Annotated in this window: 138 protein-coding genes, 10 tRNA genes and 1 pseudogene; 92 read left to right on the forward strand and 57 right to left on the reverse strand. The window is 46.4% G+C overall.

From position 1 onward, the window contains the following. The 4 genes and pseudogenes from EMM73_RS05845 to EMM73_RS05860 form a co-directional block, all read left to right on the forward strand. Positions 1-247, forward strand: a pseudogene (locus EMM73_RS05845) (phosphoesterase); the annotation flags it as partial. Between the two features lie 36 nt (positions 248-283). Beyond that, the gene (locus EMM73_RS05850) at positions 284-490 is read left to right on the forward strand and encodes a hypothetical protein (RefSeq protein ID WP_127685522.1); all 207 of its coding nucleotides are present in this window, start codon (positions 284-286) and stop codon (positions 488-490) included. Continuing rightward, complete coding sequence (locus EMM73_RS05855) at positions 487-690, forward strand: hypothetical protein (protein ID WP_127685523.1); 204 nt, start codon at positions 487-489, stop codon at positions 688-690. Before EMM73_RS05850 ends, EMM73_RS05855 begins: the two co-directional genes overlap by 4 nt. Positions 691-1,358: 668 nt before the next feature. After that, on the forward strand, positions 1,359-2,666 hold the full coding sequence (locus EMM73_RS05860) for a jacalin-like lectin (RefSeq protein ID WP_127685524.1): 1,308 nt from the start codon (positions 1,359-1,361) through the stop codon (positions 2,664-2,666). 97 nt (positions 2,667-2,763) lie between these two features. Here EMM73_RS05860 and EMM73_RS05865 read toward each other — a convergent pair whose 3' ends face one another. From EMM73_RS05865 to EMM73_RS05875, 3 genes are read right to left on the reverse strand one after another with little or no spacing between them, the layout of a single operon-like run. Then, positions 2,764-4,266: a CoA-acylating methylmalonate-semialdehyde dehydrogenase gene (locus EMM73_RS05865; protein ID WP_127685525.1), complete on the reverse strand. Its 1,503-nt coding sequence runs from the start codon at positions 4,264-4,266 to the stop codon at positions 2,764-2,766. A gap of 30 nt (positions 4,267-4,296) precedes the next feature. After that, complete coding sequence (iolD, locus tag EMM73_RS05870) at positions 4,297-6,132, reverse strand: 3D-(3,5/4)-trihydroxycyclohexane-1,2-dione acylhydrolase (decyclizing) (RefSeq protein WP_127685526.1); 1,836 nt, start codon at positions 6,130-6,132, stop codon at positions 4,297-4,299. Continuing rightward, positions 6,129-8,075: a bifunctional 5-dehydro-2-deoxygluconokinase/5-dehydro-2-deoxyphosphogluconate aldolase gene (locus tag EMM73_RS05875; RefSeq protein WP_127685527.1), complete on the reverse strand. Its 1,947-nt coding sequence runs from the start codon at positions 8,073-8,075 to the stop codon at positions 6,129-6,131. The genes iolD and EMM73_RS05875 overlap by 4 nt, the downstream gene beginning before the upstream one ends. A 207-nt stretch (positions 8,076-8,282) precedes the next feature. Between EMM73_RS05875 and EMM73_RS05880 the strand changes: the two genes are divergently transcribed. Both EMM73_RS05880 and iolB read left to right on the forward strand, forming a co-directional pair. Further along, positions 8,283-9,146 carry a MurR/RpiR family transcriptional regulator gene (locus tag EMM73_RS05880; RefSeq protein ID WP_186435138.1) on the forward strand — a complete coding sequence of 288 codons (864 nt, stop codon included), beginning with the start codon at positions 8,283-8,285 and terminating at the stop codon, positions 9,144-9,146. Continuing rightward, entirely contained in the window at positions 9,127-9,930 is an 804-nt protein-coding gene (iolB, locus tag EMM73_RS05885) for a 5-deoxy-glucuronate isomerase (protein WP_127685529.1), read from the forward strand. The genes EMM73_RS05880 and iolB overlap by 20 nt, the downstream gene beginning before the upstream one ends. Before the next feature lie 57 nt (positions 9,931-9,987). On the opposite strand, the gene EMM73_RS05890 is transcribed toward iolB, so the two are convergent. Then, on the reverse strand, positions 9,988-11,028 hold the full coding sequence (locus tag EMM73_RS05890; RefSeq protein ID WP_127685530.1) for a LacI family DNA-binding transcriptional regulator: 1,041 nt from the start codon (positions 11,026-11,028) through the stop codon (positions 9,988-9,990). Between the two features lie 295 nt (positions 11,029-11,323). Between EMM73_RS05890 and uxaC the strand changes: the two genes are divergently transcribed. The 3 genes from uxaC to EMM73_RS05905 are packed head-to-tail and all read left to right on the forward strand — an operon-like array spanning position 11,324 to position 15,125. Further along, positions 11,324-12,754 carry a glucuronate isomerase gene (gene uxaC / locus EMM73_RS05895; protein WP_127685531.1) on the forward strand — a complete coding sequence of 477 codons (1,431 nt, stop codon included), beginning with the start codon at positions 11,324-11,326 and terminating at the stop codon, positions 12,752-12,754. An 11-nt stretch (positions 12,755-12,765) separates the two neighbouring features. Next, positions 12,766-14,328 (forward strand): mannitol dehydrogenase family protein, encoded by a 1,563-nt coding sequence (locus EMM73_RS05900; protein ID WP_127685532.1) that lies wholly within the window; start codon positions 12,766-12,768, stop codon positions 14,326-14,328. Next, the gene (locus EMM73_RS05905) at positions 14,325-15,125 is read left to right on the forward strand and encodes a ThuA domain-containing protein (RefSeq protein ID WP_127685533.1); all 801 of its coding nucleotides are present in this window, start codon (positions 14,325-14,327) and stop codon (positions 15,123-15,125) included. Before EMM73_RS05900 ends, EMM73_RS05905 begins: the two co-directional genes overlap by 4 nt. A gap of 54 nt (positions 15,126-15,179) precedes the next feature. On the opposite strand, the gene EMM73_RS05910 is transcribed toward EMM73_RS05905, so the two are convergent. From EMM73_RS05910 to EMM73_RS05930, 5 genes are all read right to left on the reverse strand, one after another. Continuing rightward, positions 15,180-15,521: a gamma-glutamylcyclotransferase family protein gene (locus EMM73_RS05910; protein ID WP_127685534.1), complete on the reverse strand. Its 342-nt coding sequence runs from the start codon at positions 15,519-15,521 to the stop codon at positions 15,180-15,182. Between the two features lie 43 nt (positions 15,522-15,564). Then, entirely contained in the window at positions 15,565-16,095 is a 531-nt protein-coding gene (locus EMM73_RS05915) for a hypothetical protein (protein WP_127685535.1), read from the reverse strand. A gap of 27 nt (positions 16,096-16,122) precedes the next feature. Beyond that, entirely contained in the window at positions 16,123-17,679 is a 1,557-nt protein-coding gene (locus tag EMM73_RS05920) for a M20/M25/M40 family metallo-hydrolase (RefSeq protein ID WP_127685536.1), read from the reverse strand. A gap of 204 nt (positions 17,680-17,883) precedes the next feature. Next, entirely contained in the window at positions 17,884-18,183 is a 300-nt protein-coding gene (locus EMM73_RS05925; RefSeq protein WP_145987561.1) for a hypothetical protein, read from the reverse strand. Positions 18,184-18,296: 113 nt separating this feature from the next. Further along, on the reverse strand, positions 18,297-18,908 hold the full coding sequence (locus EMM73_RS05930) for a TetR/AcrR family transcriptional regulator (RefSeq protein WP_127685538.1): 612 nt from the start codon (positions 18,906-18,908) through the stop codon (positions 18,297-18,299). A 93-nt stretch (positions 18,909-19,001) separates the two neighbouring features. Here EMM73_RS05930 and EMM73_RS05935 point away from each other — a divergent pair, with 93 nt between their 5' ends. Then, a complete protein-coding gene (locus EMM73_RS05935; protein ID WP_127685539.1) occupies positions 19,002-19,883 on the forward strand; it encodes an SDR family oxidoreductase in 882 nt (293 codons plus the stop codon). Positions 19,884-20,283: 400 nt separating this feature from the next. On the opposite strand, the gene EMM73_RS05940 is transcribed toward EMM73_RS05935, so the two are convergent. After that, positions 20,284-21,273, reverse strand: coding sequence for a Gfo/Idh/MocA family protein (locus tag EMM73_RS05940; protein WP_186435139.1), 990 nt, complete (start codon positions 21,271-21,273; stop codon positions 20,284-20,286). A gap of 435 nt (positions 21,274-21,708) precedes the next feature. On the opposite strand from EMM73_RS05940, the gene EMM73_RS05945 reads away from it, so the two are divergent. Genes EMM73_RS05945 through EMM73_RS05960 form a run of 4 tightly spaced genes read left to right on the forward strand, consistent with a single transcriptional unit; the run spans position 21,709 to position 26,052 of the window. Then, positions 21,709-23,112, forward strand: coding sequence for an ABC transporter substrate-binding protein (locus EMM73_RS05945; protein WP_127685541.1), 1,404 nt, complete (start codon positions 21,709-21,711; stop codon positions 23,110-23,112). Further along, the gene (locus EMM73_RS05950) at positions 23,112-23,999 is read left to right on the forward strand and encodes a carbohydrate ABC transporter permease (protein WP_127685542.1); all 888 of its coding nucleotides are present in this window, start codon (positions 23,112-23,114) and stop codon (positions 23,997-23,999) included. The genes EMM73_RS05945 and EMM73_RS05950 overlap by 1 nt, the downstream gene beginning before the upstream one ends. A gap of 1 nt (position 24,000) precedes the next feature. Then, a complete protein-coding gene (locus tag EMM73_RS05955) occupies positions 24,001-24,930 on the forward strand; it encodes a carbohydrate ABC transporter permease (protein WP_222422606.1) in 930 nt (309 codons plus the stop codon). Between the two features lie 12 nt (positions 24,931-24,942). Further along, complete coding sequence (locus tag EMM73_RS05960; protein ID WP_127685543.1) at positions 24,943-26,052, forward strand: ABC transporter ATP-binding protein; 1,110 nt, start codon at positions 24,943-24,945, stop codon at positions 26,050-26,052. A gap of 88 nt (positions 26,053-26,140) precedes the next feature. Here EMM73_RS05960 and EMM73_RS05965 read toward each other — a convergent pair whose 3' ends face one another. The 3 genes from EMM73_RS05965 to EMM73_RS05975 form a co-directional block, all read right to left on the reverse strand. After that, positions 26,141-26,818 (reverse strand): HAD-IA family hydrolase, encoded by a 678-nt coding sequence (locus EMM73_RS05965; RefSeq protein ID WP_127685544.1) that lies wholly within the window; start codon positions 26,816-26,818, stop codon positions 26,141-26,143. Then, positions 26,815-29,235: a GH92 family glycosyl hydrolase gene (locus tag EMM73_RS05970; RefSeq protein ID WP_222422607.1), complete on the reverse strand. Its 2,421-nt coding sequence runs from the start codon at positions 29,233-29,235 to the stop codon at positions 26,815-26,817. Before EMM73_RS05970 ends, EMM73_RS05965 begins: the two co-directional genes overlap by 4 nt. Before the next feature lie 102 nt (positions 29,236-29,337). Beyond that, positions 29,338-30,075 (reverse strand): FadR/GntR family transcriptional regulator, encoded by a 738-nt coding sequence (locus EMM73_RS05975; protein ID WP_127685545.1) that lies wholly within the window; start codon positions 30,073-30,075, stop codon positions 29,338-29,340. Positions 30,076-30,254: 179 nt separating this feature from the next. On the opposite strand from EMM73_RS05975, the gene manD reads away from it, so the two are divergent. The 6 genes from manD to EMM73_RS06005 all read left to right on the forward strand — a co-directional run bounded on the left by manD (position 30,255) and on the right by EMM73_RS06005 (position 38,962). Then, positions 30,255-31,463: a D-mannonate dehydratase ManD gene (gene manD / locus EMM73_RS05980; RefSeq protein ID WP_127685546.1), complete on the forward strand. Its 1,209-nt coding sequence runs from the start codon at positions 30,255-30,257 to the stop codon at positions 31,461-31,463. Between the two features lie 55 nt (positions 31,464-31,518). Then, positions 31,519-32,493, forward strand: a complete 975-nt coding sequence (locus tag EMM73_RS05985; protein ID WP_127685547.1) for a sugar kinase — start codon at positions 31,519-31,521, stop codon at positions 32,491-32,493. After that, positions 32,490-33,461, forward strand: coding sequence for a carbohydrate kinase family protein (locus tag EMM73_RS05990; protein ID WP_127685548.1), 972 nt, complete (start codon positions 32,490-32,492; stop codon positions 33,459-33,461). Before EMM73_RS05985 ends, EMM73_RS05990 begins: the two co-directional genes overlap by 4 nt. Positions 33,462-33,471: 10 nt before the next feature. Continuing rightward, positions 33,472-34,671: an AGE family epimerase/isomerase gene (locus EMM73_RS05995; RefSeq protein ID WP_127685549.1), complete on the forward strand. Its 1,200-nt coding sequence runs from the start codon at positions 33,472-33,474 to the stop codon at positions 34,669-34,671. 12 nt (positions 34,672-34,683) lie between these two features. Beyond that, on the forward strand, positions 34,684-35,907 hold the full coding sequence (locus EMM73_RS06000) for a sugar MFS transporter (protein WP_222422608.1): 1,224 nt from the start codon (positions 34,684-34,686) through the stop codon (positions 35,905-35,907). A gap of 358 nt (positions 35,908-36,265) precedes the next feature. Beyond that, a complete protein-coding gene (locus tag EMM73_RS06005; protein WP_127685550.1) occupies positions 36,266-38,962 on the forward strand; it encodes a TonB-dependent receptor in 2,697 nt (898 codons plus the stop codon). A 42-nt stretch (positions 38,963-39,004) separates the two neighbouring features. Here EMM73_RS06005 and EMM73_RS06010 read toward each other — a convergent pair whose 3' ends face one another. Further along, the gene (locus EMM73_RS06010) at positions 39,005-39,922 is read right to left on the reverse strand and encodes a family 43 glycosylhydrolase (protein WP_127685551.1); all 918 of its coding nucleotides are present in this window, start codon (positions 39,920-39,922) and stop codon (positions 39,005-39,007) included. A gap of 213 nt (positions 39,923-40,135) precedes the next feature. On the opposite strand from EMM73_RS06010, the gene EMM73_RS06015 reads away from it, so the two are divergent. Next, positions 40,136-41,827, forward strand: coding sequence for a GMC oxidoreductase (locus EMM73_RS06015; protein WP_127685552.1), 1,692 nt, complete (start codon positions 40,136-40,138; stop codon positions 41,825-41,827). 45 nt (positions 41,828-41,872) lie between these two features. Here the strand turns inward: EMM73_RS06015 and EMM73_RS06020 are convergent, their stop codons facing one another. From EMM73_RS06020 to EMM73_RS06030, 3 genes are all read right to left on the reverse strand, one after another. Further along, on the reverse strand, positions 41,873-42,388 hold the full coding sequence (locus EMM73_RS06020; RefSeq protein ID WP_222422609.1) for a nuclear transport factor 2 family protein: 516 nt from the start codon (positions 42,386-42,388) through the stop codon (positions 41,873-41,875). A gap of 97 nt (positions 42,389-42,485) precedes the next feature. Then, the gene (locus EMM73_RS06025; RefSeq protein WP_127685553.1) at positions 42,486-43,370 is read right to left on the reverse strand and encodes an MBL fold metallo-hydrolase; all 885 of its coding nucleotides are present in this window, start codon (positions 43,368-43,370) and stop codon (positions 42,486-42,488) included. 61 nt (positions 43,371-43,431) lie between these two features. Further along, entirely contained in the window at positions 43,432-44,079 is a 648-nt protein-coding gene (locus EMM73_RS06030) for a DsbA family protein (RefSeq protein ID WP_127685554.1), read from the reverse strand. Positions 44,080-44,201: 122 nt separating this feature from the next. Here EMM73_RS06030 and EMM73_RS06035 point away from each other — a divergent pair, with 122 nt between their 5' ends. Continuing rightward, on the forward strand, positions 44,202-45,095 hold the full coding sequence (locus tag EMM73_RS06035; RefSeq protein WP_127685555.1) for a LysR family transcriptional regulator: 894 nt from the start codon (positions 44,202-44,204) through the stop codon (positions 45,093-45,095). A 36-nt stretch (positions 45,096-45,131) separates the two neighbouring features. Here EMM73_RS06035 and EMM73_RS06040 read toward each other — a convergent pair whose 3' ends face one another. Then, positions 45,132-46,019 (reverse strand): LysR family transcriptional regulator, encoded by an 888-nt coding sequence (locus EMM73_RS06040; protein ID WP_127685556.1) that lies wholly within the window; start codon positions 46,017-46,019, stop codon positions 45,132-45,134. 95 nt (positions 46,020-46,114) lie between these two features. Between EMM73_RS06040 and EMM73_RS06045 the strand changes: the two genes are divergently transcribed. Both EMM73_RS06045 and EMM73_RS06050 read left to right on the forward strand, forming a co-directional pair. Then, on the forward strand, positions 46,115-46,990 hold the full coding sequence (locus EMM73_RS06045) for a pirin family protein (protein WP_222422610.1): 876 nt from the start codon (positions 46,115-46,117) through the stop codon (positions 46,988-46,990). A 45-nt stretch (positions 46,991-47,035) separates the two neighbouring features. Further along, positions 47,036-47,710: an NADPH-dependent F420 reductase gene (locus tag EMM73_RS06050; RefSeq protein WP_127685557.1), complete on the forward strand. Its 675-nt coding sequence runs from the start codon at positions 47,036-47,038 to the stop codon at positions 47,708-47,710. Positions 47,711-47,833: 123 nt separating this feature from the next. Here EMM73_RS06050 and EMM73_RS06055 read toward each other — a convergent pair whose 3' ends face one another. Continuing rightward, the gene (locus tag EMM73_RS06055) at positions 47,834-48,391 is read right to left on the reverse strand and encodes a hypothetical protein (RefSeq protein ID WP_127685558.1); all 558 of its coding nucleotides are present in this window, start codon (positions 48,389-48,391) and stop codon (positions 47,834-47,836) included. An 11-nt stretch (positions 48,392-48,402) separates the two neighbouring features. Further along, on the reverse strand, positions 48,403-51,273 hold the full coding sequence (locus EMM73_RS06060) for a S8 family serine peptidase (protein ID WP_127685559.1): 2,871 nt from the start codon (positions 51,271-51,273) through the stop codon (positions 48,403-48,405). 381 nt (positions 51,274-51,654) lie between these two features. Between EMM73_RS06060 and EMM73_RS06065 the strand changes: the two genes are divergently transcribed. The 15 genes from EMM73_RS06065 to atcC all read left to right on the forward strand — a co-directional run bounded on the left by EMM73_RS06065 (position 51,655) and on the right by atcC (position 69,959). After that, a complete protein-coding gene (locus tag EMM73_RS06065; RefSeq protein ID WP_261373339.1) occupies positions 51,655-52,401 on the forward strand; it encodes a response regulator in 747 nt (248 codons plus the stop codon). Further along, on the forward strand, positions 52,398-53,456 hold the full coding sequence (locus EMM73_RS06070) for an ATP-binding protein (protein ID WP_222422612.1): 1,059 nt from the start codon (positions 52,398-52,400) through the stop codon (positions 53,454-53,456). Before EMM73_RS06065 ends, EMM73_RS06070 begins: the two co-directional genes overlap by 4 nt. Before the next feature lie 225 nt (positions 53,457-53,681). Further along, positions 53,682-54,701 carry a LacI family DNA-binding transcriptional regulator gene (locus EMM73_RS06075; RefSeq protein WP_127685560.1) on the forward strand — a complete coding sequence of 340 codons (1,020 nt, stop codon included), beginning with the start codon at positions 53,682-53,684 and terminating at the stop codon, positions 54,699-54,701. Between the two features lie 182 nt (positions 54,702-54,883). After that, on the forward strand, positions 54,884-57,541 hold the full coding sequence (locus EMM73_RS06080) for a TonB-dependent receptor (RefSeq protein ID WP_186435140.1): 2,658 nt from the start codon (positions 54,884-54,886) through the stop codon (positions 57,539-57,541). An 87-nt stretch (positions 57,542-57,628) separates the two neighbouring features. Next, positions 57,629-59,941, forward strand: a complete 2,313-nt coding sequence (locus tag EMM73_RS06085) for an alpha-N-acetylglucosaminidase (protein WP_127685562.1) — start codon at positions 57,629-57,631, stop codon at positions 59,939-59,941. Positions 59,942-60,006: 65 nt separating this feature from the next. After that, the gene (locus EMM73_RS06090; protein WP_127685563.1) at positions 60,007-61,083 is read left to right on the forward strand and encodes an acyltransferase family protein; all 1,077 of its coding nucleotides are present in this window, start codon (positions 60,007-60,009) and stop codon (positions 61,081-61,083) included. 84 nt (positions 61,084-61,167) lie between these two features. Continuing rightward, positions 61,168-62,058, forward strand: coding sequence for a glucosamine kinase nucleotide-binding domain-containing protein (locus EMM73_RS06095; RefSeq protein WP_186435141.1), 891 nt, complete (start codon positions 61,168-61,170; stop codon positions 62,056-62,058). Then, entirely contained in the window at positions 62,055-63,053 is a 999-nt protein-coding gene (nagB-II, locus tag EMM73_RS06100; RefSeq protein WP_127685565.1) for a glucosamine-6-phosphate deaminase NagB-II, read from the forward strand. Before EMM73_RS06095 ends, nagB-II begins: the two co-directional genes overlap by 4 nt. Beyond that, on the forward strand, positions 63,050-64,204 hold the full coding sequence (nagA, locus tag EMM73_RS06105; protein WP_127685566.1) for an N-acetylglucosamine-6-phosphate deacetylase: 1,155 nt from the start codon (positions 63,050-63,052) through the stop codon (positions 64,202-64,204). Before nagB-II ends, nagA begins: the two co-directional genes overlap by 4 nt. Then, positions 64,201-65,520: a sugar MFS transporter gene (locus EMM73_RS06110; RefSeq protein ID WP_127685567.1), complete on the forward strand. Its 1,320-nt coding sequence runs from the start codon at positions 64,201-64,203 to the stop codon at positions 65,518-65,520. Before nagA ends, EMM73_RS06110 begins: the two co-directional genes overlap by 4 nt. A 792-nt stretch (positions 65,521-66,312) precedes the next feature. Beyond that, the gene (locus EMM73_RS06115; protein WP_127685568.1) at positions 66,313-67,236 is read left to right on the forward strand and encodes a chemotaxis protein CheV; all 924 of its coding nucleotides are present in this window, start codon (positions 66,313-66,315) and stop codon (positions 67,234-67,236) included. Between the two features lie 184 nt (positions 67,237-67,420). Further along, positions 67,421-67,717 carry a cold adaptation protein ActJcold adaptation protein ActJ gene (gene atcJ / locus EMM73_RS06120; RefSeq protein ID WP_127685569.1) on the forward strand — a complete coding sequence of 99 codons (297 nt, stop codon included), beginning with the start codon at positions 67,421-67,423 and terminating at the stop codon, positions 67,715-67,717. A gap of 5 nt (positions 67,718-67,722) precedes the next feature. Next, positions 67,723-68,277, forward strand: coding sequence for a cold adaptation protein AtcA (gene atcA / locus EMM73_RS06125; RefSeq protein ID WP_127685570.1), 555 nt, complete (start codon positions 67,723-67,725; stop codon positions 68,275-68,277). Continuing rightward, on the forward strand, positions 68,277-69,035 hold the full coding sequence (atcB, locus tag EMM73_RS06130; protein ID WP_222422613.1) for a cold adaptation protein AtcB: 759 nt from the start codon (positions 68,277-68,279) through the stop codon (positions 69,033-69,035). The genes atcA and atcB overlap by 1 nt, the downstream gene beginning before the upstream one ends. Positions 69,036-69,062: 27 nt before the next feature. After that, positions 69,063-69,959, forward strand: coding sequence for a cold adaptation protein AtcC (atcC, locus tag EMM73_RS06135; RefSeq protein WP_127685572.1), 897 nt, complete (start codon positions 69,063-69,065; stop codon positions 69,957-69,959). A gap of 223 nt (positions 69,960-70,182) precedes the next feature. Here atcC and EMM73_RS06140 read toward each other — a convergent pair whose 3' ends face one another. Continuing rightward, positions 70,183-71,214 carry a DUF3080 family protein gene (locus EMM73_RS06140; RefSeq protein WP_127685573.1) on the reverse strand — a complete coding sequence of 344 codons (1,032 nt, stop codon included), beginning with the start codon at positions 71,212-71,214 and terminating at the stop codon, positions 70,183-70,185. Continuing rightward, complete coding sequence (locus EMM73_RS06145) at positions 71,171-72,559, reverse strand: MATE family efflux transporter (RefSeq protein ID WP_127685574.1); 1,389 nt, start codon at positions 72,557-72,559, stop codon at positions 71,171-71,173. Before EMM73_RS06145 ends, EMM73_RS06140 begins: the two co-directional genes overlap by 44 nt. Positions 72,560-72,615: 56 nt before the next feature. On the opposite strand from EMM73_RS06145, the gene EMM73_RS06150 reads away from it, so the two are divergent. After that, positions 72,616-73,239, forward strand: coding sequence for a riboflavin synthase subunit alpha (locus tag EMM73_RS06150; protein ID WP_127685575.1), 624 nt, complete (start codon positions 72,616-72,618; stop codon positions 73,237-73,239). A gap of 40 nt (positions 73,240-73,279) precedes the next feature. Here the strand turns inward: EMM73_RS06150 and EMM73_RS06155 are convergent, their stop codons facing one another. Further along, entirely contained in the window at positions 73,280-73,480 is a 201-nt protein-coding gene (locus EMM73_RS06155; protein WP_127685576.1) for a CPXCG motif-containing cysteine-rich protein, read from the reverse strand. Between the two features lie 324 nt (positions 73,481-73,804). On the opposite strand from EMM73_RS06155, the gene thrS reads away from it, so the two are divergent. The 10 genes from thrS (at position 73,805) to EMM73_RS06205 (ending at position 88,727) form a co-directional block, all read left to right on the forward strand. After that, a complete protein-coding gene (gene thrS, locus EMM73_RS06160) occupies positions 73,805-75,715 on the forward strand; it encodes a threonine--tRNA ligase (RefSeq protein ID WP_127685577.1) in 1,911 nt (636 codons plus the stop codon). Between the two features lie 12 nt (positions 75,716-75,727). Further along, the gene (infC, locus tag EMM73_RS06165; protein WP_185148615.1) at positions 75,728-76,285 is read left to right on the forward strand and encodes a translation initiation factor IF-3; all 558 of its coding nucleotides are present in this window, start codon (positions 75,728-75,730) and stop codon (positions 76,283-76,285) included. Between the two features lie 97 nt (positions 76,286-76,382). Then, a complete protein-coding gene (gene rpmI, locus EMM73_RS06170) occupies positions 76,383-76,580 on the forward strand; it encodes a 50S ribosomal protein L35 (RefSeq protein ID WP_040554869.1) in 198 nt (65 codons plus the stop codon). 16 nt (positions 76,581-76,596) lie between these two features. Further along, the gene (rplT, locus tag EMM73_RS06175; RefSeq protein WP_046520188.1) at positions 76,597-76,956 is read left to right on the forward strand and encodes a 50S ribosomal protein L20; all 360 of its coding nucleotides are present in this window, start codon (positions 76,597-76,599) and stop codon (positions 76,954-76,956) included. Positions 76,957-77,436: 480 nt separating this feature from the next. Further along, the gene (locus EMM73_RS06180) at positions 77,437-77,805 is read left to right on the forward strand and encodes a hypothetical protein (protein ID WP_127685578.1); all 369 of its coding nucleotides are present in this window, start codon (positions 77,437-77,439) and stop codon (positions 77,803-77,805) included. After that, the gene (gene bcsQ / locus EMM73_RS06185; RefSeq protein ID WP_127685579.1) at positions 77,802-78,581 is read left to right on the forward strand and encodes a cellulose biosynthesis protein BcsQ; all 780 of its coding nucleotides are present in this window, start codon (positions 77,802-77,804) and stop codon (positions 78,579-78,581) included. The genes EMM73_RS06180 and bcsQ overlap by 4 nt, the downstream gene beginning before the upstream one ends. A 23-nt stretch (positions 78,582-78,604) precedes the next feature. Next, complete coding sequence (gene bcsA, locus EMM73_RS06190; RefSeq protein ID WP_127685580.1) at positions 78,605-83,023, forward strand: UDP-forming cellulose synthase catalytic subunit; 4,419 nt, start codon at positions 78,605-78,607, stop codon at positions 83,021-83,023. After that, positions 83,016-87,224 (forward strand): cellulose biosynthesis protein BcsC, encoded by a 4,209-nt coding sequence (locus EMM73_RS06195; RefSeq protein WP_127685581.1) that lies wholly within the window; start codon positions 83,016-83,018, stop codon positions 87,222-87,224. Before bcsA ends, EMM73_RS06195 begins: the two co-directional genes overlap by 8 nt. Continuing rightward, entirely contained in the window at positions 87,217-87,711 is a 495-nt protein-coding gene (gene bcsD, locus EMM73_RS06200) for a cellulose biosynthesis protein BcsD (RefSeq protein ID WP_127685582.1), read from the forward strand. The genes EMM73_RS06195 and bcsD overlap by 8 nt, the downstream gene beginning before the upstream one ends. Before the next feature lie 8 nt (positions 87,712-87,719). Further along, complete coding sequence (locus EMM73_RS06205) at positions 87,720-88,727, forward strand: glycosyl hydrolase family 8 (protein WP_127685583.1); 1,008 nt, start codon at positions 87,720-87,722, stop codon at positions 88,725-88,727. Between the two features lie 3 nt (positions 88,728-88,730). Here the strand turns inward: EMM73_RS06205 and EMM73_RS06210 are convergent, their stop codons facing one another. Beyond that, positions 88,731-89,426, reverse strand: a complete 696-nt coding sequence (locus EMM73_RS06210; RefSeq protein ID WP_261373341.1) for a transglycosylase SLT domain-containing protein — start codon at positions 89,424-89,426, stop codon at positions 88,731-88,733. Positions 89,427-89,586: 160 nt separating this feature from the next. On the opposite strand from EMM73_RS06210, the gene EMM73_RS06215 reads away from it, so the two are divergent. After that, positions 89,587-90,585: a cation diffusion facilitator family transporter gene (locus EMM73_RS06215; protein ID WP_127685584.1), complete on the forward strand. Its 999-nt coding sequence runs from the start codon at positions 89,587-89,589 to the stop codon at positions 90,583-90,585. 133 nt (positions 90,586-90,718) lie between these two features. Here EMM73_RS06215 and yfbR read toward each other — a convergent pair whose 3' ends face one another. Both yfbR and EMM73_RS06225 read right to left on the reverse strand, forming a co-directional pair. Next, complete coding sequence (gene yfbR / locus EMM73_RS06220; protein ID WP_127685585.1) at positions 90,719-91,333, reverse strand: 5'-deoxynucleotidase; 615 nt, start codon at positions 91,331-91,333, stop codon at positions 90,719-90,721. Positions 91,334-91,368: 35 nt separating this feature from the next. Then, positions 91,369-92,583, reverse strand: coding sequence for a pyridoxal phosphate-dependent aminotransferase (locus tag EMM73_RS06225; protein WP_127685586.1), 1,215 nt, complete (start codon positions 92,581-92,583; stop codon positions 91,369-91,371). Between the two features lie 245 nt (positions 92,584-92,828). Here EMM73_RS06225 and EMM73_RS06230 point away from each other — a divergent pair, with 245 nt between their 5' ends. Then, complete coding sequence (locus EMM73_RS06230) at positions 92,829-93,239, forward strand: C40 family peptidase (RefSeq protein WP_127685587.1); 411 nt, start codon at positions 92,829-92,831, stop codon at positions 93,237-93,239. 8 nt (positions 93,240-93,247) lie between these two features. On the opposite strand, the gene EMM73_RS06235 is transcribed toward EMM73_RS06230, so the two are convergent. Next, entirely contained in the window at positions 93,248-93,880 is a 633-nt protein-coding gene (locus EMM73_RS06235) for a hypothetical protein (RefSeq protein WP_127685588.1), read from the reverse strand. A gap of 218 nt (positions 93,881-94,098) precedes the next feature. Between EMM73_RS06235 and EMM73_RS06240 the strand changes: the two genes are divergently transcribed. The 3 genes from EMM73_RS06240 to EMM73_RS06250 are packed head-to-tail and all read left to right on the forward strand — an operon-like array spanning position 94,099 to position 96,184. After that, positions 94,099-94,959, forward strand: coding sequence for a glucosaminidase domain-containing protein (locus EMM73_RS06240; protein ID WP_127685589.1), 861 nt, complete (start codon positions 94,099-94,101; stop codon positions 94,957-94,959). A 2-nt stretch (positions 94,960-94,961) separates the two neighbouring features. Further along, complete coding sequence (locus EMM73_RS06245; RefSeq protein WP_127685590.1) at positions 94,962-95,609, forward strand: DUF2987 domain-containing protein; 648 nt, start codon at positions 94,962-94,964, stop codon at positions 95,607-95,609. Positions 95,610-95,614: 5 nt separating this feature from the next. Beyond that, the gene (locus tag EMM73_RS06250) at positions 95,615-96,184 is read left to right on the forward strand and encodes a DTW domain-containing protein (RefSeq protein WP_127685591.1); all 570 of its coding nucleotides are present in this window, start codon (positions 95,615-95,617) and stop codon (positions 96,182-96,184) included. Between the two features lie 60 nt (positions 96,185-96,244). Here EMM73_RS06250 and ttcA read toward each other — a convergent pair whose 3' ends face one another. The 11 genes from ttcA to ccoN form a co-directional block, all read right to left on the reverse strand. Further along, the gene (ttcA, locus tag EMM73_RS06255; RefSeq protein WP_127685592.1) at positions 96,245-97,168 is read right to left on the reverse strand and encodes a tRNA 2-thiocytidine(32) synthetase TtcA; all 924 of its coding nucleotides are present in this window, start codon (positions 97,166-97,168) and stop codon (positions 96,245-96,247) included. A gap of 79 nt (positions 97,169-97,247) precedes the next feature. Continuing rightward, positions 97,248-98,180, reverse strand: coding sequence for a universal stress protein UspE (uspE, locus tag EMM73_RS06260; RefSeq protein ID WP_127685593.1), 933 nt, complete (start codon positions 98,178-98,180; stop codon positions 97,248-97,250). 97 nt (positions 98,181-98,277) lie between these two features. Continuing rightward, positions 98,278-98,994, reverse strand: coding sequence for a fumarate/nitrate reduction transcriptional regulator Fnr (gene fnr / locus EMM73_RS06265; protein ID WP_127685594.1), 717 nt, complete (start codon positions 98,992-98,994; stop codon positions 98,278-98,280). Positions 98,995-99,023: 29 nt separating this feature from the next. After that, positions 99,024-99,710, reverse strand: coding sequence for a sulfite exporter TauE/SafE family protein (locus EMM73_RS06270; RefSeq protein ID WP_127685595.1), 687 nt, complete (start codon positions 99,708-99,710; stop codon positions 99,024-99,026). Then, positions 99,707-99,892, reverse strand: a complete 186-nt coding sequence (gene ccoS / locus EMM73_RS06275) for a cbb3-type cytochrome oxidase assembly protein CcoS (protein ID WP_127685596.1) — start codon at positions 99,890-99,892, stop codon at positions 99,707-99,709. The genes EMM73_RS06270 and ccoS overlap by 4 nt, the downstream gene beginning before the upstream one ends. Continuing rightward, the gene (locus EMM73_RS06280; protein ID WP_127685597.1) at positions 99,889-102,279 is read right to left on the reverse strand and encodes a heavy metal translocating P-type ATPase; all 2,391 of its coding nucleotides are present in this window, start codon (positions 102,277-102,279) and stop codon (positions 99,889-99,891) included. Before EMM73_RS06280 ends, ccoS begins: the two co-directional genes overlap by 4 nt. 2 nt (positions 102,280-102,281) lie before the next feature. Continuing rightward, positions 102,282-102,767, reverse strand: coding sequence for a FixH family protein (locus EMM73_RS06285; protein WP_127685598.1), 486 nt, complete (start codon positions 102,765-102,767; stop codon positions 102,282-102,284). Between the two features lie 73 nt (positions 102,768-102,840). Further along, on the reverse strand, positions 102,841-103,818 hold the full coding sequence (ccoP, locus tag EMM73_RS06290) for a cytochrome-c oxidase, cbb3-type subunit III (RefSeq protein WP_127685599.1): 978 nt from the start codon (positions 103,816-103,818) through the stop codon (positions 102,841-102,843). After that, positions 103,811-103,990 (reverse strand): CcoQ/FixQ family Cbb3-type cytochrome c oxidase assembly chaperone, encoded by a 180-nt coding sequence (locus EMM73_RS06295; RefSeq protein ID WP_008898724.1) that lies wholly within the window; start codon positions 103,988-103,990, stop codon positions 103,811-103,813. The genes ccoP and EMM73_RS06295 overlap by 8 nt, the downstream gene beginning before the upstream one ends. A gap of 5 nt (positions 103,991-103,995) precedes the next feature. Continuing rightward, positions 103,996-104,637, reverse strand: coding sequence for a cytochrome-c oxidase, cbb3-type subunit II (gene ccoO / locus EMM73_RS06300; protein WP_127685600.1), 642 nt, complete (start codon positions 104,635-104,637; stop codon positions 103,996-103,998). 10 nt (positions 104,638-104,647) lie between these two features. After that, a complete protein-coding gene (gene ccoN, locus EMM73_RS06305; protein ID WP_127685601.1) occupies positions 104,648-106,075 on the reverse strand; it encodes a cytochrome-c oxidase, cbb3-type subunit I in 1,428 nt (475 codons plus the stop codon). Between the two features lie 290 nt (positions 106,076-106,365). Here ccoN and EMM73_RS06310 point away from each other — a divergent pair, with 290 nt between their 5' ends. Continuing rightward, positions 106,366-106,770, forward strand: a complete 405-nt coding sequence (locus EMM73_RS06310; protein ID WP_127685602.1) for a hypothetical protein — start codon at positions 106,366-106,368, stop codon at positions 106,768-106,770. 208 nt (positions 106,771-106,978) lie between these two features. Here EMM73_RS06310 and EMM73_RS06315 read toward each other — a convergent pair whose 3' ends face one another. Both EMM73_RS06315 and gap read right to left on the reverse strand, forming a co-directional pair. Then, positions 106,979-107,824 carry a D-hexose-6-phosphate mutarotase gene (locus tag EMM73_RS06315; RefSeq protein ID WP_127685603.1) on the reverse strand — a complete coding sequence of 282 codons (846 nt, stop codon included), beginning with the start codon at positions 107,822-107,824 and terminating at the stop codon, positions 106,979-106,981. A 68-nt stretch (positions 107,825-107,892) separates the two neighbouring features. Beyond that, complete coding sequence (gap, locus tag EMM73_RS06320) at positions 107,893-108,906, reverse strand: type I glyceraldehyde-3-phosphate dehydrogenase (protein ID WP_127685604.1); 1,014 nt, start codon at positions 108,904-108,906, stop codon at positions 107,893-107,895. Positions 108,907-109,091: 185 nt separating this feature from the next. On the opposite strand from gap, the gene malQ reads away from it, so the two are divergent. The 5 genes from malQ (at position 109,092) to msrB (ending at position 117,782) form a co-directional block, all read left to right on the forward strand. Then, positions 109,092-111,275 (forward strand): 4-alpha-glucanotransferase, encoded by a 2,184-nt coding sequence (malQ, locus tag EMM73_RS06325; protein ID WP_127685605.1) that lies wholly within the window; start codon positions 109,092-109,094, stop codon positions 111,273-111,275. A gap of 164 nt (positions 111,276-111,439) precedes the next feature. Beyond that, complete coding sequence (glgB, locus tag EMM73_RS06330; protein ID WP_127685606.1) at positions 111,440-113,611, forward strand: 1,4-alpha-glucan branching protein GlgB; 2,172 nt, start codon at positions 111,440-111,442, stop codon at positions 113,609-113,611. Between the two features lies 1 nt (position 113,612). Beyond that, a complete protein-coding gene (gene glgX, locus EMM73_RS06335) occupies positions 113,613-115,664 on the forward strand; it encodes a glycogen debranching protein GlgX (RefSeq protein ID WP_127685607.1) in 2,052 nt (683 codons plus the stop codon). A gap of 89 nt (positions 115,665-115,753) precedes the next feature. Next, positions 115,754-117,283, forward strand: coding sequence for an NADP-dependent phosphogluconate dehydrogenase (gene gndA / locus EMM73_RS06340; protein WP_127685608.1), 1,530 nt, complete (start codon positions 115,754-115,756; stop codon positions 117,281-117,283). A 109-nt stretch (positions 117,284-117,392) separates the two neighbouring features. Next, positions 117,393-117,782 carry a peptide-methionine (R)-S-oxide reductase MsrB gene (msrB, locus tag EMM73_RS06345; protein ID WP_127685609.1) on the forward strand — a complete coding sequence of 130 codons (390 nt, stop codon included), beginning with the start codon at positions 117,393-117,395 and terminating at the stop codon, positions 117,780-117,782. Here msrB and EMM73_RS06350 read toward each other — a convergent pair. Then, positions 117,760-118,566 carry a DUF2989 domain-containing protein gene (locus EMM73_RS06350; protein WP_186435142.1) on the reverse strand — a complete coding sequence of 269 codons (807 nt, stop codon included), beginning with the start codon at positions 118,564-118,566 and terminating at the stop codon, positions 117,760-117,762. The two genes, msrB and EMM73_RS06350, sit on opposite strands and share 23 nt — an antisense overlap. A gap of 165 nt (positions 118,567-118,731) precedes the next feature. Here EMM73_RS06350 and EMM73_RS06355 point away from each other — a divergent pair, with 165 nt between their 5' ends. The 5 genes from EMM73_RS06355 (at position 118,732) to EMM73_RS06375 (ending at position 124,952) form a co-directional block, all read left to right on the forward strand. Continuing rightward, positions 118,732-120,183: a glyceraldehyde-3-phosphate dehydrogenase gene (locus EMM73_RS06355; protein ID WP_127685611.1), complete on the forward strand. Its 1,452-nt coding sequence runs from the start codon at positions 118,732-118,734 to the stop codon at positions 120,181-120,183. A 251-nt stretch (positions 120,184-120,434) separates the two neighbouring features. After that, the gene (locus EMM73_RS06360) at positions 120,435-121,562 is read left to right on the forward strand and encodes a M14 family metallopeptidase (RefSeq protein ID WP_127685612.1); all 1,128 of its coding nucleotides are present in this window, start codon (positions 120,435-120,437) and stop codon (positions 121,560-121,562) included. A gap of 97 nt (positions 121,563-121,659) precedes the next feature. After that, on the forward strand, positions 121,660-121,986 hold the full coding sequence (locus tag EMM73_RS06365; protein ID WP_127685613.1) for a hypothetical protein: 327 nt from the start codon (positions 121,660-121,662) through the stop codon (positions 121,984-121,986). 1 nt (position 121,987) lies between these two features. After that, positions 121,988-122,269: a YeaC family protein gene (locus tag EMM73_RS06370; RefSeq protein ID WP_127685614.1), complete on the forward strand. Its 282-nt coding sequence runs from the start codon at positions 121,988-121,990 to the stop codon at positions 122,267-122,269. Next, positions 122,256-124,952 carry a DUF349 domain-containing protein gene (locus EMM73_RS06375; protein WP_127685615.1) on the forward strand — a complete coding sequence of 899 codons (2,697 nt, stop codon included), beginning with the start codon at positions 122,256-122,258 and terminating at the stop codon, positions 124,950-124,952. Before EMM73_RS06370 ends, EMM73_RS06375 begins: the two co-directional genes overlap by 14 nt. 63 nt (positions 124,953-125,015) lie before the next feature. Here EMM73_RS06375 and ansA read toward each other — a convergent pair whose 3' ends face one another. Further along, positions 125,016-126,029, reverse strand: coding sequence for an asparaginase (gene ansA / locus EMM73_RS06380; RefSeq protein WP_127685616.1), 1,014 nt, complete (start codon positions 126,027-126,029; stop codon positions 125,016-125,018). 233 nt (positions 126,030-126,262) lie between these two features. Between ansA and EMM73_RS06385 the strand changes: the two genes are divergently transcribed. The 8 genes from EMM73_RS06385 (at position 126,263) to EMM73_RS06420 (ending at position 130,206) form a co-directional block, all read left to right on the forward strand. Then, positions 126,263-126,353 (forward strand) — tRNA-Ser (locus EMM73_RS06385). Positions 126,354-126,566: 213 nt separating this feature from the next. After that, the gene (gene uvrY, locus EMM73_RS06390) at positions 126,567-127,202 is read left to right on the forward strand and encodes a UvrY/SirA/GacA family response regulator transcription factor (RefSeq protein WP_458351830.1); all 636 of its coding nucleotides are present in this window, start codon (positions 126,567-126,569) and stop codon (positions 127,200-127,202) included. A gap of 17 nt (positions 127,203-127,219) precedes the next feature. Beyond that, complete coding sequence (uvrC, locus tag EMM73_RS06395) at positions 127,220-129,040, forward strand: excinuclease ABC subunit UvrC (RefSeq protein ID WP_186435143.1); 1,821 nt, start codon at positions 127,220-127,222, stop codon at positions 129,038-129,040. Between the two features lie 30 nt (positions 129,041-129,070). Then, positions 129,071-129,613, forward strand: coding sequence for a CDP-diacylglycerol--glycerol-3-phosphate 3-phosphatidyltransferase (pgsA, locus tag EMM73_RS06400; RefSeq protein ID WP_127685619.1), 543 nt, complete (start codon positions 129,071-129,073; stop codon positions 129,611-129,613). A 133-nt stretch (positions 129,614-129,746) separates the two neighbouring features. Next, positions 129,747-129,822, forward strand: a tRNA-Gly gene (locus EMM73_RS06405). 15 nt (positions 129,823-129,837) lie between these two features. After that, positions 129,838-129,911 (forward strand) — tRNA-Cys (locus EMM73_RS06410). Positions 129,912-129,968: 57 nt separating this feature from the next. Continuing rightward, positions 129,969-130,055: transfer RNA gene (locus EMM73_RS06415), tRNA-Leu, on the forward strand. Positions 130,056-130,130: 75 nt separating this feature from the next. Then, positions 130,131-130,206, forward strand: a tRNA-Gly gene (locus tag EMM73_RS06420). Positions 130,207-130,328: 122 nt separating this feature from the next. Here EMM73_RS06420 and EMM73_RS06425 read toward each other — a convergent pair. From EMM73_RS06425 to EMM73_RS06450, 6 genes are all read right to left on the reverse strand, one after another. Continuing rightward, complete coding sequence (locus EMM73_RS06425) at positions 130,329-131,747, reverse strand: SLC13 family permease (RefSeq protein WP_127685620.1); 1,419 nt, start codon at positions 131,745-131,747, stop codon at positions 130,329-130,331. A gap of 44 nt (positions 131,748-131,791) precedes the next feature. Further along, complete coding sequence (locus EMM73_RS06430; RefSeq protein WP_127685621.1) at positions 131,792-132,751, reverse strand: porin; 960 nt, start codon at positions 132,749-132,751, stop codon at positions 131,792-131,794. Then, positions 132,744-134,060 carry a dicarboxylate/amino acid:cation symporter gene (locus tag EMM73_RS06435; protein WP_127685622.1) on the reverse strand — a complete coding sequence of 439 codons (1,317 nt, stop codon included), beginning with the start codon at positions 134,058-134,060 and terminating at the stop codon, positions 132,744-132,746. Before EMM73_RS06435 ends, EMM73_RS06430 begins: the two co-directional genes overlap by 8 nt. Before the next feature lie 197 nt (positions 134,061-134,257). Beyond that, positions 134,258-135,640: a sigma-54-dependent transcriptional regulator gene (locus EMM73_RS06440; protein ID WP_127685623.1), complete on the reverse strand. Its 1,383-nt coding sequence runs from the start codon at positions 135,638-135,640 to the stop codon at positions 134,258-134,260. Beyond that, on the reverse strand, positions 135,641-137,434 hold the full coding sequence (locus tag EMM73_RS06445; RefSeq protein WP_127685624.1) for a sensor histidine kinase: 1,794 nt from the start codon (positions 137,432-137,434) through the stop codon (positions 135,641-135,643). It abuts the gene before it with no gap. Continuing rightward, entirely contained in the window at positions 137,431-138,210 is a 780-nt protein-coding gene (locus tag EMM73_RS06450) for a pseudouridine synthase (RefSeq protein WP_186435144.1), read from the reverse strand. The genes EMM73_RS06445 and EMM73_RS06450 overlap by 4 nt, the downstream gene beginning before the upstream one ends. A 155-nt stretch (positions 138,211-138,365) precedes the next feature. Here EMM73_RS06450 and EMM73_RS06455 point away from each other — a divergent pair, with 155 nt between their 5' ends. Continuing rightward, positions 138,366-139,328, forward strand: a complete 963-nt coding sequence (locus EMM73_RS06455; protein ID WP_127685625.1) for an aldo/keto reductase — start codon at positions 138,366-138,368, stop codon at positions 139,326-139,328. 64 nt (positions 139,329-139,392) lie between these two features. Here EMM73_RS06455 and EMM73_RS06460 read toward each other — a convergent pair whose 3' ends face one another. From EMM73_RS06460 to EMM73_RS06470, 3 genes are all read right to left on the reverse strand, one after another. Then, entirely contained in the window at positions 139,393-140,220 is an 828-nt protein-coding gene (locus tag EMM73_RS06460; RefSeq protein WP_127685626.1) for a 5'-nucleotidase, lipoprotein e(P4) family, read from the reverse strand. 58 nt (positions 140,221-140,278) lie between these two features. Continuing rightward, on the reverse strand, positions 140,279-142,363 hold the full coding sequence (locus EMM73_RS06465) for a hypothetical protein (protein ID WP_261373342.1): 2,085 nt from the start codon (positions 142,361-142,363) through the stop codon (positions 140,279-140,281). Between the two features lie 362 nt (positions 142,364-142,725). Next, on the reverse strand, positions 142,726-144,354 hold the full coding sequence (locus EMM73_RS06470) for an electron transfer flavoprotein-ubiquinone oxidoreductase (RefSeq protein WP_127685655.1): 1,629 nt from the start codon (positions 144,352-144,354) through the stop codon (positions 142,726-142,728). Between the two features lie 230 nt (positions 144,355-144,584). Between EMM73_RS06470 and EMM73_RS06475 the strand changes: the two genes are divergently transcribed. The 9 genes from EMM73_RS06475 to EMM73_RS06515 all read left to right on the forward strand — a co-directional run bounded on the left by EMM73_RS06475 (position 144,585) and on the right by EMM73_RS06515 (position 157,904). Then, positions 144,585-145,334, forward strand: a complete 750-nt coding sequence (locus tag EMM73_RS06475; protein WP_127685628.1) for an electron transfer flavoprotein subunit beta/FixA family protein — start codon at positions 144,585-144,587, stop codon at positions 145,332-145,334. After that, a complete protein-coding gene (locus EMM73_RS06480; protein ID WP_127685629.1) occupies positions 145,334-146,260 on the forward strand; it encodes an electron transfer flavoprotein subunit alpha/FixB family protein in 927 nt (308 codons plus the stop codon). The genes EMM73_RS06475 and EMM73_RS06480 overlap by 1 nt, the downstream gene beginning before the upstream one ends. Positions 146,261-146,462: 202 nt before the next feature. Then, complete coding sequence (locus EMM73_RS06485; protein ID WP_127685630.1) at positions 146,463-146,882, forward strand: hypothetical protein; 420 nt, start codon at positions 146,463-146,465, stop codon at positions 146,880-146,882. Between the two features lie 31 nt (positions 146,883-146,913). Then, the gene (locus tag EMM73_RS06490) at positions 146,914-148,416 is read left to right on the forward strand and encodes a DNA recombination protein RmuC (RefSeq protein ID WP_127685631.1); all 1,503 of its coding nucleotides are present in this window, start codon (positions 146,914-146,916) and stop codon (positions 148,414-148,416) included. 67 nt (positions 148,417-148,483) lie between these two features. Beyond that, positions 148,484-149,668: a class I SAM-dependent methyltransferase gene (locus tag EMM73_RS06495; RefSeq protein ID WP_127685632.1), complete on the forward strand. Its 1,185-nt coding sequence runs from the start codon at positions 148,484-148,486 to the stop codon at positions 149,666-149,668. Positions 149,669-149,813: 145 nt separating this feature from the next. After that, positions 149,814-153,656 carry a two-component regulator propeller domain-containing protein gene (locus tag EMM73_RS06500; RefSeq protein WP_186435145.1) on the forward strand — a complete coding sequence of 1,281 codons (3,843 nt, stop codon included), beginning with the start codon at positions 149,814-149,816 and terminating at the stop codon, positions 153,654-153,656. Between the two features lie 170 nt (positions 153,657-153,826). Beyond that, positions 153,827-154,474 (forward strand): ABC transporter ATP-binding protein, encoded by a 648-nt coding sequence (locus EMM73_RS06505; RefSeq protein ID WP_222422614.1) that lies wholly within the window; start codon positions 153,827-153,829, stop codon positions 154,472-154,474. Further along, complete coding sequence (locus EMM73_RS06510) at positions 154,467-156,851, forward strand: FtsX-like permease family protein (protein ID WP_127685635.1); 2,385 nt, start codon at positions 154,467-154,469, stop codon at positions 156,849-156,851. Before EMM73_RS06505 ends, EMM73_RS06510 begins: the two co-directional genes overlap by 8 nt. A 33-nt stretch (positions 156,852-156,884) precedes the next feature. Next, positions 156,885-157,904, forward strand: a complete 1,020-nt coding sequence (locus tag EMM73_RS06515; protein WP_127685636.1) for a lipocalin-like domain-containing protein — start codon at positions 156,885-156,887, stop codon at positions 157,902-157,904. A gap of 685 nt (positions 157,905-158,589) precedes the next feature. Here EMM73_RS06515 and EMM73_RS06520 read toward each other — a convergent pair. From EMM73_RS06520 to EMM73_RS06540, 5 genes are all read right to left on the reverse strand, one after another. Further along, positions 158,590-158,666, reverse strand: a tRNA-Met gene (locus tag EMM73_RS06520). A gap of 73 nt (positions 158,667-158,739) precedes the next feature. Continuing rightward, a tRNA-Met gene (locus EMM73_RS06525) sits at positions 158,740-158,816 on the reverse strand. Positions 158,817-158,889: 73 nt separating this feature from the next. Then, a tRNA-Met gene (locus EMM73_RS06530) sits at positions 158,890-158,966 on the reverse strand. A 73-nt stretch (positions 158,967-159,039) separates the two neighbouring features. Further along, positions 159,040-159,116 (reverse strand) — tRNA-Met (locus tag EMM73_RS06535). 186 nt (positions 159,117-159,302) lie between these two features. Further along, positions 159,303-159,379 (reverse strand) — tRNA-Met (locus tag EMM73_RS06540). Between the two features lie 239 nt (positions 159,380-159,618). Here EMM73_RS06540 and rlmKL point away from each other — a divergent pair. The 5 genes from rlmKL (at position 159,619) to rmf (ending at position 166,049) form a co-directional block, all read left to right on the forward strand. Then, positions 159,619-161,751 carry a bifunctional 23S rRNA (guanine(2069)-N(7))-methyltransferase RlmK/23S rRNA (guanine(2445)-N(2))-methyltransferase RlmL gene (gene rlmKL / locus EMM73_RS06545; protein WP_127685637.1) on the forward strand — a complete coding sequence of 711 codons (2,133 nt, stop codon included), beginning with the start codon at positions 159,619-159,621 and terminating at the stop codon, positions 161,749-161,751. Between the two features lie 6 nt (positions 161,752-161,757). Then, positions 161,758-161,997, forward strand: a complete 240-nt coding sequence (locus EMM73_RS06550; protein WP_186435147.1) for a glutaredoxin family protein — start codon at positions 161,758-161,760, stop codon at positions 161,995-161,997. A 2-nt stretch (positions 161,998-161,999) separates the two neighbouring features. Then, positions 162,000-163,910, forward strand: a complete 1,911-nt coding sequence (gene uup, locus EMM73_RS06555; protein WP_127685639.1) for an ATP-binding cassette ATPase Uup — start codon at positions 162,000-162,002, stop codon at positions 163,908-163,910. Between the two features lie 12 nt (positions 163,911-163,922). Further along, positions 163,923-165,563 carry a DUF3466 family protein gene (locus EMM73_RS06560; RefSeq protein WP_127685640.1) on the forward strand — a complete coding sequence of 547 codons (1,641 nt, stop codon included), beginning with the start codon at positions 163,923-163,925 and terminating at the stop codon, positions 165,561-165,563. Positions 165,564-165,866: 303 nt separating this feature from the next. Next, a complete protein-coding gene (gene rmf / locus EMM73_RS06565; protein ID WP_127685641.1) occupies positions 165,867-166,049 on the forward strand; it encodes a ribosome modulation factor in 183 nt (60 codons plus the stop codon). A gap of 70 nt (positions 166,050-166,119) precedes the next feature. Here the strand turns inward: rmf and EMM73_RS06570 are convergent, their stop codons facing one another. Beyond that, positions 166,120-168,525 carry a TonB-dependent receptor domain-containing protein gene (locus tag EMM73_RS06570; RefSeq protein ID WP_127685642.1) on the reverse strand — a complete coding sequence of 802 codons (2,406 nt, stop codon included), beginning with the start codon at positions 168,523-168,525 and terminating at the stop codon, positions 166,120-166,122. Positions 168,526-168,705: 180 nt separating this feature from the next. Between EMM73_RS06570 and EMM73_RS06575 the strand changes: the two genes are divergently transcribed. The 3 genes from EMM73_RS06575 (at position 168,706) to trhO (ending at position 170,954) form a co-directional block, all read left to right on the forward strand. Next, positions 168,706-169,356, forward strand: a complete 651-nt coding sequence (locus EMM73_RS06575; RefSeq protein WP_127685643.1) for a LysE family translocator — start codon at positions 168,706-168,708, stop codon at positions 169,354-169,356. 36 nt (positions 169,357-169,392) lie between these two features. Further along, positions 169,393-169,935 carry a YaeQ family protein gene (locus tag EMM73_RS06580; RefSeq protein ID WP_127685644.1) on the forward strand — a complete coding sequence of 181 codons (543 nt, stop codon included), beginning with the start codon at positions 169,393-169,395 and terminating at the stop codon, positions 169,933-169,935. A 101-nt stretch (positions 169,936-170,036) separates the two neighbouring features. Beyond that, positions 170,037-170,954, forward strand: coding sequence for an oxygen-dependent tRNA uridine(34) hydroxylase TrhO (gene trhO / locus EMM73_RS06585; protein WP_127685645.1), 918 nt, complete (start codon positions 170,037-170,039; stop codon positions 170,952-170,954). Positions 170,955-171,024: the final 70 nt, after the last annotated feature.

The raw sequence follows: 171,024 nt of genomic DNA on the forward strand, positions 1-171,024 counted from the left end.
GCGAAATAGCGACGAAGCACCAGAGACCAAAATAGCCAAACGTTTTTATCCAGCCGACTGGACTAGCAAAGACGGCTACAGCACCTTTGAGTTACCGCTGGGTAAAGCACGCACCAGTCAGTATCTGCGCTTGCGTGGCACTAATAATAAAAACGAGTTGGAGCCAGAACCTGATGCCAAAGGCGAAAACCCTTGGTTTGATTTGTGGTTTTACAGCAATCCGGTGTTTATTAAGCTGTCTTTATGATAGCGCAGCTTATTACTGGTTGTAGTGGCAGCGCTGATGCTGCTGAGCTGGCGATGCTACCCGGCGCAACTGTTTCCCAAGGCTCGCAGTTCTGATACAGAGGCCAACCTGACCATTCTGATTGCTGTTGCAGCTGACTTAAAAGCGCACCAGCGACTGAATACAGCAAGTCAGGCTTTACTGACAGAGATAAGCGCACCCCGTTCAGGCCTGATACATCAGCAAAAAGGTGCCAAACATTGATCCTGCTTGCCGCTCCGGTAGTACCATTACTGGTGTATTTTGAAAATGATGTGGATGAGCTGGCGAACTTTCGCGGCACTAAGCTGCAATGCGACTGGGAAAGCTTTACTGCTTTGACCGATAGTCTGGTGCGGATGCGTTACAACGCAATTGATTTGCTTGATATGCCCGGGCGCGTCGAGTTTTATCAACGACCTTAGTACCAAAGCCGTTATCCGGATTACCAGCTCGACAGCGCTTATCTGCAGCTGATGATTGACTCTATCCATGACGAAGGCATGTTGCTGCAATCAGACTCATAGCGATGGGGTGGGTTATGTCGAAATATGATGGCAGGTGAAAGTGTTGCAAGGCTTTTTGGCCGACACCTCGGTGCTGCAACCTTGGTAAGCACGAATTTAGCATGACAGCAGACAAGCTAAAGCCCCGGTTTAACACCACAGCCCCTGTATCGCCGCTGTAGAAAGCTGTTTACTGCAACAGGCAAAAACTGATCTGCAATTGCTGCACCTGCGCCTTTTAACTGAGGATCAGCTCCAACTCTGGGCCAACTGGTAACCTCCTGATAACAGAAGGCCAAATCATGGTTTTGCTGTGGCGGCTGAGCTGGAGGCCATAACACAGGAGAGGTAAAGCTGTGATCGGTTCCTGCCGTTCTATGGATGACATGAGCGACACAAAGGGAACAAGGATAAGCGGCTCTTTAAAAATATTTTAAAAACAGCTGTCAGGAAATGACGGGCAGTTGCTCTTTAAAATGAGAATTCTGAGTCGATGTCCTGCGCTCTGTCGCTTTCTGTGATGAGCTGCTGAGGACCAGTTTTCTGTGCACGACATCACCATAACCCACAAAATTACGGAGAAGGATATGCATATGAAATCAGTACTGATTGGTCTTGGCATCAGTTGTTGTGTGGCCGCACCCGCCGCGGCTCAGCAGGCCGGCACTTTTAATACCTTAAGTTACAACGTGGCTGGTTTACTGGAGTTATTCTCCAGCGCCGAAAGCGACAGGCAAAGCGCTACAGAGCAGATCAGCTGTTATGTAAATGACTTTGATATCGTTAATGTGCAGGAAGATTTTAACTACCACGCCGCTTTATACGATACCTGCAACACCCACCCTTATCGCTCTGCCACTACAGGAGGTATGGGTTTTGGCAGCGGTTTAAACAGCATGAGCCATTTGCCTTTCAGCAGTATTAAAAGAGTGAAATGGAACCACTGCAACGGCGTTGATTGTCTGACGCCCAAAGGTTTTACTCTAATGCAGGTACGGTTGGCTGAAGGGGTTTATGTCGATATTTACAATCTACATACTCAGGCTCAGGTTGAAAGCGCTGACTTAAACGCCCGTCGGAATAATATTCTGCAGTTAAAACAATACATCAGCACTCAGTCTGCGGGGAACGCGGTGATAGTGATGGGGGACACCAACACCCGCTATACCCGCACTGGTGACAATATCCGCGAGTTATTGAGTTTAGGTTTTACCGATACCTGGGTGGAATTGTATCGCTCTGGCGACATTCCGGCTTTGGGTGCTGAAGCTTTGGTTTGCGAGCCAAAAATCAGCGCGGCCAACTGTGAAATTGTCGATAAAGTACTATACCGCGACAATGGCTATCTGAACCTGCAGCTGCTTGATTATCAAGTACGTCAGGACGACGAAACCTCCGAAGGATTGAAGTTGTCGGATCATCCGCCGATCTCTGCCAGCTGGAGTTACAGCACACCGGCCAACAGGAAGATGAGCGATCAGTTTGGTGGCGATGGTGGTGTGTCCTTTAATACCGTCAGCCAGTTACCAGCCACGCCCAAAGTCAGTCAAATCAGCTTGCGCAGTGGCAGCAGAGTGGATCAGGTCGGGCTACAGCTGACGAATGGCCAGAGTTTTAGCCATGGAGGTAATGGTGGTACATTAAACAGCTTAACCCTGAATAGCGGTGAATATCTGAAGTCTGTGTTGTTGTGTCAGGGCAATCGTAATGGCGCTATGCGGATTTTTTACGCCAGCCTGCAAACCAGTGCGGGTCGTAGTTTAACAGGTGGCAGTCAAACCTCGAATTGTAGCAGTTATCAGGCTCCGGCTGGCTGGCAAATCAGTGGTTTTCATGGCCGTGCCGCAACTGAACTCGATAAGCTCGGCGTAATTTATAGCCCTGTAGCTTTATAATTCCAGGCCGTTATTAAAATCGTTATTAAAGAAAAAGCCCGCTTTATGCTGTTGATAGGCGCAAAGCGGGCTTTTGGTTATCTGTAAAACCTGAGTTCTATTTCATAGTCGGCATAGAGAACTGATTACCCATAGCCTGACCATTAGGCCAACGGGCTGTGATAGTTTTCATTCTGGTATAAAAACGTACTCCGTCCGGGCCGTGCATATTCAGCGGGCCAAATACGCTGCGTTTCCAGCCACCAAAGCTGTGGAAAGCCATAGGCACAGGAATTGGCACGTTGACTCCGACCATACCGACTTGCACCTGGGCAGTAAATTCACGGGCGGCTTCGCCACTGCCGGTGAAAATAGCAGTACCATTACCAAATTCGTGTTGGTTAATCAGTGCCAGGCCTTCGGCAAAAGAAGGCACACGCACTACGGCGAGCACAGGGCCGAAAATTTCTTCGCGGTAAATGCTCATATCAGGGGTTACCTTATCAAACAACGTAGGGCCAACAAAATAACCCTGTTGATGCTGACTGACGACAAAATTACGGCCATCGGCCACCAGGGTTGCGCCTTCAGCTACACCGGCGTTGATGTAACTTAATACTTTGTCGGCATGCTGGCGGCTGATCAAAGGGCCCATCTGAGGTTCAGGGCTGACGCCCGTGCCTGGTCCTACTTTTAAGGTGCTGATTTCCTGTTGCAACTGGGCGATTAACGCATCGGCTACTTCGTCACCAACACAAAGTGCAACAGAAATTGCCATACAACGCTCACCAGCCGAACCATAAGCAGCACCCATTAAAGCGCTGGTCACTTGTTCAAGATCGGCATCCGGCATCACCAGCATATGGTTTTTCGCTCCGCCCAAAGCCTGTACTCTTTTGCCATGGGCGCTGCCTGTGGCATAGACATATTCAGCTATTGGTGTTGATCCGACAAAACTAACAGCCTGCACGCGCGAGTCGGTTAGCAGCACATCCACAGCTTCTTTATCGCCGTTGATTACATTGAATACGCCAGCGGGCAAGCCTGCTTCGGTCAATAATTCCGCCAGTTTTAACGGCACTGTCGGGTCTTTTTCTGAAGGTTTCATCACAAAACTGTTGCCGCAGGCCAGTGCTATAGGAAACATCCACAAAGGCACCATGGCAGGGAAGTTAAAAGGCGAAATACCGGCACAGACCCCCAGCGGTTGCATCAGACTGTAGCTGTCGACGCCACGGCCAACGTTCATTGAATGTTCGCCCTTGAGTAAATGTGGAATACCGCAGGCAAATTCCACCACTTCAATACCGCGGGTCAGTTCACCCTGAGCGTCGGAAAATACTTTGCCATGCTCTTTGGTGATTAAAAGCGCCAGCTCATCTCTGTGCTGTTCCAGTAAGGCTTTGAATTTAAACATCACGCGCGAGCGGTTCAGCGGTGTCACCTGACTCCAGTTTTGAAAGGCAGTAGCGGCAGCGGCGATAGCAGCACGGGTTTCATCTGCAGTGGCCAGACTGACCTGAGCATGAGCTTCGCCGGTTGCCGGATTAAACACGCTCTGGCTGCGGCCGCTGTGGCTGGCGATATGCTGGCCGTTGATGTAGTTACCTAAAGTGTCCATAAATAAATTCCTGTAAAAACTCTGTCTGTATTAATAAGGTTGATTCTGTTGTTGCTGCTGATAGTCCGTCAGTGCCTGCCGCACGCGGCTTTGGTCTGAGACTTGCGGTATAGCCACATCCCACCAGCTGCCGTTGTCTGTGCTGATTTGCGGATCGGTTTTAATTTCAATCAGATAACTTTTGCTGGCAGCGCGAGCCCGGCCTATGGCTTGTTCCAGCTCGCTGATGTTAGCGACGCTTTCACTGAAAGCACCCAAAGCGCGGGCATGACCGGCAAAATCAATAGCGGGTGCCTGACCTTCGCAGTCTTGCAGCAGGTTGTTAAAGGCGGCGTTGCCTGTGCCTTTTTGCAGCCTGTTGATGCAGCCGTAACCACTGTTATCCAACAGCACCACAATAATTTTGCGGCCGAGCATCACAGAGGTAGCCAGTTCAGAGTTCATCATCAGATAAGAGCCATCACCGACGACCACAAACACCTCACGGGCCGGGCTGGCGATTTTAACGCCCAAAGCACCTGCTATTTCGTAGCCCATGCAGGAAAAACCATACTCGACGTGATAGGTACCAGGGCCTTCTGCGCGCCATAATTTATGCAGCTCGCCCGGTAAACCACCGGCGGCGCAGACCACCACATCGGTTTTTTCTGACTGGCGTTTCACTGCACCTAATACCTGAGCGTCGCTCGGTAGCGCGTTATCGCCAGGATTAGCAGTGACCACATCATAAAACTGCTGCCACTGTTGATTCAGTTGCTGTGCCTGTTTCAGCCAGTTTTCTTCACTTTTCCAGCAGGGCAGAGCGTCATGCAACAGCTTCAGCAATAAGGCGGCATCGCCAACCAAAGCTTTGGCTCTGTGTTTTAATGCATCAAAAGGCGCGACGTTAATTTGCAGCAGAGGTTTACCGGCAAAAGCAGTGCGGGACTGAGTGGTAAAGTCCTGCAATCTGCTACCAACGGCAATAATCAAATCTGCTTCTGCCGCCAGTTGGTTGGCTGCTGCTGTACCCGTGACGCCAATACCGCCAACAGCACAGGCATGCTGCCAGGGCAAAGCACCTTTACCGGCCTGAGTTTCTGCCACAGGAATACGATGCGCCACAGCAAAATCAGCCAGTTGCTGACAAGCGCCGCTATGATGCACACCACCACCTGCAATGATCAGCGGCTTACGAGCGGCCAGTATTAATTCCAGCGCGTCGGCCAGTTCCTGTTCATCCGGGCCCTGACGACGAATACGGTGGATGCGTTTTTCAAATAAATAAGCCGGGTAATCAAAAGCTTCTGCCTGCACATCCTGTGGTAAAGCTAAAGTCACAGGGCCACAGTTGATCGGGTCCAGTAAGGTTTCGATCGCCACCGGCAAGGAATGGATCAGCTGCTCCGGTCTGCTAATGCGGTCAAAATAACGGCTGACCGGGATAAAACAATCTGTCGCTGCTGTCATCGGATTTTGAAAGTTTTCCACTTGCTGCAGCACAGGGTCGGGTTTGCGGTTGGCAAATTGATCACCAGGCAGCAGCAATAAAGGCAAGCGATTGACATGAGCCAACGCCGCTGCTGTCACCATATTGGTTGAACCTGGCCCAATGGACGTTGTGCAGGCCATAATACGGCGACGGTTGTTGGCTTTGGCAAAGGCGATAGCGGCATGGGCCATACCTTGTTCATTGTGGGCGCGGTAGGTGGGCAGATGGTGTTTCTCTGTATACAAGGCTTCACCTAAAGCCGCCACATTGCCATGACCAAAAATAGCGAATACACCAGCGAATAACGGAGCTGCTCCGCCATCTTCTTCTATGTACTGGCAGCTTAAAAACTTCACCAGCGCTTGCGCTGTAGTTAAACGGATAGTGCTGTTCATGCCTGCATCTCCTGCTGCTGTTTCTCTGGCGCGTTACGGTTCAACCATGCATGCACCAAAGCGCGGTAGTTGTCGCGAATTTGTTGTTGCAAGCCAGCGTCTGTGAGTTCATTCGCCAGCCATGCTTGGCTGGGTTTGGCAAAAATAGTGCGGCCTATCGCAAAACCTTTACACAGCGGGAAAGCGGCGCTGTCAGCGAAAGCCTGCATCAGCTCTGCTGCCGGAGCATCTAAGCCCAGCAGGATCACACCACGGCAATGCGGTGCTTCGCGGTTGACCAGTGCTGAAATGGCGACCCATGAGTTTTTACTTTGCGGCGGTAGTTTCCACCAGTCGGGTCGGATACCACGTTGATAAATCAATTGCAGCGCCCGTACCATGGTTTGGTCATCCTGCGCTGAACCAACTGGCGGTATCACTTCCACCAGTAATTCGTGGCCTGAGACACAACAGGCGCGATACAGCTCTTCCAGCTGTCTGGCTTGTTGCTGCCACAGCTCTGAATCATCATCCGGGTGCATGAACACCAGGCATTTGACAATATGCTGTTTTGGCCAGCTGATAAAGCGTGAGCCGATAGAGCGACCGCCTTCCAGTTCCAGCGGGCGCGATGCCGGTACTTCGACTGGACGGCCTATCCACCAGCCAGTGCCTGTTACATCGTTCAGCGCATCCTGGCCATAGGTATCATCAATCAGCACACCGGCCTGTACAGGCCAGTTGGCTGCTGCCACTTCCTGCTGACAGGCGGCCAGGATCAGTTGTTTGAGTTTAGAAATCCGCTGTAAAGGTGCGCCGACAGCCTGCGCCATTTCAACAAACTGCTTACGATGGTCAAAGGCTAGAATACAAAGCTCGTTCCAGCTTTGGGGGCTTCGTGTCGTCACTCTGTGCAGGTAATTCAGTTCTGGGTCCAGATCTGGTCTTGGAATACGCTGTTGATTTTGCAGATAATAATCCAGCTCTTCAGGTGTCGGCACCGCAGGAGCGCAGCCATGGCGGGATACCACTAAAGCTCCGCTGGCATTGGCATAAGCGCAGCAGCGCTCGTAGCTTTCATCGTTTAGCCAGCCGCGTAAAAAGCCAGACATAAAGGCATCACCGGCGCCTAATACGTTTAGTACTTCGACTCGCACACCCTGACTGAAAAAGGCCGAATTTAAGTCATCCGGAATGTGCGCTTCAAAAATGCTGCAGCCATCTGCGCCGCGTTTCAGCACTATCACTGCATCTGTCAGTTTTCGCAGCGTGCGCAGGCACTCAATAGTGTCGGTGCTGCCGCCTGCGATATGAATTTCTTCCTCAGTGCCAACAATCAAATCACATAAAGGCACTATGGATTGCAAATGTGCGGTCACACTTTGGTTGGAGACAAAACGATTGTCGCCTTCGCCTAAGGCGGTTAAACCCCAAAGCACTGGTCTGTAGTCGATATCCAGAATCACTTTGGTTTGATTTTTTCGGGCGAAGCTAATGGCGTGACGCGCCACTTGATCGACATGAGCCGTTGAAAAGTGGGTGCCTGTGATCAGTAAAGCTTTGCTGGAGGCTATATAAGCTTCGTCAAAGTCGCTGCAATCAATCGCCATATCGGCGCAGTCCGTGCGGTAAAACAGCAACGGGAACTGATCTTTGGTTTTAATAGATAAAATAGCCAGCGCCGTCAGGCGTTTCGGATCTGTCACCACATGGCTGGTATCACAACCGGCTTTTTGCAGCTCCTCTCGAATAAACTGGCCAAACTGCTCGTCGCCAACCCGGGTCAGCATCGAGGCTTTCAGGCCTAGGCGGGCGGCACCAAAGGCGATATTACAGGACGAGCCGCCCAGTGATTTGGCAAAGGAGCCAACATCCTGCAGCCGGTCGCCAATCTGCTGGCCGTATAAATCGACCGAAGCCCGGCCTAAACAAATTAAGTCTAAAGTTTTGCTGATGGTGTGCATTACTGCTTGTGCTCCTTTTTTGCAAGCCGGACTCTGTGCGTGGAACAGAGAGTATGATCACAAATTGACCAGAGCAGCATAGAATGTATTTTCTATTTATACAATAGTTGGAATATTTGTTTTATTCAGATACACTTATTCTCAGTGAAGCCGCTCTGAGCCAGAATGACTGCATCAGAGCACAGCGTTCAAGGACATAACCCACGCATGATATGCAGCACACAACAACAACTGGAACAGCTTATTGAGCAGCGTTTTGCCACCCTGAGTAACAGGTTGCAGCAGGTTGCCCGCTATTTGCTGGACCATCCGGACACTGTGGCTTTTGGCACTACAGCTACTATTGCTGCTGGCGCAGGTGTGCATGCTTCAGCTTTAGTGCGGTTTGCCAATGCCTTTGGTTTTAGTGGTTTTTCCCAGATGCAGCAGCTGTTTAAAAACCGGCTGGTGCAAACTGGCCCTGACTACCAAAGCCGTATCGCCGCGGTAAAACAGGATGATTCTGTGCCTGCAGCACAGGCTGGGTTGATGTATCTGCAACAAATCAGCGCCGCCAACGAACGAGCTATGCTGCAACTGACAGAAGAGCTGGATCCGCAGTTATTAACCCAAGCCTGTGAGTTGCTGGCTCAGGCCCGAATTATTCATCTGCAGGGCGCACGCCGTGCTTATCCTGTGGCCAGTTACGCCAGTTATCTGCTGAGTAATACCGGCCTGGCAGTACAGCTGCTAGACGGCGTAGGTTATATGCAACAAGCAGCATTAAATTTAGTTAATGCAGAAGATGTGATTTTGGCCATTAGTTTTGCGCCATACGCTGCTGAAACCCAGTTAGCCATTAACAGAGCAAGGGCTGCAGGAGCTGGAGTGATAGTGATCACCGACAGCAGATTAAGCCCTTTAGCCGCTGAAGCTGATGTCAGTTTACTGGTAAGGGAGGCTGAAGTGCATTCGTTCCGCTCACTGAACGCCAGTATGAGCTTAATTCAAGCGCTGGTACTGGCGCTGATCCATGATACCGAAGCAGTAACAGTCATACAGGGAGAGACAGATGTCCTATTTACACCGTAAACCTCAGCTTGCAGACAGTCAGGGCCGCATTCAGCATATAACGCCGGAAAACGCCAACTGGCAGTATGTAGGTTTTGAAGTAGTGGTACTGGCTGCAGGCGAATCACACTGTTATCAGACCGGCCAACAGGAGCTTTGTGCCGTAATTTTATCCGGCCAGGCTGATTTGGTGTCATCGACGTTAAGTTTTAAAAATATCGGTGACCGGACTTCAGTATTTGAGCAAAAAGCGCCTTATGCTTTGTACCTGCCACCAGTTGACTGGCTGGAGATTACGGCTTTAAGCAATCTGGAAGTGGCCTTGTGTAAAGCACCTGCTAAAGGCGAGTTGCAAGCACGGTTAATTAAGCCTTCAGACTGTGTTAGTGAAACCAGAGGGCAGGGCACCAATGAGCGGCAAATTTGCAATATTCTATTTGGTAATTTACCGGCAGAACGTTTGCTTATTACTGAAGTGATTACGCCAGCAGGCCATTGGTCCAGTTATCCACCGCATAAACATGACACAGATGCGTTGCCAACCGAAAGTGCACTGGAAGAAACCTATTACCACAAGTTGAACCCACAGCAGGGTTTTGCTTTTCAGCGTGTGTACACAGACGACAGACGCATTGATGAAACCATTTGTGTCGAACATAACAGTGTGGTGTTGGTGCCAGAGGGCTACCACCCAGTCGGTGCGCCGCATGGTTATCAGTTGTATTACTTAAATGTGATGGCAGGACCGCAGCGGCAGTGGGTGTTTCATAATGACCCACAACATGACTGGATCATTAAAAAATGATGGCGCACAGCGCCAGAAATGTAGGGGCGGGGTCTATCCCGCCCTTTTGTTGCAGCGTCAAGTACGCAGGTTAGTTGGTGCGCTGGTAGAATCACGCACTATCAACTCGCAATCGTAAATATTGCTTTGATCTTCCGGGGTGACCGCTTCTGGCATAGGTTTACCCTTGAGTTTGTTGATCAGCATTAATGCAGCCCGGTAGCCAATGGTGGCGATTGGCTGGCGCATGGTGGTCAGGTTAGGCCAGACTTTGGTGGTCAGTGAAATATCATCAATGCCACAAATCGACAATTCTTCCGGTACCTTAATGCCTCTGCTGTGCGCTTCGTACAATACCCCAGCCGCCATTTCATCGTTAGCGGCCAGAATAGCAGTAGGTCGCGGCACTTTGCTCAGCAAGGTGGCGGCAGCATCAATACCTGATTGATACGTGTAATAGCCTTGTACTATCAGAGCTTCATTCACCGACAAACCCTGGTCGGCAAAAGCTTTGCGAAAGCCAGTTTCAACACGGCGGCTTGACTCCTGATCCGGATGACCCAACACAAAAGCTATCTCTTTATGACGCAAACGCAGCAGGTAACTGGTCATTTCGCAGGCGGCTTTGACGCCATTAAAACCTACACTGTCTCCACAGCCCTGATTTTTCGGACCTATACGGATATAACAGACTTTTTTACGGTCCAGCATATCCAGCAAATCCTGCTTATCACTTAAAGGCGGCACTAAAATCAGACCGTCAGCCAGGGTGTTATCTATAAACTCTTCAATTTCATTGACCAAGCCTGGTGAGCGGTAACGGCAGTCGTATAAAAACAAGCCCATATGCTCTTCGCTGCAGCATTGCAAAATACCTTTTTGCAGTTTCTGTAAATAACCAGGACTAGGGTTGTCTGCCAGCAGGGCGATAAACAAGGAGCGGTTTTTCGCCAACGCCATACCCAGCGGATTACGTTTAAAGCCCAATTGATTAATGACGGCCATCACTTTGTCGCGGGTTTCAACCGACACGTTGATCTCGTTATTGATCACCCTGGACACAGTTTTTTTCGAGACGCCAGCAAAGCGTGCTACATCATTGATGGTGACGGAAGACATTATTCTGAGATACTCCTTAGCAGGAAAATCAATAAGGTTCGCAAAAAAATATAATAACGAGCCGCAGTATATAGCAACAGTATGTCATTTGTTTTTATGCTTATTGTTTTTATTAGTGAATTTGCGCTGTATTGCTCCAAAATCGGGCTCAGCAAACTTTATTTCAGTATAGCTATAATGCAAATTGACACCGGTGTCAATTTGCATTATAAATTCTGCCAACAGTCGCAGTCCGGCATTTGTGCAGTACTGTAAATTTCCTTTTATCTATCCAAGCTCAGAGGCCTGCTGATTTATGCCTGCCAAACTTCATTTGCATCCGGATCGTTTGTTTTCAAGTCATGGGGTTGAACGTGATATCGCCAGGCGTTTGTATCAGCAGGTAGCAGATTTGCCTATCGTCAGCCCGCACGGTCATACCGACCCGTCCTGGTTTGCGTTAAATCAGCCCTTTGAGAACCCAACCGAGCTGTTAATTAAGCCGGATCACTATGTGTTTCGCATGCTGTACAGCCAGGGCGTCAGTCTGGAGCAACTCGGGCTACGTCGTCGTGATGGCGTACCAATAGAGCAGGATCCGGAAAAAATCTGGCAGATTTTTGCCGAGCATTTCCCGTTGTTTCATGGCACACCGTCCAGCTTGTGGCTGAATCACACCTTTGTGAATACCTTTGGTATTGATGTGAAACTAAATAAACAGACGGCCAGTCATTATTATCAGGTGATCAACGATGCGCTGCAGACGCCGGACTTTTTACCACGCCGCTTATTTGAGCGTTACAACATTGAAGTGATTGCCACCACTGAATGCGCCACAGACGATTTGGCTTATCACCAGCAGATCAGGAATTCAGGCTGGCAGGGCAAGGTGATCACGGCCTTCAGGCCAGATGGAGTGATCGACCCTGAGCATGAGCAGTTTCAGAGCCGCTTAACTAAACTGAGTCAAATCACAGATTTAGATTGCCGCAATTATGATCAGTACATCACTGCTTTACGCCAGCGTCGTGCTTTTTTCAAAGAAATGGGCGCCACTTCAACCGACCATGGCCATCCAACAGCGCAAACGGCGGATTTAACGGACGCGCAAGCGCGCAGCTTATTTGACCGTATTGTGAATTCTGGGGTAAGTAAAACAGACGTCAGCGCAGCAGATGCCGAATTATTCCGCGCTCATATGCTGGTGAAAATGGCAGAAATGTCACTGGACGATGGCCTGGTGATGCAGCTGCACCCTGGATCATTCCGTAATCACAATGATCAGCTATTCCGTGTATTTGGCCGGGATAAAGGCGCAGATATTCCGCAAAGTATCGAATATGTCAAAGCACTCAAGCCGTTACTGGACAAGTTTGGTAATAACAAAGATTTAAGCCTGATTTTATTTACGCTGGACGAAACCACCTACAGCCGCGAACTGGCGCCTTTGGCCGGGCATTATCCTTGCCTGAAACTGGGCCCGGCCTGGTGGTTCCATGACAGCCCTGAGGGCATGATTCGGTTCCGCCGGCAGACCACCGAAACCGCAGGTTTTTATAATACAGTAGGTTTTAATGACGACACCCGCGCCTTTTTATCTATTCCGGCGCGGCACAACGTAGCGCGGCGGATGGATGCAGTCTATTTGGCTGAACTTGTTACTCGGCATATGCTGGACGAAGACGATGCCGCCGTGATTGCCAGAGACCTGGCCTACGGACTGGCGAAAAAAGCTTATCAATTGTAAGGGGTAACAGCGTGACTGAACCTGCAGTAACTTATCCACTTTTATCAGCCGCTACGTGCCCACAGCAGGTTGCGCCTGATCGTGACAGCAACATACGCATAGTACATTTGGGCATAGGCGCTTTTCACCGCGCCCATCAGGCCTTTTACACTGAACAAGTGATGCAACAAACAGCAGAGCGCAATTGGATGATTGCTGGTGTGTCGTTGCGATCAAGCGCTGTTGCACAGCAACTGAACCCGCAACAAGGGCTTTATACGCTGGTCACCAGCTCAGCGGCGGGCATGCAGCAACAACTGGTCCAGTCTGTGGCTAAAGTGCTGGTTGCGCCTGAAGATCCAAAGGCTGTGATTGAACTGATGGCCTCGCCGGAAGTAGCGATATTTTCTTTAACGGTTACGGAAAAAGGTTATTGCCTGAATCCGGCTACCGGAGATCTCGATTTAACTCACGCCGATATTCAGCACGACTTAAGCCATTTAGCTGCGCCAAAAACAGCCATTGGTTATCTGGTGGCGGCCTTGCAGCAGCGTTTTGTCCGTAAGCTCAAGCCTGTCACTGTGATCAGCTGCGATAATATTTCGCAAAACGGCAAAACTCTGGCGCGGCTGGTACAGCAGTTTGCAGCGAAGATTGACGCTGAACTGGCGGGTTGGATTGCAAGCAGTATCGCTTTTCCGGATTCGATGGTCGACCGCATAGTGCCAGCCACTACAGAGCAGGACATGCTGGACCTTGCCGCCGACACTGGCTATCTGGACAAGGCTATGGTGAAAACCGAAAGCTACAGCCAATGGGTGCTGGAAGATCATTTCTCGTCTGAACGGCCGGCATGGGAAAAAGCCGGAGTGATGCTGGTGAAAGATGTTGCACCTTTTGAGCAAGCAAAACTGCGCTTACTGAATGGGGCCCATTCGGCTCTGGCTTATCTGGGTGCAGTCGCAGGCTACAGTTATGTGCATCAGGTGGTAGCCGACCCGGTGTTTTTACGTTACCTGCGCCATTTAATGCGCAACGAGCTGATGCCTACCTTACAGGCGCCGCAAGGGCTGGATTTAGCCACGTATATTGACGCCTTGTTAAAGCGTTTTGCCAATCCGGCTTTAATGCACCGTACCATGCAAATTGCGATGGATGGCTCGCAAAAAATTCCACCGCGGTTATTGGCTGCGGCTCAAATCAGGCTGGATAAAGGCCAGAGCGTCGATGCAATCTGCTTTGCTGTAGCAGGCTGGTTGCGCTTTAGCATGGGCTTTGATGCTAAAGGCGATACGCTGGAGGTGTCCGATCCGCTGGCTGATCTGTTGATGCAAATCCGCCTGGTGCATTGGGATCATATAGACGAGCTGGTGGGGCAGTACCTGGCGGTGAGCCAGGTTTTTCCGGCGGCTTTAAGTGGGTCTGTACTGTTTCGCAACAGGCTGACTTATTGGCTAAGCTATATTCTCGCCAACGGTGTGCCGACCGCTTTGCAAAGTTTATTATTAGAAGTTCAGGATTATTCAGCGGCGCCGCGCCTTGCTTCAGAGCTGACTTCAGATCTGGTATCAGCGCACGCCGGGAGAGCAAAATGATTAAAGTCACAGTCTGGAATGAATGCCGCCACGAAAAAGAAGATGCGGACGTGCAGGAAGTGTATCCGGAAACCATAGGCGGCTGTATCGTCAACCAGTTGCAACCTTATGGTTTTGATTTGACGCTTGCCACCCTGGACGACCCGGAGCAAGGCTGGCCAGCTGAACGTATTGCCGAAACCGAAGTCGCCATCTGGTGGGGCCACAGATACCATGACGAGCTGGACGATGCGCTAATCGACAAATTGCAGGCAAGGGTACTGGCTGGTATGGGCCTGATCGTGCTGCACAGCGGTCATCACGCCAAACTGTTTAAACGCCTGATGGGCACCAGCTGTAATTTAAGCTGGCGTGAAGCAGAAGGGGGCGAGCGGGAGCGGGTTTGGTGTTTAAAACCAGCTCATCCTATTGCCTACAATATTCCACCGCAAATCGAGCTGCCGCAGTCCGAAATGTACGGCGAACCTTTTGATATCCCGGACCCGGACGAGCTGATTTTTAACTCCTGGTATCAGGGCGGTGAAGTGCTGCGCAGTGGTTGTACTTTTAGCCGGGGCCGAGGCCGGATTTTCTTCTTCGCGCCAGGCCACGAAACCTTTCCTATTTATCGCAATGAACACATTACGCAAATTCTGGCCAACGCCATTCAATGGGCACATCAGCCACATACCAGCGGCTGGATGATGGGCAACTGGGGACGACCAGTGCCGCTGGAAGAAGGCGCACCCAAACAAACCTACTTTAAAAAGCCCCGCAAACTGATGTTGGCGGAAAAGGCAGCGAAGAAGGATAAGTAAGCAGTAGGGTCAGGCACGGGGTCCGGCACAGTGCCTGACCCTGGGAGTTGCAGATCAGCTAGTGTGATGTGCAGCATAGATCCAGGCTGTTTTACCTGACTTTAGCACTGCAGCGACCCGCACATAGTCATCCACTTCATAATCGTCCGCCTGGGCCAGTTCCTGCTCTGTAATTTCAAACACAGTGCCTGCAACTTCATCCTGCGGATCACCGCTAAAACGTAAAATCGGATGAAAAGCTTTACCGCTTTCACGCAAAACACGCTCGTCGGTAATTTCAATTTCGCCCACCACATAGCCTTGCAAGCTATCTTTGCTTCCCGTCAGCTCACGGCCAAAATTAGCCAGCTGCACTTGCTTTTGCTGCAAGGTTCCATACGAAAATAACAGTGGCATAGTTGCTCTCCCAGTCTGGTGTTTGTGCTCAGGTGTGGCCGGCTCAGCGCCCGCGGTATTTTTCGTTGGCCGCAAAAGCTTCCACTTCTAACGGAGAGTTTTCATAGCCATATGTGACTAAATCGGCAAAATGCTGCGTGATCACCTGCTGCAAGTCCGAGCGTTCAATTTGCAGAACGTGCACCAGTTCATGTGCCAACTGTGGTGTTGTCAAAGGGTAGCCACGCCGCACGTAAATGGCATAGCCAAACACCTGCGCGTTATTCACTATTCCTTCGCCAATAAAGCCCAGCGCTTCGCCAACCGTTGTCAGCATTAAATTGTCATAAGGGAAAGGCACACTGTCTACATAAACCAGCCTGACCTTTTCCGGATGTTTTATGCCTATTTCCCGGGCGAGCAGCAGTTGTTTTGTATCTAAAGGCTCGCCAGTTTGCACACCGGCCTGCTCTGTTGCTTTTGCCCATTCAATGTAAGGCGGCAGTACCAAAGCCGATACCAACTGCTGCTGAAAGGTAAGCAGGCCTGCTACTACAGCCAGAATAAAGCCAACAGCAACTATCCATATTCTCATCTCAATCTCTCACTCATTCAGCCTGTTTCAGTAGGGGGTTTGTAACAAAGTCAGCAAGGTTTTCATACCATCTATATAGTGACCAATGCGCAGGTTTTCGTCGAAACTATGCTGGTTATTGTCGGGGTTCACCAGCGGCAGTATGACAAAAGGCACCTGCAAGGCACCCACCAGTTGCTGCGTTGGCAAGCTGCCGCCCATCATCCGGACGCGCACTACCTTCGCATTATTTTGTTTAAGCACCCCATACACCCAGTTACCAAGCGGCGAATCCATCGCTGTGCGGGCTGCGTCACCGCCAGCGCCTGGGGTTAGCGAGGCAATTTTATTTTGTGTTGAACGTTCGCTATCTGTGGGTTCACCTTGAGTTAAATACCAGCCCTGAGCGCGTAAATGCTGTTCCAGCAGAGCTGTTAAATAGGCAGAATCTGCCTCAGGCGTGGTGCGCAGGTCCAGTTCGGCCACTGCCTGATGCGGAATAATATTGGCGGCTTTATCGCCGACAGCTGCCGCTTGCATACCGCGGATATTCAATGAGGGGTATTGCAATGCTTCCTGATAATTGCTGCCAACAGCGTCAGGCTTTGCAATACCGGTGCGCTTACGCAGTGCGACTTCGTCATCTGGCACATCGGCCAACACCTTTAGCTCTGCAGCTGTAAGTTTCACCTTGTCGTAATAACCAGCGACTGTGACGCGGCCATTATCGTCTTTCATACTGGCGAGCAGGGCAGCGAGGCGCTGGGCCGGGTTCGGCACATAGTTACCATAATGGCCGCTGTGCAGCGGAAGTTTTGGGCCATATACAGTCAGCGTCAAACTGGTGGCACCCCTATTTCCAAACACCAGCGTGGGCTGGTTTGTTTGATGCTGCGGGCCATCCAGTATTAAAAGGCCATCAGAGCTTAATAAAGCGGCATTGGCTTTGGCAATGGCATTAATAGTGGGGGAGCCTTTTTCTTCTTCACTGTCGAGCAGTACTTTGACATTAAATTCAGGCGAAAGTCCGGCCGCTTTCATCGCGTCGAATGTCGCCAGCAGCATCATAATCGGGCCTTTATCGTCAGCCGCAGCGCGGGCGAAAACCCTTAGTTCCGGGTCCAGCGGCTGTTGTTGCAGTGCTTTTTGATCCACTTCAAGCCACTGGCCTTGGGCATCACGCTTTTTCACCACAGCCTGCCATGGGCTGGCCTGTGCCCACTGTTCCGGCAGCACAGGCTGACCGTCCAGATGCATATAAAATAAAATGGTTTTTGCATCAGGCTTTAGGCTTTTATATTCGGCAAATAGCAGAGGTTTACCGTTATTTGGCAACTGCTGAGTTTTAAAGCCACGCCGGGTAAAAGCCTGCGCCAGCCAATCGGTATTTTTCTGAATATCAGGGGCAACAGCTGCATCATTTGGCAGCGCCAGTAATTCGAAATATTCGGCAAAACTGGCTTGCGCGACCTTGAGTATCAAAGTGTCAGTGACTGCTGTGCCGGAGACCTCCTGGGTATTGGCAAGTGGCTGTGCCGAAATAACACCGCTAAAGCCCAATAAGGTGCAGGCCAATAGAATTCTATGAAACTGGGCTTTGAGCATGGTTGTTTTCCTACTGAGCACCTTGCTTAGTGGCGCAGGGTGCTGCGACTCAGAGAATAAGAGCTAACATAATGACTTATAATCATTTTCTCGTCATCAGTTATGGTGAGATAAGAGATGGCTGTGGGGGTTGCTGCTGTGAATTGAAGCTTGACGGATAAAACCAAGTATTTAGGGGAAAAGGGCAAGAACTGTCACCAATTCTTACGTTGTTGGTTTAACCCGCCAAAACTGAATTTGTGGTTGAGCAAATGCAATAATAAACAAGATTCCAGAGATAAATCCCATCGGTTCTCCTTCACCACCAACAAGCCCCAATTTGGGAAGCAGAACCTGAGTAAACAGACCACTAATAACACCTAAAAACAGCTGCGTTGACCAGTGGAGTTTCTGCGATTTGCAAAAAAAACTACCCAAAAAATACCCTATCGTCGGAAGAAGATCTAAAAAGATAGAAAAGCTAATCAAGAATGCATACTGACCAATTGTAAACTCATTTTCCAATGGGATACTCAGCAGAATCAAAATGCCAACAAGAGCGTTCCCCAAAATAAATTATGTATTTCCTTTTAAAAATGCTTTGAATTCTTTAGATCCTTAAACGTGCCCCAAATTACTTACTCAACCAACATAGAAAATGCGACTAACAACATTTTTTTCACAATTAGCTGATTTTCACCGCGAGCTAGCTGTGACGCAGCATGACTTAGCTGTGCATCGATGTAGGTTGCTGCAAACTCTGATGACATGTCTGCATTAAATTCACCTTTGGCCTGTGAACGCTCCAGCCATGCTCTATAAGCACTTAATGCTTGCTCCTGAATGAAATCGATTTGTGCTCGTGTGGCTTCACCCAAATGCATTCGCGATTCGCGCATTTTTATTAAAAGGCATCCTCTTGGAGCATCTTTAGTATCAGCAACTGAGGTAGCGAATGACACCAGGTTATTAAGAGTTTCTCGAAACGGAGCTTCACTATTTAACATCTCCAGTACAGGGTTGAGCACCTCTTTTTGGTACTTGATGATCACAGCTTTCATCAAGCCATCTTCGTTCAAAAACTCACGATAAAGTCCTGGTTTTGATACATCACATCTTCTGCAAATTTCATTAAGGGACAAATTGCCTATGTCCTCTTTCCAATAAGCATCCATTGCCACTTCCAAGACGTGATCACGGTCTAGCGTCTTTGGTCGCCCTCTCGCAGCTTTAATTCGCTCCAAACTCATTTTTATACCGCCTGGTATTTTAATTTGACAAACAACATTCGGGGTATTATTGTACCATCCGGTATTTAATTGGCAATCGAATAGGAAAGAAATATGAGTGATGTAAAAAGAAACGTAGTTATTACTGGCAGTAGCAGTGGATTTGGCCGTAAAGCAGTGAAAGATTTTGCAGATAAAGGCTATCAAGTGTTTGCCACTATGCGCAGCCCAGAAGGCAAGAACGTCGCTATTAAGACCGAGCTGGAAGCGTATAGCGATTCCATCCATGTTGTGGATATGGATATCACCAGCGACGAATCAGTGAAAATTGCTATTGCAAATGTACTGGCAAAAGTAGGCAAGATTGATATTTTGATTAACAATGCAGGTGTAATGTACCTAGGCATTACAGAGGCATTTAGCATTGATCAAGCTCGAGAGCAGATGGAAACCAACTACTATGGTGCTATCCGAACTATACAGGCTGTTTTGCCTTCGATGCGCGAGGCTAGATCAGGTCTGCTCATTAACACTTCATCAATGGTTGGCCAGCTCTCTGCTCCATATTTCTCTACTTACGCTGCGACCAAACATGCTCTTGAAGGCTACCTCCAAGGCTTACGCTATGAAATAGCACCTTTCGGTATTGATGTCGCAATAGTACAACCAGGACCCTTTCCAACGGGTTTAAGTAATGCAGGGCAGCAACCTACACGCACCGATATCCTTGACAGCTATGGTGAATTAGCAAATATCCCTGCCGCTCTATTCGAGGAGTTCGGCAAATTTATGCAGAGCGATCAAGCACCTGATCCACAGATGGTTGTAGATACTTATATAAAATTAGCAGATATGCCAGCTGGTAAGCGTCCTACGCGCACTACCGTAGGCATGGTTTGGGGGGTGGATGTAATTAATGCGGCAAAACAACCTATACAAGACCGTGTTTTAAAAGAGATGCAACTCGACAAGGTTTTAGGTGGTGCTGACGTGTAAAGCGTAGAGGTAACAAAATAGTTGTGGGTTGGTCCAGCTATATTAGTTGGCACCAGGTTGTTCTCGACAACAAGTCGAATATTTTAAAGCATCCAACCAAATTGCCGTCGAAGTACTTCTATTTCAATAGGTTTTTCCGGCCTTCATAAATTTATGAAGGCCGTAGGCTAGTTGTTCTTAAATTACTTCAATGGCACCAGCAGAAAATTCGAGCAGTGTCTACAGCAGTTTTTGGGGGCAGAAGATTGCCAAACATTGTTTTGAGATAACCTATGCATCGGTATTTCGCAGCTGTAAGCCATGAATTTTTTATAGATTCAAAGTGCGGAAACAAGCGAAAACTAACCAAAAAGTCAGGGCCAAAGCTCTGACCCAGAGCTTTGGCTAAGATAACCAAGTCTTACAAAGTCACAGGCACACCATGCTGGCTGGCGGATAGTTTGATGGCGTCCCATAACTGGGCCATACGCAGGCCTTGTTGCACGTCGGATGGGTTTTCGATTTCGCCGTTGCGGGTTTGCATAAATACATTCATCAGGTTGTTGGCGGCTTCCTGATCTTTACGCACCACATTGCCTTGCGCGTCTTCAATTTCCATCCAGCGGCCCCAGGCGCAAATACGCACTATGGCTTGTGGAAAGTAGCATTCAATGCGCGATACACAGCGGATGCTGCGGCCGCAGGCGTGCAGGTTAAATAGCGTGCCGTCGTTGAGTTCGCCTGAAACGCTGGTCACCACATCCACCGGAAAGCCGTGGTTATGCATAATGGCGCTGATGCGGGAGAAGGGCTTGCTGGTGATTTTTGATACGGTATTCATCATATGAGCGCCGGTATCAAACATAAAACCGCCGCCGGAAATTTTTGGTACTTGCTTCCAGTGGCCTTGGTATTTGTCGGCCCAGTCTTCCCATATGGCGGCATTGATACTGACTAAAGCGCCGTATTTTTCGTTGGCAATGGCGTCTTTTAACTCTTGCACCAGCGGTGACAAACCACCCTGATAAGCCACTACCAAAGTTTTACCTGACTTTTGCTGCGCCGCCGCTAAAGCTTCGGCTTCGGCCACGCTGGTCACCATAGGTTTTTCCAGCAGTACATCCAGGCCTAACTCCAACGCCAGCAATGCTTGTTCGGCGTGATTGGCATGTGGCGTACAAATATACACAGCATCCAGTTGCTGGTGCTGCTCTTTTAATAAAGTCTGCCAGCTATCAAAACAGAGTGGGGCGGTTTTACCGGCCTGTGCAGCAATGCTGCAGACGTTGTCCATGGCTTTGCCATTGGGGTCCATCACGGCGAGCAACTGAATGTCAGAGCGCACTATCCAGGTTTGAATGTATTGAGTGGCTTTGGTGCCACAGCCGATAATTGCTAATTTCAGTTCCACGTTATTCTCCACCCACTACTGCTGATCGGAAAGCTGCTGCAGGCTGCGTTAAACGCAGTGCAACACTCTGTTGTTCTTTATTGTTGTCCATTCTTGTTTGTGCAACCCAGCATGATTTTTTGCACCACTGTGAATCGCACTGCATCATTAAATTGCATATTGACACCGGTGTCAATATGCGTATTATCAATTGCGACAGGGTAAAAAATAGCCGCATCGGCAGAACCTTCCATGGGGATGTCAGATAGCAAGGCAAAGGCACCAAAGGTGCGAACAATACCAAAAGTAGTTGAAGTTGCAGAAGGGCGACAGGTGCGCCAACGTCAGAGACATAGGGCAGCTGAATAGCAGGCTTATGTGGCTGCCGCATGGGCTCGCAGTCTGAATTGCTGCAACAGCAAGTACTCTAGGTATACAAAAATAAGAGCTGGACAAATGAGCTGGACAAAAAAAACGCTGGTGTTGCTGCCTATCGCAGCAGCGGCGGTCGTTGCTGCAATCTGGTGGAGCGGGGAGCTGCCATCAGATTTAAACCCACAGCAAACACGACCCACATTAGTCATCGCAGAGCACAGGACAGCGCGCCTGCAGGCTTTGTATCAACTGCAGCCCAAGCTGGAAGCAGAGCTTGGCGTACGCTTAAAAATTGTCGAATACCCGGCACCACCACAGGATTATTTCACCAAGCTGGTGACTGAATTACGAGCTGGGAATGCACCCGATGTGTTTACTGTGCCACGGGATTTGCAGGTGGACGATTTAGCCGCTGCCGGTTATCTGGCCAATCTGACGGCTGATGTGCAAGCCTGGCCGGGGTATCAGCAACTGCCTGCTTTAGTCAAAACCTTAACCCGAGCCAGTTTTGACGAACAGGTGTATGTGGTGCCTTCCATTGTGGCTGTAGAGCAGCTGTATTACCGCCATGATTTATTAACAGCTGCTGGTATCAGCACAGAGCAACCAAAAGACTGGCAGGATTTACTCAACCGCAGCCGTCAGATTAAACAGCAGATGGGCCAGTTCCCGCTGATGATCCCTGCAGGTTTAACCTGGGGTATGGGCTCTTACACCGAAGGGTTTCGTTATTTACTCGCCAGTTTTCAGGATTATCAGCTGTTAAGTACAGGCAATCAGTATCAGCTGAATGACGATGCAGTGCGTCAGGCTTTTGGTTTTTACCAGACGCTGGTGCAGGAACAGCTGACGCCGGTGAATCCGCTATTGAACCCGGAACCCTGGGTTATTCCCAAATACGAAATGTTTCCCAAAGGTGAGCTATTGATCACCACTTGTGGCAGCTGGTGCAAAGTATTCGACTGGGGCCCTGGCAGCCGTAATCCTATTGCTAATGTCGATACTTCAGTGCAAACCTGGAAATTCCCCAGTGCCGATGGCGGTGAACCTTTTGCGTTGGCGTCTGTGGTCTATGCCTGGGCTGTTAATGCTAAATCACGGCAGCAACAGCTGGCCCGTCAGTTAGTTCTGGCTTTAGGTGAAGTGGATGTCGCTTTGGCCTATGCGGTGAAGCTGGGCAATGTGCCAGCTCGGCTGGACGCGAAAGAGCATCCTGACTTTATCGCTTTAGACAGCTTAATGCAGGACCATGCACTTTTAACTGAAACCCGTGCGCTGCGCACTACGGTAGGCTCGAACGCCATGATGGCTGGTGTGGCTCAGGCGTCTGAAGCTGTACTGACGGGCCGCGCTAATGCGCTGCAGGCTCAGCAGCAACTGCATGACTATGTGGTGAATGTGCTGGGTGCTGAAATGGTGGAGCAACAACTCGCCAAAACCCTGCCTTTGCCCGCCGCTTTAGCCACTGAAGTGGAGAAGAATTGATGTTTAATATGACGTACGAAGCCAGAAGGCAGTTCGGTTATCGCATTATGATGACACCGGCTTTGGTGCTGATGGCTGCTTTTATTGTATTTCCGGCCTTTTATGCCTTTTCGTTAAGCTTAACCGACGATGCGTTATTGGGCTTTGCGGCACAGGAATCATCCTATGTCGGCCTGCGCAACTTCAGCCGTTTGTTTAGCGATCCACTGTTTTGGAACTCATTGAAAGTCACGCTGATTTTTGTCATTGGTTCTGCAGTCATTGGCCAGTTTGTATTGGGTTTTGCCTCGGCCTTAATGCTGCAGCGGCCAGTGAAATACAAATCCATTTTTAACGCCATTATTTGTCTGCCGAATGCGGTGCCGGAAATGGTGGTTGGCTTTTTATGGATCTCTATGTTTGCCAGCGGTGAATATGGCACTTTAAACCGGCTGGTGGCCTGGTTTGGTGTCGAACCACAGCAGTGGTTGTACACCTTCCCGTTAATGTCGATCATTATCGTCAATACCTGGCGCGGTATAGCTTTTGCGATGATCTTGCTGACCTCTGGCCTGGCCTCTATTCCGAAAGATATTTACGAAGCTGCCCGGGTGGATGGCGCCACTGATACACAAATTTTCTGGCGTATCACAGTGCCTATGATGATGCCGACCATCTTTCTTTATATGTTTATTTCTACTGTCACCACCTTCGCTATTTTTGGTCTGGTGTACACCCTAAGTCGTGGTGGCCCGGCTAACAGCACAGAGATTTTAGGTATTTACATTTACAATCAATCGTTTACAGCATTTCAGCTGGGCTATGGTGCAGCAGTGGCTGTGATTAGTCTGGTGGTTTCTATGGTGCTGGGAATTATCTATGTCAAAGCACTGAAGGTGGAGGTCTGAGATGGTGACTTTAGTCAGACCGGCCAATGAGGAAACCATCATGACGCATCATGCTTCACAGCGCCGCGCCTATCTTACGCTGGTGCTTATTTCCCTGTTTTGCCTGATGCCATTTTTTTGGGTAGTGCTGGCAGCTTTTGATCCCAAAGCCAGTCAGTTTTTACAAATTCCTGATGGCATTACCGTTAACCATTTCTGGAACCTGTTGGCCAATGAAAGCGGAGTGCGCTGGGTACTGAACTCTGTAGGTATTGTTGGTACTGCAACGCTATTGACCTTAATTTTGGCCGGTTTTGGTGGTTATGCTTTATCGCGCACTCAGGCCTGGTGGAAGCGGCCTTTGCTGTACGCCATCATTCTGGTGCGGATAGTGCCGCCGCCAGCCTTGATTGTCCCTGTGTACAAAGTGATGCTGTTTTTAAATGAATGGATTAACAATCTGATCAACAGCCTGACCTCTGATGTAGCGCAACAAGTGGTGCTGAGCCGGATCTTTTCTTTTGTTGATGGTTACCTTGGCTTGATTTTGATCCAAACCGCTATGCAGTTACCACTGGCAATCTGGATTATGAAAACCTTTTTTGACGCCATTCCGAAAGACTATGAAGAAGCCGCAGCGCTGGATGGTGCCAGCCAGTGGCAAACTGTGCGTCATGTATTAATACCGCTGGCGTTACCAGGTTTTGCCGCCGCAGGTTTGTTTGCTTTTATTAACGCCTGGGGTGATTTTTTAATGCCACTGATGTTCACTTCATCACCTGAGTTACAAACTTTGCCACTGGGCATGTTCCGCGCCTTTTTGCGCGTCGACGCCATTGATTATGGTTTCTTAACGGCACTGGCTGTGATTTACACCTTGCCCGCCGTCATTGCATTTGCCTTCGCCCGAAAGTTTCTGACCCAGACTTTCTCCGGCGGCGTGAAAGGATAAGAGGATTTTGTTATGTCACAGATTGAACTGATTAATATCAAAAAGAACTACATGGGCACAGAAGTGGTGAAGGGCATAGATGTCACCATTAATGAAGGCGAGTTTGCCGTAATTGTTGGCCCTTCAGGCTGCGGCAAATCCACTTTGCTTCGGATGATTGCAGGTTTGGAAGATATCAGCAGCGGTGAGCTGAAAATTGGCGGCAAGCTGATGAACAACGTCTCGCCGGATCAGCGTGAAATTGCCATGGTGTTTCAGTCTTATGCGTTGTACCCGCATATGACGGTGGCAGAAAACATTGGTTTTGCGCTGGCGCTGAAAAAAACGGACAAAGCCGAAATCAATCGCAGAGTGTTAGAAGCCGCCAAAATGCTGGAGCTGGAACATTTACTGGAGCGCAAACCTGCGGCTTTATCTGGTGGGCAGCGTCAGCGTGTGGCTATAGGCCGCGCCATAGTAAAACGGCCGAAAGTGATTTTATTTGATGAGCCGCTGTCGAACCTGGACGCTAAATTGCGGGTGCAGATGCGTACCGAGCTGATGCGATTACACCGCGAGTTTGGCTCCACTATTGTTTATGTCACCCACGATCAGGTCGAAGCCATGACCATGGCGCAGAAAATCATAGTACTGAACAACGGCCATGTCGCGCAGATGGGCAAGCCGATGGACTTATACCGTGACCCGGAAAATACCTTTGTTGCGCAGTTTATTGGTGTGCCAAAAATGAATCTGCTGCGCGGCAATTTACAGGCCGATGTGTTTACCTTGCAGTCTGGTCAGAAGTTACAGCTCGATTGTGGTTACAGAGATGGTTCGGATTTACAGCTTGGGGTTCGGCCAGAACATCTGAAGCTGGAGCTGCTGCAACCGGGTAGCGGTAGTGAAAACAATAGCGAACACAGCTGGACTGTCGATGTGGTTGAGCGGCTTGGCGTAGAAAGTTTTATTCACTTGTGTAATGCAGCTCGTGATGTGCTGGTGCTGCGCCTTGAAGGTGACTGTGATTTGCAGGTCGACAGCAAAGTGGCAGTGCGCTTTGATTGCAGCCACTGTTATCTGTTTAACGAGGCCGGTGTGCGCTTGTTACCGAATACTGCAGCTTTAGATCTGGTTGGCTGATCTTTTTCTCTGGATGGCCCTTTGGCCAGAATGCTTAGCTTTCTGGCCTTTTTTCTGATTTTTATTTATTGCTATGGCTTAACTGCAACTAAATTTCCGACCAAAGCCTATTCAAAAGCTCAGGTAATAACTTCATATCATGAAATTCTGTCACTAAAGCGGATGGGCTGGTTTCACCGTGAATGTTGTAAAACAAGGTGTGCATACCAGCGGCCAGGCCTGCTAATACGCCGGGCAGACTATCTTCTATCACCACGCAATGCTCTGGTTTTGTGCCAAGGCTGGCTGCGGCGTGCAGATAGAGTTGCGGGTCTGGTTTAAAGCGCTGGATATCGTAGGCACTGAAGACTTTTGATCCTGAAACAGGGTCGTGAAAAAATTCAGCAAGGTCACATAGCTCCAGCGCCTGTTGTACTTTAAAGCGGGGGCCATTGCTAACCACCGCCATAGGCCAGCCTTGCTGCTGACAAAACTGCAGGGCTGGTTTTATACCTGCTACAGCTTTAAGTTCGGCCTGAAATAGCTGCTGCACTAAAGCGCGGTAACGAGGTTCTGTATCATCCTTTAAACGAACCCCGTGCAGTTTTGCCAGTGTGTCGAAGATATCCGCCAGTTGGCCACCTCTATAATCCCGGATCAGTTCTGGTACTGAAAGTATCACGCCATAATCGGAAAAAATCTGCGCTAAGGCCTGATTACACAAGCCTTCGCTATCGACTAAGGTGCCGTCGCTGTCAAACAGCAGGCAGGGATCCATAGCCTTCATTGGGTCCGGTTTTTATTCGGTTGATCAGACATCTTTAGCACCAGCTCCCCACCGTTAATAATTTCGCTATGGTATAAAAAGCTGCGTTGCAAAGTTTTACCATTTAAGCGGATTTCGCTGATATAAGGCCGGTTTTTGCCGTTATTCAGGGTTTTAATTTTAAACTCTTTGCCCGGATAAAAAGCTGGGTCGAGCTGAATACGGACCTCATCAAACAGCGGGCTGCCCAGTTGATAAACAGGATCGGCTTCGACACCTCCGGACAGCTGAAACAGGCCTATTTTCATCAGCACCGACAAACTACCCATCAGGCCCTGATCTTCATCGCCGTTGTAGCCACGGTCTGGTGATAAATGGCTGTACACAGTATCAACAATTTGTCTGGACCAATACTGCGTCAGCCATGGCGCTCCGGCCGCGCTGAAAATAAAAGCGGTTTGCATACTGGGCTGATTGCCGTAGTTAATAGGGCTGCGGCGGTATTCTTCATGGGTTTCCTGAGCATGGGCTGTGCCTGAGGTAAAGCCTTGTTTTTGCGCCGTTTTAAAGTCTTGGTCTAATCGGGTTATCAGCTTGTCTTTGCCACCCATCAGCTCTGCCAGGCCCTTGATATCATGAGGTACAAACCAGGTTGCCTGAGCCGGGTTGGCTTCAACAAAACCATTTTCGTACTCGTGCGGGTCAAAAGGCGTTTGCCAGCTGCCGTCGATAGTACGGGGTCGCATATAACCTGTTTGGCTATCGAACTGGTTGCGGTAGTTTTGCGCTCTTTTGCTGTAAAGTTTTGCGTCTTCTACCTTGCCTAAAGCCGTCGCCAGCTGCGCCAGCGCATGATCCTGAAAGGCATATTCTAAGGTTTGGCCAGAGCCGCGTCTGTGACTGCCGTAGTTACTTTCAGTTTCTGGCAGAGGGTAGGGAATGTAACCCTGCTGCAGATAATACTGCATGCCACCGCCTGTGCTGCTGTAATGCTCGTAACCAGCGCGCGCCATCACACCTTCGATGCTATGGTTATGTTTCATCGCTTGGTAAGCGGCCTGAATATCAAAATACTGTTGATTTTTATACAAGCCTTTTTGATAGTTCGAGACTAAAAATGGCGTCGTAGGTGCGCCTGTCATCACCAGTGTATCCTGACCACCGGATGGGCCACGCGGAATAAAACCACCGTCTTTGGCGTACTGCAGCAGGCTGTTGCCCATATCGGCAGCAATTTGTGGGTAAGCCAGCGGCCACAAGGTAGCTATAGTCCACTGCGCACCCCAGAAAGAATCCGAGTTGTGATGGTTAAATTTAGGTTTTCCAGCTGCATCCAATGGTAACTGCCGGATTACAGCTTCAGTGCCAGATAAGTCGGTGTACTGACCGTTCACGTCGGAGACAGCGCGGCGGCCTTGCAGTGAATGCCATAAGTCAGTGTAAAAACGGCGTTGCTGCTGCTCAGTGCCGCCGCTAATAGCGATGCGACTTAAAGCGTTATTCCATTCTTGCCTGGCTTCTTGCTGCACTTTGGCAAAATCCCAGTGCGGCAGTTCGGTGTCGGCATTGAGTCTGGCGTTGTCGACTGATACATAAGAAATACCCACTTTCAGCAGCGTAGGCTGGCTGCTGCCTGTCAGAGTCACAACCACGCCGGCATCATCGCCATCAACACCGCTGACATTATGAAACAGCATATTGCCACGCCAGGCATCCAGTTGTTTCACCTTCTGATTAAAGCGGGCATAAAAATACACTTTGACCGGCTTAGTGCGCCGCTCTGTGCCCTGATTGGTGATATAGCCAACAACAGCATCATCGCCTTGCAAGTTGGCGTGCGCATGGCCAAGGCGTGATGGGCCCATTACGCCGCCTAACTGAAACAGCACCTGCTGGGGCTGGTTAGCCGCGTAGGTATACTGATGAAAACCTACTCTGGAGGTAGCGGTTAATGCCACTTCTATCTGGTAACGGTCCAGCTTCAGTTGATGAAAACCTGGCTGAACCCTTTCGCCGTTGTGCGAAAAATCTGAATAATAATCGGTTTTTAACTGCTCCAGCTTTTGCGTCGAAGAGAGTGGCATCACAGATAAACCGGCCAGCTGCCATTCGTGGATATGGTTAAAGCCTTTGATTTGTTTAGAATGATAACGGTAGCCGCTGCCCCATTCACCTTCAATGTCGGTATCCGGAAATAAGCTGACCATACCAAAAGGCCGGGCGGCTGAGCTGAAGAAAAACCAGCGGCTGTTGGCGCTGTCCAGGTAGGGGTAGACCAAATCAACAGGCTCTCTGCTTGCAGCTGCAGTGACTGGCACCAGACCACAGCACAGCATCAGTGTAAGTAGGGCAGAGCGAAGCTTGGTAGTTCTAAGCTTTGCGCTAAAACAAGGCTTAGGTTGAATAGCCAGAGGCTGGGTTGAAAAGAGGGCTGTCATCAGGTGCCTTACTAAAAGTCGCTGCAAGATGCCCTATGTATAACAAATTGGACGGGCCAATTGCAATACTGGCTTGTCCGGATTTGTGTTTGGTAGGAGTATCTAGTCCGCAATCAGCAAAATATAAGCTTCAGTGACTTGGGCTATATGCTCCTGCATCGCGGCTCTGGCGCCTGCTGCGTCGCGGCGGCTTAAGCATTGATAAATTCTTTCGTGTGCCTGAATATTCGGGCCCGCCACCTGACGGCGGATTTTCTCAGCAAACAATCTGCTGATTTCCGACGACTCCCGTAAAGTCCAGAGCCATTCCACCATAGATTGCAAAGCGCTGTTACGGGTGGCGCTGGCGATCAACTGATGAAATTTGCCGTCAAAAGCTTCTGCTTCAGCGGTTTTTTGTGCGGCGACCAAAGCGATCATCTGGTTTAAATAGGCTTTGAGTTTTAACAACTCTTCATTACTGATGCGCTCTGCAGCTAATGCTGCTGCATCACCTTCCACCAACAAGCGGGCTTCCATTATTTCCAATGGACCTGGCGCGTCGTCGGCCAAAATAGAGCTTTTCAATGCAGCAGATTTCAGTACATAAACCCCTGAACCAGGTTTGATTTCAACCAGCCCTGATACTTCCAGCGCGATCAGTGCTTCACGCACCGTCTGACGGCTCACATCATACAACTGAGCTAAATCACGTTCGGCTGGCAGCCGATCGCCTGTATTTAATTCACCTTTGGCGATGTTTTGCGCCAACTTGTCGGCGATTGATAAATAAAGGCGTGGGCTATGCCCCTGGCTGCGTTCTGTACTGAGCTTCAGTGCTGAGTCTGTTATTTGTGTCATCTTGGCTTCAAATTTATTTTGGTCTGTCCAAATATTTAATATTGCAAATTGGACGGACCAAATGTTAGTGTTAATCAATAGGCCTGACCAATTTAGTCTGTCGACCAGCACAATTCAAGCCTGGCGGTCAAAATGACTACCAGGTTAGCAGTTAAGTTGGTTTAAATTTAGGGAAATATATGAAAATTATTGATGCAAAAGTTATTGTCACCTGCCCGGGCAGGAACTTTGTCACTATTAAAATCACCACAGATCAAGGCCTGTATGGCATAGGTGATGCGACCCTCAATGGTCGTGAGCTGGCCGTCGCCAGTTATTTACAGGATCACCTGATCCCTTGTCTGATTGGCCGTGATGCCAGCCGTATCGAAGATATCTGGCAGTTTTTTTATCGTGGTGCGTACTGGCGTCGTGGCCCTGTCGGGATGACTGCTATTGCCGCTATCGACGTGGCCTTGTGGGACATTAAAGCCAAAGCCGCCAATATGCCGTTGTATCAGCTGTTGGGTGGTCGCAGCCGCGATGGTGTGATGGTGTATGGTCATGCCAATGGCCGTGATATCGCCGAAACCGTCGCTGAAGTAGGCCGTTATATTGATATGGGCTACAAAGCGATCCGTGCTCAAACCGGCGTGCCAGGCCTTGCCAGTACTTATGGTGTGTCTGGCGATAAAATGTATTACGAACCAGCAGACGGCAATCTGCCGACCGAAAACCTGTGGTCGACCAGCAAGTATTTAAACTCTGTGCCTAAACTGTTTGAAACGCTGCGCGATACCTACGGTTTTGAGCATCACTTATTACACGACACCCATCATCGTTTAACGCCTATTGAAGCGGCGCAACTGGGTAAGTCGTTAGAACCCTACAAATTATTCTGGCTGGAAGATGCTGTGCCTGCTGAGCTGCAGGAAGGCTTCCGCTTGTTCCGTCATCACACCACCACTCCAATAGCTGTGGGTGAGGTGTTTGCGTCTATTCATGATTGCCAGCAACTGATCAGCGAACAGCTGATTGACTATATCCGAACCACCATAGTGCACGGTGGCGGTATCACGCATTTACGCCGTATTGCCCATCTGGCCGAGCTGTACCATGTCCGTACCGGTTTCCATGGTGCCACCGATTTAAGTCCTGTCACTATGGGCGCTGCGCTGCACTTTGATACCTGGGTGCCGAACTTTGGTATTCAGGAATATATGCGTCATACACCGGAAACGGATGCCGTGTTCCCGCATGACTACCACTTTGATCAGGGCTATCTGAAAATTGGTGAAACACCGGGCCATGGTGTCGATATCGATGAAGCTTTAGCTGCCAAATACCCGTACCAACGTGCTTATCTGCCGGTCAACCGGTTAGAAGACGGCACCATGTTTAACTGGTAAGCCGTATGAGCTGCATGGACTGTTCAACTTTATTGCTGCCACAGCGGGGCAACCTATGATTGCCGTGCTGGGCGAGGTGATGATTGAACTGGCTCCGGCCGGAGCCGGTCTATACCGCTCTGGTGTTGCTGGTGATACCTACAACACCGCAGTGATGCTCAGCCTGATGGGCGCTGACGTCTGTTATGCCACAGCTTTGGGTGATGACAGCTTCAGCACTGAAATTCGTCAGGCCATGCAACAGCATGGCCTGAATAACGCTGCGGTACTGACCTTAAAAGCGCAGCAGCCCGGGTTGTATTGCATCAGCAACAGTGCCAATGGCGAACGTAGTTTTAGCTATTGGCGCCAGCAGTCTGCGGCGCGGCAAGCTTTTCAGTCCGAAGTATTGTTTGAACAGTTGCTGCAGGCCATCAGCCAATGCACTGATGTTTATTGGAGCGGTATTACGCTGGCGCTGATGAGCGATGTGGTGTTGTCGCGTTGGTTAACATTTTTACAGCAGCTGCAAAGTCGCGGTGGCCGGGTTTGTTTTGATACAAATTTTCGTGCGGCTTTATGGCTGGGCCGCGACGACAAGCTGCTGTGTTATCAAGCGGCTTTACTGCACTGCGATTATTTTCTGCCAAGTCTGGACGATTGTCTGTCTATCTGGGGTTGTGACAGTCTGACCCAAGCTCTTGAGCAATTGCAAAGTTTGCTCCCTGTATCTTCCCCTGTGATTTGCCTGACCGCAGACCAACTGGTGTTTTGGCTTGAAGCAGGCACCTTGAGTCAGTTCAGTCTGCAATTCAGTGAACAGATGCTGGATGCAACAGGGGCTGGCGATGCCTTTAGCGGCGCTTTGATTGCTGCTTTGCAACAAGGTTTGGAAGCTGCCGTGGCCATAGAGATTGCTCACTCTGCAGCGAGTCTGGTGGTGCAGCATCAGGGCGCTATTTTACCCGATGTGGTTTGGCCTGCGTTGAGACAACAGCTACAGCAACTGGGGTTGCCGCCACAAACAGCAAAAAGTGGGAATTCTGTATGAACAAAGTGATTTGTTTTGGTGAAGCACTGATCGATTTTATCAGTGGTCAAAGCCTGCTCTTGGATGGCTTAACTTTACCTCAATTCGGCCAATATCCCGGCGGTGCTCCAGCCAATGCTGCAGTGGCAGTGGCCAAATTAGGCGGCAACGCCAGTTTTGTCGGGCAGGTCGGGCGCGACTTATTTGGTGATTTTCTGAAAGCTGCCTTGCAGCATTATGGCGTCGACACCAGTGCGCTGGCGCAGCATGCCACAGCCAAAACGGCTTTGGCTTTTGTTGCCCATGATGATAAAGGCGAGCGCAGTTTTTCTTTTTACCGTGATGCTTCGGCTGATTTGTTGTTCAGTAAAACACAAATTACTCCGCAGCTGTTTGAACAAGCTAAAGTACTGCATTTTTGCAGCAACACGCTGGTAGAACCTGCTATAGCGGAAGTGACAGCTGAGCTGTTGCGCCAGGCCAAAAGCCATGGACTCTGGCTGAGCTTTGATGTCAATTTACGTCATAACCTCTGGGCTGACGGTAGCGCCAATGCTGACGTAGTGCGCCGTTTTGTCGCACAAGCCGATATTCTGAAATTCTCTTTGGACGAAATGCTGTATTTACTCAATGACACTAGCATGGATATTCCTGCTTATGTGCAGCAACTACTGGGCCATAAAGCACAACTGGTGGTGATTACGCACGACGATAAACCACTGCAGTACTTCAGCCGCTATGGCAGTGGCATCTTGGTCGTACCGCAAGTTCAGGTGGTGGATACCACTTGCGGGGGTGACGCTTTTAGTGGTGGTTTGTTGTATCAGCTTTGTCAGTTGGATGATTTAGATAGCTTTTGTCAGTCGAATGCTGATGTTGTAACAACACTGAATTTCGCAGCCCGCTGTGGCGCTTTTGCTGTAACCAGACCAGGAGCCTTTCCGGCTTTGCCCGTGCTGGCTGATGTCACAACTGCTGCAGATCACTAAGGAACCTATGATGCACGACCCAACTATTCCCGCTTTAACAACAACGTACAGCACAGAGTTTTTGCTGTCGCATTGCCGCGATATTTTGTCTTTTTACGATCCACGAGTGATAGACCCCAAAGGCGGCTTTTTCCATAACTATCTGGATAATGGTGCGCTGTTTAATCCGGGTTTTCGCCAATTGGTCAGCAGTACCCGGCTGATTGTCAACTATGCGCGTGCCAGTCAAGTCCTGAAAGAACCCCGTTACATGGAGTATGCCTTACATGGTCTGAACTACCTGGAAACCGTGCACTGGCAGGCTGAAACTCGAACATATGCATGGACTTTACAAGACCATCAGCCGCTGGATATGACCCAGCAGGCTTATGGCTATGCCTTTGTGTTATTGGCCTATGCCGCAGTGCATAAAGCCGGAGTGGCAGACAGAGCGGCCAAATTGGCGGAAACCTTCGAGCTATTGCAACAACGCTTCTGGCAGGAAGAATTTGGCTTGTATGCCGACGAAATCAGCGCTGCGGGGGTGTTGAGTTCGTACCGCGGCCAGAACGCCAATATGCATTTGTGCGAAGCCATGATTGCCGCTTATGACGCCACAGGTGAAGCGCATTATCTGGCAAGAGCCAAGCAAATTGCTCACAACATCACAGTACGTCAAGCCAGTCTGACCGACGGTTTGGTATGGGAGCATTACGATGTGCAGTTCCAGCCCGACTGGGATTACAACAAAGCTGACCCTAAAAACTTGTACCGCCCTTGGGGCTTCCAGCCTGGCCATCAGACCGAGTGGAGCAAATTACTGCTGCAAATTCACCGTTTTTCGCCTGATGCAGCTTTGGTTGAAAAGGCCTGTAGCCTGTTTGACCGCGCTTTTGCTGCGGCATGGGACTCAGAGCACGGCGGCTTGATTTACGGCTACGACCCACAAGGCAACTGGTGTGATGACGACAAATATTTCTGGGTGCAGGCCGAAAGTTTTGCCGCTGCCGCTTTGCTCTATCAACAAAAAGCAGAGCCTAAGTATCTGCAGGCCTATGAGCAATTGTGGACATACAGCTGGCAACATTTTGTTGACCATCAATACGGCGCCTGGTTTCGCCTGCTGACAAGGGACAACCGCAAATACTCCAATGAAAAAAGCAGTGCCGGAGCTAAGTGTGATTACCACACCTTGTGTGCCTGTTTTGATGCACTGGCGGCTATGGCATAACAGAGGTTTTTTATGCAAATTCATTCATCGGCTGCTGTGGCAGGCGAAACTTCAGGCCAGTTTAATGGGCGTTTTGCCTTTTGGGCTATGACGTCATTGTTTTTTATCTGGGGTTTTATTACTGCGCTGAACGACATTTTGTTGCCTTATCTGAAAGGTGCTTTTTCCTTAAGTTACCTGCAGGCGGCTTTGGTGCAGTTCTGCTTTTTTGGTGCTTATTTTATTGTGTCGCCCTTTGCTGGCCGCTTGCTGGAAAAAGTGGGTTACAGAAATGGCATTCTGACCGGTTTATTAATTATTGCGGGTGGCTGTTGCCTGTTTTATCCAGCCGCTGAACTAGGGTTGTACAGCTTTTTTTTAGTGGCGTTATTTGTTCTGGCGTCCGGTATCACTGTGTTGCAGGTGTCGGCTAACCCTTATGTGGCCGTACTGGGTGACGAGCAACATGCAGCCAGTCGGTTAAGCCTGGCCCAGGCTGTCAACTCGGTAGGACATACGGCCGGGCCTTTATTTGGCGCTGTGCTTATTCTGGCGGCAACAGGGGAGGCGGGTTCTGCCAAGTCGGTGCAACTGCCTTATCTGTTGTTGGCCTGCGCTTTGGTGGTCACAGCGCTGGTGTTTTACCGGCTTCGATTGCCGGATATCCAGCTATCTGCTGCAGAACAACAGACGGGAGGCTTTAGCATAGGGCGTTTTCCACAGCTGAAATTTGGCGTGCTGGCGATCTTTTTGTATGTCGGCGCTGAAGTGGCTATTGGCAGTTATCTGGTGAATCTGTTTTTACAGCTGGGGATCGGCGGCATGACCGAAGTTACGGCTGGCGCTATGGTGTCTTATTACTGGGGCGCTGCTATGGTCGGACGTTTTGTTGGCGCTGGCCTGATGCGCTTTATCAAACCCACCCGCTTACTGGCCCTGAATTCAGTGTTAGCTATCGCCATGATCCTGCTAGCGGTGAACAGCAGTGGTAGCTTCGCCATGTGGACTATTCTGGCAGTTGGCTTTTTTAATTCCATCATGTTTCCAACCATTTTTACCCTGGCTATCCGTGGTCTTGGCCAGCATACAGGCCGGGCTTCAGGCTATTTGTGTCAGGGCATAGTAGGTGGGGCCATAGTGCCACTAGTGCAGGGTGTTGCTGCTGATTTGACCTCTGTGCAGTGGAGCTTTCTGGTGCCGGCTTGTTGTTATCTTTACATCGCCTGGTATGCGCTGGTTGGTTCAAAAACTCGCTGATTCTGTAAATTTGGTTGTACAGCCAGATCTATATCGATACAGGCTGACGAAAAGCACTGTTGATACCGGTGTCAATTATCGGCTGTTGGCATAAGTTATCGTCATCGGAACAGCGGGGAAGTTTCATTTAATCTTAGCTTATGGTTGCTGAAGTTTATTGTTAAATCATTGATTGTAAATATTTTTATTGCTCTGGTGAAGTTGGGGTTTTCTACTCTGGTGGCAAAGTGTTTATCGAGCCATTTCACGTAAAACAGGTGTTTATTAGAAAAACAGAATAAAAATCGATCAACGTATTGACACCGGTGTCATTAATTGACTAAGTTAGGTTGCTAGAAAAAAATAAACAGGGGTAGACATGAAAAATTATAAAAAAACAGCACTGTCGCTGGCTGTACTCAGCACACTGACAGCAGGCTTCCAAAGCACTGCAATAGCGCAGGAAAAGGAAGCTGATACAGAAGTGATCGAAGTAAAAGGCTTTCGTAGTTCAGTCATTAAAGCCAAAGATTTAAAACGTGAGGCGATGATTGCTCAGGATTCCATAGTTGCCGAAGATATTGCCGATTTTCCGGATTTAAATCTGGCAGATTCGCTGCAACGGGTGCCAGGTGTTGCAATCACCCGTGAAGGGGGGGAAGGCCGTCAAATCTCATTACGTGGCTTAGGCCCGGATTTTACTCGGGTGCAGGTGAATGGGATGGAGGCGTTGGGGACGTCATCATCACCTATGGACAGCCGCGGCGCAGTAGGTCGTTCGCGTGCTTTTGACTTTAATATTTTTGCGTCTGAATTGTTTAACCAAATCGACGTGAAAAAATCTTATTCAGCCGATCAGGAAGAGGGTGGCATAGGCGGTACAGTCAATTTACGTACAGCCAAGCCTTTTGATTACGATGGTTTTCAAGGGGCTGTGGCAGGTAGTTTAGGTACCAACACTAATGCAGAGGAAAGCAATCCACGTATCGCAGGCATGATTTCTAATACCTGGGGTGATTTTGGTGCTTTGGCTTCTGTCGCTTTTAGCCAAAAAAACTCCAGTGAATATGGCTCTAACACTTACCGGTGGCGTCAGGTGCGAGCGACCAATGGTATTAGTGATTCAGTAGACCCTGATACAGCTGCAAAAGCTGCGGCTGGCGAGTTATGGTTTGCCCGTGGTAACCGCTATTCAGTCTGGAACAATGATCAAGAGCGTTTGGGCTTAACCACAGCCCTGCAATACCGTCCAAGCAATGATCTGAAGTTTGCACTGGATCTGATGCATGGTCGCTTAGAGAATACATTGGACGAACACCACCTGTCGACAGGTGGTTCAAGCAGCACTGCCTTAGGACGTATTGAAGCGCTGGATTACGTTGATAACAATGGTGATTTGGAAGTAATGAAGGCAACCTTCAGTAACTCTACAATCCGAACTGAGAATCGCTCTGACTACAATGAATCTGTGTTTAATCAGCTTACCTTTACTACCGACTGGCAAATCAGCGACAAGTTGGGTATGAAATTTCAGTTAGGTACCAGCTCTTCCGACTATGACCAGCCTAAAGTTGATAAAGTGAATCTGACCAGACGGGGTGGCATAACTACAGACTACACAGTGGACCGTTTTTACGGACAGCATAGTTATGATTTTGACCCAGCCGCTATAGCGGGCTGGACAGTGAAAGATATTTACTTCAGAGAAGATTACATAGCAACCGACTTTGACAACGGCAAAGTGGATTTTGATTACTCATTAGATGATGCTGGAATTATCAGCTTCGGCGCAAACTATAAAAAGTTTGGCAATAGTGGCAATAGGCGTGAGGATGCCGGCTATGTCGAAAACAAAGCAACACCTTTGAATAATGGCGTAAAAACTATTTCTGAAGCAGTGACTAATGTGTATTCAGGCCATCCTTATATTTCTTGGGTTCAGGCTGATGTGGATGAATTGCAGAAGTTTTACGGTATCCATGATTTGGCATTGGGCGAAGACAGAATTATTCAGACCAATTCTTACACTGTGGAAGAACAAACCAGTAGCTTTTATAGCCAGTACAGTTGGGATTCGATGGTCGGTGGTAAAACGCTGCGTGGTAGCATTGGCGCTCGTTATTACAAAACTACACTGACCTCTAAAGGTGTGTCACAAGGTCAAAATGTTACCATAGAGCGTGATTATTCTGGTGTATTACCCACTTTGAACCTGGTGTATGAGCTGGATGACGAGTTGCTATTACGTTTTGGTGCCAGTCAAAACCTGACTCGTCCGTCACTGGATGCCATATCTGTTTCTGCGAATGTAGCTCAGATGACAGGTTCACCGGGTGAAGTGGGTAAAATCACTATTGGTAATCCAGATTTGGAACCTTTTGAATCCACCAACTTTGATGTCGCGCTGGAGCAGTACTTTGAGGGAGTAGGTTCCTTGTCTGCTGCGGTATTCTGGAAAGACATTGAAAACTTTATAGTTACTGAAGTAGAAACTAAAAAGTTCAGCGAAATGGGTCTGCCGGAAAGCTTGCTGCCAAACGGTGCCACTGTAGATTCACTGTTTGATATCACGTCGCCACAGAACTCTGATTCATCAACGATCAAAGGAGCAGAACTGGCATTCCAGCGTGATTTCGACTTTTTACCAGCGCCGTTTAATCAAATGGGTATGATTGCCAACTATACTTGGGTAGATGGAACCACTTTGTATCGCAACGTACAGGGTACAGGCCAAGACCAAGTGAAAAGCTTCCCTGGTTTGTCGAAACAAAGCTATAACCTGACGTTCTACTACGAGACTGATACCTGGGGTGGACGCGTCGCCGGTGCGCATCGTAGCGATTACATCAACTCGGTTGAAGGTGGCTTGCGTGATCATGATGAAAGTGGTTTCCATGCAACAACCTACATAGATTTCTCTGCGTTTTACAAAGTAAGTGAAGCTTTAAAGCTGAGCATTGAAGCTATTAACCTGACTAATCAGCGCGAGGAGCAATACAGCGATTCGAATGACCGTCTGTACAACACCACCACTAGTGGTCGCACTTACATGATAGGTATGGCTTATAAGTTTTGATGTGCTTGGGTCAGAGCTTTTTGCTCTGACCCTCTTATTTTTTTATTTGATTGTTATAGGTAGTATAGAACCATCTTTTTCATAATGTAACTCTGTAAAACGTATAACTCTTTTATGATCACCACCACCAGCCAAAGAACCATCATGGTAAAAGAAATATGTTTTTCCATCTTTTTCTATAATAGCCTGATGATTGGTTGATATAGGTAAGTAATCTAATACAACACCACGATAATTGAAAGGCCCCATAGGGTTATTGCCGGTGGCATAAACAATTTGTCCAGGCCAGCCGGTTGAAAAAGTAAAATAATACACACCATTATGTTCATGCAGGTAAGGTGCTTCTCCGTATTTCTTTTTTGTATCAGCCTCAGGAAGTCCCTCAATAATAATGTCCTGAATTTCTCCATTCAGCTCCAGCATGCTTTGTTTTAATTTCACCACTTTTGGAATGCGGGTGCCAAAATATAAGTAGCTCTGGTCGTCTTTATCCACAAACACCATAGGATCTATAGGTTCAGCGCCTGCATTCTGGTCACGTGGCGTTTCAACTAAAGGTTTACCCAGCGGGTCTTTAAAACCTGTAAAAGGTTGATCACTGACCGCAACCCCAATCTGCTTGCCGCCGACTGGGGCGAAAAAATAAAACTTGCCGTTGCGCTCAATTGCGCCGGGAGCCCAGGCTTTGGCGGTTTTTCCTGCCCAGGAAAACACAGAAATATCCAAAAATGAGCCTTCATCCTGCCAACTTTTTAAGTCGGCGGAAGAAAATAACCGCCAGTCCGTCGAGTCCCAGTAGCTACCACTGTTATCCTGATCATTGGTGGCATAGATATAAAATTTATTATTAAAAAAATGTACAGATGGATCGGCACTAAAACGTTTAGATACAATGTTTTCTGCACAAACAGGCATTAAAGCCAGCATGGCCGAATATGATAGTAGGTAGTTCATCTTCATAAAAATAGCCCATAGTTAATTCATGGTTTAAATTAAACTATTTATATAGTATTTTCTATCGAAAGAGAATGCTGTGTCTGTTTTTGTTGACTGGTTGGCTGTTGTTTGGTTATCTTCCTTGATGATTTTTTGTTTAATTAAAATATGTTCCTTTTCATATTTAAACGCACTGTTCGTACTAAAGCCGACAGCAGACACAGCAGGTGAATACCAATGGCAGTTTCTCAAAATCATTACGACGCGATAGTGGTGGGCTCGGGGATCAGTGGCGGCTGGGCTGCCAAAGAGCTGACAGAAAAAGGCTTAAAAGTTTTACTGCTGGAGCGCGGTCGTCCGCTGGAGCATATTAAAGACTACCCCAATGCCTTTAAAGAGGCCTGGGATTACCCACATCGTGACAAAGCTACAGAGCAGATGAAGCAGGATTATCCTGTGCTAAAACGGGATTACCCGTTAAATGAAAGCACCTTTGGCATGTGGGCGAATGAAAAAGACTCACCTTATGTCGAGAAAAAACGCTTTGACTGGTACCGCGGTTACCAGATGGGCGGGCGCTCCTTGTTATGGGGTAGACAGAGTTATAGGCTGAATGAACAGGATTTTTTGGCTAATGCCAAAGAGGGTATAGCGGTGGATTGGCCTATTCGTTACGCCGATCTGGCTCCCTGGTACGACTATGTCGAGGGTTTTGCGGGTATCTCTGGCAGCAGAGACGGTTTGGATGTACTGCCGGATGGTAATTATCTGCCAGCGATTGAGCTGAATATCGTAGAAAAAGACATAGCTGCACGTATTAAAAAGACCTTTAGCGGTTCACGTCATTTGATTTGTGGCCGCACCGCTAATATCACCGAAGCTAAACCTGAACAAAATAGGGTGAACTGTCAGTACAGAGCCAAATGCTGGTTGGGTTGTCCTTTTGGTGCCTATTTCAGTACTCAGTCTGCTACGCTGCCTGCCGCAGTGAAAACCGGTAATTTAACAGTGCGGCCTTATTCTATTGTTACGCAAGTATTGTACGACCAAGACAAAAAGCGGGCCCGAGGTGTCGAAGTGCTGGACAGTGAAACCCTGCAGACCTATGAATTCACCAGCAAAATCATTTTCTTAAACGCCTCTTCTTTTAATACGACTTGGATTTTGATGAATTCCGCTACTGATATCTGGCCTGAAGGACTGGGAAGCAGCAGTAATGCTTTAGGTCGTAATGTGATGGATCATCATCTGAACACCGGGGCTGTGGCTGAAGTGGAAGGTTATCTCGACAGCTATTATTTTGGCCGGCGTCCAACCGGATTTTATGTACCGAGATTTCGCAACTGGGGTTCTGACAAAAGAGACTATCTGCGCGGTTTTGGATATCAGGGCAGGGCCAGCCGGCAAGACTGGCGTCGTGATATAGCGGAAATGAGTATTGGCCTGGATTTAAAACAAGCGCTGACGGAACCCGGGCACTGGACCATAGGCATGGGCGGTTTTGGTGAGATGTTGCCTCATCATGACAACCGAATTTACCTGGATCCTAAAGTGAAAGACAAATGGGGTTTGCCTGTACTGGCGATCGAAGTCGAACTCAAAGACAATGAAATCCGCATGCGTAAAGATATGATGCAGGATGCTGTGGAGATCTTTGAAGCTGTGGGTTTAAAGAATGTACAGGGCTTTGACCGGGGCTACAATCCGGGGCAGGGCATTCATGAAATGGGCACAGCCCGTATGGGACGAGACCCAAAAACTTCAGTGCTGAATGGCAATAATCAAGTGTGGGATGCGCTGAATGTGTTTGTCACTGATGGCGCCTGTATGACTTCAGCTTCTTGTGTCAATCCATCCCTGACTTATATGGCATTAACAGCAAGGGCGGCCCATTTTGCTGTAGAAGCCTTAAAAAAAGGCGAGCTGTAGTTTATTGAAATAGCCCTTAACTGGGCTATTTCATCTGGATGCTAGTTACATGGCGTCTCTAACTGTTTTGCTATCGACAAATTGCTCAAAGCTTTTTATCTTGCCATCTTTTAGTTGCCAAAGATGAGCCACTCTGGCGCTAAAAAATTTACCGCTGGTTTTATTGGTGCCGCTATAAGTGCCGTAAGCCACTACTTTATCCCCAGCAGCCACATAGTCTTCCACTTGAAAGTTGTAGTTAATCCATTCACTGCCTAAACGAGCGAAGACATGTTTTTCGATCTCAGCAAAACCCTGGTAGGTGCCGGCGTATGGAAAACCTGCGGCTTCTGTCCAGAGAGTTTCATCTGTGATAAAACGTTGAAGATTTTTACCATTTTCTTCCGAGTTTTTACCTTCATACGTACTTCTTACAATATCAAGATTAGTCATGGATATGCTCTTTGTTGGTGAAACTGTTTTCACTGGTTCTGCAGCAACAAGTTTTGCAAAAACTGCGGACGGTAGAAGTATTAATAACAGAATGATAGTTGCGCTTAACTGCTGTTGTTTCGAGCTCATACTGTCGCCCCTGAACTTAAGTTTACAGAGCACTTTTTGGGCTAATGGTTTGTGCTGACATAGCCCAAAAAGTGTTACCCATGCTTTATTGCTTAGGTTATTGGCCCCATTTCATTTCGCCCATAATGACCTTAGCGCTTAAGCCCAATATGCTGTCACCACCAATGGTCGGGTAGTTCTTTTTCATTTTTGCCACCAGTTCAGCAGAATTGGCTGAACTGGCGGCTGCAGCCTCAAAATCCTGTATGTACTGATGAGTAAAGTTCACAGCCTGTAAAGTCAGAGGCTTGTCACCCAAGAAGTGACCTGGGATCACAGTCTCTGGCTTTAATTGCTCAATCCCATTCAAGGTTTTGTACCACTTTTGACGAGATTCAGGGGTTTGAGTGTCGGCTAAAAACACATGCATATTGCCAAACACTACCACACCTCCCAGTACAGTTTTGCTGGACGGAACCCAGACAAAGCTATGTTTAGGATCGTGGCCATCAAGACCTACTACTTTTACTTGTTCACCATCAACCCATAAGGTGTCACCTTGAAGCACATCAGGCACGACCAGCTTTTGTGGCGCATTTTCTTTCAGTATCGGTCCCCAGTAGGCTTTTTTACCATCCATAGATTTTTTAATGTAGCTTTGCGTTGGTGCTGAGGCCAGTACTTTGGCATCCGGATAAGCTGCTGTGATCACATCCAGACCAAAGTAAAAATCCGGATCGCCATGACTGATATAAATAGTGGTCAGTTTTTTACCGGATTGTTTAATCAACTCGACTAGCGATAAAGCGTCATTGCGCTGAAACTGGGCGTCTACTAATATGGCTTCAGTTTTGCCGGTAATTAATACTGAACTGACTGGGAAAGTGCTTTTGTCCTGTGGATTAAATACAGTGGTTTCTAAGGTTGCTCCTACTGCATTGGCTGACAGTGCGACCATGCCTGATAAAGCACTTGCCTGAACTAATTTGGATAAAAATTTCATAATTACCTCTGAATAGTGAATGGTTGAACTTGGGTTTAAGTGAAAGTGGTGTACCCACTGGTTAGCTGTTGTTTTGCAGCTTTTGCTTGACATAGGCAGACCATAATTCAGGCGTGCTGTAAAAACCGCTATGGTCCAATGGAGTTAAACTGCCGTCTTTATGTGCTAACACGAAGAATGGATAGCCCTTGCCACCAAGAGCACGCATCAGCTGCCGGGTTTTTGCTATATGCTGGTTAGTTTTGTTACCGAAAAAATATGCCAATGCGTTTAGGAAACTTTTTGTTTCAGCCCCTAGCTCTGTCGCAATAAGGCTGAGGTTGTTTATATCTGACATAGAACGACCATCGATAAACTGAGCTTTTTGCATAGTGTGCAACATGGGCAAAGGTTGAATACCTAAAAATTCGGCTGCCAGCAGAGCACTAATTGGTGTGTCGGAGTCGAGAACGCGATCTTTTTCAGCAAATAGTGTTGAGTAATAATTGTTGCTAAACTGCTGCCCAGTTAACGCCATTATTCGTTTGTCGCTTTCCTTCATTTGCTGATGAAATTCGCTGGTGACGGGGCCTTTATTCACCCCTGAAAATAAACCGCCACTATGGATTTTAATACTTAGCTCGGTCAATTCAGTCAGTACATCAATCAGCGGTGCCGCGGCATAACACCAGCCACACTGTGGGTCCATTATAAAATGTAGAGTGTTCATTTCGTTTTCCAGTCAAAGCAACAGATGTATCAATTGCTGCAAAGTGTATGTTGCAAATACCTTGCAATAAACCCTAAAAATGGCAATAGTTAGTTGCATAAAACGAACATATAGTGAAGCAGATGGACAGAATAAAAGCGGCTGAAGTCTTTGTATGTATTGTGGAGCAGGGCAGTTTAGTCGGAGCAGCTCAGGCTTTGGATATGTCACGCTCTATGGTTACACGTTATCTGGCAGAAATGGAGCAGTGGGCCAATGCTCAGTTAGTACACAGATCTACCCGCAAGCTGACGTTAACTGTAGCCGGTGAAAAAGCCTTTAGTCATTGCCGTTCTTTGCTGGATCTAGCCAAAGAGGTTGCTACACCTGTAGAGCAAAATCTGGTGGCTGTGCCCGAAGGTACTATTCGTATTTCCTGTTCGCAATTTATTGCTGAAGATCTATTGCCTGAGGTGGTGAATGCCTTTTTAGATGATTACCCCAGAGTACGTATTGATCTGCATGTCAGTAATCAGGTAACTCATCTGGTGGAAGATAGAATAGATTTAGCTATTCGTATTACCAATGAATTAGACCCGAATCTGATTGCTCGCCCGCTTGGGGTGTGCCGCTCTGTATTATGCGCGACAGAAGGTTATTTAAAAGACCATGGTTATCCTGTCTACCCCGATGATTTGGCCTCTCTTAACTGTTTAATCTATTCCAATTTTGGTAAAAGCCTGTGGCATTTCATCAAAGACGAACAGCCTGTGGTTGCAGCAGTATCAGGCAATTATAGCGCAAATGAATCGTCCTTGTTGCTGCACTCAGCGCTGAACAGCCGGGGTATTTCTCTACAGCCACTATATGCTGTGCAAGCATTGCTCGATGAGAGAAAACTTGTAATAGTATTACCAAACTACCAACCAGTTTCGCTGGGTATTTATGCGGTCTACCGCTCCAGAAAGCACCAATCTCTGGCATTAAGAACTTTTATCGATCGGCTGGTTCCATACTTTGAACAGGCAGAAACCTGAGCGCTGTTTTACTGTTTCAACAGCTATCAAAGCTGTTTAATTTTTTAGCTGTGAAATAAAGGCTCTGCCGGCGGGGCCTGGTGGAGCATCTTTGCGATAAACAATCTTGGTGGTTAAATACATGGCTGCTGCAGGCATGTTTTGTAGTGTTAGTGACACCAACAGTCCGTCAGTTATGTCTTTTTCCACCATATGTTTTGGCATATGACCCCAGCCAAAACCTGCTTTTAAAAACGCATGTTTAGCGCCAAGATCGGCCAAACGCCAGGTCAGCGCTGACATCACACCAAAAGTGCGGCCATTTGAAAGGCTGGTACGGTCTGTCAGAATTAACTGCACATGACGGCTCAGCTCCTCTGCCGTGATCTCAAGAGGCTGCCGTGCTAAAGCATGAGCAGGGGAGACCACAGTGACAAACTGTATGTTACTCAGCGGCTCGACGGTCAGCTCATCCGGTACAGTCGGCAGCGAGCCAATAATACCCAGTCTGCAAGTACCATCCATCACCTGTTGTGTAACACCACCCAAAGCTTCGACATAAAGCCGCAGTGGTGTGTGTTCGAAATGCTGTTTACAGTAACCCACAGCGCAGGTCAGAGTGTCCATTGGAAACATCACATCAACAGCGACCGACAATTCGGGTTCCAGCCCTTCAGATAATGAATGGGCTCTGGCTTTTAACAAATCCATACTATCAATAACGGCTTTTGCGTCGATCAACAAAGCGGCTCCTGCCTGAGTAAGCTGCGGGTATCTGCTGCTACGATCAAAAAGCGTGACGCCCAATTGCAGTTCGAGGTTGGCGAGGGTATGGCTAACGACAGACTGTGCCCGCTTAATCTTGCGACCCGCGGCTGAAAAGCTGCCTTGTTCTGCTGCGGCAACAAAAGTTCGAAGTTGATCCAGGGTAACTGCGTCCAACATGTATCTAAATTCCAGATGGTTTTTATCTAATAATATAGGCTATTTTGATGTTTTTCTATTGGTTATAGTTTGCTCCATCCACACAGGAGCAAATGATGAACACTGTGATGCAGCAGCAAAACTTTCAAATGACTGAAGCCACATCAGCTATAGAGCACAAGCGCTCTGTTGTAGCCCGTACTTTCGGCATCACCAGAGGACCCATCACTCGTCTGGTCAGTCCGTCTGATCTAGGTCACCTGATCAAGCCATTTGTGTTTCTTGATTATGGTGTATTGCCAGCATCAAAAGCCAAGTTATTTGGTATGCATCTGCATTCTGGTATTGCCACTTTGTCCTTGCCTATCAAGGGCGAAATCCTCTTTGCTGATACAACGGGTGAAACCGGTGTGGTGAAGACGGCTGGGTTAGAGTGGATGAAAGCCGGCAATGGTGTCTGGCACGATGGCGGAATTTCAGGCGAAACACCAATGGAGATGTTTCAACTCTGGATGGCATTGCCTGAACATGAGGAAAATGCACCGGCCCAAAGCAAGAATATAGACCCTTCTGAGATAACGGTTGTGGGACCTGTTTCTATCTTGTTAGGGCAGTATCAGGCTACAAAAAGCCCGATTGAATTTACCGCTGGGGTGAATTATTACCATGTACAGCTGCAGAATGGCGAGGTTTGGCACTATCAGCCAGAATCCGGTCAAACAGTCGCCTGGTTAGCCATATACAAAGGCAATTTAACAGGCACTACCGCTGTACGCCAAGGTGAGATGGTGGTGTTTGCTGCCTCTGAAACGGCTATTACGTTGATGGCTCAGGGGGCCGCATCTTTTGTGTTTGGCGCAGCTATCCCACACCCGCATCCACTGGTGATGGGGCCCTATTCAGTGCATACCAGCCAGAAGGCGCTTGCAAAAGGCGAAAATACGACGTATTGGCACAGAGTTGCGCTTAAAAGGCCGGAACTGACGATCTGATTTATCACTCGTCAGATACAGGGGCTCTGACGCTGACGGTATGACATGAATTGCCCCATCCATCAGGAGAGTAAAATGAGTATTGGTATTTTAGGTTCTGGAGCCCTTGGCTCTAACGTGGCACGTGCTTTGGCAAACAAAGGTGTTTCGGCCATTATCGCCAACAGATCTGGTCCAGAGTCTTTATCTGCGCGGGTCAAAGAACTGGGTCCAACTATCACAGCCGGTACGCTGGAACAGGCTGCGCAAGCGGATATAGTGTTGGTTGCAGTGCCTTGGGTGGCTATTGAATCGTTGTTAGCCAGTTTGCCAGCCTGGAATAATCGTATTGTGATAGATGGCACCAATCCGGTACTGTTTTTAGACCCGAATTCTGCTGAGGCTAAAGATCCAACCAACCCGTTGGCGGCTTATGGCATTAAAGCTATTGATTTAGATGGTAAATCATCAAGTAGCGTAGTCCGTGATTTAGTGCCGGGAGCAAGACTGGTGAAAGCCTTTAACCATCTGGATGTTGCAGTGCTGCCAGAGCCAGACGTATCTGGCGGAAAACGTACGTTGTTCTATTCGGGTGATGATCTAGCAGCCAAAGCTGAAGTTCGCAACTTGCTGGAAGCTTGTGGTTATTTTGCTGTGGATTTGGGGTCGCTTGACACGGGGGGCCGCTTAATGGAATTGCCTTTTGGCGCTTTGGCGACACATAACTTTATTAAAATTTAACTCAACAGGTTAGATGTCAGATGAGTGTGTAGCATTCAAAAGGCTTAGATTTTTTAACTAAAAAAGCCTCGTTTTTAAACGAGGCTCAGGTTTCACTTCATAGAAGAGAGTTTGTCTCGTCCTCTACTGATTTGTGTATTTTTTTTCCAGAATATCCAGTCTTACGACTTTAATCAGACCAGAACGTTCTACCTGCTCACGTATTGGTAGCAGGTTCTGCTCTTTGCTCGGTTGAACAATATAAACTCCTGTTTTTTCAGCCGATTCTATAGTAGTAAAACCAAATTGCTGCTCCAGTTGCTGGATGCTGACTCCTTCTTTCAGAAGTATCGTCAGGTTGCCAGTGACAACTCCTAATTCTCCGGTGATGCGGTTTTGCACCACTGCGTTTTTTCGGAACTCTTCAATGGCTTTATTCCCCGCGTCAGTTGCAACCAGGGTAAAGTTGCCTAGTTCTTGACTTGCAGCAGAGCGACTTGCCAGTGATTGAGGCAAGGCAACCAGTTTTGGCTGTAGCGTATACACGCCATAGGTTTTTAAGTTCGGGTCTATTACTCTGGAAGGCATCTTTCCATCCATCTGATTTGGTGATAGCCCCAAAAGTTCACGCGCAGATTGAGCGTGAACTGAGACTACAGACAACAGTGCCAGCCCTGTTAAGGTTGTTTTAATAAGATTCATTTTACACTCCTTTAATGACCAGTTACCTGGATGCCCCAGCCTTCAAGAACTGAATTCTCACTATTGTTTCGATAACCCCTTGGCCATCTTGCTTCTACCGTGGATACATCACCAGTGGCATTGGTATCCGGAATATCTGCTCCGTTGGTATCAAGCAAGCGAACTGTCCAGCTACCTTTTGCATTTTCTCCATAAAATGCATTCGATAAAAGAATGGTATTTTTCATTATATACCCCTGTTGGTAGCCCTGGGCATCAAAGGCTGGTTCGATGATAGCCTGTCTGGACGACAGCAGTATGCTCTTGGTACCGGCAGGTGATGTCACTTCCACGGCGAGATCGATACCCGCAGTCGTTTGAGCTGGCCAGGAAAAATAAGTTAATTCACTGTTCGCAACATCGAAAGCAAACTGGGCAGACTCAATAGTTACATTTTCATCAACCTGAATGGTATGAATTACGCCTTTTGTGTCGTTATCAAGAATTTCCAAAGCCAAAGAATCTTCATCAGCCCTTGTACCGGCATTTATCCATCCTGTGGTTACTTCTGCTGGCAAAGGACTGGCGTAGCTTTTCGCCATTTTGACAGCTTCTCCAGCATTTACCCTGCCAAAACCATACAGAGTATTGAAAGAATGCCCAGCTGCGTTTTTAACCCAGCCAGCATGAGCTGTATAGCTTCCAATCGAATCCTTGGTACCTGGGTCTGGATTGACAGGTTCGACGGGTCTGGTCGCTACTTTGATATTATCAATACCCAGTGATGCATTAAATGGTACGTCTACGTCTTCTCTCATATCATAATGTCGAAAACCTATATAAATAGTTTGTTCTGCATATTGCGTAATATCCAGCGTGATTTTGCCGTTTACTACATCTCGCTTGGTGTAAACAGGAGCAGATCTTTCCATCAGTCCAGGGATAGGTGCAAAGGAAATGTAGACGGCATAGTTTTCATTATTGGGCACTGGTGTGTAGGAACCGATGTTTACATCCCAGCTCAGTTCTGCAACTTCACCGGGGCGTAAGCCTTGAAGGCTAATCCCTGGCGTGATTGCCCAGTTGTCAGGGTGTATATGTCCTACGCCATCCAATTGAGTATAAGATGTAGAAGTCAAAAAGGGCGTGCCAGTCGGAGACATATCAGGGCCCAATTCTTGTATAACGCCCCAGTTGTAGTTGTCACCATCGTTGTCTGCCAGCGTCCAACCTGAATCAAGTTGATTTGAATTGAAATTGTCTTGCCAGTAAGTCGCAGGGCTGGGGATCGGGTTAGGATCGGTGGGCTCCAGATTGATCACGACGGGTTTGTTTTCTGCATCAACCTTGGTACTCGTTTTGACCAGAATGTCCTTTACTTCACGATAAGACAAGTCAGGGTTTGCACTGAGGATCAACGCAACAACACCAGCAGCATTAGGGGCTGCAGATGAAGTTCCATTGAAGGTGCTGGTGTAATTGCAGTTCAGGTTTTCAGCATGGCCTGGGTAAATAAATGGCGTAAAAGCTCTGTCTGCAGCAGGTGATGTACCTGCCTGAATATACGGAAAGCCACTGTAGCCTCTCAAGCATGTCATCTGATCGGTCGTGACCATGGCAGGTTCTACATCGCCGTATTCACCCGCTGGTGCTGATACAAACAAGTTTGCCCCTGCAGTTGAGTAACTGCTATGTGTGCCGTCGGCGTTTACGGCTCCTACAGAGATATAGTAAGGCGTAGTTTGTGCTGCCTCGAAGTTTGAGTTCAGGCAGGTTAAGCCTAATTCTCTTGCGTTATTACACACCGAACCTGCCCATGTCACACCGGCGTTGCGAAAACTGTTGCCGCTTGCTTTTGTATTCACGGCACCTAAACCGTTTCGCAAGACAGTGGCAGAGTATTTCTGTAAGGCTTCGCCAATTTGATCACTGGACTCTAAAGCAGGATAGCTGAAACCGTAGCTGCGATTAAACACAGCAACAGGGTCAGCAACACTTAAGCCACTGCCGCCAACGCCATGGCTAATCGCATAAGTTAAGTCGGTTTGTTGTTGCAGGAAATTCATACCAATGAGTTTGGCGTCAGGCGCTACGCCACGTCCGCCCAGACCATTCCAGCCAACAGCTGCAATTAAGCCTGCCACGCTGGTGCCGTGATCGCCCAGCTCAGACGTTGACGTTGGATCTGTGACGTGAATTGCGCCTTTGATCATGTTTAAGGAACGGTTAGGTAAAATATTGGCGGCTAAATCTTCATGTTCAAGTTCAAGGCCTGAATCAACAACAACAGCAATGCTGCCTTCACCTGTTATACCTTGAGCAAAGGCTGAGCTTACGTTCATGTCCTCGCCTGGAACACTGGCATTTTCAGGCACATTTATGCTGAGCCAAGCGTCGGCTTTCTCTTCTGTGTACTTTTGATTGTCAATCAGAAAGGCCCGGATAGCTTCTCTGTTTTGTGAATATGCTTTTTGCCCTGTATTCTGTAAATGCCATTGCTGATAAGTCAGAGGATCAGAATCAGGTAAAGCAATACTTACGGTTGAGGTGGCAGACAAATGACCATCACTGATGGTATAGCTAAAAGTTGTAGCCGCATCTTTGATTGGGAAGTAGGAAAACGTGGTACCTGAAACACTGAGCAGGCCATTTTGCAAGGTGTAAACACCCCCAACCGGGCTGATCACTACATTGTTCTCACTGATAGCCGATAGTGTCAGTGGATCGCTATTGGCATCGGCGACACTAAAACTGCCTTGTACAGATTGCCAATTACGCACTTTATCAATACTAACAGCCTGAGCTGTGGGTGCCAGGTTCGCTGGCCCATCACCACCACAGCCGCTGAGCGTCAGGGCTACAGCGCTGGCTAAGCCGCTGAGTTTAAGTTTGCGTTTATTCACTTTAGATTACTCCAAATGCAATTGTTTTAATTGTTTTTCTAGTTTTCATCGGGCCACTTCAGCAAAAATCAGAATGGGCCTGCATGACCTGGATTTAAAAAGTACAACATGAATACTGTATTTGACGGTTTAATAAACAAACTCAAACAGCTTCATTTCATGATTCTGCCAGTTGAACGTGGAGATAAGGTTGGGCATTTGTGGAGATTTGATGGAGATAGCGTCTTATTTTTCACCTGTAAAAAGTTGTTGTTATGTTATTGATTAATATAATTTTATTAGTTTTTTGTTTGGGCTACCCTGAATGGCTCCGGTATGGCAGACTGGTTTTCTTGTCACGACTAGTTTGGGTCGTTGGTTATTGAACTGCAGGAAAACGATGTGATTAACGATCATAAAGATAGGGTAGCAATACATCACACGAACATGGCAGATGCATTAATTCTGATAGTCGAAGATGAACACGAGATCTCAGAGATCCTCAGTAGCTACTTAAAACGCAGCGGTTTTCGTACTGCTGTTGCTGACAATGGTTTACAGGCAATAGAGTTACATAAGCAATTAAGACCTGATCTGGTGCTATTAGATATCCGAATGCCAATAATGGATGGCTGGACTGTGTTGGCAGAAATTCGCCATGTCAGTGCAACACCAGTGATTATGCTGACAGCCTTTGACCAGGACATTGATATATTAACAGGGCTGCGGGTGGGGGCTGATGATTACATAATTAAACCATTTAACCCAGCTGTTGTAGTTGCCAGAGTGACAACTGTGCTTCGCAGAGCGCAAGTCTCAGCCATCACAACAAATAAGTCATTGTTGCAGGTTGGTTCTGTACAGATCAATTTGGATACTTATGAAGTTAAAATTCAACAAAATGATTTAACTCACGCTGTTGATTTAACCCTTACAGAATTCCGTATTTTGTCAGTAATGGCTCATGCTCCCAAAAAGGTATTTAGTCGCGACGAACTGTTGGAAAGTTGTTTGCCCGAAGGGGATACGCTGGAGCGTACTGTAGACAGCCATGTCAGTAAACTGCGCAAAAAGCTGGAAATTAATGGGGCGCAGGACATGATCCAAAGTGTCAGAGGTGTGGGCTATCGTTTGAGGGAAAATATGTGAAACTGACAACAGGTTTAAACGTCCAGCTCATTATTACTATGGCGCTGGTTTTGTTCGCCGCCCGCATATTCAGTATGCTCGGCACAGCAGGCTTTTATATGGTGATGCATGAGTGGGCACCTGAATACACCTCATCCAGCGGAGACGGACCGACCTGGGTCGAATGGACATGGTTGGTCAGTTTTACCTTTATCCTGATGGGTCTGTCTGCTTTTGTTGCTTTTAAATTCGCACAACGTATTTTATTACCTGTCAACGCTGTAGCTGATAATTTGCGTAAAATAGCGCAGGGGGATTTAAGTGCCAGGGTGGAGTTGAATAAATCCCCTGTGGGAGAAACTGCAACTCTGGTCAGTGATTTTAATATTATGGCTCAACGACTTGATACTATGGCCAGAGAGCGGGCTTTCTGGAATGCAGCCATAGCTCATGAATTGCGAACTCCCGTGACTATTTTAAGAGGCCGGATCCAAGGTCTGGCAGAGGGCGTATTTGAACCATCAGAAAAGTTATTTCAGAATTTATTAACCCAAATTGAAAACCTGAGTTATTTGATTGAAGACTTAAGGGTGGTGGGGTTAGTTGAAAATGGGCAACTAAGGCTAAACAAAGAGCCGGTGCTGCTATCTGCTGAGGTAGAGTCTGTGGTCCATGCGTTCAGAAATATCCTGGCCAAAGCAGGGCTCGAAGTCTCAGTTAATCTTGACCCTGGTGCGGTTCAATGTGACGTGGTCAGAATTCGACAAGCCCTAATGGCGCTGCTTGATAATGCGCTAAAGTATGCGAATCCAGGTTCTCTACATGTTACTTTACAAATTGATTCAGATACCTGCCATCTGAGTGTTGAAGACAGTGGTCCTGGTTTGCCTGAAGAATTTGTGTCCAGTGTCTTTAATGCTTTTGAACAAACTCATCGTCATCCTACCTCTGACGAAAAAGGCAGTGGCTTGGGATTAGCTGTTGTCAAAGCTATTGCTGTTGCTCATGGCGGACAAGCACTTTGTGCGTCGTCAGCCTTGGGTGGGACTGCATTCAGGCTAAACTGGCCTGCTTAAACTTTTGCCTCTAAAAGCATTATTTAAATTATGTAGCTTAACCCAAGGCTTGGTTGAACCAAACTATCCGTTGATCCTAATCAGAAATACGCTCTGCAGTTAAAAGATCTTTGGACAGTTTTCAGGTGAAGGTATAAAGTTCTTTCGCTTGGAATTGTAAAGTTTTATCAGGCAGTTCCGTAACTTATGATAATTCAGTGAAGTCTGTACTGCAGATTGGAAGCTATGGCGGTTAAAAAACCTACGATCAAAGATGTGGCCCGGCTGGCGGGTGTCTCCTTCAAAAGTGTGTCCAGAGTGGTGAATAACGAAGCCTGGGTCAGCGATGAAGTCAGAACCAAAGTACAGGCTGTGATTGAACAACTGAATTATCAGCCGAACCGCACAGCCAGGCTGATGCGCACTGCACCTTTTTCTTTGGCTTTTGTCTATGACAATCCTAACAGCCACTATGTAATTGAAATGCAAAACGGTATTTTGACAGAGTGCCGCGAAAAAGGTTTTGAGTTGGTGATCCATCCGACAGATTCGGCATCGGATCAGGTACGACATGAACTCACCAGTATGATTGGTACCAATCTGGTGGGAGGCGTGATCCTGACACCGCCTCTGTCAGAAAGCACAACACTGGTGCAGCAACTGCTGGAACAGCAAGCCAAAGTGGTACGTATAGTGTCAGGTGCTGAACCACCGGATGAACTGTGCCCGACCATTTATGTGGATGATGAAGCCGCAGGGCAAGCCATTACGGAACATCTGTTAGACCAAGGCCACAGACATATTGCCTTTTTGGGTTATCACAAGGACCATAAATCGTCATTAGGCCGTTATCGTGGTTATTGTGCTGCGCTGCACCATGCTGGTTTTGCGGTGGAAGATGAGTTGGTGATTTCTGGTCATTTTACCTTCGATTCCGGCGTGCAAATGACAGAGCAATTATTACAACAAAGTAATAAAGTAACCGCACTTTTTGGCTGTAACGATGAAATTGCAGCCGGTGCTTTGTATGCAGCCCGCAAACGTCAACTGGCAGTGCCAGAAGATTTATCCATAGTAGGTTTTGAAAACAGTCCTTTCTCCCGCCAGACCTGGCCTGGTTTAACCACAGTGCATCAACCTAATGCCGAAATAGCAGCCAGAGCCGCAGCTATGCTGATATCTTTGATGCTTGAACCTGAACAAACACCAAAGCATTGTGGTTTTAAATTGCAACTCGTCTTAAGAGACTCTGTCTCTCCAATCTAATAAACTCATTATAAATCAATCTAATAAAATCATTGTCAACGTTGTCAGATTTTTTATTGACAACGTTGACAGTCTGGTGCTAATTTAAATTCAGAGTGATGAATAAATCACCGTTCAGAAAGCTCCGGATAAAGGAACAGACGATCACAAAAATAATGATTGGCAACAAAGAGAGCACAGGCATGAACAGGTTGAATCAGCATCCTTTTGGGAAAAAAACACTACTAGCTTCAATTTTGGCAACTTTATTTGTACCAGCCGTAAGCTATGCGCAGGACAAAGCGGCTGAAGAAGAAAATGTTGAAGTGATACAGGTCAGTTTTCGTGGCAGCCTGGCAGCGGCTGCGGACATCAAACGTCAGGACACTAAGGTGACTGACGCCATCACCACCGAAGACATAGGTAAGTTTCCAAGCGAAAACATTGCGGAAGCTATTCAGCGCATTCCGGGCGTACAAATTTCTAACGTCAATGGCCGTGGCTCAACCATCAGTGTGCGTGGCTTAGGTTCTCAGTATGCCCGCACCACTTTAAACGGCCAAACCATGGCCAGTGCAGATTTCACCAGTGGTTTTCGTTTTGACATTATTCAAACCGAACTGGCGTCCACCATTGAAGTGATTAAATCACCAACAGCCAATATGGACGCGGGTGGTTTATCCGGTACTATCAACATTGACACCGCATCGCCTTTGTCCTTCAGCGAGCGCAAAATTTTACTGTCAGGCAAAGGTCAGTACTCTGAGTTTTCTCCAACCGACGATGTCACACCAAAAGCCAATGCGACTTATATCGACCAGTTTGCCAATAACACTGTAGGCGTACTGTTGAACTTTGGTTATCAGGAACTGGATGACAGGGTAGACAACTTCTGGATGGATCGCTGGTTTGTTGATTCAGCCACAGATGAAGTGACACCGCGCCGTCCTCGTTACCGCCGTATTGACCGCGAAACAGAGCGTGAACTCTTTAACGGTACAGTGCAGTGGAAACCAACTAGTGCATTTGAAGCTAAGCTAACCACTGTTTATGCAGGTGACGATACCAAGCAGGACTTAAATCAGCAGGTATTTCTGTTTAATGCTAACCAAATCACACGTTTAGGCGATGCGGTTAATGGCGTTTACAACAGTATTCAGATTGATAGCTTCACCACTGAAAACAACCGTCAGATGGAAGATAAAGACGCCACTTCAGAAGCTTATACCTTAGAGCTGGATTACGATTGGCAAGATTGGACCTTCAGCAGTGTGTTGCATCATACCGCAGGTGAAGCGACGCATAATGAAGAAGCAGCTATTCTGGCAACTGTGATTTCACGTGCTACCTTGGATATTACCGACCCGTCCAATATCAGTTTTAATATTGCGGATAATCTGGCTGATCCGGCTTTATATCCAGCAGTGATGCCTCGTAACGAGTATCCAAATGGTGCAAGCCGTTTGATGGCGTCGGACGAAAGCGCAGTGCAGTTTGATGCTGAGCGAGGGCTTGAACTGGGCTGGCTCACCAGTGTATCTGCTGGTGTCAAATACCGTAACGAAACCATGGATCGCGCAGTCTACCGTACTGACAGAGCAGCTATTGGTGATGCTGACCCGGCAGACTTACCTTCAATGGCCACATATGGTTATATAGTGTCTGATTTCCTTGATAACACAATGGACATTCAGCACAGCTGGATAGCGCCTAATATTCAGGCTTACCGCGACGCGTTAGATGCCGAGGGTGTAACAGTACCGACTTTATTTGCCGCTCAATCCAGCTACTCTATCGATCAAAGTATTACATCAGCCTACCTGATGACAGACTTTGAAACCGAACTGAGCGGTTTGCCTCTGCGCGGTAACATTGGTGGCCGCTATGAGCGCACCGAGCGTGATATTAATACCTATATCACTGGCGACACTCATCCGGACAATGGGGAAATTAGACTGGCGATAGGTGAAACGACCCAAAGCTTCAATTATGACAACTTCCTGCCAAGTGCCAACTTGGTGCTGGAGTTAAATGACGATATGCAAGTGCGTCTGGCGGCAGCTAAAGTACTGGTTCGTCCTATGTTAACCTCCAACACTCAGTTGGCAGCCTCTGAAACCTCAGCTGCTAACTCCTTTGGTTCCCGCACTTACACAGTGAACCTGGGCCAACCTGAGCTGGCTGCTTTGACTGCCAATCAGCTGGATTTAGGCTGGGAGTGGTATTACAGCGAAGGTGATTCCTTCACCGTGAACCTGTTTCAGAAAGACATCAAAAACGGCACTGTCAGTGAGTTGGTTTGCCCTGATCAGTACAATGGCACCAGCTTGAGCATGTCAGGTTCTGACTGTGTCGACAGCGTTGGCAATATCTATGACATCACCGCTATTTATAACGACAGCTCAAAGTTGACGGTTAAAGGGTATGAAGTGGGTTGGAACCAGGGGCTTGATCACTGGATACCAGTACCAGGTTTCGGCTTAAGTTCTAACTACACCCGTATTTTGGTGGATGAAAGCGAAGGCTTTACGCTGACCAACTCGTCAGAGCAAACCTGGAACATTACAGGCTATTGGGAAAATGATCATTACAGTGCCCGGGTTTCATTGAATCACCGCAGTCCTTATGTACAGGACAGCAGCGATGCATTTTTTGCTCGTGAGGGCCGCGTTGTTGAAGGTCGCAATCAGATTGACGTACTGTTAGGCTGGAATATCAGCGAGCAGTGGTCAGTGCGTTTTGGTGCATTGAACCTCAATGGCAAAGACGAAGAAGCCTATCGTGATGAGCTGACCCGTGCCTGGCAAACGACCAGCGTGATTGGCCGTAGTTACTACCTGGGAGCGAATTTCAGTCTGTAAGTACTGCAGCAGGAGCCGGCAACATCTGTCGGCTCTTTATTGATCAAATCTTTTGAGAGCAAATGATGACAAGAAGGAAAAAAAACCATGTATTTGCCTAAGTTTCGTCTTAGTCTGGCGGCCTGCTGTGTGGTGACAGGACTGTTGAGTGGTTGCTCTCCGGCTCAAACGCCGCAAGGAGCAGCATCGCAACAAACATCGGCGCAGCAAACTCAAACGAAGAGCACCGACGTTGCAAAATCAACTCAGTCAGACAGCACAACAGTTAAACCAGTTCGGGAACTATTTGAGCGTGTCGCTGGTAAAGCGGTACCCAATGTCCATTTTAACCTGGTGCAAGATGACCAGACCGATTGGTATCAGGTCGAAGCCCGCGACGGCCAGCTGTATGTCAGTGCCAATGCGCTGACCGCTTTAAGTTACGGTACTTACGAATATTTGCGTCAAATTGGGGCTATGTCGGTCAGTTGGGAAGGTAATCGTATCGCGTTACCTGAAACATTTGCCGATTATCAGCCTGAGCGGGTCAGCTCTTTATTTACCCAACGTGCATATCTGAACGTTTGCGCTTATGGCTATACGACACCCTGGTGGGGCTGGACCCGCTGGGAGCAGGAACTGGATTGGATGGCGTTGCATGGGGTGAATAACCCTGTGGCTATGGAAGGTCAGGAATTTGTCTGGCAACAACTCTGGCGTGAGTTTGGGGTGAAAGACGAAGAACTTGCGGGTTATTTCTCAGGCCCGGCTTTTACGCCCTGGCAGCGGATGGGCAATATTGAAGGCCACGAAGGCCCATTGCCTGACGCGTACATAGAGAAAAAACGTCAGCTGCAAAAACAAATTATGGCGCGTATGGCCGACTACGGCATGAAACCTGTGGTACCGGCATTCTCAGGTTATGTGCCTAAGCAATTTAAAACCTTATTCCCGCAAGCGAAAATTTCCGCTATGCCCACCTGGTCAGGCTTTGCGAATGAAACCTATTGGCTGGACCCGGCCGATCCACTTTTTGCTAAAGTAGCCAAACGTTTTATTGAGCTGTATAACGCCGAATATGGCGAGCAGCAGTATTACCTGCTGGATGCCTTTAATGAAATGTTGCCTCCTGTGTCCAAAGATAAGCGTTATCAGGATTTAGCAGGCTACGGCAAGGCGTTGTATCAGTCGCTGGCCCAATCTGTGCCCAATGCCACCTGGGTGATGCAAGGCTGGATGTTTGGTTCGGATCAGCATTTTTGGGATCTGAAATCTATCGAAGCCTTTTTAAGCAAAGTGCCGGACCACAAACTGATGATCCACGATATCGGCAACGACCGATTTGATGTCTGGCAAAAAGCCAAAGGTTTTTACAACAAAGACTGGGTTTTTGGTTTTATTCATAATTACGGTGGCAGTAACCCTGTTTATGCCGACTTTGATTACTACAAAGAAAAAGTCGATACGGCTTTACACCATGCCGACAAAGGCAACCTGACCGGTTACGGCGTGTTCCCTGAAGGCATTCACGGCACCTCAGTGGCCTATGAATATATGTTTGACGTGGCCTGGCAAGGGCAGGCAACAGCGACCAGTGATTGGTTAGCACATTACCTGAAAGCCCGTTACGGCGCTGTGAGTCCTGCTTTATTGTCGGCCTGGAATAAGCTCTATAAAGCTGTATTCAGCACTAAGTACTGGGAACCACGCTGGTGGGAAGGTTCTGCCGGAGCTTACCTGTTGTTTAAAAGGCCTTCGCTGGATTATCTGCGTTACTCCGGAGCTCCGGGTAATCTGGTGTTGTTGGATCAGGCGCTTCGTGAACTGGTGGCTTTGCCTGAAAACGAGCGCAGTGAATTACTCAAGTATGACCTGATTGATCTAACCCGTCATGCCGTGACTCAGCATATAGATATGTTGCTACAACACAGCATGTTGGCTTATCAGCAGGGCGATATCAAGCAAGGTGATGACTGGCGGCAGCAGGCCAAAGCTTTAATACTGGGCGTGGATGCGCTGATCGGTGGCCAACAAGAAAGCTTACACAGCTGGGTGAAAGAGGCACGTGACTATGCGGAAACACCGGAGCTGGCGGCATTGTACGAGCGTAACGCCAGACGTCAGGTGACCAGTTGGGGTGGACTGAAGCTGAAAGACTACGCGTCCAAAGCCTGGCAGGGCATGTATGCTGATTTTTATCTGCCACGTTGGGAGCTGATGTTTGATGCACAGCGCAAAGCTGCTCAAGAGGGCAAGGCTTTGGATAAAGCCGCCGTAGAGCAAGAACTGGTCGATTGGGAAGCTGCCTGGCTGGATCAGCCAATAAAAGCAGCATCAGCTCAACCTGCAGACGCTTTTGCAGCAGTGGCCGCGTTGCAGGCGTTGGTCACTGCCAGCAAAGCTCCACCTTCCAATCTGTAACAGGTCTCTAACTTTTTAACTTGCGCTGTGTGCTCTTGCTAAGGGCGACACAGCAGGAACTTTCTATGCAAGCACAACGTTTACTGGCGTTAGATTTATTTCGGGGTCTGACCATTATTCTGATGATTATGGTCAACAGCCCCAATACCTATGGCGAATTTTCCCATGCCTATTGGGATGGTGTGACTTTCGCTGATTTTATTTTCCCATTTTTCCTGATCATTGTAGGTGTAGCAATCGCCATCGGCATGAGGCCTGTAGAGCGCAGCGCTGAAGCATTATCAGCACTACGGCTTAAAGTATTGCGTCGTAGCCTGATCATGTTTGGTTTAGGGATTGTCGTCAACCTGATGTATTTGAAGTTTGCTGATATCCGTATTTTGGGTGTGCTGCAGCGTATTGCAGTGGTCTATCTGGTGTGCTCCTTTTTGGCCATGCAGTGCAGCAGCAAACGCCTGATGCAAATTATGGGGTTTATTCTGGTCAGCTATTGGCTGTTGATTTTACTGGTGCCAGCCCCTGGTTTAGTCGCAGGTCAGTTGGAGCGCGGGGCTAACCTGATCAACTGGTTCGACAGTGTCTTTTTACCCGGTATGTTGTGGCGCGGCAGCTGGGATCCGGAAGGTATTCTGAGTACCTATCCTGCCATTGCCAGTGGTTTATTTGGTGTGCTGATGGGGCGGCTGGTGCTGGCTTATAAACAACAATTGCCGCAACTGGTGATGTCGCTGTTTGTGTTGGGTTTCTGCAGCTTTTTACTTGGTTGTCTGTGGAGCTTGTTTTTCCCCTTTATTAAGCAAATCTGGAGCAGCTCTTTTGTCCTGGTCACAAGCGGCATGGCGAGTATGGTGCTGGCGCTGCTGATTTGGTTCTCTGATGTCAAAGGGTATCAGCAATGTAGTCGTATTCCGTTGATATTTGGTGCCAACGCCATAGTAGCTTATGTGCTGCACGTAGCTATGGAGAAACTACTGGAAGTGCCGGTAGCAGGCCAGTCAGTGCATGGTATTTATCAGCACTGGGTCGAGACTTTAGGCTGGAACCAGTTTTTCAGCGTCGGCGTTTGGATCGCCGCTTTTCTGGTGCTCTGTTACCTGCCGGTCTGGTGGCTGTATCAGCGCAAAATTTTCGTAAAAATTTAATAGCTTCAGGTGTAGCAGATCAGCTGGTTTTTCCAGCTGGTATGCCCTTGGTTTGCCCAAAAACTCGCCTGAAAGGGGATTATCGTGCAGCAAAACGAACAACTTTTTATTGGTATAGATGGCGGCGGCACTAAGTGTAAGGCCAGGCTGGAAAGTAGTAATGGTGTTTTATTGGCAGAAGCTGTGACAGGGCCTGCTAATCCGGCGACAGATTTTGCTTTGGCAGTGGATTCTATACTGCAAGCCTGTCAGCAGGTCGTGCAGCAGGCCGGTTATACCGAAAGCGCTTTGGCTTGTTGTCATGTGGTGATGGGTTTGGCTGGGGTGAATGTGCCCAGAGTGCAAAGTCAGATGCAAAACTGGTCTCATCCTTTTGCTGGTTTAACAGTCACCACAGATTTGCACATTGCCTGTCTTGGTGCTCATGCTGGGCAGGATGGCGCCATTTTAATTACCGGCACAGGCACAGCGGCTTTTTCTAAGGTAGACAATCAGCAGTTTTTATTCAGTGCTCAGGGTTTTCCGCTGGGAGACCGCAGCAGCGGCGCCTGGTTTGGCTGGCAGGCCGTGTGCGCCACTTTGGATTGCCTGGATGGCTTAACCGATGAGACAGAGCTGACCAAAACCATTTGCCGGACTTTAGGTGTTAATAGCAATACGGACCTTATCAGCTGCTGTATCAGCTACAAGGCAACAGACTATGCCCAGTTAGCGCCGCTGGTACTGAGGTACCAACAGCTTGGCGACTCTGTAGCTTTGGATATCACCAGCCGCGCTCTGGATTATGTTCAGGCGTTAGTACAACGCTTACTGAAAACAGCAGCGCCCCGTATCGCCATGATAGGTGGTCTGGCTCCATTTTTAGCCGACTTATTACCTGATGAATTACAGCAACAGCTCAGCCCAGTGCTGGGCCCCCCTGAGGTTGGCGCAGTGGCGCTCGCCCGACAGCTTTTTGCGGAGAAAACAGCATGACGTTAATGCGGGAAGAAGCCAGTTCCAGCTGGCAAAAAATTCAACAACAAAACTTAAGTAATAAAGCGGTATATCAGCAACTCGCCGAAAAAATCCGGGCCTTTGAACCGGCTTTTGTTTATATGGTTGGGCGTGGTACCTCTGATCACGCCGGTGTGTTTGCCCGTTACCTGATTGAAGTGGAGTTGGGAGTGGTTGTGGCCGCGGCGGCGCCTTCAGTCGCCAGTTTATTCTCAAGGCAGCTCAAGTTAAACAAAGCGCTGGTGCTGCTGATTTCCCAGTCAGGGCGCAGTGAAGATTTGCTGGCGCAGGGCAGAGCGGCCAAACAAAGTGGCGCTTTAGTGGTGGCATTGGTGAATGATATCAGTTCACCGCTGGCTGCTTTGGCGGACTATGCCATTCCGTTATTGGCAGGCCCTGAAAAAGCAGTGGCAGCCACGAAAAGTTACCTTTGTACTTTGTCCGCTTTGCTGCAACTGGTGGCGCACTGGAAGCAGGATCAGGCTTTGCTGGATGCTTTAGACAGTTTGCCGGCTGCACTGCAACAGGTAGTAGAGCAACCCGCCCAACTGCATGCAGAACACATCAAAACGCTCCGTCATTCTGTGGTGTTAGGCCGGGCTTTTGGTTACGCCATCTCCAGAGAAATCGCATTAAAGATTAAGGAAGTCTGTGGTATTCAGGCCGAGGCCTTTAGTAGCGCAGAATTTTTACATGGCCCTATTTCGCTACTGAATCAGCCTTTGACGCTATTGAATGTGCAGCTGCATGATGAAAGCACTGAAGCACATGAAGCCCAAATCGCCGAGGTGAAAAAACGTGGTGGTGTGGTGTTAACTTTAGCCTTAAATGCAGAGCAGCAAGCTATCCACCCACGACTACAGCCTTTGTTACTGATGCAGCGTTTCTATCTGGATATTGAAGCTGTAGCGCTGGCGCTTGGACATAATCCGGATGCGCCTGTTGGCCTGAATAAAGTGACCAGTACCTTATGAACAGTCTTTATGTCTCCCATTGTTTTGATGGCAAGCAATTGCTGCAGGATGTGCGGCTGGACTGGCAGTTGGGTCGTATTGTTGCGCTGCAATCCGGTGTAAAGCCGCAGCATCAGGCGCAACTGCAAGGCCTGCTTTGCCCGGGTTTTATTGATATTCAGGTCAATGGTGGTGGAGAGGTGTTATTTAATCAGTTGCCTGATGTCTCAGCACTTCGCACTATCAGCAAAGCTCATCTTGGCTTCGGTACTACAGGCATGTTGCCGACAGTGATCACCGACAGTCTGGAGGTGATGCAACGCGCTGCTGATGCTGTGGCTGAATTGCTGCCAGAGCCGTTGCATACAGTTTTGGGTATTCATTTTGAAGGCCCGCATTTATCGGTAGAGCGCCGGGGTATTCATCCTGCAGAGCAAATCCGGCCTTTAACCGACAACGAAATGCAGCTGATCTGCCGCAAAGACATAGGCAAAGTGATGGTGACTATAGCGCCAGAAACTGTACCTGTGGAGCAAATCCGCGAGCTTTGCAAAGCTGGCGTTAGGGTTAGTCTCGGGCATTCTGCCGCTACTGCAGAGCAGGCTTTGGCAGCGATTGAAGCCGGAGCTTGTTGTTTTACCCATTTATTTAATGCCATGTCGCCGCTGACCAGTCGTGAACCCGGTATGGTGGGAGCCGCTTTGGCCAGCTCGCAGGTGTATTGTGGTTTAATTTTGGACCATTTACATGTTCATCCGCTATCGGCCCGTATTGCAGCCTTGTGCAAAGGCGAAGACAAACTCATTCTGGTGACAGATGCGATGGCCCATACCGGCAGTGAGTTGCAGGTATTGCCTTATTTGCAGACTGAAATCCGGCGCGAAGGCCTGAAACTGACCCTACCAGAAGGGACGCTTGCTGGCTCAGCCCTTGATATGAACACCGCTTTGCGGCATTTTTGTCAGGATTTAGCTTTGCCGCTAAGCGCTGGGTTAAAAGCTTTAAGTACCAACCCGGCTCGTTTAGCCGGGCTGGATGATATGGGGCAGTTACAAGCTGGTGCTGTGGCCAATATGCTGTTGTTAGACAATAACCTGAACATGCAGCGCTGCTGGTTACAAGGTGCAGAACAGCAGAAAGAACAACACAACAAGAAGAGGGATATCCAATGAACACAACTGTAACTGAAGCGACAAAAGGCCAATCAAGCCTGCAGCCGATCATTATTATTGGCGTGCTGTTTTTCATGTTTGGCTTTATTACCTGGCTCAATGGCGCTTTGATCCCGTTTTTACAGCTGGTGTGTCAGCTAGGCGAATTTCAGGCGCTTTTAATCGCCTTTAGTTTTTATATTGCCTATGTGGTAATGGCGTTGCCTATGGCCAGAGTGCTGGCCTGGTCGGGTTATAAAAACGCCATGTCCATCGGCTTAGGACTGATTGCTTTGGGCTGTGCTTTGTTTATTCCGGCGGCCTACAGCCAGCAATTTATCGTATTTTTACTGGCGCAGTTTGTGGTGGGCTCGGGTTTAACTTTGCTGCAAACCGCGTCAAACCCTTACTTAGTGCGGGTAGGTCCAGAACATTCAGCGGCAGCACGTATTTCGTTAATGGGTATTTTAAATAAAAGCGCAGGTGTATTAGCGCCTTTGGTGTTCACCTGGCTGGTGCTACAGGATTTAGGCCATATTACGGCAGATAGCCTGGCGCTGTTAAGTGAAGCTGAACGTCAGCAGCAATTAACATTGTTAGCCTCGCAGTTGATGGCACCTTATGCAGGCATAGCAGTGGCAATTTTGTTATTGGCTGTGGGACTGCGTTTTTCGGCACTGCCGGATTTACCAGCAGAAGCCGCCCCTGTAACAACAAATGGTAGCGAAACATCCATCTGGCAACATCGGCATTTGGTGTTAGGGGTTATTACCTTATTTTGTTACGTTGGCGTAGAAGTGATAGCTGGCGACACTATAGGTTTGCTGGGTTCCTCACTCAATGTGCAAGGAGCTACCACCTTAGCCTCTTACACTATGGCCTTTATGGTGCTTGGCTATTGCCTTGGCTTGGTGCTTGTACCTAAGATACTGTCGCAGCGACAGGCTTTGGCAATCTCTGCGGCTTTAGGTTTACTGTTATCTGTCAGTATTCTGGTGTCAGACCCAAGCAGCACTGCAGTTTCTGCTCTGTTGTGGGGCTGGGCCGGACTGCCATTATTGCCTGATCCTGTCACTCTAGTGGCTTTATTAGGCCTTGCGAATGCTTTGGTGTGGCCAGCCGTATGGCCTTTAGCCCTTGCAGGTTTAGGTGCATTAACACCCAAAGCTTCCGCCTTGCTGATTATGGGCATAGCAGGCGGTGCCTTGTTACCGTTGTTATATGGTGCTCTATCTCAGTATTTTGGCGCTATTGCAGCTTATATGGTGTTACTGCCGTGTTATGCAATGATCTTGTATTACGCGCTGAGGGGTTGTAGGGTGAATGCAGGTCAATAGACCTGTAACTTGGTCTACAGCTTTATCTTTTGTACCTGAAGGTGCAGCGTGGTTGAATCGACTACTCAGCTCTGCGAACAGAGGTTAATATGTTCGCGGGAATTAAGTGCTCGTAGCCTAGCTGCATCTGCAACTACTTGTTTATAGCCCAAAGGCAGGCTACAGCTAGCCCTGCTTATCCAGAGGCCGGGTGCCGTTTTCACTGACAAGGTCAACAAAGTTCAACTCCGACGGAGCTTTTTCAGTGACAAACGGGGTTGTTGCGGTCAGTTAGGTTATATGAAGAGTATTTTTCTTGACTCCTGCAGCCCTGGGACCTGACTTCTGCAAACCGATGTTCTATGTCGATGGAAAAAGGCTTGAAACTTACTTCTACTGAGACAGTAGGTGATGTGAGGTTGGGTTTATGTCTGGCTATAATACTTATATCTCGTGTTATCCCAGCAATTAGCGACTATGCTAACGGAAGTATCGAAATAAACTTTATTTTTTTCCGCTGTTTATCTGTTGTTTGCCAGCTATGCTATTACTGTAATCAGGTTTTTTTGTTTTATGCAGTCAGCTCTTTTTATAGACTGTTGCTAAATTATGGTTTTTATCGTATTTTTCATTTTTAAGCGTTAAGCTATCAGAGTGGCCAACTATCTAAGTAGAAGCAGTGTGTAGACTTAACCTCGGTTGATTCAGGATAAAACTGAAATTAATCTGATGGTTAGTGTCTTGATTCCTTTAGTGTCGGTGCCACATTGCCTTTAAGGGCGAAAAAACTTTAAGTGAGAAGAGGGGTAAGCTATGACCAGTTTGATGAATTCAGTTGACCAACGCACCAATATTGTCGGTCAAAACCGCCTCGAGCTTTTAATGTTTCGTCTGCATGGGCCTCAGCCTTATGGTATTAACGTGTTTAAAGTGCGGGAAGTAATAAGGTGCCCTGAACTGAGCGAATTACCAGGTGCCAATCCGAACGTGCGAGGTATAGCCCATTTGCGGGGGGTGCCCGTCACAGTAATTGATTTAAGTCAGGCCACTGGTGGTAAGCCGGTCTCAGATTTGTCCAGCGCCTTTATTTTGGTGACTGAATACAACCGTAACACTCAGGGCTTTTTAGTTGGTGGTGTAGACCGCATTGTCAACGTCAATTGGGAGCAAATTCTACCGCCACCTCATGGTGCGGGTCGAACTCACTATTTAACTGCCGTGACTGAAGTGGACAAGAAACTGGTACAAATTATTGATGTCGAGAAAGTGTTTTCTGAAATATCTCCAGTAGATGAAACTGTGAGTGAATCTGTAAAAGATAAAGCCAAAGACGTTGATTTTAAAGATTACACCGTGTTAGTGGCAGATGATTCAGCTGTGGCCCGTAATCAGGTCAAGCGCGCTCTGGCGACTATAGGCATTAATGTCGAAACTGTGAATGATGGCCGACTGGCGTTGAATTGGCTTGAAGCTAAAGCTCAGGAGCTTGGTGGTGATATTTCCGCCAAGGTACCACTGATTATTTCCGATATTGAGATGCCAGAAATGGATGGGTACACCTTAACAGCTGAAGTGAAAGCCAATGAACACTTACGTAACGTGCATATCATTCTGCATTCGTCGTTAAGCGGTGTGTTTAATGAAGCTATGGTGAAAAAGGTCGGCGCCGATCAGTTTATTGCCAAGTTTCACCCGGATGAGTTGGTGTCCGCAGTGCAACAATGGATGAATAGCTAAACTATATTCTAGAGCGGCAATTTTCAACTGCCGCTTATTTAATTCAAACTAGTCATAGGCCTGATTCTGCAAATAGTCACAGGCCTGCTGCACTTCTTTAATTTTCTGTTATGATCCCTTCACTGTAGCGCAAGGTTCTTCCAACAGTACCCTTGGCTTGTGTTTTTAACTCAATGGACTTTGAATGATTAATTATTTTCGCATTTTGGGCGTCAAATCCAGCGCCAATGAAGACGAGATTAAAAAAGCCTACAAGCGTTTATCCAATAAATATCATCCGGATAAGCTGCTGAATTTAACTGAAGATGAAAAAGAGCAGGCTGGCGTACAATTACAACGGGTAAAAGAAGCCTATGATGTATTGTCTGACGCCAAAAAACGTGCGGCTTTTATTAAAGATTTTAATAATGTGATAGTGCCGGACCCGACCGCAGCGATGAAAGAGCTGTGGGATAGTTATTACCCGTCCGTAAAAGGTTAAAACTCATGAGCAAAACATTCGACAAAAACCGTTTAGAAGCGTTAAAAACTGACGCTTACGAAAATATTGAATCCTATAACGATCCGGATACGCCAAAAGCGCTGGAAAAATTTACCAGCCAAATCAAAAGCATTTTGCAGGCCGACCCAAAGATGCTGCATTCAGTGCCTGAATATTTGCCTGTCGCTTTATTTGGCCGGGTAAAATTCACCCCTGAAGCCAATCTGAAATGGTCTGCCTGGCTTGCCAAAAACACCATGCCAGTATGGGATGAATTTAAAACTTCTGTGGCTTTTAATAACGCCGATTTACCGCTGGTAAAAACTATTCGTGAATTTAATGAAGATTTATTGATCGAAAGCTGTGCTGTGCTTTTTATGCTGAATAATCATATAGCCGCAGCGCCGGGCCCACGTAACACAGATGATGACGAAGACGAAAATTCAGACGAGTCCTCTTTCCGTAATGATGCTGATGATGATTACGAAGGCAATGACGACGAAGAAGAAGGCTACGATAACCAATACGATGAAATCACTTTTAACCGGGAAGGCCGCTGATGAATAGTCTGATTGAAATTGCCGTTGCGGAAATTAAAGAACTCGCCATTGTAGAGCCAAAACAGGCCAGCAAAAAGTTTGAGCTGATGGCCAATACCATGTCGGATGCGCAACTGGTTGAAGTGATTGAAAATATTGATATTGTAACTCTGACTCAAATTAACAGTCAGCACGATATTTCTTTTCCTTCGATTATTTCTGAACTGATGACGCCGGAGAAAATCCGCGACATCGTTTGTCAGCAGCCTTTGTACTGGGAAGAGAAAATCAAAAACAATGCGGAAGATTTAAAACAGCATACCTTTGATTTTTTAACTTATCTTATTCGTACTCAGGATAGCGAAACCAAACAGGCAGAAATTCTGGAAGCCATAGCTGACGATCCGGCTGGTTTGTTTTATCTGTCGATTCCCTTTATCGAGCTGTACCGCGGCGAAGAGGTTGAAGATGAAGACGAAGTTCATGATTTATTGCACGAAGAAGAAGATTTAGAAGAAGCCATCAGCTACACCGAACGTCATCTGAACGAAGAAGTGCATGGCTTGGGTTATGATGACCCTCGTAGCTTATTGGCGCTGATCCGCCAACTGACCCCTAATGTGGAGCAAGCCATTAAAAATTTGGTGCGTAATGAAAACTCTGGTTGGGAACATATTATCAATAAGTTTGCTGCTGAGCTTGTGATGCAAGCCAAAGAGAAAAACCAGTCCACAGACGAATACGCCGAAGTGGATGATATGTTCAGTTTCCTCGATTAAGGCTATGTGTTTATTAAGGGATCAGTTATGCAGTTAGTGGTGCGGGATGTCAATCAGGGGCCTTTTTTAACTAAGGTGCTGAATTACGCCAAAGCAGAGCAAAAACTTTCGGAAGTGCAGCTGGAGCAGCTCAAAAGCAAAGCTGTACTGATGAGCCTGAAGTTTGCTGACAAGTTTTATAACAAATATAAAATGCACCTGTTAGAACAAGCTGCCCACGATATTATCGGTGTGGCTAGTTTGGGCTTGGCTGAATTGTCTGATCATGATTTGGACAAAGCTCTGGCTTTGCTGGTTAGCCCTGAAGGTATAGTCAAACCTTTCCAGAAAGGCTGGAGCATGTTGTCGCAGGTCAGTCAGCAAGTACCTAATCGTAAATCGCTGTATGGCGAAGTAGAAGAGCAGTTGCTGCAGGATATCGCCAGTCCACCCGACATCGAAGAGTGGCCAGGTGTGGCTGTGTATCAGCAGGCACTGCGCGAATCACGTCGTCGTCAGGCCATCAGTGTGGTGAAACAAACTTATTTCTACCATACCCAGTTGGACCCGTTCGAGCACTTTAACCTGGAAGATATGCTGGCTGAAGTGGTGCTGTATCGTCTTTGCACCAAAGGCGGCAAGGTGAAGCAGGATTTAAAGCAAAGGTTACGTGATATCGATTTAGCCGATGAATGGTTTGACATAACCTTTATCAAAGCTCATACCGATCAAGTGCTTAGCTTATTACCTGCTGGGTTTTCTGAAGCTGTATCAGTAGAGCTGGGTGAAAACTTCCATGCCGCTTTAGTCCGTACTTTGCAGTTTGCCAAAGGCTACAAAAAGCTGTTGGCAGAGAATGCATCGCCAGAACGGCGTGACGCCTACGAGCATAAGCAGGGCATGCTAAATCCTCTTTTAGGCTGGCCTCAATATATCGAAATGTAATAGCGGGGTCACCCATTAGCCACTCGGTGTCATAATAGCTGCAACACGCAAGGCCTAAACCCACTGCTTTCTGGGTATCAGTTTTACATCAGGACGGGCGCGGACAAACCGCGCCCCTACACGCCGCCGCGCTGCAACATCGATTACTAAGCGGCAACCCCGTCGAACTATTGGGTGGGCGGGTACCGTAGGGGCCGTGGCTTGTCTCGGCCCTTCACCCGCACTACGATTTTGGACACTGCTGCTGTATTTCTTTCCACCAAACCACATGACGTTTTAACTCTGCTTTTAATTCGGTATGCGGCACTTCAAAGCGCTGCGAAATAGGTTGTGCCAAAGCTGTGCCCTGATACAACTGCTGTAACAGCGGATACAATTGCTGATAAGTACCATCCACCTGCGCCAAATAAAGCTGCACTTTGCCAATAAAATACTGCAGCAAAATGGTATTAAAAATATCTGTTTTGTCTGAGCTTTTACCGGCAGGGCACTGGGCTTTTAGATCAAGCTGTTCTAACTGCTGATTTAAACTTTGCAGCCAGTTCTGGCTGAAGCGCAGGCTTTGTTGCAACTGGCTTAGCGTATTGGCTTTGTATAAAGCTTCTAATGCCAGTTCTGGGTTGATGCTACTGGCCTGCTGCCAGTTCTGCTGAACAATACTTTTTTGTAGCGCAAGCAAGGAATGTAAGGCTTGCATAGTTTCAGCCACACCTGCGACTGAGTCTGGCTCTGACAAATTACGGTAGGGGTGCAGTTGTTGACGCAAAGTCTCATCCTGCTGCAAAAAGTTCTGCCAATGTTTTTCAATTTGAGCGGTTTTGTCAAACGCAAGCCCTGAGAGTTTTTGTTGTAGATCAGGTGCAATATCCGGGTTGGTTAAACAAGGTTGCACCTGTTGTAAAAATGCCAGTTCGTACTTTAAGCGCTGACTTGGCGGCATAACTTTACCCAGGCTGCTATTACGTTCACCCAGCAATAAATCGAGGCCACAGGCTCGGGTCGCTGCTAACTCAACCAGAGTAATGCTGGTTGCTGCAATATCGGCTCTGGTTGCTGTAATAGAAGGAAGTGGCTGTAAAGCCAGTGGCGCTGGGTCTTGTAGTTCCAGTGCTAAAGTGCGACTAAGCCGGCTGGCATAGTCGTCCATCAGGGATTGAGCTGGATCACTGCAGCCAGTTACCACAAAAACAACAGCAATCAAGCTCAGTAGTTTAGTGAGATGATGCAGCCTGTTGCTGCTGTAAAATTTTGCCATCTTCTAATCGCCTGATTTGGTTTTTCAGAATAAGCGCCAGCATCACAGCAGCGCAGGACAAACCGACAATAATGCCAATCCAGAAGCCATGAGCGCCCATCTTCGGCAAAATCCAGTCAGTTAAACCTAATACAGTGCCTAAACCAAAACCGATCGGCCAATAGGCGATAAAGGTGATAAAAAAGATAGGTTTGGTGTGTTTTAAACCACGTAAGGCGCAAGCTGACACTACCTGTATCGCATCAGAGATCTGGTAAAAGCAGGCCAAGACTAAAATAGAGGTCGCCACAGCTAATACGGCAGGATCGGTAGAGTAGAGCGATGCGACTAAAAAACGGCCAAAATAAGTTACCAGCGCTATGCCTACTGCCATCATCATGGCTAGTTGCACTGCGGTGGATACGGCTTTTTTCAGCTCTTGCACATCGTTACTGCCAACCAGATGACCGACCCGTATTGTCGTTGCCATGCCCATACTCATCGGCAACATAAAAACCAAAGCGCTGTAATTATTGGCAATTTGATGACCGGCCACCACTATAGGGCCTAAGTGCACAATCATCAGCGGGATAGATGAAAACAAGGTCACTTCAAAAAACAGCGAAAAAGCTATAGGTGTGCCTATAGCTATGATATGCCATAAGTCTTTGCTGTTGGGTTTCAGGTTGTCAGGCTTTTTCATATAAAGCGCTGTACTGCGACTTCTGAAGGCATAAATGGTGATAGCAATAAACATCGCAAGAAACACCAGAGAGGTCGCGACACCGCAACCAGCGCCGCCTAAAGCCGGCATCCCCAACTTGCCATAAATAAACACATAGTTCGCCGGAATATTGACCAGAATACCAACAAAGGCTATCCACATAGTGGCTTTGGTATTTCCTATACCTTCAAACAGGTTACGGAAAATCATATAACCCGCGGCCGGATAAACGCCGTAGCTGACATAGACCAGATAATCGACGGCTTTCTGACGCAAATTATCTTCCATCGACAAGTACTGTAACGGTAGGTGGATATACTGCATGACTACAACAATTGCTGTTGCCAGTACCATAGCCAGATAAAAACCTTGCAATGCATTATGCGGAATGGCGGTGTGGTTTTTCGCACCATACAGCTGCGAAATAATAGGGGTTAAGGCCAGCAATAACCCCTGCAGAGTCAAAATAATAGGCAGCCAGATAGCCGAAGCCACAGCAATAGCTGCCATATCCAAAGCACTGACTCGACCAGCCATGATGGTGTCAATGACAAACATCATGGTTTGGGTTAACTGAGCCAGCATAATAGGGCCGGATAATTTCAGAATGGTTTTTGCTTCAAAGCGGGAAAAGGGTAACATAACAACTCTTGTAAGACAGGCGAAAAACGCCGTAAAGATAGCACAGCAGAGGTTTTATGTTTACCGGAATAGTGCAGGCAAAAGTTAAAGTCAGTGAAATCAGCGACCAAGAGCAGTTTCGTAGGCTCACTCTTGAAGTGCCGGTGCAGTTGCTGCAAAACCTGGAGCGAGGGGCCAGTATCTCTGTTAATGGGACTTGTTTAACGGCCACCGAATTTAATCTGCAACTGCCCTTAGGGAAAGTAAGCTTTGATGTAATAGACGAAACCTTAGTCAAAACCAACTTAGGTGATTTAACTGTTGGCTCATTGGTGAACTTTGAACGATCGTTGACCTTTGGCCGGGAAATAGGCGGGCATTTGGTCTCAGGCCATGTACATGGCACGGCGAAAATTTTAGCTGTGACCCTAACTGGTGCGAACTGGCGTGTGGATATTGAGCTCAAGCCAGAGTTTAAAAACTACGTATTGAGTAAGGGCTTTATCAGTATTGATGGTATTAGTTTGACTGTAGGTGAAGTGACAGCCACAAGTTTTAGCCTGCATTTGATACCAGAAACCCTGGACGTGACCACCTTAGGTCAGCGCGTAGCAGGTGACAGGGTGAATATCGAACTGGATCAACAAACAGTCACCATAGTAGACACTGTGGAACGGGTCTTAGCAGCAAAGTCTCTGTAGGGGATGGGTTTATCCCATCCCGCTGATGATGAGGTAAGTCTTAATAATACTGCTCATCATCAGCGTCGATAAATACCTGCACTTTATTATGCAACTCGTCTTTATGAGTTTGTATATGGATGGGGCTACAGCAGTTGCTGCAATCTTCAATATAGTCCTGATCGTCGCCGCTGACATCAAGGGTGATATGAGTAGGGTGGCCACAAAATGGGCAAAGAATAGTTTTATGCACTAAGTCCATCAATCCTCCGTTAGCCACTGCTCCTCTGAGCACTGGCGACTGGTTAGTTCAGCTCCCTCCGTTTTGAATTCCCGTTGTGTTTTAGTGTAGGCCTAAAAATCACTCAGGTGAAAATTTATAGGTCTGTTGCGTCATTTTAGCTGCAGTTGCCGATAAAGCGCCGTAGCTGTTATGATGCAGCTGCTTTTTGTTAAAAGCAGAGACAACTACGTGTTGTACTGCTTTGTTCTACCGCTCGTAAGGTTGAACCGCAAAAAACATTCCCTTAATTTCATTGAATCGACATGTGACCTTTGGTATAGGCCACCACTGTGAGGACTTATCATGCCAGTTATTACTTTACCTGACGGTAGTCAGCGTTCGTACGACAATCCATTATCTGTATTAGACGTTGCCAAAGACATAGGCCCTGGTTTAGCGAAAGCCACCATAGCCGGCAAAATTAATGGCCAATTAGTAGACGCCTGTGAGCTAATCACAGCCGATGCTTCATTAAGCATTGTCACCGCCAAAGATCAGGAAGGCCTGGAAATTATCCGCCACTCCTGCGCTCACTTATTGGGTCATGCCATTAAGCAGTTATGGCCCAATACAAAAATGGCGATTGGTCCTGTCATCGACAACGGCTTTTATTATGACGTTGATTTAGACCGCCCAATCAGTAGCGATGATTTAGCTCAACTTGAAGAGCGCATGCTGCAACTGGCCAAAACCGAATATGACGTGGTGAAGAAAAAAGTAAGCTGGCAACAGGCTTATGACACCTTCGCTGCACGTGGCGAAAGCTACAAAATGGAAATCCTAGATCAGAACGTTGCGAAAGACGATCAGCCGGGTTTATACCATCACGAAGAATACATCGACATGTGTCGTGGCCCTCACGTGCCAAATATGCGGTTCTGCCAACACTTTAAAGTGATGAAAGTGGCGGGCGCGTACTGGCGTGGTGATGCGAAAAACAAAATGCTGCAACGTGTATACGGCACGGCATGGGCTGATAAAAAGCAATTAGCCGCCTATTTACTGCAACTGGAAGAAGCGGAAAAGCGTGACCACCGTAAAATTGGTAAAGCTTTAGGCTTATTTCACTGGCAGGAAGAAGCTCCAGGCATGGTGTTCTGGCATAACGACGGCTGGACTATTTTCCGCGAGCTGGAAACTTTTGTCCGTGAAAAGCTGGGCGAATACGATTACCAGGAAGTCAAAGGTCCATTTATGATGGACAAAGTGCTGTGGGAGAAATCTGGTCACTGGGAAAAGTACTCAGACAATATGTTTGTCACCAGTTCTGAAAACCGTGATTACGCCATCAAGCCAATGAACTGTCCTGGCCATGTGCAGATTTTTAACCAGGGCTTAAAGTCGTACCGCGATTTACCGCTGCGTATGGCTGAGTTTGGTTGCTGTCACCGTAACGAGCCATCAGGTGGTTTGCACGGTCTGATGCGAGTGCGTGGTTTTACTCAGGATGACGCCCATATCTTCTGTACTGAAGATCAGGTGCAGGCTGAAGTATCGGCTTGTATCAAAATGGTGTTCGACGTCTACAGCACCTTTGGCTTTAAAGACGTACAAGTGAAATTATCCACCAGGCCAGAAAAACGCATTGGTACCGACGAAATGTGGCACCGTGCTGAGCAGGGTTTAGCTGAAGCTTTGGATGCCAATGGCATAGCTTATGACCTGCAACCTGGTGAAGGTGCCTTTTATGGCCCTAAAATTGAATTTACTTTACACGATTGCTTAGGCCGCGCCTGGCAATGTGGTACAGTGCAGCTCGATTTCGCTTTACCGGGTCGTTTAGGTGCAAGTTTTGTTGCTGAAGGCAACGACAGACAAGTACCAGTAATGATCCACCGTGCGATTTTGGGCTCGCTGGAGCGTTTTATCGGAATTCTGATTGAAGAATATGCAGGCTTTTTCCCAGCTTGGTTGGCCCCAACTCAGGTTGTGGTGATGAATATTACCGATAATCAGGCCGAATATGTGCAGGATTTAGTAAAAACTTTCAAATCTCATGGTATTAGAGCAATTTCTGACTTGAGAAATGAGAAGATAGGCTTTAAAATCCGCGAGCACACGCTACAGCGTGTTCCTTATTTAGTGGTAGTCGGTGATAAAGAAGTTGAAGCCGGCGATATCGCATTAAGAACACGGAAGGGCGAAGACCTCGGAAAAATGAGTGTAAGCGACTTTGTAACCAAGTTGACCACTGAAATAAAAAACCGGGTCTAATTATTTTCACTCTTGGAGGAACATACTATTAAAGTAGGAAAGAAAACTTTACCGGCGAACAGACCAAACCGTATTAACGAAGAAATCAACGTTAAAGAAGTACGCTTGTTAGGTCTGGAAGGTGAGCAATTAGGTGTAGTAATCACTTCAGAAGCTATTCGTTTAGCAGAAGAAGCAGGCGCTGACTTGGTAGAGATTAGCCCAACCGCTGAACCACCTGTTTGTAAGTTGATGGACTATGGTAAGTTCCTGTTTGAGAAAGGCAAAGCTGCTAAAGAGCAGAAGAAAAAGCAAAAACAGATCCAGATCAAGGAAATCAAATTCCGGCCTGGAACTGATGAAGGCGATTACCAGGTAAAACTACGCAACCTGCGTCGCTTCATTGAAGAGGGTGACAAAGCTAAAGTAACACTGCGTTATCGCGGTCGTGAAATGGCGCATCTGGACATCGGTATTGAGATGCTTAACCGGATTAAAGAAGATATGTCAGATATTGCTATCTGCGAATCTTTCCCAAGCCGTGTTGAGGGTCGTCAGATGATCATGATGCTGGCCCCAAATAAGAAGTAATAAGAGCTTTCAAGCATAAGATACGCCGCTTGAACAAAGCGGCGTTTTTTATCGCCTTATTATTCGTTGTAATCTAAACAATGCGAGTTATTTAACTATGCCAAAGATGAAAACCAACAAAGGTGCTGCAAAGCGCTTTAAAAAAACCGGCTCAGGCGGTTTTAAACGTAAGCAATCACATCTTCGCCACATTTTGACGAAGAAGTCTTCTAAGCGTAAGCGTCAGTTAGGTCCAAAAACGTTAGTTGCAAAAGTTGACGTGGCTGGTATCGCTCGTTGTCTGCCATACGCATAATATTAGGAGATTTTAAATGCCAAGAGTAAAACGTGGTGTGACAGCTCGCGCTCGTCACAAGAAGGTCTTAAACCAGGCTAAAGGTTACTACGGTGCCCGCAGTCGTGTTTATCGTGTCGCTTTCCAGGCAGTTATTAAAGCTGGCCAATACGCTTACCGCGACCGTCGTCAACGTAAACGTCAATTCCGTCAACTGTGGATCGCGCGTATTAACGCTGCATCTCGTCAGAACGGTTTATCTTACAGCCGCTTCATTGATGGTCTGAAAAGAGCATCTGTTGAAATCGACCGTAAGATCCTGGCTGATATCGCTGTATACGACAAAGGCGCATTTGCCGCTTTAGTCGCTAAGGCAAAAGAAGCTTTAGCTGCTTAATTCTTTGAGCAGAGTAAAAAAGGCACCCTTGGTGCCTTTTTTTATACCTTATGTCAGCAAAAGTCGTCGAAACTTTTGTATTTCAAACTTAGCTAGGGTAAGTCAACGTTTCTCTATTCTTTTCTTCAGCACTGATTAAAACAGTTAGTCTCTTTCAACTCTTAGGTTCATTTTTATCGAATAGATGAAAATAAATATCTTGTTACAGCTCTTAATAGCCTTAAAAATAACATCACACGCAGAATTCGCCTGATCCTTATCTGTAGAAACAGAGTCAAGACTAAAATGTGCACTTTTTTTTAAAAGTAGGTTTTATTTTTGATAAGTAATGTGGCACAATGAAAAAAATGAAACTTGGCGCAAATTCGATAGAATCTGTCAATTTATTACCTATCTTTGATAAAATTGATTTGTTTTTATCATGTCGTCCAGGTTTAAATATGTTTTACCTAAAGTTTTTTACAGAATAGGAGCCTCCGTATGGATGGTTATGATGATGTTCTGCAGTTTATGAGCAAAGTAGGTGATCAAGATCTGAATTACCGTAGCTTCCCTACAGGTACTCAATGTTCAGGTCAATCAAAATGGCACTTGCTGAACGAGGTTGCCAATTATAAGCAGCCATTGGTGCAGCCCCAGCCTGAGCCTGTGATAGCTCTCAACGCTCGTACCAATTCATCAGCTGAGTCAAGCTCTTTTCTGTCGAACACTCTAGCGCAGACTCAATCAAAAAACAGCGCCAACACTGGATTTTCACATTTGTTCAAAGATCAACAACAGCAGGATAAGCAAACGAAGCCTGCAACGAATGATTCATTGAGTGCGTTGTTTAGTCGGATCGGGTCATGAGTGTAATTTGTATAGCCTCGCCTAAAGGCGGGGTCGGAAAAACGACAATGTCGGCTAATCTTGCTTTCGCTATTCAGCGGTTAGGCCATAGGGTCGTTGCTATAGACTTTGACAATCAAAATGCCTTGAGACTTCATTTTGGTATGCCTTTAAGCGATTCCAGCGGCTATGTTGAAGAGCTGGATTCGTCTATAGAGTGGACCAGATTGGCGCAAGATACCGACTCAGGTGTTAGATATCTGCCATATGGCAGGGTCGATAAGAGCCGTATGGCTTATTACGACCAATGGTTGCGTTCAAATCCCACCTTATTGGCAAAAAAATTAGCGCCATTCCTTAATCAATCAGACACTGTCATTATTGCTGATTTGCCACCAGGTCCTTCTGCCGCTTTGCAAGCGTTATCACTGATGGACCCGATGATTATTAATGTATTATTAGCTGATAGTGCCTCACTGAGTGTGCTGCCAGAGATTGAATCCGGAAGTTTTTACGGTGAAGACGCAAAACAAAGAACTTATTTCCTGTTGAATCAGGTGGATATGCGCAGTCAGTTGAATCGGGACATTACTCAGTTTTTAAATGGCAGATTAGCTTCTTCCTTGTTGGGTATAGTTCACAGGGATGAGGCCGTTCCGGAGGCGAATGCCAATCAAATGTCAGTGTTCAGATATGCGCAGTCTTCCTCTGTTGCCGCTGATATTGATAGTATTGCTCGGAATATTCACAGATTATTACCAAAGATGCATGTAAGTGAATATAAAAAATACAGTTGATTGTGACAGTTGCAAGGGATGACATGAGCAAAGGCAGTTCTTCTACACCATCGGGTATATTAATTACTATTGTTATAGTGTTCTGGGCGGCAGTTGCTGCTGTAATCATTACGACCCCTCTGAGCTTAACTAATCAGGTCCTGTTTGGCCTGTCTTGCGGCATCTTGCTGTTCATAGTTGCACGTCGTAAAAATCATTGGACACACATTGTAATGTTACTGATGTGTGTCATTGTTTCGACACGCTACTTATATTGGCGCACCACTGAAACTTTAGTGTTTGATAGTTTTCTGGAAGGATTTCTCGGTATAGGTCTGTTGCTGGCTGAGTTTTATGCTTGGTTGATTCTGACCTTGGGGTTCTTTCAAACCATATGGCCGCTGGACCGTCGCATAGAGCCCATGCCAGACGATGTCAATCAATGGCCTACAGTGGATATATATATCCCCACTTACAACGAAAGTATCGAGGTGGTAAAAGACACTGTGCTTGCGGCGCAAAATATTGACTATCCTCCTGAAAAAGTCCGTGTCTACATACTCGATGATGGCCGCCGTGCTGAGTTTGGTGCTTTTGCGGCAGCAGCTGGTGTTGGCTACATCAGCAGAGACGATAATAAGCATGCGAAAGCAGGAAACTTGAATAATGCTATCCGGACTACTAACGGCGAGTTGATTTGCATTTTTGACTGCGATCACGTTTCAACCCGCGCTTTTTTGCAGGCGACAGTAGGTTCTTTTATCAAAGATAAAAAGCTTGCTCTGATGCAAACCCCTCACTTCTTTTATTCTCCAGACCCATTCGAGCGCAACCTGACCACTGGCGATGAAATTCCTCGCGAAGGGGAGTTGTTTTATGGCCCAGTCCAAAAAGGCAATGACTTTTGGAATGCGGCCTTTTTCTGTGGTTCCTGCGCTGTGATCCGTCGTTCAGCCATTGAAGAGATTGGCGGTTTTGCGGTGGAAACTGTGACAGAAGATGCTCATACTGCGTTGAAACTGCAGCGTCTTGGCTGGAACTCGGCCTTTTTAGCATTGCCTTTGGCTGCGGGTTTGGCGACAGAGCGTCTAGCTTTGCATATTGGTCAAAGGGCGCGTTGGGCCAGGGGCATGACCCAGATACTGCGGATGGATAATCCGCTATTAGGCAAAGGTTTAACTTTCGCCCAGCGTTTATGTTACCTCAACGCCATGATGCACTTTTTGTTTGCCTTGCCTCGGATAGTGTTTCTGACTGCACCTTTGTGTTATCTGCTGTTTGGTCAAAATATTATTGATTCATCGCCAGAGATGATTTTAGCTTATGCTTTACCCCATTTGTTGTTCACCACTTATACCAATTCCAGGCTACAAGGCCGCTTCCGTCATACCTTTTGGGGGGAAATTTATGAGGCTGTGTTGTCCTTTCACCTGGTATTGCCAACTTTGGCTACCATTATCAATCCGCGTAAAGGTAAGTTTAATGTCACCGAAAAAGGTGGCTTACTGGAAAATGGTTACTTTGACTACGACATGGTAAAACCGCATTTATTTACTTTGGTCTTGCTCCTGTGCGGTTTTTTCTCTGGTGTTGTTCAACTGATTTGGAGCGAGCATTACAATGTTGAACCTAAGGTGCTGTTACTGAACTTGTTTTGGGCCGGTTTCAGCTGCGTTATGCTGTTTGCTTCTGTAGCCGTTGCTCGAGAGATGAAACAAATACGGCAAACGGTCCGACTTGACATTAGTTTGCCTGTCGTATTGCATTTAGATTCCGGCCATACCTTAAGGACCAAATCGATTAATTTGTCGATGGGTGGAGCTTTGGTCGAAAATGTGACTCAACGTTACGAAGAAGAGCATATTAAAGATATAGAAATTTATCTTAATTCAACACCTATGGCTTTTCCGGTTGAAACAGTATTCCGCGACGATGAGACGATAAGGTTCAAATTTGAAGAGTTACCTATTCCTCAGCGCCGGGAGTTAGTCAAGGTGGTGATGGGGCGTGCAGATGCCTGGCTTCCAGGTTCAGCCGAGCCTAAAGAAAATAACGTGCTGGTGTCAATCTGGCGTGTCATTCGTTCAATAGCTGGCCTGTTCAGAGAATCTGCGCAGAAAAAGAAAGAAAGGGATTATGAATTGCAAAACGCCAACAAACCATTAAGCGGCTGGAAGCCACGATTGGCATTACTCGTTTTAATAGCGATCAGCGCAGTCATTATTTCTAATCAGGCGCTGAGTGCTCCGATGCAGAGCCAATCAGCAGCAGCGACGTCGCCAAAGCCGGCTAAACCTGCACTAGTAAATCCTGCTTTGACTGGGCCAGCCCCCAATGTAAGGACTGAAGACTTTACATTTGAAGAATTTGGTATGCAGCAGGATCTGTATTTTTTTGGTAATAACACCTCGGCTGGATTGACCTTTACTCTGCGTAGTGATGAGTTTGTCCGTTTAGCGAGATTAAAATTAAAGTTAAGCTATTCAGATGCCTTGTTGGAAGATGAAAGTTTCCTTGATGTGATCCTCAACGGACAGCTGTTGAAAAGTATTGAGCTAACGCCTTTTAACGCTAAGGCACTCGAGGTCGAATTACCTATTGAACCTGCGATGATACTGGGCGCGAATAATCTTGATTTTCGTCTGACAGGGCGTACGTTACAACAATGTAACAATGAGTTGTCAAAAGATATTTGGATCAGGATAGATCAGAGCTCTGAAATAGTTCTTTCAATGCAGCGTTTGGCAGTAACAACAGATTTGTCGCGCTTTCCTGAGCCATTTTTTAACCCTGGCGCTATGAATAGAGTGACCTTACCTATAGTGGTCCCCAGCAAGGCGACACCAGTCACTTTAACCAGCGGAGCTATAGTTGCCTCTTATATCGGCAGCGTCGCAGAGTATCGCAGTCTCAGCTTTCCTGTAGTAAGGAATAGACTGCCGCCTGAGAATGCGATAGTTTTTGTGATGCCAAACGAAACGATCAGCGGTTTGTCTGTCCCGCCAATCAAAGGACCAGAGCTCAGGTTGATAGAAAATCCGGTAAACCCTGTCTACAAGCTATTGCTGGTTATGGGTCGTACTCCTGAAGAGCTAAAAGTTGCCGCTACACACCTTGTAATGCGAACGGCTTCATTAAACGGCACTTATATCAAAGCAGAGGCAACGCAAAAGTTAAGCCGTGAACCCTACGACGCTCCACGCTGGACTGCTATTCAGCGGCCTGTTGCTTTTGGTGAACTGGTGGACGAAAGCCGTCTTGTTAGTAAGGGGTTGTTCCATCGACCGCTTGAATTGAGTTTTCGAGCCTCACCAGATTTGTTTTTTTGGGATAGAGAAGTCATACCACTGACGGTTAAGTACAATTTTCCGGAAGGGCAATGGCTGAATGAAGAGAAGTCCAGCCTGGATGTATCCCTTAACGGACGGTATTTAACATCATTACCCGTCAACCAAACTGGCCTTTGGGCTTCTTTTACCCGAAAGCTTGGAAGAGATATTCGCCAGGAAGAAGCACAAATTGAAATACCGCCATACCTGCTGTATGGAGAGAATACTCTGCAGCTTTATCACAATTTTGTCGTGAAAGGTGATGACTGTGAATTGAATGTTCCAGCTGAAATTGCAGCTCGCGTATTACCTAACTCCAGTCTGGATCTAAGCTCAGCCAAGAACTTTACTGTACTGCCTAATTTGTCGTTTTTTGTCGGCGTCGGTTTTCCTTTTACCCGCTATGCAGATTTAGGTCAGACCGTGGTTTTATTACCTGAGCAACCAGGTAACGAAGAAATTGAGACGTTGTTTGAATTGGCCGCACGCATGGGTAATGATACTGGTTTTCCTGCACTGGAGATGGAAGTGAAAACCAGTCTGGCCATGACTAAAAATCTGGCCGATCATGATATTTTGGCTATTGCCAATTTGAAAGACCTGCGCGAGTCAGGCTTGCTTGACAGTAGCCCTTTTGCAATACATCGTGACCGCTTAACCTTGAAACCTTTCAACTGGTTTGACAGAGTATTGTGGTTTGTTCAGGGCGATTGGGATAGAGAAGCGAAATCTGCTGCCCGAGTTTTGGACAGTACGCAAAAATTACAGGGTCTTTTTAGTTTTGTTTCGCCGGTAGATTCGGATCGTATTGTCGTGCTTGTCACTGCAGAATCCTCAGCTCAGTTGCCGGTTTTGGTTGATTCTTTGAATAAACCGCTGGTCAGCAGTAAAGTTCAAGGGGATATGGCACTGGTCGATGCAACAGGCCAAGTGCGCAGTAACAGAGTCGGAGAGCAGATTGCGTCCGGCGATATGCCGTGGCATATGGAAGTTCGCTGGTTTTTCGGACAACACGTTATTTTTATGGTGATAGGTTTGGCCTTGGCGGCCTTTACCGGCGCTGCAATTTTATTTCCTCTATTAAAACACCGGGCCGAGACTAGGCTAAAAACGGGAGCTGACGACAATGAATAAAACAATGATAGCCATGCTGACTGCATGTTTTCTCGGGCAAGTCAGCGCAGCTCAAGAGAACAGCACCTTTGATGCTTTGTTCAAGCAGGCTGAATACTGGCAAGACAAAAATCGTAGCGATCTTGCTAAAGATTCATTGCAGCGTGTTTTAAATGCTGATCCAGATAACCTGGAAGCTATTTATCGTATGGGCATGATTTCAGCCAAAGAAGGGGATGAAGCGCAAGTTCAGCAATGGATAAGCCGATTGGCCCAATTAGCGCCTATGGATCCAAGAGTGAAAGAGTTAGGTGCAGCTAAAACTGCTGAATCTGTTGACCCTGCAACGCTGGCTGAAGCTCGTCGTCTGGCATCCGCTGGCCAGTACGAAGCCGCATTAAAACGCTATCAGGAAGTCTTTGGCGGTACAGTCCCTACTCAAGATTTAGCCGCTGAATATTACCTGACTTTAGCCGGTACTCCGGGCGGTAAGCCAACCGCCAGCAGAGAGTTAAAGAAACTCTACCAGGCCCGGCCAGGTTATAGCAATGTCAAACAAGCTTATGCCCAAGTGCTGAGTTATGACGAAGGCAGCAGAAGAGAAGGTATCGCATTGCTTGCCGAGTTGGCGCCGTCTTCACCTGCGGCTGATAGCAGTTGGCGTCAGGCTTTATTGTGGTTAAATGCAACCAGTGCTGATAAAAAGTATTACGATCAATACTTAAGTGCTCATCCTAATGATCTGGAACTGATGACTTATTATCAGGACAGGATAAAAAGACGCAATACAACTGCTGTAATAAATAACAGAACTAGGGGCTATCAGGCGCTCAATGCCAATAAATTACCAGAAGCAGAACGCTATTTTCGTAGCGCACTGGCAGAAAATACCAAAGATGCAGAAGCCTTAGCAGGGATAGGTCTAATTGAATTAAGACAACAAAAATTCGAGGCTGCGAAAGACACTTTAAGTAAGGCGATGAGTATGTCTCCTGCTAAAGCGTCGACATGGCGCGATGCCTATCAGTCTGCTGATTTTTATGGCTCCATGAATACTGCTCGTCAGTTAATGGAAAAACAACAGAATGAGCAAGCTTTGCGTGTGGTAGAGCCTTTAACCAAAACTAAGGCCCCACGAGTGTATGAGGCTCAGGTTCTGGCTGCTCAGTTACAACACAAGCTTGGCTTACTTGATGATGCTTCAAGAAGCTATCAATCTGTCTTGCAAAATAATCCATCTCATACCGAAGCAAAACTTGGCTTCATTGCCGTACTGCAAAGTATGGGGCGGTGGAGTGATGCTGAGCGTTTGTCTGCTCAGTTGTCTGAGAGTGACAAAAACAAAATAGCTTACGTTTCTCAAGCCGAGGTACAGAAGTTAAGGGTTGACGCTGCGAATACTAATGATTTACTGGCTGAGATTAACCTGCGCAGGGCTATGAAACTGGCCCCCAGTGATCCTTGGGTCAGGTTAGACTTAGCACGTCTGGTAAGCAAGCAAGGTGACGAGTCAAGGGCTCGCTCTATCGTAGAACCTTTGGTCAGCCGAAGCCAACCAGCTGAATCACGCTATGCAGCTGCTATGTTTGCCAGTGAACAAAAACGTTGGGCTGATGTCGACCGAATAATGGCGACTATAGCGCCAGACCAACGTACTCCGGCTATGCGGACTTTGGCCGCCCAGTCTGCCGCCCGCAGTAAGTTCTCCAATGTATTGCAGCGCGCATCGGCAGGTGATCAGGCTGGCGCTCGCCAGTTATTGGTGGACCTGTACCAAAGCGCACCTATGGGGTCAAAAGCTATTGGAGAACTGGCTAACGACTTACTGAACTCTAATCAGCCTGAGCTGGCATATCAGTTGGTGGAGTTGGATTTAATGCAGGGGCTGGACGAAACAGCCGGCGACTATGTGACGCACGTCAGTGTGATGAATGAAAGTGGTCGCTCCAGACAGGCTCGTGCTCTGATGTCTGATCTGATGTTAAGGCCGGATTTAACAGAGGAGGATAGAAAATCCTTACTCAACCTGCAACAGGGGCTGGCCGTTCGCGAGGCTGACCAGCTGCGTAATTCAGGTCAGATGGCGCTGGCTTATGACGTACTTGCAGCCCGCCTGAGAGAGGCGCCCGAAGATGAAACCTTGTTGTTGGCGATGGGCCGTTTGTATCAGAGTGGTGACAAGACGGTCGAAGCTGATCAAATTTATAATTATGTGCTGAAACTTAATCCTGCTAATAAAGATGCGTTATCAGGTGCAGTAAATATGGCTTTGCAACAAAAAGACCCTGATAGGGCTGCAGAGTTGTTGGCTCGGGTTGACTGGAATAACACCAAAGAGCCTGAAATGCTGGTGATGGCTGCTCAAGTGTCTCAAGCCAAAGGAGACGATGCTGAAGCTACGGCTTTGCTGTTAAAAGCTCGCAAGCTTGCTTATCAGGATAGTTCAGTTTGGGGGGGGAGCACTGCTACAGGTCTCTCCGCCAATCCATTCAGGGAGCCCGTGGAAACAACCACTAATCCATTCAGAGACAAACGGACCTCGAAAAAGTCAGTCACTGATAGTATCAGGCCTTCCTGGTTGCCAGGTCAGGTTATTACTGACGTAGAGGAAAAGGTCGAGACTGCAAGTACCTCTGGTTCTTTGTTTGATCAGATTGATGGCATGTTGATGGATTTAGAACAAAGTACATTGACCCGTATTGATGCAGATGTAGTTCTGAGAGTGAGAGAGGGAGCTGACGGCTCGTCCGGTCTTGATTCAGTTGAAACACCGATGGTTATTTCCACCGGTGCATTTGGTGACGACAGGGTTGAGCTGACAGTGACTCCTACGTCGCTCAATGCAGGTACTGTAACTGGAGAGGATATTAACCTATATGGTCGTGGATCAGTTGTAAATGCAGCCAGTGGGGTCAGTGCCAGATTTAATAATCTCAGTGCTGTGTTGGATTCTTTGGAAAATTCTGCTTCTACTTATAACAGTGCGCAAGAAGCCTATGAGACTTTCCTTGGGTCCATTGACCCGGAAAACACCAACGCTTCTGAGCAATTAAGGTTGCGGGAACTAGAGAACCTTGCTGATGCTGCAAAAGCTTCATTTATAGAGTCTGCCCAAATTGATTTCTATGATGCTTTAGGATTGACCTCAGCAAACCTGTCCTCTGCGCAACTAGCCAACGTTAATGCCTGGGTTGCCTCCTTATTAAGTGCCAGAGACTACACCTTGGCTGATATTGGCCTGGATACCACGGATCAGGAGGATTTCTTAGCCGCTTTTGCCGCAAGCAGAGCGCGTTTAGAGAACATTATAGGCGATGCGCAAAGCTCACTGGATGCCCTGGCTGTAAGCACTGGTGATCCTGAAACCCAGCGTCGCACAGGTGTTGCTCTGGGTGTTGCTTATAAAGGCGACTGGATAGAAGCCGATGTAGCAACTACACCTCTGGGCTTTGAAAAAACCAATGTGGTAGGCGGGGTGAAACTTCAGCCAGAAATTATGGAAAATACCCGTCTGGTGCTGCAAGGTGAAAGGCGACCAGTGAAAGATAGTTTGCTGGCGTACGCTGGTACTGTGGATCATGTAACGGGAGAAACCTGGGGCGCTGTTACTAAGAATGGTGGTGGTGTAGGCTTGAATTTTGACAATGGTCAGACTGGAGTTTACGGTACAGTCGCTGAGCATCGATATGAAGGTGACAACGTGGACAGCAACAAAGCACTGTCCATGGAGATCGGCGGTTATTTTAGACCCGCATTATCACTGTCTGAACAGCTTCAGTTAGGCGTACATGTGGGCTATAACAGTTTTGATAAAAACCTGAGTAAATTTACCTTTGGCCATGGTGGTTATTTCAGCCCTCAGGACTATGTCAGTGTCGCCTTCCCAATGAACTACAGCCTTGAGTTGGAAGATATGCGTTTTAATTTACTATTCGCGCCTGGCTTTCAAAGTTACAGCGAAGATGGCAATAGTCTTTTCCCTACTGACGCCACAGCCCAAGCAGCGCTTGATCTTTTCTTTGCATTGGGTGCCATACGACAAGCGGGTTACGCAGCGTCCAGTAAGTCAGGTTTTGGTATGAGTTTTGGGGCTACTGGCGAGTATATGCCAAACCCTTATTTGAGAGTGGGTGGCCAGTTGGGCTTTGACAGCTTCGGTGATTACAATGAAACCTCTTTCCGTTTGTATATGAAGTATTTGATTGGAGGTTACAATGATTGAGTTAACTGAATACGAACGTATGAACAGTGGCTACTTCCAGAGTAAGCATTGCTCAGAGCAATGGCGTAGTTTTATTAAGGTATTTCTGGAAGAAATTTACAAGACGGGTGGTGAACAAGATGCCTGTGCTTTTTTACGCCACATGGGTGCACGTTTAGCTCATCTGCACCCTATTGGGCTCTATGACAGTATTGAGGAGCTCGAAAGGTCGATGAATAAAATACTGACTATGCTGGACTGGGGGTGGGTCAAAGTAAAACCTCAGGAGCATAGTCTTGAGTTTTATCACGGTGCTTTTCCGTTACCTTCTTATGGCAAAGCAGAGGCAGAGCGTGAAGCCAAGATATTCAGTGCTATGCTTGAGGGCCTTTACCATAGTTGGATGGTGGCCTTGGGCGGTAATCCGGATCTGCTCGTATTAACCAGAAAAGCTGTTGCTGGTGTCCCTTTCGAGCTGGTTTACACTAAAGCGTCCCGGTCGTATTGAGTTCAACCATGATGAGATTGGTCAAGCTGCTTTTCTTAGTCAGTATGGTAATGTTGCACCCTCTGACCTGTTTGGCACAGGACTTAGACTGGGCGATTTATAAACAGCGCTTTGTCAGCGATAGTGGCAGAGTGATTGATACCTACAATAAAAATATCAGTCATTCCGAAGGGCAGGGCTGGGGTATGTTGTTTGCTGAAGCGAACGATGACAAAACAAGTTTTGATTTGCTTTGGCGCTGGAGTCGCAAAAATCTTGCCAGAAACGATGCATTGTTGTTCTCCTGGCGCTATGACCCCTCAGTTAGACCCCCAGTCAAAGACCCAAACAATGCCAGTGATGGTGATATTTTAATTGCCTGGGCTTTACACAAAGCCGCAAAACGTTGGAATGACCAGAACTACGAAACTGCCTCAGCGGCAATACGTGCTGACATCCATAAGTTATTAGTCAAAGACTATGGGGGTTATACCGTCGTGGTGCCTGGTCTTACTGGTTTCTCTGCTGAGGGCAGCATAGACATTAACTTATCGTATTGGATTATTCCTGCTTTTATTGATTTTGCTCTGCAAGAGCCTGAGAAAAAGTGGGCAGCCTTGGTCAGGGATGGTCAGCGTTTGTTGGCCGCTAGCCGTTTTGGTGAGCTTAACTTACCTGTCGACTGGATACGGCTAACAGAGCAGGGAGAGTTAAGTCCGTCGCCAGAATGGCCTTCGCGTTTTAGTTATGATGCGGTCAGGATCCCGATGTACTTTATCTGGGGGGCGTCCTTGACAGCGGAGCTTGAGCTGCCTTTTCGAGCCTACTGGAAAAATCCTGATGTGATGTCTCCTTGGGTCGATGTATTGACAAAAGAGACAGCTCCTTACCTTGCTCCAACAGGCATAGTGGCAGTGCGGTCACTTGTGTTTCGAGACTATAGCTTTTTGTCTTTGGCGCCATCTGAGCAAGATGACTATTTTTCTACCTCTTTACTGATGCTCAGCAAGTTAGCCGCTGGTACAGCGCAAAAGTAAGACTCAAGCCTTCGCCTTACAAAAAGGCAAGGCTCTGGTGAAGTTGGCGATTTGCTGCACTTTACCGCGCTGTGGTCTCAGTGTAGACCAATAACGCCCTCCACCTTTCGCATCGTCGTTCCGTGCCGATTGGCTGATGACTCCATCGGTCTGAACCCATTTGCTCATGATTTTTACACCACACTTTAAGTTCACTTTTGGATCATGCAACTGCTGTGGTTGTTTTATGTCACAGGCATAACGGGGTTGATTAGCGCTTTCTTGAGAAATTTGCAACAGTCCCCGGCTTATAACCCGGCGACCTTGAGCATCTTTAAATTTTTCCTGATAATAAGACTGAGATTTGAAGTTACTTTCAGGTTTGGCCATAGCCGAAAACAAGGCTACCCAGAATTGATTTCTCTGCTGTTGCGGCAGGCGGGCATACAAGGGGCAAAAATTATGTATATCGGCCGGTACCAGCTTAACCAAGGGGGATTGAGCTACTGCCTGCTCAGTAATTCGGGTCCAACTGCCATCGCGGTTTTTTTCCGACCAGGCGGCGTAATCTGCGCTTTTTTGATGGCTAATGCTGCCCGCCATGGCAGATGTTGCAGATAAAGCACAAATAGCTGTAAGCATAAGTAGGGGGAGATTCAGCGGCATCTGTTGTTTTTGTTCTTCCTGGTGAATGTTTTTGTATCGGCACAGTTCAGCCAAACTTCAGTTTCAGACTAATGATTTGTTGGCTTTGGCTCAAGCTTTTTTCTGCCCGAAGCAGGCAATAATTTAAATTATCCCTCCCAAGGCACTTTGTGTGCTGGCAGAGCCAGATAAAACCAGATATGGTACTTCTATCACGGCATTTTTCAGGTGTAGCATGCCTCACGATCATTCAAATCCAGACCATAAAACTCATCAACATGGCGCAAGCTGTAATCATAGCCATGGCGCAGAGCATGACCACAACGATGCCGAGCATAAGCATTCCCATGGTCTCTTTGGTCATCATCACCATCATGGTTCTGAATCTGGCAATATCGCCACCGCTTTTTGGCTGAACTTTAGTTTTACTATCATTGAGTTTATTGGCGGCTGGCTGACTAACAGCGTGGCTATCATGGCCGACGCGATGCACGATTTAGGCGATACACTGGCGATAGCTTTTGCCTGGTTTGCCGCTAAAATCGCAGGCAAAGAGGCGACGCCTCGTTACAGTTATGGCTACCGGCGCTGGTCCTTGTTGAGCGCTTTGGTCAACGGCGTTATTTTAGTGTTGGGCTCCTGCTGGATTTTGTATGAAGCCATACCTCGTTTATGGGAGCCACAATTGCCCCATGCTTTGGGTATGATGGGACTGGCGGTGTTAGGTGTGCTGGTCAACGGTGCTGCTGTATTCAAGTTAAGAGGTGGTAAAACTCAAAACGAAAAGGTGTTGACCTGGCACCTGCTGGAGGATGTATTAGGCTGGGTTGCAGTGCTGGTTGGTTCTATTCTGATTTACTTTACCGATTGGGCTTGGATTGACCCAGTATTAAGCATAGGTTTTACCTGCTTTATTCTGATCAATGTCTGGCGCAATTTGCGCCGTACTCTGGCTTTGTTTTTACAGGTCAGCCCGGACCCAAAACTGGCAGCCAAAATAGAGCAGCAGTTGCAGCACCTTGAGTTTGTGCAGGACGTGCATCATTTACATTTATGGTCGCTGGACGGCGAAAAACATGTATTAACAGCGCATCTGGTGTTAAAAGCGGAAACGGCTACCGAGCAGTTAAAAACGCATAAAGAACAAATACGGCAGCTACTCCAGCCTTATCAGCTGGCACATACCACCATAGAGTTTGAGTTTAATCAGGAAGTTTGCCGGGATCAGCATTAAAGACAGGCTGGTCGTAGGGGCTGTGGCTTGTCCCGGCCCGTCCATCTGCATCGCTTACCGTTACGACGGGGGGCGGGATAAACCCACTCGGGATTGGATTGTAATTTGAGAAGGGTGGGAGTAAACCCCACCCCTACAGCTGGCCATCCTGTAAGCTGATTTCATCCAAAGACAGTGAAAAGCTTGGGATAAAAATCTCTAGGAAGTAGTTCACTTCCGGTAAAGCGTAGCCTTCGAGTACGTTTTCCAGTCGCTTTTTCGCCAGCACAAACTCATGATTGCCAGCAGACAACTCTTCCAGAGTCTTCACATAAGCACAGAGTGTATCCGCCGCTTTGACCAGCAGCTTTTCATCTGCTGAATACTGCTCTGATAGCAGCAACGACTGATAAAAGGGCTGTAATTTCTCTGGCAACATCGACAGCAACTTTTGCTCAGCAATACGTTCTATCTTTTTGTATTCCTGAGCAATCTGAGCGTTAAAGTACTTTACTGGCGTAGGTAAATCTCCTGTCAGTACTTCACTGGCATCATGAAACAATGCCAGTGTTGCTAACCGCTCAGGTTGTACTTCACCGGCAAATACTTCACGACGAATAAGCGCCAGCATATGAGCCACCACAGCCACCTGATGGCTGTGTTCAGCTACATTTTCGGTGTTAACGTTTCTCATCAGCGGCCATCTGTTAATCAGCTTCATCCTGAACAGATGAGCGAAAAAATGGCTTGGTTTTTTATCTGTGATCATTATGGCCTTTTACTGCGAATCCACTATTGCTGATGCTACTGCTGATAGCCCGGTAAAAACTGCGCTAAGCGGCCAATCGCCATTTCCAGTTGCTCTTTGTGCGGTAAAAACACAATACGGAAATGGTCCGGCTCAGGCCAGTTAAAAGCCCGACCATGCACCAGAAGTACCTTATGCTGGCGCAGGAAATCAAGCACCATCAGCTCATCATCTTTGATTTTAAACTTTTTACGATCCAGCTTAGGGAATAAGTACATAGCGCCTTTGGGCCGCACACAGCTGATACCATCAATACCAGTGACCAGTTTATGGGCTAAGTCCATTTGGTCATACAAACGGCCACCTGGTATGATCAGCTCATTAATACTCTGGTAGCCACCTAAAGCTGTTTGTACCGCATGCTGACAAGGCACATTGGCACAGAGGCGCATAGACGCCAGAATATTTAAGCCTTCGACATAGTGTTTGGCCAGATGTTTAGCGCCGGACAATAAAATCCAGCCGATACGAAAACCGGCGATACGGTAGTTTTTCGATAAACCACCAAAGGTGAGCATAAATAAATCGTCTGTTAACGAAGCTGTTGTGACATGCTCTGCACCGTCATACAAAATTTTGTCGTAAATCTCGTCGCTCATCACCACCAGTTTATGCTCACGGGCAATGGCCAACAGCTCCAATAAAACCGCTTTAGAGTAAACAGCGCCTGTTGGATTATTTGGATTAATCAGCACCAGAGCTTTGGTTTTTTTAGTGATTTTGGCACGAATATCAGCTAAATCCGGAAACCAGTCTGATTGTTCATCGCAGCGGTAATGCACAGCGTTGCCGCCAGCCAGATTGACTGCAGCAGTCCAGAGTGGGTAATCAGGGGAGGGGATCAACACCTCATCACCGTTATTCAGCAGCGCCTGCAACGACATCAGAATCAGCTCTGATACGCCGTTACCAATGTACACGTCGTCCGCATCTGCGCCTAAAATGCCGCGCTGCTGATAATACTGCGCCACAGCAACCCGGGCCGGATAAATACCTTGCGAGTCGCTATAGCCCTGAGCTGTGGGCAGGTTGTGGATCACGTGTTTTAAAATTTCATCCGGCGCTTCAAAACCAAAAGGCGCGGGATTACCAATATTGAGCTTTAAAATACGCTGACCTTCTTCTTCCATCCGCTTGGCTTCACGTGCCACTGGACCCCGAATGTCATAACAAACCCCATCTAATTTTGTCGAGCGCTCTATTGGTTTCATACCGCTACCCTTATGTCTCCGTCTATTGTTTACCCCGTTGTACTTGAAGCCGCAGCTTTGTTGACTGCGCTGTTCGCCCTCGTCACATAGGACAACGATGCTGCCAGGTGCTCAATCACTTGTCGCCGCGCGGCAAGTTCAATTACTTAAGGTTAATTAGTAAAATCTTTGCTTACACCTTTTTACACGCCTAGACGTCTTTTGCAAGTATGATTGAAAAAAAAAACGGGAAAATCAGGAGCTTTATGACAAGTCTGCGAACTATCCCTGTTGGCGCTGTGGTTGGCTGCGAAATTTTTCAGTTTTTTGAGCACACAGGCATTTACATAGGGGAAGGGCAAATAGTGGAGCTGGCAGGGTCTGGTTTAGTGCGCGCCTTATCCTTTGAACGATTTTTGGCAGACCGCTCTGGCGCTGAACTGATTTTCGCCACCACTGCTGCAGGTGAGATCATAGGCTCTGAAATTGCGGCAAACAGGGCTATCGAGCAGATTTACAGTTATCAGGATTATGACTTGTTAAGGAACAACTGCCACCGCTTTACTTACGCTTGTATCAGCGGTGACTTGTTGCCATTAACCAGTTTTTTTGATTTAAAGCAGGCACTAACAAGGTACTGGCGCTTTACACCCAATTGGTTACATAAAGCGCCTTAGCAGACCAATTACTGATTATCACGTACTTCGATATCACCTACACCTACATTGGCGTCCAGCTGTTTTTTGCCTTTACCATGCAATTGGCTTGAACTGGTGACCAGCACCTGATCACGTTCATAGCGACCTTTACCCCCCTTAATCGACGTGTCACCAACACCTGCATCTAGTTTAATAGAGTCAAATAGACTGGTGTCGACATCAATGTCCACTTCACCTACACCTAAATCAACGTTGATATCTGACGTCAGGTCGTCAATTTCAACTGAGCCCACACCTAAATTTAACGATACTGCTATGTCGGCTGGCATCATGACTGTCCAATTTTGATTGACGTCATTGTCATCTTCCAGATCAATTTTGAGTTTCAGCGCAGAGCCATTTTCCTGAACGCTAATCTGTGCATCTGACAAGTCTTTCCGGCTGCTGAACCAGCCTTCATCAGGCTCTAACTCCACTACTAAACTTATGTCATGATTTTTAGTTACTTTGACCTTGATTTCCCCCACAGGGACGTCGAGCACCAGCCTGGTAAAGTTTTGTGCATCTATGGTTTTTTCCAGTACTTTGATATCTTCCGCAACTGCTGTCGTAGCAGATAAAGCCAAAACCAGAGTAGAAATTAAAGTAAGTTTACGCATGTTATTTTCCTTTTTTCAATGTTATAGCTGAGTATGCAGTTTTCCTGCCAACTTAAATGTTGTTTAAATACAGCGTATTACCATAATCTTGTTCAGCGGGGCTTAGTGTTAAGACCATTTTGTGGTCGAAACTATCAACAGATCTGGTTAGAATACGCACCGTTGTGGTCCAGCTCATTCAGTAGCGGGCTCGGATAAAAGCGAAATCAGGGTATAGCATGAAAAAAACAGAATTGAGTTTTTGGTTAGTGTTATGGGCTGTTGTGCTATATGCCGCGGCTTACCCATGGCTGAAACCAGCTCCTGTTGAAGACATAGCTTCTTTAGCCGACTGGCAAATGCCTTCAAAATTAGAGGCTCTGGATGCAGCTGATCAACGCAAGCTATTAAAACGACTGGCTTATCCTGTGGCTCTGCCTAAACTATTGCCAGTGCCAGACTTTACGCAATACAAAGATGTGGTGAAGAAGAAAAAGGCTTTTTTTGACTATTTATTGCCTTTCATAGAACGTGAAAACGCCAGACTATTGCATATCAGGCTGCAGATCATCGAAGTTCAGCAGAAGCAGACTCAACAAGAACTGACAGTGGAGGAATACGCTTTTATCTACAGTCTGTACGACGAATTTAAGCTGGATTATCCGGACGTAGATGAAGAAGGTTTTCGTTTATTGTTAACCAGGGTCGATATGATACCTGCAGACTTAGTGCTGATCCAGGCAGCAAAAGAATCAGGCTGGGGCACCAGTCGCTTTGCTTTAGAGGCCTATAACTTTTTTGGTCAGTGGTGTTTCAGAGCAGGTTGTGGCGTTGTGCCACAAAAACGCAGCGCAGGTAAATACCATGAGGTGGCAGTGTTTCCTGATGTAGCGGCTGCAATTAACAGTTACTTCTACAATCTGAACACCTTTTATGTGTATGAAGATTTACGTCAAATCAGAGCAAAACGCCGCGCTGAAGGCGAAGTAGCCGGGCACCATCTGGTAACAGGGTTGATCCGGTATTCAGAGCGGGGGCAGGATTATGTCAACGAAATCCATACCATGCTCAAAGCCAATACTAAACATATAGACAGCTAATAATGAAATACTATGCTCTGGCCAGCGCGCTGGTTTTTTTTACTGGTTCAGCTTTGGCTGATACTGTATTTAATTACGACGGCTTTTATGCCCGGATGAAAAAAAGTGAGAAGGTCGAGTTCAGCGATATTACCCTGGCTTTTATGCTGCAAAAGGCTGGCACAAATGAACCTTGTATAGTAGACAGAGCGCTGATAACCACTGATATCTCTGAAGCAGCTTTAACTATAGCGGGCAACGGGGAGCTGATTTTACCTTACGACGACCTACTCAATAGCCGTAAAGCACTGATTGTATTGCAGCAGCCTGATAATGCTGACTCCTGTGATTTGAACTTTAAGTTACGCAGCAAAATGCCAGTGCCACAACAAGTGTCTGTCGCGCAACTACGCAAGTTACAAAGCCAGTTTGACGAGCTTTTGGATTCATTGGCTGGTCTTGGTAAGTACTGGTTACCCGATGTTTCGGGTTTAACCCTGCATTTTGGCGCTGAAGTGATGGCTCAAAGTACAGATACGACTTTTCAGCAGCAACTGCTGTGTGAGCAAATGCGTTGTCGAATTCAGTTGCCAGCCAGTTTGGCTGACACTGCAACAGTTGAGTTTTCTAAAGTGCCGGATCACGCCACGCCTTTATTGCAGCAGCCTTAAATCAAATGCCTGAGCTGGTACTTTATCTGCTAACTCACAGCAGAGAACGGCAAAAGGCGACCAATACCGGTGCTTTAGTGATCCAGGCCTTGGCCGCTTCTGCGAAGGTCAGGGTTGAATTGATTGAGTGGCAGCGGAAAGAGCCCAATGCGCTGCTGTTGGAGTTATCCTCTTTGCAACACCTTGGTTTAGTTTATCCAGTATCACCGGATTTGATGCAGCCTGAAGCGCCTGTGGCCTGTTATTTACTGCAGCAAGGTCAATACCATGCTGTGAATGATGCGGGGTTTGAACGTCTTGCGTTACGTCAAACTGACGCTGTAAAACACTGGCTGTTGCTGGACGCAACCTGGCAGGAGGCCGCAAAAATGCTCAGGCAAAGCCCTTATCTGCACTCTTGTTATCGGCTTGGCATTAAACCGGATGCGCCTTCCGCCTACAGACTGAGACGTAATCAAAAAGACGGTGCTTTGTGTACAGCTGAAGTGGTGATGGAGCTGTTGCTACAAAGCGGTTACCCGAATGAAAAAGAGCAGCTGATGCTGCTCTTTGAAGAATTTAACAAGCGTTGTTGAATTCTGAGTTGTGGCCTGACATCGAATTGGAATTGTAGACGGGTGGGGCAAGGCTGCCCCCTAAAGTAGTTCTACAAACTGAACTTTGCCAGTTACTGGTTCGTCTTCATCCTGGATTAAACCTACTGGTACTTTGGGCACATCAGGTTTATCAAAAGCCATATCACCTTCCGCAGGTAACGGGCTCTCCTTACTGATAGCTGCGAAATCAAACAAGGTCCTGTCAATCATATGGGACGGTACTATATTCTGCATAGCCTGAAACATGGTTTCTATGCGGCCTGGGAAGCGTTTATCCCAATCTTGTAACATTTCTTTGACGACCTGACGTTGTAAACCATCTTGTGAGCCGCATAAGTTGCAAGGAATGATCGGAAACTCACGGGCAATGGAGTATTTTTCGATGTCTTTTTCGCGGCAATAAGCCAAAGGGCGAATGACGATATGTTCGCCGTTGTCGCTGATTAGTTTAGCTGGCATGGACTTCATTTTCCCACCGTAAAACATATTCAGAAACATAGTTTCTATCATGTCATCCCTGTGGTGGCCTAGAGCTATTTTAGTAGCTCCCAGCTCTTTGGCTGTGCGATACAAAATACCACGGCGCAAGCGCGAGCATAAAGAGCAGGTGGTTTTTCCTTCAGGAATTTTATCTTTTACGATGGAGTAGGTGTCTTCAGTCACTATCTGGAAATCGACGCCTATAGAGCTTAAGTAATTTGGTAATACATCAGCTGGAAACCCCGGCTGTTTCTGATCAAGGTTAACAGCAACTATAGAAAACTGAATAGGTGCGGATTGTTGTAAATTCAACAAGATATCCAAAAGAGTGTAGCTGTCTTTACCACCTGACAAGCACACCATGACTTTGTCGCCTTCTTCAATCATATTAAAGTCGGCAATAGCCTGTCCTACGCCGCGGCGCAAGCGTTTGTGTAATTTGTTCAGGTTATATTGTGCTTTGGCTTCGGCTGCATGTGACATAAAACAACGACCCTAAATAAAAATGGCGCGTAGTATAACGAACTACGCGCCAGCTTTGTAGCTTTGGATCTTGCTGAACTTAATGTTTCGCCAGTGGGCAAACAAAACCTGCTGGTTTGACTGCCAGTACATCACAGTCTAGTCTGTCGATCACATGCTCAGCGGTATTACCAATAATGGCGGCGGATAAGCCGGTACGGCCAATGGTGCCAATCACCACCATTTCAGCGTCTAGTTGCTGTGCTAATTTAGGGATCACATCTTCAGGCATACCTTCGAGGACGTGGGTCTGGCTAGTTTCTAATTCAAATTCATTTGCCAGTTTTGCTACTGACTCCAAGTGATGATTTTTCATGGTCTGGTTGTATTCCTGAGGATTAAATTCAGGAATTTCAATGGCAATGTTCACTGGAGTTCCAGGAAAGGCGTTTACTAACTGAACTTTCCCATTGAGCAAAGCTGCCAGTTGTTTCGATTGCATAATAATACGTTGATTCAGCGAACTGTGATGGCTCTGTTCACTGCCGGCATTCACTGCAGCCACTATATTGCCGTGCTCCGGCCAGTCATGCTCTTTCACCAGCAACACAGGGCATGGGCATTTGCGTAAAATATGCCAGTCGGTTGGGGTAAAAATCATGGATTTCAGAACGTCGTGATCATGTGTGCCTTTGATCACCAAATCGTAGTCTTTTTCTAAAACAGCCTGCACTATGGCTTCAAAAGGCCTGTTATGCCAAACCACCTGAATATCAATCTTCAAACCTTGTTCCTGATGCCCGGCGATTAATTCACTGATCCAAAGCTCGCGATCATTGATCACAGCCTGACGCATGGACTCGCGTTCTTCGCCAGATAACATAGTGGTCATCTCGTATGAGAAATCGTAGATGGATAAAAAAGCGGTCAGTTGGCAGTCTTGTAGTTTGGCCAGTTCAATGGCCCTGTTCAGGGCCTTTTGTTCTGTCACTGAGGGGTCTAGTATTACCAATATTTTGGGATATAAGGTCATGTCATACTCCTGCTAAGCTAGGGCTTACCCTGAAAGTGTAGCCAAGGTAGCTAAGGTGGACTGATCATTCCTTGTGCCAGATCAATGATTTGTATGATCAGCGTGCTATAGCGGAACCACCAGCCAGTTTGCTTAAAGCGTCGGGATTGCTGATGCTGATCAGTTTTCCGTCCACTTGTATTAAATCGTCCTTATGGAATCGACCTAATAAACGACTAATAGTTTCAACTGTCAGACCTAAATAATTGCCTATTTCGCCACGGGTCATGCTCAAACGGAACTCTTTTTTCGAAAAACCTCTATTGGCAAAACGCTGAGCCAGATTGGTCAAGAAGGCCGCTAGTTTTTCTTCGGCGTTTTTCCGGTTTAGCAATAACAACATTTGTTGGTCACCGCTGATATCCTGACTCATCAACCGCATCATTTGCTGGCGCAATTTTGGTAGTTGCCCCATTAAATGATCCATCTGGCTGAAGGGGATTTCACACACCATAGCGGTTTCGAGTGCCTGAGCAAAGCTTGGGTGCTGCTGCTCACCTATGGCGTCAAAACCTATCACGTCACCGGGCAAATGAAAGCCGGTAATTTGCTCCTCACCAGATTCAGTTAAAGTAAAAGTTTTAAAAGAGCCGCTTCGGACCGCGTACAAAGAATGCAAAGCAGTACCAGCTTCGACTAGAAAGTCACCTTTGTGCAAAGGTTTTTTTCGCTCAATTATATCGTCCAGAGTATCTAATTCAGCATTATTCAGACTGAACGGCAGACACAACTGACTGAAACCGCAATGTTGGCAACTTAAATTTGAACCGGACATACATATTCCTTTATAGCAAGTTTCCTAGCTTAAAAAAGTCGTGGAGCTAATGCAAGAGCTATAGTGTACAACGCGTATAAGGCCAGTAAAACAGCGGCACCGGCTCTGATCAGTGTATTGTTTTTAAACTGGCTCAACTGACGTGCAAAACTGCCCACCGCGAGCATGGCTGGCAGAGTCCCAAGACCGAATGCCAACATCAGCACAGCACCTTCATAGGCACTACCACTGGCCAGGCTCCAGCCTAAGCTGCTATAGACCAAACCACAAGGCAAGAATCCCCAACATAAGCCATAACCAAGTGCTTTAGAACCGCTATCCAGTGGTAGCAAAGCTTTGGCAACAGGTTGGATCTTACGCCACAGCGCGGAGCCGAGTTTTTCCAACACTGTTAATGCGAACCATAAACGGGCCACATAAAATGCCATCAGCAACAACAGCACACCGGCCAACAGTTTTAGCCAAAATAAACTAATACCTAGTTTGACCAGTACTGCTGCACCAAAAGCTCCTGTCAGTGCGCCTAACAAACCATAGGTTGTTAGCCGTCCAAGACTAAGTATAAATTGCAGCTTCAGTTGCTGTAAAACACTAACCTGGGGCATTGACAGTTGCAAAGCACTGACGATCCCGCCACACATGACGAGACAATGACTACTGCCTAAAAACCCTATGCTCAAAGCTACAAAAAAGTTGGCCGCAAGTTCAGTACTCATTGTGGTGGTTGTTTATCTTTGTCTGCATCTGAAGGTGATTTTTTTTGCTCTTCAAACAAAATACTCATGCCTTCCTTATTTAAATCATCAAATTGGCGACTACGTACAGCCCAAAAAAAGATACCAAGGCCAAGACAGACAAAAAGTATGGCAATAGGGATCAGCACATAAATAATACTCATGGTTTGAGTAACCTCAGTGAGTTAGACACCACCAAAATAGAACTGAATGACATGCCAATCACGGCTATGTAAGGCGATACGAAACCTGCGACAGCTAAAGGAATGATCACCAGATTGTAACCCACAGCCCACCACAGATTTTGTTTCACAATACGCTGCGCAAGCACAGCCCCTTCTATCAATTGCTGCACTAAGTGCAAATCATTATGCAACAAAACCACATCAGCCTGATTTTTTGATAAATCTGTGCCTGAATCTAATGCTACTGAAACATGGGCGGCATGAAAACACGGGCTGTCGTTAATACCATCGCCCAGCATCAGCACTTTATCACCTTGCGAGACGGCCTGTTGGATATGTTCTACTTTTTGCTCCGGGCTGCAGCCTTTAAATACCTGGTCAAACTGCAATTGGTGCTGCACCTCTTCCACCTGAGCTGACGAGTCACCTGTGAGCATGGACAAGGTTAAGCCGCGTTGTTTTAATGCGCTGATAAGTGCTGGTACTTCGGGGCGAAGCGCATCCGACAGCTCAACCGATAACACCAGGTGATTATTGATGGTACAGCAAACGGCAGCAGCTGCCTGGTTTTGAATAGCACAAAAAGCAGCGCTGCCTACTTTCACCTCGACAGAAGATCCATCATCCTGTATCCACAATGCCGATAAACCGGAGCCAACATGCACTTGTACCTGATCCACTTTTATCTCGCTGTTCAGATAAGAGCTGAAGGCTCTTGCTATAGGATGCTCTGAATAGGTTTCAATACGTGCAATCAGCGCTAACAGGGTTGCTTCGTTATAACTCTGGTGGTGCAGTTTGGTGCGCAAAATACTAAAACGACCCTGGGTCAGACTGCCGGTTTTATCAAGGAATACCGAGGTCAGCTGTGGCAGTATTTCCAGTACTTGCTGGTTTTTAATTAAAATGCCTTTACGGTTTAAGCGTGCTAAGGCACAGGTAATAGCTGTAGGGGTAGCTAAGGTTAAAGCACAAGGGCAGGTGGCTACCAGTACGGATAAGGTGACCCAAAAGGCTCTTTCCTGATCCAGCCAGAAGTACCAGACTAAAAAAGTACCTAGTGCAATGATCAATAAACGCTGGATAAAAAAACGTGCAAGTTGGGTGGTTTTTTCAACGATTTGTGGTTTTTGGTTCAGCGTCTGTTGCTGCAGATTAATGATCTGGCCTAAACGGGACGATGCTAAAGCCTGATTCACTGTGACTTTTAATACACCATCATGATTAATACTGCCGGCCATCACAACGTCGCCAGCTGCTTTGCTGACTGCCTTGTATTCGCCGGTGAGCATTGACTCGTCCACCGAACTTTCGCCCGAAAGTACAATACCGTCTGCTGCTATGGTTTCACCAGCCTGCACTAAAATAACTTGCCCCGCCTCTAAACGTCGGGCGGAGGTTGGGATCAGCTCATCACCCTGAACCAACCGGGCTGAAACAGGCATTATTTTTAACAGGTTTCCCGTCGCGGCGCGAGCCTGAGCTCTGGCGCGGAATTCAAAAAACTTACCCAGCTGCAGTAAAAACACAAACATACAGACAGATTCAAAATAGACTTCACCTATGCCAAACAATGTCGCGTAGGCTGATGCAAGAAAGGTGTAAAACACCGCCAGTGTCACTGGCACATCCATATTCAGCTCGCGGCCTTTGATTGCCCGCCAGGCACTTAAGGTAAAAGGTTTAGCGCTGTAAAACACAACAGGAGTGCTCAATAACAAACTGATCCAGCGTAAATAACCTTCAAACTCCGCATCTATACCAGTGTATTCGCCGAAATACAGACCAACGGCCAGCATCATGACTTGCATACTCATAATACCGGACACAGCCAGGCGTTTTAAGAAGCGGCGCAGTTCGTCTTGCTGAAAGGCTTCTTCCTGGTCCGCCATAAAAGGCGATGCTTGGTAGCCTAATTGGCTAATACTGGCAAGGATGTCGCTGAGTTTAAGTTGTTGTGCATCCCAACTGACGAGACAGCGGGCCGTACTTGAATTTACGCTGACGGTCTTAATGGCGGGATTTTTAACCAGTTGTTTTTCAATCAACCAGGCGCAAGCGGCGCAGCTGATACCGTTGATAGATAGCTCAATTTGAGTCTGGTTCTCTTTGCTCTGTGTCAGGTCAGCAAGTACCTCTGCGCTATCGTAGCTGACAAGTTGTAATTGATCAGGGACTAATTGGGCTTTACTGGCAGGAGCTGTACGGAATTTGTAATAATCGCCAAGTCCTTGGCCAATAATAGTTTCAGCTACAGCTAAACAACCAGGGCAGCAAAACTGCCTCTGTTGTTGTTCTATCAGCATGCTAAATTCTGAACCCTTGGGAATAACTTCATTGCAGTGAAAACAACCTGAATACGACACTGTTAATATCCCAGTTTAAACTCTTCCATTTGCGGTAGCATAGCGGTAGCACGCAGCTTCCAGTCTTTGCGTTCATCCGACACCACCAGATTCCATTTCCCCTCTAACAGGCTGGGCAGGGTAGCTACATACAGATTTTCACCGCTACGCTCAGCCTTAATGACAAAATCCTTAGCCGCTATTGTGTTATGAAAAAACTCCAGAGTCAGATGTTCACCCAGAGTTTTATTCTGTTCAAATCGAACAATGACCTGATTGGCAGCAATTAGCGTGCTGGCATGCAGGTTTCGTAATTCGGCTTCACGGTACTTCGCCAAATTCATATTAATGGCGCGGCCTTCTTTGTAATAGTCGTCTACCACTAAGTCCGGATTGCTTTGTTGCATGATATAAATGGTATGGCCACCTTTAATAAAGGAAACGACAGGGAAGGCCAATAACAACCAGGGCCAGAATTGTTTGTACCAGGGTTTTGTATCATGCAGCATCAGGTATTCCTCTTTCAGATAGCAATAAGCCCCACAAGGCGGGGCTTATTTTACAGGTGAACAGCAGAATAAACTACTTGCTGCTCTCTTCAGGACGAGATAAACGGTAAACGTACGCAGAGATAATATGGATTTTTTCTTCTCCTAAAATCTCTTTAAACGCTGGCATTTGACCATTACGCCCTTTATTCAAGGTCTCTTCTACTGCGCCATGTGAACCACCATATAACCAGACATTGTCTGTCAGGTTCGGTGCACCAAATGGTAGGTTATGAGCTAAGCTGCCTTTGCCATCAGCGCCGTGACAGGCTGCGCACATGCCAAATTTAGTTTTTCCGGCTGCAGCATCTTTATCGTTCACTTTACGACCTGACAGGCTCAAGACGTAAGCTGTCATTTCTTTAATGCCTTGTTCACCTAAGGCATCAGACCAACCCGGCATGGCAGCTTTGCGTCCATACAGCAACGTTTCTTTGATTTTGTCAGGTGTACCACCGTACAGCCAATCGTCGTCTGTCAGGTTAGGGTAACCACGTTGACCACGGGCGTCTGAACCATGACATTGAGCACAGTTTTGCAGAAACAAACGCTGGCCAATTTTCAAGGCTTCCGTATCATAAGCCAAATCCATAACGTCGCGGTTAGTGTATTTGGCAAACTCTTTAGCGTACGTCTCGTTAGCTGCCGCATATTCACGGTCTAACTGAACGTTTTTACCTTCAAGTCTGTTCTGCTCTACAGCTGCTTTAGATTCAGCCAGGTTTTTAATGCCTTGGTTTGAACTGGTCCAGTTTAAAAAGCCTTTATAGTTACCAAGACCAGGGTAGGCCGCAAAATAATACACCGACCAGATTAAGGTGGCATAAAACATATAGGTCCACCATTTCGGCAGCGGGTTATTGATTTCTTCAATGCCATCAAACTCGTGACCTGTAGATTCGCCCTCTTTCACGCCAACATGGTTTTTTAAGTTCCAGGTCAGAATGACTACGCAAAATGCGATACACGCTATTGTTAAGATAATGATCCAATAGCTCCAAAAGCTACTCATGATCCGACTCCTGTTTCTGTTGTTGTTTTGGTTTCTGGTCGTCTGCAAAAGGCAAATTTGCCTGTTCATCGAAGTCTGGCTTGCGTTTTAACACAAAAAGCCAGACGACAAGACCAATAAAACCTACAAACACTAACACGGTGAAAATACTGTGTAGGGTTGCCATATCCATAATAGTTACTTCAATGCCGTGCCAAGGGACTGCAGATAGGCAATTAACGCTTGCATCTCTGTTTTGCCCTTGACTGAATCAGTTGCTGCTGCAATTTCTTCGGCTGAATACATCACACCATCTTCATCGTTTGCGTGCATTTTACCTTTAGTTAACTTGTTGAAGATTTCCATCTTCTTCGGTGTTAACTCGCCATCCAACAGATTTTCATCCAGCCATGGGTAACCAGGCATGTTGGATTGAGGCACAACAGAGCGTGGATCCATTAAGTGAGCGTAGTGCCAGTCGTCACTGTAACGCCCCCCTACACGGGCTAAATCCGGACCTGTACGTTTAGAACCCCAGAGGAACGGATGTTCCCATACACTTTCACCAGCGACAGAATAGTGGCCGTAACGTTCCACTTCATGGCGGAAAGGGCGGATCATCTGGCTATGGCAGTTGGTACAACCTTCACGGATGAATATATCGCGTCCTTCGAGCTGTAGCGCTGTGTATGGTTTTAATCCGTCTACTGGCTCAGTCGTTTCTTTTGAAAACAGCAAAGGAGTGATTTCAACCAGAGTACCGAAACTGATGGCTACCACAGTGCCTATGGCTAACCAGCCAGCGCTTTTTTCGAATATTTCATGATAGTTCTTAGACACAATAAGCTCCTTACGCTGCTTCAGCTATTGGTTCCAGAGCGCCATCTTTTGCTCTGATAGTTTTCACAACGTTATAGGCCATAATCAGCATACCTGTGACAACGAAACAACCACCAATAAAGCGCATCAGGTAGAACGGATAAGATGCTTCTAAGCTTTGTACGAAGCTGTAAGTTAAGGTGCCGTCAATGTTCACTGCGCGCCACATCATGCCCTGCATAATACCGCTGATCCACATAGCGACTATATACAGAACCACACCGATAGTATGTAACCAGAAGTGAGTATTTATCAGTTTCACGCTGTACATCCGGCCCTGATTAAATACTGCAGGGATCAGATGATACATTGCACCAATTGATACCATCGCAACCCAGCCTAAGGCACCAGAGTGAACGTGGCCTATGGTCCAGTCTGTGTAATGCGACAGCGCGTTTACAGACTTGATCGCCATCATAGGGCCTTCAAAGGTTGACATACCGTAGAAAGACAATGAAACAATCAAGAAACGTAAGATAGGGTCAGTTTTCAATTTATGCCAGGCACCAGACAGCGTCATGATACCGTTAATCATACCGCCCCAGCTTGGAACAAACAGAATGACCGACATCACCATACCGACAGACTGAGTCCAATCTGGCAGGGCAGTGTAGTGTAAGTGGTGAGAGCCAGCCCAAATGTATAACGCAATCAGAGCCCAGAAGTGCACTACTGACAAGCGGTAAGAGTAGACTGGACGACCTGCTTGTTTTGGTACGAAGTAATACATCATACCCAGGAAGCCTGCGGTTAATAAGAAACCCACCGCATTATGACCGTACCACCACTGAACCATCGCATCCACAGCACCTGCATATACAGAGTAAGATTTAAACAATGATACAGGGATCACCATGCTGTTCACTATGTGCAAGGCGGCAACAGTGATAATAAAACCACCATAGAACCAGTTCGCTACATAAATGTGGCTGGTATTTCGCTTCACTAAAGTGCCAAAAAATACGATGGCGTAAGAAACCCAAACCAATGTGATCAGAATATCGATAGGCCATTCCAGCTCCGCATATTCTTTGCTCTGGCTTATTCCCAGAGGCAAAGTGATAGCTGCAGCGATAATGACAACCTGCCAACCAATAAATGTAAACATGGCCAGTTTTTCGGCAAAGAGCCTGACTTGACAGGTCCGTTGTACCACGTAGTAAGAAGTGGCAAACAGAGCACTGGTACCAAATGCGAAAATTACCGCATTTGTGTGAAGAGGACGAAGACGACTATATGTTAACCATGCCGTGTCAAAATTAAGTGCGGGCCAATAAAGTTGCGCCGCAAGTAATACACCCACCACCATACCGACAATACCCCACAATACTGTGGTGACGGCAAAGAGGCGGACAACGGTATAGTTGTAGTCAACATTTAACGATTTGGTCTGGCTCATGTTGAGTTCCGCTGCAGTTTATTGCTAGTGATTAAAAATTCACCCTAAGGTGACCCTTCTTATTGTTGATTAACAGTGTAGCAGCCTCCAATAGGTGCAAAGCAACTATACCCTTAACCATTTTGGGGCGAAATAATACGAGTTTTGCCTTTAAAAAGATAGGCAAAACAGCCTGTTTTATGATGTAGAACAATACTGCTGGTCGCAAAATAACCAATTGCAGCAGTGTTTTGCGTTTAACAACTGTACCAATGTACACTATGTACCTTTGATATACGGAAAATGATTCGATGAGATTGGTGATACTGACGTTTTTTTTAGTCTTGTTGGCTGCATGCTCTGAGAACTCAGAACCTGAAGCAGCAACAGTGTTAAAACTGTATCAGGATGACTTCCTCACTGTTAATTTAAGTCCGGCTGATGCTCCCGTAGAGGAGATTCTGCATTGGACTGTGAAGTTATCTGATGGCTGGACAATTCAACAAGCAACAGTCAAGGGGGTATCCATGAGCATGGGTATTGTGCCTTTGCAGTTCAAACCAGTAGTAAATCAGCAGCGGCTTTATGCCGCAGAAATGGTGCTAGGGGCATGCAGTCAGCCAAAAATGCAGTGGCAATTACAACTAAAGCTACATCATGCCACTTTAGGTGACAAAGCCTTTGAGTTGCCTTTTTATTCCAGCTGGCCTAAATAACCTGGCATTGGCATAAGCTGCGTCACTCAAAGGACTTCGTTTTGTGCCTCAGTACATTACTCCATCCAGCGATTGCTTGCCTGAGTGAATGGCAAAGCGCCTTGGGATCCACAAAAATCTGCTGGTGGAGTCAGCTAAGACTTGGCTTATTTAGGATAATTGATGTAATTCGTTACATTGACCAAGCTAGACATTGACTATCCAAAGCTCAGGTCAAATAGCGAATGCGCTGAACTAAATGCAAATCCTTGGTTTTGTCGAGCTGCAGCTGTGCTGTTTCTATGCAGACAAAATCCAGATATCCCAGGTCAGGTAAGTCGTTTAAGGCTGCTGCCTTTTCAATCCATGGATTCCATAACACACTGGCATCATGACCTTGCTGGCTGATTTGAACAAGAGCTTGACCGTCTTTGAGTGTTAATTGGTTAGCCGTATCACTATAGACTCTATCGATTTCTTCGGTGAAATGCAGTTCGGCTTTGGTTTGCTCAAATTTTGTTCCTGCTTTTACCTTGTCAAAATAGCAACCAGCTAAATCTTCAACTATGGCCTGGTGGACGGAACCGACCTTGAAATAACTATGAAGAGCCGCTTGTTGCAGAGCCTTGTCAGAGCTCAGTGTCAGACTCAACTCAGTGTCAGTTAATACCAAAGTCAGGCTTAGATAAGATGGAGCGTCAACATAAGTCAAAGTGTTGGATTCGAAACGAAATTCGATGCTGACAGCCTGTTCTGTAACTGACTGTTGCACCAGCTGCCAAACTTCAGTTCGAACTATGCCATGATTTGGTAAATTTTGTTTCGCCGGATCCAGCTCTGCTGTAATAGGGCCAAACCAAGGCCAACAAACGGGGACGCCACCACGAATAGGGCTATTACTTTGCCACTTGGCTTGCGGCGATAGATATAAAAGCTCAATCTCAGCTTTGGGTTGATAAGAGAGCAGGTGGGCACCATAACTACTAATAACAGCTTGTGCTTCACCACAACGTAGCAAGTAACAAGGCAAGTCTGTTAAGTGAGCGAAGCCAGATTGTTCTGTAATGCTGTTCATATGATTTCCTCCTGTACAAGCTAAAGAAAAGGCGGCTAAAAGCCGCCTGATTCAGGTCCATCTCAAGGTTACTTGCTATGTTTCATCAATTCAACAGTGTTATCCAGCATACGATTACTGAATCCCCACTCATTGTCATACCATGCCATCACCTTAACCAGACGACCATTAACACGGGTTTCGCTGGCATCAAAAATTGACGACATAGGGTTGTGATTGAAATCGACAGAGACTAAAGGCAAGTCGTTTACTGCTAACACTTGATTCATTGGGCTTTGCGCTGCCGCCTTGCGGATAATGTCATTGACTTCTTCTACCGTTGTGTTGCGACCGGCGATAAATGATAAATCCACTAATGAAACGTTCAGAGTTGGTACACGTACTGCTAAACCATCAAATTTACCTTTCAACTCTGGTACGACCAAGCCAACAGCGGCTGCAGCACCAGTTTGAGTAGGGATCATCGACATAGCAGCTGCGCGTGCGCGGCGAACATCAGTATGATAGACATCGCTTAACCGTTGATCATTGGTATAAGCGTGTATCGTGGTCATTAAACCTGATTCGATGCCCAGAGCATCATTCAGCGGCTTTGCAATTGGAGATAAGCAGTTAGTGGTGCATGAAGCATTAGAAATAATGGTCATATCTTCGGTGATGACATCGTGGTTTACGCCATAAACTACGGTTGCATCCACATCTTTTGCCGGTGCAGAAATAATGACTTTCTTGGCGCCCGCTGTTAAGTGTGCTCCGGCCGTCTGACGATTGGTAAACAGACCTGTACACTCCAACACAACGTCAATTTCTAAATCTGCCCACGGCAGATTAGCCGGACTGCGCTCGCTTAACGTCAGAATTTCATCTTTATTGACAAAAATGGCTTTGTCTGAATGCTCTACGTCAGCAAAAAAGATGCCGTGTGCTGTGTCGTATTTCAGTAAATGAGCGTTAATAGCGGCATCGCCTAAATCGTTGATGGCTACAACTTTGATGTCGTAATTCTTCTTTGATTCATATAAAGCGCGTAAAACGTTGCGGCCAATACGGCCAAAACCATTAATTGCTACACGAATTGTCATAACCTATCCCCAGACTGTAATTTAATTCTGTAATAAAATTACATTTTTTGGCATTCTTTTCAAGTGCAAAAAAGTTATGCATTCGTATTTTCTTAATCCAGGTCTAGAATCTGGAGTAGACTGTGGTAGTTATTTTTCGCTAACCAATTACTTTTCTGAGCAAAAAACCGGTCGCTGGAGCCTTTATGGACAAACAATTACTTTCTGATTTGATTGCTTTCACAGGCATAGAAACACAATTTACCGATGCATGGGGTAATCAGTCTGAAGTCGCAGAGAAAAATTTATTGACCTTGCTATCCGCTCAGGGTTTTACCGTGGACAACGACGCTTTGGCTCGCGAGCAATTGATTGAGCGTCAACAAGACCATTGGGAGCAGCTGTTGGATCCTGTTTCTGTACAGAAATCAGGACAGGACACACAGATTGAATTAAAGTTGCCTATAGCGGTCGCTAATACAGTTCTAGAGCTGGTTTTGACGACTGAACAAGGCAAAACACATAGCTTCAGCCTCACGCCTACGGAAGATGCAGAGTTAAATCAGGTCATGGTATTTGACGGCGAAGAATATCAGCAGTACCAGTGGACCCTGCCAGTGTTGTTGGAATTGGGCTACCATAAACTGAGCCTTGCATTGGGTGGATCCGAGTGGATTCAGTCGCTGATCATTACGCCATCATCCTGTTTCCAGCCTGCAGAATTTAAAAAGCAAAAGCAGTGGGGTGTATCTGTTCAGCTTTACTGTGTAAGGTCTGAGCAAAACTGGGGTATTGGCGACTTTTCTGATCTAAGATTTCTACTTGGGCATTTGGCCAAACAAGGTGCGGATTTTGTTGGGTTGAACCCAATTCACGCGCTATACCCTGCTATGCCGGAATCAGCCAGTCCATACAGCCCTTCATCTCGTCGCTGGTTAAATATCATCTATCTGGCCGTGCCAGAAATCGTAGGTTTTGAGCAGTGCCAACAAGTGAAACAACTGATTGATGCACCAGGATTTAAACAACAGCTGGCTGCTGCGCGTGCTACCAAGTGGGTGGATTACACTGCGGTCACTCGATTGAAATTGCCTGTGCTTAAAGCATTGTATCAATGGTTTATTGAACATCAGACGGAGCATACCGAGCTGGCTGAAGCGTTTTCTGTATTTAAACAACAATCTGGTGAAAGTTTATTACAGTTGGCGCTTTATGACGCTATTCATGCGCATTTTATTCAAAACGACAGCAACGCCTGGGGCTGGCCTGTATGGCCTGACGCTTGGCAAAAAACTGACAGCGACGAAGTGTTGGCTTTTGCAAAAGAACATGCGCATGAACTTGATTTTTACTGCTATCTGCAGTTTGTCGCTCATCAGCAATTGGCTAAAGCGCAAAGCTTCGCCAAAGACCAAGGTATGTTGCTTGGCTTGTACCGCGATTTAGCTGTAGGTGTGAGTGAGGCCTCTACTGAAATTTGGGCCAACCCAGATCTGTATTGCCGCGGAGCCAGTGTAGGAGCTCCGCCTGATATCTTAGGACCCAAAGGGCAAAACTGGGGTTTACCTCCTATGTTGCCTTATCAAATGTTCCAGCAAGCCTATAGGCCCATGATCGATTTATTCCGCGCCAATATGCAAAACTCAGGAGCACTTCGCATCGACCACGTAATGGCTTTGTTGCGGTTATGGTGGGTGCCTAAAGGCGCAGACAGTGCGGGTGAGGGGGCTTACATTTATTATCCTATTCAGGATCTGTTGGGTATTTTAGCTTTGGAGTCTCACCGTCATCAGGTGGTTGTGATAGGAGAAGATTTAGGCACTGTACCTGAAGGTATACGTGAAATACTTGGTGAGTACGGCATGTATTCTTACCGGGTATTTTTCTTTGAAAAAGCTGAAGATGGCGGTTATGTTTCACCTGCCCATTACCCTGTGCAAGCCATGGCAACGCTAACCACTCACGATATGCCAACTTTGATTGGTTATTGGCATTGTGATGATTTGAACTTAGGCAAAGAAGTTGGCTTGTATCAGGAGCATCAACTGCCTGCTTTGTTTCAGTCCCGGCATGAAGATAAGCAAAAAATCTTAAATTCTTTGCATGGACATCAGATGCTTGCCCCTGAGTTTAGTCACAATGTGGATCAGGTTGGAATGAGCACAGAGCTGAGTTTTGCGATTCAGCGTCATGTGGCAAAGGCGTCCAGTCAGTTGCTCTGTTTACAGCTGGAAGATTGGATGGAAATGACACAACCTGTGAATATTCCTGGTACCAGTGACGAATATCCCAATTGGCGACGCAAGTTAACCATGACACTTGAACAGCTGACCCAGCAAGAAAACGTGAACCTGTTGTTGCAAGATTTGACTCGTTTACGTCGAAGTTAAAGCGAATCAGGACACTGTGACTGTTGGATTTTTGAAGCTCTGGCGGAGAGACCAGGCTATAGTTTCAAATATTTCGGCTATAAAACTGCCATATCCCCATGGCAGTTTTAGTGTAATTTGTTATCTTACAAACCAAGACGTTAAACAAATCAAAAGGATAGTTCATGTCCGTAACTCAGTTAGCCTCTGCCAGTTGTTCTTCGCCCTTCTCTGTGTTGTCCTGGCAGAAGGGAACAGCAAAAGGTTTAATGATAAGAGCATACTTGCCTGATGCTGCTAAGGTCGAAGTGTTTGATTTTGTTAGTCGAAAATCACTAGGCTTGATGGCGGTAAAACCCGCTTTACATGGATTATTCGAATTAGAACTTCCTGCTAAACGTAAAGCCAGCTTTTATTTCTTTCAGATAGAAACACCTCATCACCATTTTTATACCTTAATTGATCCCTACCAATTTCAGGACGAAGCCTATTACGCTGTGCATTTTGTCAACAGCAAGCCAGAGAATCTATACAAACAACTGGGTGCACAGTTGATAGAACTGGATTTGGGCAAAAAGCAGCTTAAGGCGACCCGCTTTGCTGTGTTTGCGCCAAATGCTTCCAGCGTGAGCCTGATTGGTGACATGAACCAGTGGGATGGACGACGCCACCCAATGCAACGCACTGAATGTGGCCATTGGGTGCTGGTGATGCCTGAAATCGGGCCCGGTGTGCGTTATAAGTTTGAAATTAAAGATGCGTTCGGGAATTTACTGCCTCATAAAGCAGATCCTTTGGCTTTTGCTGCTGAGCAGTACCCATCTCATGCTTCTTTAGTGTTTGATCACAGTGTGTATCAGTGGCAGGACCAGCAATGGCAGGATCGGGTGTTTGATCCTTATCATCAGCCCATGAGTATTTATGAACTTCATCCAGGTTCGTGGAAACACAATCAACATGGCGAACCTCTGACCTACACTGAGCTGGCACTTGAGCTGATACCTTATGTACTGGATATGGGATACACCCATATTGAGTTACTACCTGTGATGGAACATCCTTATTCTGGTTCCTGGGGCTATCAGCCCTTAGGGTTGTTTGCAGTGACCTCTCGTTTTGGTACACCTGATCACTTCAAAGCTTTTGTTGACGCTTGCCATCAGGCAGGGCTGGGTGTGATTTTAGATTGGGTTCCGGCACATTTCCCTGAAGACGCGCATGGTCTGGCTCGTTTTGATGGCAGTCATTTATACGAATACGAGGATCCACGCCGTGGTTGGCATCCTGATTGGAATTCTTGCATTTATGATTATGGCAAAGACCCTGTAAGGCAATTTTTAGTCGCCAGCGCGCTGTTCTGGTTAGATTATTTCCATATTGACGCTTTGAGGGTTGATGCGGTTGCTTCTATGCTGTACCTGGATTACTCACGCCGTGAAGGTGAGTGGGTGCCAAATATTGATGGTGGTAACCATAATTATGAGGCCATTAGTTTACTTCGCTGGTTGAATACGGAGATCTACAGCCAGCACCCTAAAGCCATGATGATTGCTGAAGAGTCGACCTCTTTTAATGGAGTGACCCGACCGGTAGATTTGGGCGGTTTAGGTTTTGGTTTCAAATGGAATATGGGCTGGATGAATGACAGCTTACGCTATATCAGCAAGGATCCGGCTTATCGCAAGTTTCACCATAATGATCTAACCTTTTCCATGGTGTATGCCTTTAACGAAAACTTTATATTGCCTTTGTCCCATGATGAAGTAGTTCATGGAAAAGGCAGTATTATTAATAAGATGCCAGGAGATGAGTGGCAACAAGCCGCTAACCTGAGGGCGTATTATGCTTTTATGTTCGCTCATCCCGGTAAGAAACTGAATTTTATGGGCAATGAGTTTGGACAAGGTTCTGAGTGGGACCATAACCAGCAATTGCCGTGGTTTTTGTTGTCTTATGAAAAGCACAAAGGTGTGCAACAGTTGTTTCGTGACTTAAATATAACCTATAAAAACTGCACTCCATTGCATCAGTTGGATCATGACCCTCAAGGCTTTCGTTGGATTAATTACCAGGATGCTGAGCACAGCACTTTGAGTTTTTACCGGGTGGATCAACAAGGCCAGGCTGTGTATGTAGTCAGTAACTTTACCCCAGTTCCACGCAGTGCCTTCCTGTTGTCTGTGGCAGAACCAGGTGAGTACGAAGTTATTCTTAATACGGACAGTGAATATTATTGGGGTAGTAATTATCCTGTTGGCGACTATCTGCACGCCTATCCAGCGGCTGCTTTTGGTTTAAATTATGGGGTTCAGCTGGATTTACCGCCTTTATCTACTCTGTACCTGAGAAAAAAATAAAATGACGACCCTAGCAACTCAACATTCTGAGTGGGTAAGCAGTGTAGGTTCTGCTTATCCGTCAGGCCCTAGTCAGGTCTCAACATATGGCTGGAATTTCTCAGTCTATGCGCCTGATGCATCCGCACTTTGGTTGTGTTTATTTTGTCCGGACACCGAAGAACCTTTAGCCGAAATTGAGTTTTTTGCTCGTACCGGCGATATCTGGCATCTATGTGTTGAGGGTATTGAAGAGGGCACTTTATATGGTGTTAGGGCAGCGGGCGTTTGTCATGCTAGTTCAGGTCTGGTATTTGATCGTAATCGTTTATTAATAGACCCTTATGCCAAACAACTCAATCGCGCCCTGGTTTGGAATGAACGTCTGTATCAGGCCCACAGCCATTATATGGTCCCCAAAGGCGTACTGACATCAACAGTGTTTGACTGGCAAAACAGTAAAAAACCAGGTATTCCTCGCGAAAAAACTATTATCTATGAAGCCCATGTCAAAGGACTGACCAAGTTACACCCAGAGGTACCAGAAGAGCTTAGGGGTAAATACCCAGGCATGTGTCATCCAGCTGTGATCCACCACTTAAAAAGCCTTGGGATCACAACAGTGCAACTGCTACCTGTGGCCAGTTTTATGACTGAACCTCGTTTAGAAAAGCTAAAGTTGACAAATTATTGGGGCTACAACCCTATCAACTTTTTCGCACCTGATGCCCGTTATCAGGTGGATGATGCGGTTACCGAGTTCAAGGAGTTAGTACGAACCTATCACCAACATGGTATAGAGGTGATTCTGGATGTAGTGTTTAACCATACCGCAGAGGCAGAGGATTACCGACTAAGTTTCAGAGGCTTAGCCAATAGGCATTATTACCTGTTTGAAAATCATGCCGACATTACCGACTATCAGCAAAACTGTAATTACAGCGGTTGTGGAAATACGCTGAATGTAGCCCATCCTGCAACCCAACGTCTGGTGCTTGATGCGCTGCGCTATTGGGCAACTGAAATGCAGGTGGATGGCTTTCGCTTTGATTTGGCGGTCACTTTAGCCCGTGAACATAAAAGATTTGATTCCTATGCGACCTTTTTACAGGTCATAGCGCAGGATCCGGTATTGAGCCAGTTGAAACTGATTGCAGAACCTTGGGATTTAGGGCCTTTTGGCTATCAGTTGGGACAATTTCCAGCGCATTGGTCTGAATTGAACGATAAATGCCGGGACAGCTTTCGTTCCTTTTGGCGACAAGACCCTGCTCAGTTACCACAGTTTGCTACCCGGCTGTTGGGATCACGTGACATTTTTCAAAAACACCACAAACCCGCATGTTGTAGCGTCAATTACATCAGTTATCACGATGGATTTACACTCCAGGACCAAGTCTGTTATCAGGAGAAGCACAACTGGCTCAATGCGGAGCAAAATCGGGACGGTCATGGCCATAATTTAAGCTTGAACTATGGTATCGAAGGTCCAAGCAGTGATACTGACATATTGCAAAAGCGCTTTCAGCATAAGCGTAACTTAGTGGCGAGCCTGATGCTAAGTCAGGGCATAGTTCATTGGTTAGGGGGAGACGAGCTAAGTCATACTCAGCAAGGCAATAATAATGCCTATTGTCAGGATAACGAACTTAGTTGGTTACAGTGGCAGCTGGATTATCAGGCGACTCAGTTTCTAGTGTTCGTTCAAAAAATGATCCATTTACGACAAACATTTAGTTGTTTGCGGCAATTGTCTTTATTAGATGACCATTATCAGCTGCATGGTGATAAGCACCAGGTCAGTTGGTATCTGGCTGATGGCAGCATAAAACAAGACGAAGATTGGACAGATCCCTATAAAACGAACTGTGTTTTTGTGATAGAACATTTAAAAGACCATCAGTCTATGCTGGTGATCATGAATGCGGGCAATACGCCACTGCAGGTGGAGTTGCCGAAAAAGAACTGGCAGTTAGTACTTGATACTCGATTTGAAACGGGCGAATCGCTGGAAAAAGCAGCAGCCAGCACCCATTATGTCCAGAGCGAGCGATCTTTATCCATCTGGACTTGAGTTTTTTCTGTCGGGCTTTTTCTTTATTCATAGTTTTCCAGTATAATCGCGGCCACTTTTGCAGTGCCGGATTTTAGAAGGAAAATCAAATGTCTGAGACATCCGTATTATGTGATATAGGGTTCGTCGGCGCAGGTGTGATGGGGAAAAACCTCATTTTGAATCTGGCTGATCACGGTTATCGGGTTGCCGCTTTTGATTTAGACCATAAAAAACTGGAAGCTGTTATAGCCCAGGACAAGGCCGAAAGAGGCGATAAACCGGCCAGGGTGATCAGCTGCAGTTCTTATACCGAACTGCTGTCGCGTTTATCTTCTCCTCACTTAGTTATTTTATCTGTGCCAGCAGGCAAAGCTGTGGATGATGTCTGTTTAAAACTCATTGATGCAGGTATTCAGGCGGACGATATCATTGTCGATACGGGCAACAGTCTGTGGACTGATACAGTGCGTCGTGAAAAACATTACGAAGGTAAATTTATTTTCTTCAGCACAGCAGTTTCAGGTGGCGAAGTCGGTGCCCGTTTTGGTCCTTCTCTGATGCCAAGTGGTGATCCGTACGCCTGGACTCGGATTGAACCCATCTGGCGAGCTATCGCCGCTAAAGTAGATCCTGCAACAGGTCGTCCGCTTGAGCGCCATGAACCAGGCAATCCTGTCACTGAAGGCGAAGCTTGTGCCACCTATATAGGGCCGGGTGGCTCAGGGCATTACGTTAAGATGGTACATAACGGCATTGAATACGCTGACATGCAGCTGATTTGTGAAGTCTACCAGGTGATGCGAGATGCGCTGGGCATGAGTGCAGAACAAGTGTCAGCAGTGTTTAAAGAGTGGAATCAGGGCATTTTGAATAGCTACCTGATGGAAATCAGTGCCGAAGTACTGGCGACAAAAGACTCTGAAACTGGCTTACCTCTGGTGGATGTCATTCTCGACAAAGCAGGTCAGAAAGGTACTGGTCTGTGGACCGCTGTAAGTAGTCTTGAATTAGGTTGCCCGGCACCTACCATTAGTGAAGCTGTATTTGCCCGCTCAATATCGACTTTAAAAGATCAACGTGTGCTTGCTTCCACTTTACTGGCAGGACCAGTACGTGAGCATTGCACCAGTCAAAGCGCTGAGCTGATGATTAAACAGCTGCATGACGCGCTCTACTGCGCCAAGATCTGTGTATATGCACAAGGTTTTGATTTAATGAAAACAGCTGCTGCAGAACATGGTTGGCAGCTTAATTTTGCCGAAATTGCTAAGATCTGGCGGGCTGGCTGTATTATCCGCGCAGTGTTTTTACAGTCTATTACCGATGCTTACGAGCGCAATGACGATTTACAGAATTTATTGCTGGACCCGTTTTTTGCAAAACAGATCTCTGTTAATCAGATGAACTGGCGCCGAGCTGTCGCCGAAGCGGCAATGACGGGCATTCCAGTCTCTGCGTTAAGTTCTGCATTAAGTTATTACGACTCCTATCGTACCGCAGTATTACCTGCCAATCTGCTGCAAGGACAACGGGATTACTTTGGCGCTCATACCTTTGAGCGCACTGATAAAGCCAAAGGTAAAACTTTCCATGTGGACTGGAGTCATAACGACAGGCCGATGCAAAAAATAAAGTAAATAAAAAGCTCCGGAAGGAGCTTTTTACGTATCTGAGTATAGCTGTTAGCTAAAAGCTGTGGCAGAGCAGCCACAACGCGGCGATCTGTACTTTGAACCGGAGTAGTTGATGAATAAAACTGAGCAAGAGTGGCGCCAACAGTTAACTGCAGAGCAGTACAGGGTGACACGACAAAAGGGCACTGAATATCCTTTTAGTGGTACTTTATTGCATAACAAAGATACAGGGTGTTACCACTGTGTCTGTTGCCAGCAACCTTTGTTTGATTCCGCAGATAAATTTGACTCAGGCTGTGGCTGGCCCTCATTCAGCAAATCGATCGAGGGCCATGTGAAATACGAACGAGACTTGTCGCATGGTATGAGCCGGGTAGAGATTTTATGTCAGCGTTGCGATGCGCATCTAGGGCATGTCTTTGAGGACGGCCCGGCACCTACCGGGCAACGTTATTGTGTGAATTCAGTGTCTTTAGTCTTTAATCCAGACGTTGAAATTTAGGCGGAGTAAAATGTCCAAGTTGCAGCTGAGACAATGTATGCTCAGCTGTCTCCTTGATCTTTTCATGATCGAGTTTGGCTTGTTCCAGGTAAATTTTTAACTCCTGCAGCTCTACATTAAAGGCACCACTTTGCTGCGCCAGTAAAGCCCAATGGTAGGAACTTGCATAGTCTTTTTTCTTATAAAACATACTGGTCAAAGACGCATAAATTTCCGGATCAACTTCTGGGTTTGGCGGATAGAGCGACAGTGCGTTGTGTAAAAGCTGTATACTTTTGTCTCTGTCTTTTTTGCTGTAATAACTGACCAAGGCCATTTGTAGCTCTGGGGTTTCTAACTGATTGTTTTGTTCAGCAGTTAAAAAACGTTGTAGATGACTGTCACTTTTGTTTCGCGACCAATGGTAATACAACAGGTGAGGATCATCTGAGCTGATAGTCTCGTCGCTCAAGCGTTTCATTTCGCGCAGGCTAGTCATGTAGCCTAGCACTCTGGTTGTGGTTTTCTCTTTGAGCTTGATGTGTTCAATCCCTGCGGCTAGTTCGATGCACTTTGAGTACTTCTCAAAATCGAGTAATAACTGATATTTGTTCTTGTCAGATGGCAGACGCTTTTCCTCAAAGCGTTGCATAATTAAATCGCGGCGTTGCAGATTACAATGGGAGTCTTCATTTAGGTCAGAACAGAGCCCGGATTCTTTCTCACAGACAGCGCGTAACGTGAGCTCTCCTTCGGAGCATGCACTCAGCAGTAGGGTACTTAAGACAAACACTAGATATTTCATAAAAGTCTCTTCAATTCTCGCTGGCTCCAGCATAACGAAGAATTAAGAAAAAATCTTTTTGTAATTGTTGTCGTAGTATTACATGTTCAATTACAATGCGCCTGCCTCAATGTGGCGATGACCACAGGCACACCTCTGAACCTACAAGACGTAAAAGGCGAAACCATGACTCTATCACACGAAGAACAATATCAACGCAGCTGGCAGGAGCGTCAGGAATACGCTGAGAACATGCAACCTATTATCGGTCGTTTGTACCGTAATAAAGGTATTGAAGTCGTGGTTTATGGCCGTCCTCTGGTCAATGCAACCACTATTGATATTATAAAAGCCCACAAAACTGTAGAACGCTTTGAGCAACAGAAATTACGTCTACGAGAAAGTTTTCCAGTTTTGGAGGCCATATCTACAATGGAACTTGCGCCGGGGCGCGTCGATATTGGTAAGTTAGCTTTTAGTTATTTGTATAAAAATGCCGGGGAAGGCCAAACACTGCAGCAGTACCTGGATAATCAGCTTGTTGAAATATTACATCGCGGCGATCAAATTAAGCCTGTAGACGTCGTATTGTATGGTTTTGGCCGTATAGGTCGTTTATTAGCTCGACTGATGCTGGAGCGTTCAGGTCCCAGCAGCAAGTTACGCTTACGCGCCATAGTGGTGCGTGGTGGACGTAAAGGCGATTTAGAGAAACGTGCAAGCCTGTTACGCCGCGATTCTATTCATGGTCCATTTAATGGCAGTATCACAGTAGATGAAGAAAATGTTGGTATTAAGGCCAATGGCACCTTTATTAAAGTAATTTATGCGGATTCACCTGAACTGGTGGATTATACCCAGTACGGTATTCATGATGCGCTGGTAGTGGATAACACTGGGATTTGGAAAGACGATAAAGAATTGTCTATTCACTTTAAATCCAAAGGCGCGGCCAAAGTATTGTTAACAGCTCCAGCCAAAGGTGAAGTGCATAACGTGGTTTATGGGGTGAATCACGACATGATCCAGCCTGAAGACCGAATTGTGTCTGCTGCCAGCTGCACAACCAATGCAATCACGCCAGTATTAAAAGCTTTGAATGACGAATATGGGATTAAAAATGGTCACGTTGAAACTGTTCATTCATATACCAACGATCAGAATTTGATCGACAATTATCACAAAGCTGAACGTCGTGGTCGTGCTGCACCGCTTAATATGGTGATTACTTCAACTGGTGCTGCCAGTGCAGTTGCTAAGGCGTTGCCTGAACTCAAAGGCAAGCTGACAGGTAATGCGATTCGGGTGCCTACGCCTAACGTATCTATGGCGATTTTATCGTTAAACCTGAATAAAGAAACTAACCGCGATGAGCTGAACAATTATCTGCAAAAAGTAGCTTTGTTTTCAGAACTGCAGGATCAGATTGATTTCACCAGTTCGACTGAAATTGTGTCCAGTGATTTAGTAGGCTCACGTTACGCCGGTGTGATTGATTCGCAGGCTACCATTGTCCAGGACGACCGCTGTGTGCTCTACGTGTGGTACGACAACGAGTTTGGTTACAGCACTCAGGTGATTCGTGTCATGAATGAAATGGCTGGAATTAAATACCCCACTTTACCAGTACACAAGTAAAAAACCTCTATGAACAGGCCGCCTAAAGGCGGCCTGTTCTGCTTCAGCTTCAGATCCCTCTATACCTAACCTGCCTAAATGCTATTGAATTGCAACGAAATAGCTTTGTTCAGCAGCAGTGCTCAATCAGTAAGACAAATGCAAGGAGTGAAGAACGCTGTGGCTTCAAGTACGAAAGCTATGGTGTTATCATGCCAGACCGTTAAGACTGCCCAAAGGCAGCATCTGTGGCCTAACCAAGTGGATATATTATGAAAATTACCTGTAACTTTGACAGCGGTAATATTGACGTGATCAAAGCTGAACATCCAAACGATATTCAGCTGGCGATCCGTAAAGATCACAACTCTGATTTCTACCAATGGTTCCACTTCCGTTTATATTCTCAAAGTGCTGAACCTCATACCATCCGTATAGTTAATGCGAAAGATTCTGCCTACCCGGATGGGTGGAAGAGTTATCAGGCCGTTGCGTCTTATGACCGGGAAAACTGGTTCAGAGTCGAAACTCAACTGGTAAACGACGAGCTGGTGATCACTCATTATCCTGAAGCTGAATCAGTCTATTTTGCTTATTTTGCGCCTTACAGTTACGAACGTCATATGGACTTACTGCATTCAGCACAAAGTTCTGGTTTAGCGCAAATTGTTGAATTGGGCGAAACTCTCGATGGCCGTGATATGAGCCTGCTGGTTGTCGGAGAGCCTGCCGACGGCAAGAAAAAAATCTGGATCACAGCACGCCAACACCCAGGTGAATCGATGGCCGAATGGTTTGTTGAAGGCTTATTAGACAGACTGCTGGACGAAGAGGATGGCGTCTCCCGTACTTTGTTAGAAAAAGCTGTGTTTTATATAGTGCCAAATATGAACCCTGATGGCAGCGTCAGGGGGCATTTGCGTACCAACGCTGCTGGTGTGAATTTAAACCGTGAATGGCAGACGCCAAGCATGGAGCAAAGCCCAGAAGTATATTTAGTTCGACAACAGATGTTGGAGACTGGCGTTGACTTGTTTCTGGACGTGCACGGTGATGAAAACTTACCATACAACTTTGTTGCAGGCGCCGAAGGTGTGCCCTCGTACAGTGCAAAAATGCAGCAACTGGAGGGCGTGTTCAAAAATGCCTTGTTGCTTGTGACTCCTGAATTTCAGACTGAATTTGGCTACGAACTGGACGAACCAGGCAAGGCGAATCTGACGATTGCATCCACTTGGGTTGCCGAACAATTCAAATGCTTGTCATACACACTGGAAATGCCGTTTAAAGACAATGCTAATTTACCGGACTTGGCTTATGGCTGGTCTGATGTTCGGTCGATGAAACTGGGGCAGGACAGCTTAGTTGCTGTGCTGGCTGTGGTTGATCAGTTGGGTTAAATCCTCCGTATCTTTACATGGTGCAGGCCAGCTGAAGCTGGCTTGCAAACTAGTTCTTTTGCTTTATAGTGCGCCATAACTTTTAGAGGGTTTTCCTATGGCAATTATTTCCTGCCCACGTTGTGCTAAAAAGATTTCAGACAAGAGCCAAAGCTGTCAGCATTGTCAATTGGATATGACAGGCATGTCAGCAGAAAGAAAACATCATTTAGCTATAGAGGCCAGAGATAAGAAAACGCAAGGTGCGTTAAACCAGTCCATGCTGGCATTGATACTGTTTTTGGCAGGCTTCTGTTTTTTGTATTTTTGGGCTCTGGAACCGGATGGGTATGAGGCTATTGTTTCTAAAGGCATGATAGCGCTGGGTTTCCTTTGGTATATTTATGCCAGGGCTCGTTTGATTTACTTAAAGCGAAAAAACTAATATGGATTTCAAAGCTCTAGTTCTTGCAATGTCACCAGAAACTTATCAGTCCCTGCTAGACACTGTTGCCACAGGCCGCTGGGCTGATGGCGTAGTCTTGTCAGAAACGCAAAAGTCTCACACCCAGCAATTGGTGATGGCTTATCAGGCTTACGTTCTTAAATCCACCGAACCTTATACCATAGGGGCTGATGGTCAAATGGTGGTTAAATCCAAAGCTGAAATGAAAAAACAATTCCCTCAGGACTCTTCAATAGCAAGGTTTGCGCATGATGATCTTTAAACGTTGGTTTACGCCTAAATGGCAACACAAGGACGCAGCAGTAAGGCAACAAGCGATTGCCAGCTTAAATGTGGATGCTCAGCACAAAGAGATCCTGCATGAGCTCGCGTTTAATGATGGCCATGAGGCTGTGCGTCGTGCCGCTTTAGAAAAGCTCAATGAGTTTTCTCTATGGTGGCAGGCCAGTAAACAGGATAGTGCTGAACGTTTAAAGCAGTACGCTGAAAACCAGTTAGTTCAGATGGTGCTGGAAAACCGTATTTCTGCGCCTTTGAAACGCCAATTTATAGAGGAATGCCACAGAAGCAGTATTTTAGAAAAATTTGCTCTGTGTGAAGTTGATGCCGATCTTCGCTTTTCGCTGGTGATGCGACTGAAAAAAACTGAATTAGTGATAGCGAACCTGCAAGAAGACCTACTGACGCTTGAGCAAAAGCGCCAGTTGCTGGTTTTGATCACAGAGCAAAAGCAACTTGAGAAACTCAGCAAGCAATTGGCAGAACCTTTGGCCAGTGAGTTAAAGCTGCGCTTGCAAGAATTACAGCAGTTGAAAGACAAGCCTGTGCAGGTACGTAAAGTCATCAACTTGTTGTTAGCCAAGTTAAACTCTGTACGTGAGCGCGGTGATTTGGCGCAGATGCAGCAAAAGTGGCAGCAATACCAACAAGAATGGGATGCTGCTCAATCGGATATCAGCTTATTGGATGACGCTGCAGAACTGGTGCAAAAGTTTAATAAAATTAAATTACTCACTGAAGCGGCCTGGGCACCTTTGATCCAAGAGCAGCAACAACAGCTTGCACAGCAACAAAAGTTAACAGAGCTTAAGCAGCAGAAACATCAGTTTGAAACAGAACTTCAAGCCTTGCAGCAGGAGTTATCACAACTGATGTCTGAGGGACGGTTGGATGAAACCGATACTCTTGCTGCAAAGGTGGGTACTATAGGACAAATGGTTTCAGAAAGTGAGCAGACTGCGGCAGTTAAATCCAGCCTGCAAAAAACTATTCATGCCTTCGAACGTCAACTGCAGCAATTACCAGCTCAGGCTGAACAATTGTTTAAACTGACTCGTTTGTTGGCTGACTGGTCTTCGGCTGTTCTGCCTATCGATCTGGTGCAATTTCAGCAGGTCGAAGCCAACTACCAACAGTGGCAGCAAGATTGGAACAGAGGTCGCAAGATCTTAGGCGCATTGTTGCCAGATAGTCTTGCACAGGCCCAGCAGCAGCTACAAACCCAATGGCTGAGTGTGATGACGGACTTTGCTGAACAGTCTGACAAGAACTTAAGGTCTGTTCGCTCTAAACTGGCAGAATTCCGTCGTTTGTATGAGGCCGGACGCTACAAAGTGTTGTTTGGATTATTCAAAGGTATCCAGCAAAACTATGCAGAATTACCTCAGACTCAGCAGCAACAGTTGGCAAAAGAGTACCAAGTCGCCCAGCAGCAATTGCAGCAACTGAATGAGTTACAAAACTACATAGCGACACCCCGAAAACAGCAGCTGGTCTCCGAAATGCAGGTTTTGGCTGCAGCGACTGATGTTGATCCACCACAAAGAGCTGAACAAGTTAAATTAGCCCGAGCTACCTGGCAAACTTTAGGGCGTGCAGATGAAGCACTGGAGCAGGAGCTGAATCTGGCTTTTAATCTTGCTTGTGAGCAAGCCTTTGCGCCGTGCCGCGATTATTTCGCAGCGCAGGATGAGCAACGTAAACAAAATGCTCTGATTAAACAGCAGATATTAGCGGATTTAGCTTCTTTATTGGAGCAGCCTCTGGATAAAGGTTTTGATAGTCAACTGACTAGGTTGCAAAAAAACTGGCGTGAAAGTGGCCCAACTGAATCTGCAATTTATAAAGAATTGTCTTCTGAGTTTAAAGCGCTGGTCGATCAACTTAAGGCCAGAGTTCGCAGCCAGCATGAGCAAAATCTTGCAGAAAAACTACAGTTAGTCGACAAAGCCAAGCTTTTGTTGGAGCAGTCAATAGACGAGGCAGTTGCAGGAGCTAAAAAGCTTCAGCAAGACTGGAAACAAATTGGTTTTGCCGGTAAGACGGACCAGCAGCTATGGTTGCAATTTCGTTCGGTCTGTGATCAGATTTTTGCCAATAAAGCTGCAGCTAAATTACAGCAAGAACAGCAATGGTCTGAGCAACAACAACAGGCTCAGGACGACTACAACCTAATAGCGGGACAAGCCGCTTTGGCGGGTACAGCTGCAGAACTGTATGCGGTGCAGGGCGTTTTAAATGCATTGCAGCTACCATCTAAATCCGCCTTGGCTCAGCAAAAACAGCAGTTGTTAGCAGAGCTCCAGCAAAAACAGCACTTGGTAGAGCAATCCAGCGTAAATGCGATTTACCAGCAGCTATTTGATGCTCTGGTAAAGCCGGCCGTAACTGCTGAGACGCTACCTGCACGTTTTAGAGAAGATTTCGCTAAAGGCAATGAATCGCAGCTTACAAGAGCTCAACTGACGACCGCTATTGAACTTATCAGTGGTACTGATTGTGTCGCTGCGGATAAAACTCAGGTGCAATTGCAGTTGTTATCTGACAAGCACAATTCAGGACAGAGTCTGACAGTGGAGTCATTACTAAAGCGCTGGTTAAGTTTTGGCGCTATTAAAACTGAAGAGCTCGTCTTGGTGCAACGTTTACGGCAGGTGTTTGCTTAAGCCAAGTCCAGATCAAAAAAGCCAGCGTAAGCTGGCTTTTTTGATCTGTAAACAATGATTTGATTAGAGTGTTAACTCGCCACGCAAACTTTGTTGCATAAAGAGCCGCACTTGCTCTGTGCTTAAGGGTTGACTGAGTAAATAGTGCAGTTTTGTTAAAGTCGCTTCCAGTGTCATGTCATAACCACTGATCACACCGCATTCTCTTAGCGCATTGCCTGTGGCATAACCGCCCATATTCACTTTGCCTTTGAAGCATTGAGTGCAGTTGACAATAATGGTGCCGCGCTTCGAGGCTTCAGTCAGTGCTGCCAGCAGCTCAGTTTGTTGTGGGGCATTGCCAACACCATAAGACTTGATGATCAAGGCTTTGATAGGTGCAGCGGCCATATTACTGATCACATCTGCACTGATACCCGGGTATAAAGTAACAACGCTTATGGGCTGAGGCGTAATTTGTGCAACTTTAAGGGCTTTGGTGACAGCAGTCGAGGCCAGATGTCCTGCCACTAAATTGATATGAATACCTGCTTCAATCAGGGGGGAAAAGTTCGGAGAAGCAAAAGCGTCAAAACCATCTGCATCAGCCTTGGTGGCTCTGTTGCCGCGAAACAGCTTGTTGTTAAAAAACAGCGCAACTTCGGCTATAGGGTAATAAGCCGCCAGATACAGCGCATTTAATAAGTTCACCTGACCGTCAGAGCGCAATTGCGCCAGAGGAATTTGCGATCCTGTCACTATCACAGGCTTAGCCAGATCTTCCAGCATAAAGGACAAAGCCGAAGCGGTGTAAGCCATGGTATCAGTGCCATGCAGCACAACAAAGCCATCGTAATCAGCATAGTGACTTTGAATGTCAGTGGCTATTTCCAGCCAATGCGCTGGTGTCATATCGGAGGAGTCAATCACAGGATGATATTCGTGGATATCAAATTCCGGCATTTCTGTTCGATAAAACTCCGGCATGCTTTTCACTGTATCAGACAAAAAGCCAGGCACTGGGACAAAACCATTGCTCGATTGCTGCATACCTATAGTTCCGCCTGTGTAGGCGACATAAATTCGTTTTTTATTCATGACAGAGAAGGTCCTGATCTGTTGTCTGGCTATTGTAATCAACAGCGGCAGAGCTGTCAGGTTTTGTTCTGCTTAATCTTTGCAGATACAGTTATTTCCTGCCGAATGGCATAAAAGAGCAGAGAAAGTTTGCAAAAAGTGAGCGTTTTGCGCAAAAGCTGAGCAAACGGATTAAAAGCGATAGAAAAGCACTTTACAAATAAAGGCGCGGCCCCTAATATGACGTCCAACGCGGAGGGGTGGCAGAGCGGTTTAATGCACCGGTCTTGAAAACCGGCGAAGGTTAATAGCCTTCCGAGAGTTCGAATCTCTCCCCCTCCGCCACTAAAACCACCTTAAGGTGGTTTTTTTGTATCTGCAACTTTTCCATCTTATTGGTTTGTAAGCTTTTTCTATAATATCCCCAACAAATTTGTATTAGTTATCAAATTCGCTGACGAAGTGCTTGAGCTTTATCCCGTCTCTGCTTTATGCTCGGACATTATCCAGCTAGACTGGAATAGTTAACCTGGCCGCGGAGATTAAAAATTGATTAATGTGTTATTAGTGGATGATCACGAGCTGGTTCGGACCGGCATCAGTCGTATACTAATGGACGAACGTGGCATTAAGGTCATTGGCGAAGTTATCTCTGGCGAGGCTGCCATCCAATTTTGCCGACATCAGGAACCTGATGTAGTGCTGATGGATATGAACATGCCCGGTATGGGGGGCATGACGGCCACCAAACGTATCCTTAATTATTGCCCTGAAATAAAAATACTGGCGTTGTCTGTGTCTTGCGAAGAACCTGTTCCAACCAAGGTCATGCAATTAGGTGCTTCCGGTTTTATTTCAAAAAATGCGGCACCTGCAGAAATGGTGAGCGCTATTCGAAAGGTGTACGCTGGTGAGCGTTATATCTCAGGAGAGGTAGCGCAGAAGATGGCCATGAGCCGCGTAACCAGTAGCAATCAAAATCCTTTTGAAGAGTTATCTGACCGCGAAATGCAAATTATGCTGATGATTACCCGTGGCCAAAAGGTCAATGATATCGCAGAACAGCTGAATGTTAGTGCAAAAACTGTCAACTCATACCGCTACCGAATGTTTGAAAAACTTGATATCAGTGGTGATGTAGAATTGACGCATCTAGCCTTACGCCATGGCATGATTGACATTGCTAAGTTGTAAACCATTTTTTATGTTTAATGCCGATGTTTGACGCCAAAAGCTTCTTAAAAACAACGCCCCATATGCCGGGCGTTTATCGTATGCTGGATCAGAAAGAAACCGTCATTTATGTTGGTAAAGCCAAAGATCTGAAAAAGCGTTTATCCAGTTACTTCCGACAAAATATCTCAGGTAGCAAAACCCGGGCCTTAGTCAGTCATATTCATAGTGTCGAACTCACTGTTACACAAAGTGAAACAGAAGCACTTATTCTGGAAAATAATCTGATTAAGCAGTACCTGCCTAAGTACAATATTTTGCTGCGTGACGATAAATCATATCCTTTTATTTTGATTACCAATCATAAACATCCGCGTATCAGCTCACATCGTGGACCCCGTAAAGTGGAAGGGCAGTATTTTGGTCCTTATCCAAGTGCGGGGGCTGTGTGGCAAAGTTTAAAGCTGCTGCAAAAAGTATTTCCGATTCGCCAGTGTGAAGATGGTTTTTATCGCGCCCGCACCAGGCCTTGTTTGCAATACCAGCTCAAGCTTTGTTCTGCGCCTTGTGTGGGCAAAATATCGGATGAAGATTATGCAGCTGAAGTCAAAAATACCTCGTTGTTTTTATCCGGTAAAAGCCAGCAGTTGATTGAGCAACTGGTGCAAAAGATGGAAAAAGCCAGCAATGACATGGCTTTTGAAAAAGCAGCGCAATTTCGCGATCAAATTATCAGTTTACGTAAAGTGCAGGAGCAACAGTACGTCAGCGGTGATCAGGAAGAGATGGATGTAATAGCCCTGGAATGGTCACATGGTGTGGCTTGTATCCATGTGCTGTTTATACGGGATCACAAGGTGCTTGGTAGTAAAAACTTTTTTCCTAAAGTGCCCGCAGGTTCTGAACCTGAAGAAATCTTACCTTCTTTTTTAGCTCAGTTTTATTTAAGTGGTGCCGGCGGACAGATGATGCCAAAAGAGTTGGTATTGAGCGAGCGGATCGAAGATGACGAGCAACTGGCTCAGGCTATTAGTGAACAGGCGCAGCGTAAAGTTAGTTTTGTTTATGCCAAGCGGGGTGAAAAAGCCAGGTATTTAGCCTTGGCGCAAAAAAATGCTCAGTTGGCGGCCGCAACTAAGTTGTCGGTCAAAGAACAAGTTGCAGTGCGCTACAGGGAGCTGAAACAGACGCTCAAACTCGAGTTTTTAGATCGGATGGAGTGTTTTGATATCAGCCACACTATGGGTCAGTCGACTATTGCTTCTTGTGTGGTGTTTGATGGACAAGGACCAAATAAAAGTGAATACAGGCGTTTTAATGTAGAAGGCATTACCCCGGGCGACGATTATGCCGCTATGTTATTTGCACTCAATAAACGCTATGGCAAGCTCTCCGATGAAAGCCGCATCCCGGATTTGATTTTAATAGACGGTGGCCAGGGACAGTTAACTCAGGCGATTAACTTTTTCACTGATTGGCCTTTTGCAAAAAGACCACTATTGGTTGGGGTGGCCAAAGGTACCAGTCGTAAACCTGGCCTCGAAACACTAATTTTACCGCATAATCCAGCGGGTTTTTCCTTACCCGCTGAATCACCCGCTTTGCACTTAGTTCAGCAAATACGAGATGAAGCGCACCGTTTCGCAATCACAGGACATCGCAACAAACGTGGCAAAACCATTATTAAAAGCCCTTTGGAAAATATCGATGGAGTAGGTGAGAAACGCAGACAAGCTTTGTTACAATACCTCGGGGGCTTGCATGGCGTGATGCAGGCTTCGGTGGACGAACTCGCGACAGTACCGGGAATTTCCAGGCAACAGGCCGAAAAGATTTACCAGGCATGTCACAATAACTAAAAATTTGTGCCGACTTTGAGAAGTAGTGTTATGTGGAATATTCCAAATCTGTTGACTATGTTCCGATTGTGTTTGATCCCGGTTTGCTTATTCTGCTTTTATTCTGAAATGGAACATGCCCGTTTTTTCGCTGCTTTTGCCTTTTGGTTTGCTGCGATCACAGATATGTTGGATGGCTACGTTGCTCGAAAAATGCAAATGATGACGGCTTTTGGAGCTTTTTTAGACCCTGTAGCCGATAAACTGATGGTAGCAGCAGCTTTAGTTTTAATTGCGGTAGATATGCAAACCCTCTGGGTGACTATTCCTGCTTTTATTATGATTAGCCGGGAGATCTTAATTTCTGCCTTACGTGAATGGATGGCTGGAGTAGGACAACGTGCTCAGGTAGCGGTGTCAGAAGTGGGTAAATATAAGACCGCAGCGCAGATGTTAGCACTGATAGGTTTAATTTGGCAGCCGGTGGATTGGCTGACGGATTTAAGTATGGCGCTTCTGTATATAGCAACCTTATTAACGGTTTGGTCCATGTTGGTTTACTTGAAAGCGTCCTGGCCTGCGCTGAGTAAATAAACAGAAAAAGTTTGCAAAAACAGCAGTGAAGCTACTTTTTGAGCAAACGAATTTAAAAGCATAAATTTGTGGTTGACGTAAAAGCATAAACCAGTAGAATGCGTCTCGTGTTACGGCGAATGGTCAATTTAAAGCGGGCATAGCTCAGTTGGTAGAGCGCGACCTTGCCAAGGTCGAGGTCACGAGTTCGAGCCTCGTTGCCCGCTCCAGGTCGTACGCCAGAAGGCGGGTTGGCAGAATGGCCATGCAGCGGATTGCAAATCCGTCCACCTCGGTTCGACTCCGGGACCCGCCTCCATTTAATGCGTCACTTGGTTGAATGTCGTTGGCTGTAATACAAAATAGAAAAGTGTTTGCCCGGGTGGTGAAATCGGTAGACACAAGGGATTTAAAATCCCTCGCTCGAAAGGGCGTGCCGGTTCAAGTCCGGCCCCGGGCACCATCTCAATAGTAAGATATTGAGGCAGGTCAAAAAACCTGAATTACCAAAGCAGATTACTATCTGCAAAATGCCTAAGCGGGCATAGCTCAGTTGGTAGAGCGCGACCTTGCCAAGGTCGAGGTCACGAGTTCGAGCCTCGTTGCCCGCTCCAAATATGAAAAAGCAGCCTTACGGCTGCTTTTTGTCGTTTTAGGTTCTGAAAAACTATGATCCTGTTATTTACTGTTAATAAAGCGGCTTGAGCCGCTTTATTACAAAGACTACAGGTAAAGCCTATCTCACCAGCTGTGGCCCTAACCACAGACTAAATAAGCTAATAGTCACTATACCGACCAGATTCAGTACTAAGCCTGCTCTGACCATATCTTTGATTTGTAGCTTGCCTGAGGCAAAAACAATAGCATTAGGTGGGGTGGCGACTGGCATCATAAAGGCGAAGCTTGCAGCCAGTGCAGCTGGCACCACCAGATAAAGCGGAGACAACTCCATAGAAATAGCGACAGGGCCTAATAACGGCAGAAAAGCCGCAGCTGTGGCTGTATTGCTGGTGACTTCAGTCAAAAAGATGATCAGACTGGTCACAGTAACTAACAGCAATACAGGAGGCACCCCCTCGAGTAGCTGCAGCTGTTGTGCTAATAATTCAGCCACACCGGTCTTTTGTATTTGGTCAGCCATACTCAGGCCGCCTCCAAACAGCAATAACACGCCCCATGGTAGATTTTGACTATCTTTCCATTCTAAAAGTGCGGTGCCAGAGCCTTTTTCCCCTGGTAATACAAATAACAGAGCAGCAGCGCAAAGCGCTATCACTGTGTCACTGACAGGTAAGCCGGTCCATTTCACCAGCCACTGCTGACTGATCCAGCTTAATGCGGCCAGCGCGAATACCATGAGCACTAATTTTTGTGAACGTGACATCTCACCTAAGGCTTTTAATTGAGCTGGCGTGTCATTCTGAGCATGATCAGTTTTGGGCATACGAAAATGAATTTTCGTCAGCCAAACCCAGCACACAAGCAGCATAGTCAAAGCCAAAGGCACACCCAATAGCATCCAGTCGGCAAAGCTGATTTGAATACCATAACTTTTTGATAAATAGGCAGCTAATAAGGCATTCGGTGGGGTACCAATTAAGGTGGCTACACCACCTATGCTGGCACTGTAAGCAATACCCAACAATACAGCTTTGCCAAAGTGGTCCTGTGTGGATGCATTTGCCATAGCGATAATAGATAAACCTATAGGCAACATCATCACAGCTGTGGCTGTATTGGACATCCACATCGATAAAAAAGCAGTGACAGCCATTACTGCAGCAATTTGTAAACCAGGTGAAGACCCCACCATCGAGAGTGCCTTCAACGCAATACGTTTATGTAATACAGTTTTCTCCATTGCAATAGACAGAAAAAATCCGCCCAAAAACAGAAAAATTAATGGATGCGCATAAGGAGAGGTGGCTGCATCCAGTTTATCTATACCGAGCAGAGGGATAAAAATCATCGGTAATAAGGAGGTCACCGGGATAGGCACTATTTCGGTGATCCACCAGAGCACCATCCAGGCCATTAAACCCGTCACCATCCAGGCGGCTTGACTCATTTGTGAAGCGGGGGGAGGTAAAAGAATAGTCAGTAAGAGTAGTACAGGGCCACAGAGTAACAGTAAGCGGCAGTAAAAAGGCGACATACTAAATCCTTATGAAAAGAAACCGGAGCCAGGCTCCGGTGGGATCAGAAGAAAAACTTCATACCTAAAGCTGCGGCATGATCGTGATCGGTTTTAAAATTGAGTTTGGAGAGAAGTAGATAGGCCGTCAAATTTTTTTGCCATTGATAATCAACCCCAATAGAGTGCAAACGAGCTTTTTCTGCATGTCGGGTTTTACTGTCATCTTGCTGCCACTGCCATTTGTAGACCCAATGTGCTCGTTGATAGCTCAGTTGTGCCAGCCAGGCATCGCCCTCGATGTTGCGAACCACATGCTCGCTGTGCTGAACCATCAGACCTGCGGCAAGCACAGCGTCATCCAACTGCCATAATGGCATCTGAGCCAACAAACGCTCTGCGGTGATATTATTCAGCTCATCCGTGCGGCCATATGCCAGATATAGAGGATATTTTTTGAACGCCGGATCACCATAGCCTAGCACCCAATCGTAACCTCCGGCAGTTTCGTCGCTGGCACCCGTCTGCCAGGTTGCTGAAAAATTAAAGCCTTCAATCATTGGAGACTGGTAACTCAGCACATTTTCCAGACGGTCCTGAGCCGGAGTAATTTGAGCGATATCAGCCAGAGTTTCGTTAAATAAATCGATTTTTCCTTCAGACTTTTTAAACTTGGTGTCGTTTTTACCAAACACCAGTTCTCCATAGGTACCGGCCACCCCTATATAAGTATTGCGTGAACCCAGACGCTGATCTTTATTCGCATCATCCAAGCCGTTCACCTGCCACTCGTAAACAGCTACGATAGCCAGTCCATCTGTCAGTTGATGTTTAGCTTTCACGCCTAAGCGGGAAAATGGAGCTTCGATCTGCCGACCTTGGTCAGCATAGCGGTAGAGTCCTTTATCAACATCCAACGCCTGTAGTTCAAGTTTACCGTACCAATCCCATTCAAAAGCACTGACGTTTGAGGTTGCCAAAGCAAGAGTGCAACAGATTGCTGTAGCCAAAGAAGACTTAACCATGTTGCACCTCGGCCGTTGGAACTGTTTGAGTATTTTGTTGAGGAGTTGCTCCCTGAGCCAGCTCCTTATCCAGTTGTTGCATATCCAATTCTCCACACCATTTGGATACCACCAGAGTGGCGACACCATTACCAATTAAATTGGTTAAAGCTCTGGCTTCAGACATAAATCTGTCTATGCCTAAAATTAAGGCGATACCAGCCACAGGTACAGAACCTACTGATGCTAAAGTCGCGGCTAATACAATAAATCCACTACCGGTTACGCCCGCAGCTCCTTTGGATGTCACCAGTAACACAGCTAGCAAGGTCAGCTGCTGGGTTAAATCCATAGGAGTATCTGTCGCCTGAGCGATAAATACAGCGGCCATGGTCAGGTAAATGGCTGTGCCGTCGAGGTTAAAAGAATAGCCTGTAGGGATCACTAAACCTACAGTGGATTTAGTCGCACCCAGCCTTTCCAGCTTGGCCATCATACGCGGCAACACAGTCTCAGAAGAGGATGTGCCCAATACAATCAGCAACTCTTCTTTGATATAGCGAATAAACCTTGTAATTGAAAAACCGTGGTAACGGCAAATAGCACCTAACACAATAAAAATAAACAGCAGGCAGGTGATGTAGAAGGTGGCCATTAAACCAGCTAACGACCATAAAGTCGCGATACCGTATTTACCTATGGTAAAGGCCATAGCACCAAAAGCACCTATAGGGGCGACTTTCATCAGCATATGCACTATGGCAAATAAAACTTCAGAGCTTTTTTCAACATAACCAAAAATCAGGTTTTTCCGGCCACCTAAACGTTGCAGCGCAAAACCAAACAGGATAGAAAAAAACAGTACCTGCAGCATATCGCCACGGGCAAAGGCATCAAATACGCTGCTTGGGATCACATTGAGCAGAAAATCAGTGGTACTTTGCATCTGATCCGGCGCAGTGTATTTACTGATCGAGTCTTGGTCCAAACTGGCCGGGTCTATATGCATTCCGACTCCAGGTTTGACGACATTGATCACTACTAGACCTATGATTAATGCGATGGTAGAGACAATTTCAAAATAGAGCAGGGCATAACCGCCTGTTTTCCCAACTTTTTTCATATCTTCCATACCGGCTATACCCACAACTACGGTACAAAAGATAATGGGCGCAATAATCATTTTAATCAGCTTAATGAAGGCGGTGCCCAAAGGCTGCATGGCGGTGCCAAGCTCTGGGTAAAAATGACCTAAAAAGATACCGACACTGATGGCCAGCAATACCTGGATATAGAGGCTGGATAGCAGCCTTATCGTTCTGTTTTTCATTGTTATTGTCTCTCTGGTTATGGAGAAAATCTCCCTGTCAGACAGTCAATAGCAAAGAGGAAGCCAGTTTTTTTATTTTTAAATTCTGTATGCAATTCAAATACTTGCGTTGAATTTACTCTAGCGCAGATAACTCTTGTGCGGATTTCCGCATAGGGCCGCAAGGCTGCTGTCACTTAATCCACACAAGGTGTACCTTAGTCTTCGTTTTTATCCAGAAAGTCACGGCGGGTCAGTTGGTATTTTGCCATTTTGTCGTATAGGGTTTTACGGGGTAAATCCAGCTCGGCCATCACAGCTTTTATTGCACCTTTGTGCTGATTTAAAGCCTCTTCCAGCAGCATTTTTTCGTAATATTCAACCCGCTGTTGCAGGCTCATACTACCTGTAATGCCATCTTCTGCTTTATGTTGCTGCGTGCTAAAAGCGACCTGAGTACCCATTAATACGTAACGTTCCGCCATATTACGTAGTTCACGTACGTTACCAGGCCACTGATGCTGTGCTAACTGCTGTAGCTCAGTGCTTTTCAGCGGAATATATTCTTTATGAAAACGAGCAGCTGCGATGCGGGCAAAATGGGAAAACAATAAAAACACATCATCTTTACGCTGCCGCAGTGCTGGCAGATGCAAATCGACCAAGGATAGACGGTAATACAAGTCACTTCTAAATTCGCCCGACGCAGCCAACTGTTTTAAGTCAACCTTACTGGCTGCGATAATGCGGATATCTAAATCTATGGCTTGATTTGAACCTAAGCGAGTGACTTTTCGCTCCTCCAGAACCCTCAATAGCTTGACCTGCAGAGACATAGGCGTACTTTCTATTTCATCCAGCAGTAAAGTTCCACCATTGGCAAATTCAAACTTACCAATACGTTTTTTATCTGCACCGGTAAAAGCGCCTGCCTCAGCGCCAAAAAGCTCACTTTCAATCAATTGCTCCGGAATTGCACCACAGTTAATAGCTACAAAGTTATGCTGACGTCTGTCACTTTGCTCATGCAAATACCGTGCGACCAACTCTTTGCCTGTGCCTGTTTCACCATAAATCAGCACATCTGCTGGGGCATGGATCACCGCATCCAAAGTGCGGCGTAACTGTTGCATTGCCGGGCTTTGGCCTAGAATACGCAAGCCGGGTTGTTGTTCGCGTTCAACCGCCGCCTTTAATTGACGGTTTTCCAGTACTAAATGACGTTTTTCCAAAGCACGGCGGCTGACTTCAAGCAGATGGTCGTTATCAAAAGGCTTTTCCAAAAAATCATAGGCGCCTTGTTGCATCGCTTTCACCGCGAGGGATACAGCGCCATAACCTGTCAGCATCACCACTGGGATTTCGGCATCAATGGCATGAATTTTCTGCAGCAATTCCAGGCCATTTAAAGCAGGCATATGCATATCGGTAATGACGATGCCGCTGAAGGTTGTGTTGATACGACTTAATACTTCAGCTGGGTTGGCTGTGGTGACACAAGGCAAATCTTCCAGTTTAAACAGCTGGCTGACTGCACTGCGAATATCGGCTTCATCGTCGATAAAAATAATAGCTGGAAGCTGCTGTTCGATGTTTGCCATTTAAGACCCCGTAGTCGCTATCAAAAGCACAATAATAAACTCAGCTCCACCTTGTTGGGCGTTACGCACCTCAAGCTGACCACCAAAAGATTGCACTATACGTTGTGAAATAGATAAACCCAGCCCCAATCCATCACGCTGTTTGGTGGTAAAGAACGCCTCAAAAATGCGCTCTAAATGATGAGGTTCTATACCTGGGCCCTGATCACGGATATGAATGCTGACCTGCTGTACTTGTGTTCTGACCGCTATATGAAAGGTTGCATCTGCCTGTCCTGTCATGGCCTGCACGCCATTGGTCAGAATATTCACCAGTACTTGCTCCAGCTGAATGCTATCCGCCAAAACCAAAGGGGACTGCTCAGGCAGTTGCAGTCGTACTTTTACCCCTTGCTGCTGACACTGGTGTTTCACTATACCCAGCGCATCCAGCACGAGTTTATTGACCTGCACCAGCTGGTTTTTGCCTGAGCTTTTACGGCTGAAATCTTTAAACTGAGACACTATCACACTTAAACGTTGCATTAATTGCCGCATGGCCTGAATATTGGTCTTAGCATCATCCAGATAGCCTTTGTCAATCAGCTTTTCTGTCGTTTGAGCGTAGCTTTGCAACGCTGTGAGTGGCTGATTTAATTCATGATTCAGTGAAGCAGACAAAGCGCCTATAGTGGCTAGCTTTGCTGCTTGCACCAAGTGCTGTTCAGTTTGGGCCAGTTCGGTTTCAGTTTGCTCACGACGTTCAATCTGGCGTATTAACTGTCTGTTAGTTTCAGCCAAATCTTTAGTCCTGGCTATCACCCTTTGTTCCAGTTGCTGATTATGTTGTACTAATTGCAAATGACGTTTTTGCCGTTCACGTCGCACCCATAAAGCCAACAATGCGGAACTGTAAAATAACGTAACCAGTAAAAATGCCCACCAGAGGGAGGATTGGTACGGTGCAGGAGAGGCCAGTACGGTTAAGGTCCAGCCAAATTCAGGCAAAGGTCGCTGGTAGGCTAAGAAGCTGGAGATTTTATTGTCGATTTTCAACTGCCACAATGAATACGCTGAGGCCAGTACAGCAGAGCGCACCGAATAGTCCATAGCTTCGATATGTTGGGTAATATAACGCTGCTGCTCAGATGGACTAAGGGCTTTCCCCGTCAGGCTGGTTAGGCGCCATTGCTGAATATCAGATAAAAACACCTCATCACTTTGTCCTGTGACCATAAAGTGACTGTCGGCAAGCCCGGCAATTTGCTGCTGATGTTGCTCTATAGGTTCCAAATCTACTTTGGCAACCATTACTGCGACAATCTTGTTGTGTACAAGCACTGGCACGCTGTAATAAAAACCCCGGCGTTCACTGGTATGGCCCAGCGCATAATACTGAGCGCTCTGGCCTGTCAGCGCCTTTTGTATATAGGGCCGAAAGCCAAAATCTTTGCCGAGATAATTGATCTTCTGATCTGCGTTCGAACTGGCGATGACTATTCCTGCAGGGTTGACCAGGTATAAATCAGCTACATCTGCACTTTGCTGCAGCTGAAACAGGTACTTATTCAGTGGATCAGTTGAACGAGGCAGGTCTTGCAGTAAAGATATTAAGAGGGCCGACTCTGCAATTTGTTGTGGTAAATCAGCATAACGGCCTATTTCATAACGAATAAAAGCGGCGAGATTATCACTTTGATGCTCTGCTGTTATCGTCAGTTGCCGGTAAATCCAGTGCTGTGCAGCGCATACTGCCAACGCAACAGCCAGCAGATAGCCACACAGCAGCAGGAACCAGCTCAGCTGCTTATTCATTCACTGCGTCTGTGGGCTGAAACGGCTTTGGGCGTCGCCAATAAAGAGGCCTCTTCAGTTTTACTGGAGCTTAACAATTTGCTTTCCAGCTCTGCCATTTCTGCCTGGGTCAGTTCACGGTATTGACCTGCTTTTAGCTCAGCCAAACGCACATTCATAATACGGACACGTTTGAGTTTAGTGACATTAAAGCCTAAAAATTCCGTCATACGACGAATTTGCCGGTTTAAGCCCTGTGTCAGAATAATATTAAAAGTCTGGCGGGAAATTTGTTTGACCTGACAAGGTAAGGTAATGGTCTCGAGGATAGGCACACCAGAGGCCATTTTACGCAAAAACTGCTCTGTAACAGGCTTATCGACCGTGACCACATATTCCTTTTCATGCTCATTACCGGCGCGCAGAATTTTATTAACGATATCACCATCGTTGGTCAAAAAAATCAGCCCTTCAGATTCTTTATCCAGCCTGCCTATTGGGAAAATACGCTCGGGATAACCCATGGCATCAATGATGTTACCCTTTACATCCAACTCAGTAGTGCAGGTAATACCTACAGCTTTATGGTAAGCCAGATACACCCGACGTGGTTTAGCGTTGAGAGCCTTGCCTTGCACCAACACTTGATCCTGTTCAGTTACTTTAGTGCCTAGCGTACCCAGTTGACCATTAACAGTGACCAGACCTTGTTCAATCAGCTTATCGGCTTCACGGCGCGAACAGAAACCTGTGTCACTAATAAATTTATTTAAACGAAACAGTACAGTTTGATCCACAGCATGACACCTGGTAATTGCAAAAGGTCGATAGTTTAGGGGCACAATGCATCATCGGCAAGGTTCGCCTCAATTTTAGAGCGTAAAACTGGTAGGTCTTGGCAAGACAACCAGATCAGGTAAACTTGCATCTCACTATTTAGAAGGGTCTACTGATGTTACCTATTCAGCATTTTTTCCCCAAAGCGGATGCATTAGTCTATGGGTGCATGGGCTTGGGCGGGAGTTGGGATCAAGCCACCACCAGTAAAGAACAACGTGAATTGTCGTTTAATGCTATAGATGCAGCTCTGCAAGCCAATATTCGCTTTTTTGATCATGCGGACATTTATACTCGCGGTAAAGCTGAAGCCGTGTTTGGAGACTATCTGGCAGCTCATTCCGGTTTGCGTGAGCAACTGATACTGCAGAGTAAATGCGCTATCCGTTTTGCTGATCCAAGCTTTGTAGGACGTTACGATTTTAGTAAAAATTATATTATTGAGTCTGTGCATCAGTCGCTCCAACGACTGCAAACCGACTACCTGGATATTTTATTGCTGCACAGACCAGATCAACTGATGTGGGTTGACGAGGTAGCAGAAGCTTTTGCAGAGCTGAAACAACAAGGTAAAGTGAAGGCCTTTGGTGTGTCCAATTTCGGCTGGCCTCAGCTGCAACTGTTGCAGTCGGCTTTACCGGAGCCCTTAATAGCGAATCAACTGCAAATGAGCTTAAAAGATTTAAACTGGCTGGAACAAAACGTGCTGACGGCTATGCCTGATGGAGCTGCTCACCACTACAGTTATGGCACAGTGGAATACTGTCAGCTAAACAATGTTCAGCTTCAAGCCTGGGGCAGTCTGGCGCAAGGTTTGTTTACCGGTGGTCGTACGCCTGAAACTGCTGCTGAGCAGGCAACAGCTGCATTAGTTTCGTCATTAGCCGCGGACTACCAAACCAGCCCTGAAGCTATAGCTTTGGCGTTTTTGCTGAAACATCCGGCAGGTATTCAGCCTGTTATAGGCACAACCTCACCGGCGCGTATCGCGGCTTGCCAAAAAGCCTTAGCAGTCAACTTAAGCCGTGAGCATTGGTATGCTCTTTATGTTGCAGCCAGAGGTAAGGCTTTACCATAAATGAAATAAGGGCCAGAATAAATTGTTAATAGTTAACAATCTATTCTGGCCCTTATTTATGTGTTTATTGTTTAGATGGCACAGACTGCAAATACTGACTGTTTGGTTGCTTTAAAATGGTCTGCCATGAACCGTACGTTGGATTGGCCAATACGAACCATTTTGTCCCCCAGTAATTCTGATACTGGTCGACCAACATCGAGCGTTGCTCAGGTGTGATATTTTTCTTAACATCAGGCAAGAAATCACCAAAATCGTCACCGATAGACATTAAAACGCGAAAATCCTGAGCTGCAAGCACTCTGCGGCTCTCTTTTTCGCTGCTCCAACCTGGTTTCTCAGATTTAAGCCAGATTTGAGAAGCATCAATCTTTTCTATACCTACGGCTCGTAAATTACGCAGAGTGTCCATTTTTTGCGGGCATGCATCACCTGACGTCACTCGCTTCTCGCACTCTCTGTTGCTGATATACAACACAGTCACGCCTGATGCTTCTGCTTTATTTACAAAATTTACGGCGCCTGGCACTGCTTTGGCTGTTGCCATTGCAACCCACTGATCCCAAAGTTTTGGATCAAAGCCAGCGTTTAGTTTTACACTTTGTGCGGCGACAGGGGAGTTGTCTAAAATGGTCTCGTCGATGTCCACGATAATAGCAGGTGGCAGCTGTTGGTAATTCGCTGTCTGATTTGTCAGTGCAGTCCAACTTTTATCCGCTAAAGCCAAAGGAAGTTGTAAAGCTGCCGTCTGGTAGCTTTGGATAGCACTGGCTTTAAACTCTGCTGAACTTTGATACCACAAGGTAGCGTTCATATTGTCATGCGCTGTGGCTTGCAGAGTAAAAGAGCAAAGAATGCAGCTGCCCAGCAGCAAGGAGTGAGAGAGGTTCATGAAGACTCCGTAAATAAAAAAAGATAAAAAAAGCCCCCGCAAAGCGGAGGCCTGCGACTTATGACTTATCTGAGCCGGGCTCAGGTTTAGCCCCTTTCTCAGATAAGTTATTCAGAGAAATAACCTTAGTTTTACTGATCTTATGACGATAAATTTCCCGCAGGTAATGAATAGACTTTTTCACGCTATCGCGGGAAATTCTAATATCATTAATAGAAACAAACTTGTCTTTGTTACGGATTAACTCCCGGTATTTTTTCTCGTACATAGGTTTGATAGCGTACCAGTTGGTATCGAGAATTTTTGCCGGATTTTCAAACTCATGCAGCATATCGTCAAGTCGTTGTTCATCAAACTGGTCGTCACGAATAAAGTCCAGCATGGCTTTATCCAAAGAGTCATTAAAACGGTAATCATCCTTGGCGAAACAACGTTTGATAAAAGATACAATCAGGGTCAGGAAGTCATCACTCAAACAGGGACTTTTTACGATCAAGGTGGTTAAAGAAATGTTGGCTGAAGCACCAATAACCAAGGCATAACGTTTTAAAGTCGTGTTTGGAAACAGGGTGTTTAGATGACTTTTCAACCGATTAAGATCCATGTACGACAGTTTATAATCTTTTGGTAGCGAGATAATGGATACCACAGATGAACAGTTCTTAAAGAAATGCAGATCTTTCAATTCTTTCGGATCGTAACCGTTTTTGACGTAAGAAGCTAAGGCTTCGCGATAGCGACCTGATTCGATAGGCAGTAAACTGATACCTTCTATAGCTTGGGTTACTTTATTAAAGTGTGGCAAGTCGATAGAGCGGAAAAACAGATCATCAATATTCAGGCCGCTGTTACTGTTTTTATCAAACAACTTCAATTTATCTACTGCTGCAGGGGCGTGAGGGATAACAGATTCAGCGTAGGCCACTGCAACGGGGCCAGCCAGACTCATAAACAAGTCATTGGCGTCTAAACGGATAGTTTCACCAATGTCTATACCAGCACGACGGAAATAGTTTTCATCGTAGTCTGTAGTCACAGCCTGTGCGGTGAGAATGTTAAAGATCTGTTGGGAAATATACTGGTTGGCGTATTTTTCCATAGCGTTTACGTCAATGTGCTGAATTTCACCATCATCTGTTTCTTCAGCATATCGCATAATATCGTTCGAGATTAACATCATCGCATTCCAGGGGCGAATGCGGTGCATGACACTTGATTCTGCGCTGTCTTCATTTTCAAGGTTATAAGAGAAGTCCCATTCTTCAGCCAGGTATTTACACAACAACCGACCAGAGTTGATGTGCAGAGCTTCAGACATCTCTACACCGTGGTCTGTAATATTCGGCAGAATACAGATACCACTGGTAAAAATAGGTTCAAACACAAATGAATGGCCAGCGTTTGCCTCGTTTTCCGTTTCTGGTCTGGTATCAAAGGTTTTAGCCATATATGCATATTGCTGAGCCAAACCGAATTCTGAAGCCATACCTGAACCTGTGCCACCGCCAGCACTGAATATGTAGAAATACAAACGGGATTGGTTGGCTTTAATACCACAAGAGTCAATCAGATAAGAGTGAATAAATTTCCAGTCTGGATTGGAGAACTTCTGCGTATCTTTGTTAAGAATGATTTTCGCCAGGTATTGTCCTAGAATTGGGGCGTTACCTGCACCGCCAGCATGGACTTCAGATAAGTCCATTATCTTCATCTTGTTATAATCTTGCAGGAAATTAGACTTTTCACCTTTGTGAGAAAAGCGAATACGACCCTCAATATCTTTGTCGAGATCACCCAACATCACCAGAGGTTCTATCAAAAAGACAGGTTTAACCTGATGTGACTTGTCTAAATTCAACCCTTTTTTAATCCAGCGTACAGGGCGGTATTCGGTTTCTTTTTGTTGGCGTTCTTCAATATTAAACTCACTCATGTAGAAACTACGGGCGTTATACACGAGGGATGCTACATCCAGCGCTATATTCGAACCACAACGCCCCAGGCCAATAAGGCAGACAGAGGGGAATTGCTGCTGGCGTCTGTTTGAATCTTCTAACTCTGATACTGGAACAGGGAAAACACTATTTCGAAGAGCATCAAGATTGGACAGGATACGACTCAGATCACGTTCAGTGAAATACATGTAGCGGCCTGAACCAAAATTCAGGTCTGCTTCAGTTTCAGTGGCGGAGAACGGACGCACTGTTACATTTACATCGTCTTTACCGGCGCTGCTTTTTATCACTTTTGTACTCATGGATAACCTTCCAAGCTGTTTTTATTGTTCTGAGCTACGCTCGATCCGAGTCATAAACATAGACTTAGCTGTCTATTATTACAATTGGCAATCAGAACAGTACAGCAAAATTACTGAAGAGAATTGAACTTTTTGATAATCTAAAAAATAAAGCTGAAAAACGTCATACTATTTGCAGGTTAGCATCAATAAATGGGATCAGCAGCTGTCGATTTTATTTTTTGCTACTGATCCCATTCCCCTGACTGTTACATATTCGGATAATTCGGTCCACCAGCACCTTCTGGTGTGACCCAAGTGATGTTCTGCCGTGGATCTTTGATATCGCAGGTTTTACAGTGAATGCAATTTTGCGCATTGATCTGCAATCGCGGTTGATTATTCTCGTCAACGATTTCGTAGACACCGGCAGGGCAATAGCGCTGTGCTGGTTCGTCGTACAAGGCTAAATTCACCTGAATAGGAATAGAGGCATCGGCCAGTTTTAAATGGCAGGGCTGATCTTCCTCATGGTTGGTGTTAGATAAATACACTGAAGATAAACGGTCGAAGCTGAGTTGATTATCAGGCTTGGCATACTGAATTTTCGGCGCTTCGGCAGCTGGTCTTAACGTTAAATGATCAAAAGTGTCATCTTTTAACGTGAAGGGCAGTTTGCCTGCAAAAATATTCTGATCCAGTGTATTAAAAGCGCCGCCCCAGAACGAACCAAATTTATGCATAGCAGGGCCAAAGTTGCGGCTTCTAAACAACTCATCGAACAACCAGCTTTGTTCGAATTTATTCGCAAATTCAATGAGATCAGTGCCAGCTGAATCTTGCTGCAGTGCTGCAAAAATAGTTTCAGCTGCCAGCATGCCGGATTTCATCGCGGTATGGTTGCCTTTTATTTTGGCAAAATTCAGCGTGCCCGCATCACAACCCACCAATACACCACCAGGAAAGGTCATTTTAGGTAAGCTATTCAGGCCGCCTTTAGCAATAGCGCGCGCGCCATAAGACACACGTTTACCGCCCTGCAGGTACTGTTTAATTACTGGGTGTTGCTTATAACGCTGAAACTCTTCGAAAGGGCTCAAGTGAGGGTTGCTATAATTCAAATCAACAATAAGGCCAACCACAATTTGCTGACCTTCGCCATGGTACAAGTAACCACCGCCGCTGGTATCTTGTTGTAATGGCCAGCCAGCGCTGTGTACCACTAAACCTTGCTGATGTTGCTCTGCAGGCACATCCCAGATTTCTTTAAAGCCTAAAGCGAAATGCTGAGGAGAGCGGCCTTCGTCTAACTTAAAGCGGGATATCAGCTCTTTACCCAAGTGGCCGCGGCAGCCTTCCGCGAAAACAGTGTATTTAGCTCTGAGCTCCATGGCTGGGACGTAGCTATCTTTTTGAGTGCCATCATGAGCCACACCCATTTCACCTGTAATCACACCTTGGACTACATCATTTTCGATCAGCAGCTGTGCAGCGGTAAAACCAGGGAATATCTCAATACCCAGCTGTTCGGCCTGAGTGGCTAACCAACGGCATAAGTTGCCCATAGACACAATGTAATTGCCCTCATTGTGCATGATTTTTGGAACAAGGAAATGTGGCAGTTTTTGTGCGGCGGTTTCGTCTTTAAACAGGTAAATATGGTCTTGCGTAACCGAGGCTGTAACGGGAGCCTGCATTTTTTGCCAGTCGGGGAACAATTCATTTAATGCCCGGGGTTCAAACACAGCGCCAGATAAAATATGGGCACCGACTTCAGAACCTTTTTCGACTACACAAACACTTAAATCGGTGCCTGCTGTTTTGGCTTGCTGAGCTAAGCGGATAGCGGTGGATAAACCCGCAGGGCCTGCACCAACTATGACTACATCAAATTCCATCGACTCACGTTCAACCACACCAACCTCAACTTATCCATCTTTTTGTCTGGCTTTGTGCCTTGTTCTGCTGATGGATGATTATCTTGACATAAAATTTAGAACTTCTGCTGTTTGCTAGGGTATTTCAGGTTGACGTTAACGTCAACAGTAAGTAGATTGAAGGCTTGGAAAGATTTAGCTTTACCTTAACGTCAACTTAATGCTGAGTATAGCGGCCGAATGGGGTTTTTATGAAGATTTTAGTGCCGGTTAAACGGGTCATAGATTACAACGTCAAAGTACGGGTAAAGGCCGATCAAAGCGGTGTGGATTTAGCCAATGTGAAAATGGCATTGAATCCGTTTTGTGAAATCGCAGTGGAAGAGGCGGTACGTTTAAAAGAAGCAGGTATTGCCACTGAAGTAGTGGTTGTTTCTATTGGACCTGCTGCAGTGCAGGAACAACTGCGAACTGCTTTAGCCTTAGGCGCTGATCGTGCAATACAAATTGATACTGAACACAACTTAGATTCACTGCAAGTGGCGAAGTTATTAAGCAAGGTAGTAGCTGAAGAGCAGCCGCAACTGGTGATTTTAGGCAAGCAAGCCATTGACTCAGACAATAATCAAACTGGCCAGATGTTGGCTGCATTAACAGGTATGGGTCAGGGTACTTTTGCATCAAAAGTAGTGGTAGCTGATGGCAAAGTAAAAGTCACTCGCGAAATAGACGGTGGTTTACAGCAAGTAGAACTCACTTTACCTGCAGTGGTATCAACAGATTTACGCTTAAACGAGCCGCGCTATGCTTCACTGCCTAACATTATGAAAGCGAAGAAAAAGCCTTTGGATGTAAAAGCAGCAGACAGCTATGGTGTCAACTTAAGTTCCAACGTCACGACGTTGAAAGTCACAGCTCCGGCATCACGCCAGGCTGGTGTCATTGTTAGCTCTGTGGATGAGTTAGTTGCCAAGTTAAAACAAGAAGCGAAGGTGATCTGATGAGCATTTTAGTAATAGCGGAACATAACAATCAGAGCCTGAAGGCTGATACTCATAAAGCTGTAAAAGCAGCCAGCCAGATTGGCGGCGATATTCATCTGTTAGTGGCTGGCTTAAATTGTGCTGCTGCGGCAGCTGAAGCTGCTACTTTACAAGGTGTGACTAAGGTATTGCATGCTGACTCGGCTGTGTACCAACATCAGCTGGCAGAAAACGTCAGCCTGCTGGTAACAGAACTGGCAAAAAATTATCAGCATCTGGTAGCAAGCGCGACCACCAACGGCAAAAACTTTTTACCTCGTGTTGCTGCTTTGTTAGATGTCGCACAGATTTCTGATGTGATTGCTATTGAAAGTGCTGATACTTTTGTGCGTCCCGTATATGCAGGTAATGCTATAGCCACAGTAAAAAGCAGTGACTCTATCAAAGTGCTGACCATACGTTCTGCAGCTTTTGATGCGGTGGATACCGGCAACAATGCCACTATTGAAAGTATCAGCTTGGCGAAAGACGCTGGTGTATCGAGTTTTGTTAGTGAAGAGCTGACGAAATCAGAGCGTCCTGAACTTACGGCAGCTAAAGTCATCATTTCTGGTGGTCGTGGTATGCAAAATGGTGAGAATTTTGCACTGTTAAACGGCATTGCTGATAAGCTGAATGCGGCTATCGGGGCGTCACGTGCTGCAGTGGATGCTGGTTTTGTGCCTAACGATATGCAGGTTGGCCAGACAGGTAAAATTGTTGCGCCAGATCTGTACATAGCTGTGGGTATTTCTGGAGCTATCCAGCATTTAGCCGGAATGAAAGATTCCAAAGTCATAGTGGCTATCAATAAAGACCCTGACGCGCCAATTTTTCAGGTCGCTGATTATGGCTTGGTAGGCGATTTGTTCGCAATTCTGCCTGAGCTGGAAGCTAAAATTTAAACCTGATACTGGAAGTCCTATTACATTGTTAACAGTTAACAATGTGATAGGACTTCTAACCTTTACTCAAGTTAATAAATTGCTTACAAATTTCTTTAATAACTCTCTTGTTCCCTTCGATTTGGATCTCTAAGATAAGCGAATAATGCGCCGTGGCGGGTTTGTCGCCACTCGGGTGATTACGCTGTTCAGGAGATAAAAAATGAAAAAAACGTTAACTCTGGCTGTTTTTGTGTTGTCACTCACAGGTTGCGCTACTGTTCCTGCCACGACAGAAAACCTGGTCACCCAACTTGATGGTCCTTTAGCACAGCTTCAGCTTGACACCCGCCAGTTGCAGCTAAGATTGGAACGGTTAACTGAAAACAAAGAATGTCAGCAAGACAATCAGTGTAAAGTCATAGGAGTGGGTGCTCGGCCTTGTGGTGGACCGGATCAGTATCTGATTTACTCGACGCTGCATACAGATGAAAAAATGTTAAGCTACACCAACGATCGTTATCAAAAGCTAAAAAAGCAGCAAAATGAAAAACTTGGAATGATGTCAACTTGCCATATGCTGACGCCGCCTGTGAGTGCCTGTGTCGCACAAAAGTGCACTATAGGGCAGCCAGCCAGCTGACTATTGTTATCCGGATGATGTAGAGAGAAACATGACCACAGAAGCTTTGTTTGTTTTAACCAGCGTTTTGGCTGTGGTTTTGCTTTGTTGTATCTGTGGCTTGCTGCTATTGCGTAGCAAATCGCTTCAGTTGCAACAACAACTTGGGTTGCAACAAACCACAAACCAGCTTCAGGCACAGCAAAGCCAGCACGACCAGCAGTTGTTGCAACAATATCAGTTGCAATTGCAGCAGGCTCAGGATGACTTTAAAGATTTAAGTTACCAGCAACAGAAGTACGCTGCTGAACTCGCTCGCAGCCAAAGCCAGTATCAGCAGGTATCACAGCTCTGGGCTGAGTTAAAACTGCAGCATCAGACACAGCAGCAAGACTATATGCAGTTGCAACGTGAACACAGTGCGCTGCAAATCAGTTTAAAAGAAAAGCAGCAGCATTTTGCCGAGCAACAGGCGTTATTGCAAAACAGCAAACAGCAACTCAGCCTTGAATTCCAGCAGTTGGCCCAACAAATTTTTGAAGACAAGTCGGTGCGTTTCCAAGCCTCTAATCAGGAAGCATTGAATAGCTTACTGAATCCGTTCCGCCTGCAGTTAGATGCTTTCAAAAGTAAAGTGGAAGATATTCACCTCAAAGACAGTCAGCAGCAGGCGCTTTTGAATCACGAGTTGCAGCATTTAAAAATCCTCAATCAGCAAATCACAGAAGAAGCGCATCAGTTAGCGGTTGCATTAAAAGGCCAGAAAAAAACGCAGGGCAACTGGGGAGAACTGGTGTTGGAAAATGTGCTGGAACGTTCAGGCTTAAGAGCGGGTCAGGATTACCAGCGTGAATTTTCGGTGACTCAGGAAGATGGCGCTAAACTACGGCCTGATTTAGTGGTGTTTTTACCCCAGGGCAAACACCTGATCATTGATGCCAAAGTATCTTTAAACGCCTACAGCCGTTATATCAACTCAGAGGATGATGTAGAACGTCAACTCGCGTTGCAGGAGCATGTTGCTGCCATGGCTGCTCGTATTAAAGAATTATCCGATCGTAATTATCACAAGTTACCTGGTCTGAATTCACCGGATTTGGTGTTCATGTTTGTGCCCATAGAGTCGGCCTTTGTCGAAGCCTTAAAAGCCGATGAAAGCTTATTCCAGCAAGCGCTGAATCAAAATGTCTTAGTGGCGACACCAACCACTTTATTGACTAGCTTGAATATTGTCCGGCAGTTATGGCGTTATGAAGAGCAGCATAAACATACAGCAGAACTGGCCAAACGTGCAGACGCGGTCTTTAACAAATTACGCACCTTTCTGACCACTTTTTTAAGAGTCAAAGAGAGCTTAAACAGAGCCCAGGAAGCTTATGAAACTGCTGAAAGCCAGCTGTACAAGGGCAGGGCGAACCTGGTGAAACAGGTCAATGAGTTTAAAGATCTAACGCCAGCCATTCAGGCCGAGCTTCCGGAGTATTTTGTCGAAAAGTCTCAGATTGAGTTTGATAGCGAGCCTGCTGTTGATCCAAAAATAGCGTCTGCCCCCTAAAGATGTCTGGAGTGACTTTGGCTCGCAGGTTTATACTAGCGTCCTTTTTTGCTATCAGAGAATTTCAGTGAGTACTTCAGATTTCAGTGCCTTTATCCAACTTCTAACGCAAAAGCTCGAAAACAACAGCTGGCAAAAACTGCTGCTAAGTGGTTATCAGGGCGGGGATACAACCTTAGTGCGGATTGAAGTACGGCCTGTCTTGCTGAAAAACAGTGCGCATTTAAGTTTTTTATACCGACATAAAACCCGTGATATCACCAAAAACTTTGTGCTCAGTGAAGGGCTTGAGCTGATCCAAAACCTATTAGGCACAGAGTTTAAAGCGGCGCATTTCACAGCGTCAGACAGCGAAACTCAATTGAGTGTCAGTAAAAAAGGCAAAGTGTTAAGTAGCACTAAGGTGATCAAACAGACCGAGGCAAGCCCGACAGCCTTAACGCATGATAAAGAAAAAAAGCGCTTTTTGACGCTGGAAAGGCCTTTTTTACGGCAGCTTGGTGTCACAGACACTCAGCACAAGCTGGTTCCTGCGATGTCGCGCAAATGGAAGCAAATTAATAAGTTTGTCGAAGTCTTTGACCGCGCCTTGGATCAAACGGTTCTAAAACAAAAACCTGCAGTGCATATTGCCGATTTTGGCTCAGGTAAAGCCTACCTGACTTTTGCGGTACATGATTACCTGACGCACCAATTGGGACTTGATGCCAAAGTGACTGGCGTAGAACTTCGTCAGGAACTAGTGGATTTATGTAATGCTGTCGCCTGTGATTTGAATTTACAGGGTCTTGGTTTTGAGCAGGGTGATGTGAAACATTTTCAAGCCAAAGGTATAGATGTCATGATCGCTTTACATGCCTGTGATACAGCTACAGACCACGCTATTCATATGGGTATTCGTACTGGTGCATCGATGATTATGTGTTCACCTTGTTGCCACAAACAGTTAAGGCCACAATTGATCAGCCCTCCATTGCTGCAACCTATGTTAAAACACGGTATTCATTTGGGTGAACAAGCTGAAATGCTGACTGATAGCTTGCGCGCTTTGCTGCTGGAAGCCTATGGCTACGACACTCAGGTCTTTGAATTTATCTCGCTGGAGCACACCAGTAAGAATAAAATGATCCTCGCAGTCAAAAGTCAAAAACCAAAAAAACGCGAACAGATGTTAGAGCAGGTTCAACAGATAAAGCGTTTTTACGGGATCAAGCAGCATTGTCTGGAAGAGTTGTTAGCGCAGTCGGACTAGGCTTGTCTCAAATGGCTACCTCTGAGACTGAACAGCTAGCCCTTTGTCAGAGGCTGAGGATCCATGCTCCACCCTTGTTTTATTTGCTCAATTAGTAAAAACGGTAAATACTGAATTATTGATGCCGTATAGTTGGGGAAGATCTGTGGTAAAAGGCCTTGGGTCCTTATTGCTTGGATTAGTGATGTTTTGGGGGTCTTTGGCCTTTGCATCAGAGCAGGTGCGGCAGGTGTATAGCCGTTTTGTGTCACTGGAGCAAAATCAGGCTCATATTTCTTCCACTGCAATGGTTCAGGACCATGATGGCCAAATCTGGCTTGGCACTCAACATGGTCTTTACCGCTTGAATGGATCTGAAGTGACGTTGTTCAGAGCGGACGCGACAGACCCATATTCGTTATCTGCAGATTGGATCAGCAGCTTGCTGGTAGATGAGCAGGGCATATTATGGGTTGGTACCCGTTATTCTGGCGTGAACAAATTCAATTCCTTGACAGAAAGTTTCAGCAGAGTAGCACTGCCTGCAACTTTCGGAGCGGGAACCAGCGAAATTTCAGTCCTTTATCAGGATCAACAGCAACGAATTTGGGTGGGCAGCTATGGTGCGGGTTTATATTTACTGGACCCTCAACAACTAGTTTTGCATGCTCAAGGTCTTCCGGAGCGTGTTGACGGCGTATCCAGTATACATATTAATGACTTATTGATGACCGCAGACGGTACTTTGTATTTGGGGGCCGGAGACGCGCCCCTCAGAACCTTGTCTGACTCTAATGGCGGCCTTATCGCCTGGCATCCAGAGCAGAACAAAATAAGGGGCTGGCATAAAACCAGCAGGGGGCAAGCAGCTGGCTCAATTAACAAGTTAAGATTAAAAACAGCTAATCTTCTTCTACTGGCCAGTTTTAACGGTGGTTTGCTGCAACTGGACCTCAATACATCTGAGCTGACTATTCCCCTTCAGCCCGCATCATTGCGTCAGGCGCAATTAACGGACATGCTGGAGGATGAAAGCGGTGGCTTATGGCTTGCAAGTTACGATGCAGGATTATGGTATCAACAGCAAACTGGTCAGATATGGCAACAATTTAAGCATCTAGGCCAATTTAGTGGCGGTTTGCCGACTAATAGTATTTCTGCATTGATGTTAGATAAACAGGGTACTGTCTGGACTATAAATCAGCTGCGGGTTGCAGGTATTAGTCGGTTCGCTCGACAGATCCGTACTTTGCCTACAGCAACAGACCAACTTGATCTTCTGCCTGCCAGCGATGTACTGGGTATAGATGTGGCCGATAGTAATACGGTGTGGTTAGCCAATCGCCATGGTGGCCTGTTACGTTTTGATCCCCAACAATCCAAACTTGAAACTTTGCCTATGCCTCCCGGCCTGCAGGACTTTAGTGCTCGTCAAGTGAGTTGGTCACCCAAATTAAACGTAGTCTGGACTGGTTCTGAGGAGGGTCTTTGGCAATTTGCGCCGGCTTCACAACAGTGGCGTGCTATTCCTTTATTGGCAGGTGAACGGGCACAGCCCGTGGTTAAATCATTGTCTATGGACCGGCAGCATCAGCTTTGGGTCGGAACTCGTGGTCATGGTGTGTTTATTATAAGTGCCGATGGGAAGAGGATCACATCATTAAATAGATACAGCAATCCGGTTTTGCCGGTAGATGACATAAACCTGGTGTATCAGGACAGCTTTGGTCTGATTTGGATTGGTAGTGCTGATCAAGGTTTGTTTCTCTATGACCCAAAGCAAAATAGCTTACAGCAATGGCAACAAAAAGATGCCAGCACACATGGGTTGCAATTTAATGGTATCCAACTTGTGCTGGAGGAAAATGAAGAGCTTTGGGTGCAAGCAGGTAATCTGCGTCACAGGGCATTGCGTTCACGACATACGCCAGCTCACATTGAAGGTTTTAAACCTTACCTGACAGCACTAGATGATGATCCAGAACTGCAATCTGCTCAGCTATTTCGTTTGTTATACCGGCAGCACTATTTGCCGGAGCAACAAAGCTATATCCAGCTCGATGAGCGCCTTGGTGTGCAAAGTGTTACCTGGATAGGTGCGTGGGCTGAGCATCAGGGGTGGCTGTTTCGTGGGGGAAAAGAGGGACTGGATTATTACCCTATCACTCAGTTGCCACAGCAGTGGCCTCTGAATAGGTTGAAACTTACCAGTCTGAGTTTATTCAACCAAATTGTGGCTCCTGCCCGAACTGAAAACCAGTCTCTGCTGCCTGTAGTATTGTCTTCGTTGGAACAACTCTCTTTGGCTTATCAACAGGATATGTTCAGTCTACATTTCTCCGTCCCTGAATTTGTTCAGCCTGAAAAACTCCGTTACCGCTATCAACTCGAAAGCTTTGATCGTGATTGGATCCAAGCCAGCCAGCCAGTAGCGACTTATACCCGCTTACCACCTGGCCGATATATATGGAAAGCGGAAGCTAGTATGGAAAACGGACCATGGCAAAGTCAAACCTCACTGATCATACAAGTGTTTCCGCCATGGTGGATGACGTGGTGGTTTAGAGCGGCTCTTGTTACTTTGGTGCTTTTTGCAGGTTTTTCGTGGTTTCAACAGAAAATGAAACGGCAATTGGAGATGAGGCGGCAACTGGAGTTTCTGGTTAGCTCAAGGACTGAGGAATTAAGTCAAAAAACTAGCCAATTACAGGAGAAACATCAGGCATTGCAGCGCTCTTATCAGGATTTGACATTATTGCAATTAATAAGTCGTGAAATCACCGCCTCATTAGACTTGAAGCAGGTGTTAACCCGGTGTCACTCTCATTTATCGCATATGCTGGATGCCCATGTACTATTAATAGGCATTTATCGCGAAGCAGAACACACACTTGATTTTGCCTTTTGGATGGAAAACAACCAGCTTGCACCTCGGTTTGAGCTGGATTTAACTCAGGTCCATACTCCGGCTGTGATTTGTTTTAACGAGCAACGTGAAATTATCATTCGGGAAAGTAGTGAGTTTCTGCTGCAATTACCAGAGGTCCCGCAACCTCTCTATGGTGCCATGACTAAATCAGTACTTTATTTTCCACTGACGGTCAGTGGAAAAGCTGTAGGCGTTTTTTCTGTTCAAAGTATGGAGGAGCATGCGTACTCAGACTCACAAATTGAACTGTTGCGCACTTTAGCAAGCTATGTTGCTATCTCAGTGGCGAATGCGGATTCGTTTGAGCAGTTGCAACTAACACAGCAGCAATTAATCACCCAAGAAAAAATGGCTGGACTCGGTTCATTAGTTGCGGGTATTGCACACGAAATCAATACTCCATTGGGAATTTGCGTGACAGCTTCCAGTCATTTACAGGCTGAACTGGACGTAGTTCAGCACGCTGTAGCGCAAAAAATGTTGCAGCAAAGCCAGTTTCAACGTTTTTTGCAGCATTTGCACGAAGGCCTGAAAATTTTGCAGGTAAATACTGGCAGAGCAGCAGATTTAGTTCAGAGTTTCAAAAAAGTATCTGTTGATCAATCTAATGTCAGTCTTCGGGAATTTAATCTTGGCCCTTATGTGCAGGATGTACTGTTGACATTAAAACCTCAGCTGCATAAAGCCGGCTGTGCACTGGATATTCAGTGCGAAGATGATATTGTGTTGTACACAGACCCCGGCGCAATAGCACAGATCATTACTAATCTAGTGATGAATGCACTGATCCATGGGGTGAAAGATAGATCTAATCCAAGAATTCAACTGAGCTTTAATATGGATGGCAGAAGCTTGTTGATGAGATTCAGTGACAATGGCAAGGGATTGGATAAACGTGCATTACAGCATTTGTTCGAACCTTTCTATACCACCAATCGGAATAATGGTGGCACAGGACTGGGAGCACATATTGTCTACAACCTGGTGACTGTGAGTTTAAAAGGTCATATAGAAGTGCAAAGCGAACCAGAGCAGGGTCTGCATTACAAAATTACTTTTCCGGTGCGAAGGGATAGTTAATGCTATTCAAGGGGGAGGAGCGTTGGCAGGTCAATTCGGCCTGTAGTGAAGCAGTGTGAGCAAGATGAGTCTCTGGATTGTGCTAAGGTAAGTTTCGCTATTTTGCACAGTTATTTTTTTGTAAACTAGCAGTTAAAAGCACTGAGCAGCAAGGAAGTACAGTGATAAGTGTGACCAATTTGTTATTCCGTCGACAAGATGGCGATCAAGTTCAAACTCTGTTTGATGGCTTGAGTTTTAACATTGCTGCGCAAGAGCAAGTAGCATTGCTTGGAGACAGTGGCTCAGGTAAGACGACCTTACTTCATTTGTTGGCCGGCCTACTCAGTCCAGATAGTGGTCAAATTGACGTCAATGGCGAGCTTATTTCTGCATATAATATGCAGCAGCTTGCATATTATCGCCGAAAAATAGGCCTTATATTCCAGCATTATCAATTGCTTGACTGTCTTACTGTGAAACAAAATATCTTGTTTCAATATAAACTCAATTTCCCAAATCAAACGCCTGCTGAGCTAGACGCTTTGGTTGAACAATTGGGGTTGAGCAATAAGCTAAATAAGTTGCCCAGCCAACTTTCAGGCGGCGAACAACAACGCGTAGGTATTGCTCGAGCCTTGCTTAATCAACCAAAACTGATCTTAGCCGATGAACCTACAGGCAACCTCGATCAAGTACGCTCCCACCAAGTGGTCGAAATGCTGACAAACTTGTGTAAAGAGCGGCAAATCAACTTGGTCATGGTGACGCACTCACAGCAGTTGACCCGCTATTTTGATAGCGTAAAAGTATTGGCTAATGGGCAGTTCAATGACTGAAATTAAGCTCATTTTAACTACTCATATCACGTATTTCAGACGCCATCCTTGGTTGTTACTACTGTTTATTGTTGGCTTGAGTTTAGGAAGCGCGCTACTTACCGCCATTACAGGCCTGAATCAAGAAGCCAAAAATCGTCACCAGAAGTCTTCTGCTCTCATCGATGCTGCAGTCAGTCATATTGTAAAACCCCCTATTGGCCAAGAGTATATCGACGGAAAAATTTGGTTAAAGCTTCGCCAGAATGGCTTTAGTAATGCGCAACCTGTTTTACGCGGCAAGCTAAAACTAACCTCAGGTAAAACACTGTATCTTCAAGGCATAGATAGCCTTATTTGGTTGACAAAACCAGCACCGACAAGCACAACTCAATCCGGCAGTGGGAGCGATACAGGCTTTGCTTTTGACGTCATCATGATAGATAGCAACAGTGTCTCGAAATTAGCGCTTAATGGTAATAAGCTTCAGCTTGCCAATAGCTCAGCTACACCTGGTTTCCGCTTGGTCGATGACCTTGGTCTGTGGTCTATTACCGACCTTGCTTATGCTGATCTACTGCTACAGGCTAAGGGGCAAATCAGCTTTATCGAGTTCGTTGGTCTGACGCTTGAACAAATCCCAAAAATCGAATCAATTTTGTCTTCTGATGCCAGATTAGTCGCAGCTCAAGAGCAAGACTTCGATGCCTTATCTGAGGCTTTCTTTTTTAACCTCGCCGCATTGGCATTGCTGGGCTACATTGTGGCGGCATTTTTAAGTTTTAACGCCATTAAGCTTTCTATTGCGGGTCGAAAAAAGCTACTTACTCAGTTTACTATTTTAGGGTGTTCGCCAAAAGCCATTCGCACAGCCCTAGTGATTGAGTTTACCTTCATGAGTTTTTTGACAGCTCTGTTAGGCAGTATAACGGGGTTTGTTATTGCCAATGCGTTGGTGCTTGATATAAACCGCACACTAATGGGGCTATATCAACTCGAACAAGCCCTCACCATCAGTTGGCAATGGCGAAGCTTTGCTTTGGGTTTTATAGTGAATATCGCCACATTGGTGACTATGCTACTGACACAAAAAACCACACTGCAAACTAACAGCAGCTCCGTATTTTATTTGTTTTTAGCTGTTGTAATTGCAGCCCTTTCGTACTTTTACATAAATGCCCACTCTGAATTTGATGCTCTGTTACTTTGCTTCTTTATTCTGTTGCTGTTTGTGCTTATCACACCAAAATGTTTGCAGCTTTTGCTCAGCTTTAAAAATCCGTTTAGGCATCCTTTATGGCAGTGGTTGTATGCCGACAGTAAATTGCAGTTGAAAGAATTGCGTATTGCCATAGTGGCGATTTTGCTGGCGCTTGGCAGTGCTATTGGCATGCAGATCATGGTGAAAAGCTTTAGTAACACGCTTAATGCGCATCTGGAAAAGCAATTAAGCGCAGATCTATACATTCATGTCGATAAGTATGACCCAGATCTTCGAGCTCGCCTGAACGCAGAACCGAACATAAAACGTGTTGGCATCTATATGGCTGGCGATGGCTACTTAAATAAAGTACCTGCAACTCTTGCTAGTTTTGGTCAAGGATATCAGTCATTTACACACATTAACCTGACTTCTGGTGAGGCTGTGAATACTTCACACTTTGCTAACAATGGCTGTATTGCTAATGAGCAAGCCACCATAAAATATAATCACCAGTTGGGTGACATTGTGACATTTAAACAAAACCAACACAGTTTTCAATGCAGAATTTCTGGCTTTGCCTATGATTATGGCAACACGGCGTTAAGCCTTATCACCGAAGAACAAACAATGAAATCAAGCTCTTTGCACTGGCAAGTGTATGGCTTGTCTATCACTCTAAATGAGCAAATCACAGTAGATCAACTCTCTGAGCGACTGATTAATGAGTACCAGATTGATAGCGCCTCTATCACTGAGAATCAAGGTTTTAAAGACATAGCCAATAGGCTGTTTAACGACACCTTCCAGGTCACAAAAGTCTTAAATGGGTTTATTCTCGCAATTGCTTTAGTCAGTCTTTGCATAAGCTTACTGAGCTTGAGTGCCCAACACGCAAAGCAACTGGCCGTTTTAAGTAGTTTAGGGGTTGATGCAGCTCAGTTACAAAAGCTAAAGCTTGTGCAAACAACAGTGTTGGTTAGCTTTACATCTATATTTGCGTTGCCATTAGGCTTTGCGCTCGGGCTGGCATTATTAAAATTTGTCATGCCTATCGCATTTGGTTGGACTATCCATTTGAGTTTAGATTTGCCAGCACTGTTGAGTACCTGTATGTTCTTGCTGATCGCCGCTGTGGTATGTGCCTATCTGCCTGTTAAAAAACTTACAACCAGTTTGCACCTAAAAGGACATTAGCCAGTGATTAAGTGCGCTTTTCTGGTTCTTTCAATGTTATTGTTTTTGGGTTGTGATCCCGCACCATCATCAAAAAATTCTCACGCCTTACAGATAGTAAGTGGTGAGCCTGTCGAGAAGAAACGAGGAGTGGTTTTTCCGCAAGATCACGGTCCACACTTGGAGCAAGGCATTGAATGGTGGTACATCACCGCGAACTTAACTGCGGACACTGGCGAAACATTCGGTGCGCAGTGGACATTGTTCAGAACTAGAGCGCCTTTACCCTTTGAATCGACGTGGTGGGACAATCAACTTTATTTTGCCCATTTTGCGCTGCAACACGAGCAATTTCATGTTGCTTTTGAACGCTTTGCCCGTGCTGGACAAGCCAGCATTTCAGCAACCCCTTTCTCAGCACAGTTAGATGATTGGTCATTAAAAAGCACAGAGCAAAGTTTTTTACCGCTGCAAATGCAGGCAAAACAGGACGACTATGCCATTGATGTTTCCCTGAATAACAGTCCACTCACTTTACATGGTGAAAATGGTTATAGCCAAAAAACTGACAGCGGTCACGCTTCTTACTACTTCAGCTACCCGTTTTTAGAAACAAGAGGTACCATCACTTTTAATGGCAAAGACTACAAAGTATCTGGTAATGCCTGGTATGACAGAGAATGGTCGGCAAGTTTATTGGATAAAAATCAACTAGGTTGGGATTGGTTTAGCCTGGTAAGTGAAGAACACCCCAAGCAAGGCCTAATGTTATTTTGTATCCGCGATGCACAACAAAACTATGAATACTGCAGTGGCACACGTATTGCTGAAAGTGGTGAGGTGACTCAAATCCCACGAGAAGATATAAGTTTACAAGTTTTAGAACATATCACCATCGATGGTACACAATATCCAAGTGTATGGAAAATTGAACTGCCTGACTCAGCACCTGTTCTGATTGAAACCATCACAAAAGATTCTCTAAATAAGCTATCGACAAAATATTGGGAAGGTCGGGTAAGAGCAACACATGGATTTAATGGCAAAGGCTATGCAGAATTAGCAGGGTATTAATGCTGTATGAACCCTTAGAGTGTGTTGACGTTTCAGGGTTATTTTTCTGGCGGAAAGGCTTGGCAAGGCGCTGCCTTTAAGATTCGTCTGGCTTCGCTTTGAGCTTTGTTTGCCTACAGGGAGCACCGATCTTTGTCAAGAGCGAGCCGACGACCTCCGCTACGGGGTTATAAAGAGCAGCCCGACGAGCTACCAGGCTGATTTATCTTGAATATCAGATACAAAAAAACCGACTATAAAGTCGGTCTTAAAGTTGGTTGCGGGAGCCCCGATCTTTGTGAAGAGCGAGCCGACGACCTTCGCCACGGGGTTATAAAGAGGAGACCGACGAGCTACCAGGTTGTTCCGTCCCAGTTTTTGGATACAAAAAAACCGACTATTGAGCCGGTTGATTGTTGGTTGCGGGAGCCCCGATCTTTGTGAAGAGCGAGCCGACGACCTTCGCCACGGGGTTATAAAGAGGAGACCGACGAGCTACCAGGTTGTTCCGTCCCAGTTTTTGGATACAAAAAAACCGACTATTGAGTCGGTTGATTGTTGGTTGCGGGAGCACCGATCTTTGTGAAGAGCGAACCGACGACCTCCGCTACGGGGTTATAAAGAGCAGCCCGACCCGACGAGCTACCAGGTTGTTCCATCCCAGTTTTTGGATACAAAAAAACCGACTATTGAGTCGGTTGATTGTTGGTTGCGGGAGCCGGATTTGAACCGACGACCTTCGGGTTATGAGCCCGACGAGCTACCAGGCTGCTCCATCCCGCGTCCGTATCTTAACACCGAGCAGAGTGTGTTAAGTGGGGTACTACTTTTTTACATTACTTAAGAAAACTTAAGTTGGTTGCGGGAGCCGGATTTGAACCGACGACCTTCGGGTTATGAGCCCGACGAGCTACCAGGCTGCTCCATCCCGCGTCCGTATCTTAACACCGAGCAGAGTGTGTTAAGTGGGGTACTACTTTTTTACATTACTTAAGAAAACTTAAGTTGGTTGCGGGAGCCGGATTTGAACCGACGACCTTCGGGTTATGAGCCCGACGAGCTACCAGGCTGCTCCATCCCGCGTCCGTATCTTAACACCGAGCAGAGTGTGTTAAGTGGGGTACTACTTTTTTACATTACTTAAGAAAACTTAAGTTGGTTGCGGGAGCCGGATTTGAACCGACGACCTTCGGGTTATGAGCCCGACGAGCTACCAGGCTGCTCCATCCCGCGTCCGTATCTTAACACCAAGCAGCCTGTGTTAAGGTTGTAATGCATTCACGTTATATACTTAAACATTCAAAATAAATTTGTTTACTTAAGTTGGTTGCGGGAGCCGGATTTGAACCGTCGCCCTTCGTCACGGGGTTATAAAGAGGAGCCCGAGGGCTAAATTACTTTACCACGCCTGTCACGAATTGGTTGCGGGAGCCGGATTTGAACCGACGACCTTCGGGTTATGAGCCCGACGAGCTACCAGGCTGCTCCATCCCGCGTCCGTGTTTGCGGGGCGCATAGTAGAGCTTTTGCTATAGCAGTGCAAGGCTTAATATCAGTAAATTCCAAAGAAGCGAACTGACTGCGCAATTATTAAACGCATAGCCGTTTAAGTAGGCGATCTAACCGAAAAAAGCCGCTGGTGTTACAAATCATTGTTTTTTTGCTTAAAAACATCCCAATGCTTTCGAAAGCGCTTCTGTTATAATGTGCGCCATTTTATTGCAGGGCAGATCATATGTTGGAATTCTGGGCCTTAACATCTAAAGGTGTTGAAGAGCTGTTGGCGGATGAGATCCGTCGTTATCAAGGCGAAATTATTAAATTAGGCATGGGCGTAGTGCGTTTTAAGGCTGAACTTAAAGATGCATATCAGCTGTGCTTATGGTCACGTCTGGCAACTCGTATTCTGCGCCTGGAACAATCCATCGAAATTGATGCCAATTCAGATCTGTATCAGGTGGCCACGCGCATTAACTGGCCTTCATTAATGCGAATGGAGCAAAGTTTTGCGGTTGAATGTGTAGGTAAGCATCCGACCATAGACAATACCCAGTTTGGTGGCATGCGGGTAAAAGATGCCATAGTGGATCAGTTCCGTGAACGTTACGATGCGCGCCCCAATGTCGATCGTCTGGATCCGGACGTGCGTTTTCAGGTGCGTTTAGAACGTCAGCATTTCCATTTCTTTCAGGATTTCTCTGGGCCGTCACTGCATCAGCGTGGTTATCGGAAAGAGCAGGGCGAAGCGCCATTAAAAGAGCATTTAGCTGCGGCCTTGTTATTACGCTCTGGCTGGAAAGCTGATCAGCCTTTATATGACCCATTTTGTGGTAGCGGTACTCTATTAATAGAAGCAGTGCTGATGGCGCGTCAATTGGCGCCCGGATTAAAGCGTGAAAAGTTTGCTTTTGAAAGCTGGGGTGATCACCAACCAGATCTTTGGCAACAACTGCGCGCTGAAGCTTTAGGCTCACGTCAGGCAATTGCTGAAGGCGTGACTTTTGTCGGTAGCGATACTGACGAGCGTACCTTACAAAAAGCCCGTCAAAATGCTGCTCGTGCTGGTGTGGCTGACTATATAGAGTTCATCACTCAGGATGCGACTCAGATCCAGTCAGCGGTATGCGAAGGCAAAGGCGTGATTATTACCAACCCACCGTACGGTGAGCGTTTAGGCGATTTGCCTCAGCTTATTCCTGTTTATGCAGAATTCTCTTTAGGCCTGAAAAAACACTATCAGGGCTGGCGTTTAGCCATTATTACCTCAAGCCCGGATTTATTGCGGGCGCTGAAGTTATCCAAAGCCAAAAGCTATAAATTCACCAACGGTCCTTTAGACTGTGAATTTACCATGTTCGAGCTGACCGAACAGCAAGTACAGGTCAATGCCAACAGCCAAAGTGCAGCTTTGTTTTATGCGGAAAGTGAGTCTTTTGGTAATAGACTAAAGAAAAACGTCAAGCAGCTGGAAAAATGGGCGAAACGCGAAAACATCAGCTGCTACCGGATGTACGACGCCGATATTCCGGAATACAACGTCGCGGTCGACTGGTATGACGGCGAAGTGGTGATCCACGAATACGCTGCTCCTGCCAATGTCGATGAGCAAATAGCTCAAAAACGTTTGTTTGATGTGGTGAACTTAGTGCCTAAAGTACTGGGCATCAGCAGCGACAAACTGGTGCTGAAAGTTCGTGAAAAACAAAAAGGTAAAGAGCAGTACCAGGCGTTGGCCAAAGCAGGTCAGTACAAAGAAGTCACTGAATATGGCGCTAAGTTTCTGGTAAATCTGCGTGATTATCTGGATACCGGCTTGTTTTTAGACCACCGTGTCACACGCCTGGCTATTCAGCAGCAAGCCAAAGGCAAAAAAGTACTGAATTTATTTGCCTACACTGGAACAGCTTCTGTGCATGCAGCTTTAGGTGGCGCTTTGTCTGTGACTACAGTGGATATGTCGAATACTTATCTGGACTGGGCAAAACGCAACTTTCTGATCAACGGTCTGGAAGGTAAAGCCTACCAGTTTGTGCAGGACAACTGTTTAGATTGGCTCAAAGGCTGCAAAAACCAGTTTGATTTAATCTTTGTTGATCCGCCAACTTTTTCGAACTCGAAACGGATGGAAGATACCTGGGATGTGCAACGTGATCATGTCAAGTTGTTGACTATGGTAGGGCGCTGTCTGGCGCCGAACGGCAAAGTGATATTTTCCAACAATAAAAGACGTTTTAAAATCGATAAAGCAGAACTGGAACAAGCGGGCTGGAGCATCAAAGATATCTCAGCACAAAGTTTGCCGGAAGACTTTAAACGCAACCCAAATATTCACGTGTGCTTTGAGCTGTTTAAACGCCTTGAAGAGTAAGTTTTGATGCAAATTAGGCTTTACAGCACCTGGGGTTGCCATTTGTGTGAACAGGCCGAGCAGCTTCTGCTGCAGGCCGGTGTCGCTGGTACTGTTGAAATTATAGATATAGTGGACGAGCCGGCAGCTTTTGAGCGCTACCGTGTGCATATTCCGGTGTTAAAAGTGAATGAACAGGAACTGTTCTGGCCCTTTGAACTTGAACAGATACAACAACTGCTGCGTCAGCAGTCGTCAGGATTATAAAAGTGGAACTATTACGTTTTCAGCAAGCCAGCCTTGCCTTTGGTACACACCCAATTTTAGATAAAGTGGATTTCAGTTTGTTTGCCGGCGAACGTGTCTGTTTGGTTGGCCGTAATGGCGCAGGTAAATCCTCCTTTTTAAAAATCCTGACCGGTCATCAAAATCTGGATGATGGCCAGGTGGTCCGGCAGAATAATTTGATTATCAGCCGGTTAGAGCAAGACCCACCAGCTCGTGTTGACATAAAGGTGGCGGATTTTATTCGGGAAGGCGCGGGCGATTTAGCGGAAAAGCTACAGCGTTTTTACCATCTGGCTGATCATTTCTCTGACGCTACTGAAGCGGAGCAACGTGAATTTGGTACTTTGCAGGCTGAACTCGATACCCGTCATGGCTGGCAGTTAGAGAGCCGTATTGAAGAGCTTTGTTTGCAGTTTGAGATGGACCCCAATACCACTTTGGCTTCATTATCCGGAGGTTGGTTACGTAAAGCTGCGTTAGCCAAAGCTTTGGTGTCTCAGCCCACAGTTTTACTGCTGGATGAACCGACGAACCACTTGGATGTGGCAGCTATACAATGGCTGGAACAGTTCTTTATGAACTTCAAAGGTGCGATCATTTTTATCTCGCACGACAGGGCCTTTATCCGCGCTTTGGCCAGCCGTATTATCGATTTGGACCGCGGAGAATTAACCTCTCATCCTGGTAACTACGCCGAGTATCTGGAGCGTAAGCAAAAACTGCTGGAAGTAGAACAGCAGCACAATGCGCTGTTTGATAAAAAGCTGGCTGAAGAAGAGGTTTGGATCCGTCAGGGCATTAAAGCCCGTCGTACCCGTAACGAAGGCCGTGTGCGTGCTTTAAAAGAGTTACGTAACGAAAGGGCTGCCCGGGTTGAACAAATGGGCAAGGTAGAATTTGCCATTGAGCAGTCGCAAAAATCCGGCAAGCTGGTGTTTGAGACTAAAGATGTGAATGTCAGCTTTAAAGGCGAAACTGTCCTTAAAGACATTAATGTTCTGGTCATGCGTGGTGATCGTATTGCTTTGGTTGGGCCAAATGGGGTAGGTAAATCCACCTTAATCAAAACGTTGCTGGGCGAATATACGGCCGACAGCGGCGAGATAAAACGCGGCACTAACCTCGAAGTAGCTTATTTTGATCAACACCGTATTCAGCTGGACTTAAATGCCACAGTGCAGGATAACGTTGCTGATGGTAAACAGGAAATCGTACAAAACGGTCAAACCCGTCACGTATTAAGTTACCTACAGGACTTCTTATTTGCACCAGCACGCGCCAGAACACCAGTTCGGGCTTTATCTGGTGGTGAGAAAAATCGCTTATTGCTGGCACGTTTATTCGCCAAGCCAAGTAATTTACTGATCCTTGATGAACCCACCAACGATCTGGATGTAGAAACCTTAGAGCTGCTGGAAGATATTCTGCAGCAGTATCAGGGTACTGTATTGCTGGTGAGCCACGACCGTGAATTTGTTAACAATACAGTCACCAGTTCATTGTATTTTGCCGGCCAAGGTAAGGTGGTGGACATAGCGGGTGACTACGAAGATGTGGTGGCTTATCAAAAACGGCAGCAAAATCATGTAAAAGCTGTTGAAACAGTGCAAAAAAGTGTAAAACCTGTCGAAGAAAAGCCTGTGGAGCTTTCATCCAGCAGCAGTAAGAAGTTATCATACAAAGAGAAACGAGAATTGGAGCTATTGCCCGCTTTAATCGAGACGCTTGATGCAGAATTAAGTGCCTTACAGCAGCAAGTCAATGATCCACATTTTTTCCGGCAAAGTGCCGACTACACCCAAAAAGCGTTGAACCAATTGCATGAGACTGAGTCGAAGCTCGCGCACGCTTATGAGCGTTGGGAACAATTAGAAGCATTAAATCAGCAGTAACAGGGGACCTGAATGAGATTATCGCCCGTAGTATTAGCCTTATTACCCGGCCTGGCCGCCAGTTCAGCGTACGCCGCTGTTTATCAGGTTCAGGAGCTTGCTGAAATCACCACTGTTCGTTCACAGTTTGGCGCCGCGCTGAATGACAATGGGGATGCAGTAGGTTCTGGTTCAGTTATCTATAATTTTCCGGTAGATATTAGTGCTATTGATTTTGAAAATGCCAGTCTAGTGGCCGCCTTAACAGCGGAACAAATAGAACAGATTAAATTAGGAAATATCAGTGCTTCGTCACAGGTCGCTTTAATTAATTATTTAACAGCGAATACTGATAATTACCAAGTGCAGCGTTATACAGATGTAATGGCATTCAATCTTGTAACAGGCGATCAAGTAAAGATTCGTGAGCAAGCTGCAGCCCCTACAAGTAGAGAGTATCTGTACGATATCAACAATACGGGTCATGCTATTGGTGTAGCGACAGCAACGTACCGCCAGCAAAGTTTTACTCCTGAGGCCACTGAAGCTGAACCTTCCCCAGCAACAGTGAATTTATGGGTGCCTGATGCGGCATATTTGAAGTCTTATGTCGTCAATGGTAACAGTGTAACAGCACTACCTATTCCTTTTGAGGACTTCGGCGGAGGTTTTTCCTCAGCAAATAAAATCAGCGAGAACAACTATATAGCAGGTTCAGGTAGCGTCTCCATGATGGAAAGTGTGGTGGATTCTATTGAAACCGCCTGTACCGGTAAAACCAGGCCTGTTGCTCTTTGTTACGATCAGTATAAATCGGGTTATATAGAACGCGCTTTAGTCTGGAAAATGAATGAAGCCGGACAAATTTCAGCTCCTGTGCAATATGGCATTTTAGGCCCTGTAATCGAGAATACAACTGAAAACCTCTACTCCAGCCGTGCTTTATCAGTGAATAACAATGGAATAGCTGTTGGCTACTCGAGCTATACCAACGAAGAGCGAAGAATTTTTGTTGCCCACGCTAGCGTTTTCCATGAAGGCGAAGTATCCGCAGTCGTTGACCCTTTAGAGTGGAATTCCAGTTTTGCCGCAGATATTAATAACGAAAATATTATTATTGGCGCAGCAAGTACAACCTTTAATGGATTGCCGACCAATAGATTATTTGTGTTTGATTACAATACAAAAACTCTGACTTTTCCAAATGGTTTTTTCAACAGCTCAGATACCATTCCAAAGGCTATTAACGACAATAGCATGGTTGTAGGTTCAGCAGATATTTTGCCTGCTGACGGCACGACAAGACGAAAGGTTGCGTTTTTGTTTGATATAGAAGCTAACAGCTTTACTGATTTAAACACTCTATTGCCCTGTGGTACTGCTTTTAATCTGGTTGAAGCCAAAGATATTAACAATAATAATGAAATTATTGCCAATGCTGTGATGTCCGTTGAACAACGTGACGCCAAAGGTGACGTGGTAAAAGACAGTGCTGGTAACCCAGTGATGGAAAACGTAACCCGAGCAGTGAAACTGACACCGGTTCCTAACGGCACTATTGATAGCTGCCAGGTGGAAGAAGAGCAAAGCTATGAACGTAAAGGTGGATCTTCAACCTGGTATAGTCTGTTGCTACTGCCATTGGTGTGGTTAAGACGACGCTTAAGCCAATAGGTATACACAGGCTTTAAACATGACAAACCCGCAATAGCGGGTTTGTTATTTTTAGTTTTATTCAAAGCAAATACTTTCCTATCGCCGGCCGCTCTGGCTTCGAGCATGTCAGATTATTTTTTTCAGATAATTTTAAAAAAAATTAAATTATTTTGTCATTAAATCTTAAATAAGTTCAGGTTCTTACTTAATGTCAATAGGCGAGGGCCAAGTTTACTGATGGAACCTTTTGGTCTTATCTACTATCTATTAAAGGGCAACGTAAGTTGCTTGCTTATTTATCAGATCGAGGAAGATTGCCTTATGAAAAGACAGAAAAGAGATCGTTTAGAACGTGCTCACGCTCAAGGTTATCGCGCCGCTGTCACAGGTCGCTCAAAAGAGATTTGTCCTTATCAGAATTTAGATACCAGATCGCAATGGCTCGGAGGGTATCGGGAAGCGATGGAAGATAAAGGGGTTGGCCTGTTTGCCAGAGGCCAGTAATTTACGAATTCAGATAACAAGGCCCCGATAACCGGGGCCTTGTGCGTTATTGAACTTTAAATATACAAGATCAAAAACGGGCTTTAACACCTAAAATGAAAGAACGACCTGGCAGAGGAGCATCTTCTTTGATAAAGGAGCTATGCACAAAACCTAATTCATCGGTCAGATTGTTGGCTTTGACAAAGGCAGTCAGATCCAGCTCATTCAGATTAAAATAGTAACTAAAACTCAAATCAAGGATCTGATAGGAGCCAGTTGCACTTTCATTTGCTGCCAGCTGATTTTGCTTCATGTAGTGAGTCCAGTCGAGGTTTGCTGACCAGTTTTGTGCTGAATAGCTATAGCTTGTACCTGCTTTCACTGGCGGTATACGGGGTAAATCACCGCCGTTGTCCAGCTTGGCCCGCACTGAGTCAATAAAAATCTCCAACTGTTGTTCAGCTGTCAGTTGATAGGCCATCGCAAACTCGGCGCCATACAAAGTGGCATCCTGCTGTTGATAGTGAAATATCGAGAAAGCTTCATCTTCCGCATGACCGTGCTCTTCATCATGCTCTTCGTGATCGTCATGGTCCTGAGCATGGTCTTCATCTGCATGGGAGTGCAGGTCAGCCATGGTTAAACCTGAATCTCTCATATACAGGTAGTTGTGTACCTTGTTATAAAACAGGTTGTAAGTGAAGGTAAAATCACCCTCATACTTGCGTAAGGTCAGGTCGATATTGTTCGCCACTTCTTTTTTGAAGTTGACATCAAACTCTGAAATTTCACCGTCTTGATCCAGCTGATAGACCAAACCTAATTCGTAAGTGCGGGTAGCAATGTGCGCACCGTTTGAATATAGCTCGGCAGCGCCAGGGGCTCGTTCAGAGCGGCTGACGGATAAAGCGGTGTTGTACCCTGGCTGAAAGTTCCAGACCAGGCCTGCAGACAGGCTAGACGCAGTAAAGTCATGTTTTACCTGATCTGCATGATCTTCGTCCGCGTCTTCTTCCTCGTGGTGATGCTCAAACTCAATACCGGAGGCTTTGTAATCGACGTGCTCAATACGGGCACCTAGCTGAGCTATGAAGTCGCCAAAACTGTGCTCTTCCAGTACAAATAAGGCGTGTGAATCTGTTTTGGTATCTGGTGTAAAGGCTTCTTCACCTATCGCCTGATAATCGCTTTGTTGCAGGTGATAACCAAAAACACCATGCCAGCCGGCTATAGTTTCATGCTCGGCAGTAAAGCGGCTCTCAAAGCTATCATTCTTAAAGGTGGTACCAATGACGCCTTCTTCTATTTCGTGATGCTGATAACGCGTCAGGGCGCTGCTAAAAGATAAGGTTTCAATGCCTTTAAAAGGTGTATAGAGCTCGCCAGCCAAGCCGTATCTGTCTTGCTTCACTTTGGCAAATACAGCTTCTTCATTATGCTCGTCGTGGTCATCATCATGTTGGTCTTGATCATCATGCTCTTCATGATGATGGTGGCCAGGAATGCCATATTCACTGTCGATATGCCCTATGGAAAAACCCAGCAAACCTTTATCGGTGATCCAGCTTAAACCACCATTCACTGCCGAATTATCCAGCCATGAATTTGCCAGTTGATCAGTGCTTTCGCCTTCATCATTGGTAAAATTTGGCACATCATAATTATCGGTTTTACGCTTAAAGCCATCCACATGCCAAGCGACTTGATCCTGACCGCCATCATGAGTTAAGACGGCAGTTCTTTCATCTGCACCAGAGCTATAGCGGGTTTCAATTTGAGTACTGGCAGCGCGCAACTGACGTGGCAATCTGTTATCGACCACGTTCACAACACCACCAATGGCGCCGCTGCCATATAACAAAGTGGAAGGGCCACGTAACACTTCTATTTGTTCTGTGGTGATGGCGTCAGCACTGATAGCATGGTCCGGACCAATGCGGGATACGTCAGCAGAATCAAGGCCATTACTTAATATGCGAACCCGTGGGCCATCCAAGCCACGTAAAATAGGGCTTGAGGCTACTGGACCGTAATAGTTGCTGTGTACGCCAGGCATCGACTTTAAGGTTTCACCTATAGTAGGCGCTGTTTTACGACTGAGTTCTTCGCCTGATAACACAGAAACAGGAGTGGCCATGTCCAAATCGTATTGATGCAAGCCTGAAGCTGAAACTACAATACGTTCCACGCCACCAGACTGGAGTTGTACTTTGAGTTCGTTGCCATTTGACAAGGTAACAAACTGGTCGCCATAGCCTTTGGCCGAGATATGCAGTTCAGCATCCGCTGGAGCCTGAATGGTAAAGCGGCCGTTTTTGTCTGCATACACATAGTGCTGACGGCCATGCACATGTACCCGAGCTTGCTCTATAGCTTTACCGTCACTATCCAGCACAAGGCCGTTTACTGTGATGTTTTGTGCGACAACCTGAGCTGAAAATGCCGAAACAACCAGCATGGCCACAGGTGTAAGTTGAAAAAGAGAAGGGCGCATCAAAAAAGCCTTTGAATGTTAGTTATGAAGTGTGATGTTATAACATTTTTGCGGATTAATGATTCAGACGCAAGTACTTTTGTGACGAAGTAAGATTAATTTAAGATTTAGCTTCGACAGCCGGAACTGTCATGCTTTAATATCTGCGTAATAATGTTCGAATAATCAAGAGGATAAGCCATGGATTTTTGGCCAGAATTTTTACTTATCGCGTCAGTGCATTTAGTGGCAGTAGCAAGCCCAGGCCCGGATTTTGCTATCGTTTTGCGTTATGCCGTGCGTTATGGTCGTAACGTTGCACTTTCAGCCAGTCTTGGCATAGGTATGGCGATTTTTTTACATGTTTGTTATTCGCTGCTTGGCTTAGGACTGTTGATTAAAACAACGCCTTGGTTATTTACTCTGTTTAGTGTGTTGTCTGCTGCGTATCTGGCCCATATAGGCTGGCAGGCTATTCGTAGCGGTGAGCCATCCCATACAGCGTCAGAAGATGTTACAGCGCCTGTTGCCGAGACGCCATCCAGGCTCAAAGCCTTTACCTCAGGTTTTGTTACTAATGGCTTAAACCCAAAGGCGACATTGTTTTTTTTGTCACTTTTTGCCGTCATTATTTCGCCTGTTACGCCACTCTCGTACAAAGTGATATACGGTACTTACATGGCATTTGCGACAACCGCCTGGTTTGCTTTTTTATCTGTTATCCTAACCCGCGAAAAAGTAAGAGCTTTTTTACTGCGTAAAGGGTATTGGTTTGATCGTTTAATGGGTGCTGTATTGCTGGCACTGGCTATGCATCTGGTTTACAGTGCAATTCAATCTTCGCTACACTAACCAGAAGATTGTTGCCGATACCAGCGAGGTGTCCCTATGCAAGTCGTCAACAAAGTGATTCGGTTGGATCTGACTTATGCGTCCGAGGCCAGCCATGTTTATCAAAAACGAACCTGTTATATAGCCCCCTATAAAACAGAGCTCGCCGAGCACTTTGCCAAGCGCTTGCTGGCTTATCTGTCATTTTTTGAATTCTCACCCCAACTGGCGAACACAGCAGGGGCGGGTAAAACTCCCGACTTGTATGTCAGCGATGCTGCTGACCATATCAAACTCTGGTGTAATGTCGATTTACTCAGCGAAAAGCATATGCAACGCGCCAGTCACCAGGCTGATCAGGTGGTGTTGTTTCTGGACGAAACACAACAGAAAAAAGTAAAAAACCAATACAAACAACATTTCAGCAATCTGCAGTTCCATACCTTATCCCATCAGCAGCTACTGGACTTTTGCAGCATGTTCAAAGGTCATATGCAATTGGACTTGTGGCGGGAAGATGACAAGTTATTGATCACAGATGGTGAACAAACCTTTGAGCTGGCGATCGCAGTGCCCTCAGAGCTGGAATTCTGGCATTAAGCCGACCTCAACTTGTCATTTCATTTTCTGTGGTTATAATGTCGACCCGTAATTTTTGCCCCGGATTTACGATCCGGCATTGCAGAAGGTGAATCAAACTAATGTACGTTGTAGCCGCTTTATATAAATTTGTCGCTTTACCTGATTATGTCGCCCTGCGTGACACCTTGTATCAACACTTGGTGCTGAATAAAGTCAAAGGAACCTTACTGCTTGCCGAAGAAGGGATCAATGGCACTATCTGCGGTCCGCGTGAGGGCATTGATGCCATGCAGCAGTGGTTTAAAGCAGACAATCGTTTTGATGGCATGTCCTACAAAGAATCCTTAGCCGATGAACAAGCGTTTTATCGCACTAAGGTCAAACTGAAGAAAGAAATTGTCACTATGGGGGTTGAAGGTATCAACCCTGCTCATATAGTCGGTACTTATGTCAAAGGTGAAGCCTGGAACCAGTTAATCTCTGCTCCAGATACTATCGTTATCGATACCCGCAACGATTATGAAGTGGCCATAGGTACTTTTAAAAATGCTGTCAATCCAAATACCACCAGTTTCCGCGAGTTCCCTGAGTGGGCAGAACAAAACCTGGATAAAAGCAAACATAAAAAAGTGGCGATGTTTTGTACCGGCGGTATTCGCTGTGAAAAGTCTACCGCTTTTCTAAAAGAGCAGGGCTTTGAAGAGGTGTATCATCTCGATGGCGGCATTCTGAAATATCTGGAAGAAGTGCCAGAACCTGAAAGTTTGTGGCAGGGCGAGTGTTTTGTATTTGATCAGCGCGTTGCTGTTAAACATGGCCTGGAGCAAGGTAGCTACGATCAGTGTTACGCCTGTCGTATGCCATTATCCCAAGAAGAAATGAAGTCGCCTCTTTATGTGCAAGGTTTAAGTTGTCCGCATTGCCATGACAAAATTACTGATGAGCAGAAAGCATCTTTTGCTGAACGTCAGAAGCAAATAGCTTTGGCCAAAGAGCGGGGCGAACAGCATATCCGTGATGGTAAAGTTGAATTCTAATTTCAGCTATATTTGAAAAGAGCCGTTAAGGCTCTTTTTTTTTCGGCCCTAAACCACCTACTTCAGTAGG

The organism is Rheinheimera sediminis (assembly GCF_004005375.1).
Lineage (GTDB): Bacteria > Pseudomonadota > Gammaproteobacteria > Enterobacterales > Alteromonadaceae > Pararheinheimera.

Bases quoted from the DNA above. Each gene is read 5' to 3' on its own strand.
- EMM73_RS06080 (WP_186435140.1), top strand. From the start codon at position 54,884: ATGAACAGGTTGAATCAGCATCCTTTTGGGAAAAAAACACTACTAGCT.
- EMM73_RS06570 (WP_127685642.1), bottom strand. From the start codon at position 168,525: ATGCGCCCTTCTCTTTTTCAACTTACACCTGTGGCCATGCTGGTTGTT.
- atcC (WP_127685572.1), top strand. From the start codon at position 69,063: ATGCAGTTAGTGGTGCGGGATGTCAATCAGGGGCCTTTTTTAACTAAG.
- ttcA (WP_127685592.1), bottom strand. From the start codon at position 97,168: ATGTCACATGCAGCCGAAGCCAAAGCACAATATAACCTGAACAAATTA.
- EMM73_RS06040 (WP_127685556.1), bottom strand. From the start codon at position 46,019: ATGTTGGACGCAGTTACCCTGGATCAACTTCGAACTTTTGTTGCCGCA.
- EMM73_RS06445 (WP_127685624.1), bottom strand. From the start codon at position 137,434: ATGAATAAGCAGCTGAGCTGGTTCCTGCTGCTGTGTGGCTATCTGCTG.
- iolD (WP_127685526.1), bottom strand. From the start codon at position 6,132: ATGAACAGCACTATCCGTTTAACTACAGCGCAAGCGCTGGTGAAGTTT.
- EMM73_RS06370 (WP_127685614.1), top strand. From the start codon at position 121,988: ATGGATTTCAAAGCTCTAGTTCTTGCAATGTCACCAGAAACTTATCAG.
- malQ (WP_127685605.1), top strand. From the start codon at position 109,092: ATGGACAAACAATTACTTTCTGATTTGATTGCTTTCACAGGCATAGAA.
- EMM73_RS06030 (WP_127685554.1), bottom strand. From the start codon at position 44,079: ATGAACACTCTACATTTTATAATGGACCCACAGTGTGGCTGGTGTTAT.
- EMM73_RS06235 (WP_127685588.1), bottom strand. From the start codon at position 93,880: ATGCGTAAACTTACTTTAATTTCTACTCTGGTTTTGGCTTTATCTGCT.
- gap (WP_127685604.1), bottom strand. From the start codon at position 108,906: ATGACAATTCGTGTAGCAATTAATGGTTTTGGCCGTATTGGCCGCAAC.
- EMM73_RS05920 (WP_127685536.1), bottom strand. From the start codon at position 17,679: ATGCTCAAAGCCCAGTTTCATAGAATTCTATTGGCCTGCACCTTATTG.
- EMM73_RS06140 (WP_127685573.1), bottom strand. From the start codon at position 71,214: ATGGCAAAATTTTACAGCAGCAACAGGCTGCATCATCTCACTAAACTA.
- atcJ (WP_127685569.1), top strand. From the start codon at position 67,421: ATGATTAATTATTTTCGCATTTTGGGCGTCAAATCCAGCGCCAATGAA.
- EMM73_RS06250 (WP_127685591.1), top strand. From the start codon at position 95,615: ATGCCTGAGCTGGTACTTTATCTGCTAACTCACAGCAGAGAACGGCAA.
- EMM73_RS05930 (WP_127685538.1), bottom strand. From the start codon at position 18,908: ATGAGTTTGGAGCGAATTAAAGCTGCGAGAGGGCGACCAAAGACGCTA.
- iolB (WP_127685529.1), top strand. From the start codon at position 9,127: ATGTCCTATTTACACCGTAAACCTCAGCTTGCAGACAGTCAGGGCCGC.
- uxaC (WP_127685531.1), top strand. From the start codon at position 11,324: ATGCCTGCCAAACTTCATTTGCATCCGGATCGTTTGTTTTCAAGTCAT.
- EMM73_RS06245 (WP_127685590.1), top strand. From the start codon at position 94,962: ATGAAATACTATGCTCTGGCCAGCGCGCTGGTTTTTTTTACTGGTTCA.
- ansA (WP_127685616.1), bottom strand. From the start codon at position 126,029: ATGAATAAAAAACGAATTTATGTCGCCTACACAGGCGGAACTATAGGT.
- ccoS (WP_127685596.1), bottom strand. From the start codon at position 99,892: ATGAGTATTATTTATGTGCTGATCCCTATTGCCATACTTTTTGTCTGT.
- EMM73_RS06020 (WP_222422609.1), bottom strand. From the start codon at position 42,388: ATGAGCTCGAAACAACAGCAGTTAAGCGCAACTATCATTCTGTTATTA.
- EMM73_RS06270 (WP_127685595.1), bottom strand. From the start codon at position 99,710: ATGAGTACTGAACTTGCGGCCAACTTTTTTGTAGCTTTGAGCATAGGG.
- EMM73_RS05955 (WP_222422606.1), top strand. From the start codon at position 24,001: ATGGTGACTTTAGTCAGACCGGCCAATGAGGAAACCATCATGACGCAT.
- thrS (WP_127685577.1), top strand. From the start codon at position 73,805: ATGCCAGTTATTACTTTACCTGACGGTAGTCAGCGTTCGTACGACAAT.
- atcB (WP_222422613.1), top strand. From the start codon at position 68,277: ATGAATAGTCTGATTGAAATTGCCGTTGCGGAAATTAAAGAACTCGCC.
- EMM73_RS06485 (WP_127685630.1), top strand. From the start codon at position 146,463: ATGAAAAAAACGTTAACTCTGGCTGTTTTTGTGTTGTCACTCACAGGT.
- EMM73_RS05960 (WP_127685543.1), top strand. From the start codon at position 24,943: ATGTCACAGATTGAACTGATTAATATCAAAAAGAACTACATGGGCACA.
- EMM73_RS06480 (WP_127685629.1), top strand. From the start codon at position 145,334: ATGAGCATTTTAGTAATAGCGGAACATAACAATCAGAGCCTGAAGGCT.
- EMM73_RS06230 (WP_127685587.1), top strand. From the start codon at position 92,829: ATGACAAGTCTGCGAACTATCCCTGTTGGCGCTGTGGTTGGCTGCGAA.
- EMM73_RS05945 (WP_127685541.1), top strand. From the start codon at position 21,709: ATGAGCTGGACAAAAAAAACGCTGGTGTTGCTGCCTATCGCAGCAGCG.
- EMM73_RS05990 (WP_127685548.1), top strand. From the start codon at position 32,490: ATGAACAAAGTGATTTGTTTTGGTGAAGCACTGATCGATTTTATCAGT.
- EMM73_RS06490 (WP_127685631.1), top strand. From the start codon at position 146,914: ATGACCACAGAAGCTTTGTTTGTTTTAACCAGCGTTTTGGCTGTGGTT.
- EMM73_RS05975 (WP_127685545.1), bottom strand. From the start codon at position 30,075: ATGACACAAATAACAGACTCAGCACTGAAGCTCAGTACAGAACGCAGC.
- EMM73_RS05890 (WP_127685530.1), bottom strand. From the start codon at position 11,028: ATGTCTTCCGTCACCATCAATGATGTAGCACGCTTTGCTGGCGTCTCG.
- EMM73_RS05910 (WP_127685534.1), bottom strand. From the start codon at position 15,521: ATGCCACTGTTATTTTCGTATGGAACCTTGCAGCAAAAGCAAGTGCAG.
- rmf (WP_127685641.1), top strand. From the start codon at position 165,867: ATGAAAAGACAGAAAAGAGATCGTTTAGAACGTGCTCACGCTCAAGGT.
- EMM73_RS06025 (WP_127685553.1), bottom strand. From the start codon at position 43,370: ATGAAATTTTTATCCAAATTAGTTCAGGCAAGTGCTTTATCAGGCATG.
- EMM73_RS05935 (WP_127685539.1), top strand. From the start codon at position 19,002: ATGAGTGATGTAAAAAGAAACGTAGTTATTACTGGCAGTAGCAGTGGA.
- EMM73_RS06310 (WP_127685602.1), top strand. From the start codon at position 106,366: ATGAGATTGGTGATACTGACGTTTTTTTTAGTCTTGTTGGCTGCATGC.
- EMM73_RS06515 (WP_127685636.1), top strand. From the start codon at position 156,885: ATGTTATTGTTTTTGGGTTGTGATCCCGCACCATCATCAAAAAATTCT.
- rplT (WP_046520188.1), top strand. From the start codon at position 76,597: ATGCCAAGAGTAAAACGTGGTGTGACAGCTCGCGCTCGTCACAAGAAG.
- msrB (WP_127685609.1), top strand. From the start codon at position 117,393: ATGAATAAAACTGAGCAAGAGTGGCGCCAACAGTTAACTGCAGAGCAG.
- EMM73_RS05950 (WP_127685542.1), top strand. From the start codon at position 23,112: ATGTTTAATATGACGTACGAAGCCAGAAGGCAGTTCGGTTATCGCATT.
- EMM73_RS06465 (WP_261373342.1), bottom strand. From the start codon at position 142,363: ATGTATTTCACTGAACGTGATCTGAGTCGTATCCTGTCCAATCTTGAT.
- EMM73_RS06150 (WP_127685575.1), top strand. From the start codon at position 72,616: ATGTTTACCGGAATAGTGCAGGCAAAAGTTAAAGTCAGTGAAATCAGC.
- EMM73_RS06090 (WP_127685563.1), top strand. From the start codon at position 60,007: ATGCAAGCACAACGTTTACTGGCGTTAGATTTATTTCGGGGTCTGACC.
- EMM73_RS06575 (WP_127685643.1), top strand. From the start codon at position 168,706: ATGGATTTTTGGCCAGAATTTTTACTTATCGCGTCAGTGCATTTAGTG.
- EMM73_RS06425 (WP_127685620.1), bottom strand. From the start codon at position 131,747: ATGTCGCCTTTTTACTGCCGCTTACTGTTACTCTGTGGCCCTGTACTA.
- EMM73_RS05985 (WP_127685547.1), top strand. From the start codon at position 31,519: ATGATTGCCGTGCTGGGCGAGGTGATGATTGAACTGGCTCCGGCCGGA.
- EMM73_RS05860 (WP_127685524.1), top strand. From the start codon at position 1,359: ATGCATATGAAATCAGTACTGATTGGTCTTGGCATCAGTTGTTGTGTG.
- EMM73_RS06375 (WP_127685615.1), top strand. From the start codon at position 122,256: ATGATGATCTTTAAACGTTGGTTTACGCCTAAATGGCAACACAAGGAC.
- EMM73_RS06145 (WP_127685574.1), bottom strand. From the start codon at position 72,559: ATGTTACCCTTTTCCCGCTTTGAAGCAAAAACCATTCTGAAATTATCC.
- nagA (WP_127685566.1), top strand. From the start codon at position 63,050: ATGAACAGTCTTTATGTCTCCCATTGTTTTGATGGCAAGCAATTGCTG.
- rpmI (WP_040554869.1), top strand. From the start codon at position 76,383: ATGCCAAAGATGAAAACCAACAAAGGTGCTGCAAAGCGCTTTAAAAAA.
- rlmKL (WP_127685637.1), top strand. From the start codon at position 159,619: ATGTTGGAATTCTGGGCCTTAACATCTAAAGGTGTTGAAGAGCTGTTG.
- EMM73_RS06055 (WP_127685558.1), bottom strand. From the start codon at position 48,391: ATGAATCTTATTAAAACAACCTTAACAGGGCTGGCACTGTTGTCTGTA.
- EMM73_RS05905 (WP_127685533.1), top strand. From the start codon at position 14,325: ATGATTAAAGTCACAGTCTGGAATGAATGCCGCCACGAAAAAGAAGAT.
- EMM73_RS06360 (WP_127685612.1), top strand. From the start codon at position 120,435: ATGAAAATTACCTGTAACTTTGACAGCGGTAATATTGACGTGATCAAA.
- EMM73_RS06315 (WP_127685603.1), bottom strand. From the start codon at position 107,824: ATGAACAGCATTACAGAACAATCTGGCTTCGCTCACTTAACAGACTTG.
- EMM73_RS06470 (WP_127685655.1), bottom strand. From the start codon at position 144,354: ATGGAATTTGATGTAGTCATAGTTGGTGCAGGCCCTGCGGGTTTATCC.
- EMM73_RS06285 (WP_127685598.1), bottom strand. From the start codon at position 102,767: ATGCTGCATGATACAAAACCCTGGTACAAACAATTCTGGCCCTGGTTG.
- EMM73_RS06440 (WP_127685623.1), bottom strand. From the start codon at position 135,640: ATGGCAAACATCGAACAGCAGCTTCCAGCTATTATTTTTATCGACGAT.
- EMM73_RS06000 (WP_222422608.1), top strand. From the start codon at position 34,684: ATGCAAATTCATTCATCGGCTGCTGTGGCAGGCGAAACTTCAGGCCAG.
- EMM73_RS06115 (WP_127685568.1), top strand. From the start codon at position 66,313: ATGACCAGTTTGATGAATTCAGTTGACCAACGCACCAATATTGTCGGT.
- gndA (WP_127685608.1), top strand. From the start codon at position 115,754: ATGTCTGAGACATCCGTATTATGTGATATAGGGTTCGTCGGCGCAGGT.
- EMM73_RS06050 (WP_127685557.1), top strand. From the start codon at position 47,036: ATGAATTGCCCCATCCATCAGGAGAGTAAAATGAGTATTGGTATTTTA.
- EMM73_RS06430 (WP_127685621.1), bottom strand. From the start codon at position 132,751: ATGGTTAAGTCTTCTTTGGCTACAGCAATCTGTTGCACTCTTGCTTTG.
- EMM73_RS06205 (WP_127685583.1), top strand. From the start codon at position 87,720: ATGATGAGATTGGTCAAGCTGCTTTTCTTAGTCAGTATGGTAATGTTG.
- EMM73_RS05875 (WP_127685527.1), bottom strand. From the start codon at position 8,075: ATGCACACCATCAGCAAAACTTTAGACTTAATTTGTTTAGGCCGGGCT.
- EMM73_RS06455 (WP_127685625.1), top strand. From the start codon at position 138,366: ATGTTACCTATTCAGCATTTTTTCCCCAAAGCGGATGCATTAGTCTAT.
- EMM73_RS06355 (WP_127685611.1), top strand. From the start codon at position 118,732: ATGACTCTATCACACGAAGAACAATATCAACGCAGCTGGCAGGAGCGT.
- EMM73_RS06460 (WP_127685626.1), bottom strand. From the start codon at position 140,220: ATGAACCTCTCTCACTCCTTGCTGCTGGGCAGCTGCATTCTTTGCTCT.
- EMM73_RS06155 (WP_127685576.1), bottom strand. From the start codon at position 73,480: ATGGACTTAGTGCATAAAACTATTCTTTGCCCATTTTGTGGCCACCCT.
- EMM73_RS05915 (WP_127685535.1), bottom strand. From the start codon at position 16,095: ATGAGAATATGGATAGTTGCTGTTGGCTTTATTCTGGCTGTAGTAGCA.
- EMM73_RS06435 (WP_127685622.1), bottom strand. From the start codon at position 134,060: ATGAAAAACAGAACGATAAGGCTGCTATCCAGCCTCTATATCCAGGTA.
- EMM73_RS05965 (WP_127685544.1), bottom strand. From the start codon at position 26,818: ATGAAGGCTATGGATCCCTGCCTGCTGTTTGACAGCGACGGCACCTTA.
- EMM73_RS06580 (WP_127685644.1), top strand. From the start codon at position 169,393: ATGCAAGTCGTCAACAAAGTGATTCGGTTGGATCTGACTTATGCGTCC.
- EMM73_RS06475 (WP_127685628.1), top strand. From the start codon at position 144,585: ATGAAGATTTTAGTGCCGGTTAAACGGGTCATAGATTACAACGTCAAA.
- manD (WP_127685546.1), top strand. From the start codon at position 30,255: ATGAAAATTATTGATGCAAAAGTTATTGTCACCTGCCCGGGCAGGAAC.
- EMM73_RS06240 (WP_127685589.1), top strand. From the start codon at position 94,099: ATGAAAAAAACAGAATTGAGTTTTTGGTTAGTGTTATGGGCTGTTGTG.
- EMM73_RS06035 (WP_127685555.1), top strand. From the start codon at position 44,202: ATGGACAGAATAAAAGCGGCTGAAGTCTTTGTATGTATTGTGGAGCAG.
- EMM73_RS06510 (WP_127685635.1), top strand. From the start codon at position 154,467: ATGACTGAAATTAAGCTCATTTTAACTACTCATATCACGTATTTCAGA.
- EMM73_RS06085 (WP_127685562.1), top strand. From the start codon at position 57,629: ATGTATTTGCCTAAGTTTCGTCTTAGTCTGGCGGCCTGCTGTGTGGTG.
- bcsA (WP_127685580.1), top strand. From the start codon at position 78,605: ATGAGCAAAGGCAGTTCTTCTACACCATCGGGTATATTAATTACTATT.
- EMM73_RS05995 (WP_127685549.1), top strand. From the start codon at position 33,472: ATGCACGACCCAACTATTCCCGCTTTAACAACAACGTACAGCACAGAG.
- EMM73_RS06365 (WP_127685613.1), top strand. From the start codon at position 121,660: ATGGCAATTATTTCCTGCCCACGTTGTGCTAAAAAGATTTCAGACAAG.
- trhO (WP_127685645.1), top strand. From the start codon at position 170,037: ATGTACGTTGTAGCCGCTTTATATAAATTTGTCGCTTTACCTGATTAT.
- uvrC (WP_186435143.1), top strand. From the start codon at position 127,220: ATGCCGATGTTTGACGCCAAAAGCTTCTTAAAAACAACGCCCCATATG.
- ccoN (WP_127685601.1), bottom strand. From the start codon at position 106,075: ATGAGCCAGACCAAATCGTTAAATGTTGACTACAACTATACCGTTGTC.
- EMM73_RS06195 (WP_127685581.1), top strand. From the start codon at position 83,016: ATGAATAAAACAATGATAGCCATGCTGACTGCATGTTTTCTCGGGCAA.
- EMM73_RS06110 (WP_127685567.1), top strand. From the start codon at position 64,201: ATGAACACAACTGTAACTGAAGCGACAAAAGGCCAATCAAGCCTGCAG.
- glgB (WP_127685606.1), top strand. From the start codon at position 111,440: ATGTCCGTAACTCAGTTAGCCTCTGCCAGTTGTTCTTCGCCCTTCTCT.
- EMM73_RS05850 (WP_127685522.1), top strand. From the start codon at position 284: ATGCTGCTGAGCTGGCGATGCTACCCGGCGCAACTGTTTCCCAAGGCT.
- EMM73_RS06075 (WP_127685560.1), top strand. From the start codon at position 53,682: ATGGCGGTTAAAAAACCTACGATCAAAGATGTGGCCCGGCTGGCGGGT.
- bcsD (WP_127685582.1), top strand. From the start codon at position 87,217: ATGATTGAGTTAACTGAATACGAACGTATGAACAGTGGCTACTTCCAG.
- EMM73_RS05880 (WP_186435138.1), top strand. From the start codon at position 8,283: ATGATATGCAGCACACAACAACAACTGGAACAGCTTATTGAGCAGCGT.
- atcA (WP_127685570.1), top strand. From the start codon at position 67,723: ATGAGCAAAACATTCGACAAAAACCGTTTAGAAGCGTTAAAAACTGAC.
- bcsQ (WP_127685579.1), top strand. From the start codon at position 77,802: ATGAGTGTAATTTGTATAGCCTCGCCTAAAGGCGGGGTCGGAAAAACG.
- EMM73_RS06550 (WP_186435147.1), top strand. From the start codon at position 161,758: ATGCAAATTAGGCTTTACAGCACCTGGGGTTGCCATTTGTGTGAACAG.
- EMM73_RS06295 (WP_008898724.1), bottom strand. From the start codon at position 103,990: ATGGATATGGCAACCCTACACAGTATTTTCACCGTGTTAGTGTTTGTA.
- uspE (WP_127685593.1), bottom strand. From the start codon at position 98,180: ATGACCTTATATCCCAAAATATTGGTAATACTAGACCCCTCAGTGACA.
- fnr (WP_127685594.1), bottom strand. From the start codon at position 98,994: ATGTCCGGTTCAAATTTAAGTTGCCAACATTGCGGTTTCAGTCAGTTG.
- EMM73_RS05865 (WP_127685525.1), bottom strand. From the start codon at position 4,266: ATGGACACTTTAGGTAACTACATCAACGGCCAGCATATCGCCAGCCAC.
- glgX (WP_127685607.1), top strand. From the start codon at position 113,613: ATGACGACCCTAGCAACTCAACATTCTGAGTGGGTAAGCAGTGTAGGT.
- yfbR (WP_127685585.1), bottom strand. From the start codon at position 91,333: ATGATCACAGATAAAAAACCAAGCCATTTTTTCGCTCATCTGTTCAGG.
- EMM73_RS06350 (WP_186435142.1), bottom strand. From the start codon at position 118,566: ATGAAATATCTAGTGTTTGTCTTAAGTACCCTACTGCTGAGTGCATGC.
- EMM73_RS06045 (WP_222422610.1), top strand. From the start codon at position 46,115: ATGAACACTGTGATGCAGCAGCAAAACTTTCAAATGACTGAAGCCACA.
- EMM73_RS06215 (WP_127685584.1), top strand. From the start codon at position 89,587: ATGCCTCACGATCATTCAAATCCAGACCATAAAACTCATCAACATGGC.
- EMM73_RS06180 (WP_127685578.1), top strand. From the start codon at position 77,437: ATGGATGGTTATGATGATGTTCTGCAGTTTATGAGCAAAGTAGGTGAT.
- EMM73_RS05970 (WP_222422607.1), bottom strand. From the start codon at position 29,235: ATGACAGCCCTCTTTTCAACCCAGCCTCTGGCTATTCAACCTAAGCCT.
- EMM73_RS06560 (WP_127685640.1), top strand. From the start codon at position 163,923: ATGAGATTATCGCCCGTAGTATTAGCCTTATTACCCGGCCTGGCCGCC.
- ccoP (WP_127685599.1), bottom strand. From the start codon at position 103,818: ATGAGTAGCTTTTGGAGCTATTGGATCATTATCTTAACAATAGCGTGT.
- EMM73_RS06010 (WP_127685551.1), bottom strand. From the start codon at position 39,922: ATGAAGATGAACTACCTACTATCATATTCGGCCATGCTGGCTTTAATG.
- EMM73_RS06005 (WP_127685550.1), top strand. From the start codon at position 36,266: ATGAAAAATTATAAAAAAACAGCACTGTCGCTGGCTGTACTCAGCACA.
- EMM73_RS06015 (WP_127685552.1), top strand. From the start codon at position 40,136: ATGGCAGTTTCTCAAAATCATTACGACGCGATAGTGGTGGGCTCGGGG.
- pgsA (WP_127685619.1), top strand. From the start codon at position 129,071: ATGTGGAATATTCCAAATCTGTTGACTATGTTCCGATTGTGTTTGATC.
- nagB-II (WP_127685565.1), top strand. From the start codon at position 62,055: ATGACGTTAATGCGGGAAGAAGCCAGTTCCAGCTGGCAAAAAATTCAA.
- EMM73_RS06225 (WP_127685586.1), bottom strand. From the start codon at position 92,583: ATGAAACCAATAGAGCGCTCGACAAAATTAGATGGGGTTTGTTATGAC.